The following is a 230,686-nucleotide window of genomic DNA, read 5'->3' as shown; positions in this document are numbered from 1 at the left end:
ATAAACACAATTACAATGAATAGTAATCGATTTTTGTTCTTTAATAAAAGTCTCTTGATTTTATTATAATTAACGGTAACTATACAAGCTAATATACCGATTGATAGAAAACCAATCCAGACAGAATAGCCAGATTGTGAAAAATCAGCAGCCAGTAAAAGAAAAGCTATTGCAAAAAAGAATCTCATTCAGAATATCATATTATAGAATCTATAAATCTTTTAAAACAGAACTAATTCCACCATCTAAACTTAAGTTTGCCCCGTGAATAAATCCTGAATTTTCGGATGCCAAAAAAAGAACCAGTTTGGCTACATCATTAGGATAGCCTATTCTCTGCACCGGATGAATCATTCTTAATTGATTTAAAGCTTCTTCATTACCATCAAAACCAGATAACAACATCTCGGTTTGTATAGCAGCCGGGCTTATGGCATTTACTCTTACCCTTCCTTCCAAGTCCACAGCCAGGGCTTTAGTAAGTCCAATCAGTGCACTTTTTGAGGTAGCATAGCTTATAAAACGAGGCTTGGTTAGCTGTTGATGAATACTACCAATATTTATAATAGACCCATTAACCCTCTCTAGCCGGCTAAGAAACAGTTGGCTTAGTAATAGAGGCCCTGTTAGGTTTACATTGATTGTTTCCTGCCAGTCTTGCAGTTTCAGGTCGTCTAATTTATCCAGAATCTGAACTGCTGCATTATTAACCAGAATATCCAGAGATTCAATATGAGTATTAAAATAATCTGTAAAATCGCTCCGATATACGGAATCATACGAAAACTTATTAAGATCAAATATTACTAAGTGGTCAACAAAATCTACCTCTTTTGAACGAATATCAAGACCATACACAAAATACCCCTGCTCTTTAAACATTCGTGCAATAGCGCTTCCTATACCACCCATAACACCTGTAATAAGTATTTTCTTTTGCATATTTATACGCCTAAATATTCGAACAAATGATTTACTGCTTGTTTGGTAGCCCTTCTAACTCCTTCAATAGTATTAGAGCCATTGTGTGTACCAAAAATACATTTTTCAAAGTTTCTTAATTCAGAATCAATCGGAAAAGGTTCTGTTTCAAAAACATCTAAAGCGGCAGCTTCAACTTTTCTGCTTTTGAGTGCTTCAATTAAAGCTTTTTCTTCAACTACACCCCCTCTCGAAACATTAATAATATAAACGCCGTCTTTCATTAAATTGATGGCATCTGCATTAATCATATATTTAGTTTGAGGAGTCAACGAGCAGGTTGTAATGACGAAATCGGCTTTTTCAATATTTTCAGGAAAAGCGAAGAATTCATAATTGATTAAATCTGTTTCAGTCTTTAAAGCATAGGGGTCATAAATATTGATTTTCATGTCAAATGCCTTTAAGAATTTGGCCGTTGATTTACCAATATCTCCAAATCCGATGAGTGCCACCTGCATTCCGGATAATGATCTCCCGGCAGGTTTAATCCAATTTCCTTTCTTTACCTCGCTGTCTATCAAATAGGTTTGCCGGGCAAGACCTAGTACATACGCCGTAGCAATAGTAGCTACTTCTGCACCAAACATATTAGGTGTATTAATGATCGGTATACCGAGTTTTTTGCAGGCTGCAAAATCAACATTATCAACCCCAACCCCCCATTTAACGGCTGCCTTAAGTTTTCCATTTTTACCAGCAGTAAATACTCTTTCTGTTGCCGGATCATCTCCGATAATCCATCCATCTACTTCTGGCAAAATCGTTTCAAGCTCTTCTTCCGTTAATGTCTGAACGATATCAGGAATAACCAATTCAATATTTTTTTCTTCAAACAATGAACGAAATTCGTCGATACGCTTAAGCATTGGAGGGCAGGTAACTAATACTTTCATTATGATTTCCAGGGATAGAGTTCTTTAAATAAAAATTCTGCTACTTTAAAATTTAATTCTACGTCAATATCCTGTGCCTCTATCTCAGGAATTTCGTACATATATGGTCGGTCGCCTATACGGTTGAACTTTTTTACCAGTGTTTCTTTAGTAAAAAGGTACATGCAAGAGTTTTCAGCGTATATTGGAGGTAAGTCTTGTGTTCTTAATAAAATAGAAGGATTATGGTTTACAGCTCTGGCAAGTTGATCCCACAAACGGACTTGCAGACGAGTGACAGTAAACATGCTATCATAGATAGGATATAAACTTATAAATTCTTCAATGCCTTTATCGATTGTTTCGGCAGAAAGAAGAGGATTCGTACTGTGGGTTTGCAGATACAATTCTGATTCAATCTGTTCGCAAGTATTCAGCAGAACATTATTCATTGGAATGGTTCCATCTCTTAAATGCTCGGGTCTTTCAAGTATTAGTACATCAGGATATTTTTCTCTGGCCTGCTCCATTATTATGGGGCTATCCGTATCAATTACAACTTTATCTATTGATTTACTTGAAAGTAAACTGTCGATTATTCTGTGAAATAACGGTTTCCCGGCAAAATCTCTATAATTTTTGCCTTTTACCCTTTCACTAGAGTTTCTCATGGGTACAATTGCTACTATCTTATATTTCATACAATAGATTTTAAACTATGATTTGAACTTTTAGTTAATCAGAATATTCTATCTGAGGGGCCTTAATAATAGGTATTTGTTGCTTCTTTAAAAAATTAGTCGGGTAATAAAACTTTGTTCTCAAAGAATTGTCCAGATTACCTGAATGATTATAGCCTTTCAATGTACCATAAAACTGCAACAGTCTGAAAACAGGGATATCAAAAATGTTGTTTAAAAAAATACCGTCCTTTAACGCAAAATAATAGTCACTGATAATATTTGATGCAGACAAATAGAAAAAATCCCAAACCCCGAACTTCGCGTAGGGTACTATCTTTTTAAATGCTATGGCCTCACGGTAATACCGGTTAAATATTTTTCCCGGCGTTTCTTCATGAACATGTACAATTATACCTTCTGCCTCATAAACTAATCTATAGCCTTTTTTTAAAACTTTAGTAGACCAGTCCAGATCTTCTAAACCCGTTAGGGTTTCATCATACTTTTGTTCCTGCCAGAGTGACTTTCTGATAGCAGCATTAGCATTATTACAAAAAGGATGGAGTTGATTGTAATTAGAAAAGGCTGGAAACCATTTTGCCAATAAACGATGCTCAGAATATTTGCTGTCTTTATACCCAATCTGACGACCGTACACCAGAGCTACTTTACTATCTTTAAATGGCTCTAACATTTTATCAATCCAATGAACGTAGACCGGATAAACATGGGCACTTGCAAATAATAGCACCTCACCCCTGGCTGCTTCACATCCTTTATTAAGAGAAAAACCAAAAGAAAAATCTTCCGGCAAAATAGAGACGATTTTTGCTTCCATCTCTTTTGCTATTTTTACCGTCTGATCTGTAGAACCGGAGTCAACTAAAATTATTTCTACTTCATGATTCGTTAGTTGGCTTTGAATACCACGAATTAGCTTACCAATATGCTTTTCCTCATTAAAAGCTCTAATAATTATGCTGCATATCATAAAGTCTGTCTAAATTAAATTGAACCTACTTTAGCTTAATAATTCTTATCTTTCACAGGAAAAATCAATACCTGCTCCATTAATTCCTCAACCCAAACCATTTTCTCTTTTTCTTTTCGTCGTCATAAGCATAGCCATACCCGTAACCATATCCGTAACCATATCCATAACTGCTATTCCTATAATCAACATCATTGAATATTACACTCAATGATTTGAACTTATTAGTTTTCTTCAAATCTGCCAATAAGTTAAGATAACTTTTAGGTGTGTATTCGTGTCTTACCAAATAGAAACAAACATCTGCATGTGGACTTAAAATTGCGGCATCTGTCACTAAACCTACCGGAGGAGTATCAAGAATGATATAGTCAAAGGTTTGTCTAAGTGTCTCTATTAAGACTTTCATTCTTCCATTAGATAATAATTCTGCCGGATTAGGTGGAATTGGCCCACAAGGAATAACGAAAAGATTATTGCTTATTTTAGTGCTGTTAATAATATCTTTTTCATTGGCCTGATTAATCAAATAATTAGAGAGACCTTTTTGTGCTGATATGCCCAGATATTTAGAAATTTTAGGCTTACGCAAGTCTAATTCGATAATAACTACTTTACTATCCAATAAAGCAATACTGGCTGCTAAATTAAGGCTGACAAAACTTTTACCTTCACCACTTATTGAGGATGTAAATAAAATTGTTTTACTTCCTTCAGTTGCTGAGCCTATGTATTGAAGATTGGTACGTAAAATTCTGAACTGCTCTGATATAAAACTTTTATTTGCCAGATTCAGTATATTATCCTGCAAATCTTTAGGTTTTTTGCTGATTTCTCCGATAATATTAAGGCCAGTAATTGCTTCAATCTCTTTACGGGACTGTATTTTATTATAGATTAATTCTTTACCATTAATTACACCAGCCGGAATTATTAATCCTATTAATAATGCTAATGCATAAATAATGCTTCGTTTTGGTTTTACAGGCCTGGGAGTGCTGTATGGGTCGTCTACCACTCGGCTGTCTGTTACAGTAGATGCATAAGATATTGCTGTTTCTTCACGCTTTTGCAAAAGCAATAAATATAAGCTTTCTTTTATTCCTTGTTGCCGCTTAATATTCACAAATTCACGCTCCTTTTTAGGAATAGTCCGGATCGAAGACTCAAATTTATTATTCAGATTTTTCAAACTTGAGCGTGTAACTAACAAGCCTTGCTTCTGATTAGCTATATTTTCACTGATAGCTCCCTTTATATTAGATATTTGCGTTTTAACAGTTTCCAATAATGGGTTACTTGCCTGCGTAGTTCTTGCGTATTTTTCTCTTTGAATATCCAGTTCATTAAGTTTTCCTAACAGGCCAGTCAAGACTGGGTCAGTAACCATTAATGTTGCCGGAGCTACACCTGTCTGGCTACTTCTTAAATAAGATTCTACTCCATCCAGTATTTTTAACTGAATATCCACTTCATTCAGTTTTGAGTCAGTTTCTTTCACTTTTTCAAGAAACAAATTCGCTTCTGCACTTAAATCTGTAATTCCCTGGCTACTTTTATAAACTTCCACATCTTTCTCAACGTCACCCAACTCATTAGTAATCAACTTCAAGCGCTCATCTATAAATTGTATGGTATTAGTTGCCTCTCTATTCTTATCATTTAAAGCAGAGAAAGTATATGCCTCAAGTAATTTTGCTAAAAAAGCCTTCCCTTTTGACGGCACTGCATTTTCTACAGATAATTTTAAAACTGAACTTTTTTGATTTAACAATTCAACTTCAAGATTCTCTTGATACTTTTCAATTAAGTCTTCTTTGGGGACAAAGGTTATCTTAATCAGGTCATTATCTTTACGATATAGAGAATCATGGAGAAAAACACGAAATAATCCATACTCACTTTTAATATTCTGGCTATAGTCAAAGACTCCTTTAGATTCTCCATTCTCGTTCAACAATTCATATTTTTGTTTATTTCGTATTTTGATAAACAATGGCTCCTCATACGCAATTTCATTTAAATTGCCATGTTGAACCCAGATTGGTGAAAGGCCATAGGCGATTTCGTCAAAATCTCTGATAGCTCCTTCCTGAAAATAAGATACAGTAAGATTCAATTCATCTACAACTTTTTCTATCAGAGTTCTGGACTTCAATACTTCGACCTCATTTTCCACAATTTTGTTTCCAGAGAATAGCTCCAGGTCTTTTAGAATGTCGTTTCCGGCCATCCCCCCTTTTTTCTCATCTTTGATTAACAGGACCGAGCTTACCTGATAAATTGGTGTGGTATAACGAAGATACAAGAAAGCAATAGTGATAGTAATTACTAATGAAATAATAAACCAATACCAATAACGGAAGTACTTCATAAAAAACACCCGTATATTAAAATCATCTTCTTTTTCCTCCCAAAAATTCAATTCATTGTTATTCATCAGCATTTATTGGTTTTGTTGCTAATTAAAATTAGTTTTAAATAGATGATTATCACTGCTTTTCCAAATCTGTTCGTTCCAATCCTATTAAAATTAGGTATTTACGCGCTTCGAAGAACAAAATTAAAAATAATATAAACTATTGTTTATCAAAATACTTAAAATCAATTTATTTATTGATTAATAGGTTTAAAAAAAATCTACAGATTAGTATTTAAACAATTAAATTAGGTAGTTTTCTTCTTAGAGAAGCCATTTGCAGCGTTTATCAGAACTTTGTTTTCTAAAGATAAATTTGTCTTCTAAAGTTAAAATATTAAAAAGCACAAAATCAAGATAATCTTATCTTTTGGCCACACTTCATTGAAAAATACAATTATTACTTTTTTTGACAATAAAATTTCCTATTAGTATCTGTAAGCCAATGGTATATTTATCTCAATAATAAATTGAATTTTTGGCTATGGTATTAGGGTAATTAAAAGTCGGACACAAAAAGGATTTAACTACATAATTTTGTATACTATGCCAAAGACATTGAAAGAAAATGATTACGGTAGAAAATTTTCAGGAAGCTGGTTTTCCATTAAGTGTTCTGTTGTACCTCGCTGGTTTAGCTCGCAATTTTCAGGAAAATTTGTAAATCATATACGGTTCGACAATTCGATATTATAAAACCTACTATTAATTTAATTGCTTCCAATAAAGATAGTTTTGAAAGCCTGTTTCTCAATAAGGTAACTATGATGAGCTTTTTCAAATTCAAAGTAAATTACCTTTATAAAATCTTCTATAAAACAGAAAATTCGATTCATCTTTGTATCTGAAATCATAGCAGATTGTTAGTTAAATATTTAAAAGTAAACACTTTAAATTACTGAACTCTACTATTTTTATAATGTTTCCCCAAGGTTTATATCGAACTCACGTTAATAGTACAACAATCAATAGAAATCATTAAAAAGAATATTCTTATGCGTACAAAAGTAATCTCTGCGTTTATAGCATTTTCGTTTACATTGGTTCTAAGCAGCTTTGTAACATCCGATTCGACTGATGAAAAAAAACATGAGAATAAGATAGAGGGCAAGATTGCTTACAACAAGAAGAAACATAGCATAACCTTATCATGGCCGGCGTTTGGCTCTTCAGGAGATTATGTAATCACAAGAGGGGGCAGCCGCCTGGCATCAGATTTTGTGTCAGTGGGTACTACTTCTAAATTGAAATTCACGGATAACAAGCCAAATGCAGATAAATACGAAAACTATTATAAAATTACTCGTAACTCTATCACAATGATACTTTCGCTAGAGAACCAGATTTTCGGTGACAACATGTATTTCTACGATAGAAAGTATGAAAAAACAGAAACTGCACGAAATGAAATCAATTTGCATTTTGGTGCTACTGGCCGGAGCGGAGCAAATGGAGAGTGGACAACGAAGCGTCAGGCATATTATTTCAAAGCAAATATTAATGGTCAGACTTACGATTCAGGTGGAGAGGGTTCTGCGTCATCGGCAGAGGCTAATTCAATAGAATTAGGATTCTACTCGCACATTGGAGGTTTGGGTAAAGTACCAACAGACGTTAAATTGGGCTCTGTATTTACAAGACCTCACCTTTCGGGTGGTGCAAATGCCACTTGTACATTTTGGCGTTCTATGGAAAATGTGACAGTGATGCGCGATTTTGCCTGGACGGTTTCTCAATCAACCAGTGCGCGAAGAATGCAGATTGAAAGTACTTCGAAATATATTTCAGATGTTGGCAGCAACAACTTTTGGGGTAGCGGTGGTTTTATTGCCGACACGCGTTATACAACAACCAGACCCAACTGGGGTGGACAACAACAATGGTACACCAGAAACACTATTTTCCCTTCAGGCTCGGGGGCTATGGGTGGTTCCTATAATATGGTTTGGCAAGGTTGTGTCGACGCTCCGCAAGCTAATGACGCCAACTCTCCTATTCCCACTACACCTATTATCAGAGAAAAGCCTTTTCTTTTTATAGATAGCGATGGCGAATACAAAGTATTTGTTCCTACATGGCAAAAAGATAGAGTTGGAGTTTCCTGGTCGTCATCCGACATGGGTAAAGGCAAAATTCAGGACTTGCTTACCGACTGGTATGTTGCCAAGGAAGGCGATACCGATGTAGAAATCAATAAGGCACTGAAAGCCGGCAAAAATGTATTTTTCACACCGGGGCATTACGCCTTGAATGCACCTATTCAGGTGAATAGAAAAGATGCAATACTTTTAGGGGCCGGTATAGCTTCGGTAACACTGGAGCCTACCGAGAAAAACACCTGGGGATGTATCTATGCTGACGACAAGGATGGAATTATCATTGCCGGACTTTTGATGGATTCATTCAATAGCACAACTTATCAAATCAGAGTTGGTAACGAAGGAGTCAATGCAGACCATTCTGCAAATCCTATCCTGCTCACAGACATTACTTGCAGAGTAGGTGGAGTTCAATCAAAAAATATTCAGATACATACTTCCATGCAGCTCAACAGCAATCATGTGGTGGGTGACCACTTCTGGTTGTGGCGTGCCGATCATGGTTCGCAATCCGGTGGGAAAGCCCGTTGGATAAGAGACAGATGTAAAAACGGACTTATTGTTACCGGCAATGATGTTACGCTTTATGGCCTGTTTGCCGAACACTATCAGGAATATGAAGTGCTATGGCTGGGAGAACGAGGTAGAACCTATTTCTTGCAAAACGAACCGCCATACGATGCGCCCAATCAGGCGAGCTGGAGTAGCCAAGGAAGCAGAGTTGATGGTTATGCAGCATTCAAGGTAGCTAATACTGTAAAAGACCATCATAGTATAGGATTTGGGTCTTACGCGGTTCTTACAGGTACTGATGGGAATGTAAATAAGAAAAATGGCTTTGAAGTTCCCAATAGCCCGAATGTGACGCTCGAAAAAATGGTCATCACTCGTTTTGCCGGGCCGGGACAAATCCAAAACGTTATCAATGGTATTGGCGGTAGCACGGCAACAGGTGTAAAGCGGGTGGCATTATATAACAATAATGAGGGAACACAACCATACGACGAAGCATTTGACTTACCTAACCGTGAATCATATCCTGCGTATATTGTTATGAAAAAGTAAACAAAAAAGTATAAATCTTTCAAACAAAGCAAAACTCTGAAGACCAATTAATCTTCAGAGTTTTTTTAATAGCTTAAAGCGGAAATCCGTACTACTTTTTATCGGTCGACTACCACCGCTTTTAAAGCACGTCATCGTTATTTATTCCTTTTTTCTTGGAAACATTTTCCTTTAGCTTACCGAAATTCCAGATGATGCCCAACCTGAAATTCCGGGCCTGAAATGAGTTTAAATTTTCTGAATGAAAATTGACATCATTCTGTATGGTTTTCACGGTTACATACTTCGTAAAAAATCTGGCTGCGGCAACGGTAATGGTGATTTTATCCTTAAAAAGTTTATACATGGGTGTAATATTATAAAACCATTGGCTTGACGTATACCCTTGTATACCGATGGGAGGTTTGAAGTTTCCGAAGAAAGTAGAAATAGTAAACTTCGGATTTACCTTTATATTATTTGAAACTCCAAAGAAGCCCGATAATCCACTGTTTCGTTGCATTAAATCAGAACTATTTTTTATGTACGTATAGCTCAGATTCGAATTGACAGACATGTTCCAGGCTTTACTAAAATTGACTGTGATATTTCCATTCAAACTTAACTGTGATTCTTTCCCAAGGTTTTCGCTTACGGTTGTTGTTACACCCGTTTCCTTATTAAAACTGCTTATCTGAATTATCTTATCGTTACTATAGGTACCCACCAGTGTAAACCCTGCAAATACTTTCCCTTTGCTAAAATTATTCTGAAGAGTAAAATTATGAATCAATTGAGGTTTAAGAGCCGGGTTGCCATAGCTGATATTCAGGGTATCGTTATTATTAATAAATGGGTTCAGATTATTAATAAACGGACGCTGTATCCGTTGGCCATAACTTAAAACAATTTTGTAATCTTTGGTAATCTGGGTAGAGGTTTGAATATTAGGTATCAAGTTAGTATAGCTTTGTGTAACGGCTGTTTCAGTACCGTTAAAATTCCCGTCTACTTCGGTATGCTCCATCCTTAAACCGACACGAAACGGCCATTTTTTTAATACAAAATTATAGCTGCCGTAGGCACTGTAAACCTGTTGTTGATAATTGAAATTATTTGTGTTGCCGGGCAATACTGTATATTCCTCTGTCGGGCTTGTTTTTATTAAACTTTCGTAGTCAGACGTTGCACTTCTCAAAATTAACTTTAAGCCTGTTTCTATTTTTTGCTTCCGTTGCATGGGCAGGATATAATCGGTCTGCAGGGTTGTTTGGGTATTGTGCGCATAATTATTATTGATTATGTATCGGTCAATTTCAAGGTTATCCTGATAGCTATCCAGAAAACGATTGTTCTTCGAATATTCAGTAAACAGTTTTATTGAAAATTCTTTTTCGGGAATGTCCTTAAATTTTTTGATAAAATCTGAGCCGATATTATAATTGGGGTTATCATTCTTATTTTGCAAAGTAAGAAAACTTGTGCTTGTAGTATTAGGAAAAATAGTCTGAATATCTGTAGAGGTTGCCAGATTATTGAACCCTCCAGCGACCGATCCATAAACACTGATTGTCTTATAAGCATCTAAATCATAGCTAATTTCTGCATTCCCAAAATTCTGAAACAATGTTTGGACGGTAATACCATTGAGAATCCTGCTGCTATAGGTCTGAGAATTAAACGCATCTGTTTTTGAAGTGACCAGATATGGAGGGTATTGATTGCCCAACAAACCTATTGCATTATAGAAATAATTAAGCGATACCCCCACCTTATCTTTTTTAAGGTTAAAATTAAGATTGCCAAATGTATTATGGATCGAACTGAGGGTGAGCGAAGCATTTCCGTTATAGCCGATGATTTGCTTTTGGGTTACAATATTGATGACGCCGCCTATTCCTTCAGCATCATATTTTGCCGATGGGTTGGTAATCACTTCAATTTTTACAATGCTGGCACCGGGAAAGCTCTTCAATGCTTGCGAAACATTTTGTGAAAACATGCCTGTTTCTCTGCCATTTAGTAAAATTTTGAAGTTCGACTGTCCATTGACAAGTACATTATCATTACCATCAACTGAAACAAACGGGGTTTTTCGCAATATGTCTAAGGCCGTTTCGGTTTTTGCTGAAGGGTCGGCATCGACATTAAAAATAATTTTATCATCCGTTTGTTCAATCAAAGGTTTACTTGCCGTTACTGTTACGGCTCCCAAAGATTTTGCTAAGGGAGTTAAAAAGATTGTCTGAAAATTCTTTGATTCATTACTTGTGATAGTTACCGGGATTCTTTTTTCGACATACCCTATGTACGTACAAACGATTACAAAAGCGCCGGTATCAGCCGGAATGGAAAACTTTCCGGCTTCATCACTAAATGTAACCTTGACAGGCTGAGTGGCTTTGTTCTTAAAAAGCCCGATAGTAGCAAAAGGCAGTGGGCTATTGGCGGTACTATCTCTGAGCATGCCAGTAATTGCGGTAGTTTGAGAAAAAGCAAATAATGGTTTAATAAAAAACAAAACCAGTAAAAGGCGATTTAAGCTTTTCATAATTTTTTCTGTACTTAAAAGTTATAGCTTTCATTTTTAGATCATTACAATCTACGGTAAATATTGCTAAAACATCTCAAGTTCGGGTATGCAAACGCATGTCAAGTTCTGTCAAACCCGTACAAGTTCCTTAATGGGTATTTGAGGCAAAAAAATCCTCTTATATGTTATTGATATTTCAGGATGTGATAGTAGTTGATGTACTAGATATAGGAATGAAGTTTCCCAATACAAAGGTGGCGGAACTAACAGTTATCATCCGCGGATGCTGCTTAAGGTATTTCTACAGTTACCTTAGTAATATTTATTCTTGTCTATTATTCATAAAATTGTATTCATTCACTTCATTCTCAATCATCTTTTCATGGCCACACAAAACTCTTTAATTCCTTAATTTATCTAAAAAGCTTTCCAATTTATTTATCATAATTCCATCATCCTCTACCCTTGATAGCTTATTAGCTATGCGCGTAATGCGAAAGCTATTGCCGGGGACACTATCGGCAATAACCAAAAAATTCACCTTCCTTTCTTTTAATTTAAAAGGTAAGTCTGCAAGTTTTTCAGGAAAATAGTCTTCATTAAAGTCTTCCGGGTCATACGGAAACACAACATACATTTCTACAATTCTGCTCGATGCTTTTTCAAGATTAAATTGTCTTGCATCCATGTCTTTTTGCGGAAAATCAAATGTTTTGGCTTCAAGCGCAATGACAGTACCATGATTAGTAACCAAAAGGACATCATACTCGGCAATTACAGTATCGTTGCTGGCAACGCTCACATTAGAATATGCTTCTATAATTTTATGATTACCTGAACTCAGCAATTGCTTAACCCTTTGTTCAAGAATACCCTCAAAATAACTCCCTGGCTTGTTAAATCTCAGGCTTTTCAGAAGCGCATCATCAACATTAATGATTGTAGTACTTAACTGGTCACGCAATTCTGTGTTTTTAATGTCAATCTTAACAATTTTGTTCTGATGCCTAATCGTTTGAGCAATGAGAGAATCATGAAACTCTCTTTTTGTTTTTATAACGAGCGAACGCAGATTATCAACAAATTTGTTCAGTTTTTCGCCTTCAAAAAAATGTTGTTGCTTTATTTTTGCTCCAGCAAGCATAGCATCATGTGCCGTTGTAATCTCTTTTTTGTTTACATTATTATCACCAAAGTATTTGCTTACACTACTTCTGATAGAATCTATAAAAAAAGCTTTCTTTTGAGGCTCACTAAAAATATCTGCTAAATCCTCTAAATTAATATCTCCTGTCAAATCAATAATTCTTGCTTTAGGTAGCTCAAAAAAATAATTCCTGAACTCTTTAAATCTAAAATAATCCGGAAATTGATCATTAGCTTCAGGCGGCTTCTTTTTGCTGTAAAAAAGCCTGGCACTACTGATTTTTAACCCATAAGTCTCTATAATTTCGTATGCGCTCAGATCAATATTAATATCCTCACTACTACTGCAAAGCGTACCATTAACATTCTGTACAAAATCTATACTGGGCTTCGCGTTAAACGGATTAGCATAGTATATCTTATCATCAGGATTGCCTCTCTGAACATAAGACTGATACATAGCAAGCATCAAAGGCTTGAGCCCCCCGCCGATGTTCCAGTATATAGTATCATCTGCCTTTGTATTAGCTTGTATATACTCATTGATTTTCTGTAAGACCCAGTGTATTTGCGTATCTTCACCGCCTGTTCCATCACCAGCTTTTAAACTGATTTTATTCGTCTTCTTTCCTCTTTTTTTCAAAACGCTTATCATGCCTTCAGCCCATTTCAGGCTTTCAGCTTTTGCTGATTCAATAATTACTATTTCTTCGATTCCGTTGATTTGAATAGCCGGAATAAGATTGGTAGTATTTTGTTCGGTTGAAAAACAAAGCATTATCATGATACATCCTGGTTTTATTATTGAAAATACTATCAGTTAGCCCTTCATAATTCTAATAGAGAAACATCCAGACGAACGAAAATCCTATCTTGAAAAGGTCTTCATTTCTACAAATGGCAACTCAACCTCAAGCTAATGCAGCTAATGTCGTAATCCTATCTTGAAAAGGTCTTCATTTCTACAGTCGTCTGGAAGAAACCAGAAAGAATTGGTACAAGGTCGTAATCCTATCTTGAAAAGGTCTTCATTTCTACTGTCTCGCGTGGATTCCTCTTACATAGATGACAAAAAGGTCGTAATCCTATCTTGAAAAGGTCTTCATTTCTACTTCTTAGGGGTATCGTTTGCCCAGGCTACGTCTGTCGTAATCCTATCTTGAAAAGGTCTTCATTTCTACCGCGTAGAGCTATTTCAGACCCTTCGTATATAAAGTCGTAATCCTATCTTGAAAAGGTCTTCATTTCTACACCTACGCACAATAAAACCAGGTAGCTTCAAAAGTCGTAATCCTATCTTGAAAAGGTCTTCATTTCTACCTATCATGTCAATAATTGCAACCAATCAGGGAGGACAGTCGTAATCCTATCTTGAAAAGGTCTTCATTTCTACTGAATTAGTTGTAGCGATAATATTTATGTTCATGTCGTAATCCTATCTTGAAAAGGTCTTCATTTCTACTAGTATTGCAGTTACTATTGTCGGCTGTATTTACTGTCGTAATCCTATCTTGAAAAGGTCTTCATTTCTACACTCTTGAACAGTTTACTACTGGCAATGCTCAACAGTCGTAATCCTATCTTGAAAAGGTCTTCATTTCTACTCCCAAATCGTTAATAATTACGAGTTATATCAATGTCGTAATCCTATCTTGAAAAGGTCTTCATTTCTACTCACGGATGAAAATATGTCTGAAAACATTTATTTCTGTCGTAATCCTATCTTGAAAAGGTCTTCATTTCTACCATCGGTAAGGCCTGTAGTAAAAAACAAATCAAAGTCGTAATCCTATCTTGAAAAGGTCTTCATTTCTACAATACATGAATATACTGATATTGAAACAAATAATGTCGTAATCCTATCTTGAAAAGGTCTTCATTTCTACCATAATTGGTCTCATATGCTTTGTTCCATACTTGTCGTAATCCTATCTTGAAAAGGTCTTCATTTCTACAGGAGTGGCTATAGCAGCCATAGTCATTGGATTGTCGTAATCCTATCTTGAAAAGGTCTTCATTTCTACTATCTCCCCGCCACCGTTGGCACCGTTGCCTATATAGTCGTAATCCTATCTTGAAAAGGTCTTCATTTCTACACGTATGAATATTGGTACCCAAACCGTTTTGATGTCGTAATCCTATCTTGAAAAGGTCTTCATTTCTACAACACTGAATGCTTGCGCAAAGCAAGTTAAGCAAATGTCGTAATCCTATCTTGAAAAGGTCTTCATTTTTACGGGAAAGACGACGGTACCGTGGGTTTCATTATGGTGTCGCAATCCTATACTTAAATGGTCTTCATTTGTACTCATGTTGCTGACCTCAATAATGAGGGAAGTAGCATGTCTCAATCCTATCTTGAAAAGGTCTTCATTTCTACCGTGGAATGCCTTTTCTAATTACCTATTTAGGAAAGTCGTAATCCTATCTTGAAAAGGTCTTCATTTCTACATCGCAACGGAACGCGCCCGTTTAAGCGCGAAAGTCGTAATCCTATCTTGAAAAGGTCTTCATTTCTACACGAACGATAACTGGGAAGAGATTCTCAAAGTATTGTCGTAATCCTATCTTGAAAAGGTCTTCATTTCTACGGTATTTAAAGCCATCAGATAAATACAGTTAACTTTAATAATATATTGCCGGTATGTCAAAGAACTGTTAATCTGGTATCAGCTGCTCCGTCGCCAGTTTTTTTGTTGTTTTTGTTTCTCATAGTCCCTCAATCGTTGCGGGTCAATCAGTTGATGGTGTTCCGTTGTGGTTTGCCACCCAAAGCCTTTGCTCTTGCCTTTGCCCAATCCCAGATACTCTGGCAGTTGAATGTTGGCCTCATAAATTACATCAAAGGCCTCGTATCTTACCTCATGATGATCGTTGTTCGGATACTTTACTTTACCTAGTGTGCGGTAGTCCAGCAGGCTTACGGTTAATTGTCTTTCGGGTATTCTAAAGCCTATTTCACTGCAAAAATCTTTGATATGCCCCGCTACAATACTTTCTAAAAAATGAATTCTGTCGGTCATTTTCATTGCTGATTTCCACTTTCCGTAATTATCGGTTTTTTCGTTCTCCTCTTTTCTAAAAACCGTATTAAGTGGTAGCCAATGATTGATTTTATATTTCTGTGGGGCTTCGGTCATCATAACAGACGTAAGAAATTCTTCTACCTCGAAATGATACAAATTTCGGGGTTTGCCCGTCTGATAGATCCGGTTGAGCAGGTCAAGAATCAAATCAACCCCATCGGCCACACCAAATAACCCGGCAAGATTAAAGTTTTTCCTGTCACCCAAATCATTCTGCATCGGTGTTTTGATAGAACGATACTGTATATATGGATACCGCAGCCTGGTCTGTTCGCTGTGAGCGATATGATTATGAAACTCGGTTATCTGTCCATCTACTATTTTATTAATTTTGGTTTTAAAATCCTGTATCTGGTCAGGCCGGAGCTCATACTCCAGGAATCTTACCAGAATAGAAGGGATGATTTGACTTAACATATATTGTTATTAAAGATTCCTTCGGAAGTGCTCTGCCTTAACTTCCTCTAAGGTGGGTAACACTTTCTGCGGCTTTATAATCAATGTTTCATTGCCGGCAATTTCACTATCAAGGTCAAACCATATTTTGTATTGATCAGTGTTAAGCTCATCCCTACCACTTGTTAGCGAAATATATTTGCCGCTTTCATCAAACTTTAAATAAATTGTAAGTTCGTAAAGCAAATAAGACTTCTTCTTTTGCTGGTCTACTTTTATTTCCGGTCCTTTCTGACTCAGATAAGGATAAAACGAAATTAATCCACTGTTCATTTGCTGCCCAATTTGCTGCCCCCAGTTGCGTATATCTGATGCACTTGAAAGATACACTTCAAAACAAGACATCACGTAGTAATCTTTGAATTTAAAATGAACCGTCAATTTCTTATCCAGGCTATCTTCCCATTCATTTCTCAACAGAAAAATCCATAACAAAACAGGTACCACAAGCCCGAATATTGTAATTACAGGATCTATGACTTCTGTCCACCAGCCAGCAAGAACACACCAATCACTTCTCTTATTAACTTTAATAGCTATAATTATACAGCCTAGAAACACAACAATCCAGAAGAATATTTTGGACAAGTATTTTTGTATAATGAAATGGTGAAATTCCTTAATCATAGTGACATCATTTAATGATTATACTTTTACCAAATCTCCAACATAAAATTCAGTTTCGTGTGTTTCAATCACCACCCCTGCATTGAGGCGGGGCTCGAAAGTGGCAATAAAGCGGGTGGGGTGAAAATGATGAATCAACACTCCATACAACCACACAGGCCCACGACCGGAAATTACCACGCCTTTATTGTAGAAGTCTTTCAAATCCGGCAGTGTTATGGTTTTCAAATCAGCTGGTTCTATGTTATGTTCCAAAGCAAATTCCAACAAATTCCATTTTTCGGCTTTGGTAATTTTATATTTTATCATGGTTTGGTTAGTTCGTCGTATAAAGCTTTTGCCTGGTCTGGGCCAAGCCATTTGATTATATCAGACCATGGATATTTTGGAAACTGCCCTTTTAACCAGTCTGATTTCTTATTATTAATTTCATTATAATAACTCCTCTTTAGACTTTCTTCAATCGTTTTCTTTTGCTCCTCCGAAAAGGTGACATTTTTTTTCTCAAATCTTTTTAGTTCTACCTTTATTTTCTCGAAAGAAGAATCGTCTAGATTTAATTTTTCATTTGCAGTTGCATATGCAAGTTGTTGCTTTAAATCATTCTTTATACTCTGTATTTTGCTTTGCAAAAGTTGGTGCCATTTAGTATTGCTGAATTCTTTCAAAGAATTCAGTAAAATACCAAGGTCTACTGATTGATTTAATTCTGTGAATTTCCGGAAAAGCTCTTTTAGTTTTTCAATCTCAGATAGCGTAATGCTCAAATCAAATTTCTTATCTAGTTCAGTGTACTTTTTATAATTCAAGATTGATGCTTCAAATTCATCTTTGTCTAATAGATTTTGAGCTAACCTTAAAAAACCAGTCTTCCTTTCTTCGAGTTCCTCCTTTTCTTTCTGAACAGTCAATTTAAAGTCATCAACATCCTGAGTTGTTGCCAAGAAATTAATACTTCTATTAAAGCCACTTATTTTAGAATATTCCTTTAGACATAAACCTTGTTCTTTAACTTTTTGAAAATTTTCTAATGGCATGTAACCTAATTGATTTTCGTCATTAGCAATACTACTCATAGCTAACAATTCTTTTAGATTTTCTTTCCAAAACACTTCGTTATGAATTCTCATCAGCTTTTCAAATTCTTTCATCAATGCATTTTTATCAGAATCTGTGTCTATCTCAATCCTGATCCGGCCAAAACCAAAAGGCTTGATAGCTCCAATACTATAAAATATGTTTTCTGAGCCGTGTAAGGTTAGTGATGATATTAATGCTCCAATTTCCGTTTTTCGTAGATTATGGAATCTGATTTTACCTTCAAAAGTCGTTCCTTTGGGTAAAGGAATTGCTTCAGATATTAAGTTTAGTTTAGATATATCAATGGTTTGTTTTTCTTCGTTTTTTCTAACAGGATACCGCTTATAACCACGTAGGCTTGGGCTCCCAACATGATATGTATTATATTCTGTTAAGGTTTGCTGCTTGGTATTTTGATTTAAATAAAACGGGGAATAAGAAGACTTAGGGCTTGATAGTATATTTTCTTGAATAGGTAAAGGTTCTACTTCTCCTTTAGCTTTCATATCAGAAATAAAAACTCTTCCCTTTAGTTCGTAATTCTTCTGAGTAGTACCAAATATACACTCAGCCAAATCTAAGCCGGGTTTATAACTTAAAATATCTTTTGTCGTAAACCTTACGGGCTGTTTATACATGAAAGTTAGACCAAAGTCTATTAAGCTATTGTCTTTTTTTCTAAAAAAAACAGGAACACCTTCTTTAATTTTAGTTTTCCAATACTTCCAATCTTTAAGTATTTCAGAATCTTTTTTTCCATCCCTATTCAAAAACAAAAAAGTATCCATCTGCTCTGGCAACACCTCTAATTTCCTTCTATTATCGTTCAGTACTTCCTCTTTTCTACCTTTAAAAACGTACTCTCCTCTCCTACTGGTTTTTGCCGAATATTCACTAGCTTGCCCCACGCAAACAATTCTTCCCCAAAAGCTATCTTTATCAACGGATTTCGGGCGCACATACTTTAATGGCTGAAAAACGCTTACCCATGCCTTTTGCTTATCTGTTTCATCAAGTGGATGTTCTTCAAATTCATATTCCAGTTCACTTCCTTGGATAATATTCTCATATTTGAAAACTCCAGTACGTTCATCAAAGTTAGTACTTACTCTTTTCTCGAAATTTTTTGAGAATCCCTCATTAAAAATTTTATCAAGATCTGAATATCGGATTTTATATGGCTTGCCACATGAGTAAATCCAATATTTGTCATCTTTCTCTATTAAATATCCGCAATCGATTTCATCTTTTTTATTAGTCAGTTCATAACCTTCATCCATAACCACACCTTTAGTTCGCATTATCTGTCGAATAGAGTGCCTATCATCATCAATTTGTTTCATTCCAGACTTACTAATTATTTCTAAAGTATTCCTAATCAACCCTTTAAAAGTAGTAGCAGGAATAAAATATTTCTTATCATTACCCTCACAGACATGACAAAACTCATTAGTCTTTTTCCCTTCTGCGTAACCATTCCTGATAAAAATGGGCGTTTCTGCAGTGATTTTCACGGTTATCTCTCCGCTTTCCCCATCTTCAAATGGAACATCGTGGCTAACAAAATCTGCCCAATGAGGTTTATATACTTCTCCTTCTTCAGGTGCCGGAACAAAATTATAAGGTGACTTTACCATAATTATTTATTGTTTTCAGATACAAAGCCGGTAAATATTAACGCTTTCATTTTCAATACCTCCATGTTTTCGCAAAGGGGGTCTGCTTCAGGCTCCCATACTTGTTTGAATTTGAGGTTTTTAATGCCTTCAATCTTATGAGATAAGTATGAAACATCTTCAAAAACACTATTTTTCGGCAACTTACCTATCTCTATAAGGCTGATTAGATACCTACCCGTGTGCCTGATATGAATTGATACTTGTTCTTTCTTAGCCCACAACAAGCCCTCAATAATGAATGGGTTTTGCTGGTATCTGTTAGCATCAAACGGCTTATTTTTAAATAAATCAGGTTTTTTTTCGTCTGACAGCCATACGTACCCTTCGTATTCGTAATCAGGTATTTCGGTTAGTGCGTTAAGCTTCATAGTTGAAAATTTGTATTTTATCTCTCATTAGTGAACCTGTAAAAACTCCATGTCCTTTGGTGGTCATGCCACCGAGGGGTAACAGTCCTTTGCAAATATCCTTGAGTGCCAATTCTAAGGCTTCTATAATTTGTGCATTTCCGAAAACGGTCTTTTCCAGATAAATCCCAATTCTTAGTCTTTCCATATTATTGGTAAAGCCAGATACTTTTTCTGAAAATAAAGCCCCTTCCAATGCTCCACCAGTAAAACGGTCAATGGCTACATGATTGAATATTTTGTCATTGCTTACCTCTTCACCGAAATAGACGTCATCTATAATCACAGCCCCTCTCTGGCCTTTTTTATCGTTCTTTTTAATGCCAAACAAAGCGTTTACCGCTTCATTTTCATCTCCAGTTTTCTCTTCACCGCTTCCTGCCCATCTTTTAAGAAGTTTATTATAATGAAATGCTACCCGATGGCTTATCGCTCCTTTGATCGAGGAAGCAGGAATCAGGGTTCTATTTTTGAGTTCAATCCTGCCGTTTTCATCATAAACTACAATGTCTTCCATAACCGGGCGATTATTTACTTCTGCATCACCGGAGCCTTCACTGAAAATAAAAAAACTGTCAGGTTTCAATTCAAGAGTATAGCCCGATAAATTATTATCCGACTGTGTTGCTTTGAATTCTATCAGGCCTTCGTTCTGCGTATTAAATGATGGATCGAAGTTTCGGTAATCATCGAAGTCTTTTTCGATTGTTAGATTATAAATTCTATGTTTTATCCTTTTTATTTGCAAACTACCAAAGCCTTTTCTAGAACCCTGCCCCAGTCTGAACGTGGGTTGATGCAGGCGGGTAAGAATCTCTGTCCAGGTATTTTTATCGCTTTCGTTGCCAATTAGTTCTATTTCAAAAATAAAACGGGTTCCTGCGTAGACTACTTCATGGTTATATAACCCTTGGGACTCTGCCACACCCTTATCCGTAATTCTGACGTGCTGCCTTGCAGGCAAGTTTTCAAATTTTGAAAGAACCGATTCAATAGGACTTTTATCTAAACCTTCGGCTACTTTATCTTTTTCATAAAGCATATAGGCAGAGCTTATTTTAATCCTTGAGCCATAGCCACTCGGTATTTTATCTTCTTTTATATCGGTATTATTCTTCTTAAAATAAGCTTCATAAGCTTTCTTCTCCTTACCATGCAACTGATACCCCCATAGTTTAATGAGTTTTTCTTTTGCTTCATCAAACTCCTCAAAATCTTTATACTGGTCAAAAAATGAATGACTCAACACCCCGGCTAAAGATGTGCCCTGTATAATCGGTAAGCCCAGATGGTCTTTCTGAACAATGGCGTCTTTCAGTAAGGATGACTCGCCTGAGCCTACAAAAAGGCTTGTTTTGGCTTCCATAACGATTCGCGCAATATATCTATGATTATTCTCCATCTTCATCATTTTTACGTTTTGAGGTTTCCTTAGCCATTTCTTCGGCATATCTCGCAACGAAAACAGTTCCGAGGCGGTTATTTTCTTTCACTATTGTTTCAAATTTCTCTCTGTTCCGGTTTTTGTCCCAATATTTCTTTGCAGAAACCCCCGATTTCAGAATTGCCTCATCATCTGTGAAAAGCCTGTTGCTTAAGTTACTTAATGATCCACCTTTAAAAGCCTCTGCACGAATTGCACCCCATTGGCTTGGGCTGACTGATGATTTCAGGCTATCATGACTATTATTGCCATAAACAGCTTCATGGACGACTTTAGCTATGGTTTTAAACTCATCTTTTTCTTCTTTTCTCTTGTTCAGAAATTTTCCCAGAGTGGAGTTAATAGAAGCAGAAGTCTTATTATTATCTTCTTCCTTAGCCAGCTCTAGGCTAAAATCCCATATAGCATCTGAATTAGCTTTTAAAAAAGCAGGATTATACAACACTCTCCCAAGCCCTTCATTGGCATATTCGCCGACAATACTGTCAGGATTATTGATTGCCCCACCCTCCACATAGAAAACAGAACCTTTCTCAATACAATGCCTTTGTGCATTGGGAGTATTTCTTTTGAAATTCCAGGGTGAATAACTGTAGGTTCTTACTTGAGATTTCGCCCAGCAGATTTCACCTCCAACTATGCCTAAATCATTGGCCTTGGGTTGAAAAGTGGGGTGACCATAATCATTGAAAAAGCAGAGATTACTTTCCGCATATACTATATGGTAGCCTTTATTCTGAATCTGGTTGACACTGGATGCCATACCACTAAATTCAATTCTGATTTGCCCGAACTGCGCTGTTTTCGATTTGCCAATTTGTTTTTCGCCAATTAGAAACGCTTCAATCTTTTTCTGTAAATCTTCCGATTCATATTTAATAGTAAAGGTAAAAATCTGCCCTTTTTCTAAAGAACTGACACCAAACATCTGTCCGTTTAAAGAACTCCGGGTTGTTCGATCCTGTGCCGATTTTAAAGCAAAGTTTTTTCCAGCTTCTTTAAAAAATACTCCTGTCTCAGAAAAAAAACCTTTTCTTTCTTGCTTCAATTGAACACCATCCTTTCTGAATTGCTCGTAAGTATCTTTGTCAATAGCATACTGAACCCATGTTTTGCTTTTGTCTAGTTTATCTTTAAACAACACCAAAGGCATGGCGTAGCTTTTTAATTTTGGGTTATTAGAAATATGGGCATCGCCAAATAAAATCTTGTTTGAATGCAGCATATCATAGGCTTCGTCGGAATTATGGTTCTGATAAATATCGTTAGCAATAATGCCTAAGAAGTTACTTCCCGGAATAAAATCCAGAGTCTCAATATTACCTTCGGTAGCCAGTTTCGAGTTTAAGACAATGTCTGTCAAGAGCGTGCATGTATATAATATATCAATCATTTCTTTCCGGTTTTTAAATCTCAGTGAATTTACATCGGCCAAGACCTCTGTTTCTGTTTACTCCCAAATGCCTTACCCATTTTAAACATTGCAGGAACTTATCTTTCATTGCCTGGTTACTGATATTTGAGATAGTACCTTTAAGTTCGAGCGGAATACATACTTCCATAACCCGCAAGGCACCTTGCTTAGCTACTCCGTTTTTATCAATGGCAGTAGAGGCTATGTTCCGATACAAGAATTCACTGAGTTCATTGGTGGCGATTTCTCTTTTTTCTTCATTGCCTAGCTCTGCATTCGAAAAGTTAACTGAGGAGCGGATGTCAGCGTCTTTTCCGCCAAAAAATTGATCAATAGTGATATCCTGGTCATTTTCCTGCTTTATATCTTCTAGAGCTTCACGCAAAAGCCCTTTGATTGTTTTGCCGGGTATATAGGGCAGATTATCTTTATCTTTCAAAACAATGGCATCAGCCTCTGGCCCACCCGCAAGCCCGGAACCAATGTGCCAATCGCTCAAAAATGTAATTTTGTAGGTAATTGCTAACATATCTTATATAAAAGAGAATAGTTGAAGTACATCATAAATAATTGTCTTTCTTTTAACCTTAGTTGTTTTGTCATCCACTTTAATAATTTCCTCCTCTACAATAGCTGTATCCAGCTTCATTTTTTCATAGAACTTTTCATCAACTGCTTTCATACGTTTCATCATAAAATCAGCAGTTGATTCATTCTTATATAGTTCTGAAATCCATTGCCTTAGTTTTGAAACGCCTTTTGATTTGTCGTCTTTAAACTCCTTTAATACTTCAATAAGGTCTGATAAATCTTTAATCATAGGAAGGTCTCCGATTTTTTTAAGCGAATAAGGGCCATAGTCAAAACTGACATTACCAGCAGTCAGGGTCTTCCTCTCTATTTCCTCCTGATCTTCAATAAACGAAGAATGAACCTTATAAAATGACAAACATGACGGAGCCAATCCTCCGTCGTGAACTATACTTTTTGAGGCTTTCTTTGCTTTTTTAGTAAGTTCCTCTGCCAGATGCAACCCATAATGAATAGGGTAAGAGTATTTTATGTAGGCAATACCCACGCAGGCTGTCAGGCCATTTTTAAAGTCGCTCAGGTTATAATCCTTACTGAGAAATGCCAATCTCTCTTGGGTTTGCCTCTCAAACTCCTGTAAAAAGTTTACAGCGAAATCAAAAGCTAAGTCTGCCCTTATGATAAGGGTGATGTCATCGCCACCTAAAAGAATCGGTCGTAGGGGGTATCTCTCCTCCTTAGATATGTCTACGTTTAATTTCTCGAAGGCATTTCTTGCGGCAGTCTGAGTAGCTTCATCTAATTTCCTTGAAAAATCTGCAAATGTCTTTTTAGTCACAACAATATCTTTCTCTTTTAATTGACTACCCAATTGCTGAACCAACTTGCCTAAGCCGTTTCCATCAGCATGAATTACGGCGAGCCAGGGATTTGAAGAATCCTTGTTCATTTGGTTAAGATCTAAAGGAATCTTGTCAACATTCAACGAGCCGCCAAAGAATTTCTGGTACAAATTAGGATAGACTTCAGAATTCTGAGAGTCAGGCTCGCACTTGGATCTTTCAAATGCGTCCAATTTTTTCAGAATAGAAGCGTCTCTTCCTTCTTCCGCAAGATTATCTACCCCTACCCCTCCGGTTCTTCTGGCTCTTTCTAAACCCATAAAGCCAACCTCTACCGGGCTTTGAACTACATTTCTTTGCACTTTTAACCACTCTTCAAGCCTATCTATAGCTTTCGAAAGATCTTCAGACTCATCAAGCTTAACAACGGCCTGACTTATAGTGATACCGGGAGCAAATCCAGCAATAATCTTCGGAAATTCCCTGACCAATTTTTTGCATTTGCTTTCATCATCAAAAAGGTATTTAATATTGCCCGCCGCATTAATAATGATGTTACCATCTGCAGGTTTAATATCTGCCTCTTTAAAAAATTTTGAGGAGCAAATTTGCTCTATCAATTCACTAGCACCACCAATTTCTTTGAGTTTATTGGTCTGGAATATAAAATTTTGGATGCCCTGTACGCTCGCACCATATAAAAAATAGCTCATCGATTCTAAAAATAAGTTTTGGATATTAATGTATTGCATGCTATGATGTCAGACTGAGAATCTTGAAAATTCACTTCTTTTTTAGGTCACAATTCAGTCCAGACAATAAACCCTTATGGATATACGTATTTTATATATTATTCCTCATTAGCAATTGAAGAATTTTCTAAAATATTATTTAGAAGATATTTTTTGTCACATTTTAAAGTTAAACAGAACTTATTTAATGGAACAAGTATTTTTCTGAATATTTATATTTTTGTATCTATCTTAGATACAAAAACTTTATGTTATCTCATAAAACACAAATCGATCAGATTGAACAGGCTAAAAAGGCGATTACTCGAAAAAAATACGACGACTTACCTGAAGCAGTCAGTATAGATGAACAGCAAAGAGAGATTGAGTCTATGAAAGAAGTAATACGACACGAAAAGTTTTTTTTCGTTGTCTCTTCTACTGACAGTCGAATTGAACATATCTATGGGCTTGAAAAATGGTTGGGCTATAGTGAGCGAGATTTTACTCTCGAAAGATACCTAAGCATTATTCATCCCAGCTATTTAGAATTTTTAACGCATTTAGCGCAAATAACTTTCCAAATTGTAAGTTCTAAGGGTTTCCGGGTAGGTTTCAGAGAACAAAGATATGTAGTTGACATTGCTTTAAAACATGCAAAGGGTCATTATGTTCTATGTAAAAGAGCATTAAGCCCTTGGCAATGGAGGAACAACTTAATCCGTCAGGAACTCACCCATTACTTCAATGAATTTACAGTTACTAATCCTTATCTTGAAGATATCAGTCCTGAACTATTTCCAAGAATTTTAGATGCCAATGGAGACAAAATGTTTAATTTAGAAGATTTGCTTCGCAAAAACGCTTCTTTATATTTTGAGTCCAATAAAATATTCTTCAGTGCTCAGGAAATAAGGATTATACGTAAGATGGCCTACCATCCAAATATTAAATCTTCTGAGTTGGCAACAGCTTTCAAAAACCAGATTGGAACAATCAATACCCTAAAGAAAAGAATTATCAAAAAAGGGAGAGTACTTTTCAATGACCCGGAGATTATAAGCGTTAAAAGCATAGCAATATTGATGAAAAAGAACTGTTTTGTGTAATTCCATCCCTAATAATAACCTCCAGACATACTCTTAAACCATTTACATTAAAACATTCGTGTCTTATAACAATAGCCATTACTTTTGAGTCAGGTTTTAGGAAACATCTCGTAGTTTAACTCCTTATTGGATCATAAAGTGCTAAAATATTTAAGACAGACATAGGCTTAGATTCGCATTGAAAAATTGGCAATCAACTTTTCAATCAAATGCGAAACAAATTAGTAAAAAACAAATCAGATGTTTTATTTTTTGCGAAATCCTATGACCAAGCTTCGGGTAATTTAACCAAGAATTTAAGTTACCTGCGAAACGCCAAAGTAAGGACATTTTATGGTGCCAATAACAAATTTTTAGGAGGTTATGCCATTTCAACTACGAATCAAAATCCGAGTCTAAGATATTATGATTTTCTTAACTCAGAACAGCGTGACAGCCTCTTGAGGTTAGGTTATAAAGAGGAAGATTGCGCAGAAATTACATTTATTCTTTTTGAAACGCATACAAATCAAGTTCAAAGGTTAATGATATTAATCCGATCATTGTTTGATGCAAATGCAATGAAAAAGAAATTTATTCTTGGCGGAGGAGTAGTTAATGCTTTTAATAACCGAATGAAAAGAGTTTTGAGTATAGAGTTGTATAGTGGTGAATTGCCTGTATTCGGAAAAATAAGAACCTTTAAAATTCTTGGTACCAAAAGAAAGTATATGTTCTTTAAAATATTTCTTGCCTTTCTGAGCGAAACAAGAGTTTTATTAACAAGGATTGTAGATTTGGTTAAACAAGAATTCTAATATTTACAGAAACAAAAAAAGCACTCATCTCTGAGTGCTTTTTGCGACTGAGTGGGCTTATAATCAAACCCTTAATACCCAATTTAACTTTTTTAGATAGTATTTTTGAATGTCAATAATATAAGTTAGTTTAATCTTTGAAGGAACAGCTTTGTGGTACTTACAACTTTTCTAGTAGGCAATTAAATAAGCGAACGATTAGTCATGATATTGGATTTAGTCTTGAGAAAACCGTTGTGATGCTGCTTCTTGACAAACTGGTTGTCAAACCTATAATGCAAATAATTTTAAGGTGAACTAACGGATTTTCCCTGCATTCTTTCCTTTACCAGATTGGCAATCAATGAAGAAAAAGCTGTTATGTATTGTTCAATAATAGGCCATTCAAGTGGATCTATTATTGAAACTTATATCAGGACATAACATCTCAGATTATTAAATACTTTCAGAAAACCTTCATCCAACATTTCATTGGCCTCTTCCTGATTAGATAAATACTTCAAGCAAACACTTTAATAAAATCCAAAACACCTTGTATACAACAAGCTTCAGGCATGTGGATTTTATTCAAGAAAGGCCTTGGTTCTTCTAACTAATCTTCTAAAAAAGGGCACTTTGGTGATAAAAAATAAATCTCTGTTTATTTAGCATATATGTGTTATTACACTAGCTTTTGACAAATCATTGCCTTAGAAATAAATAGAAAAGGTAGAGACAGCATCCCATCTCTACCTTTTCAAATCTGGTGTGTTTATTTGATAGACTTTCCGTCACTATCAAACATCAAATCTTTTCCACCTACTTCTGCCTCATAAATAGTTTTGCCGCCTTTTATAATGATGGCTGCCTCTTTTACTTTTTTACCTTTCAATGCTTGTTGAACGGCCACAGGAAGTTCTGAGAATTTAATCTCTTTTTCTGTCTCTAGTATCTGCCCTTTTTCATCAAAGACCACAGATAATTCATCTTCTCCCTGTTCAAATGAGGCTTCGTAATCTTTACCTTCTTTATCCCATTTTACAGCTTTGGCTGCTGGATAAGCTTTAGCAAAGGCTTGTTTGATAGCAGCCGGAACTTTATCTGCTGCAAGTTTTTGAGCAAAAACTACCGTGCTTAATGCAATGGCAAGTGTTGTAAGCGATGCTTTATTGCGTTTCATGTTGCAAGTTATTTTAGTTTAACAATACAACATTACGGGTCAATTTTGTAGAGAATTTGGAGAATTGAGTTGAATAGAGAAATGTTTCTTAATTATGCTGATTGAAACTATCAGAAGCTTACGGTTATAATATGCCAGCCGGCTTTGTAAAAATAAGTCACCTCAAAATTATAAGTTTCACAAATCTGTTTCACCAAAGCCAGACCTAATCCCATTGACTCAGCATGTGAACTGTCTTTTTTGAATCGCTCAAAAAGTTGCTCTGTGGGTATAGTTGGAGGTACGCCTGTATTCTTAATCATAAAAAAATCCCTAGTTAATTCTATTACTATTTTACCTTCCTGTTGATTATACTTAATGGCATTACTCAGTAGATTATTCAGTAGTACATCCGCTAAAAACTCATTAATCCGAAGTGTGACATGGTGTTGAATGGAAGTATTTATCTGTAGATTTTTATGCTGAATCCATACATCTAATAAATTGAGTTTTTCATTCAGGCATACGGAAAAATCAATGCTTTGTGCTGTATCAAATTGCCTGTTTTCTATTTTGGTCAATAACAATAAGGTTTGGTTCAATTTTGAAAGCTTACCCAGATATTCGATCAAAGACCCCATTTGTTGCATTTGCCCATCGGTAAGGTTATTGTCCTGCAACAACAATTCCAAATTAGAGCTAATTACCGCCAAAGGAGTCTGCAATTCGTGAGACGCATTTTCAGTAAAAGATTTAAGGCTCTGGTATTCTCTTCTGACCTGCTCAGTTAATGAATATAGGTTTTTTTGAAGCGTCTGAAACTCCTGAATGTCAGTCGTATTAAAAATGAGAGAGTTCTTTTGGGTAATCTTAAAGGTTTGTAATAAATCGAGCGTTTTATAAAAGGGTTGCCAGATATTACGGGAAACCCTGTAATTGACAAAAAACAACAGACTTACCAGCAAAAGCATTACTCCGGTAAAGACGATTAATAATGCTACCATCAATTCATCAGACTCATAAAGAGTTTTTCTGATAGTGACCTTGAAGTAACCCTTTGTTGTCTTAATCCCAAAAGAAATCTGCCTACAATCAAGCATTTCGTGTTCTATTGCAGCAAAAAATGTAGTATCTTTTATTTGTACAGGTATCGGAGCAAGGGAAGGATTTATCCAGATACTATCCAATAATGATAAGAATTTATCAGGCAAAGCACCATTTTTCTCCACCAGTTTTTCAATCTTTACTTTCTGAAGTGTTAGTTGCTCGGTCACTTCATCGTCCAGTACTTTTCGTAAAAAGATATAACAGAGAATCCCTCCAACAACCGAAGCTATCAAACAGGCAAATAGAAACGAACGGGTAGTTTTATTAATTAATTTCATACAAGGCTGAATTTATAGCCAACCCCATACAATGTCTGGATATAGTCAGGACACGAGGCCTCGAGCATTTTCTTTCTTAAGTTTTTGATATGCGAATACAGGAAATCGAATGTATCTGACTGATCAATCTCATCGCCATATAAGTGTTCAGAAATAGACGACTTAGTGAGCACCCTATTCTGATTAGCTATCAGATACATTAATAGATCATATTCTTTCCTTGTAAGAATAATGTTTTTTGAACCAACCCATACTTCCTTAGACTCAGGAATAACTTTGATTTCACCAAAAGTAAGTTCCTTATTTCCACCAAACTGTCTTCTTCTCAACACCGATTTTACCCTTGAATTTAGTTCTGACAGGTGAAACGGTTTTGTCAAATAATCATCTGCTCCTAAGTCCAGTCCTTTTATTTTATCATCAAGGGCATTTTTTGCTGAAATGATGACAATACCAGCTGGAGATTGTTGTGCTTTGAGTTGCTCCACAATTGATAAGCCAGAACCATTAGGCAGCATAATATCAACCAGTATACAATCATATTCATATACCCCAATTTTGTCTTCAGCATCGGGTAAATTCGATACCCATTCGCATACATATCCTTCCCCAATCAGATACTTCTGAATAGTAGTCGCCAGGGCTTTTTCGTCTTCGATCAATAAAACTTTCATTTAGCAAAATAGTAAAAAGATTTTGTATAGATTCTGGATTTTTAACCATACCTGAGTGTTTCCATTATAAAAAATAAAATCTGGTTCTGGGCAAAATTCTTCGATACATTATGAATCCAATTCCTGTTTTTACGCAGGAAGTATTCATGCAAACCTCTCGTAAGCCTTTTTGAAGGCAGTTCCTACCATACTTTTACTTGCTATTTTAAAAAATATTTCCACAAAATTTCTACAGAATTGGGCATTAGGTTTGCTGTATCTATTATCAAAGCTCATTATGAAATTTATTTATTATCTATCTTTTTCACTGTTCGTTTCATTCAGCACCTATGCCCAATCTAAAACCGGATTGAAAATTACAGGAAAAGTAGTGGATGCCGCTACAAATCAACCTATTGAATATGCCTCCATCGGCGTGACTGATCAGCAAACCAATAAAGTGATTACAGGTACTATTACAGATGCGACTGGCGCTTTTGAAATAGCAGGCATCGCCCCCGGAACATTTACCATCAATATTGATTTTGTAGGTTATCAAAAAAAGACACTGAAAGATATAGCTCTACGTGCAGGCGATAAACCTCTAGTTTTGAGTTCTATTTCACTGATTACCTCTGTAAAAGCTTTAGATCAAGTAACAATAGTTGGCCAGGCAGCTATTGTAGAAAACCAGATTGATAAAATCGTTTATAATGCCGCCAATGATATTACTTCTCAAGGTGGTGCGGCCATTGATGTGTTGAAGAAAGTACCGATGGTTACGGTAGATATTGACGGCAATGTAGAGTTACAGGGAAACCCCAATATCCGTTTTTTGATTAATGGCAAGCCTTCAAGTGTGTTTGGTAATAGCCTTTCCGATGCATTAGCTTCAATTCCGGCCAGTCAGATTAAAAGTATTGAAGCCATTACCAGTCCGGGTGCAAAGTATGATGCCCAGGGAACGGGCGGTATCATTAATATTATTCTGAAAGATAATCGTTTACAGGGTATTAATGGAAGTATAAACCTGACAGGCGGCACAAGGTTGCAGAATGGTTCGGCGAATCTGAATTTCAGACATAATAATTTTGGCTTGAATGCTTTCTTCAGTGGTAATGAGCAGTTGAGTTCTCGTACACCCAGCACGCAAGATCGTACCTCTACCAATGCCAATACTACCCAACGTTTGTTGCAGGATGGGTATCAGGATTTTAAGAGAAGTGGTTACAGAGCAGGAATAGGTTTTGACTGGGATTTGAGTAAGAAATCAAGTCTGATTGGAGCTGTAGGCTATAATGATTTCAATAATAGCAGTAGTGGGATTACCAATATTCAACAATCTGTATCTGAAGGAGGTATCCCTATTTCTTCAAGCAATATTATCCGTAACTCAAGTAATAAAGGTGGTATCACAGATATTGACTGGAGCTTAAGCTATAAGCATAAATTTAAAAAAGAACAGCAGGAACTGGATATTTTGTATAGTGCCAGTTTTGGTAAACCTAATAACAGCTATAGCCAGATTCAGAACTATGCCGATGCCCTCCTACCCAATTCAGGAACTTTAGGTCATACGCCCGGCACAGATAAAGAGACTAATATTTCTATTGATTATGCTCACCCCATCAGCAAAAAGTTTTTAATTGAAACCGGAGTAAAAACTGTATTGCAGCATATTAATTCTATTGCTGATATACGGGTTTTCAGACCTGCTTCCAACAGCTATATCTATGACCCGACACAATCTTATCAGTTAGATTATAAAATGAATGTGTACGCAGGGTATTTATCTACTACGTTTTCACTATTCAACTATCTGAATGTAAAAGCCGGTGCACGATTTGAACATACGGACGTGACAATTGATTTTCCGAATACTTCTATTCCTTCTTACAACAATCTTGTACCTTCTTTGATTTTCTCTCATGATTTTAAAGGTGACCAATCACTTAAACTGGCGTATGCACGCCGTATCGAAAGAGCTGAATATCGCGAAATAAACCCATTTATGAACCTGAGTGACCCTTATAATATTACTGCCGGAAACCCGCTACTAAAACCAGAAATTGGCAATAATTTCGAATTGGGCTATAACAAATCTTTCAAAAACGGGGGTAATGTATATATTGCTTTGACAGAACGTATCAATACCAACGACATCAAGCCTTATACAACGTTTTATCCAACGTATCAAATTGGCGACTCAACTTATGAGAACGTATCAGTAACCTTACGTCAGAATATCGGTATAGAATACAATTCAGGGCTGAGCTTATCGGGTTCAATACCATTAACAGACCACCTGAATATAAGAGGGAATCTGATGGTTATCCACAAAAGTGTAGTAAACACGCTTTTAGCTAATAATGTAACCAATGGTGTTAATTCACGTTTCAATTTGAACCTTACTTATCAATTACCTAAAAACCTGATTCTGGAAGGTTTTGGTAATTATTCATCGGCCATCAATACTATTCAAGGGAAAAGACCACAACAGTTTACTTATAATTTTGCTTTCAGAAAACAGTTCTGGAACAAAAAAGCAAGCATTGGCTTTACCGCTACCAATCCATTCAGCAAATACATCAGTCAGGTTTCTACGGTCAAAACGGCTAATTATATCTCTTATAATACAGTTCTGGTGCCTTATCGTTCATTCGGTATTAGCTTTACTTATAAATTTGGCAAGCTTGAATTTAAGAAAGGAAGAGAGCAAGGGAACGATTTTATTAATGCACCAAGTGTAGAGAATTAAGGTAATCGAGTGTTAGGGAAAAAGCAGCCAAAACGCTTTTTTTAGTAGTTGTTTTAAAGACCGTGGCTTTTAGGCACGGTCTTTTTGATTGAATTACTAGGTTTCCATAAATCATTTAGACCTATGCAGCTTATTCGGCCTCAAGCAAGATAGCCTGATACAAAGAAGCAAATGAGGCTTTTATCCAGGCAATAGCCGGGAATACCCCAACAATTAAAGCCAGAAAGCCCAGAATAAAAATAAAGATAGAAGCAAAACCAAGTATGAAGATTTGCCAGGCATAGCCATTGGTCATTTTCCAACTGGTTTCTATGGCAGTAATGGGGTCCAGTTTTTTATCCATTACCAGATAGGATACAAAAGCCAATCGGCATGCTACGATAATTCCCGGAATGATTAACACTATTAAACTGATGCCTATCAATGAAGTTACTAATACATTAGTTAATACGATATTCAAATAGTTCTGAAAACCTATAATGATATTTTTGACCTCGACAACCTCCCTTCTGGCTGCCTGGACAAAAAGTAAATCGGCACTATACCCGATGATCGGCAAAAACAGAAATATATAGGCTATTCCTAAAATTCCTAAGGCTATTTGTCCTGAATCGTAGACATCTCCTATATGATGTCTGAGGTTATTTGTGGGCGCATCCAGAATTGCCAGTACAAATACAATCAGTAATAAGTGAAGAAAATACTGTTTCACTGTTTCCCAACCCCAGGAAATAGATTTACTTACACTTACCGGGATTAATTGCTGAGCTGTTTCCATTCTAATTTTTTTATTTATTTGATGCTCAAATGTATGGTACTTGTAAATATTATAACAGCTACCAAAGTAGGCATTTAAAAAAACACTACTTTAGTATTGATGACATACATTTGAAACCGGATACTTTTATCGAAAATTACACAGGATTATTTCATGGAAGTAAAAATGATTTTTGTCTGGATTTGTTTTATTTTTTGTGTGGGATTGACCTCAGGAGGCATGCTTATTCTATTCCGAAATAAGACGTATAAACAACTGCCATCGTTTCGGTATCTACAGTACTATTTAATATTAATTTATACGTTTGGATTTTACTCCCTGTGGAGTAAAGTATTTGTGCAGCTTTTTCTGGTCGTTAATGAATCATTGGAGCATATAATCTCTGTTTCTAATCTGCTCATCATGCTTGGGGTACCATTTTTAATGGCAGGTAAACTAATATTCGTTTGGTGGAGTCTGAGCTTACTAAAGAAAAAAATTCCCGTTCTTATACTACCTGCGGCTTTAATAATTACTTTTCTGATAGTATTGGTATATATCACTTATTTAAGGTTTGAAGTATTATCAAATATTAGTGAAATAAATGCAGTCTGTATGTTTATGCTAACTGTTTTTAATTTGGCGATTCTGTTTTTTTCTGAAATAGCCTATCTGACAAAAAAGCAAAAAGTGATTTTTATGCTTCTTATCTTTTTTTCAGGAATTATTTATTTGCTCCAATTAATTGATTTAGATAAACCCATCACAGAAATTGTTTTTATCTTTTTATTCTTTCTAAGCCATACCACCATCTTAGTTTATTTTATCTACATAGCTCATTCGCCTGTCATGGTAGAGGAAGCTGTTTTTATTCCAGCTTCATTCGAAAAATTTGTTGAAAAATATATGATTTCGCCCCGTGAAGCAGAAATTGTTCACTATATTTTCGATGGTAAAACGAATAAAGAAATTGCAGATAAATTATTTGTGACCGTACAAACAATCAAAGATCACACCCATCGTATCTATCAAAAGACAGATGTAAAATCGAGAGCTCAATTAACATCGTTATTAAGAAAGTTCTTTCTTTAAACGATATCATTTGTCTGAACAGATTTTTTCAATCAGGTGCTACCCTCCTCCATTTTTTCTGTACCCAGAAATAGAAAAGAACATAGGCTAGCCCCAGACTAAACCCTCCTACTACATCACTGGTATAATGATAGCGTAATACGATTCTACTTATTCCGATAGCGATCGTAGCTAAAAGAAAAAACAAACTAATGACCCATTTCCATCTTCTATTTATAGAAGATTCCCATATCTCATGAATCAATATGCTCACAAATACAAATGAACCCATTGCATGCCCGCTTGGAAAGCTATAGCTATCCAGTTTATCAAATAATGGCAAGTCAGGTCTGGGTCTGGCAAAAAATAGTTTGCCAGCATAAATGACAATGGTACTTGTCAGGGCAAGTATACCTACGTGCCAGGCATCTGTTTTTCGGCCTCTATAAAAAAGTAAGAAGGTCAGTATAGCATAAGCAGGAAACAAAAATAAACCTGAGCCAAAGAATGTCAGAAAATTAAAAACATCAATGAAAGATGGTGTGGAATACTGATTGATAAAGGTAAATACCGCGCTATCAAACCAGTCTTCTTTTTCTCTTACAACCTCATGAGCAATTATACTAAATATGCCTAACGACCCAATAAAAAAAAGAAATGGCAAAATTATTCTAATAATGATATATCCGTTTCGTTTCACAAGCCTACAAATTAGCAATTTTAAACATGAGTAAGATTAGCTTCCTGTTGGCAAGTAGCGCATCAATCCTGTAGAAAATTTGAATTTTTTGCCTGAAGCAGTTTTTAAAACAAGTAGTCAAATTAACAGAGTTTAGAGAATTTACTTCCAGATTAGTACTATTGTTCCGGCAATAATTAGAATTGCACCCATGGCCGTTTTTAATGTTAGCGTTTCGCCTAGAATCACTATTGACAATACTATGGTTAGCGCCAGACTTAGTTTATCAATAGGCGCTACCTGAGAGACATTTCCCAATTGTAATGCTTTAAAATAAAATAGCCAGGATAACCCGGTAGTTACACCGGAAATCGTTAGAAATAACAGACTTTGTCTGGATATAGTATTAATCTCCTTCAACTCTCCTTTACCCAATACAATGCCCCAGGTAATAAACAGGATTATAAGGGTACGAATGGCTGTAGCCAGATTTGAGTTAACATGCGCAATACCCATTTTGGCAAAAATAGCCGTTAATGAGGCAAATAAAGCAGATAATAAAGCATAGAACCACCACATAGATTTTATCATTTAAATATTTGCGAATTAAATAATCAAATATGAAGAAAATCTGATTTTGTCGAAGGTGATTCTCAATTTCTAGTCAGAAGAAAAAATTTGCATTTTTTCAAAAATTCAGAATTTCTTCAGAATTCATTTTTTTCTTTGCGCTTTCACAAGGTACAACCTATTACTAAGTAGATATACGAAATCTACGTAATATTCGAGCCAATACTTTGATAAACATAATATAGACCCGATTATCCCTCTATGTTATGTTTATTTTTTGCCTCAAAATATTATTTAGAATTAGTCTTAATACAATTCTTAATTATTTTCTATCAAAATCCGTAAATATTTTATGAACATTTCTAAAACACACATTATCATTGGTAGTATTTTCCTGGCAGGTTTTTCTTCATGTACCGAGAAAGCAGACGAAATAACTCCGCTCCGCACAAAAATTGAGTATTCCAGGGCAACTGCAACAACGCCCTACAAAAGCCTTTTTATAGATGCGAAGGGAGATACCACCGTAGATTTGAAGTCGGGTAATGACCGATACAGAATTTATCAGGCATTGAATTATTACCTGGGGGGCGCTGTAAGAGACAGCAAAGCGCTTGATGCAACGGTTATGAAAAATATGTATGCGAATACAGGCAATCCATTCACAGACATTCCTTCCTTAAATATTTCAGGTTCTTCTCTGAATGCTTCAGGCGTACAATTACGCAACGTTACTGCTTCTTCGAAAGCAACTACTGAAGCCGATGCTATCCGTACAAAAATGGATGCAACTTTTGGAGAAATGGCCGAAGTCAGTAAATCTTTTGGTGCCGTTGCGGCTAAAGGAGTTGCCGGGAAATCTGGCACCTATTTATTAGATGCGAAGGGCATTGAGGTGGTTCAGATTATTCAGAAATCTTTAATCGGTGCTTTTCAATTAGATTATATAAGCAATGTTTTATTAGACAAAGGCTTAAGTGCAGATAATACAACTTTGGTATCCGGCAAAAAATACTCTCAATTAGAACACAATTGGGACGAAGCTTATGGCACACTTACTCTAAATCCTGTTTTCTTAATTAATTCAACTGATGCTGTTCGTGGTACGTCTGAATCATTCTTAGGTTCGTATATCTGGGAGTATAATAAAGCAGCCTATGCTAAAATTCACCCGGCATTTGTGAGAGGACGTGTTGCCATTGTTAATAATGATATGACTGAATTAAAAACACAGGCGACATTCATCAGAACTGAAATGGAAAAAGCGATTGCTTATTCAGCGGTGGGATATTTAGGAAAATGGAAAACTGGTACAACTGAAGCAGCTCGTGCCCATGCCATTGGAGAAGGAATAGGTTTCATCTACTCATTACGTTTCTGTGCAGTTACCGGGGTTGATGCTAAATTCTCTGACGATCTTATTGCCAGCCTGGTAGGTTCTACTAATGGTTTCTGGGATTTGACCAATGACAAAGTGAATGCAGCAGTTGATGCCATCAATGCTAAATTCAAATTGTAAAAACTCATTCATTCTCCTCATAAGTGGGTTGATAACACTAAGCTTATCAATCCACTCATTTATTTTTAAAATCATGAAGTCTCATTTTAGGAAAAAGTCATATTGGTTACTTTTATTAACAACTATATTATGGGCTTGCGGAGGTAATGGAAAAACTGTTGACCCTCCTACACCTGTAGATGAAGGGAAAGACAGAAAAGCCTTGTTGACCCACCTGGCAGATAACATCATTATTCCGGCCTATGCTGATTTTAAAGTAAAGTTTGACCAGATGCTGACAAAGGCAGATGCTTTTACAGCTAAACCTGATAATACTACGCTTGTTGAATTCAGAGCTGCCTGGGTAGATGCTTATACTGAATGGCAGAAAGTGGAACTATTTGATTTTGGACCCGCAGAAAGACAGACCTTACGTAATTTTTTCAACATTTACCCCGCCAGCGAAAAAGGAATTAATGACAATATAGCCGATCCTACTGCGAATTTAGAGATACCTGCCTCTGCGCCTCAGCAGGGATTTCCCGCTTTAGATTACCTGCTGAATGGCTTGGGTAATACTGATGCTGCTATTCTTGGTTTTTATACCACTGCCCCTGATGCGGCTAAGAGAATTGTTTATATGAAGCGACTGACAAGCCGGATGAATACGCTACTAACCAAAGTTATCAGTGATTGGACTACCTATAGAGAAACCTTTATCACCAAAACCGGGCTGGATATCGGTTCGTCAACCTCATTGATGGTCAATGGTTTGGTGCTTCACTATGAACGCTATATCCGCTCCGGTAAATTTGGTATTCCCTCAGGTGTTATGCTCAATGGTGTTGTCTCTCCCGAAAAGGTCGAAGCGTTCTATAAAAAAGACCTCTCTCTTGCACTGTCCAAGGCTGCCCATCAAGCTTATGTGGATTTTTTTAATGGTAAAGCAGTTAAAACAGGTGTAGAAGGCCCTTCGTTTAAAACTTATCTTGATGCATTAGGCGCGAAAGATACAAGCACCGGGAAATTATTAGCGCAGCTGATTAATGAGCAATTTCAGCTAAGCAAAGGCAAGATAGATTTGCTGAAGCCTAATTTTTATGAAGAGGTAAAGACCAATAATCAGGCAATGAAAGATGTCTATACTGAAATGCAAAAAGGTGTTCGGATGCTGAAAGTAGATATGACTTCTGCCATGAGTATTACCATTACTTATACTGATAATGATGGCGATTGATGGATACGGCAAAGTGTGAGATAAGGTCTTTTGTTCTTGCATAATGATAGTAATTGAGACCTGTGTTTATCACGCTATTTGAGGGCATAACCTAACCCCTTATCTCAAAATCCTTTAATGAAAAGCAAATTGCGCAAATACTTTCAACAAAAAATAGCTGCTGCCCCTTTAGCCATTTTCAGAATTGGCTTTGGTTTGATGCTATTGGGTAGTATGATCCGGTTCTGGAGCAAGGGATGGATTGATGATTTATACATACAACCCAGGTATTTCTTCCCTTTCTATGGTTTTGAATTTGTCAAACCTCTCAGTAATTACACCTATTTTCTGTTTTTAGTGTGTGGGCTTTGTGCATTGTTAGTAACTTTAGGTTTGTTTTATAGAATAGCAATTATAGGACTGTTCCTGAGTTTTACCTATATAGAGTTGATGGATAAATCCACTTACCTCAACCATTACTATTTTATCAGTTTGGTTTGCTTCCTGATGATTTTTTTGCCTGCACACGTCTATTTTTCCATTGATGCCTACCGGAACCGAGAGCTATCTGCCAGGTATATTCCACAATGGTGTATCGACGCACTTAAACTGATGATAGCAGTGTTGTATTTATATGCCGGACTTGCCAAAGTTAATTCTGACTGGCTGCTACATGCACAACCATTGAAAATATGGTTGCCAGCTCGCAATGATATGCCGATTATTGGTTCTCTGTTTAATAAAGGCTGGACACCTTATGCTTTTAGCTGGTTTGGCTGCTTATATGACTTGAGCATACCGTTTTTATTATGGCGTCCAACTACACGTTGGCTGGCTTATCTGGCCGTCATTGTTTTCCATGTATTGACGGCATTGTTGTTTCCGATCGGCATGTTTCCGCATATTATGATAGTGGCCGCTTTAGTTTTTTTTTCACCTAATTTTCACGAAGCAATCATTCGGCGCATCAGTCATTGGCTGAAAATCCCTTCTGACTTAAAGACCGGAAATACAAAATCTTACACGCCATCATCATTTATTCTGCCTGTTTTTACAGTCTTTTTCATTTTTCAAATTGTGTTTCCTTTCAGATACCTGCTATATCCCGATGAGTTATTCTGGACTGAGCAAGGTTATCGGTTTTCATGGAGAGTTATGCTGATGGAAAAAGCAGGCTACGCCCAATTTACAGTAAAAGATAGAAGCGGCAAACAGATGGTAGTGAATAACAATGATTTCTTGTCACCATTGCAGGAAAAAATGATGTCGACGCAGCCGGATATGCTCCTGCAATATGCACACCTCCTGCGTGATTACTATGCCCGACACGGTTTCGAGTCACCGCAGGTATATGTAGATTCTTATGTAACTCTCAATGGTCGTATGGGTAAGCCTTTGGTGAGCCCAACTACTGATTTGGCCATTGAGCAGGATTCTTTTCAACATAAATCATGGATTTTACCATTCAATGACACTATCAAAGGTTTTTAATACATTTATTCTTAGTCTGATTGTCTCAGCCTCTTTGGCACAATATGAATTGACAGGTATTGTACGTCTGAGAAAAGACAGTACTGTGGCTAAAGATTGCCGCATTGTACTCAATGCCGGATCTCCGTTTACGACAACAGATGAGCGGGGTCACTTCAGGTTCAGAAATCTACCCAAAGGAATCTACCAAGTGCTGATATCACTGACCGACTATCAGTCATTTCAGCAGACAATCACTATTCAAGACAAAGATGTCAACTTAACTATTTATTTAGATTTGCTGAACACCACGCTTGACGAAGTGGTGGTAAAAGATAAACAAAGTGATTTCGGCTTTACTCGTATGCGTGCTGTCGAGAGCATGGGTATTTACGAAGGGAAAAAGACCGAAGTTATCTTACCGGAGCAACTGGTGGCTAATCTGGCAACCAATAACGCCCGCCAGGTCTATGCTCGTGTAGCAGGATTAAACATCTGGGAAAATGACGGTGCCGGATTACAACTCAGCATTGGAGGCAGGGGACTTGACCCTAATCGTACTGCTAACTTCAATGTTCGTCAGAATGGTTATGATATCAGTGCCGATGCCTTGGGCTATCCTGAAAGTTATTATACCCCTCCTATTGAAGCAGTAGGAAAAATCCAGATTGTGCGCGGGGCGGCATCGCTTCAGTATGGAACCCAATTCGGCGGGCTTATCAATTTTGTATTAAAAAAACCAGTTACTGATCGTACATTTGAATTAACTGCTCGTCAGAGTGTCGGCTCTTTCGGCTTTTACAATGCCTTTACTAGTGCCAGTGGTACCCTAGGGAAATTGAGTTACTATACCTTTTTTCAGTATAAACGTGGCAATGGCTGGCGGGCTAATTCAGACTTTAACAGCTATAATTATTACGCTGATATAGATTATCAATTCAATGAAAAAACCAGTATAGGCATTGATTTTACCCATATGAATTACCTGGCACATCAACCAGGCGGCTTAACAGATGCTATGTTTCTAGAAGACCCCAGGCAAACCAACCGGGAACGGAACTGGTTTAAAGTCAACTGGAACCTTATGGCCGCGCACTTTGACCATAAATTCAACACGATGAATGAATTTAATCTGCGCGTATTCGGCCTGTCTGCTTACAGGTATTCTTTAGGGTTTCGTCCTAACCGGGTAGCCAGCATGGATGACAACAGCGAACGCGATCTAATTAAAGGAGATTTTACCAACTGGGGGACAGAAGCCCGTTTCTTGAAACGATACTTTGTTGAGAATAAGTTATCCGTGCTTTTAGTAGGAAGTCGCTACTACCATGGTTTCAATCACAGTGTGCAAGGATTGGGTAGTACGACAAGAAATGCAGATTTTACCTACATTAATCAGGAAGAAGCTATTGCGAATGATTACAGGTTTCCTAATAATAATATCTCTCTTTTTGCTGAAAATATATTCTATCTCCATGATAATTTTTCCGTCACTCCCGGTATTCGCTATGAATATATTCATACCAAAGCCGACGGTTTTTATGGGACTATCCTACGGGATCTGGCAGGAAATATTATTGCTTCCAATCGTACCAATGAAACACGTGTCAATGGTCGTCAGTTTGTATTGGCAGGCATAGGTTTGAGTTATAAACCAACTTCGCACCTAGATATTTACAGCAATATCTCTCAGAATTACCGCTCTATTACCTTCAGCGATATGAGAATTTCCAATCCCTCCTCTGTCATTGATCCGAATATGAAAGATGAAAAAGGTTATTCAATAGATTTAGGTGTGAGAACACAGCAGACTACACTTTACAATTTTGATGTCAGCACCTTTTATCTGAATTATAATAACAGGATTGGTGAAGTACAGTTTTATGATGAGAATAACAGGGTTCTGCGTCGCAGAGGTAATATCGGTCAGGCTGTTATCATGGGTGTGGAATCTTACATAGAAGGAGATTTGATAAAGCTGTTGAAGCCTATCAATCAATCTTTGAGTGGTGTTCTGTTCGCCAATATTGCTTTGATTCACTCCACTTATAAAGCAAGTGAAATTGCCGGAGTGGCTGGAAACCAGGTAGAATTTGTTCCGGATGTCAATCTCAAAAGCGGAATCCGCTTAGGCTATAAAAACCTGAAAGCCTCTTTTCAGTATACTTATTTGTCAGACCAGTTTTCGGAAGCGACCAATGCTATTGATGGCGGAGTCTCAGCGGTAGTTGGGTTAATCCCGGCTTATGATGTAATGGATGCCAGTATTTCGTATCAATTCAAGCGATTCAGAATTGAAGGTAATGTGAACAATGTAGCCAATCGCATGTATTTTACACGCAGGGCAACAGGTTATCCGGGACCAGGCATTTTGCCTTCAGACGGCCGAAGCTTTTATTTAAGCTTGCAGGTAAAAATATAAAGTTCAGGTTTACAGCTAGGCTATGCCTTCATTAGAAGAAAGTCGTAAAGTATAAGTCAATCCTTACGACTTTCTTCATTCAATTGTAGTGAATCTTCTAAAAAGCTTGTCCTATACCAAAGAAAAACAATTTGTCTTCTCTGGAAAGTCCATAGTCAAAAGATAGTATAGTCGATTGATTCCAGGCAATTCTAAGTCCTCCGCCATAAGAAGTTTTGACCTGCCTGAAATTTAAATCCTGCCATCTGTCTCTGACTGTACCTGCATCAAAAAATGGAGCAAGTCCGAAAGCAAATCGCTGCTTACCCCATTTGGTTTCTACTAATCTTGCTCTTAACTCAATATTGGCAAACCACATGGATCTTGCCAGAAAACGGTTTGCTCTGAATCCACGTAAGGACTGCTTCCCTCCCATTGCATTGATACTGCCATCAGGACTCCATTGATCCTGAAATTCAAAAAATGGGGCATTCTTACCAAAAATATTCCCGATACCTACCCGGCCGGCCAGAACAGTTCTTGAACCAACAGGTAGTTTCTGGTAGTAACGACCTTGCAAAAAGAGTTTGTTAAAGTCAAACTGTGAGCCAATGGCTTTCCCAGAAAATTCATTCGCAATCTCAATATAAGTACCTTTGGTGGGATCAGGTTCAAAATCTCTGGTATCATAAATTAGCGCGGTTTGTATAATAGAAACCCATCCCCCTTTTAATCCTGATATGAGACCTTGTTCAAAATCACGCCTTAATAAAGATGTCCCATTCGGTGCTTTGGTATTGTGTCCTGTTACGGGGTCTATAGCTTCTGCTTCCTCCCCCTCAAAAGTGCTATAATCTAAATGCTGAATTTCGTAGCCACCCATTATGCGCCACTTGCCATTTCCCAAAGCATAATCAGCTTTCAGGTTAAGCATAAACTCTGTTTCTCTGAACCTGTTAGACAGCGCATCCGTTACAAGCCGCCCTTCATTAGCGTCACCCGGTCTTAGCGTTTTTCTTGCTCTGTCATAAGCTTTATAAGTTGGAAAAACAGTATTTTCATCTGAGGGTAGATGAAGATACCCGAGTGTTTTTTCTGTAGAGCCAAAATATAAATTGGCAGGGTTCTGTTGGGCTTTAAAATCTAGCTTAAAGCGCCAGCGAGTTCCTTTGTAATAGGGAACATCCAGCGATAAGATAAGCTCTCTTGCATTAGAGGTATAATACGCCGCATTGGCTTTTAGTTTTACCAGATAGGGCGTATAGGCAAACAGAGGATTATTCCTGTATCCATTCCAATAGAGATTAGACCTCACCCCAAATCCGAAACCTGTTACCGGGTCTGAAGAAAAATCGGGTATACCTGTAATAAATTTCCCTTCCCGCTTTTTGGCTAAATCAGCATCAGACATTCGTTTCGATTTTATGAACGAAAGACTGTCTTGCTGTTGATTGGCAGATGGCACCACGGCTGATTGTGCAGATGAAAAGTGTGCAACTGAAAATAAAAAGAGATTTAAAAGTAAATTTTTCATTATGTGTGTGTGTTTGATTCACAGCGAAAGTCTGAATAGATTTTGAATATATTCTGAATGGGCAATAAAGCATACTATGAAGATTGAGAAAAGACGCATTGTTAATCTGGTTTTCTTTTATGAAACGTTAACTGAGAGAGAGAGTTTTACTAACTGTATTTTGTTGAAAAAATCCTGAGATAATTGAGAAACAATGTGTTTACATCTTATTTTTCTTTATATTCTAAATTAATTCAGAATTGGGATTATATTTTTGTCGGTATGAAGATACTGGTTATAGAAGACGAAAAAGAACTGGCACAAAACATTGCCGATTATCTGGAAGCAGAAAAATATCTTTGCGAATTTGCAGCTACTTACGAACAGGCAATCGAAAAAATACATCTGTACGATTATGACTGCATATTGCTTGACATTATGCTGCCTGGTGGGAATGGTTTACAAATTCTGCGCGCCATTAAAGAGCAAAATAAACAAGATGGTGTCATAATCATTTCGGCTAAAAATGCCTTGGATGATAAAGTAGCAGGCTTGAAATTAGGCGCAGATGATTACCTTGCTAAGCCTTTTCATTTACCTGAGCTATCGGCTCGTATTTATTCGTTGATGCGTCGTAAGCAATTCAACAATGCAAACATCATTGAACAAAAAGAGCTACAGATTGATGTATTGGCAAAGGAGGTAAAAGTGAATAATGAGATAGTAAACCTGACTCGTAAAGAGTTCGGACTCTTATTGTTTTTTATCGGCAATAAAAATCGTGTCGTATCAAAAAGTGCATTGGCCGAATACCTCTCGGGTGATATTGCAGATATGCTTGATAACTACGATTTTATCTATGCACACATTAAAAATCTAAAGAAGAAACTCACCGATGCGGGCTGTGGAAATTATCTGAAAACCATCTATGGTACTGGATACAAATGGGAAATATGAGCAAATTATTAAATAAACCCTTACGCGTTTTTACACTCTATGCTTTAATCATACTTATCCTAAGTATTCCGGCGTACTATTGGGTAGTTGATACGATATGGTTAAATGAAATTGATGTTCATAATAAAACTGTTGAAGGGCATATAAAAGATGGCTTTAAAAGTATCAATCTTAGCAGCGATCAGATTGATGAGGCGGTTAATGTCTGGAGTCAGATTCAACCAGGAATAAAAATCAGGTCGGCTCAATCTTCTGAAATTAAGAAAGATAGCGTTTATGAAGTCATCAGACCTAATAAATATGCAAATGAGATCGGCGAGCGTTTCAGAGGAATTTCGACCTACTTTTATATTCAGGGCAAAGCCTACCATTTAATGGTTGAAACCAACGTGGAAGAAACCCACGAAACCGTGATTGCCATAGCAATTGTTACAATTTTGTTCTTTAGTTTACTGGTTATCGGCTTTATAGTTCTTAACAGAAAAATTGCCACACAGATATGGCAACCATTTAAAAACACATTGAATCAACTTAAAATATTTGATCTCAATAGTCATAAATCCATACAACTGACAACTTCAGATATTGAAGAATTTGAAGAGCTAAATCAGGTGCTTACCAAACTGATAGATAACAACATTGCGGTCTACAATCAGCAAAAGCAATTCACTGAAAATGCTTCACACGAATTACAAACACCATTGGCATTATTAAAATCGAAAATAGATTTATTACTACAGGATAAAAGTCTCGGCGAGAAGCAACTGGAGTTAATTTCAACTCTGAATACTCCATTGGCAAGAGTATCACGCATCAATAAAAATCTTTTATTGCTGGCAAAAATAGAAAACCATCAATATGCCGATGAACAAAGCGTACACGTAAATCAGTTACTGGATGAAAATATAGAAATCTTGTCAGACTATGCCACGAATAAGCAAATCCGCATTGAGAATCTCATCAAAGAGCCGGTTATAGTTAAAGGAAACAAACACTTACTGGAAATCATGCTTACTAATTTGTTGGTTAATGCCATCAGACATAACCATGAGAACGGAATAATTGGAATTGATTATCAGGCTCCTGTTTTCAACGTCTATAATTCCGGTACAGAATCATTAAATAACAATACTTTATTTAAGCGATTTGTATCAGCCTCAGCTCAGTCACCCAATAGCGGTTTAGGCTTATCTATTGTTAAAGAAATCTGTAATCGGTACAACTGGTTAATCACTTATACTTTCACCAACAATCAGCATCATTTTTCTATCACTTTCCAATAAATTCAAAACTTCTACAAAATGGGGTTGCTAATTTGCATGTGCATGCCGATGTACATAAGAATATAATTCAAAATTACGACCATCAAATGAAGCATTTAATTTTATTACTTTTTCTGACTCCGCTAATCAGCCTTGCACAAATATCAGGTGTAAGCATTTCAGGGAATGTAAAAGTAAGCGGCACCATACCCCTGCCCAAGAAGATAGATGCGCCCTTTGTAGCCGGATATCTGGCACCGGATATTGCTATACATTGGAGTTGGGATGCATCAATACTGTCAGTATGAGCTTGTTGCTGTGTTAGAATTTCTAATGCTATTCATAGTAATCAGGTGCTTTTCTAAGCTTAGCATTTGCACCAAAATCGTGTTGAATCCAAAGCTGTGCATTTTCCTTTTTCAGAAATGCATCAATATCTTTTCTGGAAGACCTTGTTTGTTCCTGGTTGAATTCAATTGTTGGTATTCTGCCTAAAACCCTCTCTTCCGGATAATGATAAAGATCGCCGGATAAAACAATATTTCCTGTCTTTGCCAATTTTACATATAAAACCTGATGCCCCGATGTATGCCCGGGTGCGGCTTTAATAATAACGGTTCCATCCCCAAATACATCATGTTGATCTGTAGTAATCATTTGCGTTTTACTATTTTTGAGAGCAGAATAAGTCGAAGGTACGGTTGCCCCGGGAGGTTGTTTGGCAAACATCAAATCAAATTCATTTTGTCGTACAAGCCACGTGGCGGTTGAAAATTCATTGGCGTTCGCTGTGTGATCATAATGGTAATGGGATAAGGCAAGATAATTTATATTACTGGGTGAATAGCCGACTTCTGCCAATTGCATTTTAAGGGGTTTGGTCAAAGTGATGTCACGTTGGCCATTGGGTAGAACCAATTTGTATGAAACAGGAGAACGGTTAAAATTCCAGGACGCATCGGGTACTGCTCCGGTGTCCCACATTAATGTTCCTTTTGGATGTACAATAAGATAACATGGTATAGCCATTCTGCTAATGGCTACTTCATTGCTTTCCAAACCAAGTCTTTTAGTATCTATATTTTCAAATGTACCGCAATCAAAAATATAGAGCTTTATCGGAGATTTATGAGTTGAACCTACGGTTATCTTTACAGACTCCGTATCAGGCTCTACGAATGAAGCTATGCTAGCAGCAACAAAGACAAAAAATACAGATGTGAATAATTTAGTATTCATATAAATTTTTTACAGCGTTTATTTTATTTCTATAATATAAAGCTAGCATCGAAATCTTGTCCTTTATTCTTAAAATGAATACTCTTGCAAACCGACCCAAAAGTATCAATTGGAAGATTTATACTCCTGATCCGTTACCGGAGGACCAGAAGTAACACCACCTTTATCTAAATTTGGTGTGGCTACTGTGTGCGCCATGGGGCCATCGGGGGTGGCTCCATGCCAATGCATGACACCGGGAGCACAAATTACCGCTTCACCCTGAGCAATAACTTGCTTAGGTTTTCCTTTTTCCTGATACCACGCCGTACCTGAAACTACAACAATAATTTGTCCACCAGCATGAGAATGCCATATGGTACGCACACCTGCCGGAAAACTAACTTTCGATACGCCACAGTTAATTTCCGGTACTGCGGGTAGCCTGCTTACTGAAGCACTACCACCTGTAAAAAAACCTCCGCCTTGTCTTTGTGCTGGTTGAGTTGCCACAGTTGAATCTCGACCCGCTTGCGCGCTTACATATCCAGGAATAACATATACTATTAAGCTAATAATAAAAAGTATGAGGAAATTCTTCATAAAATGTGTATTTTTTTGATGAGGACTCGTTTAGAATACTTATATAAAGTGCTTCGTTATTGCTTTTTTTACTTACCAATTCGATACAGTTTACCGCTATCGGTAACCCCATATAATGCACCGTCTTTTCCTGTGGCTAAAGAACGCCAACGTTCGCCCTTATCGCTTAATAATCGTTCTTCTGCGACCACCTTATCGTCTTTAATGATAAGCCTGATGATATGAACGCCACTTAAACAAGCGACAAATAGATTACCTTTCCATTCAGGAATCAGGTTGCCTTCGTAAAAGGTTATACCGCATGGCGAAATACTTGGGTTCCAATAATAGATAGGTTGGATCATCCCTTCTTTCTGTTGAATGCCATCTCCAATCGTAAGTTTTTCACCCCGGTATTCAATTCCGTAAGTAATGACAGGCCAGCCATAATTCTGACCGGGCTTAATGATATTAATTTCATCACCTCCACGAGGGCCAAACTCTGATTCCCATATATCTCCTGTAGCCGGATTAATGGTCATCCCTTCGGGGTTTCTTAAGCCATAGGCGTATATTTCGGGTAATGCGCCAGCCTTCTGTGCAAATGGCCCTCCGGGAACTGGCTTTCCGTCTCTTGTGATATGCACGATTTTCCCGGTCGCCGCATCGAGGTCTTGTGCTTTGACACGCATTTCAACGGCGCTGCGATCGCCAGTACTTACAAACAGGTTTCCTTGTTTATCAAAAACAATTCTTGAACCGAATTGCAGATTCTTGCTACTGGTAGCAGGTATAGCGCGATAAATTACTTTCACATTTTCAAGCTTACTGTAATCAGCTGATAAAACACCTTTGGCAACAGCTAACAGAAAACCCTCCGGCACTTGTTCGGAATAAGACCAGAATAATGTTCGGTCTTTAGCAAATGAAGTATCAAAATTCAGATCAAGCATACCTCCCTGGTAACCTGCGGCTACAGGTGGCACTCCTGCAACATCTCTATCAAAACTACCATCGGCTTTCAGTATACGTATAGCCCCGTTCTTCTCTGTAATAATAAACCGACCATCAGGCAGACAACGTAATGCCCATGGTGATTTCAATTCACTATTAATCACGGTGGCACTAATTTTTGTTTGCGTTTGTGCGCCCGGCGCTCTTGTCTGACCCATGAAAGCAGGCTTGTAATCGGCAGTCGGGGGTAGTGTTTCTACTGGAGGTAAAGTTTGTGCCACAGATGGCAATAAACCAAGGTACAAGTAAAATCCTGTTATGGTTCCGACAAATGCTAAGGACTTGATTGGGGTTGTCATGGTAATATGCAATAAATGTGAATTTTAAGTGTGCTGAACTAATCTGTAAATTTATAAGCAATAACCATTTTGGCTAGTGTGGGCACATAAATCATATTGGTTGCCGGATCAAAACCGATATCTCCTGAGTTGGATTTGGATGTCCCTTGACGGGTGTCAAGCATGACCTGTTTCGATCCGTCAGCTTTCAGATAATAAATTATACCACTATAGATAGATACAATGAACTCATCCGACTTTACCATTTCAACCCCATCAGGAAATGCTTCCAGGCCAGTAACCAAACTCGTCAAATTTTTATTGGAATCAGCTTTTTGAAGCGAATTGTTGGCCAATATGTACAGGTTATTATCTCTCGCGAATAAACCATTGGCACTCGTCATGTTGTCAAGGTATAAAGAGGCTTTTTCGTTTTCAATCCGATAGACTTTATTGCCTCTAAAGTCGCTTACATAAACAATCCCTTTGTCATCAACTGTTATATCATTCAACAGTTGAGCCCCGTCTACTGGTATACGTTTCATAATAGCGGCTTTGTCTATGTCTATTACAGCCACAGTTGTCGGCTCGGCAGCATATAATAAATTTTTATACAATCCGAGCCCCTTAGTAGCTGTAAGACCCTTTATCCATTCTTTGTCAATAATCTTTCCATCCAAGCCAACTTTACTTATAAAACCGGTATTATCTTTGCCCCTAATTCCAATGTTAGATACGTACAAAATCTTAGCTTTGGAATCGAATTTTACAGACTCAGGTATAAGTAAAGTGGTGTCTGTCTGCCAGATTTTTTCTAACTTTTTCTGCGCAAGCACCTCATTTGAAGAAAGGCTACAAAGCACAATGAAAATTATTTGTCTCATATTTTATTGTTGTTAATTGGAATAATCCTGTTACTTGCCTGGTAAGGCAAAAGTCATAATCGACCCCGACGGGTTTTCGGCAGTACCTCCCACTATCAGAGATACATATTGTACACCTTTCACCTGATAAGTACTTACGTTCGCATTGTTGTTGGATGGCAGGGTTGTTTCCCACAACAACTTGCCTGTTTTCTTGTCAAATGCTCTCAATTTTTTATCCAGTGAGCCTCCGATAAACAACAAGCCCCCTGCTGTAATTGTCGGACCCGATTTACCTTCCATCCCTGTATTATTTTCTCTCTCTACATTTAGTTTTGGGTCAAAACCAAGGGGTATCTGCCAGTCATACTCACCTGTTGAAAGGTTGAGGGCATTGAGTGTACCCAGCGGCCCTTTTATGGCCGGATTCCCGCTTGGGTCTTTCCATGTCCTGTATCCGGTCCGATTGGCATATCGTTCTTTGGTTTCACCCGCTACTTCTATTAAGGTTTTGTCTTCTACTTCAAATAAAAATTTGATAATCGCATCCTCTTCTTTTTCATTCAATATCCCTTTATAGGCAGGCATCTGACCACCGCCAATTCTGATTTTCTCTAAAACTAATGCCTGGGTTTTGGTCTTTTTCAGGTTTACCAGTGAAGGGAAAGTACCTGGGATACCTTTGAGGTCTTGTCCATGGCAAGCAACACAATGCTTTTGATAAATTGTCTTACCGTATTCTGTTACCGTCTGAGTAGTAGGCTCTGTTTTTAACTTTGACATGGTAATGATGTCGGGAGCTTCATTTGATCGGATATATAAATGGGTAGTAACTGGGTCAAAAGCCGAACCACCCCATTCTGCTCCGCCACGAGTCCCCGGAAACATAATGGTTTCTTTAGTCAAATCCGGAGGCGTAAATAAGCCTTCATTACGCATGGCTCTGAATTGCTTCAGTAAAGCTTCATGGTCTTTGTCTGAATAATGCGTCAGATCGTTTTCAGTAATCAGTTGTCGCGCAAAAGGCTTAGGTTTTAATGGGAAAGGCTGGGTTAGATTAGCTTCCTCACCCGGAATATTTGAAGCCGGTACAGGTCTTTCTTCTATAGGAAAAAGTGACTTGCCATTGTCTCGGTTCAATACAAACACAAATCCTTGTTTTGACGTTTGAGCGACAGCATCTATTTTCTTTCCTCCTTGATTTACTGTTACCAGATTGGGTGGAGAGGGCAAATCATAGTCCCAGATATCGTGATGTACTGTCTGAAAATGCCATTTGTATTTGCCTGTAGCCGCATCTAAGGCTAACACACAGTTACCATATAAGTTTGTTCCTTTTCTATCTGCCCCATAAAAATCATAAGTTGGCGAACCCAGCGACATGAACACCATACCTCTTTTAGCATCTATAGCCATCCCTGCCCAACTATTAGTACCACCATTAATTTTATGAGCTTCCGGCGGCCAGGTATCATACCCTTTCTCACCGGGTTTAGGAATGGTATGAAATGTCCATACTAATTTACCAGTCATGCAATTATAAGCACGGATATAGCCCGGAGGAGCACCATAAAAATCGGCAAGTCGAGAGCCGACTATGATAAGGTTTTTGTAAATAATGCCAGGCGAAGACATGGAAACCTGAATTTTTTCAGGAGCGTCCCGCAACCCATAGTTCATGTTCACTTTTCCATTCTGACCAAAAGTTGATATCGGTTTCCCGGTTTTAGCATCAAGGGCAATCAGAAAATTAGCGGCCGAGAACAGAATACGCTTATCGTTGCCACTGGCCCAATAAGTTACAGCCCGGTTTCTGCCACCTATATCTTTACCGTCATTTGGGTCATAAGACCAGAGGAGCTTCCCCGTAGCGGCATCGTTGGCATAGACCCATGTATTGGTAGAGGTAGAATACATTACGCCATCAACAATTATCGGGTTACATTGAATATTATCAGCAATCCCGGATTTTTTATCCGTAAAATCGAATTTCCAGGCAAGTTTTAGTTGGTCAACATTATTGACGTCAATCTGAGTCAAAGGAGAATAACTGCTGCTGTTAGCATCAGCTTTGTAGGTGCCCCAGCCATTATCTTCCGGTTTTTGCGCAATCCATGCAACCAGTAGAAAGCTTATAGAAACAATAAGGCCAACCAGTATTATTTGAATGGTGTGTTTTTTCATAGAAGATTCGATTAGTAATCAGATAAATAGAATCTAAAGTTTTACAAAGTTCCTGAAGTTTCATTTAAGCAGTTGTATACAGATTACGGTATTCTGTATCAAAATCACTGATTAATAGCGTTGCTGATGGAGAAGTCACTCTTAAAGTATAAATTTGTAAGACATCCTTATAAGAAAGAAGCCTATGGATAGTATCATGCGGTTTGATACCATTGCTGATTACAATACCTTTAACAAACAGCAAACTTTTCATCCGCTGGTTAGTATTGTTCACCTGGATAATGCAGACCCCAGACAATACCGGCGTTTCAGCTACGACTTTTATATAGTATTCTTTAAAAAATCTGATTGCGGCGACCTGAGGTATGGGTGCAAAAATTATGATTACCAGGAAGGAACATTGATTTTTCTGGCACCCGGTCAGGTAATTGGGTCTAATAAAGAAGAATATTACCAACCCCAGGGTCTGGCATTAGCTTTTCACCCGGATCTGATTCACGGCAGTCTCCTTTGGCGGCACATGAGTGATTATACATTTTTCTCTTATGAGGCCAATGAGGCACTGCATGTATCTGAAGAAGAGAAACAAATCGTACTGGATTGTTTTTCGAAAATCGAATATGAATTAAAACAAGTGAATGATAAACACAGCCGGAAGCTTATTATAGCCAATATCGAACTCTTTCTTGACTATTGTATACGCTTTTATGAAAGGCAGTTTGTTACCCGCAACAATGTGCATAAAAGCATCATAGAAAAACTTGAAGACTTATTGAATGCGTATTTTCAATCAGATAAACCACACACATTGGGCTTGCCAACAGTAGGATACTGTGCCTCTCAACTGCATTTATCGACTAATTATTTTGGAGACCTGGTTAAGAAAGAAACGGGCAAATCGGCTCAGGAATACATTCAATTGAAAATAGTAGATATGGCCAAAAAAAGGATATTTGGTTCTGATAAATCTGTTAGTGAAATTGCCTATGAATTAGGGTTCAGGTACCCTCAGCATTTGAGCCGGTTATTTAAGCAGAAGGTGGGATATTCACCCAATGAGTATCGGACGCTTAAATGATGCATCAGTCAAACGTAAAAACCGCACAAATAACATGAAAATCATTACAGCACTTCTGAAAAAAGTGACAATATTTTTATTCGTTTTAATCCCTTATCTGACAAAAGCTCAAATGGCAATAAGTACAGCTAACGACTCGATTTTCCCAAAAGGAGAAAGAGTCTCAACGGCTAATTTTACAGGAGCAGCATGGGTATATAATTTTATAGAGACAGATAGTTCATTCAATATTCCGGTTGTTCATGTAACATTTGAACCGGGAGCAAGAACCTATTGGCATTCTCATGCAGGTGGACAAGTATTGATAGCCGTTGGAGGGATTGGCTACTATCAGGAAAAAGGAAAGCCCATCCGAATACTACGCAAAGGCGATTCTGTTAAATGTCCTTCTGATACGCCACATTGGCACGGCGCTTCGCCTGAAATCGGATTCACTCAAATTGCTGTGACGCCTAATACTGCTCGAGGAAGAACAACATGGTTTCAAAAAGTAACAGAAGAAGAGTACAATAGCTTCAAAAAATAAGATTCACAATGCGTCTAAAATAGCGTCAATCCTTAGCCTCAATTCGTTTGCTAATGAAAGAAAAAACACACAAGTATGGATATTAGAGTACTTTCTTACAAGGAATATCCATCTGTCTTATTGCTGAACGAGCTAGAGAACGAGGATTTAGACGTTCAGGCAAGCGTATTTTGAGTTCTCCATCAAATGCGAGAATACAATATGTTGATGCCTTCAAAGATTATCCTGGTTGGCTATTCCCGAATCAATTCTAGCCAACTGAATCAAACACCTTAAAACCCAAAAAACACCCATCTCTTAGTGCTTTTTTACGGGCTGAACAGGGGCTCGAAGAGAGACGTCGCACCGCCGCGCCCCCCTGCAGGTATTCCAAAATCGTCAAAACAAAAAAAGCACTCATCTCTGAGTGCTTTTTGCGGGCTGAGAGGGCGTACAATCGAACCGTTGGTTCGTTTTTTAACTTTTTTGGACAATATTTTTGAATGTCAGTGATGCGATTTTAATTTAATCTTTAGAGCTAAATAGGTCTTAATAATCTGGAATTTCCATTCATATTGGAGTGAACTGAATATTTGATATTCGCTTATTGTCTTCAGAAAGACGTTCAGAGTTGTGTTGCCATATTAAGGCTAGTCCGTTACAAATTACCCGTTCTTATATAAATTATCAATTGCTGAAGACTAAAAACTTGCAATTTATATATCAATAAAAAATCTAAGTCAACTATTGCATTTAGTAATGTAAAGGCTTTTCTTTGTACAAGTAATGTATTGGAAAAGAAAAATTCAATAACACCTGATTCTATTCTTAATATATTAAAATGCATGTGACTTTTAACAAAATGCTTGTGGCAGAAATAATCTTTTCAAATGACAACTCATAGTATTTAGTGTATTTCCAAAAAGCATTTATTTGTGTCGTGACTGTAAACAAGCTTCATGAACCAATGGTAGATTATTACTTCAAATTTTCGGTATTCATTTAGACGTGGTAATTAGATTTGTTTGAAAATTCTAAGAATTCTCATAACCTGACTTTAAAAGGGTATGACTATTCATTATAGATTATTCAACATTTTAGACTTGTTAAACCTGGGCTCTATTTAAGAAAAGTTTCAGGTAAGAAACAATATTCAATTTTTAAACTAACAACAAATTAGGTGCTTAAACAGGCACTTAGCTGATAAATCTATGAAAAAACTTTTATACCTGATTCTATTTATTACATCCGTTTCGTATGGGCAGGTTTATCAACCGGTAACGTATAACTATAATGGTACACCTACCAATGGTGTTAAAATAAAAACGAATATACCATTCACGGCTGCTGGTTCTATGACCACTATAATAATTGAAGGATATAATCATGGTCTTACAGCCGGAGAAACAATAGGGTTATTGCTTAATTCGTATGTGTACTTTGGTCCTGGAGGTACTCCTCCCAATGCTTTTCAGAGGTATCAGGCATCTTCTTTCGGAAGTTATACCCCTGTAATCAAATTAGCAAATGAGAATGATAAAGTTGTCATTTTTATAGATTCTAAAGATTATTATCAGCGGTTTATGATAAGGGCATTTTCAAAAGGTCAGTCTGAACAAGCTAGCTGGTTTGAGGGGTGGACGGTAGTGGATGAACCCCTTACAGGAAGTGCACAGATGATTGTCGTATACAAAAATCGCTTTAAAGATGAAGTTTTAATAGATGGGAGAGTTGGAATTGGCTCTACTACTCTTACAGGATATAATTTAAGGATGCAAAAATCCATCACTGGTGCTACCACTGCGTATGGTACTTCAAATATAGGAGTTGTTCAGTCAGATGTAACAGCAGCGGCATATATGAATCATACGTCATTAAGTACACAGGCAGCAAGTTTTACATTAGGGTCTGGCTATCATTATGCAGCTAATCAAGGGACAATTGGAGCGGGAAGTGCATTAACTTCCCAGTATGGGTTCTCTGCGGGTTCTTCACTAACAGGAGCTACAAATAATTACGGGTTTTACGGAAACATTCCCGCAGGAACAAATAGATGGAATTTATACATGAATGGAACCGCGGATAACTATATGGCAGGTGGTTTGGGTATTGGTTCTACAGACTTGTCTTCACATTCTTTACGTATTTCTAAGAACATTACGGGTGCAACCGGATCTTACGCCATGTATTCTGATGGAGTTATTCAATCTGACGTAACAAGTACCGGAGTTTATTATAGAACTTATGCAAAAACCGCAGCAGCTTCATTTACTCTTACGGGGCTAGGCCACTACATTGCTGAACAAGGAACCTTTGGTGCGGGAAGTACAGTAACAAATCAATATGGATTTTATACGGGCACTACTTTAACTGGCGCCACAAATAACTATGGATTTTATGGTAATATTCCGTCAGGTACCGGACGTTGGAACACCTATAATGCAGGTACCGCAAACAACTATATGGCGGGTTCTTTAGGAATAGGCTCTCCATATCTTACAGGATATAATCTTAGTATTAGCAAGGCATTAACAGGGGCTACTACGAGTTTCAGTATGGCAAATGCAGCAGTAATTCAATCTGACGTAACAACTAATGCTTACATGTATCATTCAAATATTAGTACTGCAGCAGCAAGCTTTACTGTAGGATCTGTTTATCACTATTCGGCTGGCCAAGGTACATTTGGGGCAGGTAGTACCGTTACTAATCAATATGGTTTCTCGGTAGGTGGTTCATTAGTAGGAGCAGTTAATAATTATGCTTACCATGGGGGCATCAATGAAGGTGCAAACCGTTGGAATTTGTATATGTCCGGAACAGCAAAAAATTATGTAGCAGGGAACCTCGGAATCGCAACTACTGCCCCAAGCGAAAAACTGCACGTTACCGGAAATATTCTTACGTCAGCAAAAATCGGATTGAATAATGATATAGCCAATCATTATATAGGCGGTATCTCTAACGGGATTGAATATAGACCAGCCAGTATCGGGAAATTCAATTTCACGAGTGGCAATGGCTCCTGGCTATTTGAAAATGGTAACGTAGGTATTGGTTCAGCAACGATACCTGTCGGATACAAACTAGCTGTTACCGGGGGCATAATTACTGAAAAAATAAAAGTGAAGAAACAAGTAAGCGGAGCCTGGCCAGACTTTGTGTTCAATGCGGATTATAAACTGCCTAGCCTGGAAGAGGTTGAACATTTCGCGAAACAAAATAAACACCTGCCGGAAATTCCATCCGCTAAAGAAGTAGAAAAAGAGGGGCAAGATCTGGGAGAAATGAACAGACTGCTTTTGAAAAAAGTAGAAGAATTGACCTTATACATGATTGAACAAAATAAAGAAATAAAGGCGCTAAAATTAAAAGTTGAACAACTAGAGAAAAAATAAACGCATAACGCGAGTAGGAGAGGATTTGATTTTACTATCTGCATCATGAAAAATATTAGACCTAAACACGTATTTAGTTCAATTTTAGTTTTTTTTCTTCTTGTTAGTTTTATGCCTTTGAAAGAGGCCAAGATATTTACCAAAGAAGAACTACTTACAAGTAATTACAATACAATAGTACCTGATTCTACCCCCAGCAAAGGCTATTCTATGGAATTGGCAGAGTCAGTTTCTATTGATTCAGATATAAGACAATCCATTCTTGATAATTCGGTTTCAAAAGATATTGATTCTTCCTCATTTAACACTTCAATTAATGAGCCGAGAGAAGTTAATAGTATAAAACCCATTAAACCTTTACCAATAAGACCCCTTCCGGCTATCTCTAAAGAAAGGCTGCTTACAAGTAAATTACTACAGATAAGCAACGGAGATGATGATAATCAAGAGTATTACAAGTATGATTCGGTAGCGCAGAATTTTAGAAAAACAGAAATTGTTGATAATCGCTTTGGTTTTGATCCGGTTAGGTTCAGATTAAGTACGAATAAAGATTCTGTAGTAGCCGGCGAAGAGTTTGAGATAAGAATAACTGCAGAGTATATAGATGTAAGCCCAAGGTTGATATTCCAGTTTGAAAACGCGAATGAGTTTACCCTGAAAATGCTTTTACCAGCAGGTTTTGTACAGACTGGCGGTACTTATTATGACCTTATACAAGGGAAAGTAGATAAAAATAACCCTAAACAGGAGTTTACTATTAAAGGTTTTTTTGAAAATGCTAATACAGAAAATAGTTTTGAGCTTTTGAGAAACAATGGCGGGGGAATAGCAAATAATTACTTCATAAAGAAAGCTTCGGTTAAAGTAAACTTTAAAAAAGACGTTTCAATAGCCGATAATTCACGTTATAATTTAATCAACGCTACGCCCACTCTGACAATAACCTATTATCGAATAGAGGGAAGCCCGACGGATACTTGCGGAGGTACCTGGAGTATAAATATTAGAAACTGTCCCGTTCCTACAAGTTTAAATGGTAAAATTACAACTGAAGATGAGTTAAAAGCTTCTATTGATATAGAAATGTGGGATATAGATGCAAATAATCCAAATAATCAAACCTTCCGTCCAGCCCCAAATGTTTATGAAGCGTTAATTTTTAACTCTGGCAATATTCTGTTAACGAATGATACATTAAATCATACTTTTTCAGGTTTATCTTATCCTTGTTATGATTGCGCTATTGCTGAATCACTTATAAGAAAAGTAAAAATAACCTGTAAAGGTGCCGGAAATCTCTCTGCTGAGGACACTACCACAACGATAACCAGATTTAAAAAACTAAGACCAAACTCTCCTACTATATCAGGCACTTCAAGTTCTGTGCAACAGGGCACCCCATTTACGCTAATAGCAAGTTGCGGCAGTAATAGCGTGGTTTGGGAAGATAATAATATTGAATCTGCACAGAGAATTATTCAGACTGCGAGTAAATCGCCCGGAACTTATGAGTATCGAGCTAAATGTGTAACTAATAGTAACTGCGAAAGTGACTGGAGTTCTTATGCTGTGAACATTACAAGTAATACTGGTTGTGGTGATTTTACGCTCTTTGCAAACTCAAATGCAACTGCCAGTCAATGCGGGGTATCAGTAGGTGATCCTTTAATTCTTTATGGGGGCATAGAGGGCGGGGCATCTTATGATGCCATAGAATGGAAACGTAATGGCACAATAATAAGTACTACAGCAGCCTTTACGGTAAAAGAACATGCTTCACTGGATGACAGCGGCACCTATATTTTAAGATTATTGAAAAATGGCGTATGGTGTGAAAAAGAAATTACATTAACTGTGTGTCCTTGCAGCTTTTCTGCAGTACCTATGTATACGTTCACAGGTAATGCTACCGCCGGAACTACTACCCTATATTCAAGTTATAATTGCCCTACCTGCGCTCACACGTGGACTTTACCCGACGGAAGTACAAGGAATGTAACAGGTTTCAGCCTTGTAGATGGGCAGCGGATGAATGGTACGTATACATTGTCTGTTGTTAATAGTGGTTGTACTTCCGGTGGTTCAATTGAAATCCGGACTCCGTTGACCCCTAATTATCAGGCAAGTATCAGTAATGCTTTTTGCGATAATGTAAGTGGCTGGATAAGTGATTCCAACAATCCTGGGTTGACGATTAATCCTGTTACGATTGAATACAAAAATATAACTACCAATGGTAGTGTTGTAAATGTTAGTGTACCTGTAGCTAGCTATGGGTATTTTAGTTTCCCCTGGACTCTCCCTCCCAACAATAAATATGAGGTAAAAGTAAAAGACCCCAGTGGACAATACATATGGCCTTATCATATCAATCCGGTCATTATACAGTGTTGTACGCTGGCTCTGGATTCTAATCACGACTCTCAGACAACCTGTAATGTGGCTACTCGTAAAGCAAAACATGTGGTGTATCTTACCGGGCATTCAACTTCCAACGTTTTACAGTATCGTTTATATAAAAAGACCTATAGTACAAGTAATTTCGGGACATACGAACCTGTCGATAATAATTGGACAAGCATTGCATCAGGTATAGATGTGTCATCTATTGAAATAGTTGACCTGGAAAGAGGTTATTATAAGCTGGAAATCGTTGAAGGAGCTTCGTTGGAAAACGTCGGTTGTAAGATTTTAACCGAATTTTCGATCGACTGTAAAGACGAAGTGGTAGGAGACTGCGGTAAAGCTCCGTTAATTACTGCCGCACCTAATGAGATAATCAGTGAAAGGGCAGGGCTTTTACCAACTTTATATGCTGAACCAGTAAGTTTTAGCTCTAATACACCTACAGGCTTAGGTTATGTTGCGTACTTAAATGGCAGCAATAGTATTCAATTAGGGACACACGCTGGTACTCAGTCAAATACTTTTGAAGCCTGGATTAAAGCCGAAAATAATAAAAATATTACAACAGGCTATATAGGCCCGGGTGAAAAGCACAGAACTTTTCTCGGATACTTTAAAAGAGAAGTTCGTTCGGCCAATGGCACTCCTTATGAGGTAACATTCTTAAATACACTCTCAGTAGGTTCGAATGGTATTACATTAATTGAAGAAATACCTCATATTAGTAATTCAAGAAGAGTAGCTATTTCAGTAATCAGAACAATGACCGGGTGGAATCATATTGCTTTAGTATATAGAAACCACACGCCTGAATTATATATAAATGGAATTCTAGTGGGACAGGCTAATCAGAGTATTTTTTCTATTTATGATGTTCAGTCACCTGATACATACGAAACTTATATAGGATATGATCAAAATAAGGGATATGTAGGTATGATAGACGAGATAAGGCAATGGTTCAGTACCTTGGGGGCTACTCCTGCGCTAACTTCTCAGACATTAACTGAATATGCCGAAAGCAGAAACAATGTGCCGGCGATTTCATTAGAAAAATACTGGGCATTTGAAAACAGCGATAAAACTAAAAGTGTTGCCAATAATAATTATAACCATATTGTATTTGGAGGTAACGTACAGATTGTAACCATACCCGCAAATGAGGACAAGGCTCCACAAAAACAGGATTATAAATGGTTTCTGAACGGATTGCAAGTAGGTTCAGGCTCGTATTACACCATACCACAAAATGCAGTAAGTGGTAGTAACCAGAACTTTGTACTAAGATATACAGGTGCCAACGGAACAACCTGCGAAACATATAAACCCATTCAAATACAAAAATGCGTGAGTATAACCCCAACCGCAACTCAGAATGTTTGTGAGGGTACACCAATAACACTAACTGCAACTTCTAATGCTTTTTGGTATAAGGAAGGGTCATCAATTCCTCTGAATCAATCTGCCAGTGCAACTTTTGTAGTACCCGGAAGTATTGATGCAGATGGGGTTTATTACGCTAAAACTTCCGGTTGTGTGCTGGGTAGCGACGAAAGTGAACGGGTTGAAATAAAGCATGCTCCGGTATCTAAAATTGAGGCTGTTGCCGAATCAAATCCGGCGCAGTCGGGTAGAAATGTAGTCCTGACGGGAAAAGTAGTTGGTGATAATCCGAATGAAGTAACTTATAGCTGGACCGGCCCGAGTGGTTTTTCATCTTCTCAGATAAGACCTGTTTTAACGGGTGTAACAAAGACTGCCAATGAGGGTACTTATACATTTACTATTACCGAACTAACACAAAATTTATCGTGCACCAGTTCTTCAACCGTAAAATTACTTGTAAATAATTGTGAGGAGCTGAATGTTGAAGCAGTAACAAGTTGTTCAGGCAATCTGGGTAAAATTACAGTAGGAGTTGCAGGAAATACCACTGGACGAACAATTGAGTATAGTCTTGATAACAGTACCTGGCAAACTTCAAATATATTCAATTCATTATTAAGTGGCCCATACAAAGTATACGTCAGGACGCGGGCAAATGGCATACCGGCCGACCAGCCAACTGCTAATGTGTGTTATGCCAATGTGCAGGAAGTAACCATTTCTTGTGGAACGACATGTACCGTACAGAAAAAAGTTAATTATGATCGCTGGAAAGGTATTGAAGGTTCAGATATTAGAGATTTTACGTATCAGTATTTAGTGAACAACGTTTTTAACAAGCCGAAAAGTGACTCTACCTACGCTCCGGACATGACTTCGGCAGAAAAAATGTTCGATATAAGGGATGTCTCTAATCAGTTCTTTATTGCAAGAGTAACAGGCTTTATCTGTCCGCCCGCTACCGGAACTTACAAATTCTATATGCAGGCCGACAATAGCGCCAGGTTGTATTTGAAAAAAGGATCGACTCTTCAGGAAATTATACTGATCCCCGGTCAACCGAATAATCATGAGACCGAATTTGCATCTGACACTGTTACTTTAACTGCCGGAGTAAAATATCAGATAGAGGTACACCATAAACAGAGTGAGAACGAAAGTTTTGTACGCTTAAAATGGCAGTTGGGGTCTGGCATTAAACAATTGGTTTCAGCAGAGTATCTTGATCCGGCTGCAGCACTAGTAGTGGCTGAGTGCCCGGCTTTTGAACTGGCCACTAATCCTAAGATTAACATCAACCTGGCATCAAACGCAGCGCCATATAAGATAGTTGAAGGGTCGTCGGTTAAGTTGATTGCTACCGCTTTAAATGACAATACTTCTGATTTCAAATGGCAGGATATGCAAGTAGCCGCTGCATTATTTGATGACCCCAAAGGTGCCAGCGGTTTAACAGTACGAAACACAAACAGTAATATACCGCTTTATATTCGTCCAGGTAAGACCAGCCCTACTGCGCCATACGAAGATAAGGTTTACAGAGTATCCTATTCCAATAGTACTACCTGCTACAAAGAAATTAAGCTGAGGGTAATTTCAGTAACCTGCGATTGTGAAGGTGGTAATTGTGATGATATAGCGGTTCAGAACCCCGACTTGGTTACTAATTTCCCGTCGGAGAAAAACTATGTGGTTGAAACCACTTATCTGAATGAGAATGCTACGTCTGGTACACAGACGGTTACCTATATGGATGGTTTGGGTAGACCTGTTCAAAAGATAAATATACAGGCAGGGCCGGATAAACAGGATTTAGTACAAGCCATTGAATATGACCCGTTCGGGCGTACGCCTAAAGGCTACTTGCCTTATCCTAAAATAGGCAATGGAGGTAAGTTCGTTGAAAATGCATCTGCCAGCACTACTAACTGGTATAGCACCAATAAGGGCAGTAACAAATCTTATACGCTTACAGATTTTGAAACTTCTCCTTTGAGCCGTGCCTTGAATCAGAAAGGCCCCGGTTATGATGCACAAGAATTAAACGGGAATACTCAGATAGGCTATGGCACCAATGGTAGCGACATCCTGATGTTCACGGTTAGTGGTTCTGCCGTTACAAAAGGTACCTATCCGGCTAATACGTTATTCAAGACTTCATCAGTTGAAACAGCTGATGGTGTCAGTACATTGACTACCTATGAATACAAAGACCGGGACGGAAAAGTGATATGCAAAGACTTAGGCGAACAAAGAACCTATTATGTATATAATGATTTTAATCAACTGGTATGTGTGATACCGCCCGAGGCCTCACTAAGGCTAATAGCGCCCGGATTTGGCTCGTCTTTTAATCTGTTTGATTCCTTAGCTTTCCATGAGTTGCTCTTTCAGTATGAGTTTAATGACAGAGGTTTGATGAGCAAGAAGAAAGTACCGGGTGCTAAAAATGCTGTGACGATGAGCTACGACTCTCGCGACCGCTTAATAAGCACTACTGATTATCGTAACGATGAGCTACTGGTAACGCAGATTAGCTATGATGATTTAAATCGCCAGGTAGCAGTTAGTGAAAAGAAAGGTACCAACGGAACCGAGAAAGTGGTTAAGCAGGTTTTCTATGACAGCCACGATATTATTCCTACTGCTTATAACCTCCCTCTTCATGTTGACAAAAAGCCCGACGGAATGGACTTGAATCTAAAAACCGGCAACCTGAAAGGGCTCATGGTAGGATACTGGGAAGCCATTTATAATCCGGATGGCAGCATTGAGAATAGGGCAGAGAAAGTGTTGCCAACCACTATCTACTATGATAATAAAAACAGGGTCATACAGACGGTAAAGAAAAACCACAAGTATGGCACCGACTATAGCACCACATTACTCGACTTTACAGGCCGGACACTGGCTACGTATCAAAGTGTTGAAAATAAGGGGTCGCTGGTTACAAGAACCAAAACAGGCTATGACTATGGCGGGCGCACAACAGCCTTGTGCCAGAAGATAGATAAAGACACTTACTCTGAGAAATGGCAACCTGTGGCACAATACACCTATAATGACATCGGTGAAATGACGAAGAAGATACTCGGTTGCCGCACACAGGTGGTTGACTACAGCTATAATATCAGAGGCTGGCTGAAATCAATCAATGATCCGTCTGGTTTAAAAGTGGCCGCAACCAAAGAATATGATTTCTTTGGCATGAGCTTAGCTTATACCGCTGATGGAAACATTAAAGAGCAAAAGTATAGAACGGCCATCACCAAAGCCCAATACACCACAACCGGATTGTTTACAGATACTTACGATATTGAACCAAGCCAGGAGTTTGTATTTGACTATAAATATGATAACTTTAAACGTTTGCAAAGTGCCGAGTTGAAGAGAGCAGGGACTTCTGTATTTTTATTAGGCGGGGCAAGTATTAATGACCCGGGGGTGACTTATGATGCCAACGGAAACATCCTGACCATGCAACGCAAGGCCGGGGGTGTAACAGTTGATAATCTTGCCTACGGTTATAATGCTAACAGCCCCAATCAGTTGGCGAGTATTACAGATGGAGGAACCACTACCTACGCTAAAGCCTCTTCTTATGACTATTATACGGATGGTAGCGTGAAAAAAGACGTAGGCCGGGGTATTAATGATGGTGGCATTACCTATAACAACCAGAAGCTGGTTAGTAAAATAGTGGCAAATGGTGTAAATTATGAATATACCTACACCAATGGCGGGCAGAAATTACAGATGTATGACGGCACTAAACGCTATGATTACATAGGCAACGCTGTTTACCTGAATGATACGCTGGAGTTTGTTGGCAATGCTGAAGGAAGATGGATACCGGCTGAGCGACTACGGGTTTATAATGCTAACAAAACGGCAGTGGCATTACCTACTTTGGCTAAATATGGACGATACGAGTACCAACTGAAAGACCATCTGGGCAACCTGCGCACCAGTTGCCGATGTATAGAAAGACCGAATGCCACACAAAGCAACCAGGCTTACCCGACACTGGTGACACAGGAAAACCATTATGACCCATGGGGTGTAGCTATTGAGCAAGAAGTAGTAGCCGATAAAACCAAGCTACCGAGTTTTGAGTTGCGAGACCGCTTTACCTACAACGGCAAAGAATTACAAGGTACCTTGAATTACTTAGACTACGGCGCCCGGATGTATGATGCTACGATTGGTCGTTTTAATACAATAGATCCTCTTTTTGAAAAATTTACTAATACAACCCCGTATAATTACGGCTTTAATAACCCGATACGATTTATTGATCCTGATGGTCGTGAAGGTACAGATTGGGTAGATAGAAAAGGAAAGATATTGTGGGATGAGAAAGTTACCAGCGCAAATGACAAAGACTTGCAAAAAGGTGATAAATATTTGGGGAAAAATGTTTTAGTTGGTACACATAATCGTGATAAAAATTTGAATGAACCCATCAATAGTGCAAAGTTCGAATTGTACTTAGAGAGCGACAAGACTGGTCCCACTGCAGCTATAAATGGTAATACTGTTCCTGCGGATGTCACAAAGTATGGGACATTGAAAGAAGGGACATATCCTGCTGAAGCGGGGAATAGAAGTAAATATCCTAATGAACAGGCATTGATAATTAATGGAGGAAAAGAATTACCAACAGTAAATGGAAACCCGAATGACCCTAAAGGTAAACCTGTAAGTGAACAAACGTTAACTGGAGTATTTTTCCACGCTGGCAATAGTGGACGACCTAGCTTAAGCACTAGCACTGGACGACCTATTTCCGAGGGATGTCAAACAGGACCTAACTGTGCGGGAAGTAAAGAAATGTTTAAGGATTTCATGAATAAAGTTCCAGATGATTTTAAAGGAGTTTATTATTTAAAACCCAAACAAGAGTAATTTATGAAAGTACTTCTGATTTCTATTATTACTTATTCGATACTGAATTATTTTAATAATTGCCTAACTAATTCTGTTTGGATATGTACCGTTGCTGATGCTTGTATAGACTCATTAAAATTTACGAGCAAGAATCAAGTAACTAATTATAGTTGTGAACTAGGATATACTTTCCAGTGCACATATAGTATTTCAAAAAATGTAGTAACAATTACGGAAAAAGACGATTCTCACGGAGGTAAAACAGAATATATAAAAGTTAAATTCATATTAAAGGAGGATGTTTTATATCCTATAAGTAATGAAGAATTAGTTAATGGTAAATGGATAAAGTCTAAAGTGTCAATAGATAAAGGATATATTTTTAAAAAAATTAAATAATCCTGGGTTCGACAATCTGTTCTAAAGCTGTTGGTATGTTCAGTATTCTCTGAACGTTCACTAGAAATTAAAGTAATTTCTAGAATTTAATTTACTGAAATTTTTAAAGAGTTCAAATTAAGGACATTTACTTAACCGCATTCAACTATTACTGTGATCCTGAAATTGAAATATATGAAACCTATTCACTATTTATTGATTACTGTACTTTTGCTGGTTGGTAAAAATACGATTGCTCAGCAACAAGAACAACCAGATCAGCCTTTTATACCTAAGGTAATTCCCGTTGGCGGAGAAATGGCATATGATCTCGATATATTCATATGCTACTAATAATCCTTTTAATCGCATTGATCCTGATGGTCGAGATGTTTACAATATTAATAGTTCAACTGGTGAAATAAACGTCACAAAAACAAAAGGCAATAAACATTCGTATTATGTAAATGACAGTGATGGTAATAGAACATATGTTGGTAGCTTTAAATATAATAGCAAAGGACTAGTAAAACTTCCTTCTTCGTTACATTTTAAAAATGGTGAAAATAATACCGTGGGGTTTTCTGTTAAAAAGGGACAGGAGGAAAAAGCATATATCTCAGGCAATGCATTTGCATCTCTTATTGGTTCAGTTGCTAATGCCGGAGTTAATGACTTAGTAGTAAATCAGTTTAGTAAGCAAGATGGCTCTACTCCAGATCCTAGTAATTCTCATAAGAATGGCAAGAATGGAGATTTAAGGTATTTGAGAACAGATAAGACTGGTGAGACTGTAGTATTAAATAGCAATAATATGGACGTTAGTAGACAGAATAAGATGAATAATGCACTTTATTTGTTCGGTTGGAAGGATATGATTTCAGAAAAATTTAATGGGGGGCTATTGAATCATACGTCTTCCGCTAAAGAAAGAAGCATACCATCTAATCACTCTAACCATCTTCATTTACAAGGATACTCTCCTAATATTCAAGTAGATTATTACGGAGGAGAATTAGTTCCCGTTACAATTAAACCTAATAATTAATGAAATCAATTATAACTATATTTTTTTTTACTCTAGTTTTGAGTATTGTTAAAGGCCATTCACAAAATACAGCTTTCGATAAAATAGTTGTTTTATATGCCCAGAACTACACCGAAGATACGAAGTATCAAATTCTGAATTTGAATAAATCATTGTTTGCGGAAGTAAAATCCATAGATGGGAACGAGCCCTCTTGCTCAAAAATAAAAGGGAAAATTTTAGCATATTTTGATGATTATTATATTTTTCATTTTGAAGCTAGACAACGAATGAATTCTAATTTTTATGAAATTAAGATTGGATCAGAATTAAAGTTAATTGAAAAGACTAATACTATAAAAGTCCTTTCGATTGAAGAATATATTCTCCAGAATTATTGCACTGCTTCTAAAGAAAACCTTTTGAGAATATCTCCATCTGAAAGTTCAAAAATAGTAACAACTGACTATGAGGGCATTGGATTTGTATGTTTGGAATTAAAAGGAGATTGGGTAAAGGTTAAATGTGATATAGAGTGTGAAAGTTGCCCAAATAGAAAAGTAATCACTGGTTGGTTAAGGTGGAGAAAAAACGGAAAAAGAATTTTAAAGCAATATTATGTCTGTTAATAAAAAATACCTTTAGTAGCTAATATATTGACATTCAAAGCATATTAGAACATTTATTCGGTGTGTTTAGCATTCTTTGAAAGTGTTTAAAATAACAATAAGTGAACAAAATATAATTATACAACCCGCCGGTGTGTTCAGCGTTCTCTGAACGCTCATTTAGAAACTGTCTGAATCTTGATATGAGTTATTGAAATTTTAAAGAGTTACATAACCTGAATACCTTTAACCATTACTGTGATTCTGAAATTGAAATATATGAAACCTATTCACTTTTTATTGATTACCATGCTTTTGCTGGCAGGTAGAAATACGATTGCTCAGCAACAACAGCAAGAGTCATCATTCACACCCAAAATAATACCCCCCTCGCCTAATGCTGCCAGTATTATGAAGTTTGGTGATATACCTGTTGGCTATTATACGGGTACACCCAATATCTCGGCTCCGTTGTATACGGTCAGCGAGGGTAAATTGCAGGTGCCGATAGCGCTCAATTATCATCCCTCAGGTATCAGGGTGGCAGAAGAAGCTAGTCAGGTTGGGTTGGGTTGGGCTTTAAATGCCGGAGGATTGATATCGAGAAATATCATAGGTGAAGATGATTTCACAGCAGGCCGATACTTTAGTGAAACCAATAACATACCCCAAAACTGGCGCCCATCGAATTTAGTACAGATGGGAGGAGTTTCGACCCCTAGTAACGATAATGTAAAATTTAATTTCTTGAGTCCGAGTGATGGAACAGTTGTACTAGAGTTAAAGGCTAGTACCGGAACAGCTACCGAATATGAGCCGGATATGTTTTCTTTTAGCTTTCCCGGTGGAGGCGGTAAGTTTACACTTACCCGTGACAAGAAGATAATAATGGCTGAAAAAAGTGACATAAAAATTACGATGATAGAAGGTACTGCGAATAATGAGTTTGGGGAGAATATTTCGTGGGAGGCTGTGACACCCGACGGCACGAAATATATGTTTGATGAAAAGGAAACATATTATATTCCTTCTTCAGGTAATCCGGCCCGGCATGTTTCTTCCTGGTATTTAAAAAGCATTACTTCACATACCGGCGATATCATCACTTTTTCATATAACCACCTGACGAATGGGAAGAATTATCCGCAAGGGTCTGTTTCAGAAACGCGATTTGTGAGTATTATCGACAATGCGCCTTGCATAAATGGAGTGTCTGTAGCACCATTCAGAACATCTCCTCAATATACAGAAACCGTTACCTTAGACAGAATATCATTCTCGAACGGATATGTGAAATTTAATTATGGCAGTAGAGAAGACCTAATCTGGGACAAAAAATTAGAGAATATAGAAATACACAGAAACGGTGCAGGCTCTAATAGTTTATTTAAAACTTATGCTTTTGAGTATAACTATTTTGATGGTGCCGAAGATCCGGAAAATATACTTTCAACCGGCGAAGGGTCGATTTCAAAAAGATTGAAACTGTTATCAATCACAGAAAAGGCGCCAACCGGAGAGGTAGTTTTGCCTTATCGTTTCACGTATTTTGAAGGAGACAATAATACTAACTTACCTGCCAAGACTTCCTTCGCCATTGACCATTGGGGCTATTTTAATGGTAATTTAGGCAACACGAGCCTTATTCCTACTTTTAATTCAGCTTATCCTTCGAATGACCAGATTTTAAGAGCGTATGGTATAATGACCGGCACAGAACGTAACACGAATCCCTACTATATAAAGGCATTTAGTTTGAAAAAAATTACTTATGCCACAGGAGGTTATTCACAATTTGACTTTGAAGCGCACGAATATGACATTGCCAAGTCAACACTGAAAGACCAATCAGTGTCAAGAAATATACCCATTGTTGAAAAATATGATGCTCCCTACTTTGTCTATAATATGACAAATAAAGGAACAATACAGACTTTCACGTTTGATTTGACTGATGCCGTCTCTAACGGTGTAAATGGAACCATCATATCTGTAAACGCCTATGCTCAATTTCAACAGGCGATTCCCTGCACAGCAGCTAATACAAGCAATAAGTTAACTTTTGAGGTGTATAATTCAGCGAATACTTTAGTAGGGCATTATGATATGTTTACTATGCCTGCCTGTAATGGCAGTAATAGCCCTTGTGTGGAACGATACTGCCCTAACATGCAAGCTATGCGCCATACCAGTGAATTTCCACCACTGGCACCGGGCATATATACCTGTAAGGTTTATGGAGCAGATATGGAGGGTGGAGATTATGAACTTAAGGATTTCAGGATAGGCTTTTCTTGGTATAAAAATAAAAGACTAACACCGGGAGCCCGAGATTTTGCCGGAGGGATGAGAATTAAAGAAATCATTGATTTTGACGGACAACAACAAACTGTCAAAAAATTCATTTATACTTTGACAGAGAAAGAAGAAGGTGTGGATATTGAAAAATCATCAGGACGACTGATGACCATGCCTCAATATTCTTATATTGAAGATCACAACTGCAAAGCTGATCACGAGGATGCGGGGCAATTCCCAGGTCAAATTTTTTGGTTTAAAAAGATTTTGCGAAGCTCGAACAGTATAATCGCCTTAAATGCCTCAGCAAGCGGAAGCGTAGTGGGTTATGATAAAGTAACCGTATTATACGGAGCCAATGGTGAGAACGGCAAATCAATTTATTTTTATGATAACCAGTCTGACCTGGTTTCAAATTATGGATATTATCGTCCACCAACTATTTCCAGCATTCCATATAAGGGGAATGGGTCACTTTTAAAACAACAGGATTTCAGGAGCGACGGCTTTCTGTTAAAGGAAACTGAGAATATCTATTATGTAGGTCCGGTTTTTAATTATTCTCCTTCTAGTCAATATTTATACGGGGCAGAAAAAAGGATGTATCCAACTAATTTGGGCTATGTGCCTTTGCATGGATTTTTCTACCCTGCCATAAGTAAAAGTGTGGTCTATTTAGAAAAGTCTACAGAACGTGTATTTGATACTGAAGATGCTACCAATGTTAAGAAGGTCGAAACTATTACCACCTATGATTATTCTAAGGATACATACATTCCGGCTACTAATAGTTTTACGAAGACATACAGCCAGCCTAATTTCGTGACGAAAATTAATGGTAAAGGGCAAACCGTAAAAACGGAATATAAGTACCCTTACGATTATACATCGTCTACTTACATTAGTATGACAAATTTGAACCTTGTTGGTACAGCCATTGAAGAGAAAGTAAGTATCAATAACAATCAGATTAATAAAAAACTGACTAATTATAAACAATTTAATAGCTTTTATGCGCCGGAAAATATTCAGACACAGTTAGCATCCACCCATCCCCTTGTTACGGAAGTAACTTTTGATAGTTATGATAATACAGGTAATATAACGAGATATACAGGACGAGACGGTATTGTTAACAGTTTTGAATACTATGGTTCTTCTGATGCAGGGAAAGTGAACTTGATTAAAAAAAGTACGACGGGTTCAGATGCAATAGCACAGTCTACCTTATACGATTATGAACCTTTAAAGGGGATAAAATCAGTTATTGATCCTAAAAGTTATGCTACTTTCTATGAGTATGATGGTTTAGGACGCTTATTAAATATTAAAGACAATGACAACAAACTTCTAAAAAGCTACAAATACAATTACCAGACACCAACGGTGGTTCCAACGCCGGGAGAAGAGACGGCAACGGTTAATTTTACCGGGCAGTTGAATATTAAAAACAAAGAAATAACACTTAACTTTTCGTGTTCACATGCTGAAGTTGCCAGGTATGAAATACGCAGAGGCCATGGTACTGAATCGCTTAAGTACTGGGTAACATTGCCCGGCAATGCCAGAACCAAGATAGACCCCACGTATACCCCTCAAAAGACCACGTATAAATATGAGATACGTGCAATATTGAATAAAGGGGTTGCCACAGAGTGGAAGCCTTATACAATCTCTTTACCTGCCAATTGTACTAATAATTTTCAAATAGTCAAAAACGGGTTGGTTTCTGCAGGGCAGGCAAAAAACGATAAATCATGCTATGAAATTCTTTTTGAAGACGGTTTTATTACGGAGGACAGTGCAGATTACACGGCAGAGATAGAAACGCCATAATGATAAAGCCAAATAAAAAAGAGTGGAAGTTTGAATAGTCAATCTCTTATGCTCGAAAATCCTTATTAAATGCCAATAGTTAGGCTTTCTTCCAATAGACTAAAGCCTAATCAGGTTACTTAAGACAGAAGCTAGAGTCAAAGTGGTACTTGTCTGATGCTTTTTTAAGGAAATTACAGTTTGAATATCGCGTTCGATTTTACATCTTCATTATAAACCAAAAAAGCATTCAGAAATGAGTGCTTTTTGCAGTGAACGAACTTACAATCGAATCCTCAATAGCTATTTTTGACTTTCAATAATGGCTTAAAAATAGGTTGACACATTGCAGTACAAACTTATATTCTAAAAAATTGTAGGCCGTCATTATTTATAGTAATCCAGAAGCATTTTACGGAAGAATAACTCATATTTAGACTGGATGAAATTCGAGTTGGCCTTTTCAAGATTCAAGCGAAAATTGTTGAGGTCTATTGCGTGAATCACCCCTTCCAGAAACCGTTCTTTTGCTGAATCAAAAGCTACCTGCTGTGCTCTTAATTGTCGTTGAGCGCTGGTGAGTTTTTCCTGCGTGATTCTGGCTGATAGATATGCCTGCTCAATTTCCTGTTTCAACTGTAGTCTGGATTGAGACAACTGGGTTTCGGCTATTTGCCGGGTTATCAAGGCATTATTTATCCGGCCATTTATCTGGCCGTTGCTGTAAATCGGAATACTGATGCTCAGCCGGGCATATTGATTCAAGTTGAAATTTAACTGGTTGAAATAAGTATACTCTCTTGATGCCGCACTTGAGTAAGCAGTAGCCATTCCAGCACTCAGAGAAACACTTGGATACCTGGCTCCCTGGGCCAGCCTTATTCCGATTTTCGAGCTCTGGAATTTTAACTCGGCGTTTTTTATAACGGGTTGGTCACTGATTGCCATCAGTATTGATTGCAAATAAGAAGGGTCTATCAAAATAGTGCTTTCATCAAAGAGGATAAACTCAATTTCAAATGAAGCATAACCCGGAAATGCCATCAATTGAGTTAAAGCCAGTTTTGCCAATTCAATATTGTTTTTCATGCTTAATGCCTCAAATTCTGCACTGGTAAGCTGGGCTTCCAGGTCTATTATATTAGTATTAGGCATGTTACCTTCTTTTACTAATTCGCGTACACGGTCTACCTGCAATTGAAGGTTAGTTACTTGCTCCTGATTGATCTTCCATAATTCCTGATTCATTAATACCTGCATGTATGCAAGGGTAATCCGGTTTCTGAGTTCTGTTTTTCCTCTTTGCAAATCCCATTCGTCAGCCTGCAGATTATACGAATTTTGCACAATCTGATTTTTCAATGCAAAACCATTGAAAAGAACCAGATTAGAACCCAGACTGATGGAGGTAGACGAAACTGTATGCTGAATAAAGTCGTTGGTGAAGGGGTCTATACTCCGGCCGGAGCTTATACCCTGCGAAACCCCACCTGAAGCATTCGGATAAACAGCTTGCTTTGATTGATGCAGCGTGTTTTCAGATTGCTTTATTTTTAACAGTCGCTGCTTGATATCAAAACTTTGTTTGTAGGCGTACTCAATGCATTGTTCCAGATTGAATCTGTTTTGTGCCGATGCCTGCAGCACAAAACAGAAAAGAAGAAACAGGTATGCAATTTTCTGAAAAGGCATAGGTTTGGCTATTAACGTTTCATGGTCTTCCGAACATCATAGAAAAGTTTCTCTATCAATTTCAGGTTCTCTGTAACTATCTCTCCAGAGGCGGTCATACCATTTCTGAACGGAAGTTTCTTATTGGCACTGGTCACCAATCCATCCGGGAAATTCACCCTAACTACATAGGCAGTATCTTTGGGTATATCTGAAATGTAAGATATCCGACCTTTCACAGTACCAAACTCCTGAAACGGATAACTCTGGAACTTGACAATAACTTCCTGATTTTGCCTCACTTTACCGAAGTTATACTGCCCCAGCAACATTTCGCCGTGGTAACCCGAACCTTCAGGTAAGATATACAGCAGTTCCTGTCCTGTTTTCAGAATCTGGTTTTCCTGCAGACTCGTCAGGAAATTCACTTTACCGGCAATGGGAGCTATGGTCACATATCTTTGTTTCCATGCTTCAATGTCGCTTTTTAAGGAGTTGATAGATTGAACAAGATTGTTTTTTTGCTCGATTATGGTTTTATCCAGTTCAATAAGTTCCTGTTGTTTTTGATTCCGGCTCATCGAATTATTATCTAATGAGCCTTTTGCCTGTTCAAACGCCTGTTTTTTGCTCAGGTAGCGGCTTTGTGCATTGCGGGCCTCTTGCTTAGACACAAAGCCTTTGTCGCTCAGTCTTTGCTGGCTTTGGGCCTCTTCTAAAGCCATTTGCAGGTCTTTTTCCTGTAGTTCCAGCTGTACACGGGTGTTTTCCTGAATACTTTGTAAAGTATGAATATCGCGGCCAATCGCACTTTTCTTTTTGAAATAAGAGCCGTCAGACATAGAAGATTGTGAGCGCACGAGCGCTTCCTGAAATGTCTGATAAGATTTCTGTAGCTCACCCAGTGAAAAAAACAGAGGAATGTGTATGCGGTGTATACCTTCAAAATTATTATTGGCCGATAATTGAATCAATTGATTAATTGAAGTTTCCAAAGCCAGTACTTCTTCCGGATTGGCAGTGCTTTCAAGATAAGCCAGATGCTCTCCCTGCTGCACAAACTGTCCGTCTTTCACCATCAGCCTGGTCAGGCGGCCATCGGTTCTGGTATTAACGGATTTAGGTGCATTATCGGCCACGACTTTCATGGATGCGCCAACCAGATCTGGATACTCAACAAACCAGGCTACCCCCAACAAAATCAATAAAACAAAGAAGAAAACACTGATTCCCCAGCGAACCAGCCATGCAGGGGGCTGGTTGAGCACTTCATCGACCTGAGTGTCCCGTAGTTCGGGCAGCCGGAAATGATTATCGTTATCGTCTCTTCCATCATTATTAAAGCCGGGTGGAGCAGGAGGAATCACAGGAGTGTTTTTCAGCAAATCTGAATCTGCCACGCCTTTGCCTCCAAACAATTCGCCGAGGCTATTTCCTGCCAACGCATCAGATTTACGCTTGCTGTTTCTCATCAGTTTCCTAGTTCTAACTGGTTTTTCACTAGCTCAAAGTATTTGCCATGTTTCCGGGTAAGTTCGGCATGTGTACCCATCTCAACAATCTCACCTTTTTCCAGTACTACAATATGGTCGGCATTTTTTACGGTACTCAAACGGTGGGCCACTACCACTACTGTTCTCCGGCCCGCCGGGCCACCCCTAAAGAACTCGTCAAGGTTCTGCATAATTACACTTTCGTTGTTGGCATCGAGTGCATTGGTAGCCTCATCCAAAAATATGAAATCGGGGTTTTTATAAACAGCCCGTGCGATCAATAATCGTTGCTTTTGTCCCTGACTGATACCGTTTCCTTCGGCCCCTATTTTGGTATTATAACTCAGGGGGAGTTCTTCAATAAAAGACTGAATATTGGCCACTTTTACAGCATTCAGCAATTGGGGGATATCTGGCGTTTCTTCACTCACGGCAATGTTGTTGGCGATGGTGTCAGAGAAGATGAAACCATCCTGCAGAACCGTACCACAAACACTCCGCCAGGCACGCGGACTGATACTTGTTAAACTGGTATCGCCAAGCCGTATTTCTCCTTTGTTGAGGTTATAGAATTTCAGAAGCAGTTTCAGTAAAGTTGTTTTGCCACTTCCGCTGGTGCCTACAATGGCGGTTATTTTACCATGGGGGATAGTCAGATTGATGTTTTTCAGCACCGGTTCATTACCCGCACCTGTGTATGTAAAAGATAGATTCCTGATATTAATGTCTTTGCTTTGCGGAAGATAATGAATCAAGGCTTTGTCTTCGGGCTCTTCGTTATCCATCTCGTGTATTTCGTTCAGCCTTTCTATACTCATTTGCGCATCCTGCCAGTGCTGTATAAATTGTATCAGTTGTTCTATGGGGCTGTTCAACTGCCCCATGATATACTGCAGGGCCATCATGCCACCCAGGGTCATTTGTCCGTTTACAACGGCCGTAGCAGCCAGAAAAGTAATGAGGATATTCTTGCCTTCGTTGATAAACAGTGTACCTGCCTGTTGGTATTGCCCGATAGCCAGGCTTTTAATATTCCACTTAAATTGCTTTACCTGCAGATTCTCCCATTCCCAGCGTTTCAGATATTCGGCATTATTCATTTTTATTTCCTGTACGCCGGTAATCAGTTGTATCAAGCTACTCTGATTCTGACTCGCCAATGCAAAGCGTTTATTATCCATCTTACGCCGATACTGCAGAAAGACCGCTATCCAGAAGGTATATAATATGCTTGAGACGATGAAGATGCCGAATATAGTGAGGCTATAAAACGCTGCTATAAAGCTGAAAATCACCAGATTGAACAGTGAGAATAAAACATTTAGAGAAGTACCCGTCAGAAATGATTCTATCCGGTGGTGATCGCCGATTCGCTGCATGATATCGCCGGTCTTTTTTGAATCAAAAAATGCAATGGGGAGTTTCAGCAACTTGCTCAGGAAGTCTGACAGTATTGATAAATTGATTCGCGTGCTGATATGTAATAGTATCCAGCTCCGGATAAAGTCTACTGACATTCTGCCCAGAAACAGCATGGACTGGGCTATCAGAATGAGGTAAATGAAGTGTATATTGCGCGTTTGTATACCCGTATCAACAATAGATTGGGTTAAAAAAGGAAGAATCACCTGCAGGATTGAGCCTATCAATAGGCCTAACCCTAGCTGCACCATCAAGCCCTTGTAGCGCCACACATATTGCCAAAGCATACCTATAGCTAAGCCTTTCGGTTTCTCGCCTTCTTCTTCATAAAACCGCGGAGTGGTTTCCAAGAGCAGTGCTATCCCCTCTTCTTCACTATTTTGCTTAGATGCCAGCCATCCCTGGCAAAATTCCTCTTTTGTGTAGCTAATCAACTCTTTGCCCGGGTCGGCCACATGAACAGTTAGATCTTTGTCAAAACGGCTTTTTGAAACTTTATAAACCACCACAAAGTGATTCTGCTGCCAGTGCACTATACAAGGCAGAGGCACCTCGTTGGCCAGTTTTTCAAAACTTACTTTTACAGCCAATGTTTTAAAACCAATGTCTTCAGCGGCCTGCGCGATACCCAATAAAGAAACACCCTCTTTGCCAATTTCTGCTTTGCTCCGCAGTGTCTGAATACTTAGACTCTTCTTATAGTGCTTTGCCACCATGCGCAGGCAGGTGGGTCCGCAATCCATTGCGTCGTGTTGTTTATAGTGAGGGAATTTGGGCATTTAGGTTACTTTTTTAGTTCGGCTAAATTTTAATCCGTGGTGGAGCTATCAGTCAGTGTGAAATGCGTTCTCTGAACGCAACCTACTAAAACCTATTCTCTGTTGCCGTTTTAAAACGGCTTACACAAAAACTAAATTGAAATTTAGCCTAACACACATCTTTATTTGGTAAGACATTATTTACGAACATTAAGGCGAACAGGAGAAATATCGCCTCTTAATTATTTAGGACTCTGTGCGGAGTTTTGATTTAAAAACCTAATTACTTCTTCGGGTTTTAAATCTTTTTTAATTATCGTTCCTGAGCTATCCAATAAGAAATTAGCCGGATAAGCATATATGTTTATAGCTGTAGTAATCTTTCTGTTTTCATCCAGATATTCCGGCCAAGGGAATTTGTATTTTGTTAATGCTATATGTAATCTATCAAGATTACCTGTCCAATCTCCGGGAACAGAAATAATCCGAAAACCCTTAGCTGAGTATTCAGGATAAATTTTTTTGTATTCACGTAACTGTTCAACGCAGGTTCCACAGGCAGAATGCCAAAAGTCGACAAGAGTGTACTTCCCTTGTTCGGTATTTATCTTTTCAAACTTTCCAGAGGTCAGATTTTTATAATCGAAATAAGTAGGAAATTTTTTACCTATTCCTACGATATTGGCTTCATTTAGTTTTGCTGCCAATATTTTCCCAATGGGGCTTCTGGCTATATCAGAATTGGACATATAGCTTTCCAAAAAATACTCATACCCTGGCTGAATACCTCTTTTATAAAAATTAACGTATAAATGCCAAAAAGAATAATTGCGGTCATCCATAGAGTAAAAACCATGTTCTATCACTCTTGCTCTTTCAATATGATTTTCTTTGATGAGCTTGCATACGTTTGTCAAGCTGTCTGGAATCAGCTCGGGAGTCGGGTAGGCAGCAGAGATACTATCAGAAAATGTCTGCAACCAAGTAATATCTTTCAATAAACGTTTGTACAATGTAAAAGAGTAATCGTCATAATAATTTTTCATTATATCATTTTTGACAAACGGAATAGGAGATTTTAAATCAATTTCGGCCATCTGTGTACCTTCTCTAACTACAAAAAAATCAGATGAATAACTGCATTTATCTTCGCTGCAAAATTTAAAAATAAAGGGATATGTCGGATATCCTAACACGCCTTTAATAGTAAAGCTTCCATTCGTTATATTTGCAGAATAGCTTCTTATATCCAAAGTTGCATCAATTGAGTCGGAAGGAATAGCTGGAATGAGTAAAATTTGCCCATCAGAAGTATTGATTTTTCCTTCAACTACAAAATTATGTTGCCCGAAACAACTCATTGACTCAAACAAGATTGTTGAGTAAAAACATACGTACAATATTCTTTTTATACAAAAAGATAGAAAAATAGAATTCATATATTTTTTAAAGTTGACAAAGCACATAAGTCCCTTTTATTGGGCATCTTATGCACTTTGTAATGAAATTCACTATTATAAATTCTTATTTAAAAACCTAATTATTTCTTCGGGTTCTAAATCCTTCTTAATTATCGTTCCTGAGCTATCCAATAAGAAATTAGCCGGATAAGCTATTATGTTTATAGCTGTAGTAACCTTTCTGTTTTCATCCAGATATTCCGGCCAAGGGAATTTGTATTTTGTTAATGCTATATGTAATCTATCAAGATTACCTGTCCAATCTCCGGGAACAGAAATAATCCGAAAACCCTTAGCTGAGTATTCAGGATAATTTTTTTTGTATTCACGTAACTGTTCAACGCAGGTTCCACAGGCAGAATGCCAAAAGTCGACAAGAGTGTACTTCCCTTGTTCGGTATTTATCTTTTCAAACTTTCCAGAGGTCAGATTTTTATATTCGAAATAAGTAGGAAATTTTTTGCCTATTCCTACGATATTGGCTTCATTTAGTTTTGCTTCCAATATTTTCCCAATGGGGCTTCTGGCTATATCAGAATCGGACATATAGCTTTCCAAAAAATACTCATACCCTGGCTGAATACCTCTTTGGTAAAAATTAACGTATAAATACCAAAAAGAATAATTGCGGTCATCCATAGAGCAAATATTATTTTCTATCACTCTTGCTCTTTCAATATGATTTTCTTTGATGAGCTTGCATACGTTTGTCAAGCTGTCTGGAATCAGCTCGGGAGTCTGGTATGCAGCCGAGATACTATCAGAAAATGTCTGCAACCAAGTAATATCTTTCAATAAACGTTTGTACAATGTATAAGCGTAAAAGTCATAATAATTTTTCATTATATCATTATTGACAAACGGAATAGGAGATTTTAAATCAATTTCGGCCATCTGTGTACCTTCTCTGACTACAAAAAAATCAGATGAATAACTGCATGTATCTTCGCTACAAAATTTAAAAATAAAGGGATATGTCGGATAACCTAACACGCCTTTAATAGTAAAGCTTCCATTCGTTACATTTGCAGCATAGCTCCTTATATCCAAAGTTACATCAATTGAGTCTGAAGGAATAGCTGGAATGAGTAAAATTTGCCCATCAGAAGTATTGATTTTTCCTTCAACTACAAAATTATTTTGCCCGAAACAACTCACTGACTCAAACAAGATTGTTGAGTAAAAACATACGTATAATATTCTTTTTATACAAAAAGATAGAAAAATAGAATTCATATATTTTTTAAAGTTGACAAAGCACATAAGTCCCTTTTATTGGGCATCTTATGCACTTTGTAATGAAATTCACTAATCTGTATTAACTGCAAGAACCTGGTGTTTTCTTATCAGATGTAGAGCAAGTTGTGCAACCAGCAGGTACACAATCAGCACTATCACCCAAGCAAGACGCTGCACCACATGCATCTCCTACTAAGCCACCTTTTACTTTTTTCATTTGCTCTCTTGAGAGTAAAGATGCACCAAAACTCGAAATCATTTTTTTCATTGTTGTAAAAATTTAAAATGTTAAGATTTATTTATGGTTGATTTGCAAATCCCTTATTGGTAAATACTTTAAAATACCTTTTAGGTCTGTTAAACGATATTGCTGAGGTAACTTGTAACCGTTTAAATATAGAGTTGGTGTAGCCTCTACTTTGGCAACTTCACAAAAGGTTTTATGCTGTTCAATTATGTTTTCAGTCTTTTCATTTCCAATTGTACCCAATTGAGTCTGCCATTTTTCAATATTCCGTTCTTCATTTTCATACCATTGATGTAAGGCGTTTGCTTGTTGGTCTTTGGGTAATGAAAGAATTGTGCGTGCCACAATTCCTCGTTTGTCATCTTTATGGTTACTTGCCGAAAAAATTACTTGGCATTTCAAATTTTCGTTGGCAAATAATAATTCCTCAACAATTTTATGGGTTTTAGCACATGGTTGGCAAAATGGGTTCGTTACCATTGTTAGATTGTGTTCAGCGTTCGGATTACCAAATAGAATCATATCTTGAGGTAAATATGGTATTTCCGCCTGATTTTGTAATAAACTTAAAAACAGATTAGGGTTATTTTTAAAACGTCTTAGGTCATTTTTTAAAGGTGATACTTGTTGGCTTTTTTGTAAGATAGGTTTTAAGAATATCCAAAACAGAACAGCCCCCCCCGCCCCCAATAGGGGTGCTACAAAATCGCTAAAAGTTATTGCAAAAAGTTTTGTATCTAATTCTGAAAGAAAATTTATATTGAGTAAAAATTCTACAATAAATAGTAGTTGAATTGATAAACAGAGTGTACACCATTGTTTAGCTACAAGTACCTGATAGTAGATAGACCAAAATGTATAAAATAATGCTGTTGCACCAATTCCCCAAAGTATAAACATGGAATTAGGATTTATCAATAAAGCTACAAAACCACCTACAAAGTAGAAAAAACCAATTTCTGACCAACTCAACCACGAAGTAACTTGGGAGGCATTTGAACTTAAAATAGCATTACAATTAGCTTTACCCCCCGCTTGACAAAGATTATTTATAAAAGGATTATTCTTGTCAATGCTTTGCCAAAGTAATAAACCACTAATGATAACACCCGCAAGTTTTGTGAGTAAAAGGGCATTATAATGCCAATTAGTGCTGAAATTGTAGTAAAATATACCAATAACAAGTAGCGTAGCACCAAGTAAAAGTACTGGAGTTTGCAAATTGCTGAGAATTTCTTTTTTATTATTTTCAGTAAAGTTTTTCTCACCAGAGTCCGTGTTAGTTTCTGCCATTAAAACTACACCATTCCATTTCTTTAAAAAATCCTCAGTTTTATATCTCTTAAAACCCTCTTTTGTGTGTGTCCACTCAACGACATCATTTTTTACAGATTTCACCAAGGCAAATATTCCTCCATCCACATACAGATGAGTCAAAAATGGTGTAGGCACTTCGGTCAATTGGGCAGGCTTTATGCGTGCCGCCACGTTTTCAATTTTCCACTCATTAAGTGCATCGCTGGTTGCTAAAAGACTTGGGTAATCTGGGTGATTTTTTAGGGTTTCTTCTACGGTTTCTTCGGTTACTTTTGCACCAATGGCTTTGAGATATTGATAAGTAGCCGCAACAGCATTATCTGGAGGTGATGAAAATTTAATCATAACAGGAGGAAGAACATTTTAGTCTAGCAATACACGAATATCAATAGCGTGTATTTCATTCCCAATCAAAACACTGATAATAAATTAATAATATATTAGTAAATTAGGTGCCGTAAAATAATTTTAATTCCTGTCTCATAAAATACAACTAACTCATTATCAGTCACTTAATCCATTTGCCTGGTTTATTACAACTTGACTATTAGAATGATAATCTGTACCTTTCACTAAAATATTAGTTTAATATTTATCCTTAAACTATTGCTGCTATGAAAACTTTAGAAGAAAAACTCTTTGACTATCAATTAGAGAAGAAAATTACACAACATGAAATGGCCGCGTTACTGAATGTTTCGCAGGCGACCTACAACAACTGGATCAATCAAAAATCTGAAATTTCTCCCAAGTATTACCCGGTTATAGCCAAAGTATGTGGCATTGATGGTTCGTCGTTTTCTCCTCATTCAATCCGTACCGCTGCTCAAATGACGCATTTACCGGAAGAAGACAATATGCAGGTAAGTATCCTTACATTGTATCAGAAATTTGCCCGCAATTTAGAAGAGCAGATTGTCTACTTAAAAGACCGCACAACCGAACTTCAATCTAAGTTACAGGAGAAGGAAATGCTCTTAAGTAATCAACAGGAAGAAATTAATCTTTTGAGACAGCGGATTATGTAATATGTAATTTCTGCTTTACTCTAATTTCACTATTTGGTTAACAGCGTCTTTGAAGAAAATATTGATACAGGAGTAAGAAAAGTGATGGAGCCCATTTATCTGGTTCTTATCACTTTTCTCTCTTTTAAATCAAACTTTTGCCCTTTGCTCAGAAAGAAAAACGGACCGTTATTACCTGACTCTCCCGAAGGGTTCTGCCTTTTGCCATCAAAGTTAGCAATATCATAAATAGCCACTACAGAATTACCTATTACTTCAAACTGATTCTGTTTAACCACAATGGCCGTGCTTTCATCAATACCAATCCCTAATAATGATGGATATTTTTTGATGACAGGAATTAAATCGAATTGACGGTTGCGCGGCAATATATGCTGGTCTATAGCTACATCATGAATAAAATCGAGCCCCTGTATATGGTCTCCCTCCAGAATTGTATTGGCTTTGGTATCGCCTCTTAACAAAAAAGAGCCCTGTATCGTTGCCCCGGCAGAGGTACCTCCTATTACACCATTTCTGTCTAATAAATCTTTTAGCGCTTTATGCGTAAGTGTGTTCAGATACGAATCTGCCAAACGCCATTGCCTGCCCCCGACAAACCATACGCCTGTAGCTTTTTTTATTGGCGCCACAAAACTCTCTGAATTAGCTTCGGTTGGGTTAGTGGTATGCAAAACGGTTACAGAAGCCACGCCGAATTTTTCCAGCAATTCTTTTTCCGGTGAAACTCCTTTAGACGCCTTTATGCTCGAATCTCCCAAGGCCGTTGGAATCACCACAATGTTTGCGCCTTCTCCTCCGGCCAGCTCAATAAACTTTGTCCAGATTTCAGCAGGCACTTTGCCACCTCCCACAATTACCAAAGCCCCCTTTTCAGGACCAATAAAGGCCGGACCACTCTGTTGGGCAAAAATCAACGTGTGTGCAAAAAATAAAAGAAAAACTGTTTTTACTAATCGTTTCATGGTGATAAAAATAAGGTTTCAAGATACAAAAGACTATCTGAAAATTTCAGTTTTAAACAAAACAACATCATCTTTTTTAAAGAGACAATGTTTTCTGGCTCCTATTCCAGGCATCAATCTTCTTTGCTCTTCTACCAACTCTGCAATCTTTAAGCATTTCTGCTCCCTTGCTAAAACATGTTTCTGTTACTGATAAATGGCTTGACGTCTTATCTCAAACAATCTGCATACTTTTGATAAACTTACATCTTGTCGCCGGATGATCCAGATGATTTGGGTGAAGTCTTTCTTTTAATTCGGGCACCACTTTGGCTGTCTGAAATATCTATCAGCGTGTTGAGTACCTTATTCTTCAGCGTCTCATCTGTCAATTCTTTCTCCAATCACTTGATTACTTGAGCCCGGGGTCTCTTTGTTCTTGCTTGTAAGTAAATTTCCATTTTCTACCCGCGATACTTCGGCTAATTTAAAGACAAGAAGGAAGGTTATTATACTTTTAAACCTTACTTCTGCGAGCACTCAAATAATAAATAGGAATACCTAAGCCTGCAATGATCAACCCAGGCCATGTATAGGTAGGTTTGTAGATGATTAATAAAATACAAAAGGCAACCCCCATAAGGATATAGATTGCAGGTAAAAATGGATATCCAAATGCCTTATAAGGTCGCTCTATATCTGGTTTTCTGATACGAAGTATATAGATAGCTGCAATGGTAAGTACATAGAAAATAACCACTACAAATGAAATCATATCGAGCAGGTCGCTGTATCTGCCACTCAAACTTAAAATAACCGACACTATAAACTGAAACCAAAGTGCATATTCAGGTACTGCGTTTTTATTTAAACTACCTGTTTTCTTAAAAAATAAGCCATCCTGAGCCATGCTGTAATAAACCCTGGCACCGGCTAAAATCATTCCATTGGCGCAACCAAAAGAAGCAACCAGAATCAGAACTGCAATGACAGCCGTACCACTTGCACCAAAAATCGCCTGGGCAGCAGCTATGCCTACTCTGTCTTTTTCAGGGGTTCCAATAGCATCAATGGGTAAAACGGCCGTAAACATTACATTTACTGCCACATAAATAAAGGTAACTACAGCAGTGCCTAGCAAAAGACTTAAACCGATGTTTCGTTTGGGATTTTTAATTTCTCCAGCCACAAAAGTTACATTATTCCAGGCATCGTAGCTGATTACTGTTCCAACCAATGCTGCTGCTATGGCTCCCCAGCGTGCGGGTGTACTGAGATACTCTTCAAAATCTCCCGCTTTGGTAAGCCTTTGCAAATGAAAGGCATCTGACCAGTTTTGCGACCACACCTCTGGCTTAAGATAAATAAACCCAAAAATTATTAAGCCTAACAAACTCAATAGCTTAGTGCTTGTAAAAAAATTCTGAACAATCTTACCAAGTTTAACACCTTTGGTATTGAGGTATGTCAATAAGAAAAGTAATACAATAGAGGATAATTGCGCGGGTGAAACCTTAAAACTGTCTCCGATCTGAAAAGCAATGAGGTCTTCACTAAAGACCGGGAAAAAATAGGCCAGAAATTTAAAAAATGACACACAAACAGCCGCAATAGTGCCTGTCTGAATAACTGTAAACAAACTCCAGCCATAGACAAAAGCTACCAGAGGATTATACGCCTCTTTTAAATATACATACTGGCCTCCGGCTTTAGGATACATCCCACTTAATTCGCCGTAGCTAACAGCCGCGGTAAGTGTCATAAAACCACCGATTAGCCAAACCACAATTAACCATCCGGCTGAACCAACATTCCTGGCCACATCGGCACTAACGATAAAGATCCCAGAGCCTATCATGCCACTGGCTGCTAATAGTGCCGCATCAATCAGACCCAGTTCTCTCTTAAATTCTATTTTACTTTTCTCTTCAGACATTTGTTTCTGCTGTATAATCGTTGGGTTATTATCCTCTTTGTTGTTTTTACGTCAACTGTGCGGTTGTCAGAGGCGTAACAGGTTCAGCCTCCGGAATACGGCCTTGTACACTTGGCATCGACACATTAGGTAAATGAGGCAACACCAGTTTTGAGAAATAATTGGCTTCTTCAATCAACGGAAAACCCGAGAAAATAAACGCCCTGAAGCCCATATCCATATAGCGGTTCAGTTTAGCCACAATTTGATCGGCACTGCCCACTAAGCCGCTGCCACAGCCGGAGAATACTTTGCCTATGTGTGTCCACATGATATCCTCTACATAGCCTTCATCGTCTGCTGTTTTTCTGAGTTCATCCTGTCTTAATACCCCTAAAGAGCGGGAATCTTCCCCCCTGCTTCTGATTTCAAGGCCACGGGCATCATCAAATTTTGAAATCAATTTGCTGGCATATGCCCTTGCCTCCGCCTGGGTTTCCCGGGCTATTACATGTATTCTCAGGCCAAAATCAATTTTTCTACCATACCTGGCTGCACGGGCGGTCATATCCTGCATGGTAGCATACATTGATTCCTCAGATTCAGGCCACATCAGAAATACGTCACAATGTTTGGCACAAACCTCTCTCGAACCATCAGAAGTACCTCCAAAATACAATAAAGGCCCGCCCTGTTGATACGATTTGGCAGGGTCGGCAGGCATATCAAAGTTATAAACTTCTCCTTTATATTGTATTCTATCCTGTGTCCAGGCTTGTTTGAGAATTTCTATAACTTCAATACAACGCTGATAACGGAAGTCAGGGTTTTCACGCGTACCCGGTAAATCCGAGTTAATAATATTTAATATCAGCCTGCCTTTCAGGGCATGGTCGAGCGATGCAATGGCACGAGCCAGCATGGGAGGGTGAACTTCACCGGTGCGAATGGCTGCCAGAAAAGTAATTTTACTGGTTTCGGCAGCCAGTGCTGATGTAATGGTGATTACATCCTGCCCAACCGTATAAGCCGTTGGATACAGAATATTACTAAAGCCTAATCTCTCTGCTTCAAGGGTAATTTCTCTGCAATGTTCGAAATTACTTCTGCGCTCATTGTCTAAAACGCCTAAATACTCCGTATCGCCGCCTATGATGTCATTAAACCATGATATTTCTGCTACTCTTTCGGTGGTTCTGATAGGTGCGATTGTTATCTCTGCTAATGCCATTATTTCCTTTTAAAAATTGTTTTTCCTTCCTTTATTGTTTCCAGTACTTCCACATCCTTAATTTTTGAAGGCTCAATAGTGGTAATATCGTCAGACAATACTACCAGGTCGGCCAACTTTCCTTTTTCAATAGACCCTTTGGTTTTTTCTTCAAAGTACTCATAGGCGCCATTGATGGTAATGGCTCTCAGGCCTTCAATCGGCGTTAATCTTTCTTCCGGTCCGATTACTTTTCCGGAACGGGATTTACGTTCTACCGATGTCCACAACAAAAACAACTGGTTGATAGGTGTTACACCAAAATCTGTATGATTCGTAGCAATGATTCCTTTATTAATAGCTGTTTTTAGCGGACTTAAAAATTTAGCACGGTCATAACCCAGGTTGCGCTCATGTACATCGCCCCAGAAGAAAGCATGATTCGTGAAAAGCGCAGGTAAAAGACCCAATTCTTTGTATTTATCTAATTGGTCTGGCCTTACAAACTGAGAATGAATCACAACCGGACGGCGGTTGATACTGGTTGTGCCCAAAACTTTATTGGCATTTTCAACAGCTGTAATATACATATCGATGGCCGCATCACCATTGCAATGTACATAAGTCTGTAAGTTATTTTTAAAGCCTTTAATAATGGCATCGTTAAACTGCTCTTGTGTTACTACCGGAAAACCCCGGCACTCATCGTTATTGCAGCCGGGAACGGCCGTCAGGTAGGCCCTGCCGAAATAAGCAGTTTTGCCCTGAGGTGAGCCATCAGAAACAAATTTGAATCCGTTTAATTTTAAATGGTTTTCTAGTACACCATACTTAAATTCGGGATTGCCCAGCACTCTATCAATAATACCATAAGAAGGCAAGGTTTCAATATCAATAAAGAGCTCATTTCTTCTAGCTGCCTCTTTTAGTAGTTTTAGCGACTCAAAGCTGGTACTGCCATCCTGTGCCGTAGTAACCCCAAAACTGGCATAATGCAATTGTTGTTCTTTCAGTTGTGCTAATTGCTCTTCAACTGTTTTAGCTTCCGTATTCCATCCGGTACTTCTTAAAACTCCTGCTGCTTTTTCCTGCAGAAGACCAGTGGGTTCGTTCGACCCCTTACGCCTTTCTATTATTCCTCCGGCAGGATCTTTCGTAGTACTATCTACACCGCTTAACTTTAAAGCAGCAGAATTAGCTACTGACATATGGCCGGACACGTGGGTAATTACCACCGGATTATCAGGAAAAGCGACATCTAAATCCCATTTATTCGGATGTCTCTTTTCTACAAGCTGGTCAAAATCATACCCAAAACCCCGGATCCACTCACCATCTTTTATACCTTTCCGGTCTTTAAATTTTTGTAGTTCTGTTACTATATCTGCTATTTTGCTTACGTTTCCTACTGGCGGAGGGTTCAGATTCGCTATGTTCATTCTACCCAGGCTCATAAAATGGCTATGACCATCTATGAAGCCGGGGGTTACTGTTTTGCCGCCTAAATCGATCACTTCGGTATTTTTACTTTTCAGTTTCAACACCTGCGTATTAGTGCCCACTTCCAGGATTTTCCCGTTCTGAATAGCCACTCCCTGTGCAATGCTGTTCTTTTCGTCAACTGTGATAATCTTTCCGTTGATAAAAATCTTGTCGGCTGTTTCCTTTTTCTGAGAAAAGCCCAACACAGGCCCGTAAAGCAGTAGTGCGTAAAAACTGTATCTTTTTATGTTCATAGTAATAAATTATTTATGGTTATTGTACTTAGATGTGTATTATCTGGGTGCCAGTTTGTTATAGGCCAGCTCATTGCTCGGAATCGCCCATACATAGTTACCGGCGGTCGGTAAAACCTCAGGAGCTACCCCTGCGTTACCTACTTTGCCCGGTAATTTCTGTACTCTTCTCAGCAAGTCAGGTGTGCGGAATCCTTCGCCTAACAGTTCAATTCTGCGTTCGGTCAGAATCGTATTGACCAGTTCTTCTTTTGTACTGATGCCTGACTGGAACACAAAGCCGGCGTCTGAACGCTTTCTAACCGCCCGCAAAAGAGCCTTGGCCGTGGCTAAGTCATTATTCTGGGCAGCGGCTTCGGCATAATTCAGCAATACTTCGGCGTATCTGATAACCGGTACGTAATCACTGAATGGTGCACTGTTTTTCGGGAATTTCCGTAACAGTCTTTGTCCGGTAGCATTGGTAGTCAGTAAGCCTTTGCGGGCATCGGTAGAAGCAGTAGAAAATGCGGTATTTGAAACAATAGCATCGGGATTCAGATAAACAACGGGTGTGAGATAATTGGCAGCTAAGGCACTTTGCAGACCCGGGGCTTCGGTAGGTAATAAATAAGGGATTGTCAAAAGAACCTCTCCTCCTACATAAGAACCTGAGAAAACCGTAGCAATATTAGCCTCTAGTTTGTGAACCAGAGTGCCTGATGAATACTGGAAGGTTGTTGTATCTGCTACTATTTTCTTTGCCTCGTTTACTACACCTGTGTAATCTCCTTTTGAAAGATTCACTCTGGTTTTTAGGGCAATAGCCGTGGCTTTATGTGCTCTTGAAGCAATCAATAAAGCACTCGAATAACTGGTCGGCAGGTCTGTTTCAGCTTCGTTCAAATCTTTTAAAACCTGTGTATATACCTCTGCCACTGTACTAAAGGCAAAATCGTTATTGCCACCTGCGGTTTCAGCTTTTAATCTTAACGGTAAAGCCGGAGCATTACTGTTTTGCAGGTAAGGTTTGGCATAGGTTTGCACCAGACTGTAATAAGCAAAGGCTCTTAAAAATTTGGCCTCAGCTATATAGTTTTTTCGTAAGTCTTCCGACAAAACCTTTGACGTATTCAGGTTTTCAATCAGAATATTGGCTGAGTTGATGGTAGAATAAGCCGAACTCCACACGGCATTCACAAAGTCGCCGGATGCACTGATGGTTTGATTCCATACATTGGCACCCGTAGAGTTGTTACCGTCGTTCTGGCTGAATTCTTCACCCCTCTGTTCATTAAAAATCAAATGCCTGCCACCAAAGTAAGACTGGCTCCCGAACTGGCTGTACAACCCATTTACCTGAGCCAGAATTTTCTCAGGGGTGCTGTAGGCCGCCTCGGTGGATATACTCGTTACCGGAACGGTTTCTAACAAGTTATCGCGGCAGGCAGAAAAAAATACCAACACTGCTAGTGTTACAATCAACCTTCTACTTTTATTTTTATTAACTCTATTGCTGCTTTTCATGATAATACATTTTTAAGAATGGTAATTTAGAAACCAAGGTTTAAGCCCAATGTAACTACAGTAGAGTTGACCGGCACATTCTGGTCTTTGCCTGAGTTAACTGAATTTCCGTTGATTGATATCTCCGGATCTGCACCTCTGTATTTGGTAAATGTGAGCAGATTGGCACCTTGTGCATACACTTTGGCCGAACTGATATACTTAGAAAGAGCTCCGTCTTTTATAGGCAAGTTATAGCTCAGGAGGATATTCTTTAGTTTCAGGAATGAGCCGTCTTCCACATAAGCTGAGTTGGTAGAAGAAAACCCACCGGTGAAACTATCACCCCATATTAGTTTCGGAACATCTGTTATTTGTCCCGGCGTTGTCCAGCGGTCTTTAATGAAAGTACCGTTATTAAAATAGCGTTGGTCAGATAATGTTCCGCGGGTACCATTGTATAATTTATTACCACCCGAGAAGATTAAACCAATTACTAAATCAAAATTGCCGTAAGTAAAGTTATTGTTCAACCCACCGTAGTAAGTCGGCAATGATGGCCCCTGGATACGACCATCGGCGTAGTTGTCTATGACAGGTGCAGTGGCACCATCTAAGTAAGAGAATCTTTTAGTAAGTGCGTCATATTGTACCGTCTCGTTATTCCGGTTTACGTAAAGTCGGTTCCCATTGGCCGGATTAATGCCGGGACTAGGCACCGCAAAAATAGAACCAACCGAATAGCCTTCGCGGGTGATATTCTGAATACCGAAAGTAGTCAATGAGGTGGGGTAAACGTCTCCGCCTGTTCCTAAAGAAGTTACCCTGTTTTTCAGGGTAGCAATATTGAAATTGGCACTCCATTGAAACTTCTGTTTGCTGATCAGGTTGGCGGTAATGCCCAACTCAATACCCTCATTGTACAATGACCCCACGTTGGCTGCAATGGAGTTGCCGGGTATACCCTGCGACGAAGACTGTGGCGCACTCAATATCAAATCATCGATTATATTCTTGTAGTAATCGGCCTCAACAGTAAAGCGGTTATTGAGGATGCCGAAACTAAGACCTACATCAGTCTTTTTGCTCGACTCCCAACGCAAAGCAGAGTTACCGGCCTGACTGAAATATAAGGTAGGCACGCCGGCATAAGTACTTGAACTGTATTGTGAAATAGCAGCGTAATCATTCAGACTACTGTTACCAACCACCCCATAACTGGCGCGGACTTTTAAGGAATTGATGATACGGCTGAACGATGAATTCTGATAGAAAGATTCTTCTGAAATGTTCCAACCTATCGAACCTCCACCAAAATTACCCCACTTGTTTCCGGCTGCCAGTGCAGATAGCCCGTCACGACGGAAGTTGAAGCTGGCCAGGTATTTTCTTTTATAATCGTAGTTGATGGTACTGAAAAATGAAAGCAATCCGTTTTCAGACTGAATGTTTGAAGAGGGTGTAATATTTGTATACCCTCCCTGATAACTGGTAAAGAAGGGATCTGAAAGCCCTGTGCGTGTAGCGCCCCAGCCATCAACCTTACGGTAGATTTCCTCATGCCCCAATAACACTTTCAGATTATGATTTTCATTGAAAGCTGTATTATAGGTAAGGGTGTTTGTCCAGTTAGAACGGAAATAAATGGTGTTGGCATTAGCGGCAGTACCTTTGGTAGGGAAACCATCTCCACTTAGCAGATTCCTGAATTCCTTATTTTCAACTACCAGATTATTGATACCATACACGGTTCTCAGTTTCAGATCTTTCAACAATTCAATCTCACCGAATACACTACCCAGTAGTGTGTTGTTTTCCGATGTATTTTTATCTAAATCTAATACCGTCTGCAGGTTATAGGCATTGAAAACCCCTAAGGCAGTGCTGTTAGGACCATAGCCGATATTACCATTCGCGGTATTGATGTTGTAAGAACCGTCAGCATTATATACCGGAACGTTGGGCGGTAGAATGTAGGTCATACGCGCTAATGGCTGCAAACCTATGTATTGTGTATTGACGCCTGTTCCTGATGAACTCGCAATTGAATTTGGCCCGATGGCGCCAGAATTAGGCCCGGCGTTTATTGAATTACTGAAAGAGAAATTGGTACCGACTGTTATAATCTTATTAAGCTTGTGGTCAACATTCAAGCGGGCTGATTTACGATTGAAGGTATTGGTTTTCAGAATACCGTTCTGGTCAGAATAATTAACCGAAACAAAATAACTGGTGGTTTCATTAGCGCCTGACACATTGAGTGTATGATTCTGTGATACGCCTGTCTGGTAGGCCACGTCATACCAGTTGGTTTCAATATTTGAGCCATTTGCATTTTTGCCTAAAACAAAACCCTGGCTTAAACCTGCATTGGCTCTTGCCTCATTTTTAATGGTTACGTAGTCAGTAGCGTTTAGTATGTCAGGCAGGTTATTTGCGCTGCTCCAACTTACCCAGGTATCGTAGTTAACTTTTGTCCTTCCTTTTTTGCCTTTTTTGGTAGTAATGACTACAACCCCATTGGCAGCACGGGACCCGTAAATAGCTGCTGCCGAGGCATCTTTCAGAATGTCGATGGTCTCAATATCATTCGGATTAATATCAGCCAAAGGATTGTTACCCACAGAACCACCTGCTGAGCCGGTAAAAACAGTAACTCCGTCCACAATAATAAGCGGATATACCGAAGAGGTGATTGAGTTGATACCTCTGATACGAAATACGGGTGTGTTATTCAGCGCACCACTGGGTTGAACAATGTTTACCCCGGCGGCTTGTCCGCCCAATAACTGGTCAAGGCTTTGCGCAGGACGGTTTTCTAATTGAGAAGCACCTATTTTAACAGCCGAGCCAGTAAAAGCCTTTTTGCTCTCGCTGGTGTATCCCGTCACAACCACTTCCGACAGTTGTTTCACGTCTTCTTCAAGGTCGATGACAACCGGAGATGACTCTACTTTGACCTCTTTGCTGATATAGCCGATGTAACTGATTACCAGAGTGAAGGGGAATTTCTGACCGGTTTGCAGATAAAAAGAGCCTTCCTGATTGGTGGTAGCGCCATTGGTAGTACCCTTTATTTGTACTGACGCCCCAATAACGGGCTCTTTTGTTTTCTGGTCGAGGATACGGCCGTTAAGTTTTGCATTAATCGTTGGTTCGTTATTCTGCCCGTACGTATAGTAGGTAGAGGAAAACAACAAAATGAATACCGGAATTAACAGGTAGTAATTTTTTTTCATTACTTTGCAGTGGTTTAAATAAACATTAAAAACTGAACAGGTAGGTTTTACCTGTCGGAATCATTTAGCGATGAACTTGTTTGTTAAACTCCGGCCGTTTCTGTTGCAGCAGAAATGGCCTTTTTTTAATCCATAACGAAGAATAACTATTTACTCTATCAATTTTATAGATTAATGATTCAAACTTATGGAAGAATAAAATATAATGCAAGAGAATGATATACAAATAAGATTTTTGTAGATGGAAAACCTCAGAAAGTTGATAAATTATTATTATCCATAGAAATAATCCTATAAATAATCACGCAAGAATAAAGGCTATTTCTCCGCCAAAGAAATCTGTGCTTTATGCACTGCATCCTTCCTAATAAATATTTACGTGCTAATCTTATTATACTTTGCAAAAATAAAATGAAGAGTATAACTGAACGATGCCAAAATCAACTCCTTACTCCGGTTCCCGGCATTTTTGCATTGCCTCAATGGTGTGAATCCCTTCAATTTGGTCTTTTGTGAACAATGGTTTTAAATTAGAGGCTTCAGTAATGTGCTCAACCCAGGCTTTCCTGCTTTATCAATGTCGGTTTATACATGTAAGTAATCTTTACCAAAGAATATGACAATACGTTTTTACAAATCGAATAATTTTATAGTCCTTATGAGTTACTACTGCTTGCAATAAAAGAGATAAAACCTGCAAACATTTTTAGAAATGCTTACATTCACGTAAAACAGCTTTGAAGTATTTCAATGTTACAAACGCCATAAGTGAGAGGCCTGATACACCTGCATAGAGGCTGAAACATTTGAAAACATACATTAGTTTTATAGAATACCCTGATGTGAGTGCACTAAGGCCTGTTTAATGCCAATGGTTTAATTCTCATCTCATGTTTTGTGGAGTACAATTTTATTAATTTTGTTCTATGCTGATTTTTCTTTTATTTGTTTCCAATGGATACAGAAATATTTGATAAAATGGCTTTACATGACAAATACTGTTTAGGATGATAAATCGACTTCAACACTTATACAATTCAAGAGTAAAATAGAAGCATGAAATCTAACCCCCCGGCAAATAATACTGTTCCCTCATTTATACTGGGAGGCGGTGAAATGGCTGAATTAACCCGCCAGAAAGACTGGAGCAAAACAGAGATTGGTAGTCCTGAAAACTGGCCATCCAGCTTAAGAACTATCTTAAATTTTCTTCTTAACTCAAAATTTCCCATGTTTTTATGGTGGGGACCAGACTTAATTTGCTTTTATAACGACGCGTATCGACCCAGTTTAGGCAAAGACGGCAAACATCCGCATATTCTAGGCATGAAAGCCGAGGAAGCCTGGCCGGAAATCTGGCACATTATCAAACCATTGATCGACCAGGTACTCACCACAGGTGAAGCAACATGGAGTGAAAACCAGTTAGTGCCGATATATAGAAATGGTAAAATTGAAGACGTGTACTGGACTTTCAGCTATAGTCCGGTTAATGATGAATTCGGCACCCCTGCCGGAGTCTTTGTTACCTGCTATGAAACAACACAATATATTCATAGTTTAAAGGAAATTGAGATTCGGGAGGAGCAATTACAATTTACTATTGATGCTGCAGAGTTAGGTACTTGGGATTTAGACCCGCAAACCAACAGATTTACCGGTAACGACCGCTTAAAAAAATGGTTTGGTTTAGCCCCTGATAATGAAATAGAACTACCTATAGCCCTAAGCAGAATTGTAGAACGAGACAGACAAAAAGTTATCGATGCCATTCAAACGGCTTTGCAGTTTGAGTCGGGGGGTAATTATCATATTGAGTATACTATACTGAATCCGGTAACTAATCAGGAAATAACGGTACTTGCCAAAGGGAAAGCAGTATTTGACGACAATCATATTGCGTACCGTTTTAGTGGCACTTTGCAGGATATTACACCACAAGTGAAGACAGTAAAACAATTGAGCGAAAACGAAGAAAGGTTATCTATTGTAGTTGAAGCAAGTGAACTGGGCACTTGGGAGCTGAATCTGCTAACCAATGAGTTGATATATGGAGGACGCTACCTAAAGATTTTCGGCCATCAGGAAAATGCTACCTTAAGTTATCAGTATTTAAGTAAACAAATTCATCCTGAAGATGAGCCCATAAGGATAAGTTCTTATCAAAAAGCCTTAATTACAGGGTCTCTGAATTTTAAAACCCGCATCATTTGGGACGATCAATCTATTCATTGGGTTGAGGTAAAAGGTAGATTCTTTTACAATGATACCCACGAGCCGGTCAAAATAATAGGCACGATACAAGATATTACCGAAGAAAAGAATTACCAGAAGACGCTGGAGGAACGAGAACAAAAATTCAGATTATTAGCTGATTTCATGCCACAGTTTGTCTGGACAAGCGACCCTGCCGGGAATCTCAATTACTATAATCAATCTATTTTTACTTTTTCGGGCATATCACCTGAAAAAGTAAAAATGGATAAGTGGCTGGAACTGGTTCATCCTGACGACAAAGATGAAAACCTGAAAAAGTGGACGGAGGCTATCAATACCGGCCAGGACTATATGTTTGAACACCGCTTCCGGCACAAAGATGGTAACTATTACTGGTATTTAAGCAGAGCCATCCCACAGAAAGACGCAGTGGGGAATATACAGATGTGGGTAGGAACAAGTACCGATATTCAGGAACAAAAGAATATTACTTCAACATTACAAAAGAATGTTCAGGAGAAAATCAAAGAACTGAAAGGATTAAACGAAGCGCTGAAAAACAGTGAGGAGCGCTACCACCAAATGGTAGAAGAAGTGCAGGACTACGCAATTATCTACCTGAACAAAAACGGAATAGTTGAAAACTGGAATAAAGGTGCCGAAAAAATAAAAGGATACACCGCGCAGGAAATTGTAGGGAAATGCTTTTCTATATTTTATCCTGAAAAAGATAAAGAAAGTCAATTGCCTGGAAAGTTATTAGAACAGGCCAGGCTTACGGGTAAGGTGGTTCATGAAGGATGGCGAATGAGAAAAAACGGAGAATTATTCTGGGCGAATATAGTGATTACAGCCATCCACAATGAGCAAAATGAAGTAGTAGGATTTTCTAAGGTAACGCATGACCTGACCGAGAAAAAAGAAGCTGAAGACAGAATAAAGACAAATGCAAAAGAACTGGAAGAAAAAAATAGGGAGCTTCAGCGGATGAATGCAGAACTACAATCTTTTGCTTATGTATCCAGTCATGATTTACAGGAACCCCTCCGAAAAATAAGAACATTTTCCAGCCGACTTCTGGAGAAGGAAAAACAGAACTTATCTGAAAATGGCCAGGATTTCTTAGAACGCATATCTAATGCTGTAATAAGGATGCAAACACTGATTGATGATATATTGGCTTATTCACGAACAAACATCATCGAACGCGTATTTGAAAATACTGATCTCAATGAACTAATCAATGAAGTAAAAGAAGACTTTAAAGAAATAATAGCTGAAAAGGATGCCATTGTTGAAGTAGAAGAAATGGTAAATATTAGAGTAATTCCCTTTCAGTTTAAACAATTGCTAGCCAATCTATTGAGTAACTCCCTGAAGTTTTCGAAACCCAATGTTCGGCCGCATATTCAGATAAAAAGCTGTATTAGAAATGGTGATAGTATAGAAGAGCTGCCTTTGAATAAGTACCAAAAATATTATCAGGTAACTATATCAGATAACGGTATTGGATTTAATGAAGAATATAAGGAACGTATTTTTGATATTTTCCAGCGTTTACATGGCAAAAGCGAGTTTACAGGCACCGGTATCGGATTGGCAATTGTGAAAAAAATAGTTGAAAATCACAATGGTTTTATTTCTGCAACCGGCGAAGTGAATCAGGGAGCTACTTTTGATATTTATTTACCCTTTAATTGAAACATTTAGGATTATTCAGGCGGACCAGCATGAGTCGATTATTGACCTCAATATAAAATAAGAAAGCACTAATCTCTGAATACTTTTTGCGGCTGAGCGGGGGCACAATCGAACCGTTGGTTCGTTTTTAACTTTTTTGGACAATATTTTGTCTTAGATTATAAACAAAACAATTGCTAAAATGAGATAATCTGATAGTTAATTCTAGTACCCAGATGTCAGATTAAGTCTTGACTATTACATCTAATCTAAATATCTTGTATAGATGTTAGTGAATGACAATCTTATCTGATGCCAATTATATACAAGTATGACGACAGTCATATACTATGGCTATTTAAATAAAGAACTTTGGTAAAAACTTTATGAGAATAGCATTTTTAATACTGTTAGTGATCCATAGTTTTATACACTCACTTGGTTTCATTGAAGCATTTAACCTAGCTTCAATAAAGGCTCTCATTCAGCCTATCTCAAAACTGATGGGTATATGCTGGTTAGTTGCATTCTTCTTATTGGTATATGCTGCCATATTACTTGCTTATAAAAATTCTTACTGGCTATTGTATGGGTTATGTGGAATCATCATTTCTCAAATAGCCATTATCAATTCCTGGCAGGATGCAAAGTTTGGCACAATAGCTAATGTTATTATTTTGCTGGTCATACTCTTAGGTTATGGAACCTGGAGTTTTAACAATACATATAAAATTGAAGTAAAAGAAGGTTTTAGGCAGTCGGGTAATCAACCAGACTCATTATTGACTGAAACAGACATAAAAGATTTGCCAGAGCCTGTAAAAAAATACTTATATTATACTCAATCAGTAGGAAAACCCAAAGTAACAAATTTCAAAGTTGAGTTCAGAGGCAAAATAAGAAAGAACAATCAATCGGAATGGATGCCTTTTACGTCTGAACAGCACAATTTTATTGAATCCTCCACGCGTCTTTTCTTTATGAATGCTACCATGAAACATATGCCCGTAGCAGGCTTCCATTCTTTCAAAAATGGTCATGCGTTTATGGACATACGTTTATTGTCATTGTTTAAAGTTCAGTACCAATCGGGAGAAGAAATGGGAAAGGCAGAAACGGTCACGTTTTTTAATGATATGTGCTGTCTTGCCCCTGCAACGCTGATAGATAAAAGAATTCAATGGATAGAAACAAATGGTAATCAGGTAAAGGCCTCTTTCACCAACAATCATATTACAATTACTGCATGGCTATACTTTAACGACAAAGGCGAACTTATCAATTTTGTTTCAAACGACCGTTATGCGTTCGAAAAAGAAAATGTAATGAAAAAAATACCTTGGGAAACCCCTTTTAAAAATTATAGGGGAATCAACGGATATAAATTAGCCAGTTATGCAGAAGCCATCTATAAATATCCTGAAGAAGATTTAATTTATGGAATTTTCAATACTTCCGGTGTTCAATACAACTGCAATATGCCCAAATAATTGTAAATTTATCAGGTTTTCTTTCATACTAATCCTATTTCATTTTGACCTCAAATAATTTTAATATAGGAGGATTAAGCGACGAAGAAGTGCTTATTTCTCGTCAGAAACATGGAACGAATCAATTAATCTATAAAAAAGAAAGTGGTTTGCTTCGTGTTTTAAAAGGCTTAATCAAAGAACCAATGATTATCTTGTTATTGGTTACTTATTGTATTTATTTTATTAATGGTGCCGTTGCAGATGGTATTTTTCTTTCTTGTGCTATCATATTAGTATCATTCATTTCCATTTATCAGGATAACAGAAGCCGGAATGCCTTAGAAAAGCTAAAAAACTATACTCAACCTACATGTAGAGTTATCCGGAATGGACAGATTATATCCATTTCGAGTGATGATCTGGTTATTGGCGATAGCCTGGTAGTAGAAGAAGGCACATCAATTACAGCTGATGGTAGTATCATTCATTCGAATGATTTTTCTGTCAACGAATCTATTCTCACTGGTGAATCTCTCCCGATTTTTAAAGACCAAACGAAAGAAGACCATTTTGTTTATCAGGGAACAACCGTATCAAGTGGCTTGGCCATTGCCAACATTACTGCTATCGGTAAGAATACCCGACTAGGGCAAATTGGTAAAAGCCTAGAAAGTATCAAAGAAGAAAAGACACCATTAGAATTACAGATAAACAATTTTGTGAAAATGATGATCATTGTAGGCTTTGTTATTTTCATCACTGTATGGCTCATCAACTATTTCATTACGTATCGTGTTCTCGATAGTTTGCTCAAGGCACTTACCTTGGCTATGAGTATTCTGCCTGAAGAAATTCCTGTGGCCTTTACTACTTTTATGGCATTAGGAGCATGGCGACTCATGAAAAAAGGAATCATTGTAAAACAGATAAAAACCGTTGAAACGCTGGGGAGTGCTACAGTTATATGCACTGACAAGACAGGCACACTCACCGAAAATAAAATGAGTCTGGCCGATATATATGTTCTGGGCTCTCAGAAAATAACTAGGATTGGTAGTACCCTGAATGAACATGAAAAAGAACTAATCAGGCTGGCAATGTTTGCCAGTGAGCCTATCCCATTTGACCCAATGGAAATAGCTTTGCATGAAGCTTACGATAAAATAGCAAATGTGGATGAAAGACCATTTTACCAAATGATTCATGAATATCCTTTATCTGGTAAACCACCTATGATGACGCATTTGTTTGAGAATGATAAACATAATAGGATTATTGCGGTCAAAGGTGCCCCAGAAGCTATAATCAATGTTTCGAATCTATCAGCACTTGAAAAACAACAGATTGAAGAAACTATCAGGACTATTACGGCCTATGGATATAGAGTATTAGGAGTAGGTGAAGCAGAATTTAAAGGAAACGATTTCCCTGAAAAACAACAGGAATTTACATTTACTTTTAAAGGAATTGTTTCTTTTTATGATCCACCTAAGCAGAATATCACGGAAGTATTAGAAAATTTCTATGAGGCGGGCATAAAAGTAAAGATTATTACAGGCGATAATGCCGCTACCACTGCCGCTATTGCTCAACAGATTAGTTTCAAAGGTTATGATAAAAGTATGACAGGCGACGAACTGATGCAGTTATCAGAAGACGCTTTGCAGGGAGTTGTGCAGGAAACCAATCTATATACCAGAATGTTCCCGGAGGCTAAGCTCAGAATCATCAATGCCTTAAAGAAGAACAATGAAATTGTTGCCATGACCGGTGATGGTGTGAACGACGGACCCGCATTAAAAGCTGCAAACATTGGCATTGCCATGGGTAAAAAAGGAACTGAAATAGCCAAACAAGCAGCTTCATTGATTTTATTGGAAGACGATTTATCAGGAATGGTTGATGCCATTGCCACAGGCAGGAAAATATATACTAATCTCAAAAAAGCCATTCAGTACATTATCTCTATTCACATCCCGATTATCCTGACAGTCTTTCTTCCATTAGCATTGGGCTGGATATACCCAAATATTTTTTCTCCGGTGCACATTATATTTTTAGAACTCATAATGGGTCCAACCTGCTCAATTATCTACGAAAACGAGCCCATGGAAAAAAATACCATGATTCAGAAACCCCGGCCTTTTACCAGTACTTTTTTTAATGTGAAAGAACTAACAACCAGTATTATACAAGGGCTTATGATTACCTCAGGTACTTTGTTTATTTATCAATATGCGATTCATCATGGCTTCAATGAATCTATTACACGCACTATGGTATTTACTATGCTTATAGCGGCAAATATATTTCTGACCTTAGAAAATCGTTCATTCTATTATTCGTTTCTCACAACTTTACGCTATAAAAACAACCTTGTTTTACTCATTATCAGTATTACGTTTGTACTGATGGCGATGCTTCTTTATATAAATCCATTGGCAAAATTCTTTCAGTTTTATCCATTAAATCTCTCTCAATTGCTCATTAGCATAGGTGTAGGATTTCTATGTGTTGCCTGGTTTGAAATAGTTAAATGGAGGAAAAGGAATAAACCAAACATTAGCCATTTAATTTATTCTGAATAATCTTATGCAGAATTTACCGACAAAAAGCTTCTGGTCTTTTGATATCAACTATTGGTTTAAGCAGCTTAGTAGTTCAAATCTTGGTTTAAATAGCATAGCTATTGATCAATCACATGCTCTATTAGAAAAACCTCAGAATGCTTACTCTCATTTCAGCTTACTATTTAACAGCTCGCAAAAATATTAAAGGAACTAAAGAAGTTGTAGTCTATTGGGAATATAATCGAGGACAACCAAAACTATATAATTATTCAAAACTCATTGAGGTATTCGGTTCTTTACCTTTTGAAATTGATACCAGCACCTTAGGTGGCAAGAATATAGCCTACTGGTATACCAAAGGATTACGCAGAAGAGAAGTTTAGTAAAATGCTTAGAGTTGAATAATCGACTCTTTGTAATTGGGAGGATAAGATTTATAATTCTATGTTAAACAATATGAACATATTACAATCTATACTGGACGAATTTAACAGTTCATAGTCAATTAGTATATTTTGATTTTAAAACCTTTGGCTCTGTGCCCTCTTATATAAGTATTGAAGACGCCGGGACAATATAATTAATGATGGTGGTCCTTTTCAACAATATTTAATTAAAATCCGGCAGTTCAAAACCTTCTTCTTTCGTTTTATCTTTAGATTTAGAGCTAAAAAGATTAACTAGTTTTTGAACCGACTTACTGGCAAAAATACCTGCAAATGTATTCAGTAATGCTACACCAAATCTCGTCTTTGGATACACAATCCAGGGTACACCTGGCGGTAGATTCTGTATCTTTTCCACATATGGGCGCAGGCACTTCTCGTAAGCCACAAAGGCATCCTCATGATTTTCATGTCTGGCTAATTCACCGGCTAATACATAAGCTCCCACTATAGCTAGAGATGCTCCCTTACCAGATAAAGGTGAGGGACAATACGCGGCATCGCCAACCATCGCCACTCTTCCAACAGACCATCTGGGTGCTTTGATCTGACCAATTTTATCTAAATAAACATCATCCGATTTTTCCAAAGCATCGCTTATTCGCTCGGCTTCCCATCCAGCTCCCACCAATTTCTTTTTCAGTAAATCTTTCTGCTTATCTGCTGACAACTTTTCGTAACCTTTATCAGCTTCCAGAAATGCCACAGAAGCACGCATAGTTCCATGATTGTCAGGACGCAGCATTAAAACGCGTTTGTTAACGGCAGTATACCAGCGCCACCATTGCGTGTCGTTTTTGTGGCGTGAAATAGTCATATAAGCGATATAAAGCCCTAAATATTTGAATATCGGCTCTTTGCCAAATACCAGTTCACGGGTGCTTGAACGAATACCATCAGCGGCAATAACAAGCTGAAAAGTTTCTGTTTTACCACTCGAAAAGGTTACCTTCACCTGGTCAGGGTACTGCTCTATTGACGTTATAGAATCGCCGAACTGATAGGTAACGTTTTGTTTTGTGTTATCATACAAAATGCTGACCAGATCGCCCCGAATAATCTCCAGTTCACGGGTTCCTGTGAGGGCTGCCTCTTTCGGAAAAGAAGCTTTTGGTTCATTATCCTGCCCGATAAACTGCAAACCAATTTCACCCGTATTGGCGTCCCTTACAGCGGTCTTGATCCTCATTTCATTAATCACTTCCTCTGCAGGCCCACTAATATCGATATTCTGCCCACCCAGACGAAGCGAGGATGCTCGTTCGACAATAGTAACTTGATAGCCATATTTAACCAACCAGAATGCCAATGTTGGGCCTGCAATACTGGCTCCTGAAATAAGTACTTTCTTAGATTTTGTCATCAATGAAAAGAAAAATATTCAATATCATTAGCTGGTACTATTCAACAATCTGAAAGAGTTGACGAGCAATTAGTATGTATAACTATTTTTACAGAAACTCGGCCTGATTTTTCTATAATATTTTACGATTGTAGAAAATCCAGTCAATTAAATGCTGGATTAGGGGGCAATAGACGTGAGCGATTGGCGTGTCTCTCACAAGTTTTTAAATACATTTATATAAAAATGGCTTAAATCTGAAGGTTACTTAAGCAGTCAATATCTCCTCTACTAAAACCCCGTCAACATTTTATAAAAGGATTCGGCATAAATATCACTGACAGGAATAATCTGGCCTGCAATCTGAATCCTGTTTTTCTCGATGTGGTCAATTTTGTCAATAGCGACCAGAAATGACTTACGAAAATCTATGCCTGACTTTATCTACCCCACAGGTTTTAAATTTGATCCGATAGAAGGAGAAATTTCGATGAAAGGGGTCAATCTTAAAAGCTGCAGGGAGGTATGCAAAACCTCAAAAAACCGCAAAAGCACTCATCGCTGAGTGCTTTTGCGGTCCGGACGGGACTCGAACCCGCGACCCCCTGCGTGACAGGCAGGTATTCTAACCAACTGAACTACCGAACCGAATATTTTGTGGCTGATATTCTAACCAAGCGAAACGTCGCACCGTTGAACTACCGAACCGTATTTCCCTGAACGTTCCTGAATTTTATTTCCCTCATCGTTTGGGACTGCAAAGGTAGGAACATTATATTTGCGTGTCAAGCCCTTAAACGAAAAAAATATGAAAATTTTTAAACCTACCCCTCAGGAGTACAACGCCCAGTCATATCAAAACAGTTATATTCAACAAGTTACATCTGACGATGCTCTGAAACAAATGGTTGAAAATATTTCCATTGTGGAAAACTTTTACAAATCGCTGCCTGCTGAAAAACATTTCTACCGCTACGCTGAGGGTAAATGGACACCCATTGAGGTTCTGGGGCACCTGATTGACACCGAACGTATACTCGCCTACCGTGCCATGTGCATTGCACGCGGCGAAGAACAATCTCTGCCGGGCTTTGATGAGGCCCGCTATGTGGCAGGTACCAACTTCAATAAAAAAAGTCTCAGAAGTTTGCTGCTACAGCACAAAGCACAACGAAAATCTACTATCTTGCTTTTCAAATCGCTCAGCAATCGTGAATTATCTCGTTTAGGGCTGGCCAATCATTTGCCGATTACGGCTCGCGCGTTGGCCTGGTTGATTCCGGGTCATGAATTGCACCACCTGACAATCCTGAACGAACGCTATCTATAAAATCATCATCATGAAAAAAACTTTTCTTTATTTGTTGTTATTGCTGAGTTTCAATGTACTGGCGCAGAAAATCGGTCCGGTCGAAAAAAAAGTAATTGAACATATAAAAGCCAACGCAGCCCAGACCGAAAAGCTGCTCGAACAGGTAGTAAATATTAACAGTGGTACCCTGAACCACGCAGGAGTAAAACAGGTAGGGCAAATCTTCCGTAAAGAATTTGAAGCGCTGGGCTTTACTACTGAATGGATTTCATTGCCTGATTCCCTCAACAGAGCCGGACACCTGGTGGCTTATCGCAAGGGCAAAAAGGGCAAGAAACTCTTTCTGATCGGGCATCTGGACACAGTGTTCGAAAAATCAATGCCGTTTACACCATTTACCCGACTGAATGACTCTACCGCAACTGGACAAGGCGTAAACGATATGAAAGGCGGCGATGTAATGATCATAGCAGCTCTGAAAGCGCTGCACGCACAGAATCTGCTGGACGATACCAGCATTACGATCTATTTCACCGGCGATGAGGAGAGCTCCGGCAAACCTACCAGCATCAGTCGTAAAGATTTTATCGACAGAGCCCGTCGGTCTGATATTGCATTGGCTTATGAAACTGCTCAGAGCTTCAATATTGCTGCCACCGCCCGTAGGGGTTCAAGTGGCTGGGAATTAACCACCACCGGCAAAACCGGACACTCGTCAGGCATTTTCAATGCCAGTATGGGTTACGGTGCTATTTATGAGGCAGCACGCATATTGGATACGTTCAGAGAAACCCTCAGTACAGAAAAATACCTCACATTCAGTCCGGGAATAATTTCAGGTGGAACCGAGGTAAGTTATGACCCTGCCGCTGCCAAAGGCGAGGCCATAGGCAAAACCAATATAATAGCACAGAAAGTAATTGTAACCGGCGATTTACGTTTTATCAGCGAAGCACAAAAAGAAAATACCCGCAATAAAATGCGTGAGATTGTAGCCAAAAACCTCAACGGCACTACCGCAGAAATAAAATTCTCTGACGGCATACCGGCCATGGAGCCCACACAGGCAAATACCGATTTGCTAAAAGTGCTGAATCAAGTCAGTCTTGACCTGAACATGGGTGAAGTAAAAGCAGGAGACCCCGGTTCACGCGGCGCAGGAGATATTTCGTATATTGCGCAATATGTACCTTGTCTCGATGGCCTCGGCGCCTCTGGTAAAGGAGCACATGCTCCCGGAGAAACCATCAATCTGAAAGAATTTCCGGCGCTCACCCAACGCACAGCTTTACTAATTTACAGGCTTACCAGATGAAAATAAAAGATTTAACAGCTTATCTCGAAAAACTGGCACCCCTGCCCTATCAGGAGTCGTATGACAACGCAGGGTTGATCGTCGGTAATCCGAACGAAATCATTACCGGTGTATTAGTAGCGCTCGACTCAACCGAAGAGGTGGTAGAAGAAGCCATACAACGCGGCTGCAATATTATTGTAGCACATCATCCCATCGTGTTTAAAGGCTTAAAGAAACTGACAGGTAAAAACTATGTAGAGCGCACCATTATTAAAGCCATCAAGAACGACATTGCCATTTATGCCACCCATACTAATCTCGACAATGTGGTAGATGGTGTCAGCTTCAAAATTGCTCAAAAACTGAATTTACAACAGGTTAGAATCCTTGCTCCTAAAAACGACCTGTTGATGAAACTCGTTGTTTTTGTGCCGGTGGAGCACACCGGCAACCTATTAGACGCCCTATACGAAGCCGGTGCAGGTGAAATCGGCAATTATAATCAGTGCAGTTTCAGAGTTGAAGGCAAAGGCACATTTAAACCCAACGAGCGGGCCAATCCGGTTATCGGGCAGGCCGGCGGGCCGATGGAAGAAGTTGAAGAAAACCGTGTGGAAGTGATATTTCCGGGCTATCTGAAAAACCACGTGTTGGCCGGTATGCGCAAAGGCCACGTGTATGAAGAAATAGCCTATTATGTAACCCAGTTGGACAATCAATATCAGGAGGTTGGTTCGGGAGCTATCGGCATTTTACCACAGCCGATGGACGAAGTTAATTTTCTGGCCTTTTTAAAACAAAATATGCAGGTATCGGTTATCAGACATACAGGCCTTTTGAATAAGCCCATCAGAAAAGTAGCCGTATGTGGCGGCGCGGGGAGTTTCCTGTTGGGCGATGCGCTCAAAGCAGGCGCCGACATCTTCATAACCGCTGATTATAAGTACCATGAGTTTTTTGATGCCGAAAATCGTATCGTCATTGCAGATATAGGTCATTATGAAAGCGAGCAATTTACAAAAGAATTATTGAAAGATTATATTTGCAAAAAATTCACTAACTTTGCAGTCCATTTGTCGGAAACTCCTACGAATCCGGTGCAATATTACTATTAATTAAATTTTTCAGGGGGCAAAGCTGTGCTAAACGCAAAGTCTCTTTATCAGATAACAACGCTTTAAAATCAAGACGGTCCGCCGTAGCGGTTCACATATTATGGAATTAACAGTTGCACAAAAATTAGACGCTCTTCTTAATCTTCAATCGACTGATTCAGAATTAGACGAGATAAAAAAGCTACGTGGTGATTTGCCAGACGAAGTACGCGACCTGGAAGATGAAGTGATTGGCTTTGAAACACGTATTTCTAAATTTAAAAAAGAAGTAGACGCTTTAGAAGCTGAAATCAACGGGTATCGTCTGAATAAAAAAGATGCCGAAAAGTTGATTCAGAAGTATAAAGACCAACAAATGAATGTTCGCAACAACCGCGAATATGACGCCATCTCAAAAGAGTTAGAATTACAGGAACTTGAAATTCAACTGGCCGACAAACGCATTAAAGAAGCCGATTTCAAAATCAGAAACAAAAGCCTTGAAATTGCCGATGTGGAATCAGCAATGAACGGCCGTAAAAAAGACCTTGAAACCAAACGCAAAGAGTTGGATGTGTTGGTGGCTGAAAGCCAGGAGGAAGAGAAAGGATTGGTAGAACAACGCGACAAAGCCGCTTTAAATGTTGAAGAGCGTTTGATTAATGCCTATAACCGTATCCGTTCCAATGCAGGTAATGGCCTGGCAGTTGTAACGGTGCGCCGTGGTGCCTGTGGTGGTTGTTTCAACATTGTTCCTCCACAACGCCAGGCTGATATTAAAGATAAAAAGAAAATCATCGTTTGCGAACATTGTGGTCGTATCCTGGCTGATGTGGATGCCATCGAAATCAGCAGAAAATAATATTCTATTTATTCGCAGAGAGCCAAATTTTCATTCATATGAAGATTTGGCTTTTTTGTTTTCCGTAAGGCTCATTTAAACAGACCTAAATATCCACATGGCTCACCCACAAATCCGTCTATAATCAAATTTCCAAATTTAAAAAAGCCATCCTGTTTAGTTCATCGCATATTTATGCTACTTTCGGGTCATATTATATATACACTACACAATTTCGCTGAACTACTCAATTATGTTCAGGTTTAACATTATATAAATGAATACCCTCAACAGTAAGAGCACAGCTTTTGAAAAAATAGCTATCGCTTACTTATTTCTACCAGTTATACTTTTTTTATTTGATTGGGTCAACATTGCCATTTCAATTCCAATCCTTTTTTTATGCCTGTTTTTCTTTTTCAGATTGATTTCCTATCATAAAATAATTATCGATAAGACTTTTTGGATAGTTGCGCTAATTTCATTTTTCTTAACTCTCTTATCCGGAATAGGTGAATTCAGTTATCAATATTATGATTACGAGAAACACAATGCTATTTACAAGATTTTATTGACCAACGACGCCCCTGTTTATTTAAAAAAGGACAATAAGGTTTACATGCTGTGCTATTATTTGGCATACTATATTCCATCTACTTTTACTGCAAAACTTATAAATAACATAGCATTAGCACCGTTTTTAAGTTTTTTATGGGGTTGGCTGGGTGTTTTTTTAGTTATTTTCTGGCTATTTAAACAAGGCGGGATTAAGTTAACTGTTTTATTCTTTTTAATTGGAGGAATCCCGGTTTTACCGATTGCAAAGTTCTTCAACTTTATTCTATTATATGGTGCAAAAAAAACAGCTATTTATACCTTAGGATTGAACCGATTGTATTTCGGGAATGGCGATGTTCAAGGCAGTTTAACTTATATGTCAAACTTATCTCAATTGTTTTGGTGTCCTCAGCATGTTATTGGCACATGGCTATGCGGAATAATTTTGTATAAGGCCTTAAAAACACAAAACTTAAATTTTATTTTTCTTTCCGCAACATCCTTATTCTTTTGGTCTCCTTTAGTATTTATCGGGGCCATTCCTTTTTACTTATTTTTACTCATAAAATTATACCCAAAATATAAATTGGATAAACTGGAAGCGGTTATCTCAGTGATATGCATTCTGATTGTATTTTCTTTTTTCAAAGCTCATTTACCTAATCGCATATCAGGATTCATCTTTGAGTATATTACATCGTATAATGACGTACTCATAATGATTTTGTTCATAGCAAGTGAGCTGGGTGCAGGTTTACTATTTTTAATTTATTACCGACACATCCTTAGCCAATTAGACTATAAATTATTACTGGTATCAATTCTATTACTGTGCTTAATTCCGCTTTATACCATCGGATTATTCAACGATTTCATCATGCGTGTATCTGACATTCCATTATTTTATTTTACCTATATAATTGGTAAGAAAGTTAGCAGTTTACCTTTTGGCAGAAAAAAATGGCTTATTACCTTTATTATTATTTTAGTATTTCACGAAAGTCTTGTAACAGTGGCCAGAAGTATAATAAACATACCACATATACAATCACAATCATCCGGAATGCTCAACTCTCAAATTGATTTAGCAACATATAAGTTAAAATTCCGTAATCAATACCACGATATATCAGATCAATATTTAGGCTATAAGGATTCTTTTTTCTGTAAATATATAGCCAAATAGTTATTACACTGATGAGAGAACACTAATAACAAAGATGCTGAACAATATACTTCATATAAATATTCTGTTTCACAATGCTGTAATCGGGTTTGTGCTATGGCTGGTATCTACGATTCCCTGCCACGCCTTCAACACCGACTTCACCCCTAATCTACAAAAGGCCTACACAGAGGTTTTCAAGCTCCGGATCCAAAGTGGACGAGAATTACTGGCCACAGAAAACCCCGCTAATCCGTTCAGAATATATGTAGAAAACTATGCCGATATGGTAGAGCTTCTCAATTCTGAAGATGAAGCCGCCTATGAAAAACTAATAGGCAAAGAAGATCAGCGATTAGCCCTGATAGAAAAAACCGATAAGCAATCACCCTATAACCGCTTTCTGAGAGCCGAGCTTAAAATTCACTGGGCATTGCTCAAAATCAGATTCGGTCACGAAATAAAGGCAGCCTGGAACATCATTCAGGCAAACAAACTATTAGAAGAAAACCGGAAACTGTTTCCTAAATTTCTGCCTAATCTTAAGTCGATTGGTTGTCTGCATGTACTGGTAGGCTCCATTCCGGAAAACCAGCAATGGGTTACGGGTTTTCTGGGCCTCAAGGGCAATATTCAACAAGGTCTGCAGGAATTAGAGGCTGCTTCACACGATAAGGTCTGGGGCGATGAAGCCGACTTCTGCCAATTTTTTATTCAGACCTATATTATGCCTTATAACGACCGTGTGAATGCAGAGCTGCTCCGAGCTGTAAATCAGCACAAAGACAACCTCAATCTCAATTATCTGGCCACGGCAATCTCTTTAAAAACGGGTCAAACCGAACAGGCTTCACAGATTCTCAGCAAAAGCCCGTATAATACCACTTATCAGTACTTCCCTATAGCCGAACTATATAAAGCAGAAATCAACCTTTTTAAGGGCAATTATGCACAGGCAGCCGCTGCTTATCATACCTACATCCGCAATTTTAAAGGAAAGACATTTCTGAAAGATACCTACTATAAACTGTTTCTATGCAGTTGGCTGGGAGGTGACGAAAAGAAAGGACTGGAATATCTGAGGCGGATTCCGTCAGTCGGTAATACCATTGCCGAGTCTGACAAAGCAGCTCAGAAATTTTACGAGAATTATAACAAAACAAATACCCTGCCGCATCAGTCGGTGGTCAGAATACGGTTGGCGTTCGATGCCGGGTATTATGATGAAGCGCTGCAGGAAGCCGGGAATCTTTCAGAAAACAGTTTTACTGTAATGAAGGATAAAGTCGATTACAATTATCGTATCGCCCGTGTCTATCATAAAACCGGCCAAATCGACAAAGCCCTGGCTTATTATGAAAGGGCTATCAGACTTACGGATCAGAATAAAGATTCACAATGGCATTTCGGGGCAAGTGCTGCCCTGCAGGAAGGATACATTTTCACTGAGAGAAACCAGCAACAAAAAGCGCGGAGCTATTTTGAAAAAGCGCTGTCATACAAACGCCACGAGTACAAAACATCAATAGACAACAAAGCCCGGGCGGCTTTGACAGCTATGGGTTTTTAGGAGGATGTAAGGCTACTATTTGGGATTTATCTACAGATTGAATAAACTTTCTAGCCGCTTCATGCTTAGCATTAAGAGCTTCTTCAACGGTTTTATAAGTTTTAATTCTCTCGTGTTTGTCTATTTTTTCTTTCGTTTTCATAGTTTCATTCATTTTAGAGAAACGATAAAACTATCATAGTTTTTCCCTTTCTCAAAAGATTCAATTCTTTTGTCAATATAACCTGAAATACTGAATTTCTGTTCTAATTGTCGTAAATATTTTGCTATTGCCATTTGATAAAGTCTTGTGCGTGCAATCGTACTTCCCTGAATATACACTCTTGCGTCAGGTTTCCTTTCGAAAAAATAAACGATAGATTGAAAAACTGTCGATAAAACCAAGGGCATATCCTGATTATTACTTACTGACAAATCGCTTACTTTGCCATTTGGTAACACATCAAGAAGGGCTAGGTTATATAATAAAATCTCTTCATCAATTAGCTTATATTCAATAAGCTTTTTTATTGTTTTTTCAGTACTAACACTATCAAATTCAAAAATCAGTTTATCATCAATTTTATCAAATTCATAATGCGGTTCATTCATATGCTTTTTTAGTCATTATATTGTCACATCAAAACACCAGTTCCATGCCCAGCTTGTCTTTCAAATCCCAAAGGGCAGGATTTTTATTGGCCAGAAATTCAAATTTTTCCTGTGCAGTGTATGGTCGTCTTTCTACCTGAGATTCAACAATTTCGGCCGATATCTGAATAGTGTGGTTTTGTAGTTGCTTCCGCAGATACTCTGCCAGATCTTGCCTGATACCCGTCAGCAAATCCATTTGTACCTGATTATCCAGCCTGAGTTTCAGCATAGTGCCATTCAGATCAAAATCACGTTTCAGCATCACTTCCAGCGTTGATTTATCCTGCGCATCTGCGAAATTATGCAACTCGCGTCTCAACTGCTCAATGCTGAACTCTTTGGTTTGTTTTACATTTCCTGTAACGGGTTCATTAACCTGACTAGCCTTATCGTTCGATGCAGGCCCTGAGATATCAATATTGGTAGATTTAAGCGAAGAAGGCACAAAACTAGGCCGTGCCGTTGCCGCAGGGGTTTGTTTTATCTGAGGTCTTACTTCCTGTACCGGAGCAGATACATTTGTGACAGTTGGTGCCGCACCGGCTGGTTTACTGGTTAAAATCGGCTCAGCAGGTGGTTGCGGAGCGGCAGTCTGGCTTACATTAGTGTTTTTTTTTTCGTCTGATGTGCCCGCTGGAAGGTCACTCATATTCAAAACATTCTGAATCTGCGAGAGCTTCATCAGCCCGATCTCCACATGTAGGCGTTGGTTTTTAGCCGATTTGTAGTTAAGATCAAGGTGGCTGCCTACACTCAGTGAAGATAAAATATATCCTAAGGGCAATTTGTCCGCCTGCTCGAGATACCTTCTTTGCGTTGACTCTGCTACTTGCAGCAGTTTCACGGTCTGTGGGTCTTTACTCACCATCAGGTTTCTGAAATGCTCGTTCAGTCCTACTACAAACTGGTGTCCGTCAAAACCTTTCTCCAACACTTCATTATAAAGTAATAAAGCTCCTGACACATTGCCGCTGTAGAGGTAATCGGTCATTCTGAAATAATAATCGTAGTCCAGAATATGCAGGTTGTCGAGCACCGAACTATACGTCAGTTCATTACCCGAAGCAAAAGTCACGTTCAGGTCAAACATCGACAACGCATCACGCAAGCCACCGTCTGCTTTCTGGGCTATCAGTTCTAACGCCTGATAATCGGCCTTGATGCCTTCTTTCTGCGCCACATTGGCCAAGTGATCGGCCATGTCTTTTATCTGTATCCGGTTAAAATCAAAAATCTGACATCGGCTCAGAATCGTCGGAAGAATCTTGTGTTTTTCTGTAGTGGCCAGAATAAAAATGGCATAACCGGGAGGTTCTTCTAATGTTTTCAGAAAAGCGTTAAAGGCCGCCTGCGAAAGCATGTGCACCTCATCTATGATATAAACCTTGTATTTACCGTATTGCGGAGGAAACCTCACCTGATCGGTCAGGTTTCTGATGTCTTCTACCGAGTTGTTTGATGCCGCATCGAGTTCATGGATATTGAACGATGCATTATTATTGAAGCTCTTGCACGATTCGCACTCGTTGCAGGGCGAAATATCCTCAGTCAGGTTCTGGCAGTTGATAGTTTTAGCTAAAATTCTGGCACAGGTTGTCTTCCCTACCCCACGTGGCCCACAAAACAGAAATGCCTGCGCTAAATGATTAGTTCTGATGGCATTCTGGAGGGTAGTGGTAATATGCGATTGCCCTACTACGGCATCAAAGGTGATAGGACGATACTTGCGTGCTGAAACTACAAACTTTTCCATGCTGCAAGTTACTAAAAAAAACAAATGAACGGCTAAAAACGCCATGCCGATTCGCACGAATTATTTAGCTTTGCAGTGTTAATTTAAGTTTCAGCCATTAGTATGTTTAATAAGCTATCCATCTGCGCGTTTAACCACGTGGCGCTACAGGTAAGTGATATAGAACGCAGCGCCAGCTTTTATGTCAACGTTCTTGATTTACAGGAAATACCCACTCCTGCATTCGACTACCCCGTGAGGTGGTTCAATCTGGGAGCCAATCGTGAGCTGCATTTAATAGGGAGAATAGAAGAAGGTACCTCTACGGGTATCAGAGGGAATCATTTTGCGCTGGAAGTAACCGATATTTTACAAGCCGAAAAACACTTGCAGGCCATGGGCGTTAACTATATGCCCATCAAACTCCGCCCAGATGGCGCCAGACAACTATTCCTCACCGACCCGGACGGCCATTATATTGAACTGTGTGAGTTTTAATTTACCTATTCCAGAATTACGTAGAGCCGCATTGCAATGCGGCTACAGGGGATTATCAAAACAATCTGAATTTCTACTATTAACCACTAAGACGCAATGCATTGCGTCTCTACCAAGACAACAACCAAATTCTGATTCACTCATTCACCATTCGCTCATTCATAATTAATCAGCTCAAAATCGGCTTTATCACTTTCCCAGCCACATCCGTAAGCCTGAATGGCCTGCCCTGAAAAGAATACGTCAGTTTCTCATGGTCAAAGCCCATCAGATGCAGAATAGTTGCCTGCAAGTCGTGCACATGCGTGCGGTCTTTAACTCCATAATATCCTAACGGGTCGGTTTCACCTAAACTCATGCCCTTTTTAAGGCCACCTCCTGCCATAAATACAGTGAAAGCATCCAGATGATGGTCGCGTCCTTTAAATGGCAAAGTCTGTCCGTCGCGGTTTTCCTGCATCGGGGTTCTGCCAAATTCCCCACCCCATACAACCAGGGTTTCATCGAGAAGTCCTCGCATTTTCAAATCTTTTATCAAACCGGTTACCGCTCTGTCGGTTATCTGGCACAAGTCTTTGAATCCACCGTCGAGCGACAAACGCTGGTCGGTGCCGTGGGCATCCCATCCCCAATGGAAAAGCTGCACAAAGCGCACGCCGTTTTCAACCAGTCTTCTGGCCAGCAAGCAGTTATTGGCAAAAGAAGCATCACCAACTTCGGCACCATACATATTCCGTATCCACTCCGGTTCTTTGCTGATGTCCATCACCTCGGGCACCGACATCTGCATTCTGAACGCCATTTCGTATTGCGAAATACGGGTCAGTATCTCCGGGTCCTGTACTTCTTCATATTGCTGCCTGTTAATCTCATTAATGGCTTCGATGGTCTGCTTCCGGATATCGCGGCTCATGCCGTGTGGGTCAGACACATATAACACTGGGTCGGCCCCGGTGCGGCATTGCACACCCTGATAAATAGACGGCAAAAAGCCATTACCCCACACACTCTTGCCTGCATCGGGGCTTCGCCCGCCTGATGCCAGCACAATAAAGCCCGGTAGATTCTGATTTTCTGTACCTAAACCATACATAGCCCATGAGCCGAGACTAGGCCGACCCAAACGCGGGCTGCCTGTGTGCATCAGCAACTGCGCCGGAGCATGGTTAAACTGGTCGGTATACATGGCTTTCAGGAACGTCAAATCATCGGCCACATCGGGCAGGTATGGCATGAAGTCTGATATATAAGCTCCCGACTGCCCATGCTGGCTGAAGTTTCCGATGGAACCCAGCATTTTAGGTACGCCTCTTATAAACGCAAATTTCTTACCCTCCAGAAACTCCTGCGGACAATCCTTGCCGTCATATTTAATCAGTTCGGGTTTGTAGTCAAATAATTCCAGTTGTGAAGGTGCCCCGGCCATATGAATATAGATGACTCTTTTCGCTTTAGGAGCAAAGTGTGGAGTTTTCGGAAGCATAGGATCTGCCATTGCCTGGTTTTCAGGCTTGCCCGAAAAACATCCTCCCATCATTGAACCCAATGCGGCAGCTCCTAAACCTGTAGTACAGGTCTGCAAAAAATGCCGGCGAGTCTGATACTGGTTTTCAGCGTGCAGAAACTCTTTTATTAATTTTTCCATAAGGGCTTGAATAGAATCTCTACAAATATAACAGGCAATTGTCAATTCCATTTCAAAAACTAATTAAAATCTATCCCATTGCAGGTACTCAGATATGGATACCGTTTTAGGCAATTAATCTGAATCTTTCGTATTTTTGTAGCATGAAATACGAATTACAGAAAACAGATAGCGGTTCGAAAGCCAGAGCCGGAAAAATAACCACCGATCACGGCGAAATCCTTACGCCGATTTTCATGCCGGTGGGTACGGCCGGAACCGTAAAAGCTGTGCATCAACGAGAACTGGAAAACGATATTCAGGCACAGATAATATTGGGAAATACTTACCATTTGTACCTGCGCCCGGGGCTTGATATTCTGGAACGTGCCGGAGGTCTACATAAATTTAACGGGTGGAGCCACCCCATTCTGACCGACTCGGGTGGGTATCAGGTGTTTTCGCTGAAAGACATCCGGAAAATATCAGAAGAGGGCGTGAAGTTCCAGTCACATATTGATGGCTCAAGACATTTGTTTACACCCGAAAGTGTAATGGATATTCAGCGGGTAATAGGTGCAGATATCATCATGGCTTTTGATGAGTGCGCCCCCTACCCATGCGACTACAGCTATGCAAAGAAGTCGATGGAAATGACCCATCGCTGGCTGCAACGCTGCTGCGACCGCTTCGATGCCACCGAAGGCTTGTACGGTTACACACAAAGCCTGTTCCCTATTGTGCAGGGCAGTGTCTATAAAGATTTGCGCATCCAGTCGGCTGAATTCATTGCCAATCAGAATCGCGAGGGCAATGCCATAGGCGGATTGGCCGTAGGTGAACCGGCAGAGAAAATGTATGAAACCATAGACTACGTAAACGATATTCTGCCGAAAGACAAACCTCGCTACCTGATGGGTGTGGGTACACCTGAGAATATACTCGAAAGTATTGCATTAGGCATTGATATGTTTGACTGTGTGATGCCTACCCGCAATGCCCGCAACGGCATGTTGTTTACCACACAGGGTATCATTAACATCAGAAACGAAAAGTGGAAAGACGATTACAGCCCTATTGACGAAACCCTCGGCGGTTATGCCAGCACGTTTTACAGCAAAGCCTATTTGCGACACCTCGTAAAATGTGATGAAATTCTGGCTGCGCAGATAGCCAGCGTACATAATCTTACTTTTTACCTATGGCTGGTTGGACAGGCACGCGAACATATTCTGGCCGGTGATTTTACCGAATGGAAAAAAGTAATGGTCAAAAAAGTAATGGAGCGTTTGTAACGCGATTTTCAAATTGTCGGAGGTTGTCTCAAAAAGAAAAGTTGCAAAATATTATTTGGTACCAGAGCAACCCCACTCTCTAAATCTCTCTCCCCAACAGTGGGGAGAGAGACTTCAAGTCCTTCCCCACTGTTGGGGAAGGTTTGGGATGGGGTTTTTGCCAAAGACTATTTGGTTCAAAATCTTTTTGAGACAGCCTCCATCCTTTTTTAGAGCAGGTTATATTTGAGAAGGAGAAAAACCTTTTATCTTCCTGAACACCATCGAAAAATGTGATAATTCATTAAAGCCCAGCATGAAATAAATGTCTGATGCCCTCATGTGCTTCTCTTTTATCAGTTGCTCGGCATAATCTACTTTTTTCTGTAACAGCCATTGGTGCGGTGTAGTATCGAAAATACTGCTGAAATCTCTTTTAAACGCCGACAGGCTTCTGCCTGTTAATCGGGCAAGTTCTGTGACCGAATAATTATTGATGGCTATGTGTATCATAAACTCATACAAATCAATCTTAACCGGCTTGCTGTTTTCAGCTAAAAAATGGAGAAAACCCTTGTTATGTTCTCCTAGCCCTGCGAGTGCCTCAAAAGTTTTTTGTTTGATTATCCCCTTATCAATCTGCGATTGCTTAAAAAGCAAAAGCAGCGACTCGCAGAAACTTTGAAGCGGCTCATGTCTGCCTAAGTTAAAAATACTACCGGTTAAGAAATCATTGTCTCCTCCCTGCGGTTTTTCCTGACTAAGAAATTCTGATATAAAATCAGGAAATAAATAGAATATAATCGATTTAAAGTCCTTCCCGTCCGCATCTTTAAACTTACGGATGTCCAGCTTACTGTGTTGTTTTATAAATACGACTTCGTGCTTGCCGACCAGAACTTCTTCTTCACCTATATACAAGGCGGCTCGCCCGGACTCTACGTAATACAAAGAGTTGGCGGCAAAATAGACATCCTTAAACAGCTCGTCTTTACAAACCTGCGTAAAGGCCAGTTTGATACTCCCAACATCCAAATGCCGGTACTCTGATATAGACTCTCTGATGAGCATCGTTTCGGTCATACAAAATTGCTATTGTTGAACCAAAAATAGCTTTAATTGAAGGCTTTGCCCAAAGTTTGTTAAATATTTTAATAGGCTTTATGGAATACTGCCCGGCTTTGCATCCAATAGAAAAAGAACAAATATTATGAAGAAAATCATCTTGCTCTGTTTCGCCACCCAATGGCTATGGGCACAATCAGGCACTATCCCATCAAAAGTAGAAAATGTGACCATTTTTCTTAATGGTGCGCAGGTTACCCGTTCGGCAAAAGTATCTGTGCCAACAGGTAAAACCGAATTGCTGTTTAAGGGCATTTCTCCGCAAATCAATGCGAAAAGTATTCAGGTAAAAAGCGAGGGTAAGTTCACTATTTTATCGGTTTCGCATAAGGTTGGCAATCTGCTCGACAAACCTCTGCAAGATGAAATCGGAGCCATAGAGGCGCAGAAAAAACAGATAGCCTATAAAATAACGGTCGAGAAAAACAACCTGCTGGTTTATAAGCGTGAAGAAGAAATGCTGTTCAAAAATCAGGTAGTCGGCGGTACTCAGTCGGGTATGAAAACGGCCGACTTGAAAGAAAGCATTGAATTCCACCGTCAGCGTATGGCAGAAGTACTCAACAAAAAGCTCGAATTCGAGACCAGAATCGAAAAACTGGAAGACGAAATAAAAAAACTGAATCAACAACTGACGGAAGTCAATGCCCGAAAAGATATGCAAATATCAGAGATTGTGGTGACTGTCTTGGCAAAAGAACCAGTCGGCAACGCTTCCGTTTCACTTGCTTACTTTGTAAGAAATGCAGGCTGGTCTCCTACTTATGATTTCAGAATAGACAAACTCAGCCAACCCATTCACATGGCCTATAAAGCCAATGTGTATCAGTATTCCGGCGAAGACTGGAAAGACGTAAAGCTGAGTCTTTCAACCGCCAATCCTTTCAAAAGCGGGCAAGCGCCTGTCTTACAAAAATGGACTGTAGGTCAAAAAAATGATTATAGCGATTATTACAACCAGGTAGATGAAGCAGATAACCAAAACATAAACGCCAACCAGTCGGAGGTTCATGGGAAAGTAACCGCACGGGGCGATAAACTAGCGGTTATTGGTGCCATGGTCAACCTGAAGGGAACAAATCTGAGTACTGTAACCGATATTAACGGCAATTATCGACTTACCATCCCTCCCACTTACTACGGCAAAAATGCTATTTTAACTTTTTCGGCCATCGGCTATAATAGCGTAGAAAAGCCGATATTATCTAACATGCTGGATGTGGTGATGAGCGAGTCAGTGGCTATGCTACAAGAAGTAGTCGTAACGGGTTATGGTATTGCAGACAGAGCTTCCGGCGTGAGTATTTCCAACAATTATGATTCCCAAAAAAGAACTATTCCGTTAGATATTGTAGAAAGAGAGGCACCTACGAGCCAGTCGTTTGATATCCTGATACCATATACTATTCTCTCTGACGGTAAGGTAAACACTGTCGAAATCAAGGAAGAGAGTATTCCTGCCGTTTTCCGGCACTTCTGCGTTCCGAAAATAGATACCGATGTGTTTCTGCATGCCCATATCATCGACTGGGAAAAATACAAACTGCTACCCGGTGAGGCAAGTTTGTTTATTGAGAACACCTACGTGGGCAAGTCGAACCTTAATTTATTCAATAAAGACACTCTGAGCCTATCGTTCGGAAGAGATAAAAGCGTAATCGTAAGCCGCACTCAGGTGAAAAGTTATCAGAAAAAACAACTGATTGGTAATAACAAAACAGAGCAGTTTGCCTATGAAATTGTTGCCCGTAATACCAAAAACGAAGCCATAACCCTGCAGATTGAAGACCAGTTTCCGGTTTCAAACACCCGCGATGTGAGCATTGAAGAAAAAGAAGCGACGGAAGCAGAAATCAATCAGGAAACAGGAAAAATAAAATGGCTGATTCAACTACCCCCTGCTCGGGAATACAAGGTTGGCATGAAATACACAGTTAAATCACCCAAGTCAGGATGGATACTGACGGAGTAGAGGTTAATTTTTGACTAAAACGGGCTGTTTCAAAAAGATTTTGAACCGAATAATCTTTGGCAAAAACCCCATCCCAACCCTTCCCCAACAGTGGGAAAGGGCTTAAAGTCTCTCTCCTCATTGTAGGGGCGACCGTCGCGCGGAGAGAGATTAGAGAGTGGGGTTTTCTTGGTACCAAATAATATTTTGCAACTTCTCTCTTTGAGACGGCCTATTTAAAGAATAGCAATACTGTATATAATAGCATTAATACGCCAAGAGGCTGCCTTTCGGGCAGCCTCTTGGCGTATATGCAGTATCTCTTACTTCGTCAACTCAGTGGCTAGCACCATGCGTATTTTTAGTTTGGCACCGAGCGACATGGCGTCTACCAGATCTTGTACTGTCAGCGAGCTTTCGGCTCTCAGTACTACGGTCGGCTCTTGCATGTTGGCGGTGGCTGCAATCAGGCGCTCTTCCAGTTGCGGAAAAGGCACAGGCGTGCTGTTGATATAATACACCTTGTCTTTGGTAATGGTGAGCGAAATAGGCTGCTTGCTCACATCATGCGATGATTTCGACGACTTCGGCAAAAGCAACTTGATTACGTTCGGATTACCCAGCGTTGATATAATCAGGAAGAACAATAGCAGGAAAAACATGATGTCGTTCAGCGATGCTGTTGATACTTCGGCTTCAAATCTTCTTTGACGTTTTAATTTCATGTTAATAAACAGATTGATGCTGAAAAATTATCTGACAGGCTCATTAAGCGTATCGAGCAAATCCATCACGGTTGCCTGCAGGTGAATACTGAATTTATCAATCATCATGTTGATACCATGGTACCCCGCATAAGCAATTACCCCTACTACGAGACCCGTGAAAGACGAAATCATTTTTTCGTACAAACCGTTGGCAATAATTTCGATAGTAAAGTTTCCGGTAGCGGCAATGTCATAAAAAATACGGATGATACCCGAAATAGTACCGATAAAACCCAGAATAGGCGCTACCCCGGCAACAAGCCCAAGGAAGCCCATATTTTTTTCCATTTTAGAGATTTCCAGATTCCCCTGAATCTCCATGGCACTTTCAATATCTTTAACAGGCCGACCGATACGGGTGATGCCCTTTTCCAATATACGTGAAATCGGCAGGTTCGTGCTTTTGCAAAGCGTGGTAGCCGTGCGCAGGTCACCACGTAGCACATTATCTTTTAAGGTGCGCAGAAAACCGAAATCAATGTTCGATGCCGCCTTGATAAACAGGTAGCGTTCCACAATGAAATAGATAGCCAGAAAAAGCAAAAATAATAGCGGATAAACGACAATTCCTCCCTTTAATAAGAGGCTTAAGTAATTAATTGATTCGGCATTTGCTGCAGTTGAGGTAGAGTCTGGAACTTGAAGCAAAATAGGTTGTAGCATGAGGCAAAGATTATAGGTTTTCGATATAAACTTTAAGAAAGCTGTATTTAGTATGCAAGTTAGCGCTTTTTTTAGACTTAAGCGGAAGATTCTTCTGATTGTCGAGATTTGTAAGGCTTAAATCCAATTTTTGAAGCAGTGGGCGAGCGCCTCATTATATCGGTAAATATCTGGTGGCTAATAGTTTCCTATCCGCGTTCAAGAAAAGCGAGGCAGGGCAATGAACAACTCCATTGCAGATGAATATTCAGCCGGATCAGACCCCGTTAAAGCCTATCTGGTAGGTGCATATTTCTCAGCGCTGTCCCAGTGTTCGGCTATTTTGCCGTTTTCAATTCTGAACATATCAAACCACGTGGTGGTATACTTTTTGGTTTTGTCTGTCGGGTCTGGTAGTTCTCTTACAAAACTAATCATAACCAGATCGCCCTCTGCGATAATAGCCACCACCTGCGCCTTAATAGCATCGGCAATAGGCTCCGGCTTTTTGAATTTAGAGAAGAATTCCACCACGGCTTTTCTGCCTGTGGCCGCGTTCGGATTGTGCTGCATGTAGTCTTCGGCAAAGTATTTCTCGGCTACTTCCATGTGGCCGCCTTCCAGAAATTCCCGCCACATATCATACACCAGTTTTTTGTTTTGTGCCAGTTTTTTATCGCTGCTTTTCAATAACTCGGCTTGTGGTGCCAATGGTTTTACAGGCAATTGCGCCAATAGCTGATTGGATACAAGCAAAAATGCGATTGCTAACGCACTAGCATAAACACACTTAGGTAAGGCCAGTTTTTTCATGGAAGTTTTTTTAAGAGAAGAAGAAATCGGGCTTAAATTACGAAATAATAGCGTATTAATATCAAAATTTGGCTGATTATTTAATGAACCCTTCGGGTTTAAATAGTATATTTGTAAATGTAGCACTCTAAACCTTATACACTCGCCAACCATGCATTTCACCAATCTGGTACCCAATATTTTCTATGTTGACATCAACGATGGCCTCATTACGTTTGTTGATTGTCTGGAGTTCAGCATTGTGCATGATGAACTCAAATCGGCACGACCGTTTTGTGTGCTTTCTAAAGGTAATTTAACAATCAATCTTTTTCAGGATACCGGACTAGCTAAAGAACACAATCCGGAATTCAGACTGGTGACTGACAACATAGAAGAGGTATACGCCAAAGTATCGGCATCACACCCACATTTGCTGCATCCTAACCTGAGCAAAATCACTCTACGCCCCTGGGGTGCCAGAGAGTTTGCTTTGACGGATACGCAATTGGGCATTGTTGTGCAACAGTGGGGAAAGTAATTGTGTTTTAACGTTTGTGTGTTGGGAACGCTTATCATAGCGACTGGCAATTCCATTGCGGATAAACATTCAGCCGAGCGGGGGTAATCTATTTGTTTCCTGAGTAAAAAACTCGAGTATCATCTGCGACACAACATCCTGATCTGGTGAATCAGGGAAAACCCACTCTATGGGTACCATCTCTAAATGACGCCTGCTTTTGTTGGTTTGGATAAGCAGTTTGCCGTTTCCGGGTCTCTTTATGACAATCTTATCCGTCCATCCATTGCTGCTGCGATGAAGCACAACCGACAACTCCTTTAGTTCATCTATCACAAAACCGGCATTCAAAAGATTTGCCATTAATTTTGAGTATCTAACCGACACGTGCGCGTCATCCACAGGCTCTCTTTCAGCCGAGGGTTTTATAGCTGCTGGTGATTTGGCTTTTGACCTGAAATGTAAAATGAGCATCCAGAAAAAAACTGCCATAGCGAGAGTAAAAACTATAGTCATATACATGTGAGTTTAGTTTTTACATGATATCCCAGGCCCATATAATACAAAACCACAAAATGACACAGCTAATAATACCCTTCCATGTGCCGGAACTACGCAACGAAAATATAAATTCATTCAGGAACCTAAACGCCACAATCACGACGAATATGGCGACAGCAATCTTAATGTAATGCATAGTTGTTTGTGTTTGGGCACAAAAAAAACGGGCAGCAGTAGCTATCCGTTACGCAGGCACTTCCGATGCCCAAACACAAAATAGACCACGCCACCCGTGTGGGGTTTGCGTCTATCCTTGCGTTTGTAAAATTTCGGAAGTTTTGCGTAACAAGATATGACTATCAATCAATATGTACTACTCGCTCTATTTATGCAAATTGTTGTTGTTTTTTAAATTTCACCACCAAAGTATCAAAAACACAATCAAAATGCAAAAAAAGAAGTCGTTTCTGGAAAAATAAAAAAGTGAAGCTTAAACAAAAAGCATCTCTACGTGGCTGATTATTTAATCAGTCAGTGTATTGGATGTTCTTTGAAGAGTGGTTTGCTGGTTGTGTTTTGAGAAAGGTTGGTATAGCCACTGAATTAACATTCAGTCGAACGGGGAATGCTCGGTGCAGTGACTAAATGGATAATTAACTGAATGGATTTCTTATTTGTCAGTCAGAATATTTGATTAATAATTCGTCTTCAAATCCAAAAAGTGTCAAAGCTTGCTTAATTCTTTCAAATTTACCAACGTTGTCAATATTTGCTTCTATAAAGTATGAATCACTTATAGGAATAGGTTGTCTTAATCCATCCTCATTAGGATTCTTTGTTAAACTAATACGATTGCCAATTTCAGAGGTAAAAAATGTCTCTGGCTGTAAATCAAATAGCTGTTGAAAAACTTCAATATACAGCTTAGCAACTTGTGTTATTTCAAGTTTTTGGTTGAAGAATATAGCATATTCGAGTTTTTTATACTTGGGGTCATCTGCGTCAAAAATATTTACTTCATCATTTACAGTCCCTAATTCAATTTCAATATCAGGTATTTCCCAAATTTTAAGAAATCTTTCAATAATTATATTTGCTCTATTTTCGATTTCTCCCCTGTCCCATTTCGTTTTCTCCTTTAATACTCTATTTAACCAAAGACGACTATAAACATATCCTTGTTCTTTCCCATCACTATTCATTATTTTCTTTTCTGCGAATGACTTATTACCCAGTTTACCATTATTACCTGAAAGAGTAAGATTTCCAATTGTATTAAGATAATTTTCTTTAATAAAATTATACTCTTCTGTTCCCAAATCAATTTTCCATTTAGGGTCTGGATTTTGAGGAAAGATATGCTCAATTGTAATGTCTAAATTACCATCAATTATTACAGGTTCAGTATTCTGAAAATTTTCAAGCCTTTCAAGTAAATAAATTCTGTTCTTTGGCTTAATATTATAAATGTCTTTCTCTTTTAGAGCATTGATGGTCTCAGTATTACGAGGGAATCTCTGTATTCCTGACCTTTGCAACAATGACTTTTGAATTGACATTAAATAGTTCTCTTGTTCAATCTTGTCATATAATCCCATAAATATTTTATTAAGTGCATTTGTTGGGAGAGCAAGAATAAACCGTCTAAAAGTAAAAGACTGGATAAGTGATAGAATAGTTATAAATGTGTATTTATCGATGACATCATTAGAAAAATCTTCATAAACTTTCATTAAGAAAGGGAATGCTACATTTATTTCTAGTCGATTAATAAATTCCAATTGTATTCTTATGTCTTTATTTATTTCATTTTTTGGATTTAAAAGCTTATTATAGTATTTAACTAAGGATTTTAATTCTGAAAGAACAAGTTCTAAGTCATCTATGGTTGTAGTTGGATATTTTACTTTGAAAGTTGAGTAAACGTCTCCCTTGTTTGGAATTTCTTTATTTTTGAGTGTTAAATAATCTCTAATAAATTCTGATACTCTTGTTCTATTTAAGGTTTCATCTTTTGCGTTCTTTTCAATTACTTCCCAATAACTTTTATAGACTCTATCCTGATTTGTCCTTGATAGTCCCATCAAAATGTAATTTCTTATTAAATCAGCTTGTGATAATTCTAAACCCGTTGAATTAAGACTTTCAAAAATTCTTTGTGGATTATCCTTTTGTCTATCCAATGCAATATCTACAAAAATTAGTTTTGATAATCCACGTTGAACAATTTCAAAATTATCTGCCACTATAATGGATCTAAAATAATTGAAATTTTCAATTATTTTAGAATACCCTCTGAATTCTTCACCATCAGTTGAATTTAATATATACTTTAGTGCTTCTTTATTGTTTTCTGTTGGTTTAAGTTTTAGTTTTTCTGCTTCAGAAGCAAACTCATTAATCAAATAAGTCTTATGTATTCTGTTTACTAGTAATTGATTATCAAGTTGCTTAGCAAGCTGATAAAGTGCCACGTAAATCAAAGTTATTGTCGTTAATCTTTGTTGCCCATCTATAATAGTTAACTCCGTTAATCCAGACGCTGTGTAAACATCATCGTGCACGTAAACGATACTCCCTATAAAGTGAGCATTAGCCTTTTCGTTTTTTCCTGCTTCAATAATGTCATGAATTAGTTGCTTGCACTGAAAAAGTGTCCAATCATAATTTCTTTGATAAACAGGGATTGCAAATGTCGTCTCATTTGTCGCTAAAAATTTATCCACTTTGGTTTCGTTTGCTTTCATATTTTATTTCCGTCTATTTTACGTTAAGTCCAACACTTATGATTTGCATAAAATATGCATGTTTCAACTTTTCTCAAAATATAGTAAATATATTCTTAAACAAAGTTCATTCATACAACATATATTTTACGGAACTTTTACAATAATATATTAATCGATAAAACAAAAAAACAGCCCCTTTCGCGGCTGTTTCCAAAATTTTCATACTCCCACCGCTTTCAATGCCTGTTTCATATTCTGTATCTGGCGTTTCTTTTGCAGGATAACGCGGGCAGATACACGTTCATTGCTTAGCTGATTATCTAATCAGTCAGTATGTTGGATGTTCTTTAAATAGTGGTTTGCTGGTTGTATTTTGAGAAGGTTTGGCGCAGATATTCAGTTAAACTATGATAGATAATAAACAGTTATTGTTTGGTTGATTATCAATCAGTCAATGTGTTGGATGTCCTTAGAATAGTAGTTTTCTGGTTACGTTTTGAGAAAGGTTGGTATTGTGACTAACAATTCTATTGCAGATAATCATTCAGCCGAACGGGAGAAAAAACACTAGATCATAATGTACTTCCTCATTAGCTAAAACTGAAAATAAATAAACTGCTGCTCCTTGCCACTAAACCAGAGAATAAAAAAAACAATAACATAGTACACGGTAAATCTAAAAACTCTCTTCCACTTTATTCCTAAATTCTGTATAGCAAAGTTCTGCTCTCTTCCAAACCATTCTACTACCATGAATAATACTAGCAGAGCCCAAAGACTGTTAGCTGACACTGTTGGCTTTGTCCAGAATGAAGCTGAAAACACTTTCGAAATAATTAAAAATGCCTGCCCGGTACTTACTGCTCTAAAGAATATCCAGGCAAAGGTTGTTAAACAAAAGGTGAAGGTTATCTGTATTATTTCTTTAATATCAGGTAGGATTCTCCCTTGAGCTACAATATCCAGATTATTTCTATTCGTTTTGAAAATGATTGAAGGCATGATAAACAAAGCATTTAATAAGCCCCATATAATAAAAGTCCAATTGGCTCCATGCCAGAATCCGCTTACAATAAATATGATGAATGTGTTTCTGATCTTCTGCCAGTTGCCTCCTTTGCTTCCACCAAGCGGAATGTATAAATAATCTCTGAACCAGGTTGACAGAGAGATATGCCAGCGTCTCCAGAATTCAGCAATATCTCTGGAAAAATAAGGGTATGAAAAGTTCTTTAATAAATCAATTCCAAAAAGCTTGGCTGTACCTAAAGCTATATCTGAATAGCCTGAGAAATCTCCATAGATTTGAAAACTAAAGAAAACTGCAGCCTGAAAAAGGTCACTACCCGAATAAACTTCAGGATATGCAAAAATTATATTAACAATTTCGGCACACTGGTCAGCAATGACAACCTTTTTGAATAATCCCCATAAAATTTGCCTCAAACCATCAACTGCTTTGGCACGATCAAAAACTCTTTTCGTTTTTATTTGTGGCAAAAGGTGCGTAGCGCGTTCAATAGGTCCGGCCACTAATAAGGGAAAGAAACTAACAAATACTGCATAATCGATGAAAGATTTCTCGGCTCTTATCCTGCTTTTATAGATGTCTATTACATACGATAACCCATGAAAAGTATAAAAAGATATACCTACCGGTAGAATCACACTTAATGTCCAAGGATCAGCTTTCATTCCAAAACCTGAAAGTAAATCTGCGAATGATTGAGCAAAAAAGTTATAGTACTTAAAAAAGCCTAAAAAGCCCAGATTAATGCAAACACTCAGCCAAAACCAGATTTTTTTATGACTCTGATTAGTGGCATTTGACATTTTAATGCCGGTGTAGTAATCAAGCAAAGTTGAGAAAATAAGCAAAAATAAGAATCTCCAGTCCCAGCAGGCATAGAAAAAATAACTTGAGACCAGCAAAAGAATATTTTGAAGTTTTAAATTATTTTTTGTTACAAACCAATAGAGAATAAATACAACAGGTAGAAATATGGCAAAACTGAAGGAATTAAAAAGCATATTTTAAAATAATCTTTTTTACGTTGTCAATTGGCTTCCCTTGGGAATAACTACCACACCAGGCATTTGCACGTTCAATGGTATATCTTATAAGGCAAAAAACAAACGCAATATAATCCAAATATCTAAGCTCTTTACATTCACACTATCATTTTTTTAACGGTACCCACAAACAAAAAACAGCCCCTTTCAAGGCTGTTTCCAAAATCTTCGTACTCCTAATCTCACCCCCCCATCGCCTTCAGCGCCTGTTTCATGTTCTGTATCTGGCGTTTCTTTTGCAATATAACCGGGGCAGCTACACGTTCTTTGCAGTCGAACAGGCTGCAACGCTCGCAGGTCTGGTTTACATCGCGGGTGATGATATTCGGGTCGTCCAGAAATTTCATTTTGGCACGCAGGTTGTCGTTTATCTCAAAGCCCACCGTCACGCTTATATTCATGTGCGTAATGATGTTCAACGGCCGCGCCATGGCCAATACCAGATACTGGCTGCCTGAATCGACATAATTGGAAATCTGCACCCCTACCAGCGGCTCTTTCACCTCTCCTTTCTCCTGCAGGTCTGATACATCGTCAAGAATATTCAACGACACCCAGCGGCGGCAGTAGTGTTCCTCCTGCGTTTCGTGTGGGGTGTGGCGTCTGGCCAGATGCATTTCTTTCGTAAGCAGGTAATCTTTCTTACCCGTCGGTGCTTCAAAGCGCAGAAAGAATATCTCGTCAATGCCAAAATACTTGGGCAGTACATTGCTTATCCGGTGGTAAAGCGTCTCGGGGGTAGCCTGAAACTGCTCGGCCATTTCTACCAGTGTAGCGTTGCTCCAGGTGGTCCGACTGAAAAGCTGTTCCAGTTTCTCAATCAGTTTCTCGCGGCGTATCAAAATTGCCCCGGCAAAATAAGAAGCATTGAAGTTATTCAGAATCTCCTCGAACGATTTCACCTCTACCCACGACGACGTATACGGCCGGTTTTTCAGCTTCATATAAATAAACGCCAGCTCGCGACCCAGCGTAAAAGCGCGCTGGTCAGACGTGATACGCTTGTTGATGAGCAGGGTATTGGTTTTAGGCAAAAACACCGAACGGATATTGATGATATGCGGGTAATCGACTTCGTCGAAATACTTAATGGTAATACCATACTTGTCTGTCAGCAGGTTCGAGAGGTAAAACTCGTCAATCTGCTGGTCGGTACCAATACCGTTTTCGGCCAGAAAACGATCGACGGCGTCTTCCAGTTCCGGAAAATAGTTGTCGTGCATTTCCTGATAAGACCTCAGCACGGCAAAGTAAAACTGCTCTACCGTCATGTTGTAATTACGGCCAATCTCGATAATGGTACTGATAAAGGCGCTCAGTTTGGTAGGTGCTCCGGATAGGAGCTCGAGCAGGTCGGCCGGTGAAATACCGAAAATCTCAAAGGGCAGTTCGGTCAGAAAATTAGAATGGAGCAACTCTGATATCGGCTCCAGTTTTTTATTAAGTTTGAGCGATACCAGGCTGTCATAATCCACGCCCATGGCATCGGCCAGGGCTACTATTTTATCAGATTTCGGGTATTTTTTTCCTTTTTCAATTTCGTTGATATATGACATCGACAGGCCGGACTTTTGTGCAAGATCCGTCAGCGACATCCCTTTGTCAATTCGCAGTTGTTTTAGTTTTAGTCCGAATACGAGGCGGATGTTGTCGGTATTAAGGCTCATTTAATAATTTTGGTACTTTAACCTTAAGTAAAAGTACTTATAGTTTGTCTTAAGTGATTGTTTCTGATGTTAAAGATAGACAAAAACTTGTCACGAGCCTAAAGAATTGGATAAAATAAAGATAAATTTATTAATTTACTAAGAATGTAAAGATTGAGTGGTTGAGTGAATTAGTGATTGAGTGATTAAAAATTATGAATTAGTGAATGGCAAATTAGTGAATAAATTTTGTAACGTCGTGTCTTGTAGAGTATATCGTAGTATTTTAGTATTAGCCACAAGGTACTCAAAGTTGCACAATTTTTTGTACTAAATGAATTAACCAGTGGGTTTCAACGCAATTTGTAAGTGGCTCATAAATAATTATTCACAATTCGCTAATTCACCATTCACGATTATATAATCACTAATTCACTCAATCACTAAATCACAAAAAAGGCCCCTGCCAATTAGTATGACAGAGGCCAGAGTTTTTAAGATACGCTACACCAACAACCGTTGCTTATCTCTCATTTTGAAGCCTTTTAGTACCTGTTCTTTGTTGAAAGAACCCTCTTTTTCAAGCACTTCAATGTATTCAGCCAGCAGGTCGAGCAGGTTTTTCACATCCTCAACCGTCTGATACAAACTCAGCGAAATACGGAAACCTGAGTGTTTTACCGGAACAGCAGGCACCGTCGACGGGCTCAGTAAAAAATCTTTCTCCATCAGAAACTGCGAAAAGCGAATCAGCAACTCCACACTGCCCAGCCCCATAAAGAATTGCGGTGTGTGCGCATAATTGATAATAGGCAGTTGAAGCTCCATCGCTTTTTGTTTGAACACCGTAATCAATTCGTTGAGGCGCATCTGGCGCTCATATATTTCGTCCGACAAATGGATATCTGCAATGCAAGACGCGGCAGTGATACCGGCATGCAAGGTGGGAGCCGAGAACCGGAGCGCACCACCGCAGTTATAAACTGTCTGTTTGGTTAACTGGTTAGGAAAAATCAACGCCGAACTGAAGGCTCCGAAGCCCTTGTTCAACGAGGTAATGACATACATTTTTTCATGGCGCGGTATATTGTGCAGGGCATAACCCTTGCCGTGTTCGCCTATCCAGCTCATGCCGTGGGCGTCATCAATATACACTCTGAATTTCTCATAGGCATTCAGCAGGGTTTCTACATCTTTCAATGGAGCCAGGTCGCCGTGCATTGAATACACGCTGTCGGCCAGGTACCAGACATTGTCAAACTTTTCGCTCAGTATTTTAATTCTTCTTTCCAGCATATCCATCTGGCTGTGCTTTACCATTTCTACATGGTAGCCTTCGGCTTTCAGGGTATTGGCGGCCATCTGCACACTTTCATGCACAAACTGGTCGAGAATAACGGCATCGTTTCTGCCGATGATTACGGGCAGGTAGGCAAAATGCCCAAGAGTAGTACAGGACGCAAGAAATGTGGGCAGGCCAAAAATCTTTTCCAGTTTTTCTTCCAGCTCCAGGTAGTGGTCGAACGATAGGTACATTCTGGAGATGGAGGTCTGCATGCCATACTTTCTGATACCCTCAATGGCTGCTTCTTTTACCCGCTCGTCGTTTTCAAAGGCAAGGTAATTGTTAGACATAAAGCTGGTGTAGGTTTTACCGTTAACGTTAATCTTACGGCCGGGCTGATCGTCTTGCTGTGCTTTTACCTGAATGAGTCCGAGGTCGCGTGCGGAACTGAAAACATCGTTGACATACAACATTTGTTTTGACAAATCTTTCATGATGGATTTTTGTTTTTCTTAATGGCTAATTTTTTTCAAAGAGGACAATCTTTGTTATAAAGACAGCTAAAGAACGAATCAAATTTTTCCCGAATTCAACATAACCGACAAATGGCAAGAAAAAGAAGATAAATGGTAGAAAAACAGATATTATCAGAAATATAGCAAGTCTTAGTTGATAGAAAAACGGCTTCATTTCATGTATTTTACGTATAGACAACGTTAAGCCGGCAAGAGATTCTGCACATGAAAACTGCATTAAAATTATGCTTTAGCGGTACCAAAAGGGGCAATTTCACGAACTTTTTAGTAACTTTGCATCAAGATAGTTAAGACAAAACCGAATTTTGATAAAATTAACTCATGCCAAGAGTTATTACCATATTACTGGCAATACTAGTAATATTTAATATTTATGTGTTTCTGAACGAGAGTCGAATCGCACTGCTGATAGGTACCACACTGCTTATGCCACTCATGGGTATTTACTATGGGTTTGCCCGCAACTGGGAGCAAACTGGTATAGACAAGTTGATGTATTTTGCCTGTGGGCTGGGCGCCTTCTCCGACTTATCGATATACGTTAACTACAAAAACAGCGGCGAGCTCACACAGATAACGCTTACCTGTATAGTACACCTCATTTATATTATCATTTTTCAGAAAGAGGGTGCACGGGTATATAATCTGGAAAAGAAAAACATGCTGAAAGTTACTATCCCGGCCGGCTTCGTTTTCTTCTTTTTCGGGTTTGTGCTACTCAAGGTTATTCCTGACGCCGTATTCATTGTAACCGTACTCTATGCGTTTGAGCTATTCGTATTATTGGTGCTTGGATATTTCAGACCGGTAAACAAGAAAAGCTACTGGGTAGGCGTAGTAGCCGTTACGGTCATTCTTATAAAGGATATCTTCTACAGCCAGTTTTATTTTATCAATCAGAATCCGTTTGTGCATTCGTTGATGGATGTCACCAATGCACTGGCTTATTACTGTATCACCCGGGCGGTGGCGCTTAACCAGAACGACAAGGCTGCTATACCTAATTACCCCGGCTTGATTTCCAAATTCGTAAAATTCATGAAACGCTCCAACGTGGCCAGAATAGTGTCTATCAAAGTTCTCAACATCAGGCTTATCTATCGCAACTACCGCCCCTGAAACCTGCTTTAATACAGTAATTCCGAAACTTTTACGTTTGTATTTTGGTTTAAAATTTAACTAAATCAAAGTTTATTACTCATGAATTGGCAGACCATAAACGACGAATTACAGATAGAAGAAATCAGACAAAAATCTTTTCAGCATCCGGTTTTAGTTTTTAAACACAGCACAACCTGTTCAATCAGTGCAGCCTCATTAGGGCGGATAGAACGCGCCTGGGATACCGAAAAGGCGAAAGACATAGAACCGTTTTTTCTGGACTTACTTCGCTACAGAAACATATCCGGCAAAATTGCGCAGGCCTTTGCTATTGAGCATCAGTCACCACAGGTATTGTTGATACAAAACGGTGAATGCACCTACGATGCCTCACATTTTGAAATCAGATTTGATGAAATAGTGAATCAGGTGGCGTAGAATAAAAAAGAGGAAGCAGGTGCTTCCTCTTTCTGTTTAGGCTGTTTCTGCCACATGCCATTTAAAATTGAACACCTGTTCAATATCGGGGTGCAGGCTTAGCGCCACCGGGCATGTATGCGCAATACGTATATATTTCTGTTTTACCTCTTCGCTCAGTTCTTCGGGGGTCTGCATGGTAAAATGCACCTCCACTTTTACTATTTTACGCGGCAGCTCTGCCGACATCACCTTCGTAACCTCAATTTCAGAACCGGTAAAATCAATTTCATCGCGGCGTGCGGCAATGCCCATGACGGTCATGGCACAGCTACCCAACGACGTTGCGGTAAGATCGGTAGGAGAAAAAGCCTCCCCTTTTCCGTGGTTATCAACAGGAGCATCGGTAACAATTTGTGTACCCGATTGCAGGTGCACGGCTTCCGTACGAAGCCCACCGAGGTAAGTAATTTTAGAAGTTGGCATTTTTTAATAGAAATTTTAAGAAATTATGGCATTTTGTTGAATAATGCTATTCAAAATTACGTTTAAAATAAGTACTTTGCAAAAAAACAGTTTCGGTACAACAATTTAGATAATTTTAATGTTGGTATTATTAAAAAAGATTCTATCTTTAACTACCATTGTCGGTAATAAGAGAATTATAAATTTTTCGCCCGTGAAAATAGGTGTACTAAGTATGGTGCTTTTGCTTGTAGTAACAGGCAGCTTTGCGCAGAGGAGATCTTCTACACCCCCTCCCAGTTCCCCCAAACCTGATTCCAAAAAAACAGAGAGGAAAAAAGAAGATTATAAAATGTTGGCATACGGATTAACAACCAATACCAATTCAGGCTTATTGGGAGGTCTGGTGGTTAGGCATTCTAAGACCATTGGTTCTTACAAGTGGAATCCCGTTCACCAGTACATTGCTTTTGAAGCCGTGAACGTAAAAAATAAGAAAGAGAAATCAGAAGCCACTACCATTGCCAACCGGGTAATTTACGGCAAAAGAAACTATTTCTTCTCGCTTCGCCCGGAATACGGCCGCGAAATAGTATACTTTAAGAAAAACGGTGACGACGGCATAGGCATCAGTGTAATTGCCGCAGTGGGGCCGTCAATCGGTATTCAGAAGCCTTATTACATTAAATATGACAGAAACGGGCGTGGTGCAATAGATGTGGTGCAGTTTGACCCCAACATCCATAATGATTTTAACCGTATACAAGGCTCGGCCGGTATCTGGCAGGACTTCTTCACCGGTATGAAGGTAATTCCCGGCGCACATGCCAAATTAGCTGCCAATATTGACATGAATACTTTCGGTAACAACCTCACCGGTTTCGAAATCGGCATTACTGCAGAATTTTTCAATAAGGCTCCCGAGATTATGTCGAACCAAATGACCACCAATTCGCGTTTCTATAGTGCAGGTTATCTGACCATCTATTTTGGCAATAAAAAGCAAAACAAGAGTAAGTAATCGGCAATAAATTGTTTTTACAAAGTATTATTTCAATACTTTTGTAAATCTTAGGGCTATCGCCCAAAACTTTTAGTAGATACGAACATGACAGACACATCCGTTGTAATTACCGAACAACGAACTCGCCGCCCCGATTGGTTGAGGGTCAAGCTACCTATCGGCGAAAATTTCAAAAAAGTACGTAGTTTAGTTGATGAGAATAAATTGCATACCATTTGCCAGTCTGGCAATTGCCCCAACATGGGCGAATGCTGGGGCGAGGGTACGGCAACTTTTATGATTTTAGGAAACGTATGTACACGCAGTTGCACATTCTGTGCGGTGGCCACCGGCCGGCCGAATGAATATGATACTGACGAACCACGACGCGTAGCAGAAGCCATTAAGCTGATGCAGGTAAAACATGCCGTGCTTACGTCGGTAAACCGGGATGAACTGAAAGATAAAGGGGCAGAAATATGGTATCAGACCGTGAGAGCCGTGAAAGAAACAACTCCTCAGACTACCATTGAAACACTGATACCCGATACCAAAAGTAACTGGGAAGCCCTATACCGGATGATATCAGCCGGACAGGAAGTGGTTTCGCATAACATGGAAACCGTCGAGCGTTTGTACCGCAATGTGCGCCCACAGGCTAAATATGCCCGCAGTCTTGAACAAACCCGCCGTACCAAAGAATACGGTAAACGTACCAAATCGGGCATTATGCTGGGTTTGGGTGAAACCATAGATGAGGTTTTTAAAGCAATGGACGATCTGGCTGAAAACGGTTTGGATATTCTGACGCTGGGTCAATACCTGCAACCTACTAAAATGCACCACGAGGTAATAGAGTTTATACACCCTGATACCTTTGCCATGTATAAAGAAGAAGGACTGAAACGCGGCATTAAATACGTAGAGTCTGGCCCGCTGGTACGTTCAAGCTACCATGCCGAACGCCACGTACACGTGTAGAGACAAATTTCAAGCATATTTTTAAAAATACCCCTCTTTCCTATTTATGGTGAGAGGGGCTTTTTATTCCTGACAATTGGTTCATGAAACACTACGATTACATTATCTGTGGCGGCGGCATGGCCGGGCTTTCACTGGCTTACTACCTGAAAAACAGTAAACTGGCCGGGAAATCTGTGTTGCTCATTGAACCGCAGGAAAAAAACAAAAATGATCGTACGTGGGCATTCTGGGAACAAGGCGACAATACTTTTGAAGATATCCTGTTCAGAAAATGGGCCACCGTGCAACTGATTGATGCCGACGGCCATGTGCAGACATTAAATTTGGACGGATATCAATACAAACTACTACGCGGAAAAGATTTCTACGATTTTGTAATTGGCGAACTGAAAAAGTATGAGGGTGTTGAATGGCTGAAAGATTCTGTTTCAGAGATTAAGGAAGATATAGACGGCGCTATTGTAGAAACCCAAAACGGACAGTCGTTTAAAGCAACTTATGTTTTTGACAGCACGTATCAATTGAATCTTACTCTCAAGCACAATCATAATCTGTTGCAACATTTTAAAGGATATGTAATATCGACCGGGCAACCCTGTTTCAATCCTGAAGTACCGGTAATGATGAATTTCAATATCGATCAAAAAAGCGATTGCCGATTTATATATATACTACCCTTTGATGCACAAACAGCATTGGTAGAATACACCGTTTTCAGCGAAACACTGCTGCAACCTGAAGAATATGATGCCGCTTTAAAAAACTACCTGAGCGATTCCCTGCAATGGCAGGATTACCGCATACTGGAAGAAGAGTTTGGCATAATACCCATGAGCGACGTAAGCACAGAGGAGCGCCCCAGCCCGCATGTAGTGAGAATAGGCACCGCCGGCGGTTATACCAATCCTGCTACGGGATACACTTTCACTCATACACAACGAAAGCTGAAACAACTGGTAGAAAATCTGGAGAAAAAAGGTATTCCTACAACCAAACGAGGCATATTCAACAAAAGATTCCGTTTTTATGCCTCGGTACTGCTGAATGTGCTCGAACAAAAACGACACCAGGCCGCGGATATTTTTGCAGGTCTCTACCGCAACAATCCTCCTGCTCTCGTATTTCGTTTTTTAGATGGTGACACCACTCTGTGGGAAGACCTGAAAATAATGAACACAGTGCCTAAACGGAAGTTCATAACGGCCACGGCAGCTGTAATTATAAGAAAAATAAAAGGAAAATTTAGCGGTCAACCTCGCCCATAACAATATCAATAGAGCCAATACAAGCAATCAGATCGGCAATCATACCTCCCCGCGATATTTCCGGCAGAACAGAAAGATTGTTAAAAGAACAGGCGCGCGCTTTTACCCGTAAAGGCACATCCGATCGCCCGTCAGTTCTGAAATAAAAACCCAGTTCTCCTTTGGTGCTTTCGGCACGGGCATAAAAATCCATTTTCGGCGGTCGAATCTTCTTCGGCACCAATGCCTGCGGGTCAAATTCCTGCGTGCGTTTGTGTTCTTTAGTAAGTTTTTCCAGACATTGCTCAATGATTCTGATTGACTCGTGGCATTCCAGCACCCTTACATGGTTTCTATCCCAGCAATCGCCCACTTTTCCGGCTTCACCCTTGCCAATGGGTATATCAAAGTCCAGCTCAGGATACACCGAGTACCCATCTACTTTTCTTAAATCCCATCTCAAACCTGAGCCGCGTAATACAGGCCCGGTACAGCCATAATTAATGGCTACTGGAAGTGGCAGTACACCCACATTAGCTGTACGGTTAATGAATATATGGTTTTCGATAACCAGTTGCTGTAATTCAACCAGCTTGGGTTTCAGGTATTTAACAAGCGATTCGCAGCGCTCTTCAAAGCCCACGGGCAGGTCGTAAAACAAGCCTCCTACCCATATATAATTATAGAGCATCCGCGCGCCGCAAGTCCATTCAAGCAAACGCATGATATGCTCACGGTCACGAAAAAGCCACAGGAAAGGCGTATAGGCTCCGATGTCAAGCGCATAAGTACCAATGGCAATAAAATGTGAGGCAATGCGGTTCAACTCTGCCACCAGCACCCTGATGTACTCTACCCGTTTCGGAATGTCTTTATCAATGCCCAGCATTTTTTCAACACCCATTACATAGGCGTGTTCGCTGTTCATAGCGCCCAGGTAATCCAGACGGTCAACATAGGGGATGATCTGATTAAATGGAAGGCTTTGGGCATGTTTTTCAAAACACCGGTGCAGATAACCCAGATGCGGAATCACATCAACCACTATTTCTCCGTCAGTCACTACCTCAAGCCGCAACACCCCGTGGGTAGACGGATGCTGAGGCCCCAGGTTCAGAATCATTTCTTCCGACCGCAGGTTCTCGGGCTTATACTTGTTAGGCTCTGAGTTGCTGAGGTTATCAGGACGGTATTTATATTGAACAGATTTCAAAATACGATTTGGAATAATGTGGTTTATCAAGTGATTTTTAGTAGAATCGCTATGCATTGCGTCTTCAGAGGTCTGTCTGCACATTTAAATCAATTCAGGATTAACCTGATTCTACTCAAAACCGCAATGCATTGCGGCTCTACATGATTGAATAATCCTTTTATCTCCTCTTTCACTTTTTCAAAATTACGAAAATATTGCTTACAGAGCGTTCTCCGGCATGGTCAAATATTTTATTATCCGTCGGATAATTGACCACGCCATTGTCTGGTTGGTTCTGAATGTACATCGTAGTTGAGCCACCACCATCAAAATTAATGGCAGTTTTACAATTCAGTGCTTTGGCCAATGAGGTAAGCTCATGCAGTGTCATACCATAGGCTTCGCTGCTTCGGCCGTCAACCGTTATTAAAAGTAATTTTTTATCGTTAGTGATACAGGCACAGGTTCTGGGGTGCCGGTTATCGTTGAAAGCCGTTTTCTCCAGATTTACCGCTTCGCCATCTGCCAGCAACAATGGCCCCGTAAGCAATACATTTTCAGCCGGTATGCTTTTCTCCCAACCGGGTGTCAGCCCGCCCTTCAGAATTTTTACGCGATTCCGGTGGATAATAACAGCCGAGATAACATTTCTTGGCAGGCGGGGTACATTCGCTACACGGGTGGTGTCTATCACCCGGCCGTCTATTTTCAGAAAATCAACCGCACCACCATTTTTGGTATCAAAAAATCCTGCGTTTACAGCCGCTATCGCTCCGCTCCTGGCAGCTAATTGGCTGGTAGGCAACAGTAATCTTTTAGCAGTGGTATCAGCCTTTTTCTCGTCGGCTGCTACGAATCCGAATCTCACTTTTTTGTTTTTGAGCGGGCTTTCAAGAATATTAATCAGTTGATTACCTTCAAACAATTCTTTTTTATTGAAATGATAGCTTTTCCAGACAATACCATAGCCCAGGGGCTGTGTCTTCCAGAATGTTGAAATGATAGTCTGTGAGTCTTTCTGTGCGAAGCAAAACTGTGTGATTAATAAAAGGCAGAGGATTTTTTTATACATTTGAACCGGATTATTTTGTCAAAAGTACTGATGCAACACATTCTTCCCAAAGAATTTTACGAAAAATATGATACCCTCACGCTGGCTGAAAAACTGATAGGCTGCACGCTGGTTCATGAGAGCCCGGCAGGACGCACCTCTGGTATCATCGTTGAAACGGAGGCTTATCTGCAAAACGACCCTGCCTGCCATGCTTACCGAAAAAAAACGCCACGAAATGCAGCCATGTTCGAAAGCCCCGGGCTTTCCTATGTATATTTCATATACGGCGTTTATCATTGCTTTAATATTGTAAGCGGTGCAAAAGATACGGGCGAAGCCGTGCTGATACGTGCGCTTGAACCGGTAGAGGGAATTGAACTGATGAAACAAAGACGTCACACCAATCAACTGAAAAACCTGTGCAGCGGGCCGGGCAAGCTGGTAACGGCGATGGGTATCACCCGTGACTTCAATTTTCTACCTGTTTATGAGGATACTTTTTATTGCCTGCCGCCTGAAAACGAAAGTTTTAACATTGTGACCACCACCCGAATTGGCATTACGCAAGGGGCCGATTTACTTTACCGGTTCTATATGAAAGACAACAAATTTGTCAGCAAAATTGCCAGGTGATTTCCTCCTACCGTTTATGGCACCGCTCAAATAATGTCAGTTTTTCGGTGTTCAATTAAAATTTCTTCAATAAATTGCCGTCCTGATTAGTTTTCGGCACTTTTTGCCTGAAAAAATGTGATTATGATGAATTTTAAAGAGCATATAATAAACGAACCGATATTTGAAACCATCGCGCAGTCGGCAACAGAGTTAGGGCTTGAAGCCTACGTGATTGGCGGATATGTGCGCGATCTGATATTGAATCGACCAAATAAAGATATAGATGTGGTGTGTCTGGGTAGTGGCATTGGTCTGGCCGAACGGGTGGCCTCTAAACTAGGCGACAACATCCACGTAAGTTACTTTAAGAACTTTGGCACAGCACAGATTAAACTCAACGATCTGGAGGTTGAATTTGTAGGGGCCCGTAAAGAGTCTTATCGCCACGACTCCCGCAAGCCTGCTGTGGAAGACGGCACACTGGAAGACGACCAGAACCGCCGCGACTTCACTATCAATGCATTGGGGATATCGCTGAATATCAAAGACTTCGGACAACTCATCGATCCTTTCGGTGGTGTAGAAGACATCCGGAAGAAAATTATCCGTACGCCGCTGGGTCCGGAGATAACTTTCTCTGACGACCCTCTGCGTATGATGCGAGCCATCCGTTTCGCCTCTCAGCTGGGTTTTGATATTGAAGGCAGCACCTTCGATGCCATCGCCGCCATGAAAGACCGCATCGCTATTGTTTCACAGGAGCGCATCACTGACGAACTGAACAAAATCATACTTTCAAAAACACCGTCGTATGGCTTTAAGCTCTTGTATTATACCGGTTTATTGCAGTTGATTTTCCCTGAGTTCTGTGAATTGCAGGGCGTAGAAACACAAGACGGCAAAGGGCACAAAGATAATTTTTACCATACCCTGCAGGTATTGGATAATGTAGCTGTCAAATCAAACGACCTGTGGTTGCGCTGGGCGGCTATTCTGCACGACATCGCCAAACCTGCCACCAAGCGCTTTCATCCCAAAGTGGGCTGGACATTCCATGGGCATGAGGAACTGGGTTCTAAAATGACCCCGGGGATTTTCCGTAAGCTGAAACTCCCGCTCGACGCCAAAATGAAAATGGTAAAAAAACTGGTGAGACTGCACCTGCGTCCTATTGCACTGGCCAAAGAAGGCGTTACCGACTCGGCCTTGCGCCGTTTATTGTTTGAAGCCGGTAATGAAATAGAGGCCCTGATGATTTTGTGCCGGGCTGATATTACCTCCAAAGACCCTAACCGGGTGCGGCGCTATCTTGGCAATTTTGATAAGGTAGAAGAAATGCTGATAGAACTGGAAACCAAAGATAAACTGCGCAATTTTCAGCCGGTTATTACCGGTGAAATCATCATGGAGGCGTTCGACCTGAAACCGTCACGCGAAGTCGGAAGTATAAAAGTTACGATCAGAGAAGCCATTCTGGAAGGAATCATTCCTAACGATTTCGACACCGCCTATGATTTCATGATAGCCGAAGGTGAAAAACTGAACCTGAGACCGGTAAAATCAAGAGACGAAATAAGAGCCCATCTGCAAACAATTGAGCCTACACCTTAGTTTTGGCGAAAACGCTGAATGTAAAAGAATACTGACCAAACTCTTACCTTTTCAATAGCTCAATGCCTACAGGGCATTGCAGGCACTTCTTTTGTGTACAGAAATGATTGTAGAGTTCTATACTCGCCTGTGCATCAAAGGCGGTTTTGATTTGTAACCCCAACGTTTTCCACATATCAGTAATATGATTACTCTCGGCAGGGAAAGATTCCAGAAATGCCACTGCCCTATCCATATAAGTCAGATTATCTGTCTTCAGGGCATAACACGCCAGCAGGGGTATCACTGTATTAATCAGTAAAATGTCTATCGATCCTCTACCCAGACCATTGTTCCGTCGTGCTGCTTTTCTCCCGAAGTGATAATGCTGCTGCCAGTAGTCTGACTGCTCCACCTGCAGTGCTTTCCGAAGCTCATCCAATGATAGCGTCTGTGTAAACAAAGAGAAAAAACTTTGCTGCCGGGTAACCACCCGGGCAAGTTGTGCTATTCTGATGGTAGGAAAATTGGCAGGTCTGGTTCGAAGCAGTTTCCATTCATGTGCCTGTAGCTGTCTGTCATTCAGCGAAAACTTGGCTGCAAAAAACTCATATTCCTGTATGAGTCTGACTGAGTAATCATCAGTATCCGTCAAAAGCCCTGCCTGCCCAAATAACATCGCTTCCGTTTGCAACAAATTGTCTCTGTGCTTTTGCAGTACTTTCAGAGGCAGATTCTGCGCCAACCGTAGAAAGGCGTCTGAATTAAGTTTAAACCCAAAGTTTTTAGCCAATAATTGGTAGGCTGTTTCTTCCCAGTCGCCATCGTTCTGCTCCAGCAGGTCTTCTACTACCTTAGCCTTCTGTATCAGTCGGCGGGTTAATACTTTGTCGAGCGTAGTAATTCTGGCCAGATCAGATACCCCGCCAAATTGCGCTGCACAGGGTATCACACTTTTGTTGCTCATCAGCAACTCATACTTATCCAGTAGAGCAATATCAGTAATGGCTTTCAATTCAAGAGTCGGTATCTCACTGCCATTGGCCCTCATAACAGGCTTGTCGTTTTCCCACACCACGTGTAGAATCACATTGTTGTAGGCCGGATTAAACTGGTGCTGATGCACGTTCCAGTCTGATGCCTTGAGGTGCATTTCTACATTCCCAACCCACTCTATCTCCCCAATCAGTGTCCTTGCCTGCAAAAAATCAGGCCCGGCATCTGTATTCAGCATACCGGTTTTCAATACCCGCAGGGGTTCATCATTTGTAGTTCGCAGCAAAAATTTGTCAAATTGTTGAAATTGCCACAGGTAGTGAATAAACGATTCTGTCATAGCTTTTAAAACTACAAGACCCTAATATCAGATTAATTCATTGAGATACTTCTCCATTTCCTGTTGTACTTTTTCTGCTTCGCGGGCCGCCACTTCGGCAAAATCAGTTCCGCCGGAAGCATAGATAATGGCCCTTGCCGAATTAACGAGCAATCCGCACTGAGCATTCATTCCGTGGCGAGATACCTCTTCGAGGCTCCCCCCCTGCGCACCAACACCCGGCACGAGCAGAAAATGCTCAGGCACTATTTTACGTACTTCTGCCAGTTTATCGGCCTGAGTGGCTCCTATTACATACATCATGGCATCACTACCACCCCATTCCTGCGACCTCACCAATACCTGTTCAAATAAAGCCTTTTTCTCACCGTCAACCTCTACACGCAGGTGTTGAAAATCATTACTGCCGATGTTCGATGTCAACGCCAGTAATATAACCCACTTACCTTCAAAGGCCAGAAAAGGCTGCACGGAGTCACGCCCCATATAGGGTGCTACGGTAACCGAATCGAAATCAAAACCGGAAGAACTTTTATCGAAAAAAGTGCGGGCATATAACTCTGAAGTATTGCCTATATCTCCTCTCTTGGCATCGGCAATGGTAAAACATTCTTTGGGTATATACTCCATTGTTTTTTGCAGACTCTCCCAACCTTTCACCCCCATGGCCTCATAAAAGGCAATATTGGGTTTATAAGCTACGGCATACGGTGCAGTGGCATCTATTATCCGGCGGTTGAATTCAAAAACCGGATCATCGGTTTTCAGCAGATGTGCCGGAATTTTCTTCAGGTCGGTATCAAGCCCTACACATAAATACGACTTCTTTTGAAGAATCTGGTCAAAAAGTTCTTTCTTTGTCATAATGGGAAAAATTTCAGCAAATTTCTGTAATTCTGCTGATTTAATTCAATCACAGAGTTGAAATTATTGAAGAAATATTACTTTTGCATAACTTATTGAAAATAGGTCATAAACCACAGGCTATAATTACACAAGCCAGATCAAAAAGAATTTAAAGGAATAATGGAGTTCAGACATACATCTATTGAAGGTTTAATTGAAATACACCCACGTATTTTTGGTGATGAAAGAGGATATTTTCTGGAATCATATCACAAAAAAGCCTTTGCCGACAACGGCATTCCGTTTGATTTTGTTCAGGACAACCAGTCGTCATCTTCGGCAGGTGTCCTCAGAGGTTTGCATTTTCAAAGAGAACCGCATGCACAAGGGAAACTAGTAAGAGTGATTATCGGCAAAGTATTGGATGTAGTAGTTGATTTGCGCCCCGATTCTCCAACTTTCGGCCAGCATCAGAAATTTATTCTGGATGCCGCCCTGCAAAACATGGTTTATATACCAACCGGATTTGCCCATGGTTTTCTGGCGTTGGAACCTTGTCTGTTTACCTATAAATGTACTAATTTCTACAACAAGGCCTCAGAAGGGGGTATTATCTGGAATGACCCTGATTTGAATATCGATTGGGGAATTGAAAACCCGAACATCTCGCAGAAAGACCTGGAACTACCCCGAATGAAGGACCTGTTCTGAACTGATTGAGAATCTCATAATCTAACTATACAAAAGGCGCACAAGTGCGCCTTTTTCTGTCTAATATTTATGAATCTTCGTTTCCTTCTTTAAACGATTTCAACGTTACATCGTTTCCATCAAAAACAGCATAACTGTAGTACCATATCCAGTCGCCCAGATTAATATAGCGCGCAGTATCTGATATTCTTATATCTACCTTGATGTGCTGGTGTCCGAATATATAATAGTCGTGGTGTTCAACGGCTTCCACTTCTTTCGAAAAAATCACCAGTTGGTCTTTGTCGTCACCCAGATACTGCTTTGGCCTATTCTTTTTTCGCCAGCTTAATTTAGTCCATAAATACCCAAGATACATACCCAGATTAGCAGGCATTATATAATTAAACAAAAAACGTGGTAGCTTTCCCTCAAATATCACCTGTAGAATCTTATAGCCGTAGTCACCTTTGCCCAAGCCGTCACCATGCCCGATCAGGAATTTCTTTCCGTTAAAAACAAAGTTCCTGGGGCGTCTGATGGTCTGTATATTCAGCTCGGTTTCGAAATAATCCGTCATCCACATATCGCGGTTGCCCAGAAAAATAATTATCTCAATGCCTGCATCCGACAACTCTGCCAGTTTACCCAGAAACCGCACAAATCCTTTGGGCACTACGCGCTTGTATTCAAACCAGAAATCGAACAAATCGCCTACCAGAAAAATGATTTCGGCATCGTGCCTGATGCTCTCCAGCCAGGCTATAAGTTGTTTTTCCCGATGGATGCTATCCTGGTGTGTAGGCGCCCCCAGATGAAAATCAGAAGCAAAATATATCTTTTTTCCGGGTGATAAGATTCGGTTCAAGCCTGTAATGTTGGAGTTCAAAAATTGGTTCAAGCACTATTTCTTGCAAAAATACATATTTTATCAGGCTTTAGTAAAATTTGATTTTGTTAAAAATCTTCTTTCCTTATCTTTACACCAAAATAGCAGAGACCAAACTTAGAAATCTATATGCCATCTACGAAACGAGTGTTAATAGCCGAAGACAGTTCAGTCATTCTGAACCTGGCCAAGAAAATTCTGGAGTTTCAGAATTTTGAGATAACTTCTGTAAAAAACGGTGAACAAGTGATGCAATTGCTTGAAAAAGAAGATTTCGACATCCTTCTTCTTGACATCAATATGCCTATCATGGATGGAATGGAGTGTATCAAGGCTATTCGTGAATTGAGCGATAAGAAAAAAGCGGGTATTCCGGCTGTGGCTATTACCGGAAACGCCAAAAACTATACCGAAGATGATTTTACAAAGGCAGGATTCAACGATGCTTTAATGAAGCCCCTGAATTTTGACAAACTGGTAACAGTAGTAAAGAGTCTCACTGAGTAATTCTAACGAGTCTATAATTTTCCGGTAGCAATCCTTTCAGATTGCCTGCCGTTTTCTCCGGCATGCAGGTAACTTTTCTAGGAACAGGTACTTCGGCGGGTATTCCCGTTCTTACTTGCGGATGCGAGATCTGTAATTCTTTAGATTTCAGAGACAAGCGTTTGCGGGTATCGGTCTGGATAGAAGTAAACGGCAAGCACTTTGTTATTGATACCGGCCCCGATTTCAGGCAGCAGGCCATGCGCGAGCGAATACCCCAGCTTGATGCCATCATCTATACGCACGAACATAAAGATCACACCGCAGGACTCGACGACGTGCGCCCCTACAATTACCTCAACGGTATCCGGCATCTGAATATCTTCGGACATGCCCGTGTGCTGAATCAATTGAAACGTGAGTACGCCTATGCCTTCGACGACATCAAATATCCGGGTGTTCCACTGCTCAATCTGAACGAAATAGCGTCTCAACCCATTGAAATAGAGGGTATCCGGTTTACTCCTGTTGAAGTGCTGCACCATCTCCTGCCCGTGTTAGGTTTCCGTATAGGGGGCTTTACGTATATTACTGATGTCAACTACATTTCTGAACAGGAAATGGAAAAAATATACGGCACCGAAGTACTGGTGCTGGGTGCTTTGCAACGGGAGCCGCACATCTCTCACTACACACTGGGCCAGGCCATTGAAGTGGCGCAGAAAATCAATGCCCCGCTCACGTATCTTACGCACATCAGCCACAAAATGGGTTTACATGCCGAGGTAGAAAAAGAGCTTCCGGCTAACATTCATCTGGCTTACGATGGACTTAAACTCAAGCTTCCGAACCCTTGATACCTGAATTTTGTTTCTATCAGTATGGCAGAACAAAACGAGCTTCCTCCTAAATATTATCTCGATTATTTTAATTACCTGTTAGATTTTGTGCAGGAGAAGTATCGCCATATCCTGAATGAAAACGAATGGCGTTTCCTGAGAAAATTCTACTGCCTCAGCGAAGACGCCCAATGTCTGTTTATAAGATTCAGCAACCGTAAAGGCCTGTTTTTCAAAATCAATAAGCTATCTTATGCCGAACTGGAGGATATTCCTGCACTGCTGAACGAACTGCTTGAAAGGGAGTTTATAGAGCATGTCAACGCGTCAAAACATGAAACCTTTGGCAAAGAGTTACTGGGGGTTTTCGGTAAAGACGAGCTGGCTGGCCGGTTTGCAACCATTATAGCTGCACAGCAGGAACATTTGCCGAAATCAGAAAGGATATCATACAGGAAACTTAAGAAAGACGAACTGGTAGAGGCTCTGTTACGTGATTTCAGTTTTGAAGAAATAGCCGAAGCAGCCAGAGATATGGAACCCATCGTAAAAGTGTGCTTTGAATTTGAAGTGACCTTTATGAAATTTCTATTCTTCGGTAACCGCTACCTCGACATGACCGAGTTTGTTGTACGTGACCTGGGTTTGATTCAATACGAAAGCCACGACGACGACAAACTGGTGGCGCGTTTCACTACCCGCAAAGACGCCGAAGATAAATGGCTGATTACTGACCAGAACGATTTATTCACACAGTTGAAAGACACAGCACCACCGCTTGAAATCTACGACTGGTTCATGAACTTTACCGATTCGGTAAACGACCTAAGCGAGGTTGCCAAACCGGCCTATGAAAGGCTCATACTGAAAGTGGGCACTTTTCTGGAAAAAAGTAAGCTGTATGACGAAGCGCTGAGCACATTCCGGCTGACGGAACAAGTACCGTCACGCGAGCGTCAGGCGCGAACACTGCAAAAACTGGGATACATTGACGAAGCCCTTTCACTTTGTCAGTTGATGATTGAGTTTCCGAAAAATGCCGATGAGAAGTTCTTTGCCTTCGACTTCATCAATTACGTAAATAGCAAAAAACGGGTATATAAAAAGAGTACTACTTCGTGGTTGCACCGATCGGAGTGCATCACTATTTCAGAAACATTCAGGCGTCAGGTAGAAATGGGGGTGGTTGATTACTACCAGAATAATGGCAAACTGGCTGTTTTCTCTGAAAACTACGTCTGGCGGGCTATTTTTGGCTTGATATTCTGGGATATCGTCTTCGACCCCAGTCTGGTTGCCTTTCATCATCCGTTTCAACGCCGACCATCCGACTTATACCTGCCCGATTTCTACGAAAAACGAAAGGACTTAATCATCAGTCATCTGGATGGCTTTGATAATATTCAGTCGTTGCTGGTATACATGGGCGAACACTACGAATCTAAATTTGGCATTGCTAATCCTTTTGTACCCTGGCTGGAAGATATGTGGCTGGTGGTACGAAAAGCAGTTGAAGTAATCGATTTTGTAGCCTTGAAAAAGATTCTGCACGAGATGTCGAAAAACCTGGTAGAAAACCTGCGTGGTTTCCCCGACCTGTTTATGTGGGATGGCAACGAATATTGTTTTGTAGAAGTGAAATCGCCGACTGATAACCTTTCTAATCAGCAGCTTTTCTGGCTACATTTTTTTAAGGAAGTAGGGGTTAATTCTAAGGTTTTGCGGGTGTTCTGGGAAAAAGAATTGAGTGATTTGGTGAATGAGTGATTGAGCGATTATAAAAACCGCGAAGCATTGCCTTAATGGAGTTATGCCTCGTAGTGAATATTATGGTTATCAAATACTTCGCTTTAATGTTAGCCACAATGTACCTTAAGTACTCGATGTTGCACAATTTCATTGGGATTTAAATGCAACTCCTAAATCATTTAATCCGCTAAATCAAAGTTCAAGACTAATCACTAATTCACTCATTCACCAAATCACTCAATATTTTCCTCCCGTTCCTCCACCACCAAAGTTCCCACCACCAAACTTCATTTTATCGCCTTGTCCCTGATGCGGCAGTACCTGATTTATAAGAAAAGCTTCGAGGTCGCTCTCCTGATTTGTTCTTGTTTGTCGGTAAGCCAAGCCCCATTTAGGCGTGCGGAAAAACCAGATACCCCATACAGCAAAAGCCACCAAAAAAGCCCCACCCAGGGTCATGAACCACTCAATGGGTAAGTCAGAGAAATAATATCGAAAAGTAAATACATCAAACCAGGCAGCAGCAATACCAACCAGCACCATTTTTCTATCCTGATTTTTAAGTCCCCATACCAAATATCCCAAAGGAATGGCGACAGTCAACACATAAAACAAAGGGGCAAAAGTTATCTCCGTTGAGGTTTCAAGATTATTCAGAAAGGCATTGCCTTCGCGTGCTACCCAGTAGTTAGCACCCATATAGAAACTTATGAGGCTTCCGGTCTCGATACAAATCTGAGCATCGGCATAATAGGCAGAGTTATCTTTTTTCTGCCACCATTTGGCAAATACAAAACTCACTACCGACACGCACATGATTACAAAAGACAGTACTTGCCTGCCGATCGGAAACTCAATGGCAAACGTGAACCAGAGGCCAATCCAGGCCACAAAAATACCTACAGCTACAAAAGGGTCACCATAACGCAAAAGAAATGGAATAAACACCACCAACGACACCAAATAATATATATACAAAGACCATTTGAAATCTGTAACCGCAAAGATGGCAGTCAGCAGAGAGCCGATGGCCACATAGAGTAGAGCATTGTCGGTACCTGACCGGTAAAGTTTTCTGGATCTGATAAAATATTCGAGCAAAAAAAGCAGCAATACACTAAAAGCAAAACAGACCGCAGCAAGCCCCCTACTGGTATTGATTGCGTCTTCAAAAAGCGTAACAACCAGAAAACCAAAAGCTGCCGATATAGCCAGATTAGTAAACATAAACAAGCCGAACTCTATGAATACATTAGGCTGGTAAAAATTTACCGGAAACAATTCCGTAGCCTTCTCATATTGCGTGTCGTTCAGTGCGTTTTCTTCATGCCATTCCCTAATAACAGCCTGACTCTCTATATTATCAACCCAGGTTTCGTTATATGCCTTTTTCATTTCTTTAGCCCTATTATTTGTTTGATATTAATAAGAAACAGTACTATTCCAACCGCAGATATGACGTAGTATAAGGTGTAAATTGTAAAATCAAGCCCCTGTGCCCAATCCCGGTAGAAAATAAAATAAGTAAAGGCAATGTAACCATACAGCACACCCATCAGCAAAAACAGATACGACTGTGTTTTACGACCATACCAGACACTGCCAAAGCTTAGCGCGCCAATCAGGCTCATGTACATCAGTTTCACGTCAAACTGAAATAAACCTGCCAACCCGGCTACAAAAGCAATATTTGAACCGAATATGAGATAGTTAAACGCAAAGTGGGCTTTCAGCTTTTTGTATCCGCTTATAAAACCCATTACCATCAACGCCACACCCAGCAGAATAGAAATATTGGTGATATCAACCGTTGTAAAGTTCTTTTGCTGCCACAGCCTGATGGGTGCAATATTGACTCCTACCCACGAAGCAAAAGCCGTGATGGCCATAGAAAGCACTGCGCGGTGATCGAACCGATAGGCAAGAAAGAAAAAAAGCACTGCCGGTAAAAAAGTAACCAGACCATAACGCGTGCCAAAAATAGTATATTGGTATTGCAGGTAGCCTTCCAGGGTAAGGAACAACACACAGGCAGCCAGTAAAGCAAAATCGTCGAGCTTCTCGCTTGTCGATACCTCCTGCCAGCTAAAAGGTCTTCTGTGTTTAAAAGCATACCACAAGCAACCCAGAAACGATACTACAATTAATCCGATCAATACCGTATGGCCAAAAGAATCAATGTTTTCATAAATCACGGTACCCAAACCTGTTCCCAGCAGCACAATACCCGCGTATAAAAAAGTTCTCAGCTCCCAGTGAATCGAGAATGGCTTGGTTGTCTCATGCTGCAAAATCTTTGCCGACTGCGCGTTCGGAATAATTCCGTTTTCAGTCAATGTTTTTAAAAGTGCCGGATGCTTCATAATAGATGTCACACGCTTCTGGTTGAATAAGATTGATATTGAAACAGTATTTACCTTACTTGCTTTTGGTATGCAGATTTAATACTAAAAAAATCGCGCCACAGGTGCTACAAGGTTAAAAAATTCTATTCAGATTCCGGCATTTCTTCTCTGAAAAAATTCAGGATACTCTCAAATAAATACCAACCCCTACTGGCGGCACCAGTATAAATAAAAAAACTCCACCTTGCGGGTGGAGTTTTCCATCATACCTTATTATTCTCAGGCGCCTTCAAATTGTCTTAAGAAGCGCACATCGTTTTCAAAAAACAGACGCAGGTCATTAATACCGTAGCGCAACATGGTAATACGCTCTACACCCATACCAAATGCAAAGCCGGTATATTCTTCAGGGTCAATGCCACTGTTTTGCAAAACGTTAGGATCTACCATGCCCGAGCCAGCAATTTCAACCCAACCACTTTGCTTGCAGATATTACAACCCTTGCCTCCACAAATAAAGCAAGACACATCTATTTCAGCGCTTGGCTCGGTGAAAGGAAAATAACTCGGCCGCAGGCGAATCTTTGTATCTTTCCCGAACATCTCTTTCGCAAAATGATACAACGTATCCTTCAGGTCTTTGAAGCTTACGTTTTTATCTACATATAATCCTTCTATCTGATGAAACTGACAGTGTGCACGTGCCGATATGGCTTCATTACGATACACACGGCCTATCATGATTGACCGGATCGGCGGTTTCTTTCTCTCCATTAAGCGCACCTGCACATTTGAGGTATGCGTACGCAACAGCACGTCGTCTTTCTGAGTAGCCTTTTTCTCTACAAAGAAAGTATCCTGCATTTCGCGTGCCGGGTGGTTTTCGGCAAAATTCAAAGCCGTAAAATTATACCAGTCCGTTTCTACCTCAGGGCCATCTTCATGGCTGAAGCCCATCCGTGCAAATACTTCCAACACACGCTGGCGGGTAAGTGTAAGCGGATGCACGGTTCCGGCAAAATTGGGCGCTACAGGAAGCGTCAGATCCAGTTTCCCACTTCCGGCTGAATCGTCAGAGGCGTTTTCAAGTACCTCAGAGAAATCTTTAAATCGTTGTTCGGTAAAAGTTTTGAGTTTGTTCAGTTCCTGTCCTACCGCGCGTTTCTGCTCATTGGCTACTGTCTTGAACTGCTCGAACAAGTCGTTCAGAATACCTTTGCGACTAATGTACTTCAGGCGAAAATTTTCCAGATCTTCCTTGCTACCCACTGTAGCAACGGTTATTTCGTCTATTACTTCCTTAATTCTGTCTAACACGTCTTTTGCCGTTTGATAAATTTTTTCACAAATATATGCATATTGTAATTATAAAGTATATTTTTACAGAGAAGTCAGTATTGTACTTATATAATAGACCATGAAAACGCTTGCGTAATTTTACGTAATTCCTTAGGGGAAATTACTGTATTTTGCTTCTTGCTTTTTACCCAAAAGATTCATTATCAATATTTTACAAAAATCAACTCTTTTCTTGTGGTTGCATAATTTCCGTTTAAAAATTATGTTTGGGCTTAAAACCCCGTCTACACATGGACAAGATTGATTTCAGGCAGCAAAAAGTGAAAACTACTTTTAGCCAGCCAGGATACTCAGCTGATAAGCAGCTTATCAAGGTTTATTATTCAAACAGATGGATAAAAATTCCATTAAAGAAAATTGTCAGGCTGCAGGGCGAATGCAACTATACTTATGTATACACGCAAAACGGAGAATACATAACTGCCAGAACACTGAAAACCTTTGAAAAACTGTTGGGGGAAGAGTTGTTTCTCAGAATACATAAATCGCATATTGTCAACATGATGTTTGTGCAGGGTGTTGATGTTGAAAAAAATGCAGGGGAAGTAAGAATAGAAGGTGGCGGGCAACTGGAGGTGGCCCGAAGAAGATTAAAAGAAGTAATTAACAAACTTGTTTTTTTTCATAACACCTGAATGGTGTGACGCTCCATAAAAGCTAAGAAAAAAGACAAACGGTGTTATCATTCATAATACTTTTTAGTGGTTAGGTGATGAATAAAGCAACAGCTCATTGGGCGGTTGCTTTTTAATTATACGCTTTTTTAAAGGCTACCGATTTGCTATCAACTGTTGGCTATGCAAATGAGTTGCCGATAGTTTATTCCATTACTGCTTAGGCCGGAAAGACCCTTTCCGGGTTCTCCTGAAACAGTAATTCTGGCAATATTCATCGGTATGTGCACCGATTTAATTCGGAAATATCACAAAGATTTAAAGACCTGCCATACTCATTTGAAAGGCCTTAACCGCTCGATAAATTTCCCGAGAAAATTGGCAAATTCTTTAGCGAATATTCGCTTTGCAACTTAACTTTGTTAGCACAATTTGTCAACAGCATAAAATAAAATACGATAATGAAAACTGCAAGTATTTCGGCAAAAGGGACATTGCCCATTCAGGAAGTAATCGATTTACGTGATGTTTTGCGTCTGATTGGTATGAAAGAAGTGACCAACAATGTGTTTAGTCTGCCCAGAAAAAAGAAAAAAGCGGGTAATACGTCGGAGTAGTCCGCGGTTAAGTATTTTATTATATCAGATTTATATCAAGCAAAAGGGTGCAAATCACTAAAATATGATTTGCACCCTTTCTTATTTCCTCAGTTTTTAATATGCTCTTACCAGTTTACCTTCCATAAAGTTAACAAACGCCTGATTTACTACCCGGTTACCTCCTTTGGTTGGATAATTGCCCGTAAAATACCAGTCACCCAAATGATTCGGACAAGCATTATGTAAATTCTCAACCGTCTGATACACCATAGAAACCTCTGCATTCATACCTTCTGGCGTTACGATCTCGGCAATCTTATCCGAAACTTCTTCATCAGTAAATTTACTATACAGTTGCTTCACATAATTCTCTTCAAAAGCATTGTTGGTCTGCAAGGCGCCTACGCTCTGGGCATAAACCTCTTGTTTCATATACTCAATGCCATTTTTCTTCAGCAGGTCAAGCATTGCTCTGAACGCCACAAATTCTTTCATTTTTGACATATCGATACCGTAGCAATCAGGGTAACGGATTTGCGGAGCCGACGACACAATGATAATTTTCTTAGGCCCGAGCCTGTCAAGCATTTTCAGAATACTCTTTTCAAGCGTAGTTCCGCGCACAATAGAGTCATCAATCACCACTACGGTATCTATACCTTTTCTGATTACCTCGTAGGTCATTTCATACACGTGCGACACCATCTCATCCCGTTCGTCGTCGTTCGTAATAAAGGTTCGCAACTTTACATCCTTCGACACCAGTTTTTCTATCCTCGGCCTGAACGACAACACCTTCTTGATTTCTTCCGGCGATAGGTTGCCATCTGTAATACGCTTCAGTCGCCAGTCGGCAAGGTATTCTTCCAGCCCCTCAACCATACCGAAAAAGGCCATTTCTGCCGTATTTGGTATATACGAGAACACGGTATTCTCAAGGTCATAATCAATCTTCTCGAGTATCTGCGGTATCAGTAATCGGCCCAGTTTCTTACGCTCATCATAGATTTGTGGATCTGAACCACGTGAGAAATAAATCCGCTCAAAGCTGCAGGATTTTTTCTCCAATGGTTTCATGATCTGAAACTCATTGTATTCTCCGTGCTTATCAATTATCAGGGCATTGCCCGGTTGAATCTCTGCTATTTCTTCATAATTTGCATTGAAAGCAGCTTTAATTGCGGGTTTTTCAGAGGCTACTACTACTACTTCGTCATTAGCCCAGTAATAGGCCGGACGAATCCCCGCAGGGTCTCTTACCACAAACGAAGCTCCAAAACCTGTAATACCAGCCATGGCATAACCGCCGTCAAAATCACGACAGGCACGGTATAAAACCCGTGGTAGGTCCATGTTATCTTCAATGATATCCGAAAGTGCCGGATTCTCGTATATTCCTTTAAAACGGTCAAAAACCCTTTGATTTTCTTCATCCAGAAAATGACCGATTTTCTCCATCACCGTTACCGTATCTCCCTTGTCTTTCGGATGCTGACCCAGTTTTACCAGTTTCTTAAACAGCTCTTCGGCATTGGTCATGTTAAAGTTTCCTGCCATGAGCATGTTACGGCTACGCCAGTTACTTTGACGAAGCATTGGGTGGCAGTTTTCTATTTCATTTTTTCCGTGTGTACCATACCGAAGGTGCCCCAACCATACTTCTCCCGAATACGCCACGTTCTCCTGCAACCATTTTGAGTCTTTAAACTTATCCGGATTATTGCGTAGCACATCCCGATACTTCTCATTGATTTTATTGAAAATATCGGTTATCGGGCGGTTTTCAACCGAACGATAACGGCTGATGTACCGGCTACCCGGAGGCACATCCAACTTCACATTTCCCACACCGGCGCCGTCCTGTCCGCGATTCGATTGTTTTTCCATCAAAACATACAGACGCTTAATGCCATAAAGGGGCGTGCCGTATTTATCAATATAATATTGGAGGGGTTTACGAAGACGAATGAGAGCAATACCGCATTCGTGTTTAATTTCGTCGCTCATTATGAAGTTTTGAAGATTGTGTCATACAAATCTCTTAAGAATATGCATCACCTACAAAGAATTTCTTACAAATTTCAGAAAATACTTTTGCAGTCTTTTCGGTTATCAAATTCTTAATAAATCAATATGTACTTAATAAACAATTAACGTAAAAACTGAACTTGTTTGTATTAGAACTATGAAGCTACAACACAATTTTAAATCAATTAATTCAGCGCTCAAAGTTCAAACGATTTTACGAAACCATTTTCCGGTTCAAATATTCTATCGTTGAATTATTAGAAATATCAAATAACCTGTGTAGCTACATCAATTTAATAGATTATTTGGCATTCCTCCCAAAAATCCAATATTATGAATATTTTCATTTATTTTTTATAAGTATAATACCAGAACTATTTTAGGCTGATTTTTATAAATAATCACTGCTTGATATAGGATAATTACAAATCTGGTTATTTATCTGTTTGGCTTTAGGTGCATTCAGTACAGCTTTATGCATCGTTTACTTCGCATTGCCAAAGACGCAATGCATTGCGTCTCTACTACTTCATTTGCAGCCATAGTATATATATGTAAAAATCCCGTCAGGATGATATATACCTGACATATCATCCTGAAGGGATTCCTCTACTATCTTCATCCGCTACAAACTCATCAAATCCTTAAACTTGATAGCCTGACGGCGTGATATTTCTATTTTCTCAGAGTTTGAGGTTTTCTCGGCGTGTTTCAGTGTTACTAATAAACCGCCTGAAAACCACGGCTCAATCTTATCAATCCATGCCAGGTTAATAATATGCTTACGATTGGCTCTGAAATATATTTTCGGATCCAGACGCTCTTCGAGGCTATTCAACGATTTCAGAATCATCGGCTTCTGATCGTCAAAGTGTAGCCGCACATAGTTACCCATCGACTCAAACAAACGCACCCTGCCCAATTTCACAAACCAGCATTTTTCACCGTCTTTCACAAACACCTGATCGCTTTCGCCCAATAGCTTTATGCCTTCCTTCCGCTCAACTTCATGCATCTGTTCTTCTTCCACGCGTTGAATCGCCTCCGCCAGCCTTTGCATGTCGATAGGCTTCATCAGGTAATCGAGTGCGTTAAATTCAAAGGCTTTCAGGGCATATTCGTCATACGCAGTTGTAAAGATTACCTCAGGTACTTTTCCCTCAATGGCTTCCAGCAGTTCAAAGCCGTTTTTACCCGGCATCTGAATATCCAGAAACAATAGTTCAGGTTGCAGCTCATCAATCAGGTTAAGGGCTTCGTCGGCATTGGCTGCCTCTCCTATTATATTAATTTTCGGAAAGTTTTCTAACAACCTGCGCAATTCATTACGTGCTAAACGTTCATCATCTATAATAAGTGCTTTCATCGTAAATTTTGACCGGGTCGCCGGTGCGATGAGTAATTAATTGGTGAATACTATTGAGGTTAATATCTTTTACGCAACCGTTGTGGCGGGCGTGGTATTTTTAACATCCGGACCCGGGCTTTTTATCTCTGCTCCGCTCAGCGGAATCATGATTTCAGCGCATACCGTCAGGTTATCTTCCTGAAAAATTCTGAACGATGCCTCACTGCCATATAACAAGTCCAGGCGTTGTACCGTATTTTTCAGACCGAACCCACCAGACTCCGAATTCGACTCTGTGCCTTGCAATTGTCCGGTGTTACGTATCTTTATAAACAGTTTACTATCTGATATACTTGTATTTATCTCCACAAACCCCCAGTTAATAGCCTTTTGCACGCCGTGTTTAATGGCATTTTCTACCAGCGTTTGCAGCATCATGGGTGGCACTTGTATGTTCTGTGTTTCAGGAGCTATATCCCATTTTGTCTGCAGACGCTCTTCGTAGCGTACTTTTTCCAGCGCCAGATAATCTTCTATGGTACGCAATTCCTCTTTCAGCGACACTGTCTTTCGTCTGTCGGCCAATAATGAGCTACGTAAAATATTAGATAACTGCGTAATACCCTGCTGTGCGCGGGTGGGATCTTCCAGTACCAATGCTCTGATACTGTTCAGGGCATTGAACATAAAGTGGGGGTTCATCTGTGCCCGTAGCACTTTGGCTTCAGTTTCTTTGATTGACGACTTCAGCTTTACTTCTTCCACCTCTCGCTGGCGTCTTTCCTCTGAATGCCTGTAAAACATATAAATGAGTGCCCATACCAGAAAAGGCTTGGCCAGATTAATAGGATACTCAATAACCAGAATAGGATTTGCCCTCAGCATTTCGCCTACGTATTTCGTATCCAGAGGCAAATTGACCGCTACCATTATGAAAGTCATCAATAAAACGCCTAAACTTACCCTTACAGCCAGCTGTGGTAAGTGTAGTTTACCCCAATTAAATCTTCTGGCAACTATCCGAAAAAGGTGAGTGAGCAATATAGACAAAATGATATTGGCCAGGGCATTAAAGACCATATCGTGGTCATAGCCGTATTGTATGCTGTAAGCAAAAACCTCATTGAGATTATACAACGACCATCCCGAAATCTGAAAAAACCAATATAATTTATTCTTATTCATTAAAAAAAAGACTATACACTAAAAGAAAACTTCTACGTGCCACAATTCTTCAGAATCGAATAGCTTCTCAAATATCATAAAAATAAAGCAAAAAGACACTATATGAGATTTTTCTACATTAATGGAGATATGATTCTATAAGCGGAAGAATGACTATTCAGCAAGAACCAATAAATGAGAAACATCATTGCTTACTTCAAGCGTGAAGGCACCGTCCGGATATGAATACACTAATTTATATAAACAAAGATTACTGTGTTCAAAATCATCCATGTTGGCAAGGGGCATATTCAACAGGTGCGTCAATAATATTCTGATTGCCCTGCCATGCATGGCTACCAGAATCATCTCTTCTTCCGGACGCGACAAAATCTGTTCAAATGCTTCTTTTTGTCTGGTTGCCACATCTTCCGGCGACTCACCGCCTTTAGCTGAAGGGACATGGGTTTCGCCCGATTTCCACCTCCGTAAAACATCCAGAAATGATTCGTCTTCCTGATAATTCGGCGTTTTCCCTTCTTTCTCTCCCCAACTTATCTCATTCAGCCCTTCCAGGCTCTCATAAGGTATACCCAAATCAATAAAATGTTGTACGCTCTGCACGGTCCGGCGCAGTTTCGAGGTATATATCTTGTGGAAACTCACCTCCTGATAGGCCTCAAAAAAAGCTCGCGCCTGTGTATACCCCATATCATTGAGGTCTGCATCAACTCCACTCCCTTGAACAATTCCCATGCGGTTATATTCCGTCTCTCCATGGCGAATCAGATAAATCGTTTTTACTGACAAAATGGTAGGTTTTAGATTAATCAGATAAAATGTTAAATTTCCCGAAACAAACTTAGTTTTAGGATTCAATCATAAAATATGTGCAAATTTACGAAAATTCTGGCCTTATCAGGGCACAGTTTTAGGATTTTTTAAAGAAAACAACATTAACTTATAATTACCATGTTTAAAAAGCACCTTGATTTTGAAGCACTGAAAAAAATCAATACCAATTCGATGGGCGACCACCTGGGTATAGAATTTGTAGAACTGGGCGAAGACCACGTAATAGCCCGTATGCCTGTTGACCACCGCACTACACAGCCCTTTGGTATTCTGCACGGTGGCGCATCGGTAGCATTGGCTGAAACACTCGGCAGCATTGCTTCTGTGCTTACCTTAGACGACCCCATAACCCAACGAGCCGTAGGGCTTGAGATCAACGCCAATCATGTTCGCCCGGTCAGTGCCGGCAATTGGGTATATGCCAAGGCTAATCCGTTGCACATCGGTAAAACCACCCACCTGTGGGATATAAAAATCACGAACGAAGAGCAGAAACTGGTTTGTGTAGTGCGATTCACAGTGGCTGTTATCAACGCTAAATAGCCCTGCTAATTTCCGTCAGTCATTTGATTTGTATTGTGTAAAAAGCAAAAGGCTGTTCTAAAAATTAGAACAGCCTTTTATATGTATGAAACACAAGCGACTCTTACACTTTCTCCTCTACCGGTTTTTCGCTTTTATCGTTCTTGTCTTCTTCTTTCTCTGTTACAGGGTTATCGCTATCCATAAACTCCTGATAGTTGGTCAGTTTCTCGAAAGGTCTTTTACCGATCATCTCTACGAGGTCTGACTGATAAATAATTTCTTTCTTCAACAATTCCTGCGCGATAACTTCCAGTTGTTCACGTTTTTCAATCAAAAGAGTTTTGGTGCGTTCGTAAGCGCTTTCGATGAGTTTCTTTACTTCCTCATCAATAATCTTTGCTGTTTCTTCTGAATACGGCTTGGTGAATGTATACTCGCCTTGTCCTTTAGAATCATAGAAAGATACGTTACCGATACGTGCGTTCATACCATAAACGGTTGTCATGCCATAAGCGCTTTTGGTTACACGCTCAAGGTCACTCAAAGCACCTGTAGAAATTTTTCCGAATACCACATCTTCAGCCGCACGGCCACCCAGGGTCATACACATTTCGTCAAAAAGCTGTTCGGTACGGTACAGATATTGTTCTTTAGGCAAATACTGGGCATATCCTAAAGCGGCAATACCACGTGGCACGATACTTACTTTTACCAAAGGATTGGCGTGCTCCAGAAACCAGCCTGCTACTGCATGGCCTGCTTCATGATAGGCTACAATCTCTTTTTCTTCTGGTGAAATCAACTTGTTTTTCTTTTCCAGACCACCAATCTCACGGTCAATGGCATCATGGAAATCCTGCATATCAATTGATTTCTTGCCACGTCTGGCTGCCAGAAGGGCGGCTTCATTACAAACGTTGGCAATTTCAGCTCCGGCAAAACCCGGTGTTTGGGCCGCCAGTTTTTTAATATCTATTGAATCAGACAATTTTAAAGGTCTCATGTGCACTTTGAAAATCGCTTCACGGCCAATCAAATCAGGTGTATCCACACTAATCTGGCGGTCGAAACGACCCGGGCGCATCAAAGCAGAATCAAGTACATCAGGGCGGTTGGTAGCAGCCAGAATGATGATACCGGCATCAGAACCGAAACCGTCCATTTCTACTAACAGTGAGTTCAATGTATTTTCGCGCTCGTCGTTCGCTCCTGGCATGGCACCACGCCCACGTGAACGACCTACGGCGTCAATCTCATCAATGAAGATAATACAAGGTGCTTTTTCTTTGGCTTGTTTGAAGAGGTCACGTACACGAGCGGCACCTACACCCACAAACATTTCAACGAAATCAGACCCTGAAAGCGAGAAGAAAGGCACACTGGCTTCACCTGCTACGGCCTTTGCCAATAGGGTTTTACCTGTACCCGGAGGGCCTACTAACAAGGCACCTTTCGGGATTTTCCCTCCCAGCTCTGTATATTTTTTCGGAGTTTTCAGAAAGTCAACAATCTCCTGTAACTCTTCTTTGGCTTCTATCAAACCTGCCACATCGGCAAAAGTAATCTTTACTTTACTGTCGGCATCAAACAAAGCCGCTCTCGACTTCCCGATATTGAAAATAGCGCCACCGGGGCCACCACCACCTGCCATACGGCTCATCAGGAAATACATCAGACCCAACACAACAATAAACGGCAGCAATTGCCATACCATTGTCATAATATCCTGTCTTTCAATGCTTTCCGGGTATAGTGTTCTTTTGTAGTTTTCTTCAACCTGCGCGGTTTTTAAAAACTCTGTGTAGTCGCGCATAAAAGATTCAACCGATACCACATCCAGTTTCAGATGCGGTCCGTTCGCTGTAAAACGATTATTGCCTAGTTCTTTTCTGTATTCAGGTTTCTGAAGAGCTTCTGGTGTAAGGGTAATCTCAACTGTTTTGTTTCCATCAACAACAGCTATGGTTCTTACATCTTTTTGCAAAATCATTTGTTCCAACTCGGTATATTTAATTGGTGCAAGAGTTGCCTGCCTCGAGTAAAGCAAAAAGCCCACAATACCTATAATAATAACCGCTACAATCCAACCCTGCAACCCGCCTCCACCACTATTCTGTGGCTTTTTTCTTGGGGAGTCATTACTGTTTTCTGACATGTTCTTATTTTTTCAAAGTTTAATGCAATTATTATTAATACCGAAAACCTTTACATACAATTGCTTAAACTGTAAAGGTTCTCACTGTTAAATCGTCAATCTATTAGTATTTGGTTCTGGGGTTCTGGTTCCATGCTTTCAGCAATTTCAGTTAGTTCAGCGTCGCCCCACAGCGATTCCAAGTCGTAGAATTTGCGGCGGTCTTTTCTGAAAACATGCGCAACTACATCAACGTAGTCAAGCAAAATCCATTCTCTGTTTTGTTTTCCCTCCTGATGCCAAGGGTGTATTCCTGAAGCTTTAATCGTTTCGCCTTCTACAGAAGTAGCAATCGCATCAATTTGTGTATCGGTATTTCCCGAACAAATAACAAAAAAATCAGTAATTGCGTTTTTCACGTTTCTTAAATCCATCACCACAATGTTGGCCGCTTTTTTCTCTAACATGCCATGCACAACTAAGCGACATAACTCTTCACCGGAAAGTTCTTTATTTTTTTTGATCATCTTTTAATTTTGCATGAAATATGCCGCTTGTTGAAACATTTTCAGAAACAACGCCCCCGGCATACATCAGAATATAACAATTATTTATTTCTTAAAGATAGACATTAATCGCATAAAATAACAGTATTTTATACTCCAAACGCTAAATTAATAAAATTTGAACAATTTTCAGCCCAAAACTCTATTTGTTGGCAAAAATATAATCTATCTGCCAAGTTGTCATTCTACTAACGATGTTGCCGCCGAAAAAATTCAAAACAAACCAATTTTTGATGGCACCGTTGTCATAACTTCTGACCAAACCGCCGGCCGCGGACAAAGAGGAAACGGCTGGGAAACGTTACCCGGCCAGAACATTACCATGTCTGTCATACTGAAACCGGATTTCCTACCTGCTGCTTCGCAGTTTAGTCTCAACATTGCCGTTTCATTGGGAGTACATTTGTTTCTGAGCAAATACATCGCCGAAGGCGTGCGCATTAAATGGCCGAACGATATTTATGTAGGCAATCGGAAGATAACCGGCATATTGATTGAGAATAGTCTGTCAGGCAGCAGGATAGGCCACTCCATTGTTGGTATAGGAGTCAATATCAACCAGTTGACCTTCAGCAATAGCAGGATTACTTCTTTAAGGCTAGCCACCCAACAGGATGAGTTTGACCTGGAAAAGCTGGTGGGCGAACTCTGCGAATGCCTGGAAAAATATTACCTGCAATTGAAAAACGGCCATGCTGCCGAGCAGAAAAAACAGTTTCTTCAAAACCTGTATCGGTTTGAAGAAACGCATTACTATATCAGCAAAGGTGAGCGATTCGCCGGAAAAATAGTTGGCATAGCCGACAACGGTGCTTTGATGCTTGAGGTTGATGGAGAGATAAAATACTTCGATTTTAAAGAAATAGCGTTTGAGATATAGGGAAGGAGATTGAGTGATTTAGTGAATGAGTGATTTAGTGATTGGGCTTGAACTATCATTGAGCCGCATTGTGTACATTGTGTAATCCCTTATTTGCTTGCATTATTGGCCGCTATGTTCACAAAGTACTCAAAGTTGCACAATTTGCTAAGTCGTCATTCGAAATTCAATCACACAATCACTCAATCTCCAATTCACTCAATTCAAGAGAAATACGGCTTCAATCTATCTAATATCTCGTCCAGACAGATGGTTACGCGGTTGGTAGCCATTTTCACAAATACAAGAGTGGTTTCGCCGGTATGAAGTAGCACGTTTTCTTCATTATAAATCTCATAATAAAAGACAATACGCGCCCGGGGCAGCTCTTTAATAATAACCCTGATGGTAACCAGATCGTCATACTTGGCCGGTTGTATGTATCTTGAACGGCATTCGTATACGGGCATCATAATGCCCATTTCTTCCAGGCTCCGATATCGGAGCCCCAGCGAACGCAAAGCCTCTACCCGACCGATTTCATATAGGCGTGGATAATTGCCATAATACATATAACCCATCTGGTCGATATCGGCATATCGGATGCGGTACTGCCAGTCAAATTGATACATCAGCGAATCTTAGCTTTATTGAGTGCCTCCTGATAGATATGTGCGTTTTTCAGGTGATCGTTATAGTTTTCGGCAAAGTTATGATACCCCGAGAAGTCTTCTTTGGCACAAAAATAAATATACTTATGGCGCTCGTAGTTAAGCACGGCGTCTAAAGCCACGGGCTCCGGCAGGGCAATAGGGCCGGGAGGCAGACCTGTATTACGATAGGTATTGTATGGCGAATTAATAAACAGGTGCTTCTCCATGATGCGTTTCAGACTAAAATCACCCAATGCAAATTTCACGGTCGGGTCGGCCTGCAGCGGCATACTGATGGCCATCCGGTTAATATAAGACCCTGCTACTCGTGCCATTTCGTCTTTCTTATTGGTCTCGGACTGCACAATGGAAGCCATTACTGCCACCTCTATCGGTGTCATGTTGATTGACTTCGCCTTTGCGAGTTTTTCCTCGGTCCAGTATTTTTTATATTCACTGTGCATTCTGTCCAGAAACTTATCAGGGGTGGTTGTCCAACGCAAAAAATAAGTGTTTGGTAAAAACATACACATTATAGTGGTGGTATCGAAACCATATTTGGCACATACCTCTTTATCTCTCAGTTTCTCCAGCAATTCTTCATTGCTGAACTCAAACCGGCTGCCTATTTTTTTGATCAGATCTGTTTTCAGGCGGATATTATTGAACGTCAGCCTTACGTCGTCCTGTTGGCCGCGTTTCAGCTTCGAAATAATGGCTTTATTACCTGAGTTCGGCTTGATTTCATAACGCCCCGGCTTTACGTTTTCGGGGTATTCCATCCATTTTGACAAAAACTGGAACGAGATTTCGTCGTGAATCATGCGGTATTTATGCAGCGAATCAACCACGTTTTTGTAGGTTCCGCCCGTTGGTACATATAACACAAACGATTTCTCACCTTTTACATTCAGGTTCGAGCTACTGGCCACCTGCCAGAAATAGAACGAAAGCGTAGCAGCAATTGTGGTTACTATTACGAGTGTATAAGCAATGATTTTTCTGTTTTTAAGCATAGCTGCTATTTCAAATTTTGTATGATGTTTTCTAATTTTAGTTTTGTTTGCTCGCCAGACAGCATGTCTTTCAGCGTCAGCTCTCCGCTTGCCATTTCTTCAGAGCCCACCACGCAAACATACGGAATTTTCTTGCGGTCGGCGTATTCAAATTGCTTTCTCAGCTTGGCATGGTCCGGATATATTTCTGCATTAATACCCGCATCGCGGAGTTTTTTCAATAGCGGAAGCGAATAACTTTCAGCCTCAGCATCAAAATTGGTCAGCAATACCTGAGTTGTTACGCCCTGATTCTCACCAAACAGGCCGAGTTCTTCCATTACATCATAGATACGGTCTACACCCAGTGAAATACCCACGCCTGAAAGCCCCGGTAATCCGAAAGTGCCGGTCAGGTTGTCGTATCGGCCACCACCCGATATACTACCTATCTGCACGCCATTGGCTTTTACTTCAAAAATGGCACCTGTATAATAACTCAAGCCACGAGCCAAAGTAATATCCAGTTGAATTTTAGGATTCTCTAAGCCAAAAGCATTAACCAGATTCCATACTTTCTCCATTTCTTCAATGCCTTTCAAGCCGGTTTCAGAATCTTTCAACCAATCTTTCAGCCCGCTTAATACATCTGTACTACTGCCTTGCAGGTTGAAAATAGGCTGCAATTTTTCTATCACTTCTTCCGAAAATCCTCTTTCTCGCAGTTCGTCCTCTACTTTTTCCTTGCCTATTTTATCGAGTTTATCAATGGCTACTGTCAACGGTACTTCACTGCCTTTCATACCTATGGTTTCGGCAATACCTGATAGAATCTTGCGGTTATTGATTTTTACAGTGAAATCTGCAATACCCAGATTCTGCAAAATTTCGTGCAGCATGAGCACAATTTCGGCCTCACAAATGAGTGAGTCTGTACCCACAACATCGGCATCGCACTGATAAAATTCACGGTAACGCCCCTTCTGCGGACGGTCGGCACGCCACACCGGTTGAATCTGATAACGCTTAAACGGAATAGCCAGTTCATTGCGGTTCATAACCACATAACGTGCAAAAGGAACGGTAAGGTCATAACGCAAACCTTTTTCCGAAATTTTATGAGTCAGTTTTTTATAGCCTTCGTCCAGGTCTTTCTGTGCCAGGTCCTTCGAATAATCACCCGAATTCAATACCTTAAATAACAGTTGGTCGCCTTCGTCGCCATACTTGCCCATCAACACCGACAGGTTTTCAAGACTGGGGGTTTCTAACGGCTGAAATCCGAATTTCTGAAAAGTATGTTTAATCGTATCGAATATAAAATTCCTTTTTACCATCACCGATGGCCCGAAATCGCGCGTGCCTCTTACTAAACCGGGTTTACTCATATTGCTGTATCTGATATGTAAATGTTGGATGAAAATTTCCAAGTGCAAAATTAGCGTAAAAAACTTATTGTTAATTGTTAATTGTTCACTGATTTTCTTAACTTTGCACCCTGATTTCGTATCATAGTCTTTCCGGACGATTTTAAAATATAATCATTCAATACCTCTGAGGCCTTTTTCAGGGTTTTAGAGACCAAAATATCTAAAAAAATGGCAGTAACACAGTTAAAACGTAAGGCAAAAAGAAACCAGGCAATTGCAAAAAACAGAATTGCCGAAATTAAACGTTTGTCGTTGAAAGTTGATATTCAACGTGTAGATGTTGAAGCTTTGAAAGCAGAATTCGCGAAATAATTGAAAATATATTTTGCCCTGAAAAAAGAGACGCCCGAAAGCGTCTCTTTTTTTGTACAGTTTGGTATAGGGATAAAAGTAAATAAGCTTTCAGGCATTTAAAACGCTTCTATTTGACCAAAACTTCTATACTCAATATCCGTTATCTACAAAGACATAGAAGAGAATCATGAAAATCGTACAATTATTAGGTTATGAATAAAGGAAACTTAGAATACTTATCCGGAAATTGTATATCTGATTTTGAATAAAAGGAAAATAAGAACAAAAACAACAATAAGTTCTGCTAGAATTAATGTAACACAAAATATTCTATTTTTTTGGTAACCTGAATCATGTCGATTATTATACGGATACTTAGCTAGTTTTTCAAAAAGCTTCTCAAATAAATATCTATATGTTAGGAAAAAAATCACAGCTAGTGGCAGAATAAAATAGAAATCATTGTTGTCAATTTTTCTTGGTTTATTTAAAAATACACTAAAAAACCATGCGATGATGCCAACAAGTAAAATTACCGGAGGTAAAAAGTACATAGAAAAACGTATTCTGAAATCATTAAAATTACTAATTTCAGAATCGTTTGGATATAATTGATGTGTATAAAACCAGCACTTGTCTCTAATTTTCAATAGGAATGATAGCATAACTATTTAGGCAATAATATATTCTGCTATGAAAAAGAGACACTTTAGGATGTCTCTTTTTTAGTTATAAATCTTCGGCAAAAACCAGCTGTTCTTTTATGTCTTTCAGTTCGCCCCGGTTCAGAAACAATACAGGCTTATGAGGGCTACAAAAAATAACATCCTGCTCTCTGGCGGTTTGATATGCCGTCTTCCCTTCATTCCATACAATTACTGCGGCATCACAAATAACACTTTCTATATATTTCAGAAAATTCAGGTAGGTTTGCTCCTGCTCTACTATAAAGCTAACAGTGATGGTTTCATCAAAAAAAACTCTGAACTCATCAATCATTCTTCGTTCTTCTTCCAGCATTTGCTTGTCCTGGGCAAATAAAACGAAATTCAGGAAAACATTATAGTACCCTACAAACTCCTGAAATATATTAAAGAAACCCATACTTTCTTTCTCTATTTTCTCAACCCATATACTTACACTATTGGGGAATCGCACATCGGCCAATGGTGGCACTGCCAACACTCTGACCGGTACATGCATCACAATACTTTTTGCATTTCTGCCCATTTCCCGGGCACCTGCTTTACTCCCTGTGCCAATAGCCATAGAGGCAAAGTTTTCACGTGCATGTAGTTGCAGTAGTTCTTCAATCAGGTTACCGGTAACAACATGTATGGTCACTTTGCTTTGTGGAAGAATCTGGTGCTGGTGCAGAACATTCATTAAAGCATTATTCAACCGGTCTATGGCATCGCTTTCAGAAGTGCCATTTTCAAGACAATGAAAAATGGTGTAGTCACAAAAAATTTCTTCTGATATCAAAAAGGCAAAAGAAATGACTTTCTCGGCACAATCGCTTAAATCAACAGGAATAACAGTTTTTCTGGGCACGCCCAGTTGTAACTCAGTTTGAGCTAATTTCATTGAAACTTATACTAGGGTATTTAAACAGCAGTTAATAAATTCAAAACAAATATTAAATCAATCCGTTCAGAAATAATTCATAGAACCTGACCGGATTTTATATGCTTGCCATAATCAGATAAATTGCCTTACGGATTACCTGGTTTTGGTGGTTCAATTCTTGATATGGTCAGTGTCTTTTTGGTTTTTTTGTCCCGGTTTTTGAGAATGTTCTTAATCAGCTTCCTGTTCTCTATTCTCATTTTGAAAATCACCGCCTGACCAAACAAAGCCAGCCCCGAATTGATCATAATAAGGCTGTAAGTGCCCAACAGAAACCATCTCATAAAAGGGGCATTTGTGTGCTTCAAATACCCGGCTTCACTGAAAACACAAAGGCCATACCCTACCAGCATCAGACCGACTGTAGCCGATAAGAACCATTTCATGCGTAGGGGCATATTTTTCAACATTCTTCTTCCCGGAGGTTTCCGTTTTTTTATTTCCATAAATTTATCGAATCTTTATTTATATTGGTGTAAAAGCGAAGACAAAAATAGTTATTTTTGGGCTTAATTTACAACGATGTACTGTCAGAACTTTATCGCATGGGCAAAATTATCAGTTTTTTATTACGTTTTATTCCTAGAAAATACCTTCAGTTATTCAGCCATATTCCCCTTAAAGTCTATACTTTTATTCTGAAAGGAAATACTGTGGAGTGTCCGGTTTGTGAAGTAAAGCTTGATAAGTTCCTGCCCTATGGGCGTTTATCTTCCCGCAAAAATGCATTGTGTCCTAATTGCCTCGCACTTGAACGGCACCGATTGATGGCATTATATCTGAAAGAAAAGACAGATTTTTTCAGCTCCAGACACCTAAAAGTGCTGCACGTAGCCCCCGAATATTGTTTTATCGACCGTTTTGAGGCCATGAAAAACCTGGACTATATTACGGCCGATATTGAATCACCACTGGCGAAAGTCAAGATGGATATCCACGAAATTCCGTTTGAAGCCAATACTTTCGACGTCGTGTTCTGTAACCATGTAATGGAGCACGTGGAAGATTACCACAAGGCCATGTCTGAGCTTCACCGTGTATTGAAACCCGGAGGCTGGGGAATTATACAATCACCCCAGGACTGGACCAAAGAACATACTTTTGAAGACCCAACCATTACCGACCCACGTGAACGCGAGCGGGTTTTCTGGCAGAACGACCACCTGCGTCTCTTCGGCCGTGACTATGGCCGCGAACTGGAGAAAGCGGGTTTCAAAGTAACAGAAGATGATTTCGTACTAAAAATGCCGAAAGAACTGGTAGAAAGATACGCTCTGCCAGCCGGAGAGATTATTTATTTTTGCGAGAAATGATTTTAATTGAGTGATTGTGTGAATGAGTGATTGAATTGTGAATAGCGAATGAGTGAATCATGAATTATCAGATTCCGGAATTCATCTTTATTGATTATAATCTAAAATCAGCTAAATCATAAAGGCAACAATCGTTAATTCATCATTCGCAATTCAATCACTAAATCACTCAATCACTAATTCACTAAATAGACTTCAACTCATGCGATTCAAAGACAAAGTAGTTATCATTACAGGCGGTAATTCGGGCATTGGCCGGGCTGCGGCTGTTTTATTTGCCAACGAAGGCGCTAAAGTAATGGTGGCCGATTTGTCAGAAACCATTGACGGCGAGTTGGCCAACGCAGTGAGTAGTTCAGACAATGGAATGAGTTACATAAAAGTGAATGTCACCCAAGCCGACGAGATTGAGCAAATGATTGCGCAGACAATCAATCTCTGGGGCAGGTTTGATATACTTGTGAATTCGGCCGGAGTGTTGGGGCCTCGTATACGTACCGAAAAATATCCGGAAGCCGACTTCGACCAAATTATAGACATAAACGTAAAAGGGCTGTGGCAGTGTATGAAAACCGCCCTGCGCTATTTTGTAGAGCAACGCAGCGGCAACATCGTTAATATTGCCTCGGTAGCAGGGCATCTGGGTATGGTAGGACACATTGCCTATGCTGCCAGTAAACATGCCGTGGTGGGCATGACCAAAACCGCAGCTATTGAATTTGCCAAACATGGCATCAGAATCAATGCGGTTTGTCCGGGGTTCACGCAAACGCCCATGCTGGAGGGCGCCGACACCGATATGGCCTATCTGGAAGCGCTTCAATATGCCACACCGATGAAACGCTTCGGTAAACCCGAAGAAATAGCCAGTGCGATTCTGTATCTGGCGGCCGACGAATCGTCTTTCATTACAGGCCAGAGCCTGATTGCCGACGGTGGCCTGATTTTGCAATAAGATTGTATTCTACCCTATACTGAACTATATGAAAAACGTTTTTGATTTAACAGGCAAAGTGGCCGTTATTACCGGTGCCAGCAAAGGTATCGGCGAAGCTATTGCCCGTATATTTGCCGATTACGGCGCCAAAGTAGTAATAAGCAGTAGAAAACAGGCCGATCTGGATGCGCTGGCTAAAGAGATAAAAGAATCAGGTGGTGAATGCACAGGCATTGCTGCCCACGCAGGTGAGATAGCACAACTGCAAATGTTGCTTGAAAAAACCATTGAAACTTATGGTGGTATAGATATATTAGTGAACAACGCGGCAACCAACCCCGTATATGGCCCTTCGCTTGACTGCTCCGAAAGCGCCTTCGACAAGATTATGCAGGTAAACGTAAAAGCTCCCTTTGAGTTATCGAAGATGGTGCATCCTGTTATGAAAGCCCGCGGTGGTGGCAGCATTATCAACATCAGCAGCATTGCCGGGCACACGCCAGACCCGGGTCTGGGTATTTACAGCGTGAGCAAGGCTTCGCTCAATATGCTTACCAAAGTATTGGCCAAAGAATGGGGCGAAGACGGAATCCGGGTAAATGCCATTTGTCCGGGACTTATTAAAACCAAATTCAGCCAGGCTTTGTGGGACAACGAAAAAACACTGGCTCATTTCACCAAACGCCTACCCATTGCCCGCATGGGTTCGGTAGAAGAAATATCGCCCATGGCCTTGTATCTGGCGTCGGCGGCTTCCGGTTATACCACCGGCGGGCTGTTTTCGATTGACGGTGGAACGATTATCTGATAGTATACATTTTCTGAGATTAAAGTATAGCAGTTTGAAAACAACAAGTGCATGTGTAGTTATTCCGGTGTATCAGGAGCAGCTCAGCCCCTATGAAGCCATCTCTCTTGAGCAGGGCATAAGGGTTTTAGGAAATTACCCGATTATGCTGGTTAAACCGGCTTCATTGAACGTGACCCATATTCTCGGAAAATATCCTCAGCTTACAACCGAAAATTTTGACGATGCCTATTTCAAAAGCACCTTGACCTACAACAAACTGTTGTTGTCAGAAGAATTCTATGCGCGTTTCGTAGCGCATGAATACATGCTCATTTATCAATTAGATGCCTTTGTGTTCAGAGACGAACTGCCCTACTGGTGCAGCCTGGGTTACGATTACATAGGCGCTCCGTGGCGGATCGAAATAGATTTTGATAGCCAATGGCAAGAGCAGATATGGAAGCTGAAAAAGCAAATAGCCGTTTGGCTGAATCTGAAAGAACAGCGCTATGGCAAGTATGGACCGAAAGAGATTATCACCAAAAGAACAGTAGGCAATGGCGGGTTCTCTCTTAGAAAAACACAAAAATTGCTCAATCTGATACCTGAGAATCGTGAAAAAATTGAAAAATACCTGAAACTGGCTCAGGCACACCCGGCTTATAACGAAGACATGTTCTGGTGTGTTGAATTGAACCGGTATTTTCAGCAATTGCATATTCCCGACTGGCGACTGGCTTTAAAGTTTGCGGTAGAACACATGCCCGAAAAAGCCTATGAATTAAACAATGGCTTACCATTCGGCTGCCATGCCTGGGATATCTACGGAACAGATTTCTGGAAGCAGCACATACGCGCGTTGGGATATGAATTATAAGAAAAGCGACTATTTATGAGGAAATACTGTGGAACCCCACGAGAGACCATCCCATTTACCGTTATGGATTTCTTTGTGGATATATACGCAAAACTTTTTTATAAGAAACGAATCCGTAATTATTCCGTTTCCGCACCCAAACGTGTGCTGATTGCTTCATTGGGGCACATGGGTGATGCCCTCACCGTTACGTATCTGTTTCCAATCATCAGAAAGAAATACCCCGATATAAAAATAGATTTGCTGGCGCCGACCTGGTGCGCGGCGGTGAATCAGCATAATCCTTATATCGACCGCATCATATATATTGATCATTACCAGACCAACCGTAAGAAAATATCACGCTGGCAGAAAATCAAAGATCATTACCGCACTTTCCGCGAAGCCCTGCCACTGCTTAGACAAAAAACCTACGATTATTATTTCGATATCCGTTATTCAGACGCCGTAGCACATTTTGTATTACCATTTATAAAAACCGGGAAAGCCTATGGATTTGCAAGACGCGGTCTGGGCGGGCTTCTGGATAAAGAGTTTGATGTGCCCGAAGGTGAATTTCATCATTTTGATATGTACTTCATGCTATTGCGTGAAATGGGTATCGAGGGAACTCTGGCTGATGTAGAACCGTATTTCCCGATTGCGCCAACAGTTACTATAGAATCGATTCAACAGAAAATCAGCTTGCCGGCAGCCCCGTATCTGTTGGTATTCCCCGAGTCGGGTGGAGAACACAAGCAGCTTTCAAGTGCCTTCTGGGCTTCGATTCTGAACGATGTTCTGCTTAAGGAAAATCTTTCGGTGTTTTTCTGCGGACAAACAGACCTTTCTCAGCAGATTATTCAATTGATAGATACGCAGTTTAAAGACCGGCTTGTGGATACATCCGGAAAAATAAATATTCACGACATAGCCCGTCTGTCCGAAAAAGCTTCTTTTGCTCTTACTCTGGATTCTTTTCCTGAACACCTGAGCTGTGTATTTTGTAAAACAATTGCTGTCTATAAAGGAACAGGCTATCCTTTTTTCCCGTTGGCCAATTGGTCGGTATATCTTATACATAATCACAAACCGAGTGTCGGTTTGCCATTCGATCGCACTAATGTAGAAGTGATATATCAGGAAAACCCCGAGACCCCCGAAGTAAAAGAATTGATTCTGGAAAAAATAAATACTGCATTGTAATATGAACAAAGTTGTTTTAGAAGGTGATGTGTTAGGTCTTGGTTTTTTTTACAAACAAGCCCGGACGGGGATATACCGCGTAGCAGATACCCTGTTTAATGGTTTAAACCAGAACCCGGATATTCAATTAGCCACGGTTGGTACGCAACACCTGGCAGACCTCATCGCCTATCTGAAAGGGCTTCATTCCAATACACCCATTTCTGTTCTCAATACACGCAAAGACCTGCAATATGCGTATTTTGAACACGCCATTCTTTCTGCTTTCCCCTATCGGTCTGTGCCGCAGAAAACAATCAAATTAGGATTTCAATATGTAAAAGACCGGATCAGACCTTTGGCTCAGCTAGACCTTGCCGCCTTAAGCAACTATGATATTTATCACTCACCGTTCCGCCCGATTCCGAAAGAATTAAGCTCGCTGCCACAACTCAGAAAAGTAATTACCATTCATGATCTGATTCCACTCTTGTTTCCGTCTTTATTTGCCCAGTGGAACGTCGACAACATGAATCAAATACTCGATAGCATCAGCAGCGACACTCATCCGATCTGTGTATCAGAAGCCACCAAAAACGACCTTTGCGAAGCAACAGGGATATCGCCCGACAGGGTGTTTGTGGTACACTTGGCAGCCTCAGAAGACAAATTCTATCAGGTACTCGATAACGCAGAAAAAGAACGCGTACTTCAGAAATACGGCATTGATGCCAACAAACCTTACCTGTTGTCGCTGGCTACACTCGAGCCACGAAAAAACATTGAACGAACCATCAGAAGTTTTCTTAAACTGATTCAGCAAGAAAAAATAGAAGACCTGAACCTGGTGCTGGCCGGTAACAAAGGCTGGGACTTCGCCACTATTTTTGAGGAAATAAGGGCAAATCCGATTTTACAAGAAAGAATTATTGTAACCGACTATATACCCGACCAAGATCTGGCAGCTTTATACTCTTCTGCGCTGGCTTTTGTCTATCCTTCTTTGTATGAAGGTTTTGGCTTACCTCCTTTAGAAGCCATGCAATGCGGCACGCCTGTTATCTCATCTAACAACAGCTCTATACCGGAAGTGGTAGAAGACGCAGGTTTGCTGATAGAACCTACTGACGAAGACGCCATTGCCAATGCCATGCTGAAAATGTACAGCAATAAAACCCTGCGTGATACATTAAGTGAAAAATCGTTGGTACAGGCACAGAAATTCTCCTGGAAAAAATTTAACGAACAGCATATTCAGATTTACAGGCAAATCAGCTAAATTTATTTCTTGTATAGACAAGTTATATTCAACCCCTTACTGAAAAAATGCTTTTGCCTGAAAAAGCCTCTGCTATTCTGCCGCTTAGCCTTGCTTTGCTGCTGGCTACTGCCTTTGTGCCCGACAAAGATCAGCTTTACGTACCCGACGACCTTGATGTAACGCTTTGGGCAGAAACACCTATGCTGCACAATCCTACTAACATGGATGTAGACGCCCGGGGGCGTATCTGGATAACCGAAGCCGTTGATTACCGGAATTTCAATACCAAGCCCGGCGAACGCATCAATAACGAACAGAAAGGCGACCGGGTAATGATTCTGGAGGATACTGATGGTGACGGTAAGGCAGATCAATCGAAAGTTTTTGTGCAGGACAAAGACCTGGTAGCGCCCCTCGGCATTGCAGTGATAGGTAAAAAGGTGATTGTATCGGCTGCTCCCAATCTGATTGTGTATACCGATGAAAACGGTGACGACATACCCGATAAGAAAGAAATTCTGCTGACAGGTTTTGGTGGCATTGACCATGACCACGCGCTACATTCACTCACGGCAGGCCCGGATGGTAACTGGCATTTTAATACAGGCAATGCCGGCCCGCATAACGTTACCGATAAAAGTGGCTGGGCACTTCGCTCGGGCAGTAGCTATACAGGTGGCACACCCTATAACAAATCCAATCAGGGTAATCAGAAGTCTGACGACGGCCGCATCTGGGTAGGCGGACTAGCACTGAGAATGGACACCGAAGGCAAAAACCTGAAAGTAATGGGGCATAATTTCAGAAACAGCTATGAAGTTTGCCTCGACTCCTACGGCAATATGTGGCAGAACGATAACGACGACCAGGTGATTACCTGCCGTGTTAGCTACCTGATGGAAGGTGGCAATGCAGGCTATTTCAGTGCCGACGGCACGCGCTTCTGGCAGGCCGACCGTCGACCCGGCCAGGATATGTTCACTGCACACTGGCATCAGGACGACCCAGGTGTGCAACCCGCCATTGACAATTCTGGCGCGGGCTCACCTACCGGTGTTGTGTTTTATGAAGGCGATGCCCTGGGCGAAAAATACCGGGGCATGCTACTGAGTTGTGAAGCAGGCCGGAATGTGATTTTCTCTTACCAGCCCGTTATACAAGGCGGTGGTTTCCATATGCAAAGGCATAACTTTATCAGCTCTTTTCCTAAAACTGACGACCACTACATCTGGCATGATGCCAGCAACGATGCCCGGAAATGGTTTCGCCCGAGTGATATTGCAGTAGGTACCGACGGCTCCCTTTATGTGGCCGATTGGTATGACCCCGTAGTAGGAGGCCATGCCATGCACGATAAAAAGGCGCACGGACGTATTTTCAGAATTACCCCCAAAGGCAAAAAACTTACACCGCCCCGCATTGACGTATCGACTGTTCAGGGACAGATAGAAGCACTGAAGAATCCGGCCATCAATGTAAGAAATCTGGGCTTTGAAGCACTCCGTAACGGTAAGCAGGTAGAAGCCGTAAAAGAATTATTGACTGACACCAACCCTTTTGTGCAGGCAAGAGCCGTGTGGTTGTTATCAAAAATGGGAACTGACGGTATAAAAGAAGTAGAAAAAATACTGGATACCGATAATGCAGCGCTCAAAATTACGGCTTTCAGAGCATTGAGACAGGTTAAAAATTCTATACAGCCGGAAGCCACAAAGTTATCGACCGATAAACATATAGCGGTAAGGCGGGAAGTAGCCATTGCCCTGCGCGACCTGCCACTGGCAGACACCAAAGGCATTATAGATAATCTGGTAAAAGCGCATAGCGGCACCGACCGCTTTGAAACTGAAGCCATCGGCCAGGCGCTCGACGGCAAAGAAAGTGCCTATTATCTGGCCCTAAGACCTACCCTAGCCAAAGACCCTGCCACCTGGAACGACGCCACAGCTACACTCATCTGGCGTTTGCATCCGGTCGAAGCCGTAAACGATTTAAAAATAAGAGCCAGTGCACGCAGCTTAAGTGAAAACAATAGAAAGCAGGCCATAACGGCTCTGGCTTTTATAAAAGACAAAAGCGCGGTGTCTGCCATGCTCTCACTGACACAAAGCCCTTTGCCAGACGTATCAGCGCAGGCTTTCTGGTGGGTTAACTTCAGAAAAGCCAACGACTGGGCTAATCTGGCAGACTGGGAGAAATCGGCTACCAGCAGGCTTTCGGCTCAACAAAAGCAAATACTGGCTTTTGAGAAACAGATGCTGGATAAAACCCAGCCACAAGCAGCGCGAGAAAAGGCAGCAGAAAAACTGGCTAATGATGTAAACGGTGGTAAAATACTGCTGAGCCTAGCCGGAGAATCGAAAATTCCGAAAGAAGTAAGAGAGATAGTAGCGCAGCATATCTTCAATAACCCGGATAAATCCATCCGTATGATGGCCGGTGATTATTTCCCGAGACCTGGCGGCAAAGGATTGTCGTTTAATCTGGCACTTGACATGCCATCAGACCTGAAAAATGGTTATGAGGTTTTCAGAAAAAACTGTGCAACCTGCCATAAGTTTGATAAAGAAGGCGCCGAGATTGGCCCCGAACTAACTACTATGGGGAAGAAATTCGATAAATCTGCCTTGCTGGATGCCATCATGAATCCGTCAGCTTCTATGGCGTTTGGCTACGAACCCTGGATTATCACCACCAAAGATAAAAACACCTATTACGGTTTTCTGGTGGGCGATGGCGAAACCCTTACATTGAAAGATGTAGCGGGCCGGTTAACCGGCATAAAAAAGGCCAACATTGCTAGCCGCCAGCAACTCAAAAACAGCCTGATGCCCGAGCCCTCATCAATGGGTCTGAAAGAAAAAGATTTATCTGACCTGGCCGGATATTTATTGAAACTACCACTGGAAGAGTAAAAGAATGAAGCTATAAAATAGTTGTACTTTTATTAAAATAACAAGAGGTTGTCTTCTATGTAGAAGACAACCTCCGGAGAGTGAAGTGATGCATCAATTATCAGCTTACTATGCTCATAAAACCGGTTACGCCAAAGTGGCATCAACTGTTATTTTGGTATTCAGTAACTTCGATATCGGGCAGTTGGCCTCTGCATCTGCTACCAGTTCATCAAATTTTTCTTTTGAAATATCCGGTACTTTAGCTGTCAGGGTCAGATGCGAAAGTGTAATTTCACCGTTCTCAAAAGTAATATCACATTTGGTTTCCAGTGTTTCAGGCACAAAACCTTCTCCGGAAAGATTAAAGCTTAATTTCATGGTAAAGCATCCGGCATGGGCGGCCGCCACGAGTTCTTCCGGATTAGTACCAACGCCTTCAGCAAAACGAGAATTGAAAGAATACTGAGTCTCGCTCAATACTGTACTTTGTGTGGTCAGGTGGCCTTTACCTTCCTTACCTGTTCCCTGCCATACGGCGGTTGCATGTCTTTTCATTTCGATGTTATATTTTAAATGTAGAAAACTTTCAAGGCAAAGTTAGCACTTTTGCTGCCCCTCAACTTTAAGAAATTAATACCATTACAGCAGCCCAATTTCGTAAAGTATTGAACCTGAGCTTTTTTAATTTTTTTAAAAATTAAAAAAAATTAATATTTTTGCCTTACAATTGCTATTTCTCTCCGTTAAAAATGCCTTTAAGGTTACAACTATTTTTTTTACTCAGTTGTTTGAGTGACACTGCTGCTTATGCTTTTAATACAGATGCTCCCAATTATGCGAGCGCCTTGCCTCCGCTTTGTTTATTGTCTTTTTACTATTACTATAGAAGAAACGAGTATAAACTAAAAGACTATACTTATAGCCTTGGGCTGGTTTTTGCCACATTTGCCGACATTGCCTTTGAATTCAACGGCGAAATCTTCCAGTCTATTTCACTTATACTGTACATGCTCAGTTATTCATTTTATATAGCTACTGTACGCCGTGAAGCCGTATTCGGGACCTCATGGCAGGAACTACTGAAAGTCATTGTCAGTACTCTGATAATCATTTCTCCTGTGTTAATCGCCTCTCCAAATATCGACTCTGCCTATTTCTTTGCATCGCTGATATACATGGTTTTTCTGACATTGCTCTATATTACGGCATTAATGCGCAAAACCAATAGAAGCAGTTATCTGTGGTTTTTATGCGGCGCGCTTGCATTTGCCATACTTACTGGTTGCGAGGTTTACTTTATGTATATTGTTAGGGTTTCATATCATGTTTATGTACAGAAATTTTTCTATTTCATTGCGCAATTCTCCATTTTTATGGGTGTCACCAAAACCTTCAGAAATTTCTATGCGCCAACTGAAAAATGAGGGTTATAGATAATGCCCACGGCATTTCCCCATAAATCTTTTACAGTCGCCACTATGATTCCCCCACCTACGTCAGTGGGCTCTTCGTATGGAGTAGCACCATTTTCCAGCAGGTGGCTTGTTACTTTCTGCACATCCTGCACGCCCCAATAGGTAACAACGCCATCAGTTTTACCCTCGTTTTTTTCATCGGGTACCAGACCTAACTCATACCCACCTACGTTGAAACCTACATAAAACGGTTCGTCAAAATAAGGTTCAATTTCAAATACACGGCTATACCAAGCTTTGGCTTCGTCAAGATTGCTTACTTTATAAATGGTCGTCCGGAGACCCAGAAGAGGAGAACTCATGGTTTTCAGGTTTTAACGGTTGATCTGAATAATTCTGATATCCTGTAATACGTCAGGTATCTAAAAACAGCGAAATATAAGCGAATAAAAACAATTATTTAACTGCGTCTGATAAAACAATTTCCGGTTGCAATCCAGATAAAGCCTCTCTGACTATCGCTGGTTCACTATACCGGTGAAGGAAACGAAAGACAATACTCCGGAATGACAAAATACAGACAAAATTGCTCATCATCTTTGCTTTATAAATCATTAGGTAAGATATTTGCAAAAAAGCGCTTAATCTGAATGTCTGCCGAGCACGTTATATTAATCAATCTATTGTTATACTTCATTGGGTTTTCGTTCTTGCTATTCAAACGAAACTCCTTAAGTGAACAATCGGTAGGTTTGCTTTCAATATCGCTCAATGCAGTCGGAGTGCTTTTTTCAATGGGTCTGAGCCTGAGCAACAATACCAGCTTTGTAATTCACCTCAATTGGTTTCATATTGGCGACACCGCTTTTACTTTTGATATTCTACTGAACGGGCTTACCTTCCTCATGTATTTTCTGGTGCAGTTTATTGCACTTTGGGTACAGGTTTTCTCAATAAAATACATGTCCGGCGACCCTAGTTTCGGCCGGTATTTTGCCTATCTTAATCTTTTCGTACTGGCTATGCTCGGTATCGTTATCTCGGGCAATCTGTTATTGATTTACATTTTCTGGGAAATGGTCGGTGTCTGTTCTTATCTGCTTATAGGTTTCTGGTACGAAAAACACACCGCAACCAATGCCGCTAAAAAGGCTTTTCTGGTTAACCGTGTTGGTGATGTCGGTTTTCTGATAGGCATCTTTCTGGTTTACCGCTACTTTGGCACTTTTGATCTCACGCTTATTGCCGAAAAGGCCAGGCTGATTCCGGCAGAAGCTTTCAATAGTCCGTTAATGACCACCATGGGGCTTCTGGTTTTTTGTGGTTGCGTGGCCAAATCGGCCCAACTACCCTTACAAATCTGGTTACCCGATGCCATGGAAGGCCCCACGCCTGTATCAGCGCTGATTCATGCTGCCACTATGGTAGCCGCAGGTATTTTTCTGATGGCCCGTGTATTTCCGATTCTGTCGCCTGATGCCCTGCTGATTATGGCAGTGGTAGGTATTCTTACCGCTTTTTTTGGAGCTCTCTCTGCTCTTAACCAATATGACATAAAAAAACTACTGGCCTATTCTACCATTTCGCAGTTAGGCCTGATGGTGGTCGGCCTTGGTATCGGCGCTGTGAATGCCGCCCTTTTCCATCTGGTTACACATGCGTTCTTCAAAGCCGGATTATTTCTGGCGGCAGGGGCTGTGATTCACTATACCCATCACCAGCAGGACATGCGCCTGATGGGCAACCTGCGGAAGCAGATACCCGTCATTTTCTATGGCTATACCATTTGTGCAGCAGCACTGGCCGGTATTCCGCTTTTCTCTGGTTTTCTTTCAAAAGATGCTATCATCGTAGCCGCTTTCGACTGGGCATCGAATCATTCTTCCTCAATATATTATATCATTCCCATTACCTGTTTGCTTGTGTCGGGCATGAGCGCTTTCTATATGATGCGGCAGGTTTATCTGGTCTTTCTGGAAAGAGATGATAACCCCATCGAACTTATTTCGTCAGGTGCCGTAAGTTTCTACAAAAGATTGGTGAGACGCGTAGAAGGCATAGTAAAGGTAGACGATGAACCTAAAGAAGATGACAAACTGATTATAGAACTGTTTTATGAAGCTATTTCAGAAATGGGGCCAATGGAGTGGGCCGTTGCCGTTATGGCTGTTGCTTCTTTTGGCTTTATTTTTTCGGTGAATCCGTTCTATGCCGAAAGCAGTTGGTTCTTTGAATCCTTCCCACATCATTCGGAGAGCTTCCACTGGATCGCCTACGTGGCTATTCTGGTTTCGGTGGCAGGCATCTGGCTGGGCTATAGATATACACAGATAGAAAGCAGCAGATTGGATAAATTCAAGGCACAACCCGACGGTTTGGTAAGCAGGCTGGTGTTTCATAATTTTTATCTGAGCGAGCTTTACCAGACTGTCTTCGTGAATCCGGTTTTGTGGCTTACACCTATTATTTATAAGTTTGACAGCCTGATAATTGACGGCATTGTAAACCTGACAGCCCGGCTGTTTGTAGGGCTTGCAAACATTGTCAGGTGGATCGAGCACAACATTGTTGACGCACTCATTAACTTCATCGCATACTATACAGGTAAATCGGGTAATTATACCCGACAGATTCAGAATGGTAAAGCCCAGACCTATATCATTACCATATTTGTCTGTCTGGTTTTAATCATAGTCTTATTAATAGTATAACCTAAATAAATTCTCGTACCGGGAATCGTGGCATGAATAATATTCTACTTTCAACACTCATTTTTCTTCCGGCTATAGCGGCGGTGCTGGTGTTGTTGTTACCTGATACCTACAAAGATTCTTTCAAATGGATTTCTGTATTGGTAAGTATTATCAATCTTTTAAATATTCTTACCCTATATAATACATACGACACAAAACTGACCGGTTTTCAGTTTCTGGAGCACCACGAATGGATAAGACTTGGGCTCGGTAATCTGGGTATACTTTCAATTGATTACATACTGGGCGTTGATGGCATCAATCTGCCTATGGTTCTGCTGTCGGGTATTGTGTTTGTTGTTGGCGCGGTTGCCTCTTTCAATATCGGGCATCGTCAAAAAGCATATCATTCTTTGTTTCTGTTGCTGTCAGGCACAGTAATCGGCTGCTTTGTGGCGCTTGATTTCTTCCTGTTTTTTATCTTCTTCGAATTCATGCTATTACCTATGTATTTCCTGATAGGTATATGGGGTGGAGAGAGAAGAGAATACGCGGCCATCAAATTTTTCATTTACACCTTTGTGGGCTCGGTATTTATTCTGATAGTGATGATAGGCTTGGGAATGTCAGTCAACGATACGCTTTTCTCACAACAACTCAATACCACTGTACATACATTCGATTTCCGGCTGCTGAACGACACCAAAAATTATATTCCCGGTTCTTTATTATCACCAGACAGCCATCAGCAAATATTCGGCATGGCGCCACGTGCTTTTGCTTTTATATTGTTGCTACTGGGTTTTGGGATTAAATTACCGGTTGTGCCGCTGCATACCTGGCTACCGGATGCCCACGTAGAAGCGCCTACGCCTGTATCGGTGATACTGGCAGGGATACTGCTTAAAATCGGAGCCTATGGTTTTGTCCGTATTGCCTATGGTTTCTTCCCCGACGCCGCTCAGGAATTTGCCATCGTTGTAGCCGGAGCAGGGGTGTTATCCATCGTTTATGGAGCCCTCAATGCCCTGGCGCAGGAAGACCTCAAGAAAATGATAGCCTATTCGTCTGTATCGCACATGGGTTTTGTATTGCTGGGTTTGTCTTCTCTTACAGCCGAAGGGGTAAACGGTGCCGTTTATCAGATGTTCGGACATGGAATTCTATCGGCTATGCTATTCCTGATTGCCGGTGTTATTTATGACCGCACACACAATCGCATTATTGATAATTTCAGAGGCCTTGCTACTCAGATGCCCTTGTTTACACTGGCGGTTACCATTGGGTTCTTCGGTGCACTGGGTTTGCCGTCTCTGCCGGGTTTTATAGGTGAGTTTTTTACGCTGATGGGCGCTTTTAAGTCAACAATATTACCTGATTGGCTTCCTATGCTTGCCATGCTGGGTCTGGTGCTGTCTGCAGCCTATTTTCTATGGACACTCCAGAAGATGTTCTTCGGCAAATTCTGGGCAAATCGTAATCAGGAAGCCAATATGAAAGACCTCGACATCAGGGAAATGATACTATTGTATGGTCTGGCAGCGCTGGCTGTTGCATTTGGTATTTTTCCTAATCTGATTTTTGATGTCAGCAGTGAAACCGTCAGAATATTTACAGCAAAATTTTAAAGAAACCACCCGAAACCCTTAATATAAAGCTGGGGGAAGTTCATCAGCTGACAAACAGGTAATGCTCGAAAAACTTTCACATATATTATTCAGCACCGGATTGCTACTGCCTGAACTCTTTTTTGCCGGAGTGTTTCTATGTGTAGTAGCAATAGTGGCTTTTCAGAAGAAATCAAACGATACTGCCAACTTGTATAACATCATCACCATAACGGCATTGATTGTTATAGGCTTTGTTTTCTATATTTCTCTTAATTATCTGGAGCAGAACTTCAATTCGGGGGTCGCACTGTTTCATGGTCTTATTTTTCTGGATGAACAGGCCGTTTTCTTCAAAATCATGGTCACGGTGGCGGCTTTAGCCGTTATACTGCATCTCTGGATTGTAGGCTACAAAGTAGTAAGCGAGTTCTATGTCATATTTATGGCGCTGATACTGGGGCTTTTTCTCATGAGCATGACCTCTCATCTGTTGATGCTCTATGTGGCGCTTGAGATGGTCTCTATCTGTTCTTATGTACTGGTGGTTATCAATAAGGCCAAACCAAATGCCGAAGCAGGCATCAAATACCTGCTTACGGGGGCAACCAGTTCAGCCGTAATGCTCTATGGGGTTTCGTTGCTCTATGGCATGACAGGCACCCTCAACTTCGGCAGCCATGAGTTCATGACTTTTCTGGGGCAGAATCCACCCTGGGTGGCCAATGTGGCATTATTCATGACCATCGGCGGGCTGCTGTTCAAGCTGTCGGCGGCGCCATTCCATAGCTGGACACCCGATGTATACGAAGCCTCCCCTACTCCTATTGTGGCTTTTTTGTCTATTGCACCAAAAGCCGGAGTTATTATAGTGATGATTCGTTTTCTGAACGGACTGAGCGTTGATTTCAGATTAATTCTCTCCATTGTAATCATAGGCTCTTTGCTGATAGGGAACCTGTCGGCCCTGTGGCAAACCAATACCAAACGTATGCTTGGTTATTCTACAATAGCCCATGCCGGTTTTATGCTGGTGGGTCTGTTGGCTATGAATCCGTTTGGCATGCAGTCAGCCACTTTCTACGTCGCTACTTATCTGTTTATTACATTGGCGGCTTTTCTTCTGGTAGATTTACTGGCTCTCAAAACCGAAAGTTATGAGCTGGAAAGCCTGAAAGGACTGGGTCAGGAAAACATATTTCTGGGTCTATCGGCAGTAGTAATCATGATTGCTCTGGTGGGTTTCCCACCTACGGTAGGTTTCACGGGTAAACTCCTGATTTTTACAGCGCTCTGGAATTCCTATCACGATTCGGGTAATACGCTTCTGTTAGTAGTACTAATCATCAGCCTGCTAAATACGGCTATTTCTATTTTCTACTATCTGCGCATCCCCTACTTTATGATTTTTAAAGACTCCAAGGGCAGTGCCAAACGATACCCTTTAGATATTCTGAAGAGAGTGCTCTTATCTGTTTACATTTTCCTTCTGGTATACTTTTTCATTAATCCCGAGTTGATTATGAACCTGATTGAAAAGTTGTAAGATTATTTGAGCCGGGTGAGTTTCATTTGCAGGGGGTCTTTCTGATATGTACCTGTCATAATCATGGCATTACCATTCACCTGATATTTCAGTCGCATCGAATCGGTTCTGTTATTGCTTCTGAAAATGATGCTCGCCAGTTGCTGTCTTTCGTCTACTTTGTATTCGCCGCGTAAATCTTTTCTGTCATTAAAACGGTCAGGAGCGTATTTGAACAAACAACTGTTGTTCCACTCGAAATAAACCTTCGACCACCCTTCACCTGTCATACTTGCCGAAGGCATCACGCTCTTGTTCTGAATAATTATTTCGTCAACACGCCATACACCGGTTAGAGCCGTTTCAGGCGGAGTTTCCCTTTTAAGCCAATAAATATACGCAACGGCTCCCCCGATTACGAGTATTCTGGCCAGATTCAGCAAAACTGTTTTCTTATTAAAGTAATAGTATTCCTTATAAGAAAAAAACAAATCTATGAGTTTGCTGAAATGCTGCAACAATAGAAAAACCAATATGGCTGTATAATGCAGCGAATTGAAATAAGCTAATGGCGATATATCATAAAAATGATCTATGAAACAGACATTGACCATCACAGGTAATAGTATACAAGTTGCCAGAAGCCGTGTTTTTTTGAAAACAAGCAGAACTGACCCCAGAATCTGTATGGAGCCCAGAATAATAGTAAAAGTAGGCGAATAACCGAAGTAGGCCCAGGTTATCCAGAAACCGTTCAGCTCGCCCACCGGGCGCTCCAATATATAATTAGGTATCAGAAACTGCGTTTGAAGTATCTTGGAAACACCGTAGGTAATAATCTGATGCGCCACATAAAAGATAATGATTGTCTGAAACCAGTCGTGCAGATTTACTCTTTTATCAAATATTTGCCAGACAAGAGCCAGAATAGCACTTAAAACCACCAGCGCCGCAACTGAAATCCACAAGAATCTTGTATCCGCAAGCACCTGTGTCTGAAGACCGGAAACAAAGCCGGAATACTGTGAAAGGCCAATAATAACCAGTAGTAAAAAAAATACCTCGATCAACTTGAGGGTATACGATTGATTATATCTCATAACATATTATATGAAATTGTTTGCAGATTAAAAACCACAGTAATTTCAGTTTTAGTGTTAACAACCGATTGCGCAGGTCTGTTTTATTACAACGAAAGCACCGCTACCCGATTAGCACATGCGTAGTTCAGGCCCGGTATTACATAACAAAGAATCAGAAAATTTCTGACTGTGCGCCTCATTTTTAACTATATTGCACTAGGTTTTCTGATAAGAAAACAACTGTTCTACTCACAATTTTATGACCTCTCTAACATCTATAACTATGAAAATCAGACTATTATTACTTCTGATGGCCTTTTCTTTGGTAAGCAAAGGCCAGAAAACCATCGACTCGCGCCAGCAGGAAATCGTTTTTACCAATGTTTCCGTGATTCCGATGACCTCCGAAACCGTGCTTCACAATCAGACCGTTGTGGTTAAAAACGGCCTCGTGACGGCAATAGGCACAAAATTAAAATATGACAAAAATGCGCTGGTGATTGACACAAAAGGTAAATATCTGATGCCTGGCCTGGCAGAAATGCATGCGCATGTGCCGCCGGTAGACAACATCCAACCCATGAAAGACGTGCTGTTGCTCTTTGCAGCCAACGGCGTTACCACCATCAGAAGCATGCTGGGACATCCGCTGCATATGCAGTTGAGAAGCCAGGTTCAATCGGGTGAGGTACTGGGGCCGAAAATCTACACCTCTGGGCCGTCGTTCAGCGGTGCCAGCATCAAAACTCCTGAAGAGGCCGCTGAAAAAGTCAGAAGCCAGAAAAACGCCGGATACGATTTCATGAAAATGCACCCCGGCATTACCAAAGCAAATTTTGAAGCTATCGTAAAAACGGCCAAAGAAGTGAATATGCCATTTGCCGGACACGTATCTTTTGGAGTAGGTGTATGGCGCTCGGCTGAGGCAGGTTATGCCACCATTGACCACCTCGACGGCATTGTAGAAGCCATGATGCCCCGACTGGACACCCTTGCGGAAGAAGAAGCCGGCTTGTTCAGTTTGTATGTAGGGCATGATGCAGACGTATCAAGACTGGATAAAGTATTGAAAACCCTGAAAGACAACAACGTTTGGCTGGTTCCGACACAAACACTGGCCGAGCATTGGCAGTCTCCCAACAGAACCAGTCAAGACCTGCTCTCGTGGCCTGAGATGAAATACATGGACAAACAGACATTAGATGGCTGGGCAAGAAACAAAGACAACACCATGAAAAGCCCACGTTACAAGCCGGCTGCGGTGCTAAAGTATATTGATGTGCGACGCACCATCATTCGGGAAAGCCAGAAGCAGGGTGTCGGCTTACTATTAGGCTCTGATGCACCTCAGGTTTTCAGCGTACCCGGTTTTTCGTTAAAGCATGAATTGAATTATCTTGTTCAGTCAGGACTTACGCCGTATCAGGCATTGCAGACCGGCACTGTGAATATCGGGAAGTTTTTCAAACAGGATAACCTGGGTGTTATTAAACCCGGTGCTGTTGCCGACCTGGTTCTACTCAACGATAATCCGTTGAAAGACATCAATGCTGTAGGTAATGTGCAGGGAGTTATGCTGAATGGCCGATGGCTCACTAAAAGCGAAATTGACGCTACCTTAAGCAGGCTGGTGAAAAACTGATACAAAATCATTGAATCGGGCGGACTTAAGTCCGCCTTAACATACTAATTATTCCTTTGTTTTGATAGCCACCCAATTCATTGGGTGTTTCAGAAAAGCAATTAACAGAATCAGTTTCCACAGATAATTTCTGAAAACGATTTATGTGCACTCAAAGGCCATAGGCCACAAATAAAAATAGACTGAACAAGCCATTTTTGTAACAGTTTTCTTAGTTTTGCTCAATTCATAAGATACTCAACCCGGTATGTCAACAAAATCTAAATTCGAAAAACTACAAATACTTGACCGTAAAAATGCAGAAGCAGAACAGGGCGGCGGAGAGAAAAGAATAGGGAGTCAGCATGCAAAAGGTAAACTAACTGCCCGTGAAAGAATAGAATTATTGCTGGATGAAGACAGTTTCGAGGAAATCGGCAAATTTGTAATGCATCGGAGTAAAGATTTTGGTCTGGACAAAGAATATTATCTGGGTGACGGGGTTGTAACAGGCTATGGTACTGTCAATGGCCGGCTAATCTACGTTTTTGCACAGGACTTCACCGTCTTTGGCGGTTCATTGTCTGAAACTTATGCCGAGAAAATATGTAAACTGATGGACATGGCCATGAAAAACGGCGCTCCGCTTATCGGACTGAACGATTCCGGTGGTGCCCGTATTCAGGAGGGCGTTAACTCTCTGGCAGGTTATGCAGATATTTTCTATCGCAACACTCTGGCATCGGGGGTTATTCCGCAGATATCGGCCATTATGGGGCCTTGCGCCGGAGGTGCTGTTTATTCCCCTGCCCTTACCGACTACATCTTTATGGTCGAAAACACCTCGTATATGTTTGTCACAGGGCCGAACGTGGTAAAAACCGTAACGCATGAAGACGTAACCTCAGAAGAACTGGGTGGCGCCATCACGCATGCTACCAAATCGGGTGTGACACACTTCGTGGCTGCCAATGAGGTACAATGCATCAGCGACATCAAAAAGTTATTGAGTTATCTGCCGTCTAACTGTGAAGACCAGGCTCCTTTTACGAGTTATGAGTCTGACGGCAACGAAAAACGAGCCAAATTAACTGACCTGATACCGGATAATCCGAATCAGCCTTATGATGTTCGTGAACTGATAGAAGAACTGGTGGATACCGATAGTTTTTTTGAAGTACATAAAAGCTATGCAGAAAATATAGTGATAGGCTTTGCCCGTCTGGGTGGGCGTAGCATTGGCATTGTGGGTAATCAACCTGCCGTGTTGGCCGGTGTGCTAGATATAGACGCCAGCATTAAAGGTGCCCGTTTTGTCCGCTTCTGCGACTGCTTCAATATTCCGCTGTTGGTACTGGAAGACGTACCGGGATTCCTGCCCGGCACCGATCAGGAATGGAACGGTATCATTATGCATGGTGCTAAATTGCTCTATGCTTTCTGCGAGGCCACTGTCCCTCGTGTCACGGTCATCACCCGCAAAGCATATGGTGGCGCCTACTGTGTAATGAACTCAAAGCACATCGGCGCAGACCTGAACTACGCCTGGACATCAGCCGAAATTGCTGTTATGGGTGCTGCCGGAGCCGCTGAAATCATCTTCCGTAAAGAAATAAGCGAAGCTGCCGACCCGCAAGCTGAGTTGCAGCACAAAGTTGATGAATATACCCATAAGTTCGCTAACCCGTACAAAGCGGCGCACAGAGGTTATATTGACGAGGTAATTAAACCGGAAGATACCCGCGAAAAACTCCTGAAAGCCTTTAAAATGCTGGAGAACAAAGTGGAAACCATGCCCCGTAAGAAACATGGCAATATTCCGCTGTAAAGGAACTGCTCTAAGATTGAATATGATTAGTTTTAATAGTAATTTTGCGCTTAAATATACAATTGTGTAGAAAAGAATAGTCTCTTTTCAAAAATAGTTATCTTTTTATGCTTGAAAAAACCGGAGTATTAATTGTCAATTTAGGCACTCCCGACTCCCCCGATGTACCCGATGTAAGAAAATACCTACGTGAGTTTTTAATGGATGGGCGGGTGATAGATATCCCCTTTGTTTCCCGGTGGGCACTTATCAATTTCATCATTGCACCTTTTCGCTCACCTAAATCAGCCAAAATATACCGTGAGTTATGGACCGAGCAGGGATCTCCGCTTAAAATTTACGGCGAAAAAAATGAGAAGCAATTGCAGGAAGCATTGGGCGATGCTTATGTGGTTAAGCTGGCTATGCGCTATCAAAGCCCGAGTATTGAAAAAGGGCTGAAAGAATTGCAGATAATGGGCTTAAGCAAAATCATTGTGGTGCCGTTTTTCCCACAGTATGCTTCCGCCTCAACCGGCTCGGTTTATGAAGAAGTTATGCGGATAATCGGACAATGGCAGGTGATCCCTGAACTCAGGTTTGTTAATTATTTTTATAACCATCCTAAATTTATCAAGGCCTTTGCCGACAATGGCAGAAAATATCTGGAAAAGGATAATTATGATTACGTTGTTTTCAGTTATCATGGTTTACCCGAACGGCAGATGATTAAAGCCGATTGCACAGGTAATACCTGTAAAATAGGCAGTTGCTGCGATACCATTCATGCTTTTAATCAGCATTGTTACCGGGCTTCCTGTTTCGAAACCACTCGATTATTGGTACAGGAGCTGGGCTTAAAAGAAGGAACATATACTACAAGTTTTCAGTCGCGTCTGGGCAAAGAGCCCTGGATTCAGCCATATACTGACAACGTGGTAAAGGAATTGGCGCAAAAAGGAATAAAAAGAGTACTGGCCTATTCCCCTGCCTTTGTGGCCGACTGCCTGGAAACCACTATTGAAGTAGGTGAAGAATACCGGGAAATGTTTGAAGAACATGGTGGCGAACACTGGCAATTGGTTGAAAGCCTCAACGATTCGGAAGCCTGGATTGACCTGCTGACTGATTTAGTGAAAAATCGTACGTAAAATAAATAAAACCGGGTGTGCTTAACATTAGCATACCCGGTTTAGTTATATTGGCATTTCACATTGTTTCTGATAATCTATGAATGCCGTTTCCATCTGGGCCAGCCATAACCAAAAAAAGGCTATAATACTGATCGTTGTTTTTGAAGTTCTTAAATGCAGCATCGGTTTTGACATCGGCCATAATTTCCTCCCTGTTTTTTCTTCCGGCATTATCGAATTGTCTGTACTGGCTATAGTGTTTCTGATTACTTTCGTTCAGACCAATTATCAGTTTCAGAATCATACGCTCAGCAAAGAAACCCGCCATAGATTCCGGCTTACAAGTACGGGTATTGTCATGCTGGGCAGTTTGTTTCTTTCCATATTATTGGGTAATCATTTCAGAGGTCTGGGCTATTCGGTACGTAGTGTATTTGTAGCCCATGCGGCCGTTAGTGTTACTACCACCGCTGACAGCGTTCAAACAGCCTCAGATAATACACTTATAGAAAAGAAAAACCAAAAAAGACATAAAGCACGGCTCTTTGCTAAAAAAAGTACTGACAATGGCTCTGCCGCTAAATACCGCATTATTTATGTGTTGTTTTTTCTGCTTAGTCTTTTGCTGACATATGGGGGTCTGTATCTTACTTGCAGCCTGGCTTGTTCCGGCTGGGGTGTATTGGCTGTACTTAGCTTTTTAGTCACGCTTGGGGTTTTCGCGGGGGGCATCTATTTTCTTATTAAGGCATTCCGAAGTCCGGTACGCCCTCATGACTCCATGACCAAAGAAGAGAAAAAGAAAGAACGGAAGATATTCCTGATCATCTGGGGTATTTTAGCAGCAGCATTTGGTTTGACCGTTTTAATAGGCAATTCGTAAAATATGAGCCCCAAAAGAGGGGCTCATGCAATTTCTTTGTTTCATGCTCTTTCAGAATCCTGCCGCATGTCCGTCCTTCCGTGGGTCTGATGCTCCGGTGAATGTCTTACGCACAGGGTCATATCTGATGGCCTGATACCCGCCATACATACCCAGAATATACCCAACTTTATGTCCTTTTTCCATTAATCCCCTGATAGTCGCATACGGGAATCCCGATTCGAGCGTAATCATACCGCCATCCAGCATTTTTTCACCGGTTGGTTCAGAAGAACCCTCGTGATTCAATCGGGCAGCATCGCCTGCTTCTTGCAAATTCATGCCAAAGTCAATCAGATTCATCACTATCTGCACATGTCCTTGTGGTTGGAAAGCCCCTCCCATCACACCGAAACTCATATAAGGCTTGCCGTCTTTGGTTATAAAAGCCGGAATAATGGTATGAAACGGACGCTTGTGCGGCGCAAAGGTATTATACTCTCCTTCGGTCAGGCTGAACATCTCTCCCCTGTCCTGAAACATAAAACCCAGCCCGTCAGCCATCATACCCGAGCCGAATCCCCGGTAATTACTCTGAATCAAAGCTACCATATTGCCCTCTTTATCAGCTACCGTCAGAAAAATCGTATCGCCATCTTTCAGGGCAGGATTACCCGCATCATAAGTTTTAGCAGCCTTGTTAGGGTCAATCAGTTTACGTCTTTCGGCAGCGTATTCTTTTGAAATCAGTTGTTTCACCGGAATTTTAGCAAATTCAGGGTCGGCATAATACCTGGCTCGGTCTTCAAAAGCCAGTTTCTTGGCTTCGGTAAACAAATGCACATGCTCGGTGCTGCCATAGGGTATTTTAGAGAAATCGTAGCCTTCCAGTATATTCAACATTTGCAATACCGCAATGCCTTGCCCGTTTGGTGGTAATTCCCATACATCATAGCCTCTGTAATTGGTTGATACCGGGTCCACCCAGGTAGAAGTATGGTCGGCAAAGTCTCTGGCGGTCAGAAAACCACCCTGCTTTTTCATAAACTCCTCTATTATTTTTGGAATTTCACCCTTGTAGAAAGCATCGCGGCCACCCTTTGCTATTTTTTCAAGTGTATTGGCCAGATTAGGATTTTTAAATATATCTCCTTTTTTAGGTACTTCTCCGTTCGGATAATAATGTTCTTTCACATTCGGATACTTGCCATACAAGCGGGGTACAGCCGCCAGTGAACTGGCCAGCTCGCCATGTACCGGAAAACCGTTTCGCCCGTAATTGATAGCGTGCGACAGTATTTTCTCCATCGGCAGTTTGCCGAATTTCTTGTGCAGTTCAAACCAGCCGTCTACGCATCCCGGCACATTGACAGGCAAGGGTCCTGTTGAAGGCAGGTGCGTCAAGCCACGTTTTTTCAGTTCAGCCAGCGTAAGCGCATAAGGCGAGCGCCCAGATGCATTCAGCCCGTGAAGTTTCTGGGTTTTGGCGTCCCACACAATAGCAAACAGATCGCCACCGATACCGTTCATGTGAGGTTCAACCATGCCCTCCATGGCATTGGCTGCAATGGCCGCGTCAATAGCGCTACCGCCTGCGCGTAGCACCTCAATAGCCGCCTGTGTACTGAGCGGATGTGAGGTACAGGCCATGCCGTTCTGGGCAATTACTTCAGAGCGGGTAGCCTCTACTTTGCCATATACACGGTCTTGTGCTTGGACGTATTGAATGGTGGAGAACAGAATAAGGCAAAGGAAAATGTTTTTCATAGTAGTTCCGGTTATGATTATGGCTGTATCAGAAAGTAAAATGTGCTGGATTAAAGGTTCAAACAAATATACTATTTTCTATGATTCGATACATACAGCTCATAGAAAGCCCTTCGAATTTCGTCTATAGCAGTCTTTTATTAGACAAAGCACTCAAATTGCTCAGTTTGCGAATTTTAACAAATATTCACTAAAATATGCTTGTCCCCAATGCCGATATTCTATTTTTTTACGTTGTAAAAATAGCTTACAAAACAGCATCATAGTTTATGAGATTCCGGTTGATTGTTTTCTTTTATTGTTGCTCATTTGGTACTATTGCCCAACAGGCAAAAATGCCTGACCGCGGCGATGTGAAGGTAGTGTGGAACGATGATATCAGGGACCCGTTTTTCAGGGATTTTCAGGCGGGCATCAAACAAACTAAAATATTGGATGCCATTGCCGCCGATATAAACGGGTATCTGGCTTTGCCTGACGATGTTTACATTACATTCGACGAATGCCGGGCCAGTAATGCTTTTTATGACGAAGACTCCCGAAAAGTGACCATCTGCTACGAAATGGTTTCTTATCTGTACGAATTGTTTAAGGCCAAAACGCAGAATCCTGCCGAGTTACGTGAAATGGTAATTAATGCCATCCTTTTCATTTTCTACCATGAAATGGGCCATGCATTGATAGATTTGATGGATCTGCCCGTAACAGGCAAAGAAGAAGATACGGTTGATAATTTCTCCGTTTTCCTTTTGGCGGATGGCAGCAGAAAGGGTTCCAGAGCAGTGCTGGATGGCGCCATTGCCTTTTATCTGATGGGTGAATCTACCCAAAATATTCCGCTCAAAAATATGGATTTGTGGGATGAACACTCCCTCGACCATCAGCGTTTTTATCACATTCTTTGTATGCTTTATGGCTCTAATCCGCAACAGAATGGGGCGGTTATCCGTCGGAAAATGCTGCCCCCAACCATGACAACCCGCTGTGAAGAAGATTATCAGAAAATTAAAAAAGGATGGCTGAAAATACTCGACCCCTGGATAAAGCAGTAGTAACTGCACAAAAAAGTCTCTCTTCTAATGTGAAAAGAGACTTTTTCAATTGCGTTAAAAACCTGAAAGCTTATTAATTTATCTTGATCACTTCATACCATATCTCACCTTCGTGCAGCACAGCTCTGTATTGCACACCGTCTACGATATAATAAGTTTCTCCGTCAATCACCAGTTGCTCGTAACCGTCAGGAATGCTCTCAACCAGTGCGCCTACAGGGGGCGGTACAACCTCATACTCGTTGCCGATTGGCCGGTAATAAGAACCGTTATAATAATGGTAACTCACGCCAAAGAATGAATATAACTGAACCTCAATAGGCAATATTCTGATTCTTAAGCCAACAGGAGGATACGCTACTACGTAAGTATCTCTGTAAGGGCGGTAATAAATACCGTTATAGTACCGATAGTTGATACCGCCGTAAAAAACCGGCAAACAAGAAGTTGGCAATATACGTACTACTGAATTTCTACGTGGCAGGTTATAGTATCTCCAACTGGGAGATCCTACACGTCCATCAAATCTTCTGTTATCATAGCCACGGCGGTCGTATCTGCCATAATCCCGGCGTCCCCGGTCGTCCCATCTGCCTCTGTTATCATTACCTCTGCCACCTCTGTCGGTATATACGCGGTTTCTGTCGTTATTATCTCTTCCACCTCTGTTATCATACACGCGGTTTCCATCTCTATTGTCATTACCTCTGCCACCACGGTCATGGTCTGGTCTTGGAGTTTCTATGCGGCGGCCTTCACCTCTGCTATCCGGTTGAGGTCTCTCTGAACGCCCCTCGCCCCTGTCATTTCTTCCGGCCTCCGGCCCTCTCCTGTCTTGTCCCGGTGTCCGGCTTCCACGGTTTTCGCCACCCATGGCAATTCTGTCGTTACTTCTTCTTTCGGCAGACGCACTCTCACTTCTTCCGCCTGCACCTCTGCTTTCGCCTCTGCTCACAGTACCTCTGTCGCCACCGCGACCGGCAGACCTACCTTCGCCCGAACCTCTGCTTTCTCCCCTGCTGCCCCCTTCACCACGGCCTCGTCCTTCCTGCGCATAAGTATTAACAGCACTCAAGCCTGCCAACAGTATTAATGTAGCAGCAATGCTCCGTTTCCAGTCAGGAACGAGCAACCGATTTATAGCTCTTGTTTTCATCTCTTTCATTTGTTTTGCTGATTTATAGCTAATAGATGCAAATACTAACCTAAAAGTTTAGTCTGTATGTGGCTGTTAACAAACATTAACAATGTGTTATGTAGAACAGCCGTCAGACATTAGTTTTTCAGCAGACTTCTGCTACTATTTATTAACGCTGTAGATTTAGTATTTAGTCTGTCTGATCAGTTAACACAAAAAAGCCAACCCAGTCGAGTTGGCTTTTTGCTATAATCCTAACCACTATGATGAAAAATCTACTTTGAAAACTTATCTCTCTGATCAAACCCCCTCTTCCATAACGAAGAGCGATACAATACATATAAACCAAGCAATATCAATACAATCGTGAGTAAGATTTGTAGCGGGTAAATCATGGCTAAATAGTTGAGACTCTTATCGGTTCTCGGCAACGGTAACATATTAATAACTATTAATTGAATGGATGATACAAAACTCTGAAATATACCCCGTAGTTTTTAGAGTAAAAACCCCTGTTTTGTATCAGGGTTATGTGGTATTTTAACCTCCTGATTAACAACCAGTTAATAAAAACTACCAGACTCTATCATTACAGACATTTATATGTTTCCCCATGCCTTATGTAACTGTGTATACGCTGATTTTTATCAGATGGTTGCGGCACGAGGTCATTTTTTTAAAAAACCGTTAAAAGCGACTTACCTGACACATCTAAAATTGAAAATTAGGTAGAAAATCATTAACTAAATCAATATTCAAGCCTTCGGGATTTTGACTACTTATATTTTTTAGCCATTATTGTATAAAATTGAACCGGAAACCTCTCTCATCTCCCTGATGAGTCTCATATTCCGGCCTTAACCTAAACAATACTCCCCTGCAGGGAAAGGGATACCAACTTCATTATGAAACTAAACATTACCTGGAAAATCTTCATCGGCATGGCATTCGGTATTCTTGTAGGATACCTGATGAACATCTACCTGACGTCTGATCCGGTTGCACTTGACTCATGGAGTAAATACCTCAATATATTGAGTAAAGTCTTTCTGCGAATGATTAAGATGATTATCGGACCGTTGATTTTCTCGATTCTTACAGTTGGAATAGCCAAATTGGGAGATTTTAAAACCGTGGGGCGGATTGGTGTAAAAACACTGGGCTATTTTTATTTCGCTACAATTTTATCGCTTCTTACTGGTTTAATAGCCGTAAATATTCTGAAACCCGGCAAACTGATGGATATCTCTCTGCCACAGACAGGTGCCGACACAGGAGTTGAGTCGAAGAAAATGACTCTTGAAAACTTTGTTACCCATCTTTTTCCGCAAAGTTTCTTTGAAGCACTGGCCACTAACGAAATTCTGCAGATTGTAGTTTTCTCTATCTTTTTCGGTATTGCCACGGCTGCTATAGGTAACCACGGAAAGGTAATTATCAAGGGCCTTGACGCCGTGTCTGAAGTAATGTTTAAAATTGTGGGCTACGTAATGGGCTTTGCTCCTTATGCCGTTTTCGGTGCGGTAGCGGCTGTAATTGCGCAAAAAGGTCTGGGTATTCTGGGTGGATATCTGTATCTGATCATTTGTTTCTTTGCCACACTGGCGTTTTTCATATTGGTGGTTCTGCCGGTTATCTGTGTGTTTGCCAAAGTGCCATACTGGAAACTGCTCCAGTATGTAAAAGATGCCTTGTTTCTGTCGTTCAGCACGGCCAGTTCAGAAGCATCCATGCCATTACAGATTGAGCAATTGAAGAAATTCGGTGTGTCTGAGCGGATTGTGAGCTTTGTGTTGCCTTTAGGATATTCGTTCAACCTGGACGGCTCCATGATGTACATGACCTTCGCCACAGGGTTTATCGCACAGGCTTATGGTGTCGATTTATCCATTGGCCAGCAAATAACCATGCTACTCACACTGCTTATTACCAGTAAAGGAATTGCCGGTGTACCGAGGGCATCGCTGGTAGTAATTGCCGGAACCATGTCAATGTTCAATCTTCCTGCTGAGGGGCTGATTCTACTCTTTGCAGTCGACTGGTTGTTGGATATGGGCCGTTCGGCTACATCAGTAGCAGGTAATGCCGTAGCCACTGCCATAGTAGCCAAATGGGAAGGGGAATTGCAAACAAGCACCCCTAACCCCTAAAGGGGAATTATAGAACACCGGAGAATTTTAACATATATCCGAAAGAGGCCGTCTCAAAAAGATTTTGAACCAAATAATCTTTTTGAGACGGCCTCTTTTTTTATGAAATCAGGTAATAAATTCCCCTTTAGGGGTTAGGGGCGTTTCAGGCATTCAACCAAAGCCCACATATCGGCTTCGGTATTGTATACATGCGGTGAAACCCGGATTGCTACCCCGCGGTTGGAAATAATGATTCTGTTTTGCAGCAGTTGCTCAGTGAAGCCGGCATTATCCACTCCATCAGGCAGACTGATACCTAACAGGTGATTCCCTCGATAAGCTTCTGTTTCAAGGTTACAACCCATATTGATTAAGGCTTCCAACGGCTTTTGTGTGATGCCCCGGCAGTATTCCTGAATATTGTTCACGCCCCATTCAAGTATTTGTGTAAGTGAATCTTCCAGCATGGGTAACTGTATGAACTGCGAGTATTCTCCGGTATTATACCTTTGGGCAAAAGGCCTGTAAGCTTTCTGATACCGGATAAGCTGCGCAAATTTATCACTTTCAACCCGGTTTAACCAGGATTCTTCTACCGGAACGCCCTCATCAAAAAACTCACCGAAATAGGCCAGCCCGATACTATAAGGCCCGAGCAACCATTTATACCCGGCGCAGATTACGGCATCAGGTTGAATGGTCTGCACGTCGAAATCCATCGCACCTACCGATTGTGTAGCATCTACTATCAGCAATGCTCCTACTTCCTTGCATCGTTTTGAAACAGCTGCTAGGTCAAACTTAACGCCATAAATCCAGTGTATCTGAGGCATTACAACCATGGCCGTTTCGTGGTTGATGCTATTGAGTATGCTTTCGTTCCATAATTGCCCCCGATTCTCTGATGTCTCAGGCTTAGCAATGGTATTATATTTCAATGATAATTCATAGCAGACCCTTTCAAAGGCATACACATTGTTCGGAAACTCATCCTGAATCAGCAGAATATGCTTTTTAGTCAGAATCCCGGGCAACCGGTGCAGATTACGTGCTACAACAGCCATGCCGTAAGAAACCGAATTAATAATAGCCACCCGCTGCGGGTTATCAATATTGAGCAATCGGGCAAATAATTTCTGCACCTTTTCCGCCGGCTCAAAATGACTTTGCGGATTAATGGTAAATGGCCTTGATGCCTTCATCATCATGCCCTCGGTACCTTTGGCTACAGATGTTTTCAGCATGGGTGCATAGGCTGCACCATTCAGGTAAGTGATACCTTCTTCTAAAGCAAATAAGTGCGACTGGTTAATCATATCTTTCGGGCTTATACATCGAAATATCTATACTTGTTGGCTCCCGGTCAACTATTTCCTGTACCAGTTTTCCGGTGCCCGGCGCCAGACTAAGACCCATCATGGCATGGCCTGAAGCAATAATCAGGTTTTTATACTTAGCTGTTCTGCCTATATAAGGCAAGCCGTCAGGGGAGCAGGGGCGCAAACCCGACCACACTTTGCCTTGCTCAGGTACTCGTATCGGGTAATCAGGAAAAAACTCAGGCACTGCCTTGATAATACCCCTTACCCGGTTCATATTGATATCCTGATTAATACCACCGATTTCCATCGTTCCTCCAAAGCGAATGTTGTTTTCACCCATAGGCGTAATGGCCACACGAGCTTCCAGCAGAATAGATGGTATATTTAGTTTTTTTCCTTCCGGCTGCTCTAAAGTAGTACTATAACCCTTCCCTGCCTGCATCGGCAGGTTAATATTGAGTTGTTTTGTCAATAATTGCGACCACGAGCCGGTGGCAATAATCAGTTCTTCAACGGCAATGGTATTGCCTTTATCAGTCTTTATACTTTTAATACTACCTCCTTCAGTCTCAAAGCCCGTTACTTCTGTATTATATAAAAATGTAACCCCTCGTTGCTGTAGCAGGTCTTTCAGTTTTTTTACCAGTCGGTTCGGATAGAGATGGGCATCCCCCGGATAATACACCGCACCGGCCACATCAGGTTTCACTTCCGGCTCCATTTCGTGCAGATTCTTCAAGTCCAGCACGCGGGCTTCAATACCTATCTTGTTGGCGGTTTCGGCCACTGCGGCTTCTTCTTCAAAGCTATGAGCAGTTTTGCAGAGCATCATCAGGCCTTTTTCTTCAAAACTAAAATCGTTGTTTTCGTCTTTCGCAAAATCCTGATACAGCTTTTTGGCAAACAGGCTGATGTCTCTTAATGCAGGCATAGCTCGCTCAACCTGTTTCTGATTGGCGGCCTTGTAAAACTTCAGCCCCCACGAAATTAAATCCCAGTTCAGACGGGGTTTCACATAAAACGGACTTTCAGCATTGAACATCCAGCGGATACCTTTTTCTATCATGCCCGGCACTGCCAGCGGAATAAAATGGCTGGGTACTATCATCCCTGCGTTGCCATAAGAACAGCCATCGGTACCGTCGGTGCGTTCAATAATGGTAACTTCATGCCCCTTTTGTTGCAGATAGTAGGCTGAATACAACCCGATAATGCCACTGCCAATAATAACCACCTGCGGTGATTTAGCGTTCGAAGCCATTCTTAATTAATTTTAATTGAAATGCCGTAATGTTTATGTTTTATCGATTTAGTAACTGCTTTATATCACCTGAAACCCAAAGGCATAGGGATCGTCCTGGTCGTCGATGGTAATGGTATTGTTGCCATAAATTCTGGCCCAACCTTCAATACTCGGGTAAATGGCGTCAAAATCACCTACTTTGGTTGTGCCTTCAATGCGACCAACAAACTTACTGCCGATAATGCTCTCATGAACAAACTCGTCACCGGGTTTCAGTTTACCTTTGGCAGCCCATTGGGCCATACGCGCCGATGTCCCCGTTCCACATGGCGAACGGTCAATGGCCTTGTCACCATAAAAAACGGCATTGCGGGCAGTTGAGGTCGGATCTATTACTGCGCCCGTCCATTCAATATGGCTCAGCCCGTTAATAGTCGGGTTCTCTGGGTGCACAAACGTATGGCTGGCATTGATGCGCTCTCTCAGCACTCTTGCCCAGGCAATCAGCTGGTCAGCCTTGAAATGCTCCAGTCCCGGAAAATTCTCCTGCACATCTACAATGGCGTAATAATTTCCTCCGTAGGCCACATCTACTTTCAGTGTGCCTAATTCAGGGCATTCTACCTCAATGTTTTCAGCAGCCAGAAACGACGCCACGTTGGTCAGCTTCACAAATTTCACCTTGTTGCCCTCCTGCTTATACTCAATCTGCACGAGACCTGCCGGTGCTTCCATTCTTACAAAACCCGGTTTTTTAGGCTGAATCAGGCCGTGCTCAATGGCTATTGTAATAGTCCCAATTGTTCCGTGCCCGCACATGGGCAGGCATCCGCTGGTTTCGATGAATAGCACAGCCACATCGTTAGCAGGGTCGTGAGGTGGATACAGAATACTGCCCGACATCATGTCGTGTCCACGCGGCTCAAACATCAGGCCTTTGCGTATCCAGTCATACTCACGCAGAAAGTGCTGGCGTTTCTCAGACATATTCGCCCCTTCCAGCACCGGGCCTCCACCTGCCACCAGTCGCACCGGATTCCCGCAGGTGTGGGCATCTATACAAAAAAATGTTTTGGTCATGGTTTCAATCAGAATTGAGGTAAAACAGGTCTGGTAGCCAGCGAATCATTAATCACTTTCAACACACGCTCACGTTCTTCACCTGCCAGGGGCAAACGTGGCTCACGCACCCATTCAGTACCCAGCCCTGTGGCTACTTCAGCCAGTTTTATGTTCTGTACAAATTTGGTCGATACGTCCAGGTGCATCAACGGGAAGTGCCAGCGGTAAATAGCTCTGGCTTCTTCAAGGCGTCCTTGCTTCACCAATTCGTAGATGGCCACCGTTTCACGCGGGAAAGCATCAACCAAACCAGCCACCCATCCGTCAGCACCCATTACCAGGCTTTCAAAGGCCAGATCGTCTACACCAGACAGAATCTTGAAGCGATTACCGAATTCGTTGATAATGTCAGTCATGTATCTGATGTCACCCGTTGATTCCTTCATGGCCTCAAAATGCGGATTGGCCGCCAACTCATGAAACATCGGGATAGAGATAAAAGTCTTATACGCCAGCGGATTATTATAAGCCATTACGGGCAAATCGGTAGAATCGGCCACTCTGTGCAGATAATGCAAGGTCTCTCTGTCGTCTGCCGGGTAGCGCATGGGTGGCAATAACATAAAGCCTTCGGCACCTGCCTGCTCACATTCTTTTGCAAAAGCAATCGCCTCACGTGTAATACATTCTGCAATACAAATTACCAATGGCACTCTGCCGGCTATGGTATTTTTGGCGGTTTCGAGCAAAGTCAGTTTTTCCTCCTTGGTCAGGGTACCGTTTTCGCCCAATGAACCACAGATAATAATGCCATGCACACCCGCTTTTATCTGTTCGTCAATATTGAATGAAAAGGTTTTCAGGTCAAGGCTTTCGTCCTGAAAAAAATTAGTGGTAACGGCCGGGTAAACGCCTGTCCAGGTTGGTTTCATGTCTTATAGTCTATAAAATGAGTAATTCAGTTTATCTGATACAAAACTAATATACGAATCCCGCAAATACTTATTCTCATTTCGCCATTACCTATACTTTTTTACCCCATATACTTTGTCAATACAAAAAATACAGATAAATTAGTATTTATTGTTAGCGTAATGTATTTGCCACTATGCACTCAAAGACACAATGTTTCACAATATATTCACTAATTCGCAATTCACCATTCGCCATTAAATACAATCACTAACTCGCTCAATCACTAATTCACTCAATCCTCATGAAACCCCTGCTCTTCCGGATTCCAAAAACAGAAACAGAGTCGTTTCGTGTACAGGTAGACGACCTGCCCTATTTTTATGATACCCTGCATTTTCATCCCGAATGGCAGATAACTCTGATGCTCGAAAGCACCGGCACCCAGTTTGTAGGCGACAACGTGGCTCGTTTTCAGCCGTATGATATTTATTTTCTGGGCAGTAATCTGCCTCACGTATTTCGGAACGATGCCGAATACTATGCCCAATCTTTACGTGCCTATTCAATATCAGTGTATTTCAGAGGAGATATACTGGGCGAAAACTTCTTCGATATTCCTGAAACACAGCACCTGAAAACCCTACTGACCGAGGCATCGCGCGGGTTCAGAATCAGAAACAAAGAAGCAAATGCACTTACCCATCTGGTTGAATCAATTATTCATAAAAATGGATTCGAAAAACTGCTGACATTCCTGGAGATACTCAATGCCATCTCGGCCTCGCCCGACAAAGAATTTCTTTCGAGCATTGCCTACCAAAGCACTCAGAAAGAAACCGACAATCAACGCATAAACGATGTGTTTGAGTTTCTGATGCGCAACTATAAACGTGAAATAAACCTGGAAGAAGTAGCTGGCATAGCCAACATGACCCAGAACGCCTTTTGCCGTTTCTTTAAATTGCGCACCCGCAAAACCTTCTCCGACTTCCTGAACGACATCCGTATCGGGCATGCCTGTCGTATGTTACAAAACGGCGACACAAGTGTGCTGGAAGTCTGTTTTGCTAATGGATTCAACAACGTATCCAATTTTAACCGGCAATTCAAAAACCGCACACAGATGACCCCAAGCGCATATTTGAGAAAATATCACATCAATAACTAAACCATGATTTCTAGCTGTTTCTCTCTTCAATAAACTTTATGTATAGGTTTTTGCAAACATTTCAGGTAATCACTTCAACAAATTTTGCTTTAACTGAAAATAAGTTTTACTTTTTGGCAAAATTTAAAAGTTCATAGCACACAAGTTTACTACACTATGTTTGAATCTCATCAGTTTAATCCTGTCATCGACAAAGAATATTTAATAGACAACTATGATACACTCGAATATCTGGTTGAAGTTTTTGAAGACTTTCTGGCTTTAATGCCTGAAGAAGTGGACGAACTCAGGGCCGCTCAGGCCGACGGAGATAAAGACAGGCTCGTAAAGAAAATACATGCCATCAGTTCGGGGGTGGGTTTCGTAGGTGGTATGGACTTATCAGATCGTATGAAAAAGTTTGAGCAAAAAGCCAAAAATGACCCATACTTTGATGTCTCCAATGAAGAATCAAGTGAAATTATTCAGGAAATCGCCGATTTTATCGGAATCATTCAATCTGAATATGATAGCCTAAGTTGAAACACTATAATCTCTTGCTCCTTATAGATTGCATTACTTACCTGCTTGCCCTAAGTTTATGTTTCGTTGCGTATCGCTACAATTAAACCGCAATATTAGTAGGTTTTTATTATCTTTGTAGCAATAAGACATTGCTATGTCGAAGGCAAAAGAACCACAACCATCTGCCTAAAGAACAATATGCTAACGAGTGAATCTGAAGAACAAAAAATCTGGTCGGATAATTACGTCCGTTTTTTTAAGAGTACGATAGGTATACAGAATACCTTCGACAAGATGATGAACGTACTGTTTCAATCATTAAAAAAACTGGATGTTGCCGAAAAAATATATTATGTGAGTTTTCCGAAAGCCGGTAAAGCCGTGGTAACCCATGCCACCGATTCGTCGCTGGTCGGGCGCGAGATTCCTTTTCAGGAATTACTGAAGCTGATGGATACCAACTTTAAGGTCATTGAAAACAATACCGCTGTTTTCAGCTTCGAAAACGTGCCGAAGAAAGTTATTGTTCAGACCATCAAAACCGAGCACTCGTCTGGGCTGCTGGTAAAAATTTGTGCTACCGATACCAATATACATCATGCTTACCGGTACTTTTCTTTGCTTTGCAAGGTAAGATTTGAAGAAATTGTTTCAACCTACCAGACAACTACTGAACTCACCGAACTGAACATACGGTTTGAGTCCATTCTTAGCAAAAGCCCCATCCCTATTGTTTTTGTTGATGAAAGCGCCAACGGTGTTTTTCTGAATACAAAGGCCTATGATTTGTTCGGGTTCTCTCCTGATGCCCCTGTTACTTCGCAGAAAATTGCCGAAGGCTTCAGCGACTTACTGAACAAGTTACAAAACAAGGAAGAGGTACAGAACAAAATGCAGGAGCTGATGTTTTCGAACTCCATTGACCGTTGGCGATGGAAATTCGGTGCGTCGGTTAACCGCACTTACAACGTCATTACACAATTAATACATGTAAACAGGTATTCGGGCCGGATCTGGATTTTTGAGGATGTAACCATTGAAGAACAGGTAGAAGAACGCCTGCAGGAAATCAACCATCAGCTGATTCACCTGGCAGAAAAAGAACGACGCGACAACCTCATGAAAACCTCGTTTCTGGCTAATATGAGCCACGAAATCAGGACTCCTATGAACGGGGTAATTGGTGCGGTGAGTCTGCTGGAAAATACGCCGCTGTCAAACGAACAGTTTGAACTCGTGAACATTATAAAGAAAAGCGGCGAAAGCCTTATTTCTCTGATAAACGATATTCTTGATTATTCTAAAATAGAAGCCGGAGAGCTTACCATTCAGCCCGAGGTGTTTTCGTCGGTTGAATTATTTGACGACTGCGTAGACGTATTCTATGCTACTGCCCTTGAAAAAAGCATCCAGTTGAGAGTTATGCTGAATCCGAATCTGCCTGTATACATCAAGGCAGACAGAAACCGGTTGCGCCAGATTGTTCTTAACTTTATTTCAAATGCCATCAAATTCTCACCAAACGATGCCTGGGTTAGCATCAGGGCTTCGGCAATCAACGTAAATGGCAAACCTACGCTTTCATGCAAGGTGATAGACCAGGGCAAAGGCATTGAGCCGGGTGAACAGGAGTTTATATTTGACCGGTTCAAACAATTAACCAATAAGCATTCAGGTGGTACGGGGCTGGGCCTCGCCATTTGTAAGCGCCTGACTGAAATGATGGGGGGAGAAATCGGTGTAAAAAGCAAGGTAAATCAGGGTGCTGAGTTTTTCTTTGAGATACCATTCGAAAATACCGACTCGAAGCCAATTCTGATGGGCGATTTATTCTCTAAGTACGCCAATGCCGACACCTGCATCTGGTCGTTGAATGCGCCGCAGGCCGTCGAAACGTTTGATCAGTACTTTAAAGATAAAAAACTGGAACTGGTTACTTCATCTACCGCAGAAGGATTCTTTAAGTCGCCTCAAAAAACACCGGCCCTCATTCTCGTCGATTCCATGCAGGTAGATGGCAAGCTCGAAGACACTATTAAAGTTTTACGAGCCAATGGTATCTCTGAACAGGTACCCGTAATCTTGACGGCCTATAGCCATGAGAAAGAGGCAAAAGCATACGACAGGTGGGGTTACAGCGAGATGATTATTAAACCGCTGAAATTAAAGAGCTTAATGAAAGCGGTTGAAAAATGGATATTCAACAACGAGATTGCCTCGTCGCAACCGGTTCAAAAACAAGACACGAAACCTGAGAAAATACTAGCGCACCACAGCGTGCTGGTTGTGGAAGACAATGAGTTCAATCAGAAAATATTGAAGCGCATACTGGAAGGTGTGATGGATAATTTTGACATCGTAGATACCGGCGAAAAAGCAGTGGCAGAGGCAAAGAACAAGAAGTATGATCTGATTTTTATGGATATTCAGCTGCCCGGCATCAATGGTATCATGACTTCAAAACTCATCCGGGAAATATATCAGGAAACCGACCAGCCATTTATTATCGCTTTAACGGCTGATGTATTCCTGAAAGACTCTACTGCGCTGGAAGAAGCAGGCTTTGACGACTACCTGCCGAAACCGTATCGCCAGAGAGAAATACTCAACAAAATTGAAAATTATTTACAGCGATAAACCCTGTATGGCCTATATATGCAAAAAGTCCTCATAGTAAATATGAGGACTTTTTATTTATGCTACGTAAAGCTCAATTTCCTAAGCCTCCTAATTTATCTACGATTAACCCTTCGAGGTATTCTTTAATCGAATCTATCTTAATCTGAGAAACTACGTCTTCGGCAAAGGCCAGCAGTTGCAAACGAATGGCTTCATTCTTTGGTATCCCGCGTGACCGCATGTAGAATATCGCTTCGTCGTTCAGCTTACCGGTTGTTGTACCGTGCGAACACTTCACATCATCAGCCCATATTTCCAGCTGTGGTTTGGTGTTCATGGTGGCTTCGTCAGTTGTTACCACATTGCGGCAGTTCTGATAAGCGTTGGTTTTCTGGGCGTCTTCCCGAACAAATATTTTTCCGTTAAATACCCCTGTCGATTTCTCCATCAGAATACCTTTGTACAACTCATTGCTCTGGCAGTTAGGTTTTCTGTGGTCAACAAGCGTATGATTATCTATGTGTTGCTTACCGCTGGGCACATACAGGCCGTACAAATGGCTTTCAATGTGTTCACCATCCAGAACGATATTCAGGTTGTTTCTCACAAAACCTCCGTTTACTGTAACGGTTGCTCCATAAAAATAGCTTTTATCTTTCTGATATACTTCTGTAGTACCAATGTGGTAGGTATTATCGCTTTCGTTCTGTACTTTGTAGTAATCAGCTCTTGCGTCTTCAAAAAGCACAAACTCGGTTACCGTATTGATAAAGTATTTATTATCACCAATGGTGCGGTATGCTTCCGCTATTTTTACTTCAGCGTTTTTGCCCACTACAATCAGGTTTCTAACCTGCGCACCTACATCTTCTTTTCGGGTGTCGCCAATGAAACGAAGTATCACGGGTTCTTCCAGCGTTTTATTATCTGCAATGTGCACCACTACGCCGTCTTTGGCTAAAGCCGTATTTAAGGCAGTGAAGGCATCATTTTTATAGTCGGCGTATTTGGCAAAATACTGGTCAATTACCTCAGGCATTTTCTGCTGCGCTTCAGCAAAAGGTACTACCCGCAAATATTCACCGGGGCTTTCAATCTGCGACAACTCCGCATGAAATACACCGTTGATAAAATAAAGCACATTGCCTTTCAGATGTGGCAGATGTATCTCCTGTAAATCTTTACTATCGAAATCAGAATCAGCCTCAAAATTAAAGTTTTGTTTGGTAAGCGTCGAAACGTTGCTATACTTCCACTCCTCATGTCGGATCGTCGGAAAACCCAGCCTGTCAAAACTTTTCATGGCTTCAATGCGCAACTGGTTTGCAGGCAATGTGCTCTTGCCATTCAGCTGTGCCTCCAGGGCCTGAAAATCAGCTATTAATTGATTCTTTAAATCCTTATTTTCTATAGAACTCATCTTATAATTCTGCTATTGCTTCTAATTCTATTTTATAGCCAAAATGCAATTCTTTTACCGGAACAATCGACCTTGCCGGCCGGTGATTTCCGAAAAAACCTGCGTATAACTGATTGATAACTCCCCAGTATTCTCCATCCGAAATATAAACAGTAGTTTTCACTACTTTGGTCAGGTCGGTGCCTGCTTCTTCCAGAATCTGTTTCAGATTATCAAACACTACCGCCGCTTGTTCTTCAATACCTGTTTCAACCGGCAGTTTTTCAGAAGTTTTAATCTTGATAGGTAAAATACCTGAAGTATAAACCAGACCATTGCTCACAATTGCCTGCGAATAATGACCTGCGGGTTGCGGGCTGCCGGTTACCAGAATGCTTTTCATGGTTGAAACATTACGCTACTTCCAGAGAATCAACCTCTGCTTTTATCCAATCGTAACCTTTTTCTTCCAGTTCAAGCGCTAGTTCTTTCGTTCCCGATTTCACTATTCTTCCTTTATATAGTACGTGCACATAGTCTGGCACGATATAGTCAAGCAGACGTTGGTAGTGTGTTACTACTATGAATGAACGCTTCTCGTCTCTCAGTTTATTTACCCCTTCCGCTACAATTCTCAAGGCGTCAATATCCAACCCTGAGTCGGTTTCGTCAAGAATACACAATTGCGGCTCAAGCATGGCCATCTGGAAAATCTCGTTACGTTTCTTTTCACCACCTGAAAACCCTTCATTCAATGATCGTTTCAGCAAGGCGTCGTCAATCTTTACCAGCTTCGCTTTTTCTCTCATTCTTTTCAGAAACTGAGCGGCATCTAAAGATTCTTGTCCGTTATATTTACGGATTTCGTTCAAAGCGGTTTTAAGGAAATTAATGGTGGTTACACCGGGTATTTCCACAGGATATTGAAATGCAAGAAAGATACCTTCGGCGGCTCTTTCTTCAGGAGACATATCTAATAAATCTTTACCGTTGAACTCAACAGTGCCACTGGTTATTTCATAGTCTTCTCTACCTGCCAGAACAGAAGCAAGCGTACTTTTACCCGAACCATTCGGACCCATAATGGCATGAACTTCGCCAGGTTTTACCTCAAAATTTATTCCTCGTAATATTTCCTTCTCCTCAATTCTTGCGTGTAAATTACTAATAGTGAGCATTTTTAAGCCTTATTTTAAATGATACTTAACTATTGATTGTTTGTAAACTCTGATAGAAACTAAAAATTAAACTGCAAAGATACAACCAAAATAGCCAAGATGCTATTCTTATTCTTTAATTAATAACCCTAAAAAGCGTCTGCTCGTTCCGTCATGCCTTCAAAATTTACCTGACAAGCACTGAAATTTACCTCCAACTGCCCATTTGCGGCTAATTATCTGAAAACAAATGAATTACATTACTTTAGGGCATGGGTTGCGCCGGCATCAGCTTATGCCACTACCTCAAATAACTGAACAGATTGCGCTTTATTTTTGAGGGTGGTTTCGCCCACTTCCTTACAGTTAAATGATTCCTTCACTTTATGATAGGTGGCTTCGCTGATGATAATCTGGCTGGGCTTGGCCGCCGACTGCAGACGTTGCGCTGTGTTTACGGTGTCGCCGATTACGGTATAATCCAGACGCCGTAAGGATGCAGACCCGATATTACCCGAAATCATTTCGCCGGTATTGATACCAATAGAAACCTTGGGCAGGTAAGTAGCATGGTTGGGTAATACTTCTTCAATTTTATCAATAGCCGAACGCACACCCAACGAGGCTTCAATGGCCCGGTCAAGGTGGTAATCGCCTTTGAAGACGGCCATTACGGCATCGCCCATAAATTTATCTACATAGCCCCCCTGTTCAATGATTCCCTTCACCATCACATCAAAATACTTGTTAATCAGGTTCACAACCGTATCGGGTGATTCTTTTTCTGAAATGGAAGTAAAACCGCATATATCAATAAAAACCACTGTTGCCTCTATGGTTTCGTTGGCTGTGAGCGACTTCTCAAACTCGTGGCTGTTCATAAACTTCAGCACGGTTTCATCTACATACATTTTCAGAATATTGTTTTCTTTAATAGCCTGTAATGTTTGCCGCAACTGAATCACATGCTTGATAGTCTTTTCGACCGTCAGCTCCAGGTCTTCAAAATTGATGGGTTTGGTCAGAAAATCAAAAGCGCCTCTGTTCATAGCTACTCTGATATTCTCCATGTCGCCATAGGCCGACACTATAACTGCCTTCAATAGCGGGTTTGAATCTGATATTTTGCTTAGCAGCGTGAGGCCGTCCATCTCAGGCATATTGATATCACTCAATATCATATCAATGTCTGGCGCTTCCTGCAATATCTTAAGTGCTTCCACTCCATTTTGAGCGAAGCTGAATTCATACGTTTTTTCTCGAATCTGTCTACGGAATTTCTGTTTGATGAGCGTTTCCAGATCGGCCTCATCGTCCACTACCATTATTTTGGCGTTCATATCGAGCTTTTTAGTTTTTGTTTGAGTTCTGCAAAATCTAAGGGCTTGGTCAGGAAATCGTTCGCTCCTAAATTCATGGCCTGTGCATGGCTTTGTTCGTCTCCGTAGGCGGTAATCATCATAATAGTCGGCGGAGCCTTCGGCGATTCAGTTCTTATCTGTCTCAACAGTTCCAGACCGCTCATACCCGGCATATTAATATCTGACAGAATCAGAATGGCCTGCAGATCCTGCCCTTCCAGATACGTCAGCGCCTCTTCTCCCGAACCGCTGAAAGCAAATTCGAACTCGCCCGATCGTATTTCTCTGCGAAAACGCTGTTCAAATAAAGTTCTTACATCTTCTTCGTCGTCAACTACTAAAATTTTCATTTTAACCAGATTAATCTATTAATATATTTCAAAGATAAGGCAATTTGATTATAAACGTTGTCCCCACTCCTTCTTTTGTTTCCACTTCCAGGGTTCCTCCGTGTCCTTTTGTGATGATGTCATAAGCCAGCGATAAGCCCAAACCTGTCCCTTGCCCCGTAGGTTTGGTAGTAAAGAAAGGTTGGAAAATCTTCGACTTAATGGCATCGGGTATACCCACGCCATTATCGGTTACACGTATTTCCACTTCATCACCCAGTTTTCTGGTTTGCACAATTACCTGCCCCTTGCCTTCCATATTTTTTACGGCATAAAAGGCATTGTTGATAAGATTTAATAAAACCCGACCGAAGTCTTGCGCAATGAGCGGTATCTTCGGCAGGCTGCTGTCTAAATCAGTCTTAAAGTCAGCATTGAAGCTTTTGTCTTTCGCTCTGATGCCATGATAAGCCAGCCGGAGATATTCTTCAGCAAGGGCATTTACATCTATCGGTTCTTTTTTGCCTGTGCTTGCGCGTGAATGTTCGAGCATACCCCGCACAATGCTGCTGGCCCGTTTGCCATGATGGTTTATTTTTTCAAGATTCTGCGTGATATCGTTCAACAGTTCTTCCTCAAGCACCTCGTCTCTTTCGGTTTTGCTTCTTTCTTCCTGTAGTTCATCAATCAGTTCCTTGCTCAGTTCAGAGAAATTATTCACGAAATTCAACGGATTCTGTATTTCATGGGCAATGCCTGCGGTTAATTCACCCAACGATGCCAGTTTCTCGCTTTGTATCAACTGCGTTTGTGTGGTTTTCAGTTCTTCCAGCGACGTCGCCAGTTCTGCCGTACGCTCTGTTACCTGCTTCTCAAGCATTTCGTTCTGCGCGGTCAGTATCTGTTGTTTTTCCTGCTCATGCGCCAGATTTTCGGCCGATAATTCTTCAATCTCCAGCAGTTTGTTTCTGAGCGACTGGTGTGTTCTTGAGTATTCTCTCACCAGCGAAAGCGACAAGCCAATAGGAATACTGAAGAACATAATGATGATAATAAAAATACCGATGCTTAGAATGACACTGTCCGGCCCGGCGCCCGTAGCTCCTTCAATCATCAGAATAATAAAAGCCGTGGCGGCACATATAGCTACCACCATTAATGAATAAATAGGCACTTTTGCGTTAAAGTCTTTCCTCCGCTCAGCCAGGATACTCACCCGGATGAAATCAATAAACAGCAATAAAAACGGCAACCATGAGTCTAACGCATAAGGCACGTCTATAGCAAAAACATAGCAAGTCAGGCTGCCTGCCACCATTAGTCCCAGTGTGTAAAAGATAATGCCGAATTTCTGGCTCAGATATTGATACAGAGAAACATTAATAAGAAACACCCCGACATAAGTAACTATTACCGACAAAAGACTGTAGACCTCCTTTCCTGTAATCTCTGTCTGATAGCTTTCCATGCTTCTCAGAAAAAACGCCAGTGTCAGACACAACATGGTTAATCCCAGACTCAGGCTTACTTTTTTGGCCGGATTAGACGCAAAAAACAAAAAGTGCAGAATGGCAAAAATCAGAAATATGCCTGTGAACAGATAGAAGAATGCGGCAGTACGATTGGCCTGCTCTTCTAAAAAATCTCCTACCTGACGGGTGTGGTGTAATCTTAAATGAAATGTTTCTGAACTTGTGCCGGGATAATAGAAATTACCCTTCGTAAACGAATATCGAACCGCCAGCACATGTTTGTTAGTATCCGGAAAAGAAATAGGCAAAGCTGTAGCGTATACGTGTGTTTTCTCAAGTGCCGGATTGGTGCTCACTACGCCTAATTTATGGATAAGTTTACCATCAAAGTATATCTCTGAGGCACCCATCTGCTTTATACTGATGCATAAGGCGCTGTCGACCAAATCTTTAGTGACCTGTATTGGTCTTCTGAACCAGGCTATCTGTGTTTCTCTTACCTTGGGTAATTGTTCAATCGACTCATTCACCGAAAGGCTTTTCCATTGCTTATCGTCAAAGTCGGGTTTTGCCCATAACTGATTATCGCCCTCATGCCATTTCCAATGGTTGGCCAGAGTAGTACCAAAATCCGGAATGACATCAATAGGCGTAAACTTCTTTTGTTTTTGTGCCTGAGCCTGTACGCAGAATAAGAAAATAATAAATAATAGGGAATAGTGTTTCATTCAGGTTATAATGTCTTTTTTAAAAAAATTTAGTGAATGTGCGATTGAGTGATTTTAGCAGGGTGTCATTTTGTCTTATTCAATCCTGATCGATGCAATCAGTTTAATGAGCCGCGGCGGACTGCAAACTCATAGTTCAAAGACAAATCACTCATTTACTAACCCACTCAATTAATTAACAGGTATCGTAATCACAAACTCAGTTCCTTCGCCTTCGGTTGAGTTCACCTCTAACGTGCCACCATGCCCTTTGGTAATGATATCAAAAGCCAGTGAGAGCCCGAGGCCGGTACCTTGCCCAGTAGGTTTGGTGGTAAAGAATGGCTGAAAGATTTTATTCTTCACACTTTCAGGTATACCTGTTCCATTGTCTCTTATCCTTATTACAATCTCCTCCTCTTTCGTATTCATTTCTGTTATTACTTCCAGCAGAGGTTTGTATCCGGCAATATTCATTTTGGCTTTTTGCTGCACGGCATAAAAACCGTTATTGAAAAGATTAAGCAATACCCTGCCGAAATCCTGAGGTATAATGCTCACTTTCGGCACGCTGGCGTCCAGATGAGTCTTGAAATCAGCATTGAAAGTTTTGTCTTTGGCTCGCAGACCGTGATACGATAAACGCAGGTATTCGTCGGCCAGATCGTTCAGGTCAGTTTCTTCTTTTTGCCCTGTGCTGGTGCGCGAGTGCTGCAACATACCGCGAACAATACTTGCCGCCCGCTTGCCATGATGATTTATCTTCTCCTGATTCTGCACCAGATCGCCCATCAGGTCGGTAATGAGCCCCTTGTCCTGATCTTCCCTTTCCAGTTCTTCTTGCAATTCTTTGGCAAGCTCTATACTTAATTCAGAAAAGTTATTCACAAAGTTGAGCGGGTTTTGTATTTCGTGGGCAATTCCGGCAGTCAGTTCACCGAGTGACGCCATTTTTTCTGCCTGCACCAGTTGGTTTTGTGTGGCTCTCAACTCTTCAATGGTTTCTTCCAGCGCCTCTTTCTGCATTCTCAGTTCTGCAGTTCTTTCTGCTACCTGATACTCCAGTTCTTGCTTTTTAGCTTCGGTACGCAGGCGCTCTTCTTCTGCCTTCTGCCTCTGCTTCATTTCTACCTTATTCTGTTTGTGGGCGTAGAATCCAAAACCTATCATCCAGAAAAACGCAAAACCATAAGCGGTAGCAAACAGTTCTTCATACTCCTTATAGACCGACGGCAACGCGAACTCAAAAAAACCATTGATTACAATCATAACCACCACCGGTATGATGGCCGTCCACAAAACACGGGTATTTCTATGCCCCCTTGACCGATAGATGAAATAAGCGGCTACCAATACGAAGAGCTCATAAAACGAGCTTTTTAAAAACCCAAAGCCCGGTACACCTGACAATATGAACAACGGAATAACTCCCAGCCAGGCATTCTTCAATAGTTTATCTTTTTCCGGATACCGGATAGCCGTTTCGTAATAATTGCGTAAAAACCTTATCACAAAAAACGTGAACAGGCCTTTCTCCACTATATCGCTGTAATCAAACTTCATATTGCTTTTGTAGTAAATAGAGTATTATTATAAATAATCAGGCTCAACTATTTTTGCTCCGGTAACCGGCAATGTTCATCATTCGAATCAAAAATAGAGAAGAATCCGGCAAAATACAATTTTATCGGTTCATGAACACCCATATGGCTGTTTTCAGTATAAAAATCAGCTATTCAAAGTATTAGATGAGACCAAATAACTCAAATTCAAAAAGTCCAATAGTTATTCAGATAACAAAATGCGCCTGTCATTTACCTACTGCATTGCAAAAGAACAGAACCACTAAACCAAAAAATAACCACCGTGACATTCGAAAGTAATTATTTATTACATTTACCCCGAAAAATTGGTTGCGTGCCAAATGGTATCCTGACCTGGCTATTTACTTTATCTAATTTAACCGACAGGTTAGAGCTATTATGAAAAAAAGATCGCTATTACTTCTGTTCTCGCTTTTGTATACCATTGCTTATTCGCAAAACTTACCCAGTCTGCTCCAAAACAAAAACATCAACGCGACTTTCTCGATTATCGCCTATGACGATAAAGCCAAAGAATGGGGCATAGCTGTTGCCACCAATAATATTTATGTAGGCAATTCGACCATTTATATTCAACCCGGGCTTGGTGCTTTTTCTATCATTGCCGAAACCGACCCCGCCTATGCCGATAATGGATTTGCAGAACTGAAAAAAGGAAAATCGATTGAGCAAGCCGTTGAATCTACCAAACAAAACGACAGTGAACGGTACAACCGGCAGGTGGCAGGCATTGATGCTAAAGGAAATGTGTTTGCCTTTACCGGTACCGCGCTGAAATACTGGCAGGGCACGTCTACTCATTTAGTAGGTAAAGGATTTGCAGTAATGGGTAATCAATTGGCAGATAGTGTATTGATTAAAATGAAGTATACTTATGAAAACACTATGGGCACGCTGGCAGAACGCCTTTTGAAAAGCCTAGTGGCAGGGCAGCAGGCAGGTGGGCAAATCAACGGTAAACAGTCGGCAGCTCTGGTTGTAAAAGGAAGCAATAACGAGTGGTTTAATCAGATAGATTTAAGAGTAGACCATTCTTTAACGCCTTTTGAAGACCTGGAAAAACTATTGAACTATCACTATGGCAGGATACGGTTGAATCAGGCGGTGTATGCCATAAACAACAATAACAAAAGTCGTGGTGAAGACCTGCTTCATCAGGCTGAAAAAATGCTGCATGGATGGAATGGCATTACGGGTAAAATTGCGCTGGCTTATATACTTCTGGGTAATGAACCGAAAGCGGTTTCTGTTATACAGCAAGCCATATCAGAAAACCCAGCCTGGAAAAACAACTTACCTGCTTTCTATTGTTTGTTCCATCATCCGGAAATACAAGCATTGATGAAGCCCGAATCATTCTCGCTCAAAGATTGGTATAGTGCAATTCAGCTAATGATACAAGTGAAAAGAACCAAACAAGCCATTGCCTTATGCCAGGAAGTGCTAAAAAAATATCCGGCGTCTTCTTTTGTTTATTATCAATTAGGAAGAGCCTATTTGCAGGAGGGCGATAACCAATCGGCAAAGAAAAGTCTTTCTGCGGCCATACAACTTGACCCCGAAAATGCCGAAGCCATTGAAACTTTAAACAAGGTCAGATAATAAATCGTTGTTTCATAAATTGTACCCGTATGCCCAGTGGAGGGAGACCAAAAAAAATAATTTATATCCGATTAGGATTATTTGAATAAAATTTGTCACAATATTTGCATCATGAAACGCAGTAAAGATTGTGGCGGGAACTAACAATAAAGGCAAATGGATATTCAGCAAGCGGAAGAATATGTTTTTGACAAGCTGGACGAAAATCTGGCAGATTCACTGTTTTATCATGGTACACATCATACCATTGACGTAACCAATGCGGCCTTGAAGCTTGCCGTAGCAGAGGGTATAAGCGACAAAGAAACGCTGATAATGATACAAACAGCTGCTTTGTATCATGATTTAGGTTTTATAACTGCCTACAACGGTCATGAAGAAGAAAGCTGTCGACTGGCAAGGGTATCGTTACCCCATTTCGGGTATACTACAGAGCAGATTGATACAATTTGCGGTATGATTATGGCCACTAAAATACCCCAAAGCCCGACTACTCATCTGGAAAGAATCATTGCCGATGCCGATCTGGACTATCTAGGCCGTGACGATTTCCAGTCTGTTGCACATTCACTCTATGAAGAATTACAGGAACGCGAACTGGTAACCGATCAGGATAGCTGGAACAAAATACAGATTAATTTTCTGGAGAACCACCAGTACTGGACCGAAACGGCCAGACAATGGCGCAATGCAGGCAAACTTACCCGATTAAAAGAACTGAAAGGGTTGGTTGAATAACTTACGCCACTGTCAACCGTTTCAACTTATCATTCTGCAGGCGTATGCGCTGGCATAAGATTCTTAACACACTTCGAAGCAACTCATCGCGTTCTTCCATCAGGTCATAGAAATCGTCCTGATCAATTCTGAAAAGCAGTACATCGCTCTTGGCTACCGCAGTGGCCGACCGTGGCTCTGAATCAAGCAGTGCCAATTCACCAAAAATATCTCCCTTGCCCATGGTGGCAAAAAGCACCTGATGGTCTACTATCCCGATTTCACCTGAGTAAATCACATACATGCAGTTACCGATGGCTCCTTTCTGAAAAATCTCTTCTCCTTCATGATAACTCACCTCATTCATTATCGGTACGATAGAAGTCAGCACGTTTTCAGGTGTTTCAGAAAACAATTGCGTGTTTTTCAGTACAATTACGCGCTCCAGTTCAGATATTTCGTTTTCATTATGTGCGTGTTGCATAGCTAAAATACCTTTATATTTTTCTTTTAATTCAGGTTTTTTGTTTACAATCTCAGCAGTGGCTTCCTGAAACAGTTTTTTAGGATGCGTCAGGTATTTCTCAAAAAGCTGATTATTCCGTCCGTGCAGGTTCCATGCCCTTAATGCCACCACGATCGTCCAGTCGCCAAAGGCATTACCGCCTTTTTCGAGTATGTACTCAATGCTGGGTTGCGGTTGAATGCCGTTATCAAAATATGACTCAAAAATTGCTATTTTCTTTTCAATCGCGCTTTCGTCCAGAATGGCATGCAGACATTTATAGATGGCTCTCGGAATAATATTGTCCAGAATCTCCAACGCATTGGCTCTTTTTTCTTTCGACGAATGCTCCACTCCCAGCATGGCATCCTGCACCATGTCTTTATCATAAAGCAACATCAGCAGGTAAAAAATCCTGCTCGACGACTGCCCCGATTCATATTGCAGTATCTCTTCGTCTAATATACCAAAGCCATGCAGTAGCTGGTAAACATGGGCTAGTTCTTCCTGTAAAAGTTTCTCGAACAGGGCCTCATTGTCTTCAGTATTGGTTCGCCTGCTTAATACTTTCAATGCCATCTGCCTTACATTCAGTGATTCGTTCTGGGCAAGACGCATCAATAACCTTTCACTGGCAAGGCTCTGATATTTCTCACTGAAAAGCACCACTTTCTGTAGCAAACCGGTATCCCCCCCTCTCGACAGCGCCTCCACTTCTGCAAATCCTCTTCCTCCCGACTTAATCAGGCTGTTGATTACTTTCTTGCCCCAGAGGCGGTCTTCCAACAAATGCACAAGGGTCTTGATTAATACCGAAGAATCGATGGCTCCGGCTACTTCAATCGCTTTTTCTTTGATAGCACCGGTTTCTTTCTCAAGGCTTATCCTTACAAAAGTTTCGTATTCTTTCAGACGCAGAAACTCTATAATCTCTAAAGCCACTAAGGTATGTGCCGGCACTGTGCTTTCGCAGAGTTCGTCTAATTTCACTTTGGCCTCTTCTCTCTGCCATTTCCAGCAGGCCAGAATGGCTCCCTGCACTGTATAAATATTTTTTGAATTGAGGTATACCAGCCGTTGCTCAGGTGTGGCAGCCAATGTACAGGCAATCTCTGCCGACAGGCGGCGGGCCAGCGGATTCACTTCGTTTTCATTAAAAATCTGTAGAAACTGTGGGTCAATGGCCAGATGCAGGCTTTTGATTACAGTCAGAATATGCAGTCTTACCTTATCCGACTTATTTTTCAACAAAAACGCTACCTGATTCTGAATCACTTTAGGCTCATACTTCATAATCCAATCAATTGCACTAATCACCTCTTCAGGTTTGTCGCTGCTCAGGTTCTTTAAAATAATGCCGAGGGCATCGCCCTGCACAACCAGCTCGTTGCTTTTCAGGAAGCGCTTACTCAGGGCATTTTTCAGCTCAATAATGTATCGCTTGTAGGCTTTATTGAGAAAAAACAACGCCAGTAAAGATAAAATAACTGTTAAGGCAAACGCTATCCAGATTTCAGACGAGTGTATGAAATACGCTATCAACAGCAAAACCCCGGCGATACCCATACCCAACGGTTCATAAAAACCTTTGGCCAATGTATGCCCTTTTAGTCGTTGCTGGGTTGACAAAGGCTGAAACATAACCAGAAAAACCGGATCAAAGGCTGTCCGGCGTAATACTTCGAAACAAAGATAGGCCGCGCTGAAATCGAACAGCAAAGAGCTTTCGTCCTGCTTGAAGGACGACATCCCTACCAGAAATACCGACATCAGCAAAGTGCCAATCGGCAGCAATAAAAGTGCATTTTTGAGACCGAATTTATCAATCACCTTGCTCGAAAACAGCACTTTCACAATCGTAGAAATGGCATAGGTAATAGCCAGCAAATATCCTACGAAAGTGATCACATCATGCTGGGAATGAAATTTGTATTTTACATTCACAAAGAAATTATATTCAATCCAGGTAGCAGAGGCAGCTATGGCTACCAGTCCGATGCACATTTCAAATACCAGGTGGCTACCGCCAAAAAGTGTTTCTACGATTTTAGATTCAGTATGCCTGCGCACTTTATGCTGATGATGGCTCGGAATCTCAGTCAGTTCAAAAGTTCTTTTCTGAGTCAAAAAGGCTAGCAGAAAAGTAAAAAACGCCACCAGCACCAATATAGCCAGTACAGAAGTAGAATGGATAAGCGCTGCCAGAATAGCCCCAATGGCCTTAGCCGGTACATCACCTGAACCAATGACACTAAACAGCCTTTTGCTCTGGCGCACATCAAATACCAGTGCCGAAACACCCCAAAACTCGAGATTGACCAGTAGATAGATAACCCTGAACCCAACCATTATACCGATAGCAACAGCCGTAGAATGATTGAAAAACAGAATAACCCCCATAATAATGGCCAGCACCAGCACTGCCAGCAACACACGCACGCTCAGTTTTTTAAGTACCAGATGATGCTCATAATATTCATAGATTTTCCCTACGCCCATCATGGCAAAGGTAGAAACGATATAGGCAATGGGCAGAGAAATTTCGGGGTGATGTTCGAGTAAGATCAGATTCGCCGAAACATATACTAAAACGGTTCCTATACTAATAAAGAAATTGTGTAGGAAAAATAACAAAAGTAGTCTTGATTCTTTCGGCGGCTCTTCAATGCGGGTAGACCCATTCATACTTTTAGATTCAACCATTTGCATTTTTAAAATGGACAACGCAATTTAGGAATGTTTTTTTAAAAGATTGGTTCAATTGCTGAATTTGTGAAGAAGAAAGACCGACGAAAAGCCGGTGATTTTGAAATGACTGACAGTACTTGTATTTTTGCAAAATAAAATGGCATTTTTCAACGAAAATATCGCAAAACCCCACACCCTAAATCCCTCTCCCCAACAATGGAGAGAGGGACTCTTAAAGCCCTTCCCCATTGTTGGGGAAGGGATGGGATGGGGTTTTTCAAATTTAATTTGCATTAGTATATGTTTTAAACAAATGCCAGAACTGCTTATACTTTCAGAATCGAATCATTTTAATCTGCTGAGCCCGATTACCATCGCCTTCTTTGCCTTACTCTTCTTTATGGCGCAATTTGGTTTTTACTAATTGATGATTGAAAGGAATCCACGATTGGCAACCTTGTAAATACCTGAGAGAATCCGACTTACACGATTCAACCTCAAAATATTCACTAATTCGCTATTCACGGTTCATCATTAATTATTCACCAAATCACTCATTCACTCATTAGATATGCAAAATATATTTGTTTCGTCAGAAGTAGGTACCTTACGTCGGCTTATCATCCATAGCCCTGATAGCGGTTTAGGCAAAGTAGTGCCCTCAAAAGCACAGGACTGGCTCTTTGAAGACATTGTGCACCTGCAAACCATGCGTCGCAATGAATACGACTACTACGTTAAGATTCTGTTGTATTTTCTGGACCCCGAAAAAGTAAAAGGCAAATTGAAAGAAATTGACGCCGACACAAGCCGCGACTTCTACAAACCGGAAAAAGAGGTGTATTTCAATTCAGATAAAGTAATTGAGTTTGAAAAGCTGCTGGCTGATATTCTGCATATACCTGAAGTGCGCACGCAATTAATAGCCGCTGTATGTGCAGTAGAAGAATGTTCATTTCAATTTCAGAACGAACTGGCGAAGTTATCGCTGATTGAGCTGGCCAAGGTGCTTATTACCGGTACTATGCCTAATGACAGAATGCTTTTCCCGCCGATTCCGAACCTGATTTTTACGCGTGATATTGGCATTATAGTAAACGAGTACCTATTGCTCAATAAACCGGCTAAATATGCCCGCACGCGTGAGTCACTGCTAGCGCGGTATATTTTCTTTAATCACGAAATTTTTACCGATTTAAGGGGTAAAATTATCGAGATTACAGAAGACGAAAACCATTTTTTACTACCCGAAGACGAGCAGGAAGACCGCCTGAATACCCTTGAAGGAGGCGACGTAATGATGGTAGCGCCGAATCACCTGCTGATAGGTGTCAGCGAACGCACCACCGTTGAAGCAGCACGACAAGCCATTGATTTGTTATTCGCCCGTAAGGTTGTGAAGAAAGTAACGATTGTGAAAATTCCGCAAAAACGAGACTATATGCACATTGACACCATCTTCACACAGATTAAGTGCAATGTATGGGTTTTGCTGGGTTCTCTGGGGCGTGTGCATGAAGAAGCCGAGAAACAGCAGATATGGGAAAACCTGGGCCAGAAGCCGGGTTATGAAACGCTTATCATCAAGCAGTTTATTAATAAGGAAGAAGGTGTGAAAGTAAGAGATTTTGCCAATCTGGAAGACCTGCTCAGTTCCATCACCAAAGATGACCTGAATTGCTATGATGATATCAAATTCATTTATTCGGGCAATAATCAGTTTCCCTACGGTGCCCGAGAGCAGTGGACCGACTCCTGTAATCTGCTGGCACTAAAAGCCGGAGTAGCCATAGGCTATGACCGCAACGACCACACGGCAAAAGCTTTCAGAAATGCAGGCTTCAGCACTATTAATGCGGTGGAATTACTGGAGAAATTCGAAAATAACGAGCTTAATCCGGAAACATTGACTGATACGATTATCCTACTACCCTCTGCCGAGCTCTCAAGAGCCCGAGGTGGCTCGCATTGCATGAGCTTGCCAATATTGAGGGAAAGTGCCATTTGATATCTTTTACCCCATCCTGCTCCTCTCCTTGGTTTGGGAGAGGAGTCTTTCAACCTAACACACCATTTTTAATTCATGAAAACCAGATTACTGTTCTTTTTACTCATTTGTTCCATACAAACTTTTGCACAGAAGAAATCGTATTATTTATTTACTTCTTTCAGAGACAACGGGCAGGACGGCCTGCATCTGGCGCTGAGCAAAGACGGCCGCAACTGGTCGGCGCTGAAAGGCGACCAGTCGTTTCTGAAACCACAGATTAATCATCCTGACAATCTGATGCGTGACCCGGCCATTCAGCAAGGTCCTGACGGGACGTTCCACATGGTCTGGACGATTTCATGGGATGGTAAAAATGGCAGGGTAATAGGCTATGCCAACTCGAAAGACCTGATTAACTGGTCGGCTCAAAAGGCCATACCTGTGCTGGCAAATGAAACGGGGCTGGTAAGAAATGTGTGGGCACCGGAATTATTTTACGACAAAGCTCAGAAAGACTGGGTTATCTTCTGGTCGTCGACCATCAAGGGCAAATTTGAAGAAGACACCACTAATCTGAGTGAAGATAAATACAACCATCGGTTTTATTATGTACGAACCAGAGATTTCGAAACTTTTAGCGAAACCCGTCTTTTCTACGACCCGGGCTTCAATTGCATTGATGCTACATTGCTGGAAGACAAAGGCAAGTTCTATCTTTTTCTGAAAGATGAAAGATTAAATCCTCTAAAGAAAAACCTGCGTTTTGCTGTGGGTGATACTCCAACAGGCCCATTCAGAAATCTAAGTGAGTCTTTTTCCGGCAGTTGGGTAGAGGGGCCGTCGGCCATTAAAATCGAAAACTACTATTATGTGTATTTCGACCATTATACCAAGCCTCATTACTACGGGGCCTATCGCTCAACAGATTTAAGCAACTGGGAGGAAGTATCGTCGGACATTAATTTCCCCAAAGGCATGCGGCATGGTAGTATCATCAGCATAACTAAAAAGCAGGCTAAGAAGCTGGAGCTGGCAAAATAGGAATGTGATAACGCAGTTTTAGTCCCGTCAGGGACGATGTATCTGTAGATTACCTATTCGCCAATAAAAAATATCCTGTAGGGATAATATATTAGAATATATCTTCCCTACAGGATTACAAATATGAGCGTTAATCATCCTACTGATATATCATCATTATGTGATTCATAATTTAGCTATAAATTATACCAATCCCAATTTTTGTCTTACCGCTTTGGCACCTTCACACATGGCTTTCAGTTTCTGGCGGGATGCCCAGCGGGCGGTCTGGCTCAAACCACAATCGGGCGCTACGGCCAATTTCTCTGCCGGAACATATTTCAGGCAAAGTTCTATGCGGTCTATTACATCCTGCACTGTTTCACAGTAATAGTTCTTTACGTCAATAATTCCGACGGCTACATCCATTCGCTGCGCAAATTCGGCCAGCAATGTCACCTCATCAAATTCGCGGTTGGCCATTTCAATATGAATCTCGTCTACATTCAAATCCAGAAAATCAGGTAACATGGGGTGCAGTTTTCTGTACCCCACTGGGCGTCCCTTAAAATTCCCAAAGCACAAGTGTGTTGAAACCCTTGCTTTACCCACGACCCCTTCAATAGTCCGCTTAAATATATCAACAAAGCGTTTGGTGTCCTCCTTGTAAGCATAGCACGACATCGACGGCTCATCAACCGTTATTTCCGTACAACCTGCCGCTACCAGGTCTTCCAATTCTTTTCTTACAAAAGGTAGAAGCCCTTCAGTAATTTCATACCGGTCTTTGTAGATTTTTCCGTCGGGCAACATACGACCCGAGAGGGTATATGGCCCCGGTACTGAGGCTTTCAGCGTGTGCCCCTTCGGCGCCAGTCTGGCCAGACGCTGGTATTCTTTTACGGCTCCCAGTCCTTTCGGTGCAGTTAGCGGCTCAACAATAGAGTGCTTGCCCCGTTGGTCATGCGCAGGCGGGCCGAACTTACGGGTCTCTGAATGGTTAGGCTCCAGGCCTTTGATGAATCCGTAAAAAGACAGGTTAAAATCCAGACGGGTTTGCTCTCCGTCGGTAATCACATCCAGTCCGACGGTGGTCTGGTCATGAATGGCCGCTACCACGGCATCCTCAATCATTTCTTCTATATCCGCCGCACCGAATTTATCTAGGTTCATGGAAGAAAATTCAAGCCAACCCGGAAAAGGGTAACTCCCCACAACGGTTGTTCTAATAGGTATAGGTTGCATATTTTATTGAGTGAATGAGTGATTAACTGTGAATTAGTGATTGAGTGAATTAGTGAATGTTTTTTGACTTTTGCCAGAATGGCGAACCAACTGAATTGATTTGTCTTTAAGCTGTAATTCACAACTCAGATACAATCAGTTAAATCAAAGTTCAAGACAATATTCACCAATCGCTCATTCACTAATTTATTACAAGTCTCCTGTGATAATTAATTTGCCCGAGATGATAATTAAAATGCCCGTACAGATGAATCAGGAAATATTCGTTACTCTCTAATCCGTTGTTATACTCTTCAGTATGATGTCTGTCCAGGTCTTCGGCAGTCAGGTTTTCCAGCACTTTTTTCAGCATCAGCCGCGTTGCTTCAATTTTTTCAATCAATACAGACTTCGGCACGTTCTTATCCGAAAACTCTAAAGGCCGGTTCCGTATATAATCTGTGTTACCCAATTGCGTCCCCAGATAGTGATTCAGGTTTCCCATCAGGTGCAGGCATAAGTTTCCGGCCGAGTTACTGATTTCTCCGCGTATCACCCATAGTCCGTCTTCGCTGGTGTAAGCCTCTATCTCGGTTCTCAGTTTCAGCAGGTCGCGGTCGAAAAGTTTAATTAATGAACTGATCATTTTTATTCGTTTTACTGTCGTTTACTGATTGTTAAATCCCTATTCATGCGCACATAATTTTTACCGTTTTTCTGAAATACCGCCCAGTCAGTCTCCATGCCAAAGCGCTCATAAAACCCAATGGCAGCCACCCGGGCATCACAAAAAAGCGATTTCACGCCTATTTTACGGGCTTCTTCTATCATATATTTCAATAGTTCAGAGCCATATCCATTCCTTTGAACGGTCTCATCTGTAGCAAACTTTCTGAATTGCGCTCTTTCGCCCTCTTTGAAAAGTGATACTACCGATACCAGCCGCCTGTTTTCAAATAACCCGTAGTGCAAACCCTCGGCATCGTTGGGCAGAATCACAAAATCAGGGTGTTTATCCGGCCACATCACCTTATGCCGCAGTTCGCGGGTATCTTCTGCCTGTATTTCCTTTAATTCAATCAAAATCTTTTATAATTCTCTTATCCAAATATTACGGAACGCCACCTCCGAACCATGTTCCTGCAAAGCAATCGGTCCTTTGCCGGAATAATATTCATACGAAGGTATACCGATGTACTGTATCGTTCCCTGAATCTCAAAGTGATTCAATATCAACACACCATTCATCAATACAGTTACATAAGCAGGTGTTTCAACCGAGCCGTTGTATCTGAATTTCGGGGCTGTAAAAAATATATCATAATTATTCCATTCCCCCGGTTTCAGCATCGCGTTGGCCAGGGGTATCACCTGCTTGTACACACTACCGGCCATGCCATTGGCATAAATCGGCACTTCATTATTGTAGGAATCAAATATCTGAATCTCGTACCTGCCATGCAGAAAAACCCCGCTGTTGCCCCCGTTCGGGTACCCCGCTTTTTTAGAATCGAGTGGCATGTTGAACTCTACATGCAACTGAAAACTGCCAAACTCTTGTTTGGTCATCAGTTCGCCCGTTCCGTTTTTAGCAATCATGGCACCCTCTTTCAACAGCCATTTCGAAGCTGACTTATCTTTTGTCTGCTGCCAGGCATTCATGTTAGTGCCATCAAAAAGAATAAGGGCGTCGGAAGGCGGCGCACCGGCAGCTTTACCCGGCACTACCAATTTGGGCTTGGGCTCCCATACCTCGGTAGTTTCAGGCACTTTAAAATTCTGTGCAAAGGCACTCAGGCTGAGGATAGCCAAAGCAAATGAACAGATGATTTTTTTCATAGGTTAAAGTATATTAATCGGTCTTGGTTTTGTTCTCAGATACATAGCTTTGTACTCCCAATTGGGCATACATTTTAGCTATGCGGTGGGCGTGTTCGTCATAAGCCGCCTCAAATAACTCGGTGGCTCTTGTGGCGCCTACCAATGCACCTGCGGTAAGTACTTTAGGCGGATGCCCCGCTTGGGTGAGGTAATCAGCCACCTGCGCTTTGATACTGTTGATAATCATGGCGCCCCCAACCGTTGAACCGGGAGAAACAGGAGTATCCAGATTAGGTACATACACCATTGAGTCACCAACGGGTGCGCCGGTGTCAAGCACCAGATCGGCAAAGTCGTTCAGTTTTTTATGGTCGGCGCGTTTGGTAATGCTGGCTTTCAGGTGGTCTTCTGTTACCAGCGCCACCACTTTGATGCCTTTTTGCTGAAAAATTTCGGCCATCTCTACAGGAACCACATTGGTGCCTGACGACGAGATGACCAGTGCCGTATCTAAAGTAGATAAATCAAAATTTCTGAGGATTCTATCGGCAAATCCGCTAACGTTCTCCAGAAACATGGCCTGGCGCTGTCCGTTAGCGCCTACTACCAGATTATGAAACGTGAGCGAAAGCTCTACAATGGGATTAAACCCCGGAAATGAGCCATAGCGCGGCCACATTTCTTCTACCATAATACGGCTGTGCCCTGACCCAAACACATGCACCATTCTTCCGGCCAGTATAGAATCGGCAAACCATCGGGCAGCCGTTTGTATTTCACTTTCCTGTTGTTTTACTGTCTCTACAATGCCAGCACACTTATTCAGATAATCCTGTATGACACTCATATTTCTAATTTCTTATGTTGTATGATTATTTATTTAGTTAGCACAAAGCTGGCGGCACCTATGGCGCCTGCCATGTCGCCGAAGTATGCCTGCACAATGCTTGTTTTTTTATCACCGGGTCGCCATTCATACAAATCCATGAACGATGCCAGCGGCTCAAAAAGCGAATCTTCGGCCAGTGTAATGCCTCCGGCCAAAACTACCATTTCGGGTGATAGTAAATTAGCAATAGAGCTGATGGCCACGGCCAGTTTTCTAACTGACGATAACCACAGATACGTCGCAAAGTGGTCTCCTTTCCGGTAAGCTTCTACTAGTTCCCAGGTTGAATTAAACTTGCCGTGACTTCTTTTTTCTATGGAATAATTACCGATGGCATATTCCAGACTACCCACCATGCCTACTATGCTTTGGGTGTCTTCCTGTGTATTGATGGATATATGCCCCAGGTGCCCTGCCATTTGCGAAAGTCCCTGATATAAATGTCCATTAATCAAAATACCTCCTCCTACTCCCGTGCCCAGTGTCAGCAAAACCACATTGCGCTTGTCTTTCGCTACGCCGAATCTCGCTTCTGCCATCAGCGCTGCGTGAGCATCGTTCAATACGTAGGTGGCATCGCCGAGATACTCTCCCCACATAAAATTCTCCAGGCCTTTCAACCGATTCGGCAGATAAGCAATACATTGATTCTGCTCATTAGGCAAGCCGGGTGCAGAAAGGCCTATACCCAGAATGGGTTGTTGCAGGTAGTTTTTCAGATACTCAACCATTTCCTTTACGTTCTCACGCCACGAGCCGTCATCCGTATCTTTTGTCGGAATATAGTGTTGCTTCAAAACCTCCCCTTTCTGGTTTATGATTAAGCCTTTTATGTTTGTACCCCCTAAATCTATACCTATTACGTAAGACATCTATTTATTGTCGATTTTCGATTGCAGATTGTCAATTCTTATTCTCGATTTTCAATTTCAGATTGTCGGATTGTTTAATTCGACAATCTGAAATCGACACTCGACACTTCTATTACTTGTTTTTTCTTGCCGTAATCGCTGAGGCTGAAAATATGGCCAGCAGTTCATTTGCTTCTTTCATCAATTCCTTTAAAAGAATGTCATTAACAATTTTCCCTTCAATCAGTAATTCCATCCAGAATATCGATTCATCCGTTTCCTCCTCTGCAATATGAACTTTATTTATAAAATCTGCTTGTGACTTAGCCCGACAAGCCGAACGATAATTAGCTCCAACAGATGTGCCTGCTCTCAATAATTGCTTCCCGATTACATCCGCCACCTTATCCGTAGGCAAAGCTCTTACTAATCTGATTATCCGTAAAGAAAATTGTTTAGTCCGGCTTTTTAAATCCACCGCATTCATAAGTTGTTCGCTTAGGTTAACAGCAAAAAAATACTTCTATCAATAGGCGAACTGAAAGTTCTCTTTACAAAACAATTCGACAATCTGCAATCGACATTCGACAATCCTTCAATATTGCCCTTCGCTCACACTCCATCCTCCATCTACAAAAAGTGCTTGCCCCGTTGTGAATCCGGAGGCATCAGACATAAAGTAAAGCGCCGCTCCGTCCAGATCGGTTGCTTGTCCGTTCCGGCCGCCATCCAGTGGTTGTTTGGTTTTCACAAAATTCATGATCACTTCGTCTTTTGAAGCCCGCTGCGACATCGGTGTTTCTACCAAAGCGGGTGCCAGCACATTTACTCTTATATTATAAGGTGCGTAATAAGCCGCAATCGATTTTGAGAATCCGATAATGGCAGATTTAGTAGCGGCATAGGCGTGTGTTGAGAAATATTTCGGTGATGGAGAAACACCAAGTACCGACCCCATATTCAAAATTGTTCCTCCTTTACCCAATTCTATAAATTTTCTGATCGCTGCCTGATTCGAAAGCATTAGGCTCGTCAGGTTCAGTTCAAAGGTTTTGTTCCATCCTTCCAGGCTTATCTCATGCAAAGGACCGTCGCCGAATTTCCGTCCGCTGCCTCCCGCTACATGATACAGCCCGTCGAAACCTCCAAACGCTGCCATCGCTATATCAATAGCACTGACAGCCGTTGCGGGATCAGCCGCATCTCCAATCATGGCACGCGCGCTTTCACCGAGTTCATTTTCAGCAGTAGCACAACTCTCCGGATTCCGGCCTACCACCACTACCATTGCACCATTTTGCACAAAGGCCTTCGCTGCCGAAAGACCCAGCCCGGTAGTACCGCCTATCACGACTATTTTTTTATTTTTCAGCATCAACGGTTTCTAAAAATTGCTCATCAAACCCACAACTTGTCTATACAAGCAAAAGTAAGCAAAGAAAAAAACTTTGCAAATTTTGTATCACGATTTTTCAAATTGATAGTCTAACTCTAATTACGGTCAACAAAAAAGGGCACTGATTATTACATCAGTACCCTACTTGTATCGGAGATTTTACAGTATATTATTTTTTGGTTGCGTAAGTCGTATAATACTTCTGTGCCTGTGGCATCTGCTTTTGCAAATCGGCAATTCTGGTTTCATCAGCAGGGTGAGTTGACAGCAACTTAGGTGGTTTCTGCGAATTTTTACCTGCTTCAGCCATTCTTTGCCAGAACGCCACCGCATTTTGTGGATCATAACCGGCCATTGCCATAAAAATCAATCCCAGTTTATCGGCTTCCGATTCCTGCTTACGGCTATTAGGTAACACATAACCCACCGAAGCACCAATACCCAATACCTGCCCTACGAGTTCCATAGTCTGCTGATTTCCGGTATATACCCCTGCGCCTAATGCCCCTAAACTGGTAATTCCCTGAGCAGCCATAGCCTGGCTCATGCGTTCACGGCCGTGGCTGGCAATGGCATGGGCAATTTCGTGACCCATTACTACTGCTACCCCTGCCTCGTCTTTACAAATCGGCAGAATTCCGGTATAGAAACATACCTTACCACCGGGCATACACCAGGCATTCACTTCTTTGCTTTGCACCAGTTTAAACTCCCATTGGTAGCCGCTGATTACTTGACTGTAATTGTTCTGAATCAGGTAATTTTCAACGGCTGTTTTAATTTTCCCGCCTACTCTGGCAATCATTTCTGCATCACGGTTGGTGGCCGCTACTACCTTCGACGTATCCATAAAGCCTTTGTATTCGGCAAAACTCATCTGAATCATTTCATCGTTTGATACCAGCCCGACAAACTGATTACGCCCCGTTAGAGGAACTTTCTGACAAGACCAGATAAATACAAATAATAAACATGCCGCTACCGAAGATTTGAAAAGGGTTTTCATCGTATTATAATATTATATTAATTTAAGTTCTTGATTTTCAGTCCCGAATGATTACAAAAACAGCTTTCCACACAAAGGACTATTTGCTGACAATGACTAAAAAATCAGACCATTATCTGCTGCCAAACTATGAAAATTCCCTATTTTTGTAAAAATTCCAAACTTTTATCTGCCTCAAAAGTACGGAAAAAATCATTATAATAAACCAACACCTAATCTTTGAGGCCCTGTCTATACCGTATGAAAATCATCGCAATCGGGCGTAATTACGCCGAACATATCAAAGAACTGAATAACGAACGCCCCGACGAACCAGTCATATTTACCAAACCGGAAACCGCCATTTCAAAAAACGGAGAACCTTTTTATTATCCTGATTTTTCTAGCGATATCCACCATGAAGTAGAAATTGTTATCAAAATCAACAAAATGGGAAAAAATATTGAGGAAAAATTTGCCCATAAATACTATGACGAAATAGGCATAGGTATTGATTTTACAGCCAGAGACATCCAGTCGAAACTAAAAGCAAAAGGCTTACCATGGGACCTCGCCAAAGGCTTCAACGGTTCGGCTCCGATTTCAGAATTCGTACCGAAATCTAAATTTACTGATCTAAAAAATCTGAACTTCCATCTGGATGTTACCGACGCTGACGGCCATACACAAACGCGCCAGCAGGGCAACACATCTCTGATGCTTTTCTCGTTTGACTACATCATTGCATTTGTTTCAAGATATTTTACGCTAAAAACCGGCGACCTTATTTTTACCGGTACACCCTCGGGAGTGGGCCCTGTTAAATTAGGTGACAAACTCACGGCCTCTATTGAGGGCGAAAAAATGCTTGAGTTCGAAGTAAAATAAGTAGCACTGACAAGCTGCAGAAATTAACATCAGTATTAATCTATTAGATTGAGATTTGTATACATAGCCTGAGTATTTAGGCCGCCTGTTCTTTTTTGAAAAGAGCGTGGTAGCACCTTTTACTCTTTCTGTTAGAAGCAGGGCCATTGTATAATCCACTCAAATACTTACAGACGTGAAAACAAAGAATAAATCCATTCCTATAACAAAAGTTCTGAGTACCCTTTTACTGATTGTATATTTGACAGCCGATACCTCGCTCTGCCGCACCTATGCCCAGCGGGATGTAAGCCAGGCAAAAGAACAATATCCTAAAGGCTATTTCATGTTTCCGATTCAGCCGGGTAAACAGGCTTCGTTATCGGGTGGTTTCGCTGACCTCCGTACCAATCACTTTCATGCAGGGCTGGATATCCGCACGGGAGCGGTTGAGGGCTATAATGTATATGCCGCTGCTGATGGTTATGTATCGCGCATCAGAGTTATGCGTGGGGGTTACGGCAATGTGCTTTACATTACACACCCGAACGGATACACTACGGTTTATGGGCACCTCAAAAAATACAATCCTGTTATAGAGGAATATCTTCGCAGCAAGGAATATGCTCAGAAAATATGGGAAATAGAACTGACACCCGGGCCTAATGAACTCAAAGTAAAAAAGGGTGAAGTGGTGGCCATTTCCGGCAATACAGGAGCATCCGGCGGGCCTCACCTGCATTTCGAAATCCGCGATGCTTTTGAAAACGCCATCAATCCACTTAAATTCGGTTTTCCTGAAATAGAGGATTCGCAGGCGCCTGTTATTGAGAAAGTAATTCTGAAAACACTCAATGCCTATTCCAGGGTTAATGGCGAATTGGGCAGGGTTTCTATGACCCCCAAGCGAACACCCGCAGGTGAGTATATATTACCGACCATTGTAAAAGCACAAGGAACAATCGGACTGGAACTGAACACCTACGACCGCAGCCAGACCTCTCCTT

At 40.5% G+C, this 230,686-nt stretch carries 179 protein-coding genes, 1 tRNA gene and 1 CRISPR repeat array (2 of these 181 cut by a window edge); of the genes, 77 read left to right on the top strand and 103 right to left on the bottom strand.

Features of this window, described 5'->3' with window-relative positions; translation table 11 throughout:
• The 6 genes from AC1RRY_RS17055 to AC1RRY_RS17030 all read right to left on the bottom strand — a co-directional run.
• Window positions 1-188 carry the beginning of an O-antigen ligase family protein gene (locus AC1RRY_RS17055; protein WP_492822391.1) on the bottom strand. 1,108 nt of this gene lie to the left of the window's left edge, so the window shows 188 of its 1,296 coding nt (coding positions 1-188); it begins with the start codon at window positions 186-188; its stop codon lies off the left edge, out of view.
• A 22-nt stretch (window positions 189-210) separates the two neighbouring features.
• Window positions 211-942 carry an SDR family NAD(P)-dependent oxidoreductase gene (locus AC1RRY_RS17050; RefSeq protein WP_492822393.1) on the bottom strand — a complete coding sequence of 244 codons (732 nt, stop codon included), beginning with the start codon at window positions 940-942 and terminating at the stop codon, window positions 211-213.
• Window positions 943-944: 2 nt separating this feature from the next.
• A complete protein-coding gene (locus tag AC1RRY_RS17045; RefSeq protein ID WP_492822395.1) occupies window positions 945-1,877 on the bottom strand; it encodes a phosphoglycerate dehydrogenase in 933 nt (310 codons plus the stop codon).
• Window positions 1,877-2,557, bottom strand: coding sequence for an acylneuraminate cytidylyltransferase family protein (locus tag AC1RRY_RS17040; protein WP_492822397.1), 681 nt, complete (start codon window positions 2,555-2,557; stop codon window positions 1,877-1,879). The genes AC1RRY_RS17045 and AC1RRY_RS17040 overlap by 1 nt, the downstream gene beginning before the upstream one ends.
• Window positions 2,558-2,591: 34 nt before the next feature.
• The gene (locus tag AC1RRY_RS17035) at window positions 2,592-3,530 is read right to left on the bottom strand and encodes a glycosyltransferase family 2 protein (protein WP_492822399.1); all 939 of its coding nucleotides are present in this window, start codon (window positions 3,528-3,530) and stop codon (window positions 2,592-2,594) included.
• A gap of 79 nt (window positions 3,531-3,609) precedes the next feature.
• The gene (locus tag AC1RRY_RS17030) at window positions 3,610-5,970 is read right to left on the bottom strand and encodes a GumC family protein (RefSeq protein WP_492822401.1); all 2,361 of its coding nucleotides are present in this window, start codon (window positions 5,968-5,970) and stop codon (window positions 3,610-3,612) included.
• A 974-nt stretch (window positions 5,971-6,944) separates the two neighbouring features.
• On the opposite strand from AC1RRY_RS17030, the gene AC1RRY_RS17025 reads away from it, so the two are divergent.
• On the top strand, window positions 6,945-9,113 hold the full coding sequence (locus tag AC1RRY_RS17025) for a pectate lyase-like domain-containing protein (RefSeq protein ID WP_492822403.1): 2,169 nt from the start codon (window positions 6,945-6,947) through the stop codon (window positions 9,111-9,113).
• A 121-nt stretch (window positions 9,114-9,234) separates the two neighbouring features.
• On the opposite strand, the gene AC1RRY_RS17020 is transcribed toward AC1RRY_RS17025, so the two are convergent.
• The 11 genes from AC1RRY_RS17020 to AC1RRY_RS16970 all read right to left on the bottom strand — a co-directional run bounded on the left by AC1RRY_RS17020 (window position 9,235) and on the right by AC1RRY_RS16970 (window position 25,089).
• Window positions 9,235-11,643 carry a TonB-dependent receptor gene (locus tag AC1RRY_RS17020; protein ID WP_492822405.1) on the bottom strand — a complete coding sequence of 803 codons (2,409 nt, stop codon included), beginning with the start codon at window positions 11,641-11,643 and terminating at the stop codon, window positions 9,235-9,237.
• Window positions 11,644-12,025: 382 nt separating this feature from the next.
• The gene (locus AC1RRY_RS17015) at window positions 12,026-13,414 is read right to left on the bottom strand and encodes a hypothetical protein (RefSeq protein ID WP_492822407.1); all 1,389 of its coding nucleotides are present in this window, start codon (window positions 13,412-13,414) and stop codon (window positions 12,026-12,028) included.
• A gap of 216 nt (window positions 13,415-13,630) precedes the next feature.
• Window positions 13,631-15,362: direct repeats of the CRISPR family, unit length 36 nt; unit sequence GTCGTAATCCTATCTTGAAAAGGTCTTCATTTCTAC.
• 78 nt (window positions 15,363-15,440) lie between these two features.
• Complete coding sequence (locus AC1RRY_RS17010) at window positions 15,441-16,274, bottom strand: CRISPR-associated endonuclease Cas6 (protein ID WP_492822409.1); 834 nt, start codon at window positions 16,272-16,274, stop codon at window positions 15,441-15,443.
• Between the two features lie 9 nt (window positions 16,275-16,283).
• Window positions 16,284-16,940, bottom strand: a complete 657-nt coding sequence (locus AC1RRY_RS17005) for a hypothetical protein (protein WP_492822411.1) — start codon at window positions 16,938-16,940, stop codon at window positions 16,284-16,286.
• Window positions 16,941-16,958: 18 nt separating this feature from the next.
• On the bottom strand, window positions 16,959-17,249 hold the full coding sequence (crn3, locus tag AC1RRY_RS17000) for a CRISPR-associated ring nuclease Crn3/Csx3 (protein WP_492822413.1): 291 nt from the start codon (window positions 17,247-17,249) through the stop codon (window positions 16,959-16,961).
• A complete protein-coding gene (locus tag AC1RRY_RS16995) occupies window positions 17,246-19,657 on the bottom strand; it encodes a TIGR03986 family type III CRISPR-associated RAMP protein (RefSeq protein WP_492822415.1) in 2,412 nt (803 codons plus the stop codon). Before AC1RRY_RS16995 ends, crn3 begins: the two co-directional genes overlap by 4 nt.
• A 2-nt stretch (window positions 19,658-19,659) precedes the next feature.
• A complete protein-coding gene (locus tag AC1RRY_RS16990; RefSeq protein ID WP_492822417.1) occupies window positions 19,660-20,067 on the bottom strand; it encodes a TIGR04423 family type III CRISPR-associated protein in 408 nt (135 codons plus the stop codon).
• A complete protein-coding gene (locus AC1RRY_RS16985) occupies window positions 20,057-21,508 on the bottom strand; it encodes an RAMP superfamily CRISPR-associated protein (RefSeq protein WP_492822419.1) in 1,452 nt (483 codons plus the stop codon). Before AC1RRY_RS16985 ends, AC1RRY_RS16990 begins: the two co-directional genes overlap by 11 nt.
• Complete coding sequence (locus AC1RRY_RS16980) at window positions 21,498-22,943, bottom strand: hypothetical protein (RefSeq protein ID WP_492822421.1); 1,446 nt, start codon at window positions 22,941-22,943, stop codon at window positions 21,498-21,500. The genes AC1RRY_RS16985 and AC1RRY_RS16980 overlap by 11 nt, the downstream gene beginning before the upstream one ends.
• Before the next feature lie 13 nt (window positions 22,944-22,956).
• Window positions 22,957-23,493, bottom strand: coding sequence for an RAMP superfamily CRISPR-associated protein (locus AC1RRY_RS16975; protein WP_492822423.1), 537 nt, complete (start codon window positions 23,491-23,493; stop codon window positions 22,957-22,959).
• 3 nt (window positions 23,494-23,496) lie between these two features.
• Complete coding sequence (locus AC1RRY_RS16970; protein WP_492856612.1) at window positions 23,497-25,089, bottom strand: Cas10/Cmr2 second palm domain-containing protein; 1,593 nt, start codon at window positions 25,087-25,089, stop codon at window positions 23,497-23,499.
• Window positions 25,090-25,337: 248 nt separating this feature from the next.
• On the opposite strand from AC1RRY_RS16970, the gene AC1RRY_RS16965 reads away from it, so the two are divergent.
• Together AC1RRY_RS16965 and AC1RRY_RS16960 are read left to right on the top strand one after the other, a co-directional pair.
• Complete coding sequence (locus tag AC1RRY_RS16965) at window positions 25,338-26,177, top strand: hypothetical protein (protein ID WP_492822427.1); 840 nt, start codon at window positions 25,338-25,340, stop codon at window positions 26,175-26,177.
• A 209-nt stretch (window positions 26,178-26,386) separates the two neighbouring features.
• On the top strand, window positions 26,387-26,974 hold the full coding sequence (locus AC1RRY_RS16960; protein ID WP_492822429.1) for a hypothetical protein: 588 nt from the start codon (window positions 26,387-26,389) through the stop codon (window positions 26,972-26,974).
• Window positions 26,975-27,725: 751 nt separating this feature from the next.
• Here the strand turns inward: AC1RRY_RS16960 and AC1RRY_RS16955 are convergent.
• The 3 genes from AC1RRY_RS16955 to AC1RRY_RS16945 form a co-directional block, all read right to left on the bottom strand.
• Entirely contained in the window at window positions 27,726-28,133 is a 408-nt protein-coding gene (locus AC1RRY_RS16955; protein ID WP_492822431.1) for a PepSY-like domain-containing protein, read from the bottom strand.
• Window positions 28,134-28,243: 110 nt separating this feature from the next.
• A complete protein-coding gene (locus tag AC1RRY_RS16950; protein WP_492822433.1) occupies window positions 28,244-29,497 on the bottom strand; it encodes a sensor histidine kinase in 1,254 nt (417 codons plus the stop codon).
• Entirely contained in the window at window positions 29,494-30,171 is a 678-nt protein-coding gene (locus tag AC1RRY_RS16945) for a response regulator transcription factor (RefSeq protein WP_492822435.1), read from the bottom strand. The genes AC1RRY_RS16950 and AC1RRY_RS16945 overlap by 4 nt, the downstream gene beginning before the upstream one ends.
• 277 nt (window positions 30,172-30,448) lie before the next feature.
• Here AC1RRY_RS16945 and AC1RRY_RS16940 point away from each other — a divergent pair, with 277 nt between their 5' ends.
• Window positions 30,449-32,908, top strand: coding sequence for a TonB-dependent receptor domain-containing protein (locus AC1RRY_RS16940; RefSeq protein ID WP_492822437.1), 2,460 nt, complete (start codon window positions 30,449-30,451; stop codon window positions 32,906-32,908).
• A 130-nt stretch (window positions 32,909-33,038) separates the two neighbouring features.
• Here AC1RRY_RS16940 and AC1RRY_RS16935 read toward each other — a convergent pair whose 3' ends face one another.
• Window positions 33,039-33,686, bottom strand: coding sequence for a DUF975 family protein (locus tag AC1RRY_RS16935; protein ID WP_492822439.1), 648 nt, complete (start codon window positions 33,684-33,686; stop codon window positions 33,039-33,041).
• Window positions 33,687-34,088: 402 nt separating this feature from the next.
• On the opposite strand from AC1RRY_RS16935, the gene AC1RRY_RS16930 reads away from it, so the two are divergent.
• Window positions 34,089-34,757, top strand: coding sequence for a LuxR C-terminal-related transcriptional regulator (locus AC1RRY_RS16930; RefSeq protein ID WP_492822442.1), 669 nt, complete (start codon window positions 34,089-34,091; stop codon window positions 34,755-34,757).
• Between the two features lie 28 nt (window positions 34,758-34,785).
• Here AC1RRY_RS16930 and AC1RRY_RS16925 read toward each other — a convergent pair whose 3' ends face one another.
• Window positions 34,786-35,436 carry a phosphatase PAP2 family protein gene (locus tag AC1RRY_RS16925; protein ID WP_492822443.1) on the bottom strand — a complete coding sequence of 217 codons (651 nt, stop codon included), beginning with the start codon at window positions 35,434-35,436 and terminating at the stop codon, window positions 34,786-34,788.
• A 141-nt stretch (window positions 35,437-35,577) separates the two neighbouring features.
• Window positions 35,578-36,006 carry an EamA family transporter gene (locus AC1RRY_RS16920; RefSeq protein ID WP_492822446.1) on the bottom strand — a complete coding sequence of 143 codons (429 nt, stop codon included), beginning with the start codon at window positions 36,004-36,006 and terminating at the stop codon, window positions 35,578-35,580.
• Window positions 36,007-36,337: 331 nt separating this feature from the next.
• On the opposite strand from AC1RRY_RS16920, the gene AC1RRY_RS16915 reads away from it, so the two are divergent.
• The 4 genes from AC1RRY_RS16915 to AC1RRY_RS16900 all read left to right on the top strand — a co-directional run bounded on the left by AC1RRY_RS16915 (window position 36,338) and on the right by AC1RRY_RS16900 (window position 42,591).
• On the top strand, window positions 36,338-37,504 hold the full coding sequence (locus AC1RRY_RS16915) for a DUF4856 domain-containing protein (protein WP_492822447.1): 1,167 nt from the start codon (window positions 36,338-36,340) through the stop codon (window positions 37,502-37,504).
• Window positions 37,505-37,577: 73 nt separating this feature from the next.
• Window positions 37,578-38,720, top strand: coding sequence for an imelysin family protein (locus AC1RRY_RS16910; protein WP_492822450.1), 1,143 nt, complete (start codon window positions 37,578-37,580; stop codon window positions 38,718-38,720).
• 117 nt (window positions 38,721-38,837) lie between these two features.
• Window positions 38,838-40,190, top strand: a complete 1,353-nt coding sequence (locus AC1RRY_RS16905) for an HTTM domain-containing protein (protein WP_492822451.1) — start codon at window positions 38,838-38,840, stop codon at window positions 40,188-40,190.
• Window positions 40,168-42,591: a TonB-dependent receptor domain-containing protein gene (locus AC1RRY_RS16900; RefSeq protein ID WP_492822453.1), complete on the top strand. Its 2,424-nt coding sequence runs from the start codon at window positions 40,168-40,170 to the stop codon at window positions 42,589-42,591. The genes AC1RRY_RS16905 and AC1RRY_RS16900 overlap by 23 nt, the downstream gene beginning before the upstream one ends.
• Window positions 42,592-42,688: 97 nt before the next feature.
• On the opposite strand, the gene omp85 is transcribed toward AC1RRY_RS16900, so the two are convergent.
• The gene (omp85, locus tag AC1RRY_RS16895) at window positions 42,689-44,104 is read right to left on the bottom strand and encodes an Omp85 family outer membrane protein (RefSeq protein WP_492822455.1); all 1,416 of its coding nucleotides are present in this window, start codon (window positions 44,102-44,104) and stop codon (window positions 42,689-42,691) included.
• A 261-nt stretch (window positions 44,105-44,365) separates the two neighbouring features.
• Between omp85 and AC1RRY_RS16890 the strand changes: the two genes are divergently transcribed.
• The 3 genes from AC1RRY_RS16890 to AC1RRY_RS16880 all read left to right on the top strand — a co-directional run bounded on the left by AC1RRY_RS16890 (window position 44,366) and on the right by AC1RRY_RS16880 (window position 46,610).
• Entirely contained in the window at window positions 44,366-45,040 is a 675-nt protein-coding gene (locus AC1RRY_RS16890; protein ID WP_492822457.1) for a response regulator transcription factor, read from the top strand.
• Window positions 45,037-46,323, top strand: coding sequence for a sensor histidine kinase (locus AC1RRY_RS16885; RefSeq protein WP_492822459.1), 1,287 nt, complete (start codon window positions 45,037-45,039; stop codon window positions 46,321-46,323). Before AC1RRY_RS16890 ends, AC1RRY_RS16885 begins: the two co-directional genes overlap by 4 nt.
• An 86-nt stretch (window positions 46,324-46,409) precedes the next feature.
• Window positions 46,410-46,610 (top strand): hypothetical protein, encoded by a 201-nt coding sequence (locus AC1RRY_RS16880; protein ID WP_492822461.1) that lies wholly within the window; start codon window positions 46,410-46,412, stop codon window positions 46,608-46,610.
• Window positions 46,611-46,638: 28 nt separating this feature from the next.
• On the opposite strand, the gene AC1RRY_RS16875 is transcribed toward AC1RRY_RS16880, so the two are convergent.
• From AC1RRY_RS16875 to AC1RRY_RS16855, 5 genes are all read right to left on the bottom strand, one after another.
• On the bottom strand, window positions 46,639-47,541 hold the full coding sequence (locus tag AC1RRY_RS16875; protein WP_492822463.1) for an N-acyl homoserine lactonase family protein: 903 nt from the start codon (window positions 47,539-47,541) through the stop codon (window positions 46,639-46,641).
• Window positions 47,542-47,646: 105 nt separating this feature from the next.
• A complete protein-coding gene (locus tag AC1RRY_RS16870; RefSeq protein WP_492822465.1) occupies window positions 47,647-48,123 on the bottom strand; it encodes a cupin domain-containing protein in 477 nt (158 codons plus the stop codon).
• A 68-nt stretch (window positions 48,124-48,191) separates the two neighbouring features.
• Window positions 48,192-49,415, bottom strand: a complete 1,224-nt coding sequence (locus AC1RRY_RS16865; protein ID WP_492822467.1) for a PQQ-dependent sugar dehydrogenase — start codon at window positions 49,413-49,415, stop codon at window positions 48,192-48,194.
• A 38-nt stretch (window positions 49,416-49,453) separates the two neighbouring features.
• Complete coding sequence (locus AC1RRY_RS16860) at window positions 49,454-50,278, bottom strand: SMP-30/gluconolactonase/LRE family protein (RefSeq protein WP_492822469.1); 825 nt, start codon at window positions 50,276-50,278, stop codon at window positions 49,454-49,456.
• A gap of 30 nt (window positions 50,279-50,308) precedes the next feature.
• Window positions 50,309-52,441, bottom strand: coding sequence for a pyrroloquinoline quinone-dependent dehydrogenase (locus tag AC1RRY_RS16855; RefSeq protein WP_492822471.1), 2,133 nt, complete (start codon window positions 52,439-52,441; stop codon window positions 50,309-50,311).
• A 184-nt stretch (window positions 52,442-52,625) separates the two neighbouring features.
• On the opposite strand from AC1RRY_RS16855, the gene AC1RRY_RS16850 reads away from it, so the two are divergent.
• The 8 genes from AC1RRY_RS16850 (at window position 52,626) to AC1RRY_RS16815 (ending at window position 72,254) form a co-directional block, all read left to right on the top strand.
• A complete protein-coding gene (locus tag AC1RRY_RS16850) occupies window positions 52,626-53,519 on the top strand; it encodes a helix-turn-helix domain-containing protein (protein WP_492822473.1) in 894 nt (297 codons plus the stop codon).
• A 34-nt stretch (window positions 53,520-53,553) separates the two neighbouring features.
• A complete protein-coding gene (locus tag AC1RRY_RS16845) occupies window positions 53,554-54,045 on the top strand; it encodes a cupin domain-containing protein (RefSeq protein ID WP_492822475.1) in 492 nt (163 codons plus the stop codon).
• Between the two features lie 1,190 nt (window positions 54,046-55,235).
• Window positions 55,236-57,422, top strand: a complete 2,187-nt coding sequence (locus tag AC1RRY_RS16840; protein ID WP_492822477.1) for an autotransporter outer membrane beta-barrel domain-containing protein — start codon at window positions 55,236-55,238, stop codon at window positions 57,420-57,422.
• Window positions 57,423-57,533: 111 nt separating this feature from the next.
• Complete coding sequence (locus AC1RRY_RS16835) at window positions 57,534-66,125, top strand: DUF6443 domain-containing protein (RefSeq protein WP_492822478.1); 8,592 nt, start codon at window positions 57,534-57,536, stop codon at window positions 66,123-66,125.
• Between the two features lie 3 nt (window positions 66,126-66,128).
• The gene (locus AC1RRY_RS16830; RefSeq protein WP_492822480.1) at window positions 66,129-66,506 is read left to right on the top strand and encodes a hypothetical protein; all 378 of its coding nucleotides are present in this window, start codon (window positions 66,129-66,131) and stop codon (window positions 66,504-66,506) included.
• A 286-nt stretch (window positions 66,507-66,792) separates the two neighbouring features.
• Window positions 66,793-67,533 carry a hypothetical protein gene (locus AC1RRY_RS16825; RefSeq protein WP_492822483.1) on the top strand — a complete coding sequence of 247 codons (741 nt, stop codon included), beginning with the start codon at window positions 66,793-66,795 and terminating at the stop codon, window positions 67,531-67,533.
• Complete coding sequence (locus AC1RRY_RS16820) at window positions 67,533-68,141, top strand: hypothetical protein (RefSeq protein WP_492822484.1); 609 nt, start codon at window positions 67,533-67,535, stop codon at window positions 68,139-68,141. The genes AC1RRY_RS16825 and AC1RRY_RS16820 overlap by 1 nt, the downstream gene beginning before the upstream one ends.
• A gap of 258 nt (window positions 68,142-68,399) precedes the next feature.
• Window positions 68,400-72,254 (top strand): hypothetical protein, encoded by a 3,855-nt coding sequence (locus AC1RRY_RS16815; RefSeq protein WP_492822485.1) that lies wholly within the window; start codon window positions 68,400-68,402, stop codon window positions 72,252-72,254.
• 366 nt (window positions 72,255-72,620) lie between these two features.
• Here AC1RRY_RS16815 and AC1RRY_RS16810 read toward each other — a convergent pair whose 3' ends face one another.
• The 7 genes from AC1RRY_RS16810 to AC1RRY_RS16780 form a co-directional block, all read right to left on the bottom strand.
• Window positions 72,621-73,925 (bottom strand): TolC family protein, encoded by a 1,305-nt coding sequence (locus AC1RRY_RS16810; RefSeq protein ID WP_492822486.1) that lies wholly within the window; start codon window positions 73,923-73,925, stop codon window positions 72,621-72,623.
• Between the two features lie 11 nt (window positions 73,926-73,936).
• Complete coding sequence (locus AC1RRY_RS16805; RefSeq protein WP_492822488.1) at window positions 73,937-75,376, bottom strand: beta-barrel domain-containing protein; 1,440 nt, start codon at window positions 75,374-75,376, stop codon at window positions 73,937-73,939.
• On the bottom strand, window positions 75,376-77,598 hold the full coding sequence (locus AC1RRY_RS16800; protein WP_492822490.1) for a peptidase domain-containing ABC transporter: 2,223 nt from the start codon (window positions 77,596-77,598) through the stop codon (window positions 75,376-75,378). Before AC1RRY_RS16800 ends, AC1RRY_RS16805 begins: the two co-directional genes overlap by 1 nt.
• A gap of 221 nt (window positions 77,599-77,819) precedes the next feature.
• The gene (locus AC1RRY_RS16795) at window positions 77,820-79,016 is read right to left on the bottom strand and encodes a TlpA family protein disulfide reductase (protein WP_492822492.1); all 1,197 of its coding nucleotides are present in this window, start codon (window positions 79,014-79,016) and stop codon (window positions 77,820-77,822) included.
• Window positions 79,017-79,091: 75 nt separating this feature from the next.
• Window positions 79,092-80,273: a peroxiredoxin family protein gene (locus AC1RRY_RS16790; protein ID WP_492822493.1), complete on the bottom strand. Its 1,182-nt coding sequence runs from the start codon at window positions 80,271-80,273 to the stop codon at window positions 79,092-79,094.
• Window positions 80,274-80,355: 82 nt separating this feature from the next.
• On the bottom strand, window positions 80,356-80,544 hold the full coding sequence (locus tag AC1RRY_RS16785) for a hypothetical protein (RefSeq protein ID WP_492822495.1): 189 nt from the start codon (window positions 80,542-80,544) through the stop codon (window positions 80,356-80,358).
• Window positions 80,545-80,571: 27 nt separating this feature from the next.
• Entirely contained in the window at window positions 80,572-82,185 is a 1,614-nt protein-coding gene (locus AC1RRY_RS16780) for a vitamin K epoxide reductase family protein (RefSeq protein WP_492822498.1), read from the bottom strand.
• 269 nt (window positions 82,186-82,454) lie between these two features.
• Here AC1RRY_RS16780 and AC1RRY_RS16775 point away from each other — a divergent pair, with 269 nt between their 5' ends.
• Window positions 82,455-82,868 carry a helix-turn-helix domain-containing protein gene (locus AC1RRY_RS16775; RefSeq protein WP_492822500.1) on the top strand — a complete coding sequence of 138 codons (414 nt, stop codon included), beginning with the start codon at window positions 82,455-82,457 and terminating at the stop codon, window positions 82,866-82,868.
• Between the two features lie 95 nt (window positions 82,869-82,963).
• Here AC1RRY_RS16775 and AC1RRY_RS16770 read toward each other — a convergent pair whose 3' ends face one another.
• The 6 genes from AC1RRY_RS16770 to AC1RRY_RS16745 all read right to left on the bottom strand — a co-directional run bounded on the left by AC1RRY_RS16770 (window position 82,964) and on the right by AC1RRY_RS16745 (window position 93,397).
• Window positions 82,964-83,833, bottom strand: coding sequence for a cyanophycinase (locus tag AC1RRY_RS16770; protein WP_492822502.1), 870 nt, complete (start codon window positions 83,831-83,833; stop codon window positions 82,964-82,966).
• Window positions 83,834-84,329: 496 nt separating this feature from the next.
• A complete protein-coding gene (locus AC1RRY_RS16765; protein ID WP_492822504.1) occupies window positions 84,330-85,748 on the bottom strand; it encodes an APC family permease in 1,419 nt (472 codons plus the stop codon).
• Window positions 85,749-85,794: 46 nt separating this feature from the next.
• Window positions 85,795-86,958 (bottom strand): LLM class flavin-dependent oxidoreductase, encoded by a 1,164-nt coding sequence (locus AC1RRY_RS16760; protein ID WP_492822506.1) that lies wholly within the window; start codon window positions 86,956-86,958, stop codon window positions 85,795-85,797.
• Window positions 86,958-88,673: an amidohydrolase gene (locus AC1RRY_RS16755; protein WP_492822508.1), complete on the bottom strand. Its 1,716-nt coding sequence runs from the start codon at window positions 88,671-88,673 to the stop codon at window positions 86,958-86,960. Before AC1RRY_RS16755 ends, AC1RRY_RS16760 begins: the two co-directional genes overlap by 1 nt.
• 39 nt (window positions 88,674-88,712) lie before the next feature.
• Window positions 88,713-90,179, bottom strand: a complete 1,467-nt coding sequence (locus AC1RRY_RS16750; RefSeq protein ID WP_492822510.1) for a RagB/SusD family nutrient uptake outer membrane protein — start codon at window positions 90,177-90,179, stop codon at window positions 88,713-88,715.
• A 26-nt stretch (window positions 90,180-90,205) separates the two neighbouring features.
• Window positions 90,206-93,397, bottom strand: a complete 3,192-nt coding sequence (locus AC1RRY_RS16745) for a SusC/RagA family TonB-linked outer membrane protein (protein WP_492822512.1) — start codon at window positions 93,395-93,397, stop codon at window positions 90,206-90,208.
• Window positions 93,398-94,453: 1,056 nt separating this feature from the next.
• On the opposite strand from AC1RRY_RS16745, the gene AC1RRY_RS16740 reads away from it, so the two are divergent.
• The 4 genes from AC1RRY_RS16740 (at window position 94,454) to AC1RRY_RS16725 (ending at window position 101,719) form a co-directional block, all read left to right on the top strand.
• Window positions 94,454-97,315, top strand: coding sequence for a PAS domain S-box protein (locus AC1RRY_RS16740; protein WP_492822514.1), 2,862 nt, complete (start codon window positions 94,454-94,456; stop codon window positions 97,313-97,315).
• Window positions 97,316-97,680: 365 nt separating this feature from the next.
• Window positions 97,681-98,784: a DUF6544 family protein gene (locus AC1RRY_RS16735; RefSeq protein ID WP_492822516.1), complete on the top strand. Its 1,104-nt coding sequence runs from the start codon at window positions 97,681-97,683 to the stop codon at window positions 98,782-98,784.
• A gap of 44 nt (window positions 98,785-98,828) precedes the next feature.
• Complete coding sequence (locus tag AC1RRY_RS16730; RefSeq protein WP_492822518.1) at window positions 98,829-101,354, top strand: cation-translocating P-type ATPase; 2,526 nt, start codon at window positions 98,829-98,831, stop codon at window positions 101,352-101,354.
• A gap of 137 nt (window positions 101,355-101,491) precedes the next feature.
• Window positions 101,492-101,719 (top strand): hypothetical protein, encoded by a 228-nt coding sequence (locus tag AC1RRY_RS16725; protein WP_492822520.1) that lies wholly within the window; start codon window positions 101,492-101,494, stop codon window positions 101,717-101,719.
• Between the two features lie 226 nt (window positions 101,720-101,945).
• Here AC1RRY_RS16725 and AC1RRY_RS16720 read toward each other — a convergent pair whose 3' ends face one another.
• Window positions 101,946-103,145 carry an FAD-dependent monooxygenase gene (locus AC1RRY_RS16720; protein ID WP_492822523.1) on the bottom strand — a complete coding sequence of 400 codons (1,200 nt, stop codon included), beginning with the start codon at window positions 103,143-103,145 and terminating at the stop codon, window positions 101,946-101,948.
• 553 nt (window positions 103,146-103,698) lie between these two features.
• Window positions 103,699-103,772, bottom strand: a tRNA-Asp gene (locus AC1RRY_RS16715).
• A 160-nt stretch (window positions 103,773-103,932) separates the two neighbouring features.
• Between AC1RRY_RS16715 and AC1RRY_RS16710 the strand changes: the two genes are divergently transcribed.
• The 6 genes from AC1RRY_RS16710 (at window position 103,933) to AC1RRY_RS16685 (ending at window position 110,961) form a co-directional block, all read left to right on the top strand.
• The gene (locus AC1RRY_RS16710; RefSeq protein ID WP_492822525.1) at window positions 103,933-104,454 is read left to right on the top strand and encodes a DinB family protein; all 522 of its coding nucleotides are present in this window, start codon (window positions 103,933-103,935) and stop codon (window positions 104,452-104,454) included.
• A 10-nt stretch (window positions 104,455-104,464) separates the two neighbouring features.
• Window positions 104,465-105,751, top strand: a complete 1,287-nt coding sequence (locus tag AC1RRY_RS16705; protein ID WP_492822527.1) for a M20/M25/M40 family metallo-hydrolase — start codon at window positions 104,465-104,467, stop codon at window positions 105,749-105,751.
• A complete protein-coding gene (locus AC1RRY_RS16700) occupies window positions 105,748-106,848 on the top strand; it encodes a Nif3-like dinuclear metal center hexameric protein (RefSeq protein ID WP_492822528.1) in 1,101 nt (366 codons plus the stop codon). The genes AC1RRY_RS16705 and AC1RRY_RS16700 overlap by 4 nt, the downstream gene beginning before the upstream one ends.
• A gap of 100 nt (window positions 106,849-106,948) precedes the next feature.
• On the top strand, window positions 106,949-107,689 hold the full coding sequence (locus tag AC1RRY_RS16695) for a zinc ribbon domain-containing protein (RefSeq protein ID WP_492822530.1): 741 nt from the start codon (window positions 106,949-106,951) through the stop codon (window positions 107,687-107,689).
• Window positions 107,690-107,945: 256 nt separating this feature from the next.
• Window positions 107,946-109,412, top strand: a complete 1,467-nt coding sequence (locus tag AC1RRY_RS16690) for a hypothetical protein (RefSeq protein WP_492822532.1) — start codon at window positions 107,946-107,948, stop codon at window positions 109,410-109,412.
• 34 nt (window positions 109,413-109,446) lie between these two features.
• Window positions 109,447-110,961, top strand: coding sequence for a tetratricopeptide repeat protein (locus AC1RRY_RS16685; RefSeq protein WP_492822534.1), 1,515 nt, complete (start codon window positions 109,447-109,449; stop codon window positions 110,959-110,961).
• Here AC1RRY_RS16685 and AC1RRY_RS16680 read toward each other — a convergent pair.
• Genes AC1RRY_RS16680 through AC1RRY_RS16670 form a run of 3 tightly spaced genes read right to left on the bottom strand, consistent with a single transcriptional unit; the run spans window position 110,948 to window position 113,347 of the window.
• A complete protein-coding gene (locus tag AC1RRY_RS16680; protein WP_492822537.1) occupies window positions 110,948-111,103 on the bottom strand; it encodes a hypothetical protein in 156 nt (51 codons plus the stop codon). The genes AC1RRY_RS16685 and AC1RRY_RS16680 overlap by 14 nt on opposite strands.
• 8 nt (window positions 111,104-111,111) lie before the next feature.
• Window positions 111,112-111,552 (bottom strand): DUF6934 family protein, encoded by a 441-nt coding sequence (locus tag AC1RRY_RS16675; RefSeq protein ID WP_492822539.1) that lies wholly within the window; start codon window positions 111,550-111,552, stop codon window positions 111,112-111,114.
• A 28-nt stretch (window positions 111,553-111,580) separates the two neighbouring features.
• Window positions 111,581-113,347 carry a DNA polymerase III subunit gamma/tau gene (locus AC1RRY_RS16670; protein WP_492822541.1) on the bottom strand — a complete coding sequence of 589 codons (1,767 nt, stop codon included), beginning with the start codon at window positions 113,345-113,347 and terminating at the stop codon, window positions 111,581-111,583.
• A gap of 102 nt (window positions 113,348-113,449) precedes the next feature.
• Between AC1RRY_RS16670 and AC1RRY_RS16665 the strand changes: the two genes are divergently transcribed.
• On the top strand, window positions 113,450-113,824 hold the full coding sequence (locus tag AC1RRY_RS16665) for a VOC family protein (RefSeq protein ID WP_492822543.1): 375 nt from the start codon (window positions 113,450-113,452) through the stop codon (window positions 113,822-113,824).
• Between the two features lie 169 nt (window positions 113,825-113,993).
• Here AC1RRY_RS16665 and AC1RRY_RS16660 read toward each other — a convergent pair whose 3' ends face one another.
• Window positions 113,994-115,469 (bottom strand): DUF1501 domain-containing protein, encoded by a 1,476-nt coding sequence (locus AC1RRY_RS16660; RefSeq protein WP_492822545.1) that lies wholly within the window; start codon window positions 115,467-115,469, stop codon window positions 113,994-113,996.
• A 143-nt stretch (window positions 115,470-115,612) separates the two neighbouring features.
• On the opposite strand from AC1RRY_RS16660, the gene tgt reads away from it, so the two are divergent.
• Window positions 115,613-116,743: a tRNA guanosine(34) transglycosylase Tgt gene (gene tgt / locus AC1RRY_RS16655; RefSeq protein WP_492822547.1), complete on the top strand. Its 1,131-nt coding sequence runs from the start codon at window positions 115,613-115,615 to the stop codon at window positions 116,741-116,743.
• A gap of 219 nt (window positions 116,744-116,962) precedes the next feature.
• Here tgt and AC1RRY_RS16650 read toward each other — a convergent pair whose 3' ends face one another.
• A complete protein-coding gene (locus AC1RRY_RS16650) occupies window positions 116,963-117,805 on the bottom strand; it encodes a helix-turn-helix domain-containing protein (protein ID WP_492822550.1) in 843 nt (280 codons plus the stop codon).
• A gap of 127 nt (window positions 117,806-117,932) precedes the next feature.
• Here AC1RRY_RS16650 and AC1RRY_RS16645 point away from each other — a divergent pair, with 127 nt between their 5' ends.
• Window positions 117,933-119,819: a DUF4139 domain-containing protein gene (locus AC1RRY_RS16645; protein WP_492822552.1), complete on the top strand. Its 1,887-nt coding sequence runs from the start codon at window positions 117,933-117,935 to the stop codon at window positions 119,817-119,819.
• A 302-nt stretch (window positions 119,820-120,121) separates the two neighbouring features.
• On the opposite strand, the gene AC1RRY_RS16640 is transcribed toward AC1RRY_RS16645, so the two are convergent.
• The 3 genes from AC1RRY_RS16640 to AC1RRY_RS16630 form a co-directional block, all read right to left on the bottom strand.
• Window positions 120,122-120,523, bottom strand: a complete 402-nt coding sequence (locus AC1RRY_RS16640) for an ExbD/TolR family protein (RefSeq protein WP_492822554.1) — start codon at window positions 120,521-120,523, stop codon at window positions 120,122-120,124.
• A 27-nt stretch (window positions 120,524-120,550) separates the two neighbouring features.
• Window positions 120,551-121,228 (bottom strand): MotA/TolQ/ExbB proton channel family protein, encoded by a 678-nt coding sequence (locus AC1RRY_RS16635; RefSeq protein WP_492822556.1) that lies wholly within the window; start codon window positions 121,226-121,228, stop codon window positions 120,551-120,553.
• A gap of 273 nt (window positions 121,229-121,501) precedes the next feature.
• A complete protein-coding gene (locus tag AC1RRY_RS16630; protein ID WP_492822559.1) occupies window positions 121,502-122,020 on the bottom strand; it encodes a nuclear transport factor 2 family protein in 519 nt (172 codons plus the stop codon).
• Window positions 122,021-122,171: 151 nt separating this feature from the next.
• Here AC1RRY_RS16630 and AC1RRY_RS16625 point away from each other — a divergent pair, with 151 nt between their 5' ends.
• Complete coding sequence (locus tag AC1RRY_RS16625) at window positions 122,172-122,540, top strand: VOC family protein (protein ID WP_492822561.1); 369 nt, start codon at window positions 122,172-122,174, stop codon at window positions 122,538-122,540.
• Between the two features lie 69 nt (window positions 122,541-122,609).
• Here the strand turns inward: AC1RRY_RS16625 and AC1RRY_RS16620 are convergent, their stop codons facing one another.
• The 5 genes from AC1RRY_RS16620 to AC1RRY_RS16600 form a co-directional block, all read right to left on the bottom strand.
• Window positions 122,610-123,035 (bottom strand): hypothetical protein, encoded by a 426-nt coding sequence (locus AC1RRY_RS16620; RefSeq protein ID WP_492822563.1) that lies wholly within the window; start codon window positions 123,033-123,035, stop codon window positions 122,610-122,612.
• 662 nt (window positions 123,036-123,697) lie between these two features.
• Complete coding sequence (locus tag AC1RRY_RS16615; RefSeq protein ID WP_492822565.1) at window positions 123,698-125,767, bottom strand: DUF262 domain-containing protein; 2,070 nt, start codon at window positions 125,765-125,767, stop codon at window positions 123,698-123,700.
• A gap of 576 nt (window positions 125,768-126,343) precedes the next feature.
• Window positions 126,344-127,780: an MBOAT family O-acyltransferase gene (locus AC1RRY_RS16610; RefSeq protein WP_492887664.1), complete on the bottom strand. Its 1,437-nt coding sequence runs from the start codon at window positions 127,778-127,780 to the stop codon at window positions 126,344-126,346.
• A gap of 224 nt (window positions 127,781-128,004) precedes the next feature.
• Window positions 128,005-129,489, bottom strand: coding sequence for a helix-turn-helix domain-containing protein (locus AC1RRY_RS16605; RefSeq protein ID WP_492822568.1), 1,485 nt, complete (start codon window positions 129,487-129,489; stop codon window positions 128,005-128,007).
• 483 nt (window positions 129,490-129,972) lie between these two features.
• Entirely contained in the window at window positions 129,973-131,247 is a 1,275-nt protein-coding gene (locus AC1RRY_RS16600; RefSeq protein ID WP_492822570.1) for an aminotransferase class I/II-fold pyridoxal phosphate-dependent enzyme, read from the bottom strand.
• Between the two features lie 363 nt (window positions 131,248-131,610).
• Here AC1RRY_RS16600 and AC1RRY_RS16595 point away from each other — a divergent pair, with 363 nt between their 5' ends.
• Window positions 131,611-132,408: a hypothetical protein gene (locus tag AC1RRY_RS16595; protein WP_492822571.1), complete on the top strand. Its 798-nt coding sequence runs from the start codon at window positions 131,611-131,613 to the stop codon at window positions 132,406-132,408.
• Between the two features lie 81 nt (window positions 132,409-132,489).
• Window positions 132,490-132,828, top strand: a complete 339-nt coding sequence (ytxJ, locus tag AC1RRY_RS16590) for a bacillithiol system redox-active protein YtxJ (RefSeq protein ID WP_492822573.1) — start codon at window positions 132,490-132,492, stop codon at window positions 132,826-132,828.
• A 36-nt stretch (window positions 132,829-132,864) separates the two neighbouring features.
• Here the strand turns inward: ytxJ and AC1RRY_RS16585 are convergent, their stop codons facing one another.
• Complete coding sequence (locus tag AC1RRY_RS16585) at window positions 132,865-133,293, bottom strand: OsmC family protein (RefSeq protein ID WP_492822575.1); 429 nt, start codon at window positions 133,291-133,293, stop codon at window positions 132,865-132,867.
• Between the two features lie 118 nt (window positions 133,294-133,411).
• Between AC1RRY_RS16585 and AC1RRY_RS16580 the strand changes: the two genes are divergently transcribed.
• From AC1RRY_RS16580 to AC1RRY_RS16570, 3 genes are all read left to right on the top strand, one after another.
• On the top strand, window positions 133,412-134,293 hold the full coding sequence (locus AC1RRY_RS16580; protein WP_492856620.1) for a hypothetical protein: 882 nt from the start codon (window positions 133,412-133,414) through the stop codon (window positions 134,291-134,293).
• Window positions 134,294-134,380: 87 nt separating this feature from the next.
• Window positions 134,381-135,256, top strand: a complete 876-nt coding sequence (lipA, locus tag AC1RRY_RS16575) for a lipoyl synthase (RefSeq protein ID WP_492822579.1) — start codon at window positions 134,381-134,383, stop codon at window positions 135,254-135,256.
• Window positions 135,257-135,339: 83 nt separating this feature from the next.
• Entirely contained in the window at window positions 135,340-136,524 is a 1,185-nt protein-coding gene (locus AC1RRY_RS16570) for a lycopene cyclase family protein (protein ID WP_492822580.1), read from the top strand.
• Here the strand turns inward: AC1RRY_RS16570 and AC1RRY_RS16565 are convergent.
• Window positions 136,502-137,773 carry an NADH-quinone oxidoreductase subunit D gene (locus tag AC1RRY_RS16565; RefSeq protein WP_492823132.1) on the bottom strand — a complete coding sequence of 424 codons (1,272 nt, stop codon included), beginning with the start codon at window positions 137,771-137,773 and terminating at the stop codon, window positions 136,502-136,504. The genes AC1RRY_RS16570 and AC1RRY_RS16565 overlap by 23 nt on opposite strands.
• A gap of 115 nt (window positions 137,774-137,888) precedes the next feature.
• Entirely contained in the window at window positions 137,889-138,770 is an 882-nt protein-coding gene (locus tag AC1RRY_RS16560; protein WP_492822581.1) for a phosphodiester glycosidase family protein, read from the bottom strand.
• Window positions 138,771-138,800: 30 nt separating this feature from the next.
• Between AC1RRY_RS16560 and AC1RRY_RS16555 the strand changes: the two genes are divergently transcribed.
• Window positions 138,801-139,385, top strand: a complete 585-nt coding sequence (locus AC1RRY_RS16555; protein WP_492822582.1) for a DNA-3-methyladenine glycosylase — start codon at window positions 138,801-138,803, stop codon at window positions 139,383-139,385.
• Window positions 139,386-139,511: 126 nt separating this feature from the next.
• On the top strand, window positions 139,512-140,978 hold the full coding sequence (locus tag AC1RRY_RS16550) for a CCA tRNA nucleotidyltransferase (RefSeq protein ID WP_492823134.1): 1,467 nt from the start codon (window positions 139,512-139,514) through the stop codon (window positions 140,976-140,978).
• A 43-nt stretch (window positions 140,979-141,021) separates the two neighbouring features.
• Here the strand turns inward: AC1RRY_RS16550 and AC1RRY_RS16545 are convergent, their stop codons facing one another.
• Both AC1RRY_RS16545 and pyrF read right to left on the bottom strand, forming a co-directional pair.
• Window positions 141,022-142,293: a DUF2851 family protein gene (locus AC1RRY_RS16545; RefSeq protein ID WP_492822584.1), complete on the bottom strand. Its 1,272-nt coding sequence runs from the start codon at window positions 142,291-142,293 to the stop codon at window positions 141,022-141,024.
• A 27-nt stretch (window positions 142,294-142,320) separates the two neighbouring features.
• Complete coding sequence (gene pyrF, locus AC1RRY_RS16540) at window positions 142,321-143,157, bottom strand: orotidine-5'-phosphate decarboxylase (protein ID WP_492822586.1); 837 nt, start codon at window positions 143,155-143,157, stop codon at window positions 142,321-142,323.
• Between the two features lie 162 nt (window positions 143,158-143,319).
• Between pyrF and rfbC the strand changes: the two genes are divergently transcribed.
• Entirely contained in the window at window positions 143,320-143,850 is a 531-nt protein-coding gene (gene rfbC / locus AC1RRY_RS16535) for a dTDP-4-dehydrorhamnose 3,5-epimerase (RefSeq protein WP_492822588.1), read from the top strand.
• Window positions 143,851-143,917: 67 nt separating this feature from the next.
• Here rfbC and AC1RRY_RS16530 read toward each other — a convergent pair whose 3' ends face one another.
• Entirely contained in the window at window positions 143,918-144,697 is a 780-nt protein-coding gene (locus tag AC1RRY_RS16530; protein WP_492822590.1) for a UDP-2,3-diacylglucosamine diphosphatase, read from the bottom strand.
• 150 nt (window positions 144,698-144,847) lie between these two features.
• Between AC1RRY_RS16530 and AC1RRY_RS16525 the strand changes: the two genes are divergently transcribed.
• From AC1RRY_RS16525 to AC1RRY_RS16515, 3 genes are all read left to right on the top strand, one after another.
• A complete protein-coding gene (locus AC1RRY_RS16525) occupies window positions 144,848-145,225 on the top strand; it encodes a response regulator (protein ID WP_492822592.1) in 378 nt (125 codons plus the stop codon).
• A gap of 62 nt (window positions 145,226-145,287) precedes the next feature.
• Window positions 145,288-146,061 carry an MBL fold metallo-hydrolase gene (locus tag AC1RRY_RS16520; protein WP_492823136.1) on the top strand — a complete coding sequence of 258 codons (774 nt, stop codon included), beginning with the start codon at window positions 145,288-145,290 and terminating at the stop codon, window positions 146,059-146,061.
• Between the two features lie 24 nt (window positions 146,062-146,085).
• The gene (locus AC1RRY_RS16515; RefSeq protein ID WP_492822594.1) at window positions 146,086-147,810 is read left to right on the top strand and encodes a VRR-NUC domain-containing protein; all 1,725 of its coding nucleotides are present in this window, start codon (window positions 146,086-146,088) and stop codon (window positions 147,808-147,810) included.
• A gap of 219 nt (window positions 147,811-148,029) precedes the next feature.
• On the opposite strand, the gene AC1RRY_RS16510 is transcribed toward AC1RRY_RS16515, so the two are convergent.
• From AC1RRY_RS16510 to pheS, 3 genes are all read right to left on the bottom strand, one after another.
• On the bottom strand, window positions 148,030-149,187 hold the full coding sequence (locus AC1RRY_RS16510; protein ID WP_492822596.1) for a hypothetical protein: 1,158 nt from the start codon (window positions 149,185-149,187) through the stop codon (window positions 148,030-148,032).
• Entirely contained in the window at window positions 149,184-150,167 is a 984-nt protein-coding gene (locus AC1RRY_RS16505; protein WP_492822598.1) for a DUF2157 domain-containing protein, read from the bottom strand. The genes AC1RRY_RS16510 and AC1RRY_RS16505 overlap by 4 nt, the downstream gene beginning before the upstream one ends.
• Window positions 150,168-150,416: 249 nt before the next feature.
• Window positions 150,417-151,454: a phenylalanine--tRNA ligase subunit alpha gene (gene pheS / locus AC1RRY_RS16500; protein WP_492822600.1), complete on the bottom strand. Its 1,038-nt coding sequence runs from the start codon at window positions 151,452-151,454 to the stop codon at window positions 150,417-150,419.
• Window positions 151,455-151,726: 272 nt separating this feature from the next.
• Between pheS and AC1RRY_RS16495 the strand changes: the two genes are divergently transcribed.
• Together AC1RRY_RS16495 and AC1RRY_RS16490 are read left to right on the top strand one after the other, a co-directional pair.
• Window positions 151,727-152,131, top strand: coding sequence for a LytR/AlgR family response regulator transcription factor (locus AC1RRY_RS16495; protein WP_492822602.1), 405 nt, complete (start codon window positions 151,727-151,729; stop codon window positions 152,129-152,131).
• 440 nt (window positions 152,132-152,571) lie between these two features.
• Window positions 152,572-152,727 (top strand): hypothetical protein, encoded by a 156-nt coding sequence (locus tag AC1RRY_RS16490; protein ID WP_492822604.1) that lies wholly within the window; start codon window positions 152,572-152,574, stop codon window positions 152,725-152,727.
• Between the two features lie 96 nt (window positions 152,728-152,823).
• On the opposite strand, the gene AC1RRY_RS16485 is transcribed toward AC1RRY_RS16490, so the two are convergent.
• The 4 genes from AC1RRY_RS16485 to AC1RRY_RS16470 form a co-directional block, all read right to left on the bottom strand.
• Window positions 152,824-154,716, bottom strand: a complete 1,893-nt coding sequence (locus AC1RRY_RS16485) for an amidophosphoribosyltransferase (RefSeq protein WP_492822606.1) — start codon at window positions 154,714-154,716, stop codon at window positions 152,824-152,826.
• 646 nt (window positions 154,717-155,362) lie between these two features.
• Complete coding sequence (locus AC1RRY_RS16480) at window positions 155,363-156,103, bottom strand: LytR/AlgR family response regulator transcription factor (protein ID WP_492822608.1); 741 nt, start codon at window positions 156,101-156,103, stop codon at window positions 155,363-155,365.
• Window positions 156,104-156,172: 69 nt separating this feature from the next.
• Complete coding sequence (locus AC1RRY_RS16475) at window positions 156,173-157,270, bottom strand: sensor histidine kinase (RefSeq protein ID WP_492822610.1); 1,098 nt, start codon at window positions 157,268-157,270, stop codon at window positions 156,173-156,175.
• A gap of 153 nt (window positions 157,271-157,423) precedes the next feature.
• Window positions 157,424-158,059, bottom strand: a complete 636-nt coding sequence (locus tag AC1RRY_RS16470) for a histidine phosphatase family protein (protein ID WP_492822612.1) — start codon at window positions 158,057-158,059, stop codon at window positions 157,424-157,426.
• Window positions 158,060-158,221: 162 nt separating this feature from the next.
• Between AC1RRY_RS16470 and AC1RRY_RS16465 the strand changes: the two genes are divergently transcribed.
• Window positions 158,222-158,647: a hotdog fold thioesterase gene (locus AC1RRY_RS16465; RefSeq protein WP_492822614.1), complete on the top strand. Its 426-nt coding sequence runs from the start codon at window positions 158,222-158,224 to the stop codon at window positions 158,645-158,647.
• Between the two features lie 103 nt (window positions 158,648-158,750).
• Here AC1RRY_RS16465 and ftsH read toward each other — a convergent pair whose 3' ends face one another.
• Window positions 158,751-160,784, bottom strand: a complete 2,034-nt coding sequence (gene ftsH, locus AC1RRY_RS16460; protein ID WP_492822616.1) for an ATP-dependent zinc metalloprotease FtsH — start codon at window positions 160,782-160,784, stop codon at window positions 158,751-158,753.
• Window positions 160,785-160,879: 95 nt separating this feature from the next.
• Window positions 160,880-161,290: a ribosome silencing factor gene (gene rsfS / locus AC1RRY_RS16455; RefSeq protein WP_492822618.1), complete on the bottom strand. Its 411-nt coding sequence runs from the start codon at window positions 161,288-161,290 to the stop codon at window positions 160,880-160,882.
• Window positions 161,291-161,447: 157 nt separating this feature from the next.
• Here rsfS and AC1RRY_RS16450 point away from each other — a divergent pair, with 157 nt between their 5' ends.
• Entirely contained in the window at window positions 161,448-162,209 is a 762-nt protein-coding gene (locus tag AC1RRY_RS16450; protein WP_492822620.1) for a biotin--[acetyl-CoA-carboxylase] ligase, read from the top strand.
• Between the two features lie 203 nt (window positions 162,210-162,412).
• Here the strand turns inward: AC1RRY_RS16450 and AC1RRY_RS16445 are convergent, their stop codons facing one another.
• The 3 genes from AC1RRY_RS16445 to hisS are packed head-to-tail and all read right to left on the bottom strand — an operon-like array spanning window position 162,413 to window position 165,224.
• Window positions 162,413-162,820 carry an acyl-CoA thioesterase gene (locus AC1RRY_RS16445; RefSeq protein WP_492822622.1) on the bottom strand — a complete coding sequence of 136 codons (408 nt, stop codon included), beginning with the start codon at window positions 162,818-162,820 and terminating at the stop codon, window positions 162,413-162,415.
• Window positions 162,820-163,857 carry an endolytic transglycosylase MltG gene (gene mltG / locus AC1RRY_RS16440; protein WP_492822624.1) on the bottom strand — a complete coding sequence of 346 codons (1,038 nt, stop codon included), beginning with the start codon at window positions 163,855-163,857 and terminating at the stop codon, window positions 162,820-162,822. The genes AC1RRY_RS16445 and mltG overlap by 1 nt, the downstream gene beginning before the upstream one ends.
• 5 nt (window positions 163,858-163,862) lie before the next feature.
• A complete protein-coding gene (gene hisS, locus AC1RRY_RS16435; protein ID WP_492822626.1) occupies window positions 163,863-165,224 on the bottom strand; it encodes a histidine--tRNA ligase in 1,362 nt (453 codons plus the stop codon).
• A gap of 210 nt (window positions 165,225-165,434) precedes the next feature.
• On the opposite strand from hisS, the gene AC1RRY_RS16430 reads away from it, so the two are divergent.
• A complete protein-coding gene (locus AC1RRY_RS16430) occupies window positions 165,435-165,578 on the top strand; it encodes a hypothetical protein (protein WP_492822628.1) in 144 nt (47 codons plus the stop codon).
• 711 nt (window positions 165,579-166,289) lie between these two features.
• On the opposite strand, the gene AC1RRY_RS16425 is transcribed toward AC1RRY_RS16430, so the two are convergent.
• Both AC1RRY_RS16425 and AC1RRY_RS16420 read right to left on the bottom strand, forming a co-directional pair.
• Complete coding sequence (locus AC1RRY_RS16425; RefSeq protein WP_492822630.1) at window positions 166,290-167,147, bottom strand: universal stress protein; 858 nt, start codon at window positions 167,145-167,147, stop codon at window positions 166,290-166,292.
• A 128-nt stretch (window positions 167,148-167,275) separates the two neighbouring features.
• Window positions 167,276-167,635, bottom strand: a complete 360-nt coding sequence (locus AC1RRY_RS16420; protein ID WP_492822632.1) for a hypothetical protein — start codon at window positions 167,633-167,635, stop codon at window positions 167,276-167,278.
• Between the two features lie 99 nt (window positions 167,636-167,734).
• Between AC1RRY_RS16420 and AC1RRY_RS16415 the strand changes: the two genes are divergently transcribed.
• From AC1RRY_RS16415 to AC1RRY_RS16385, 7 genes are all read left to right on the top strand, one after another.
• Window positions 167,735-168,502, top strand: a complete 768-nt coding sequence (locus tag AC1RRY_RS16415) for a class I SAM-dependent methyltransferase (protein ID WP_492822634.1) — start codon at window positions 167,735-167,737, stop codon at window positions 168,500-168,502.
• A gap of 202 nt (window positions 168,503-168,704) precedes the next feature.
• Entirely contained in the window at window positions 168,705-169,457 is a 753-nt protein-coding gene (locus AC1RRY_RS16410; RefSeq protein WP_492822636.1) for an SDR family NAD(P)-dependent oxidoreductase, read from the top strand.
• Window positions 169,458-169,485: 28 nt separating this feature from the next.
• Window positions 169,486-170,247, top strand: coding sequence for an SDR family NAD(P)-dependent oxidoreductase (locus tag AC1RRY_RS16405; protein WP_492822638.1), 762 nt, complete (start codon window positions 169,486-169,488; stop codon window positions 170,245-170,247).
• A gap of 34 nt (window positions 170,248-170,281) precedes the next feature.
• The gene (locus AC1RRY_RS16400; RefSeq protein ID WP_492822640.1) at window positions 170,282-171,106 is read left to right on the top strand and encodes a DUF5672 family protein; all 825 of its coding nucleotides are present in this window, start codon (window positions 170,282-170,284) and stop codon (window positions 171,104-171,106) included.
• A gap of 15 nt (window positions 171,107-171,121) precedes the next feature.
• A complete protein-coding gene (locus tag AC1RRY_RS16395) occupies window positions 171,122-172,291 on the top strand; it encodes a glycosyltransferase family 9 protein (protein WP_492822642.1) in 1,170 nt (389 codons plus the stop codon).
• Window position 172,292: 1 nt separating this feature from the next.
• Complete coding sequence (locus AC1RRY_RS16390) at window positions 172,293-173,549, top strand: glycosyltransferase family 4 protein (RefSeq protein WP_492822644.1); 1,257 nt, start codon at window positions 172,293-172,295, stop codon at window positions 173,547-173,549.
• A gap of 47 nt (window positions 173,550-173,596) precedes the next feature.
• Window positions 173,597-176,446, top strand: a complete 2,850-nt coding sequence (locus tag AC1RRY_RS16385) for a PVC-type heme-binding CxxCH protein (RefSeq protein ID WP_492822646.1) — start codon at window positions 173,597-173,599, stop codon at window positions 176,444-176,446.
• Window positions 176,447-176,572: 126 nt separating this feature from the next.
• On the opposite strand, the gene AC1RRY_RS16380 is transcribed toward AC1RRY_RS16385, so the two are convergent.
• Window positions 176,573-176,983: an OsmC family protein gene (locus AC1RRY_RS16380; protein WP_492822648.1), complete on the bottom strand. Its 411-nt coding sequence runs from the start codon at window positions 176,981-176,983 to the stop codon at window positions 176,573-176,575.
• Window positions 176,984-177,177: 194 nt separating this feature from the next.
• On the opposite strand from AC1RRY_RS16380, the gene AC1RRY_RS16375 reads away from it, so the two are divergent.
• Window positions 177,178-177,852, top strand: a complete 675-nt coding sequence (locus tag AC1RRY_RS16375) for a lysoplasmalogenase family protein (protein ID WP_492822650.1) — start codon at window positions 177,178-177,180, stop codon at window positions 177,850-177,852.
• Here AC1RRY_RS16375 and AC1RRY_RS16370 read toward each other — a convergent pair.
• Entirely contained in the window at window positions 177,831-178,205 is a 375-nt protein-coding gene (locus AC1RRY_RS16370) for a VOC family protein (protein ID WP_492822652.1), read from the bottom strand. The genes AC1RRY_RS16375 and AC1RRY_RS16370 overlap by 22 nt on opposite strands.
• 288 nt (window positions 178,206-178,493) lie before the next feature.
• Here AC1RRY_RS16370 and AC1RRY_RS16365 point away from each other — a divergent pair, with 288 nt between their 5' ends.
• The 3 genes from AC1RRY_RS16365 (at window position 178,494) to AC1RRY_RS16355 (ending at window position 183,689) form a co-directional block, all read left to right on the top strand.
• A complete protein-coding gene (locus AC1RRY_RS16365) occupies window positions 178,494-180,554 on the top strand; it encodes an NADH-quinone oxidoreductase subunit 5 family protein (RefSeq protein WP_492822654.1) in 2,061 nt (686 codons plus the stop codon).
• A gap of 32 nt (window positions 180,555-180,586) precedes the next feature.
• Window positions 180,587-182,164 carry a complex I subunit 4 family protein gene (locus tag AC1RRY_RS16360; protein WP_492822656.1) on the top strand — a complete coding sequence of 526 codons (1,578 nt, stop codon included), beginning with the start codon at window positions 180,587-180,589 and terminating at the stop codon, window positions 182,162-182,164.
• 61 nt (window positions 182,165-182,225) lie between these two features.
• Entirely contained in the window at window positions 182,226-183,689 is a 1,464-nt protein-coding gene (locus tag AC1RRY_RS16355) for an NADH-quinone oxidoreductase subunit N (protein WP_492822658.1), read from the top strand.
• A gap of 2 nt (window positions 183,690-183,691) precedes the next feature.
• Here the strand turns inward: AC1RRY_RS16355 and AC1RRY_RS16350 are convergent, their stop codons facing one another.
• Complete coding sequence (locus AC1RRY_RS16350; protein WP_492822660.1) at window positions 183,692-184,768, bottom strand: hypothetical protein; 1,077 nt, start codon at window positions 184,766-184,768, stop codon at window positions 183,692-183,694.
• Window positions 184,769-185,033: 265 nt separating this feature from the next.
• On the opposite strand from AC1RRY_RS16350, the gene AC1RRY_RS16345 reads away from it, so the two are divergent.
• The 4 genes from AC1RRY_RS16345 (at window position 185,034) to AC1RRY_RS16330 (ending at window position 190,194) form a co-directional block, all read left to right on the top strand.
• Window positions 185,034-186,392 carry an amidohydrolase family protein gene (locus AC1RRY_RS16345; RefSeq protein WP_492822661.1) on the top strand — a complete coding sequence of 453 codons (1,359 nt, stop codon included), beginning with the start codon at window positions 185,034-185,036 and terminating at the stop codon, window positions 186,390-186,392.
• Window positions 186,393-186,639: 247 nt separating this feature from the next.
• The gene (locus AC1RRY_RS16340; RefSeq protein WP_492822662.1) at window positions 186,640-188,199 is read left to right on the top strand and encodes an acyl-CoA carboxylase subunit beta; all 1,560 of its coding nucleotides are present in this window, start codon (window positions 186,640-186,642) and stop codon (window positions 188,197-188,199) included.
• 107 nt (window positions 188,200-188,306) lie between these two features.
• Complete coding sequence (gene hemH / locus AC1RRY_RS16335) at window positions 188,307-189,329, top strand: ferrochelatase (protein ID WP_492822664.1); 1,023 nt, start codon at window positions 188,307-188,309, stop codon at window positions 189,327-189,329.
• 79 nt (window positions 189,330-189,408) lie between these two features.
• The gene (locus tag AC1RRY_RS16330; RefSeq protein WP_492822666.1) at window positions 189,409-190,194 is read left to right on the top strand and encodes a hypothetical protein; all 786 of its coding nucleotides are present in this window, start codon (window positions 189,409-189,411) and stop codon (window positions 190,192-190,194) included.
• A gap of 51 nt (window positions 190,195-190,245) precedes the next feature.
• On the opposite strand, the gene ggt is transcribed toward AC1RRY_RS16330, so the two are convergent.
• Window positions 190,246-191,940 carry a gamma-glutamyltransferase gene (ggt, locus tag AC1RRY_RS16325; RefSeq protein WP_492822668.1) on the bottom strand — a complete coding sequence of 565 codons (1,695 nt, stop codon included), beginning with the start codon at window positions 191,938-191,940 and terminating at the stop codon, window positions 190,246-190,248.
• A 269-nt stretch (window positions 191,941-192,209) separates the two neighbouring features.
• Here ggt and AC1RRY_RS16320 point away from each other — a divergent pair, with 269 nt between their 5' ends.
• Complete coding sequence (locus AC1RRY_RS16320) at window positions 192,210-192,992, top strand: DUF4344 domain-containing metallopeptidase (RefSeq protein ID WP_492822670.1); 783 nt, start codon at window positions 192,210-192,212, stop codon at window positions 192,990-192,992.
• A gap of 73 nt (window positions 192,993-193,065) precedes the next feature.
• Here the strand turns inward: AC1RRY_RS16320 and AC1RRY_RS16315 are convergent, their stop codons facing one another.
• Entirely contained in the window at window positions 193,066-194,157 is a 1,092-nt protein-coding gene (locus tag AC1RRY_RS16315; protein ID WP_492822671.1) for a DUF6515 family protein, read from the bottom strand.
• Window positions 194,158-195,035: 878 nt separating this feature from the next.
• Here AC1RRY_RS16315 and AC1RRY_RS16310 point away from each other — a divergent pair.
• Window positions 195,036-196,280 (top strand): dicarboxylate/amino acid:cation symporter, encoded by a 1,245-nt coding sequence (locus AC1RRY_RS16310; RefSeq protein ID WP_492822673.1) that lies wholly within the window; start codon window positions 195,036-195,038, stop codon window positions 196,278-196,280.
• A gap of 134 nt (window positions 196,281-196,414) precedes the next feature.
• Here AC1RRY_RS16310 and AC1RRY_RS16305 read toward each other — a convergent pair whose 3' ends face one another.
• Genes AC1RRY_RS16305 through AC1RRY_RS16290 form a run of 4 tightly spaced genes read right to left on the bottom strand, consistent with a single transcriptional unit; the run spans window position 196,415 to window position 200,821 of the window.
• Complete coding sequence (locus AC1RRY_RS16305; RefSeq protein WP_492822675.1) at window positions 196,415-197,578, bottom strand: aminotransferase class V-fold PLP-dependent enzyme; 1,164 nt, start codon at window positions 197,576-197,578, stop codon at window positions 196,415-196,417.
• Window positions 197,571-198,845, bottom strand: a complete 1,275-nt coding sequence (locus AC1RRY_RS16300; protein WP_492822677.1) for an NAD(P)/FAD-dependent oxidoreductase — start codon at window positions 198,843-198,845, stop codon at window positions 197,571-197,573. The genes AC1RRY_RS16305 and AC1RRY_RS16300 overlap by 8 nt, the downstream gene beginning before the upstream one ends.
• Window positions 198,846-198,905: 60 nt before the next feature.
• A complete protein-coding gene (locus tag AC1RRY_RS16295) occupies window positions 198,906-199,907 on the bottom strand; it encodes a 4-hydroxyproline epimerase (protein WP_492822679.1) in 1,002 nt (333 codons plus the stop codon).
• Between the two features lie 8 nt (window positions 199,908-199,915).
• A complete protein-coding gene (locus tag AC1RRY_RS16290; RefSeq protein WP_492822681.1) occupies window positions 199,916-200,821 on the bottom strand; it encodes a dihydrodipicolinate synthase family protein in 906 nt (301 codons plus the stop codon).
• Between the two features lie 284 nt (window positions 200,822-201,105).
• Here AC1RRY_RS16290 and AC1RRY_RS16285 point away from each other — a divergent pair, with 284 nt between their 5' ends.
• From AC1RRY_RS16285 to AC1RRY_RS16275, 3 genes are all read left to right on the top strand, one after another.
• Entirely contained in the window at window positions 201,106-201,972 is an 867-nt protein-coding gene (locus AC1RRY_RS16285) for an AraC family transcriptional regulator (protein ID WP_492822683.1), read from the top strand.
• A gap of 156 nt (window positions 201,973-202,128) precedes the next feature.
• Window positions 202,129-202,494 (top strand): Hpt domain-containing protein, encoded by a 366-nt coding sequence (locus AC1RRY_RS16280; RefSeq protein WP_492822685.1) that lies wholly within the window; start codon window positions 202,129-202,131, stop codon window positions 202,492-202,494.
• A gap of 180 nt (window positions 202,495-202,674) precedes the next feature.
• Window positions 202,675-205,113 (top strand): ATP-binding protein, encoded by a 2,439-nt coding sequence (locus AC1RRY_RS16275; protein ID WP_492822687.1) that lies wholly within the window; start codon window positions 202,675-202,677, stop codon window positions 205,111-205,113.
• A gap of 73 nt (window positions 205,114-205,186) precedes the next feature.
• On the opposite strand, the gene sufD is transcribed toward AC1RRY_RS16275, so the two are convergent.
• The 7 genes from sufD to AC1RRY_RS16240 all read right to left on the bottom strand — a co-directional run bounded on the left by sufD (window position 205,187) and on the right by AC1RRY_RS16240 (window position 213,083).
• On the bottom strand, window positions 205,187-206,515 hold the full coding sequence (sufD, locus tag AC1RRY_RS16270) for a Fe-S cluster assembly protein SufD (RefSeq protein WP_492822689.1): 1,329 nt from the start codon (window positions 206,513-206,515) through the stop codon (window positions 205,187-205,189).
• A gap of 1 nt (window position 206,516) precedes the next feature.
• Window positions 206,517-206,897, bottom strand: a complete 381-nt coding sequence (locus AC1RRY_RS16265) for a RidA family protein (RefSeq protein ID WP_492822691.1) — start codon at window positions 206,895-206,897, stop codon at window positions 206,517-206,519.
• A gap of 10 nt (window positions 206,898-206,907) precedes the next feature.
• The gene (sufC, locus tag AC1RRY_RS16260) at window positions 206,908-207,672 is read right to left on the bottom strand and encodes a Fe-S cluster assembly ATPase SufC (RefSeq protein ID WP_492822693.1); all 765 of its coding nucleotides are present in this window, start codon (window positions 207,670-207,672) and stop codon (window positions 206,908-206,910) included.
• Between the two features lie 272 nt (window positions 207,673-207,944).
• On the bottom strand, window positions 207,945-208,991 hold the full coding sequence (locus AC1RRY_RS16255; protein WP_492822695.1) for an adenylate/guanylate cyclase domain-containing protein: 1,047 nt from the start codon (window positions 208,989-208,991) through the stop codon (window positions 207,945-207,947).
• On the bottom strand, window positions 208,988-209,362 hold the full coding sequence (locus AC1RRY_RS16250) for a response regulator (protein WP_492822697.1): 375 nt from the start codon (window positions 209,360-209,362) through the stop codon (window positions 208,988-208,990). Before AC1RRY_RS16250 ends, AC1RRY_RS16255 begins: the two co-directional genes overlap by 4 nt.
• A gap of 28 nt (window positions 209,363-209,390) precedes the next feature.
• On the bottom strand, window positions 209,391-211,541 hold the full coding sequence (locus AC1RRY_RS16245; RefSeq protein WP_492822699.1) for a sensor histidine kinase: 2,151 nt from the start codon (window positions 211,539-211,541) through the stop codon (window positions 209,391-209,393).
• 171 nt (window positions 211,542-211,712) lie between these two features.
• On the bottom strand, window positions 211,713-213,083 hold the full coding sequence (locus AC1RRY_RS16240; RefSeq protein ID WP_492822701.1) for a sensor histidine kinase: 1,371 nt from the start codon (window positions 213,081-213,083) through the stop codon (window positions 211,713-211,715).
• Between the two features lie 419 nt (window positions 213,084-213,502).
• Here AC1RRY_RS16240 and AC1RRY_RS16235 point away from each other — a divergent pair, with 419 nt between their 5' ends.
• Window positions 213,503-214,726 (top strand): DUF1028 domain-containing protein, encoded by a 1,224-nt coding sequence (locus tag AC1RRY_RS16235; protein ID WP_492822703.1) that lies wholly within the window; start codon window positions 213,503-213,505, stop codon window positions 214,724-214,726.
• A gap of 156 nt (window positions 214,727-214,882) precedes the next feature.
• A complete protein-coding gene (locus AC1RRY_RS16230; RefSeq protein ID WP_492822705.1) occupies window positions 214,883-215,464 on the top strand; it encodes an HD domain-containing protein in 582 nt (193 codons plus the stop codon).
• Window position 215,465: 1 nt separating this feature from the next.
• Here AC1RRY_RS16230 and AC1RRY_RS16225 read toward each other — a convergent pair whose 3' ends face one another.
• On the bottom strand, window positions 215,466-218,633 hold the full coding sequence (locus AC1RRY_RS16225; protein WP_492822707.1) for a cyclic nucleotide-binding domain-containing protein: 3,168 nt from the start codon (window positions 218,631-218,633) through the stop codon (window positions 215,466-215,468).
• Between the two features lie 574 nt (window positions 218,634-219,207).
• On the opposite strand from AC1RRY_RS16225, the gene AC1RRY_RS16220 reads away from it, so the two are divergent.
• Both AC1RRY_RS16220 and AC1RRY_RS16215 read left to right on the top strand, forming a co-directional pair.
• Entirely contained in the window at window positions 219,208-220,644 is a 1,437-nt protein-coding gene (locus AC1RRY_RS16220) for an arginine deiminase family protein (RefSeq protein WP_492822709.1), read from the top strand.
• Between the two features lie 75 nt (window positions 220,645-220,719).
• A complete protein-coding gene (locus tag AC1RRY_RS16215) occupies window positions 220,720-221,667 on the top strand; it encodes a glycoside hydrolase family 43 protein (RefSeq protein WP_492822711.1) in 948 nt (315 codons plus the stop codon).
• 183 nt (window positions 221,668-221,850) lie between these two features.
• Here AC1RRY_RS16215 and AC1RRY_RS16210 read toward each other — a convergent pair whose 3' ends face one another.
• From AC1RRY_RS16210 to AC1RRY_RS16170, 9 genes are all read right to left on the bottom strand, one after another.
• The gene (locus AC1RRY_RS16210) at window positions 221,851-222,891 is read right to left on the bottom strand and encodes a methionine synthase (RefSeq protein ID WP_492822713.1); all 1,041 of its coding nucleotides are present in this window, start codon (window positions 222,889-222,891) and stop codon (window positions 221,851-221,853) included.
• A 181-nt stretch (window positions 222,892-223,072) separates the two neighbouring features.
• Window positions 223,073-223,516 carry a DinB family protein gene (locus AC1RRY_RS16205; protein WP_492822715.1) on the bottom strand — a complete coding sequence of 148 codons (444 nt, stop codon included), beginning with the start codon at window positions 223,514-223,516 and terminating at the stop codon, window positions 223,073-223,075.
• Between the two features lie 11 nt (window positions 223,517-223,527).
• On the bottom strand, window positions 223,528-223,953 hold the full coding sequence (locus tag AC1RRY_RS16200; RefSeq protein ID WP_492822717.1) for a GNAT family N-acetyltransferase: 426 nt from the start codon (window positions 223,951-223,953) through the stop codon (window positions 223,528-223,530).
• Window positions 223,954-223,959: 6 nt separating this feature from the next.
• Window positions 223,960-224,709, bottom strand: coding sequence for a 3-keto-disaccharide hydrolase (locus tag AC1RRY_RS16195; protein WP_492822719.1), 750 nt, complete (start codon window positions 224,707-224,709; stop codon window positions 223,960-223,962).
• 13 nt (window positions 224,710-224,722) lie between these two features.
• Window positions 224,723-225,538 (bottom strand): sugar isomerase domain-containing protein, encoded by an 816-nt coding sequence (locus AC1RRY_RS16190; protein ID WP_492822720.1) that lies wholly within the window; start codon window positions 225,536-225,538, stop codon window positions 224,723-224,725.
• Window positions 225,539-225,567: 29 nt separating this feature from the next.
• Window positions 225,568-226,452: an ROK family protein gene (locus AC1RRY_RS16185; RefSeq protein WP_492822722.1), complete on the bottom strand. Its 885-nt coding sequence runs from the start codon at window positions 226,450-226,452 to the stop codon at window positions 225,568-225,570.
• Window positions 226,453-226,564: 112 nt separating this feature from the next.
• On the bottom strand, window positions 226,565-226,918 hold the full coding sequence (locus AC1RRY_RS16180) for a four helix bundle protein (RefSeq protein WP_492822724.1): 354 nt from the start codon (window positions 226,916-226,918) through the stop codon (window positions 226,565-226,567).
• 108 nt (window positions 226,919-227,026) lie between these two features.
• Window positions 227,027-227,806, bottom strand: a complete 780-nt coding sequence (locus AC1RRY_RS16175) for an SDR family NAD(P)-dependent oxidoreductase (RefSeq protein ID WP_492822726.1) — start codon at window positions 227,804-227,806, stop codon at window positions 227,027-227,029.
• 190 nt (window positions 227,807-227,996) lie between these two features.
• A complete protein-coding gene (locus AC1RRY_RS16170) occupies window positions 227,997-228,833 on the bottom strand; it encodes a M48 family metallopeptidase (protein WP_492822728.1) in 837 nt (278 codons plus the stop codon).
• Between the two features lie 240 nt (window positions 228,834-229,073).
• Between AC1RRY_RS16170 and AC1RRY_RS16165 the strand changes: the two genes are divergently transcribed.
• Complete coding sequence (locus tag AC1RRY_RS16165; RefSeq protein WP_492822730.1) at window positions 229,074-229,700, top strand: fumarylacetoacetate hydrolase family protein; 627 nt, start codon at window positions 229,074-229,076, stop codon at window positions 229,698-229,700.
• 175 nt (window positions 229,701-229,875) lie between these two features.
• A protein-coding gene (locus AC1RRY_RS16160; RefSeq protein WP_492822732.1) for a M23 family metallopeptidase crosses the window boundary here: on the top strand, window positions 229,876-230,686 show its start. It continues 1,253 nt past the right edge of the window; the window shows 811 of its 2,064 coding nt (coding positions 1-811); the start codon lies at window positions 229,876-229,878; its stop codon lies beyond the right edge, outside the window.

Source organism: Emticicia sp. GW821-FHT11C11 (assembly GCF_058808615.1).
Note: the sequence above shows the minus strand (reverse complement) of the source record. Positions and strands in the feature narration are given on the sequence as shown.

Coding starts and splice junctions, on each gene's coding strand:
- AC1RRY_RS17050 (WP_492822393.1), bottom strand. CDS start 942: ATGCAAAAGAAAATACTTATTACAGGTGTTATGGGTGGTATAGGAAGC.
- AC1RRY_RS17045 (WP_492822395.1), bottom strand. CDS start 1,877: ATGAAAGTATTAGTTACCTGCCCTCCAATGCTTAAGCGTATCGACGAA.
- AC1RRY_RS17040 (WP_492822397.1), bottom strand. CDS start 2,557: ATGAAATATAAGATAGTAGCAATTGTACCCATGAGAAACTCTAGTGAA.
- AC1RRY_RS17035 (WP_492822399.1), bottom strand. CDS start 3,530: ATGATATGCAGCATAATTATTAGAGCTTTTAATGAGGAAAAGCATATT.
- AC1RRY_RS17030 (WP_492822401.1), bottom strand. CDS start 5,970: ATGAATAACAATGAATTGAATTTTTGGGAGGAAAAAGAAGATGATTTT.
- AC1RRY_RS17025 (WP_492822403.1), top strand. CDS start 6,945: ATGCGTACAAAAGTAATCTCTGCGTTTATAGCATTTTCGTTTACATTG.
- AC1RRY_RS17020 (WP_492822405.1), bottom strand. CDS start 11,643: ATGAAAAGCTTAAATCGCCTTTTACTGGTTTTGTTTTTTATTAAACCA.
- AC1RRY_RS17010 (WP_492822409.1), bottom strand. CDS start 16,274: ATGTTAAGTCAAATCATCCCTTCTATTCTGGTAAGATTCCTGGAGTAT.
- AC1RRY_RS17005 (WP_492822411.1), bottom strand. CDS start 16,940: ATGATTAAGGAATTTCACCATTTCATTATACAAAAATACTTGTCCAAA.
- crn3 (WP_492822413.1), bottom strand. CDS start 17,249: ATGATAAAATATAAAATTACCAAAGCCGAAAAATGGAATTTGTTGGAA.
- AC1RRY_RS16995 (WP_492822415.1), bottom strand. CDS start 19,657: ATGGTAAAGTCACCTTATAATTTTGTTCCGGCACCTGAAGAAGGAGAA.
- AC1RRY_RS16990 (WP_492822417.1), bottom strand. CDS start 20,067: ATGAAGCTTAACGCACTAACCGAAATACCTGATTACGAATACGAAGGG.
- AC1RRY_RS16985 (WP_492822419.1), bottom strand. CDS start 21,508: ATGGAGAATAATCATAGATATATTGCGCGAATCGTTATGGAAGCCAAA.
- AC1RRY_RS16980 (WP_492822421.1), bottom strand. CDS start 22,943: ATGATTGATATATTATATACATGCACGCTCTTGACAGACATTGTCTTA.
- AC1RRY_RS16975 (WP_492822423.1), bottom strand. CDS start 23,493: ATGTTAGCAATTACCTACAAAATTACATTTTTGAGCGATTGGCACATT.
- AC1RRY_RS16970 (WP_492856612.1), bottom strand. CDS start 25,089: ATGCAATACATTAATATCCAAAACTTATTTTTAGAATCGATGAGCTAT.
- AC1RRY_RS16965 (WP_492822427.1), top strand. CDS start 25,338: ATGTTATCTCATAAAACACAAATCGATCAGATTGAACAGGCTAAAAAG.
- AC1RRY_RS16960 (WP_492822429.1), top strand. CDS start 26,387: ATGCGAAACAAATTAGTAAAAAACAAATCAGATGTTTTATTTTTTGCG.
- AC1RRY_RS16955 (WP_492822431.1), bottom strand. CDS start 28,133: ATGAAACGCAATAAAGCATCGCTTACAACACTTGCCATTGCATTAAGC.
- AC1RRY_RS16950 (WP_492822433.1), bottom strand. CDS start 29,497: ATGAAATTAATTAATAAAACTACCCGTTCGTTTCTATTTGCCTGTTTG.
- AC1RRY_RS16945 (WP_492822435.1), bottom strand. CDS start 30,171: ATGAAAGTTTTATTGATCGAAGACGAAAAAGCCCTGGCGACTACTATT.
- AC1RRY_RS16940 (WP_492822437.1), top strand. CDS start 30,449: ATGAAATTTATTTATTATCTATCTTTTTCACTGTTCGTTTCATTCAGC.
- AC1RRY_RS16935 (WP_492822439.1), bottom strand. CDS start 33,686: ATGGAAACAGCTCAGCAATTAATCCCGGTAAGTGTAAGTAAATCTATT.
- AC1RRY_RS16930 (WP_492822442.1), top strand. CDS start 34,089: ATGCTTGGGGTACCATTTTTAATGGCAGGTAAACTAATATTCGTTTGG.
- AC1RRY_RS16920 (WP_492822446.1), bottom strand. CDS start 36,006: ATGATAAAATCTATGTGGTGGTTCTATGCTTTATTATCTGCTTTATTT.
- AC1RRY_RS16915 (WP_492822447.1), top strand. CDS start 36,338: ATGAACATTTCTAAAACACACATTATCATTGGTAGTATTTTCCTGGCA.
- AC1RRY_RS16910 (WP_492822450.1), top strand. CDS start 37,578: ATGAAGTCTCATTTTAGGAAAAAGTCATATTGGTTACTTTTATTAACA.
- AC1RRY_RS16905 (WP_492822451.1), top strand. CDS start 38,838: ATGAAAAGCAAATTGCGCAAATACTTTCAACAAAAAATAGCTGCTGCC.
- AC1RRY_RS16900 (WP_492822453.1), top strand. CDS start 40,168: ATGACACTATCAAAGGTTTTTAATACATTTATTCTTAGTCTGATTGTC.
- omp85 (WP_492822455.1), bottom strand. CDS start 44,104: ATGAAAAATTTACTTTTAAATCTCTTTTTATTTTCAGTTGCACACTTT.
- AC1RRY_RS16890 (WP_492822457.1), top strand. CDS start 44,366: ATGAAGATACTGGTTATAGAAGACGAAAAAGAACTGGCACAAAACATT.
- AC1RRY_RS16885 (WP_492822459.1), top strand. CDS start 45,037: ATGAGCAAATTATTAAATAAACCCTTACGCGTTTTTACACTCTATGCT.
- AC1RRY_RS16880 (WP_492822461.1), top strand. CDS start 46,410: ATGAAGCATTTAATTTTATTACTTTTTCTGACTCCGCTAATCAGCCTT.
- AC1RRY_RS16875 (WP_492822463.1), bottom strand. CDS start 47,541: ATGAATACTAAATTATTCACATCTGTATTTTTTGTCTTTGTTGCTGCT.
- AC1RRY_RS16870 (WP_492822465.1), bottom strand. CDS start 48,123: ATGAAGAATTTCCTCATACTTTTTATTATTAGCTTAATAGTATATGTT.
- AC1RRY_RS16865 (WP_492822467.1), bottom strand. CDS start 49,415: ATGACAACCCCAATCAAGTCCTTAGCATTTGTCGGAACCATAACAGGA.
- AC1RRY_RS16860 (WP_492822469.1), bottom strand. CDS start 50,278: ATGAGACAAATAATTTTCATTGTGCTTTGTAGCCTTTCTTCAAATGAG.
- AC1RRY_RS16855 (WP_492822471.1), bottom strand. CDS start 52,441: ATGAAAAAACACACCATTCAAATAATACTGGTTGGCCTTATTGTTTCT.
- AC1RRY_RS16850 (WP_492822473.1), top strand. CDS start 52,626: ATGGATAGTATCATGCGGTTTGATACCATTGCTGATTACAATACCTTT.
- AC1RRY_RS16845 (WP_492822475.1), top strand. CDS start 53,554: ATGAAAATCATTACAGCACTTCTGAAAAAAGTGACAATATTTTTATTC.
- AC1RRY_RS16840 (WP_492822477.1), top strand. CDS start 55,236: ATGAAAAAACTTTTATACCTGATTCTATTTATTACATCCGTTTCGTAT.
- AC1RRY_RS16835 (WP_492822478.1), top strand. CDS start 57,534: ATGCCTTTGAAAGAGGCCAAGATATTTACCAAAGAAGAACTACTTACA.
- AC1RRY_RS16830 (WP_492822480.1), top strand. CDS start 66,129: ATGAAAGTACTTCTGATTTCTATTATTACTTATTCGATACTGAATTAT.
- AC1RRY_RS16820 (WP_492822484.1), top strand. CDS start 67,533: ATGAAATCAATTATAACTATATTTTTTTTTACTCTAGTTTTGAGTATT.
- AC1RRY_RS16815 (WP_492822485.1), top strand. CDS start 68,400: ATGAAACCTATTCACTTTTTATTGATTACCATGCTTTTGCTGGCAGGT.
- AC1RRY_RS16810 (WP_492822486.1), bottom strand. CDS start 73,925: ATGCCTTTTCAGAAAATTGCATACCTGTTTCTTCTTTTCTGTTTTGTG.
- AC1RRY_RS16805 (WP_492822488.1), bottom strand. CDS start 75,376: ATGAGAAACAGCAAGCGTAAATCTGATGCGTTGGCAGGAAATAGCCTC.
- AC1RRY_RS16800 (WP_492822490.1), bottom strand. CDS start 77,598: ATGCCCAAATTCCCTCACTATAAACAACACGACGCAATGGATTGCGGA.
- AC1RRY_RS16795 (WP_492822492.1), bottom strand. CDS start 79,016: ATGAATTCTATTTTTCTATCTTTTTGTATAAAAAGAATATTGTACGTA.
- AC1RRY_RS16790 (WP_492822493.1), bottom strand. CDS start 80,273: ATGAATTCTATTTTTCTATCTTTTTGTATAAAAAGAATATTATACGTA.
- AC1RRY_RS16785 (WP_492822495.1), bottom strand. CDS start 80,544: ATGAAAAAAATGATTTCGAGTTTTGGTGCATCTTTACTCTCAAGAGAG.
- AC1RRY_RS16780 (WP_492822498.1), bottom strand. CDS start 82,185: ATGATTAAATTTTCATCACCTCCAGATAATGCTGTTGCGGCTACTTAT.
- AC1RRY_RS16775 (WP_492822500.1), top strand. CDS start 82,455: ATGAAAACTTTAGAAGAAAAACTCTTTGACTATCAATTAGAGAAGAAA.
- AC1RRY_RS16770 (WP_492822502.1), bottom strand. CDS start 83,833: ATGAAACGATTAGTAAAAACAGTTTTTCTTTTATTTTTTGCACACACG.
- AC1RRY_RS16765 (WP_492822504.1), bottom strand. CDS start 85,748: ATGTCTGAAGAGAAAAGTAAAATAGAATTTAAGAGAGAACTGGGTCTG.
- AC1RRY_RS16760 (WP_492822506.1), bottom strand. CDS start 86,958: ATGGCATTAGCAGAGATAACAATCGCACCTATCAGAACCACCGAAAGA.
- AC1RRY_RS16755 (WP_492822508.1), bottom strand. CDS start 88,673: ATGAACATAAAAAGATACAGTTTTTACGCACTACTGCTTTACGGGCCT.
- AC1RRY_RS16750 (WP_492822510.1), bottom strand. CDS start 90,179: ATGAAAAGCAGCAATAGAGTTAATAAAAATAAAAGTAGAAGGTTGATT.
- AC1RRY_RS16745 (WP_492822512.1), bottom strand. CDS start 93,397: ATGAAAAAAAATTACTACCTGTTAATTCCGGTATTCATTTTGTTGTTT.
- AC1RRY_RS16740 (WP_492822514.1), top strand. CDS start 94,454: ATGAAATCTAACCCCCCGGCAAATAATACTGTTCCCTCATTTATACTG.
- AC1RRY_RS16735 (WP_492822516.1), top strand. CDS start 97,681: ATGAGAATAGCATTTTTAATACTGTTAGTGATCCATAGTTTTATACAC.
- AC1RRY_RS16725 (WP_492822520.1), top strand. CDS start 101,492: ATGCTTACTCTCATTTCAGCTTACTATTTAACAGCTCGCAAAAATATT.
- AC1RRY_RS16720 (WP_492822523.1), bottom strand. CDS start 103,145: ATGACAAAATCTAAGAAAGTACTTATTTCAGGAGCCAGTATTGCAGGC.
- AC1RRY_RS16710 (WP_492822525.1), top strand. CDS start 103,933: ATGAAAATTTTTAAACCTACCCCTCAGGAGTACAACGCCCAGTCATAT.
- AC1RRY_RS16705 (WP_492822527.1), top strand. CDS start 104,465: ATGAAAAAAACTTTTCTTTATTTGTTGTTATTGCTGAGTTTCAATGTA.
- AC1RRY_RS16700 (WP_492822528.1), top strand. CDS start 105,748: ATGAAAATAAAAGATTTAACAGCTTATCTCGAAAAACTGGCACCCCTG.
- AC1RRY_RS16695 (WP_492822530.1), top strand. CDS start 106,949: ATGGAATTAACAGTTGCACAAAAATTAGACGCTCTTCTTAATCTTCAA.
- AC1RRY_RS16690 (WP_492822532.1), top strand. CDS start 107,946: ATGAATACCCTCAACAGTAAGAGCACAGCTTTTGAAAAAATAGCTATC.
- AC1RRY_RS16685 (WP_492822534.1), top strand. CDS start 109,447: ATGCTGAACAATATACTTCATATAAATATTCTGTTTCACAATGCTGTA.
- AC1RRY_RS16680 (WP_492822537.1), bottom strand. CDS start 111,103: ATGAAAACGAAAGAAAAAATAGACAAACACGAGAGAATTAAAACTTAT.
- AC1RRY_RS16675 (WP_492822539.1), bottom strand. CDS start 111,552: ATGAATGAACCGCATTATGAATTTGATAAAATTGATGATAAACTGATT.
- AC1RRY_RS16670 (WP_492822541.1), bottom strand. CDS start 113,347: ATGGAAAAGTTTGTAGTTTCAGCACGCAAGTATCGTCCTATCACCTTT.
- AC1RRY_RS16665 (WP_492822543.1), top strand. CDS start 113,450: ATGTTTAATAAGCTATCCATCTGCGCGTTTAACCACGTGGCGCTACAG.
- AC1RRY_RS16660 (WP_492822545.1), bottom strand. CDS start 115,469: ATGGAAAAATTAATAAAAGAGTTTCTGCACGCTGAAAACCAGTATCAG.
- tgt (WP_492822547.1), top strand. CDS start 115,613: ATGAAATACGAATTACAGAAAACAGATAGCGGTTCGAAAGCCAGAGCC.
- AC1RRY_RS16650 (WP_492822550.1), bottom strand. CDS start 117,805: ATGACCGAAACGATGCTCATCAGAGAGTCTATATCAGAGTACCGGCAT.
- AC1RRY_RS16645 (WP_492822552.1), top strand. CDS start 117,933: ATGAAGAAAATCATCTTGCTCTGTTTCGCCACCCAATGGCTATGGGCA.
- AC1RRY_RS16640 (WP_492822554.1), bottom strand. CDS start 120,523: ATGAAATTAAAACGTCAAAGAAGATTTGAAGCCGAAGTATCAACAGCA.
- AC1RRY_RS16635 (WP_492822556.1), bottom strand. CDS start 121,228: ATGCTACAACCTATTTTGCTTCAAGTTCCAGACTCTACCTCAACTGCA.
- AC1RRY_RS16630 (WP_492822559.1), bottom strand. CDS start 122,020: ATGAAAAAACTGGCCTTACCTAAGTGTGTTTATGCTAGTGCGTTAGCA.
- AC1RRY_RS16625 (WP_492822561.1), top strand. CDS start 122,172: ATGCATTTCACCAATCTGGTACCCAATATTTTCTATGTTGACATCAAC.
- AC1RRY_RS16620 (WP_492822563.1), bottom strand. CDS start 123,035: ATGACTATAGTTTTTACTCTCGCTATGGCAGTTTTTTTCTGGATGCTC.
- AC1RRY_RS16615 (WP_492822565.1), bottom strand. CDS start 125,767: ATGAAAGCAAACGAAACCAAAGTGGATAAATTTTTAGCGACAAATGAG.
- AC1RRY_RS16610 (WP_492887664.1), bottom strand. CDS start 127,780: ATGCTTTTTAATTCCTTCAGTTTTGCCATATTTCTACCTGTTGTATTT.
- AC1RRY_RS16605 (WP_492822568.1), bottom strand. CDS start 129,489: ATGAGCCTTAATACCGACAACATCCGCCTCGTATTCGGACTAAAACTA.
- AC1RRY_RS16600 (WP_492822570.1), bottom strand. CDS start 131,247: ATGAAAGATTTGTCAAAACAAATGTTGTATGTCAACGATGTTTTCAGT.
- AC1RRY_RS16595 (WP_492822571.1), top strand. CDS start 131,611: ATGCCAAGAGTTATTACCATATTACTGGCAATACTAGTAATATTTAAT.
- ytxJ (WP_492822573.1), top strand. CDS start 132,490: ATGAATTGGCAGACCATAAACGACGAATTACAGATAGAAGAAATCAGA.
- AC1RRY_RS16585 (WP_492822575.1), bottom strand. CDS start 133,293: ATGCCAACTTCTAAAATTACTTACCTCGGTGGGCTTCGTACGGAAGCC.
- AC1RRY_RS16580 (WP_492856620.1), top strand. CDS start 133,412: ATGTTGGTATTATTAAAAAAGATTCTATCTTTAACTACCATTGTCGGT.
- lipA (WP_492822579.1), top strand. CDS start 134,381: ATGACAGACACATCCGTTGTAATTACCGAACAACGAACTCGCCGCCCC.
- AC1RRY_RS16570 (WP_492822580.1), top strand. CDS start 135,340: ATGAAACACTACGATTACATTATCTGTGGCGGCGGCATGGCCGGGCTT.
- AC1RRY_RS16565 (WP_492823132.1), bottom strand. CDS start 137,773: ATGCATAGCGATTCTACTAAAAATCACTTGATAAACCACATTATTCCA.
- AC1RRY_RS16560 (WP_492822581.1), bottom strand. CDS start 138,770: ATGTATAAAAAAATCCTCTGCCTTTTATTAATCACACAGTTTTGCTTC.
- AC1RRY_RS16555 (WP_492822582.1), top strand. CDS start 138,801: ATGCAACACATTCTTCCCAAAGAATTTTACGAAAAATATGATACCCTC.
- AC1RRY_RS16550 (WP_492823134.1), top strand. CDS start 139,512: ATGAATTTTAAAGAGCATATAATAAACGAACCGATATTTGAAACCATC.
- AC1RRY_RS16545 (WP_492822584.1), bottom strand. CDS start 142,293: ATGACAGAATCGTTTATTCACTACCTGTGGCAATTTCAACAATTTGAC.
- pyrF (WP_492822586.1), bottom strand. CDS start 143,157: ATGACAAAGAAAGAACTTTTTGACCAGATTCTTCAAAAGAAGTCGTAT.
- rfbC (WP_492822588.1), top strand. CDS start 143,320: ATGGAGTTCAGACATACATCTATTGAAGGTTTAATTGAAATACACCCA.
- AC1RRY_RS16525 (WP_492822592.1), top strand. CDS start 144,848: ATGCCATCTACGAAACGAGTGTTAATAGCCGAAGACAGTTCAGTCATT.
- AC1RRY_RS16520 (WP_492823136.1), top strand. CDS start 145,288: ATGCAGGTAACTTTTCTAGGAACAGGTACTTCGGCGGGTATTCCCGTT.
- AC1RRY_RS16515 (WP_492822594.1), top strand. CDS start 146,086: ATGGCAGAACAAAACGAGCTTCCTCCTAAATATTATCTCGATTATTTT.
- AC1RRY_RS16510 (WP_492822596.1), bottom strand. CDS start 149,187: ATGAAAAAGGCATATAACGAAACCTGGGTTGATAATATAGAGAGTCAG.
- AC1RRY_RS16495 (WP_492822602.1), top strand. CDS start 151,727: ATGGACAAGATTGATTTCAGGCAGCAAAAAGTGAAAACTACTTTTAGC.
- AC1RRY_RS16490 (WP_492822604.1), top strand. CDS start 152,572: ATGAAAACTGCAAGTATTTCGGCAAAAGGGACATTGCCCATTCAGGAA.
- AC1RRY_RS16485 (WP_492822606.1), bottom strand. CDS start 154,716: ATGAGCGACGAAATTAAACACGAATGCGGTATTGCTCTCATTCGTCTT.
- AC1RRY_RS16480 (WP_492822608.1), bottom strand. CDS start 156,103: ATGAAAGCACTTATTATAGATGATGAACGTTTAGCACGTAATGAATTG.
- AC1RRY_RS16475 (WP_492822610.1), bottom strand. CDS start 157,270: ATGAATAAGAATAAATTATATTGGTTTTTTCAGATTTCGGGATGGTCG.
- AC1RRY_RS16465 (WP_492822614.1), top strand. CDS start 158,222: ATGTTTAAAAAGCACCTTGATTTTGAAGCACTGAAAAAAATCAATACC.
- ftsH (WP_492822616.1), bottom strand. CDS start 160,784: ATGTCAGAAAACAGTAATGACTCCCCAAGAAAAAAGCCACAGAATAGT.
- rsfS (WP_492822618.1), bottom strand. CDS start 161,290: ATGATCAAAAAAAATAAAGAACTTTCCGGTGAAGAGTTATGTCGCTTA.
- AC1RRY_RS16445 (WP_492822622.1), bottom strand. CDS start 162,820: ATGTATCAATTTGACTGGCAGTACCGCATCCGATATGCCGATATCGAC.
- mltG (WP_492822624.1), bottom strand. CDS start 163,857: ATGCTTAAAAACAGAAAAATCATTGCTTATACACTCGTAATAGTAACC.
- hisS (WP_492822626.1), bottom strand. CDS start 165,224: ATGAGTAAACCCGGTTTAGTAAGAGGCACGCGCGATTTCGGGCCATCG.
- AC1RRY_RS16430 (WP_492822628.1), top strand. CDS start 165,435: ATGGCAGTAACACAGTTAAAACGTAAGGCAAAAAGAAACCAGGCAATT.
- AC1RRY_RS16425 (WP_492822630.1), bottom strand. CDS start 167,147: ATGAAATTAGCTCAAACTGAGTTACAACTGGGCGTGCCCAGAAAAACT.
- AC1RRY_RS16420 (WP_492822632.1), bottom strand. CDS start 167,635: ATGGAAATAAAAAAACGGAAACCTCCGGGAAGAAGAATGTTGAAAAAT.
- AC1RRY_RS16415 (WP_492822634.1), top strand. CDS start 167,735: ATGGGCAAAATTATCAGTTTTTTATTACGTTTTATTCCTAGAAAATAC.
- AC1RRY_RS16410 (WP_492822636.1), top strand. CDS start 168,705: ATGCGATTCAAAGACAAAGTAGTTATCATTACAGGCGGTAATTCGGGC.
- AC1RRY_RS16405 (WP_492822638.1), top strand. CDS start 169,486: ATGAAAAACGTTTTTGATTTAACAGGCAAAGTGGCCGTTATTACCGGT.
- AC1RRY_RS16395 (WP_492822642.1), top strand. CDS start 171,122: ATGAGGAAATACTGTGGAACCCCACGAGAGACCATCCCATTTACCGTT.
- AC1RRY_RS16390 (WP_492822644.1), top strand. CDS start 172,293: ATGAACAAAGTTGTTTTAGAAGGTGATGTGTTAGGTCTTGGTTTTTTT.
- AC1RRY_RS16385 (WP_492822646.1), top strand. CDS start 173,597: ATGCTTTTGCCTGAAAAAGCCTCTGCTATTCTGCCGCTTAGCCTTGCT.
- AC1RRY_RS16380 (WP_492822648.1), bottom strand. CDS start 176,983: ATGAAAAGACATGCAACCGCCGTATGGCAGGGAACAGGTAAGGAAGGT.
- AC1RRY_RS16375 (WP_492822650.1), top strand. CDS start 177,178: ATGCCTTTAAGGTTACAACTATTTTTTTTACTCAGTTGTTTGAGTGAC.
- AC1RRY_RS16370 (WP_492822652.1), bottom strand. CDS start 178,205: ATGAGTTCTCCTCTTCTGGGTCTCCGGACGACCATTTATAAAGTAAGC.
- AC1RRY_RS16365 (WP_492822654.1), top strand. CDS start 178,494: ATGTCTGCCGAGCACGTTATATTAATCAATCTATTGTTATACTTCATT.
- AC1RRY_RS16360 (WP_492822656.1), top strand. CDS start 180,587: ATGAATAATATTCTACTTTCAACACTCATTTTTCTTCCGGCTATAGCG.
- AC1RRY_RS16355 (WP_492822658.1), top strand. CDS start 182,226: ATGCTCGAAAAACTTTCACATATATTATTCAGCACCGGATTGCTACTG.
- AC1RRY_RS16350 (WP_492822660.1), bottom strand. CDS start 184,768: ATGAGATATAATCAATCGTATACCCTCAAGTTGATCGAGGTATTTTTT.
- AC1RRY_RS16345 (WP_492822661.1), top strand. CDS start 185,034: ATGAAAATCAGACTATTATTACTTCTGATGGCCTTTTCTTTGGTAAGC.
- AC1RRY_RS16340 (WP_492822662.1), top strand. CDS start 186,640: ATGTCAACAAAATCTAAATTCGAAAAACTACAAATACTTGACCGTAAA.
- hemH (WP_492822664.1), top strand. CDS start 188,307: ATGCTTGAAAAAACCGGAGTATTAATTGTCAATTTAGGCACTCCCGAC.
- AC1RRY_RS16330 (WP_492822666.1), top strand. CDS start 189,409: ATGAATGCCGTTTCCATCTGGGCCAGCCATAACCAAAAAAAGGCTATA.
- ggt (WP_492822668.1), bottom strand. CDS start 191,940: ATGAAAAACATTTTCCTTTGCCTTATTCTGTTCTCCACCATTCAATAC.
- AC1RRY_RS16320 (WP_492822670.1), top strand. CDS start 192,210: ATGAGATTCCGGTTGATTGTTTTCTTTTATTGTTGCTCATTTGGTACT.
- AC1RRY_RS16315 (WP_492822671.1), bottom strand. CDS start 194,157: ATGAAAGAGATGAAAACAAGAGCTATAAATCGGTTGCTCGTTCCTGAC.
- AC1RRY_RS16310 (WP_492822673.1), top strand. CDS start 195,036: ATGAAACTAAACATTACCTGGAAAATCTTCATCGGCATGGCATTCGGT.
- AC1RRY_RS16305 (WP_492822675.1), bottom strand. CDS start 197,578: ATGATTAACCAGTCGCACTTATTTGCTTTAGAAGAAGGTATCACTTAC.
- AC1RRY_RS16300 (WP_492822677.1), bottom strand. CDS start 198,845: ATGGCTTCGAACGCTAAATCACCGCAGGTGGTTATTATTGGCAGTGGC.
- AC1RRY_RS16295 (WP_492822679.1), bottom strand. CDS start 199,907: ATGACCAAAACATTTTTTTGTATAGATGCCCACACCTGCGGGAATCCG.
- AC1RRY_RS16290 (WP_492822681.1), bottom strand. CDS start 200,821: ATGAAACCAACCTGGACAGGCGTTTACCCGGCCGTTACCACTAATTTT.
- AC1RRY_RS16285 (WP_492822683.1), top strand. CDS start 201,106: ATGAAACCCCTGCTCTTCCGGATTCCAAAAACAGAAACAGAGTCGTTT.
- AC1RRY_RS16280 (WP_492822685.1), top strand. CDS start 202,129: ATGTTTGAATCTCATCAGTTTAATCCTGTCATCGACAAAGAATATTTA.
- AC1RRY_RS16275 (WP_492822687.1), top strand. CDS start 202,675: ATGCTAACGAGTGAATCTGAAGAACAAAAAATCTGGTCGGATAATTAC.
- sufD (WP_492822689.1), bottom strand. CDS start 206,515: ATGAGTTCTATAGAAAATAAGGATTTAAAGAATCAATTAATAGCTGAT.
- AC1RRY_RS16265 (WP_492822691.1), bottom strand. CDS start 206,897: ATGAAAAGCATTCTGGTAACCGGCAGCCCGCAACCCGCAGGTCATTAT.
- sufC (WP_492822693.1), bottom strand. CDS start 207,672: ATGCTCACTATTAGTAATTTACACGCAAGAATTGAGGAGAAGGAAATA.
- AC1RRY_RS16255 (WP_492822695.1), bottom strand. CDS start 208,991: ATGAACGCCAAAATAATGGTAGTGGACGATGAGGCCGATCTGGAAACG.
- AC1RRY_RS16250 (WP_492822697.1), bottom strand. CDS start 209,362: ATGAAAATTTTAGTAGTTGACGACGAAGAAGATGTAAGAACTTTATTT.
- AC1RRY_RS16245 (WP_492822699.1), bottom strand. CDS start 211,541: ATGAAACACTATTCCCTATTATTTATTATTTTCTTATTCTGCGTACAG.
- AC1RRY_RS16240 (WP_492822701.1), bottom strand. CDS start 213,083: ATGAAGTTTGATTACAGCGATATAGTGGAGAAAGGCCTGTTCACGTTT.
- AC1RRY_RS16235 (WP_492822703.1), top strand. CDS start 213,503: ATGAAAAAAAGATCGCTATTACTTCTGTTCTCGCTTTTGTATACCATT.
- AC1RRY_RS16230 (WP_492822705.1), top strand. CDS start 214,883: ATGGATATTCAGCAAGCGGAAGAATATGTTTTTGACAAGCTGGACGAA.
- AC1RRY_RS16225 (WP_492822707.1), bottom strand. CDS start 218,633: ATGAATGGGTCTACCCGCATTGAAGAGCCGCCGAAAGAATCAAGACTA.
- AC1RRY_RS16220 (WP_492822709.1), top strand. CDS start 219,208: ATGCAAAATATATTTGTTTCGTCAGAAGTAGGTACCTTACGTCGGCTT.
- AC1RRY_RS16215 (WP_492822711.1), top strand. CDS start 220,720: ATGAAAACCAGATTACTGTTCTTTTTACTCATTTGTTCCATACAAACT.
- AC1RRY_RS16210 (WP_492822713.1), bottom strand. CDS start 222,891: ATGCAACCTATACCTATTAGAACAACCGTTGTGGGGAGTTACCCTTTT.
- AC1RRY_RS16205 (WP_492822715.1), bottom strand. CDS start 223,516: ATGATCAGTTCATTAATTAAACTTTTCGACCGCGACCTGCTGAAACTG.
- AC1RRY_RS16195 (WP_492822719.1), bottom strand. CDS start 224,709: ATGAAAAAAATCATCTGTTCATTTGCTTTGGCTATCCTCAGCCTGAGT.
- AC1RRY_RS16190 (WP_492822720.1), bottom strand. CDS start 225,538: ATGAGTGTCATACAGGATTATCTGAATAAGTGTGCTGGCATTGTAGAG.
- AC1RRY_RS16185 (WP_492822722.1), bottom strand. CDS start 226,452: ATGTCTTACGTAATAGGTATAGATTTAGGGGGTACAAACATAAAAGGC.
- AC1RRY_RS16180 (WP_492822724.1), bottom strand. CDS start 226,918: ATGAATGCGGTGGATTTAAAAAGCCGGACTAAACAATTTTCTTTACGG.
- AC1RRY_RS16175 (WP_492822726.1), bottom strand. CDS start 227,806: ATGCTGAAAAATAAAAAAATAGTCGTGATAGGCGGTACTACCGGGCTG.
- AC1RRY_RS16170 (WP_492822728.1), bottom strand. CDS start 228,833: ATGAAAACCCTTTTCAAATCTTCGGTAGCGGCATGTTTATTATTTGTA.
- AC1RRY_RS16165 (WP_492822730.1), top strand. CDS start 229,074: ATGAAAATCATCGCAATCGGGCGTAATTACGCCGAACATATCAAAGAA.